The organism is Paenibacillus sp. OK060 (assembly GCF_900101205.1).
GTDB lineage: Bacteria > Bacillota > Bacilli > Paenibacillales > Paenibacillaceae > Paenibacillus > Paenibacillus marchantiae.
This window is the reverse complement of the sequence record NZ_FNFR01000003.1, coordinates 634385-797497: the sequence shown is the minus strand read 5'-3', so window position 1 is coordinate 797497 and position 163113 is coordinate 634385. Positions and strand designations below refer to the sequence as shown.

The following is a 163113-nucleotide window of genomic DNA, read 5'->3' as shown; positions in this document are numbered from 1 at the left end:
AACAACTATTCGGTATTAGCTACCGTTTCCGGTAGTTGTCCCAAACTTGAGGGCAGGTTGCCTACGTGTTACTCACCCGTCCGCCGCTAACCATCAGAGAAGCAAGCTTCTCTTTAAGTCCGCTCGACTTGCATGTATTAGGCATGCCGCCAGCGTTCGTCCTGAGCCAGGATCAAACTCTCCAATAAAGTATTGAAAAGAGCGATAAGCTCATTTTGAAACTGACGAGATTAAAAATCTCATTTATTTTGCTTTGAAATCATACAGTCCGAAGACGTGTACCGATTTCTCAGCGTCGATCTTGCAAGCAAGATCGTTACTCACTCGTTGTTCAGTTTTCAAAGATCAAACTTGTTTCATTGCCGCGTGTTGTTCACCTCAGCAACTTTTATATCTTATCACATCCGAACCAACTTTGCAAGCTCTTTTTTTTAAGTTTCTTTCGAAGCTTATTTCATTTGCTTGCCGCACCGTGTTTCTTGTGTTTTCTTGGCCGGAATTAGAATATACCATGTACAGATTCGGAACGCAAGCTTTATTTTCAATAAAGTTATCTTTTACTTTAAGTTCTATAAAAAAGAGCCTCTCCATATTGGAAAGGCCCTGTTCTTCTATATGAATTGAAGATTGAACTAGCCAATGACTTCCTGAATATGTAGCTGCCTTTGCTGCATCAGATTGATGATTGTTCCTTCTACCGATACCATCGGCCGTGTAGGATGATCCCGATCAGAGAATATGATCTCACCAATTTGATTATTGCTAAGCTTCACTCGGATACCGTTATGGATCTGTGTGGAACGCTGAACGAATACATTTACGATGGCAGGATCCAATTTGCCAAAAGCCTCGCTCTGAATTTGTTCAAGTACCAGGTACGGTGACTGTGCCTTACGATAGATCTTCTCCAGAGTCATGGCGTGGAAGATATCAGCGATAGCTACAATCTTGGCATAGATATGAATCTGCGTGCCGCTGAGCTGCAGCGGGTAACCCGACCCATCCACTTTTTCATGATGCTGCAATGCTGCAAGTCTAGCTCCCTCATTGATGGCCTTCGCCTGTTTCAGTACCTGATAGCCATATTTCGTATGCTGTCGGATCTCTGCCTGCTCTGACGCAGTTAACGTAGAGGGTTTATGGAGGATCTGTGGGTCCACTTTGTTATTACCAATATCATGGAACAATCCTGCAAAAGCTACCTGCATCCAGTCTTTGGATGGAAGATCCATCCACTGGGCCAACTGATAAGATGTAATGGCACTCAAGACGGCATGATGATACACATAATCATGTTCTTGCATCACTCGTGGACTGAAGGTAAGCACATTATACTGTTTAAGATGAACAAACAATGCTTCCAGCTGTGTACGCAACTCATATACAGGTAATTCAGCCGCCAGGGAGGATAGAAAAGCATTTTTGGTCAGTCCTACCATCTTTTCATACTCTTCATGCAGAGACGGTAAGACAGGTGCTGAGACTGCGCTGCTGCCTTTCCCTGCCCGCTCTCCGTTCTTTTCATTAGCTACATGGACTGAAGAGGCCGACGAAGCCTTAGAACCTGAAGTGCTTGTCCCTGTTCTTTCTTGCTCGATGTCCACTTGATGAATCATAAAGGCTCTGAGTACTTCCACATCTTTGGGCAGAATGACTTTGCCCTTCTGAAACAGAACATTGCCACGAAGCGTTTGCACGTCATTTCCCAGTTTAAGTCCTGGTTTGACTTCAGACAGGGTGATTAATCCCATGTTCATTCCCCTCACTCATCGTTCTTCTATAATGATATCAAGACCATAGTCCCGGTTTTTCACGTTAATTCCCATTATATTACTCAAAAATCAGGCTGTACATCCCAGATTTCGAGAAGAATGGTCCTGGAGCTGTGAAAATAACAAAGGGCCCCCATATGGGAGCCCTCCAATTTCATTGCAATCATGAAATGATTTTCGTTATAGAAAATTGATTCTATGCTTCAGAACCTGAATCATCGCCCTCAACTTCAGCATCGGAAACCGCGTCCTCATCAAGAGTTGACTCTAAACCTTCAGAATCAGCAGCTTCTGCACCTTCAATCAATTCTTCGTCATCTGGTTCTTCCTCATTCTTGTCAATTCGGCTGACTGTAGCTACGGCATCTTCATCGCGAATATGAATCAGCTTCACGCCTTGCGTGTATCGACCCATAGTGGATATGCCTTCCATACTCATCCGAATTAACGTACCGCTGGAAGTGATGATCATCAGATCTTCTTCTGTCTTAACCATTTTCAGGCTGACTACCGCACCGTTCTTATCTGTGACGTTAATGGTTTTAATCCCTTTACCGCCACGAGTCTGCATCCGATAATCGCTGACAGGCGTACGTTTACCGTAACCTTTGGCTGTAACAATCAGAACATCCAGTTCCTGGTCAACAACGTCCATACCGATTACGACATCCTGCTCATCCAGTGTAATCCCTTTAACCCCGGTTGCACTCCGTCCCATGGAACGAACATTTCCTTCCGAGAATCGGATGGACATCCCGTGAGCTGTACCCATAATGATCTCTTGAAGTCCGTCTGTCAGCTTAACATCAATAAGGGCATCATCATCACGCAGGGAGATCCCGATCAGACCGCCTTTACGAATATTGGTGTAATCCTCAAGTGGTGTCTTCTTCACAACCCCTTGACGGGTAGCAAAGAACAGATACTTGTCACTTTCGAATTCCTGAACTGGAATCACGGCATTAACCGATTCACCCTGCTCGATCTGAATCAGATTGATAATCGGCGTTCCCCGTGCTGTACGTCCAAGCTCTGGAATCTCATAAGCTTTGAGACGGTACACTTTACCTTTGTCGGTAAAGAACATGAGGTAATTGTGAGAGTTGGTCACAAACAGATGCTCAACAAAGTCGGTATCTTTGGTGTCCATTCCCACAACCCCACGTCCGCCACGCTTCTGACTGCGGTATGTGGATACCGGCAGACGTTTCACATAGCCTGTATGGGTAATAGTGATGATAACCTCTTCACGCGGAATCAGATCCTCGTCCAGAATGCTCTCTTCACCTACAGTGATTTCGGTACGACGATCATCGCTGAAGCGATCACGGATTTCTTGCAGCTCCGTGCTGATAATTTCGAGCACCAGGTGCTCGTTGGCCAAAATTTCACGATATTCCTTAATTTTGACCATCAGTTCGTTATACTCATTTTCGATGCGCTCACGTTCCAGACCTGTCAGGCGTTGCAGACGCATATCGAGGATAGCTTGAGCCTGATCATGACTGAGTGAGAAACGCTCGATCAGACCTTCTCTGGCTGCATCTGTATTGCTGGATGAACGGATCAACGCAATAATTTCGTCGATATGATCCAGCGCGATACGCAAGCCTTCCAGAATGTGCGCGCGTGCTTCCGCTTTTTTCAGTTCGAATTGTGTACGTCTACGTATAACCTCAATCTGATGCTGCAAGTAGTGATACAAAACTTCACGCAGATTCAGAATCTTAGGTTCTTTATTTACAATCGCGAGCATGTTAATCCCAAAGGTGGACTGCATCGCTGTATGCTTGTACAGGTTGTTCAGCACTACACCCGGGTTCACGTCTCTGCGAAGCTCAATCACAATCCGCATACCGTTACGGTCAGACTCATCACGGAGATCCGTAATACCATCAATCTTTTTATCACGTACCAACTCAGCAATTTTCTCAACGAGTCTTGCCTTGTTCACCTGATAAGGAAGTTCCGTAACAATAATCCGTGCTTTGTTGTTGTTTTCTTCGATGTTGGTTTTGGCCCGCATCGTTACTGAACCACGTCCGGTTTGATACGCCTGGCGAATTCCGGAACGTCCCAAAATATAACCGGAAGTTGGGAAGTCTGGCCCTTGAATATAATCCATCAATTCCATGGAAGTGATATCCGGATTTTTGATCATGGCCTGTACGCCGTCGATTACCTCTCCCAGGTTATGAGGAGGAATGTTGGTCGCCATACCTACCGCAATCCCGCCGACACCATTGACAAGCAAGTTAGGGAAACGAGCTGGCAGAACGACAGGTTCACTTTCTTCACCGTCATAGTTCGGCTGGAAGTCAATCGTATCCTTGTTGATGTCTCTGAGCATTTCCATAGCAATCTTGGACAACCGGGCTTCCGTATAACGCATGGCTGCTGCCATATCGCCATCCACCGATCCAAAGTTACCATGTCCATCTACGTGCATGTAGCGCAGGGAGAAGTCCTGTGCCATCCGTACCATCGTTTCATATACGGCAGAGTCACCGTGTGGGTGATACTTACCGATAACTTCGCCGACGATTCTGGCTGATTTTTTATGTGGTTTATCGGGTGTCATGCCTAGCTCGGACATTGCGTACAGAATACGCCGGTGAACCGGCTTCAATCCGTCACGCACGTCAGGTAAGGCACGGCTCACAATAATGCTCATCGCATAATCCATAAACGATTCACGCATCTCGACGCCAATATCCCGATCTTTAACCTGCGAGTTCATTTCTTCCGCCATGCTGGACCTCCTTCTTGTCCTTCAACAAACATTCCATTCAATCATTCAAAAATTAATTATATGTGAAGAGCCTAACAAGGCTAAAACCGCACAAGGACGCTACTCTTTATTATATTACTTTCACAAAAGGTAAACAATTAAACGTCCGCTGGGCAATAGCCTTTCTTCCGGGAACTTTAGAGAGTCTGGGGGTTCGCCCTGCCTTCCTCCCCATTTGCACATACAATGCTAGAAAAAGCGGCAATTGTACTGTGTATATTCAGGCTTAGACCGTTCCCGTTCTACGATCAAACTACATCTGTGCAACAAAACCGCACAAAACGCCATATTTCTCTATTATACCACTGAAATCATCTCTTGTCCTTTGATTTCTCCGCGTCTGCCACTCTTATAAACCCCATTAAAACACGAAAGGACTGATGGCTCTTGGGCATCCAGCGTGTCTCCAGCAAATGGACCAAGACAGCTGTGTTACAACGCAGCCGTAATGTGAATGGATATATACCGGTAACACGACAATATAATCGCCAGACCCTGGAACGGATGACTGAATTATTCGAGTCAAACTATATCAAACCGGATCGGGGAACCTACGGCAATGGCGTCATGCGGGTAAAAACCATCCGTATGAATCCACACCCGATTACCGATGCAAACACATCAGAAATCTCTGCTGATCCACTCTTCCCTTCCACAGCTGAAGTCGGTGCCGAGATCTCTGCTGAAGTCCCCCTGACAACGTATGAACTTCGATATGGGACGGAGGAGAAACACTTCCATTCCCTCGATGAGCTGGATCTGGCGCTCACTGAACGTATCCAGAAGCGCGACTACATCATTCAGCAAGGCATTCCGCTGATGAAACATGATGGGTTGCCTTTTGACCTGCGGGTACTGACGCAGAAAAATCTACAACGCAATTGGGAAACGACAGGTATCCTGGGGAGAGTTGCTGCACCGGGCAAGATCATTACCAACATTCATGGCGGCGGACGATTGGCCACCTTTAATGAGTTGGTACGCCCTCATTTTGACCAGGAGCGGTTCCAGCAACTACGCAGTGAGCTATATCGTTTAGGCATTCATACAGCGGTACAGCTACAGAAGTCATTTCCAAGACTCAAAGAGATTGGTATCGATATCGCTCTGGACGAAGATGGACGGCCATGGATTATTGAAGTCAACACATTGCCGGGTATCTATGCTTTTGGCCTATTGCCTGATAAGGAAACGTACCGAAAGATCAAGCGTTATGCGAGAGCGTACGGCAGATTACCCTCCAAAAAAGGGAAAACATCTCGTACCTCTCCCAAAGCCCAGGCCTCCTCTACCAAAAGCCGCACACATCGGTAGCAGGCACTCCAGAGTCCAACCTAAAATCTCTATGCTATAATCCCACAATGTAAAAGAGGCGCCCTCGCAGGCGCCTCTTCGAATATGGTTAGATGTCGAGGTTTTTCACGTATTTTGCATTTTCCTGAATAAAGTCACGACGAGGTTCAACATTATCCCCCATCAGGGTGTCGAACATGGCATCGGCCAGCATTGCATCGCCGATCGATACTTGAAGCATGGTCCGGCTCTCAGGGTCCATAGTCGTTTCCCATAATTGTCCGGCATTCATCTCACCGAGACCCTTATAACGCTGGACATTGAATTTCGCATTTTCGCCGAGAGTTGCGATAATTTCATCGCGTTCCTTCTCGGAACCAGCATAACGAATCACTTTATTGCGCTCAATCTTGAACAATGGCGGTTGGGCAATGTATACATAACCAGCCTCAATGATTTTGCGCATATAGCGATAAAGGAATGTCAGAAGCAATGTCCGAATGTGAGCGCCATCGACGTCGGCATCCGTCATCAAAATGATTTTGTGATAACGTGCTTTGGCAATATCGAAGTCATCGCCAATTCCTGTACCCATTGCGGTAATGATCGCTCTGATCTCCGCATTACCCAAAATCCGGTCAAGACGTGCTTTTTCCACGTTCAGAATCTTACCACGCAGTGGCAAAATCGCTTGGAAATGACGATCTCGTCCTTGCTTCGCTGATCCACCGGCGGAGTCACCTTCGACGATGTACAATTCGCTGATTGAAGCATCCTTGGATGAACAGTCGGCCAATTTACCTGGCAAAGAGCTGACTTCGAGTGCACCTTTACGACGCGTCAGTTCACGTGCTTTACGAGCTGCTTCACGTGCACGGGCAGCTTGCAGTCCTTTTTCCAAAATGCGACGGGATACGGAAGGATTCTCTTCCAGGAACTCCTGCAGCTTCTCAGCAAACAGGGATTCGACAATTCCGCGCACTTCACTGTTACCCAGCTTCGTCTTAGTCTGTCCCTCAAATTGCGGTTCAGGGATCTTGACCGAGATGATCGCTGTCAGACCTTCACGTACATCATCCCCGGACAGATTACCTGTGCTGTCTTTGATTACACCCGCTTTACGCGCATAATCATTGATAATCCGGGTAAGGGCACTCTTGAATCCGGATTCGTGCGTTCCGCCCTCATGTGTGTTGATGTTGTTGGCAAACGAGTAAATATTCTCGGTGTAGCTGTCATTGTATTGCAATGCAACTTCAACCTGAATGTTGTCTCTTGATCCTTCTACATAAATCGGGTTTTCATGCAGTGCTTCACGCTTCTGGTTCAGGAAGGAGACATACTCGATAATACCGCCCTCATACAGGAAAGAGTTGGTTAAACCTGTACGTTCATCGGTTAAAGTCATACCAATTCCCTTGTTCAGGAACGCGAGCTCACGAATACGAGTCAGCAAAGTTTCATAGTCATAAACTCTTGTTTCCGTGAAAATCTCCGGATCCGGATGGAACGTAACCGTTGTTCCCGTTTCCTCCGTTGTACCGATCGTTTTCAGATCATACTGCGGAACACCCCGACGGTATTCCTGTTGATACACATGGCCGTCAACCTTAACTGTAACAACAACTTTCTCTGATAGAGCATTGACGACAGATACACCTACACCATGAAGACCACCGGATACTTTGTACCCGCCACCGCCAAATTTACCGCCTGCATGCAGAACAGTCATTACAACCTCAAGTGCAGGACGTTTCATTTTGGCATGTTCGCCGACAGGAATCCCCCGCCCGTTATCGACTACAGTGACGCTGTTATCTTCATGAATAGTAACTTCGATATGATCACAATAACCTGCGAGTGCTTCGTCAATACTATTGTCCACTACTTCCCAAACGAGATGATGCAGACCTTTGGCACTGGTGGAACCAATATACATCCCCGGTCGTTTACGTACGGCTTCCAGCCCTTCAAGTACCTGAATTTCATCTGCACCATATGACGGTTGATTCATAGACATGCCTTTCACCTACTTCTATAGATTCAATATCGTAAATATGCGTTAACTAAGAATGCATGCTGAAATGAACATATTCCCTTAATTCCAGTAAGCAATCTAAATAAAGACAAGCAGCAAAAGGTACAATAACTCGTACCGCCCATAGGCTAGAGATCAGGAAAAATGTGAGCTCGCTTCTTGAGCGTAGCTGAGGAAATAGGCGAGTAGTACACAATGTTTTTGGTCACGACAATGGACTTGGCTTCCTCTTCACCAATATGCTCCACTGTTTTTTCCTGCTCGGCATGCGTGACATACTGCTTGGAAATTTTTGAGGATTTTTCAATCGATATATCAAAAATAGCGACCAATTCGGAAGATCGGATAATCTTCTCACCGCCCAGATGAATGTACATAAGCCCTCACTCCTTAGCGTTCAACCTGTCCGGCATGAACGTGATAAATACTGGCATCTTTGAGCTTGTCAACGTTTAAGCTCTCGATTCCGGTAGCCGTAATAAAGGTTTGCACCTTGCTCTGGAACGTTTCGATCAGCTGCGTCTGACGAAAAGGATCCAGTTCAGACAGTACATCGTCCAGCAGCAGGACCGGATATTCTCCGATTTCTTCATGAATCAGTTCAATTTCCGCAAGTTTAAGGGACAACGCCGTTGTGCGCTGCTGCCCCTGCGAGCCATACGTTTGTACTTCCCGATCGTTAATGAAAAAGGACAGGTCATCCCGATGCGGCCCACTAAGCGTTGTGCCTCGGCGAATCTCCTGCTCTTTCATTTGTGATAATTTTATCATAAATTGGTCCATTAAGACAGCTTCATCTTCCTCAGCGGCTTCGCTGAAGGAAGGAAGATAGGCCAGACGCAGGACTTCTCCGCCTCCGGTGATGCCCTGATGAATTGTTTCAGCCCACTTTTGCAGTTTCTTTATGAATTGTTTCCTTTTTTTGACGATTTTAACACCATGCTCCACCAGTTGTTCATTCCACACCTCAAGCATGGTCTGGGCTGAAGCGCTCTGCCCCCATAATTGCTTGAGCAAATTGTTACGCTGGACGAGCACTTTTTGATATTGCTGCAGATGATACAGGTAGCCTGGAGCCACCTGTCCAATCTCCATGTCAAGAAACCGGCGGCGGACCCCCGGTGTGCCTTTGACAATCTCAAGATCTTCCGGTGCAAACATCACCACATTAAGCGCTCCGACAAAATCACTCAGCTTTCGCTGTTCCAGTCCGTTGATCTTTGCTTTTTTGCCTTGTTGCGACAAAGATAGCTCGAGCTTGACCGATCCGTACTTTTTGTCGACCTCTGCTGCAAGCCTGGCACGTTCTTCACCGAAACGAATCAGTTCCTTGTCGCGGGATGTACGGTGGCTCTTAGTGAGTGCAAGCACAAAAATGGCTTCTGCAAGATTGGTCTTGCCTTGGGCATTTTGCCCGATCAAAAGATTCACAGGACCAAAAGAATCTAGTCTCAGATGTTCATAATTGCGGAATTGCTGCAGATCTATGCTGTTTACAAACACGCGGTATCCTCCCTTTTATCCCGTCCGTCAGGAGGCAGCAGGATCTAACTGGTCTTCTTATTGTGCGACAACTTCGAACGAACCTTCTCCATCCACCTCAACGATATCCCCAGGGTATAACTTGCGTCCCCGGCGTTCCTCAGGCTCTTTATTCACACGTACAAGCCCATCCTGAAGCAATGCTTTGGCCATACCTCCGGTTGGGATGCAGTCGGCCAGTTTCAAAAATTGATCAAGCTTAATATATTCCGTACGAATCGCTACTTGGTTCACTATGATCTTCCTCTCGTTAGTTGGTCGTCCGGTAAGGCAATATGACGTACAAGCTGTGACTGTCGTCCAGCGGTTTCAGGATGATAGGGCTCATGACACCAGTGAAAGCGATCATCAGCTGCTCACTCTCCACCACTTTCAGCACATCCAGCATATATTTGGAGTTGAACGAGATTTTCAGTGGTTCGCCGTTAAAGTCGGCAGGTTCGATCTCTTCTCTTACTTTTCCCAGCTCGGAAGAGCTTGAAGAAATTTCGATTGATCCGGATTCCATCGTTTGCATCCGCACAATGTTTGTTTTTTCTTCACGCGACAACAAATAAGCCCGGTCGATAGATTCACTTAATTTTTTTGTATCCAAAACGAGTTCTGTTTTGTACGAAGTCGGAATAATTCTAGAAGTATCCGGATAAGTTCCGTCCAAAATGCGCGAATAGAACAGAACACGGTCGATTTTGAACAAAACCTGGTTGTCAGCGACAACGATATCCACAAGTGTATTTTGATCGGGCACGATTTTGCTGAGTTCGTTCAGCGTTTTACCCGAGATCACCACATTGTTGAATCTCACACCTTCTGCATTATCCAGCATTGCTGAACGAGTAGCAAGACGGTGACGGTCAGTTGCCACAAATTTCAGTTCATTGTCACCCAAACTCCAGAGTACACCTGTCAAAATCGGCGTAGTTTCATGTGTGGAAATGGAGAATACGGTTTGTTTAATCATATTTTTGAGCAAATCTCCTGGAATGGAGACGGTTTGGTTCTCTTCGATGCTTGGCAATACTGGGAATTCTTCTGGATCAAGACCAACCAGTTGAATTTCGGTAGCTCCTGCGGAGATAAAGGTGTTGAAGTTCTCTTTTACCTCCATGTGCACTTCTTGGGAAGGCAGCTTTTTGATGATCTCGACAAAAAACTTGGCTGGCAGTACAACACTACCAGGTTGTTCCACCTGAACAACACTTTTATCACCATCTTCAAGCGGGATGAAGGATTGAATTGAAATATCGGTGTCGCTTGCTGTCAACGTCACACCTTGATGATTAACGTCGAATTTGATACCGCTCAGAATTGGGATCGTCGTACGGCTTGAGATGGCTTTGGATACTTGCTGGATGGATTCGTTCAAGTAGCTTTTCATTATGCTGATTTTCATGGTTTCACTCCTAGCGGGTTTTTTGGGTGTAGAGGTGTTGAAATGTGTTTTTCAAAAGGCCGAAGGCTGAGCTTCGAAATCGCTTATTTGGAGATGATATCTTTTAGATCTTTATAGTAATAATAGTAATAGGGGCACTGAATATGTGGATAAGTGGGTATAAACCCATAAGCCCAAGCCTATCCACATGTGTATACGTTGTGCACAGGCTTGGGACTTATTCAGGTTGGATTCTTAATTTTTTCGGTTAAGTTGTTGATAACTTTATAGAGATCCTGATCGACTTTAATCGCCTGGGAGATCTTTTCGTGCGCATGGATGACGGTGGTATGATCTCGCCCTCCAAATGCTTCACCGATTTTGGGCAGAGAAAAGTCTGTAAGTTCACGAGAGAGATACATAGCAATCTGTCTTGGGAACGCAACGGCCTTGGTCCGTTTCCGTGCTTTGAAATCTTCAAGCTTAAGGCTGTAATACTCGCCGACCTTTTGTTGGATGTCGTGAATAGTGATCATTTTCGGACGACTGGAAGGAATAATATCCTTCAGTGCTTCAGCTGCTAGATGAGTGGTTACATCTTGATTAGTCAGCGAAGAATAGGCAACAACCCGAATCAGGGCCCCTTCCAGTTCACGAATATTGGTATCAATCTGGTTGGCGATGTACATCATCGCCTCATTCGGAATATCGAGGTTTTCCGCACGAGCTTTTTTACGCAAAATAGCAATCCGTGTCTCCAGATCAGGAGGCTGGATATCCGTAATTAACCCCCATTCAAAACGGGAACGAAGCCGTTCTTCTAGGGTCGGAATTTCCTTCGGCGGTCTGTCGCTGGAGATGATGATCTGTTTCCGTTCCTCATGCAGCGCATTAAACGTATGGAAAAATTCCTCTTGCGTCGATTCTTTTCCAGCCAAGAACTGAATATCATCAATGAGCAGAATATCGACACTACGGTATTTGTTACGGAAGCTCTCCCCGCGGTTGTCACGGATCGAGTTAATGAATTCGTTCGTGAATTTCTCAGATGACAAATAAACAACTTTGCTGCCCGGATCATGCTCCAGGACGTAATGTCCGATCGCATGCATCAAGTGAGTTTTGCCGAGACCTACCCCTCCATAAAGAAACAGAGGATTGTATGCTTTGGCGGGCGCTTCAGCGACCGCCAGCGATGCGGCGTGGGCAAAACGGTTGCCCGGCCCAATGACAAATGTATCGAATGTATATTTCGGATTGAGCATGCTGAGTACCGCTTCTTCCTGAACAACTGTAGGCGTTGGCGCTGGCAGTTGAGGGTCCGGTTCAGCAGGCTTGTTCTCCTCGATGACAAATTTCACATCGACCTGTTTGCCAAGCAGCTCATATACCGTCGATCCGACCAGTTTGGTGTAACGGCTCTCCAGCCATTCGACGGCAAACGTGGTTGGTGCGGATATGACGATCGAACGATCATTCAGCTTGGTAGCTTTGGTTGCTTTGAACCAAGTGTCAAAGCTGGGTTTGCTGAGCTTGTTTTGTATGATTGATAAAATTTGCTGCCATAAATCAGAAGTATGGCTGTCCACAGACTGTCACTCCTTTTACATGTTCCAAGTGTGGCTTAAGCCATGATGCAGTGTCGAAATACGAGATATATTGTTGAATTTATCCCCAAACCCCCGCAGGTCGAAAACAAAAAAAGAATGAACAACGGAAAATTGTTCACAACTTTATCCACAGGCTGTTGATAATATTATGGGTCAGATCACATATTCACATCCAAAAGTAATACAATCATAGCAAAAGAAGCCCGGCATTTCAATGTATCACGTGATTTTATCCACAAATTCAATAACTTGTGTATAATTTTTAATCACAACACAATATATTGTTTATAAATTGTTTAACTTTCGACAAGATGACCCAAAAACCCAAATTATTTTATACACAGGTTATTCGTCAAATGATGCTGAATTGTGTGTAAAAGTATTCTCTGTTTGTGAATAACCTCTCTGTGGATAACCGTAAAGTGAAAATGACCATTTTGGGGATTTTCAGGAGAGTGACTCTTCATGCCCGTTTTCCTTTTTCGAAGAGAGGAATTGAGGAAACGACAAAATCAAAGGCAGAGGAGATCAAGAAGAGGGCCTGCTGAACGGAAGGAGCGTTTACTGATTTGTATGAACTGAACGTAGAATTTATTCCTAAGGATGGATATGCGCGCAAACCTTGGAGATGGATGTGACTTCATTGCAGCAGATTTGTTTTATGCCAAAAAGAGGTTGTTCTTTAAGACCAGAATGGTGGTCAAAGAGAACAACCTCTTTTTGGTTGGTGGTTATAAAGGGATGATTTACTCGTTATGAGCAGAAAATTTACGTTGGAATTCCGCGATATCTGCATATTCTTCTTCCAATTTTCGCGAAATGCGAATAAAGATGGGGAGCAGCTCCTGGTAGATCGATGCATGTTCTTTGATAGGGGTATGTTTGTGCGTTGTACCTACCATAGATGAAACAGCATGAAGCGACTGAATTCGCCCTGTAGCATAAAGACCGAGCACGACGGCCCCCAGACAGGAACTTTCGAAGCTCTCGGGCACAATGACTTCCTGGTTGAATATATCGGACATCATCTGACGCCAGAGCGGCGAACGAGCGAAACCACCCGTTGCCTGAATGGATGTAGGTTGTCCGATCTGTTCTTCCATGGCCAGCAGTACTGTATATAGATTGAAAATAACCCCTTCCAAAACGGAACGGATCATATGCTCTTTCTGGTGGTGAAGGGTCAAACCAAAGAAGGAACCTCGGGCGTCCGGATTCCATAAAGGCGCACGTTCCCCTGAAAGGTACGGATGGAATAGAAGCCCTTCCGAACCGGGGCTGACGCGTTCAGCAATCTTGGTGAGTACATCATAGGAATTGATGCCGAGCCGTTTGGCTGTTTCCACTTCGGAGGCAGCGAATTCGTCCCGTACCCAGCGGAAAAGCATGCCACCGTTATTCACAGGTCCACCGATCACCCAAAGATTCTCGGTGAGCGCATAACAGAACGTTCTACCTTTTGGATCGGTAACAGGACGGTCAACGACGGTGCGAATCGCGCCGCTGGTGCCGATCGTTGCTGCAACAACGCCAGGCTCAATGGCGTTCACACCGAGATTGGACAATACCCCGTCACTTGCACCGATGACGAAGGGAGTAGAGGGGGAGAGAGCCATTTTTTCAGCCCATGTACGATCCATTCCCTCTATAGTATGTGTGGTCGGTACGAGCTGCGATAGATGGTCAGGTGTAATGCCTGCAACCTCAAGTGCTTCGGCATCCCAATCCAGTTGTTCCAGATTGAGCAGACCGGTACAGGATGCGATGGAGTGATCCACGATATATTGACCGAACAGACGGAAGAACAAATATTCTTTGATAGAGATAAATTTGGCGGTACGTTGAAAAAGTTCAGGTTCATCATGGCGCAGCCACATTAATTTGGTCAGTGGCGACATGGGGTGGATCGGTGTACCTGTTCGCAAATAGATACGATGCCCGATTCCGTTCTCTTGCAGTTTGGCGGCCCAGGCGGCGCTCCGGTTGTCAGCCCAAGTGATGCAGCGAGTGAGGGGCATACCATCTTGTCCCATCGCAATAACACTGTGCATGGCAGAGCTGCAGGACACGAACATAATTTGTTCCGCAGCTACGCCACTTTGCTCCATCACGCCGCGTACGGAGCGAAGGGCAGCTTGAACAATTTGTTCTGGATCCTGCTCAGCGACATCCGGAGCTGGGGTGTATAAGGGATATTCCTGAGTCGACGTGCTTACAACTTCACCCTGTTCCGTAAAGAGTACGGATTTGGTACTGGTTGTACCGATATCCATACCAATCATATAGTTGTTCACTTTACATAAACCTTCTTTCTTTTGAACCCATAAAATTAAAGCTCTAATGGTGTGGATTTATTTTCTTCTTCTATATAGGTAGTCAATTTATACGACTGTACTCAGCAGCAAAATAAAGATCAGTCCAACAACAGATAATAGTGTTTCCATAACGGTCCACGTCTTCAGCGTCTGAGAGACACTCATATTGAAGAATTCTTTGATCATCCAGAAGCCTGCGTCGTTCACATGAGAAAGTACAAGTGAACCTGCACCGGTAGCGAGTACGACCAGCTCTATATTGGCACCAGGCGTTAGTGCAAGGACCGGAGCTACAATACCAGCTGCTGTCGTCATTGCCACAGTTGCTGAACCGGTAGCAACCCGAATGAGTGCGGCTACAAGCCAGGCGAACAGGATCACATTAATATTGGCATGTGTGGCGACCTCAGCAATGGCATTACCTACGCCACTATTGATCAACACCTGTTTGAACGCACCGCCACCGCCAATGATGAGAATGATGGTCGCCGTAGGCGCCAGACATTCACTGGTGAAGCGGGAGATGTCATGTTTGTTGAACCCGCGTGAGAATCCGAGTGAAAAGAGGGCGAACACAACGGAGATCAGCAGGGCTATAATCTCATGGCCGATAAATTCACAGAATACGGTAAATCCGCTTGTGGCGTCAGGATCTACGATATTGGCGATAGAGCCAATGAGCATCAAAATGACCGGCAGCAAAATGGTAAACAAGGTTATGCCGAAACCGGGCAAGTTGTTACTTTTTTTCGTAGCGAATTGTTCAGCCAGCTCTGCAGGTGGTTCGGTATGTATTCTTTTACCGATAAATTTACCAAACAGAGGTCCAGCGATAATAGCAGTCGGAATACCTATAATAAGGGAGTACAAGATCGTCTTACCCAAATCGGCGCTGTACGCTTCGATGGCAATCATGGGAGCCGGGTGAGGTGGAACCAGACCATGTACAGTAGAGAGACCTGCCAAAATCGGAATACCGATCTGCAGCAGCGACATATTGGTTTTACGTGCAACGGTGAAAATGATCGGAATCAGTAGAATAACGCCGACTTCGAAGAAAACTGGAATACCGACAATAAATCCAACAATCATCATCGCCCAGTGCACACGTTTCACACCGAAACGATCTACCAGTGTGGTAGCAATACGCTCGGCTCCGCCCGATTCAGCCATCATCTTACCAAGCATGGTACCAAGGCCGATGACGATGGCAATCGTTCCGAGTGTGCCGCCAAGTCCTCCCGTAATGGAAGTAATTACGTCCGCGGGTTTCATGCCTGTAAGTAATCCAAGCATTAATGCAGATATTAAAAGGGTAATGAAAGGATTCCATTTATATTTGGAGATCAACACGATCAGGAATACAATCGCAATCAATGTCCAGACCAATAACGTTGCATTATGGGATAGCCCAAAAAGAGTGCTCATGAGGTATGCTCCTTTTTTTCTGATATATAACGCTTACAACTGATCCATGACCAGGTGGAGGGAAGACACTTTACAATTCATGTAGCGCGGGCGGCTTAATCCCTCTTAATATGCCCCAAAAAATTGAAACAAATCGCATTTTGTATACTTGTCGACAAGTTGGGGGGCAATCATTCACAACGGATATGATTGCGAACCCCTGCACAGATATTCCATGAAGTGATGAATAAAATTCCATTACATGTCATTAGGAATCAAAGCTTTCGTGCAGCGTCTTGCCTGAATCCTGAAAATACGTGCGAACTCCAGATTGAATGCGTGTTTTATCACCCGATTCAAGTGCCTCAATCAGCAAGCGGTGTTTACCTATTACAGCGCTTACTTTCTGCTCGCCCTGAATAAAAACCCTGCGGGTGGTGAGCAGCATAACCGTCATGACAACATAACGAATGCTTTTCCATAGATGTAAAATACGCGAATGCTGGGCGGCTTCGATAATAGTCTCGTGAAAGGTAAGATCCTGATAAGCAAATTCAACAGCATCTTGGTGACGTCCAGCCAAGTCCATTTTGTCTATCACATTACTTAACTGGGTAATCAATTGTTCTGGTACATCCCCTGCAAGTCGCTGCTGCACAAAACTTTCAATCAGGAAACGCACGTCATATAATTCCTCGACATCTTTAATTTTCAATCCAATGACAACCACGCCCATACGCTCCAACCGAATGAGCCCTTCATTCGACAGTGTTCTTAACGCTTCACGTACAGGTGATCGACTGCTGTCAAAATCAGCGGCAATCCGATTTTCTGACAAAATTTCGCCAGGACGAAGGGTTCCGCTAATGATCCGTAGTCTTAATTCGCAGGCAATGGCTTCCCCGCGGGAAGCTCCCTGAAGCCAGGATGAAGGAAACAGCATAATGGCTAACGCTCCTATTATAAGTAATCAGTTCAATACTGATCATAGCACAACTATTTTGCTGATTGAGCGTTTTACACCAATCCTTATAACGAGAATAAATGGCTGTATGCTCTGTGCGTATGCTGAATTTAGGAACGTCATATTGCTTCAAATGGATTTTTCAAAGAGCTAGAGGAATAATTATCTTCCTTATAAATGAGTTTGGATCGGTACTGTGCTTCCCATAAGTATACTTGTATACAAGATGTGTTTTTTTTATCCTACAACTTTCTCGAAAACTTGTAAACCATAGAATAAAGCGGATACATTAAATTTAAAGTATGTCATTTTAAAAGCCAAAAAATATTGGTTATCTAATGGATTGCTGCTCCACTGAAGTTCTTCAGAAACGTAGGAATATTAACCAAAAGCAGAGCCAATGAAACAGTCTGTCATCGATAAATATTCCTTATCCACATGTGAATAACTTGAAATGGTAATTAAAAAAGAATTAAGGGGTTTGAGGGGTGTGGATAACCGTAAAAACTGATTTTTGATGAATGAATCGGAACTGGGGATAACTTTTTGAGCTTCTAAGTGATGCTTTAAAAAGGTAGTAAACAGGAGTACGAATCCATGGCCGTTTAGGTAGGGGGGAATAGGCATTAAAAAGGAGAAAGGAGGCAAGAGGCTCGCAGTTGACTTTTCCAGGTGTTCATGGTTAAATATATAAAGGTGTTTTCTGTGAAGATGAAAGTGATTCATCACATAAGTATTTCCTTGTGAGGAGGTGCAATACATTGAGACCTACATTCAAACCGAACGTTAGCAAACGTAAAAAAGTTCATGGTTTCCGGAAAAGAATGAGCACGAGCAACGGACGTAAAGTTCTGGCTGCACGTCGCCTTAAAGGCCGTAAAGTCCTGAGTGCTTAAATGCATGTGAAGACCACCGAGGTGGTCTTTTTTTTCTTAAATAGGTCATTTCAGACTGGATGCTGGTAAAGGTCAGGTCTGAATTGGCTGCGCAAAAGCATAAGTACACATTTATGTTCAATGAATGAGATGTCCGTTTTTTCGAAAACGTTCCTTATATAAGGATGAATGTTTGCTCAGTTGAAATGACTGATCAACAATCATCCCAAATGAAGTTGCCGCCAAGACGGTTTATCGTTATTCAAGAAAGCCTATACTAAATCAGTAATGAGGCCTTCGTCAATAATGTTGGTGGAAAACAGCAAGGAGAAGCGCCGTGTATAAAAGACTGCGTTTACGAAACCGGGCGGACTTTAGCCGCGTATACCGGTATGGGAAATCGTTTGCCAATCATCAGTTTGTGGTGTATGGCTGTCGTCGTAAAGATACAGAACAATTCCGAGTAGGTGTATCCTGCAGCAAGAAAATCGGAAACGCTGTCGTACGCAACCGGATGAGACGCATGATTAAGGAAATTGTACGTCATCATGAGAAAGAGATTGTCACGCAGATGGATCTGATCTTTATCGTCAGAAAAGGTGCATTGGACATGTCCTATAAGGATATGGAAAAAAGCCTGCTGCATGCGATGCGCAAGGGCTCTCTTTTGAAGTCGGGCAAGCGGTAAGCTTCGGTTTATTTGTCCTCCTAATTATGGTATGATTTACGGTGGAATGGAATGGTTAAGAGAGGGGTTATGAAGTGTCGCGATTGAAGACATCAAAGGGGAAGTGGATTCTCCTCATTGCAGTCATTGCAATGGTCACTGTACTCGCCGGATGTACTCCACAAGGAGCCGGGGTTACTACGGAAGATCTAAAAAACGGATCATTCTGGCAAAGCAATGTTATTTATTGGTTCTCACTGGCGCTCGACACATTTGCCAACTGGTTTAACGGTGAATATGGACTGGCCGTCCTTGTGATGGTGTTAATTGTACGGACGTTAATCTTGCCGCTGACAATGAAGCAGGTTCGCAGCTCCAAGGCGATGCAAGCTATTCAGCCGCAGTTGAAAGAAATTCAAGCCAAGTATAAAGATACACCTGAGAAAGTTCAGCAAGAAACAATGAAGTTGTTTCAGGAGAACAAAGTTAATCCGATGGCGGGTTGCCTACCACTTCTGATTCAGATGCCGATTTACATCGCACTTTATAACTCAATTTACGGAAACTCGAGTCTGAGAACACATGATTTCTTGTGGCTTCAACTCGGAGCGCCGGATCACCTGTTTATTTTGCCAGTGCTGGCTGCCATCACTACATTCGTTCAAACGTGGATGATGATGCGCATGAACCCTGCACAACAGGTTGGACCGATGCAATTCATGCTGTGGGTGTACCCGATATTGATCTTCGTTATGTCGTATCAGTTCCCGGCTGCATTGCCACTGTACTGGTTCTACAGTAACATCTACACGATCGTGCAAAACTATTTCCTTTACCGGAATAATGATAAAGTCGTGGCTGAGGTCAACGTGAAGCAGAACAGCTCTTCCAAAAATGGAAATGGAGCTAAACGCAAAAACGGTGCCAAGGCAACTGTCTCTGGAAAAGGTTCGAAAGGGGCCAAAAAATCGAAATGACCAAAGTCATTGCGTCAGGAAAAACCGTTGAAGATGCTGTAAACCAAGGATTGGCTGAGCTTGGCGTGAGCCGGGACAAGGTCGAGATACAAGTGTTAGAGCAGCCGTCAAAAGGATTCCTGGGTTTGATCGGGGTTAAGGCCGCTAAAGTGGAAGTGAAACTTCTGCCTGTGCCTGAACCTGTTTTACAACCGATCAAGCCGGCCGCACATATACCTCAGGTTGAAGCAACACTTGAGGGTGTGGCTGCTAAAAATCCCTATGAGGAAGCGGCTGCTTTCTTAAAAGAAGTGGCAGCAGGTATGGGACTGGATGTTGAAGTGCATATCAAAAAACAGCGTGATGGACATATCTTCAATATTGCCGGTGAAGACCTGGGCATGATTATTGGCAGACGTGGACAGACGCTGGATGCCCTTCAATATTTGACGAACATTGTAGCAAATCGTTATTCGGAAAGCTTCGTTCGCATCGTACTCGATGCAGAGAATTTCCGTCAACGTCGACGCAAGACGCTGGAGGATCTGGCTGAACGTTTGGCTGGACAGGCCATTCGCACTGGCAAGGAAGTTGTGCTGGAGCCAATGCCGCCACTCGAACGCAAAGTCATTCATGCGAAATTGCAAAATCACTCGCAGATTAAGACATACAGCAAGGGCGAGGAGCCCAATCGGCGCGTAGTCATTACGACGAAATAACACGAAATTGAAGACGCAATGGCTTCCTGCCCGGTGCAGAAGCCATTGCTTTTTTCGTACAGAAGTACTTTTCCAAAACGGAAGAGCGATTTCATTAAGAGCCATATCAAGATATGAATGATGCGAAAAGAAGCGTTTTGCAACTGAACAACTGAATTATATATTGAAATTAATATAGCGTCCTGAGGGGCGCAATTTTAAAATAGCAAGGAGAGATAACGATGATTAGTGATACGATTACAGCGATATCAACAGCGGTCGGAGAAGCGGGTATCGCTGTAATCCGGGTGAGCGGCCCGGATGCGGTGTCGGAGACGGAGAAGATTTTTCGCAGCAAAACCCCACTAACACAGGCAGCATCCCACACGGTTCATTACGGTCATATTATAGATCCGGGGACTGGTGAGAAGATCGAGGAAGTATTGGTTACGGTGATGCGTGCGCCACGTTCTTTTACAACAGAGGATGTCGTGGAGATTAGCGCTCATGGCGGAGTGGTTTCGGTTAAGCGTGTAATGGATCTGTTGTTGCAGCTCGATATTCGTCTCGCTGAACCTGGCGAGTTCACAAAGCGTGCTTTTCTCAATGGACGGATTGATCTATCACAGGCGGAAGGGGTCATGGATCTCATTCGTTCCAAATCCGATCGGGCGTTCTCCGTTGCACTCAAGCAAGTAGAGGGCAAATTGTCGTCCAAGCTGCGCGAACTAAGATACACGCTGGTGGAGACACTTGCTCACATCGAAGTAAATATCGATTATCCTGAGCATGATGTAGAGTCACTAACCTCTGAATTTATTAAAGAAAAATCCAGTCAGGTGATGACTGAAATCGATAAATTGCTGGTAACAGCAGAGCAAGGAAAGATACTGCGTGAAGGAATCACAACAGCTATCGTAGGCCGGCCAAACGTAGGGAAATCTTCATTGCTCAATACGTTGGCCCAGGACAACCGGGCAATTGTAACGGACATACCAGGTACAACGCGTGACGTCATTGAGGAGTTTGTTACGATTAACAATATACCGCTCAAGCTGCTCGATACGGCAGGTATTCGGGAAACGATGGATGTCGTGGAAAGAATCGGGGTGGAGCGTTCTCGCTCTGCTGTGAATGAGGCGGATCTGTTATTGATGGTTATCAATGCTGCCGAGCCACTACATCAGGACGAGATTGAATTATTGGAACAAATCCGCGGTAGACAATCAATTATTATTATGAATAAAATGGACTTAGCGCCGCAGGCGGACCGCGAAGTACTGCTTCGTTATATCCCTGAGGAACGGCTTGTTCCGATGTCGGTGAAAGATGATCTGGGCGTGGACCGATTGGAAGATGCCATCTCGACGTTGTTCTTCAGTGGCAAGCTGGAGTCGGCCGACCTGACCTATGTCAGCAATGTGCGTCATATTGCTTTGCTCAAAAAAGCGAAGCAGTCGCTCATTGATGCCTATGAAGCAGCAGAGCAGCTGATTCCTATTGATATGATCCAGATTGATGTTCGTCTGGCATGGGAGCAACTGGGTGAGATCGTGGGCGATACAGCGCATGATGCGTTGATTGATCAAATTTTCTCTCAATTCTGCCTCGGAAAATAACACCTGACAAACATACCGGCTCTGAAAAGTAGTATGATAATAAAGTCCATCTGTGGGTGGTCAAAGAATCCGCGAATATGTCTGAAGTACCTATAGACTTGATGGCTTAATATAGATCGAAATGCATTCCGTAGAGTGCGGAGCGTATTTCATCATGATTTTTACAGAAAATAGATCGTTTGCATGAATTTAGGCGTGCAGCGGCAAAAAGGAGGTAAACTGGAATGGCTTTTGATGGCGGCAGTTATGATGTAATCGTCGTTGGGGCAGGACATGCTGGTGTGGAATCGGCACTGGCTGCAGCCCGTATGGGTTCGAAAACACTGATGATTACCATCAATCTGGATATGGTGGCCTTCATGCCTTGTAACCCATCTATTGGGGGACCGGCAAAAGGACATGTGGTACGTGAGATTGATGCACTTGGTGGTGAGATGGGACGGAACATCGATAAGACCTTTATTCAGATGCGAATGCTCAACACTGGTAAAGGACCTGCTGTGCATGCGCTTCGTGCTCAGGCCGATAAGTTCTCTTATCAGCATACGATGAAAGAAACGATGGAGAATGAACGCAACCTGACGATGCGTCAAGGTATGGTTGATCGCCTGATCGTTGAAGACGGACAGTGTGTAGGTGTGGTTACTCAGACTGGTACAGAGTACCGGGCCAAAGCTGTTGTTTTGACAACAGGTACGTATCTGCGCGGTAAAGTAATTATGGGTGAGTTGATGTACGAGAGTGGCCCGAATAATCAACAGCCTTCCCTTAAGTTATCCGAACATCTGCGTGAGCTTGGTTTTGACCTGGTTCGTTTTAAAACAGGTACACCACCGCGTGTGCATAAGGATACGATTGATTTTAGCAAAACGGAAATTCAGCCAGGTGATGATAAACCGAAGTTCTTTTCTTATGAAACGGAATCTTCCGATAATGAGCAGCTGCCTTGCTGGTTGACGTATACGTCTGTGGAAACACACCAGATTATTAACGATAATCTCCACCGTGCACCTATGTTCTCAGGCGTTATTGAAGGTACCGGACCGCGTTATTGCCCATCGATCGAGGATAAAATTGTGCGTTTCAGCGACAAGCCGAAGCATCAGATTTTCCTGGAGCCAGAAGGCAAAAACACATCGGAATACTATGTACAAGGTCTATCTACCAGTCTGCCAGAAGATGTTCAATTGGCGGTCCTTCGCTCAATTCCGGGCATGGAAAAAGTAGAAATGATGCGTAACGGCTACGCTATTGAATATGATGCGATGGTGCCTACACAGCTGTGGCCTTCACTTGAAACGAAACGTCTGCCAGGTCTGTTCACAGCAGGGCAGATTAATGGTACCTCCGGGTATGAAGAAGCGGCAGGACAAGGCGTAATGGCCGGTATCAACGCTGCACGTAAAGTACAGGATAAAGAGCCTGTCGTACTGGATCGCTCCCAAGGGTACATTGGTGTACTGATTGATGATCTCGTAACAAAAGGTACGAATGAACCTTATCGTCTGCTGACTTCCCGTGCAGAATACCGTTTGTTGCTTCGTCATGATAATGCCGATATGCGTTTGACGGAAATTGGCCACGATATTGGGTTGATTCCTGATGAGCGTTACGCTAAATTCCTGGACAAAAAGGCAAAAGTTGAGCAGGAAGTGGCTCGTCTGAAGGTAGCTAAAGTTCGTCCTGTCGAAGTAAATTCGAAGCTGGAAGAGATCGGTTCCACACCGATTCAGGATGGCAGCACACTTCTTACATTGATGCGCCGCCCAGAGATCGGGTATGACTGGATTGAGCAGATCTCACCTTCTGAGGTGGAACTGACTGCTGATATGAAAGAGCAAGTTGAAATTCAAATTAAATATGCGGGTTATATTGAGAAACAATTGATCCACGTGGAACGTTTGCAAAAAATGGAGAAGAAAAAAATTCCGGACACGATTATATATGACGAAATTCATGGCCTTGCTATGGAAGCAAAGCAGAAGCTCGCTAAGATTCGTCCAATCTCGATAGGACAGGCGTCCCGTATTGCCGGGGTTACTCCTGCGGATATCTCCATTCTGCTGGTTTACCTGGAGCATTATAACCGTGTAACCGCAGCAAGGGGACAATAATGGACGATATTCAACAGCAGCTACAACGGCGCCTGAAGAAACATGGACTGGAGCTAGATGAACGCCAGTTGGAGCAATTCGAGTTGTATTTTCAGGAGCTGGTAGCTTGGAATGAAAAGATGAATTTAACCGGGATCACCGAACGTGAACAAGTATATACAAAGCATTTCTATGATTCGGTATCGCTGGCGTTTTATACAGATATGTCTAAGGTAAACAAACTCGCAGATATTGGTTCAGGGGCAGGTTTCCCAGGACTACCTCTTAAAATTTGTTTCCCGCATATTAAGCTGACGATCATTGACTCGCTAAATAAACGTATTGGCTTTCTGCAGCATCTTGTAGATACGCTCGGCTTGACCGATGTAGAATTGATTCATGGTCGTGCGGAGGAACTTGGACGCAAAGAAGGATATCGTGATAGCTATGACCTTGTTACTGCGCGTGCAGTTGCTAAGCTAGCAGTGCTTAACGAATTCTGTCTGCCATTTGTTCGCAAAAGTGGATTATTCGCTGCAATGAAGGGTGGAGACCCGCGCGAAGAAATGAAGGAAGCTGAATTCAGCTTTAATCAGCTGAAAGGACGGGTAAAAGCAGTTCATCCGTTCCAGCTACCGGTTGAAGAGTCGGCACGTCATATCATTCTGATTCAGAAGTTTGATAAGACACCTTTTAAATATCCACGTAAACCAGGGACACCATTAAAAACACCTTTGGTATAGTTCTTGGCGCAACATCGTATGTATTAAAAAGGTAAGATGATCATTCTTCGTTTATTTAATGAAGAACTTTGAATAAGAGTAAAGAGGATGTTTCACGTGAAACATCCTCTTTTTGTTTTTTTGATTTTTATCTAGGTATAGATAGCATCCGCATTCCGATTACATAGAGCAGAGATAAATGAAATCGATAATATTTATTTAGGCATAGAAGTTTTCTTGATGAATAACTATTGTTCTTGTTCAAGCTAAGGGAGATACGTAAGAAAGAGGTTTTCCTGCCACCGAGTTATTCTTTTGAAAAACCATTTTCACATGGTATCAAATGAGTACATAATGTAGCTACTATGAGCAGGTCCTGTCTACATAGATTCTCTATATCTTATTGTGTACAAGCAGTCATATAGCTAATGTTCATGAAGAAAAAGCAGGAAAATTAGGAGAGTTTAAAGAATAGGTAAACATAGGATTATGGAAGAAAAGATGATAGAATAGAAGTATCCGGTCCTGGATTACAGAGATCATAGATTATATGTATAGATAGATTTTTTGAGCATTAATGTATAGGTTACAGAAAGCGTCATGGAAGGCAAAACTTATTCGAAGAACGACAGCATTTGAACAGGTCGCATATTGAATAAGAAGCACCTGCACCTTGCGGGAGCTATTACGAAACTAGGTGGTAATATACGGAATGAAAGAACAATTTTCGAAGTTGTTTGGTTTGGCGGAGCGCAATAACGGAGATGAGATTAAACAAATTCCGGTCAATGAAATTGTGAGTAGCCCATATCAACCCCGTACTATTTTTGATGATGATAAAATTGATGAGTTGTTGCAGACGATCAAGACACATGGAGTTATACAACCGATTGTCGTCCGCGTACGAAATGGATCATATGAGATTATCGCCGGGGAACGTCGCTGGCGTGCAGTTCGAAAACTTGGTTTGGATCATATCCCGGCCATTGTACGTGAATTCAACGACTCTCAGGCAGCGTCCATCGCATTGATCGAGAACTTGCAGCGTGAGGGACTCACTTCCATTGAAGAGGCTGTTGCTTATCAGAAATTGATTGACCTGCACCAACTTACACAGGAAAGTCTTGCGCAGCGATTAGGCAAAAGCCAGTCGACGATCGCCAACAAAATCCGGTTGCTACAGCTTCCAGATGGCATTAAGACAGCGCTGATGGAACGTAAGATTTCGGAGCGTCATGCCAGAGCTTTGCTTTCATTGGATACGGAAGAGTTGCAAATGAAATTGCTCGGCGAAATTATTGATAAAGAGTTGAATGTAAAACAAACGGAAGCGCGGGTTGCCTTTTACAAGGAATCCTCGAAGATCAAAAAATCCAAACGTGTCTCATTCACCAAGGACGTTAGACTTGCACTTAATACGATTCGTCAATCCATTGATATGGTATCGGGCTCCGGTCTAGACATCAAAACCAAGGAAGCGGACCATGAGGACCATTACGAGATCGTTATCCATATCCCGAAACGCAAATAATTGAAGCTTAAGGCGGCAATGGGCCGCTTTTTCTGTCTATAAAGTTGAGAGTGGCATGAACAGCGTAGAATAGCACCATGAAGAAACGGTAGTTGATGTTTGTGTGGATAATAGCCACCTGCTTTTTGTTAACTGTAGCTCACAACCTACAAGAAAAGACTCCTATTTTATTTGAGGTGAAGTAATTGTCTAAGATTATGGCCGTAGCAAATCAAAAGGGCGGTGTGGGGAAAACGACGACATCTGTTAACTTGGGTGCAGGACTGGCTTCGCTCGGGAAAAGGGTATTGCTTGTCGATATTGACCCCCAGGGGAATACAACCAGTGGAGTCGGAATCAACAAAGCAGATGTGGCCAATTGTATATATGATGTCATCATTAATGAAGTTCCCCCTCAGGAAGCGATTGTGGAAACTCAGATTGAAGGCCTTCATATCATACCTGCAACGATTCAGCTTGCCGGAGCCGAAATTGAACTGGTATCCACGATATCACGGGAAGTTCGCCTGAAAAAATCACTCGCCATGGTGAAAAAAAACTATGATTACATACTGATCGATTGTCCACCTTCTCTAGGCATGTTAACGATCAACTCGTTGACAGCTTCAGATTCGGTGATTATTCCGATTCAGTGTGAGTATTATGCGCTCGAAGGGTTGAGCCAATTGCTCAACACGGTACGTTTGGTGCAGAAACATCTGAATACATCCCTGCAGATTGAAGGGGTATTGCTGACGATGTTCGACGCTCGTACGAATCTGGGCATTCAAGTGATTGAAGAAGTGAAGAAGTATTTTCAACAAAAGGTGTATCAGACCATTATTCCACGCAATGTGCGGCTTAGTGAGGCACCTTCTCATGGTCAGTCTATCATTACGTATGATCCTCGATCCCGAGGGGCTGAAGTTTATTTAGAGCTCGCAAAGGAAGTGATTTCTTATGAGTAAGCGGCTTGGAAAAGGTCTTGATGCCCTCATTCCTTCGCTTTCAATTAATGACGATGATAAAGTCGTAGAAATCCCGATTAGTCAACTGCGGGCAAACCCTTACCAACCTCGTAAAGTATTTGATGAGGATGCGATACATGAACTCGCTGAATCAATCCGTCAACATGGTGTTATACAACCTATTATTGTAAGACCTGTTTTGAGAGGTTATGAGATCATTGCTGGTGAACGTCGTTTCAGAGCTTCCCAATATTGCGGTAATGCCACTGTGCCTGCCGTAGTTCGTAATTTCAGTGATCAGCAGGTTATGGAGATTGCTTTAATCGAGAACTTGCAGCGGGAAAATCTGAATGCGATGGAAGTTGCAGTTGCTTATCAGGGGTTGATGGACCAGTTTGGATTAACCCAAGAAGAGCTCTCCGTAAAAGTGGGTAAGTCACGTTCTCACATCGCTAACTTCCTACGTTTGTTATCATTGCCGGAAGAAGTGAAGGATCATGTTTCACGTGGAACATTGTCAATGGGGCATGCACGTGCTATCGTCGGTGTTAAGGATGAAAGCCTTGTGAAGCAGCTGGCAAAACAAACTATTGATCAGCAGTGGAGTGTACGTGAACTGGAAGAGGCTGTTCAACAATTGGATCGTTCCAAAACGGGTGAAGCGAAAGCCAAATCCAAGTTGAAGAAAAAAGATCCATTTATTGATACATTGGAAGAGTCTTTACGTGAACGGTTCAAAACAACGGTGAAAATTAAGCATAACAAAGATAAAGGCAAAATTGAGCTCAACTACTACAGCAAACAAGATTTGGAGCGACTGTTGGAACTGTTGCAATAATAGTCGTAATTCCATGATCGATGAACAACATGCGGGGCTTTTTCATGTGATGACATATCGCCTCTGTACCATGGAGAAACGATATGTCATTGTTTGTTTATAGGGAATTCATCCAAACAGAACGATCAATTAGGGACAGAGGTGGTCATGAGGTGGAGGGAGTTATCTATCTGGATCATGCAGCGACATCTTGGCCTAAGCCACCTGCTGTCGGGGAAGCCATGATGCAGGCTCTGGATGTGGCAGGGGCCAACCCAGGCAGAGGAAGTCATCGGATGGCTGTACAGGCGAGCCGAGTTGTATTTGGTGCCAGAAAAGCGTTATCCACTCTTTTGGGTGTTCGTAATGCCAATGATATTGCACTGGGTTCTAATACCACAGAAGCTTTGAATCTAGCTATTCAAGGGTGGTTAAGAGAAGGCGATCACGCCATTGCTACGATGGCTGAACATAATTCAGTAAGACGGCCCTTGGAGTACATGCGCAGATCTCGTAATGTAGAGGTTGATTATGTGCCTGTTAATGCAGCCGGGGAGATCGATCTGGTCGAATTCGCACGCTTGTTTCGTTCCAATACAAGATTGGTTGTCTGCACGCATAGTTCGAACCTGCTGGGGAGTATTCTGCCCATTGGTGAAATTGCACTGATGTGTCAAAAACACCAGGTGGCTTTGCTTGTTGACGCTGCTCAAAGTGCTGGAATTATCCCTGTGGATGTGAAGCAGCTTGGCATCGATATGCTTGCCTTTCCCGGGCATAAAGGACTGTTGGGACCGCAGGGAACGGGTGGGCTGTACATTGCTCCTGAGCTGGATGTGCAACCATTGCTTCACGGAGGGACAGGAAGCCAATCCGAGGCGATTGAGCAGCCACTTGTTCGTCCTGATCGCTATGAGGCAGGTACGCCGAATACCGTGGGTATAGCAGGTCTAGCAGCCGGAGTGCAGCATGTGCTTGAACTGACGCCTGAATTCATATACAAACAGGAGTGGGATTTGACTCAGCATATGATGGATGGGTTATCATCAGTACAGGGGATTCGAATGCTTGGTCCTGAAATTGGACAGCCGCGCACCGGATTGTTATCCTTTACTGTTGAAGGATATGATTCGGCCCAACTCGCTTTTCAATTAGACCGAAATTATGGCATCGCTGTGCGTTCAGGTTTTCATTGCACACCACTTGCCCATGATTCGGCTGGCACAACGGCAAGTGGGGCTGTCAGAGCGAGCGTGGGATATAGTACATCAAGAGAAGATGTCGATGCGTTGATCGAAGCAGTTATCGAATTAACAGCATCCAAATCTGTATGAAGCAACCCTAATGAAATGTGAATTTCAATCGCTTGAATAAGCAAAAAGCAAAAGAGGCAAGAAGCCAAAACGAGTGATTAACCGTAGGGGTTATCTGGTGAATAATAAGGGTAAGCTTGAGGGTTATATTAGTGCGTTGGATGGCTTTTCTTGGCTGAATGGATCGATGATGTGGAGTACGTTTGAAGCTACAAACGTTAACCTGAACAAACCAACAGAGGGGTAGTTGCACTACATGGCTGAATTAAATGAGCTGATTCTGGAACAGCTGATATGGATTATTGGCGGCATGGCATTACTTTTGGTGATTTTGCTTATCATAAGTATTGCTCAAGGCGCAAAGCTACGGAAGTTTAAACGGAAATATGAGGCCATGATGGCTGGCAGTGGAGTCGAAGATCTGGAGTCGCTGTTAATCAATCTGAAAATTCAGATGGACAGCATTGAGGATGAGCATACACTGCAAACGGATCAGTTAAAGACTGTCATGCAGAAGCTGACCCGCATCCAGGGTAAAGTGGGCGTGAAACGGTACAACGCTTATGGGGAGCTTGGCAGTGATCTGAGTTTCTCCATGGCGATGGTTAACGATAGCCAGGACGGTATGGTACTGACTGGTATCTATAATCGAGACGGTTCCTATGTATATGCTAAACCTCTTAAAGGGGGAGAGTCCACGTATACTCTTTCCCCTGAGGAAAAGGAAGCCATTACTCTGGCACAGCAAGCAGAGTAGAACGGGTATGCCATTCGCGAATGGCGGAGTAGAGACTGCTGGATATAATCTCGGACATGCGCATGACTAGACTGAGACGTGTGTTCTGCAAAACAAAGTATTCCATAAAGCCGCCGACGTTAACGATACCTGTAAGATGGATATCGCCGACCGGCGGTAATTCTTTATTTACACCCGCTCCTGGTTTGAGCGGTCCATTCACGACCTGGATACATCCAACACTCGAAGACTGTCCGAGACAGGCATCAATACCGATCACATAAGGGTTGTGATGTGTTGTGTGTATTTTGTGAAGGGTGTCCTGCAGGTTCATTGCATGTACGGGTTCATCCAATGTGCCATAGAGATGGAATAGAGGGCTGTCCCACTTGGCAAGTGACGAGCCGACGAGCGGGCCAAGGCAGTCCCCAGTAGAGCGATCTGTACCGATACAGACGACAACTACATTTTGCAAAGAATGGGCTTTATAGAGATGAAACATTAAACGATGAATGATGGCTGAGTGAATGCCTGGATCTGTATGTGGGATTTTCAAACTGGCCATGTCTTGAGCTGAGAAGGAATGCGAAATGGGATTCATAGGATCTATCCTTTCCCTTGGAATAGTAGTAACAGTATATGGAAGGATAGAACGTTTTATACTTCGTGGGGACAAGCTTTTTCAAAGGAATGAATGTATCACGAAAGGAGCCGGACATGGACGAGTGGATTGATGATTGGATGCTGATTGCTTTTGATTCCACCCAGCAGGCGCTGCGGGCAGAAATGCTGCTGGAGTTTGCCGAGATTGAGATCGACTTATTTCCTACACCAAAAGAGATCACAGCGGGCTGTGCTCTATGTATTCAGTTTCCAAAAGAAGATCTGGAGAGAGTGAGACAAATCATTCGTAACGAATTTGTGGAGATCCGTGGCCTCTATTTCAAAACCGCTGACAGCTATGATAACATACCCATGTAGAGGAGGTTTGATCTATGTTGCCTTTTAAGTTTGCTGAGACCTCGCCTGATCCAGGGAGGACTATAAAGGGAGCCATTCGCTGGACAGACCAATTATGGGATAAAGTCGCTGATGCAGATATGTGGTTTAATATTCTGTTCAGCTCAATCCGCATCGTTATTATTTTCATTATTACGCGTATTGTGATTAAGATTGTATCACGTATTATAGATCGCACGATGGCACGTAAGCAGGAAGGTAAGATTCGCGTCAATCCGCGGAGATTTATAACGGTGGGAGAGTTGATGAAAAATGCGACCTCCATAACATGTAATTTCATTATGATTCTGTTACTGTTATCTGAGATCAACGTGAAAGTTGGACCATTGTTAGCGAGTGCGGGAGTACTTGGACTGGCTATCGGTTTTGGTGCCCAAGGATTGGTGAAGGATGTTATTACGGGTTTCTTCATTATATTGGAGGATCAATTCGCGGTGGGCGATGTTATTCAAACAGGTACCTATAAAGGAACGGTTGAGGTCATTGGCCTGAGAACAACCAAGCTGGTTAGCTGGCAGGGTGAGGTGCACATCATTCCAAATGGTACGATTGCAAGTGTAACTAATTACTCGATGTCTAATTCCCTTGCAGTTGTGGACATTCCCATGAAGGGTGAACAGACCCTGGACGAGTCAGTGCACTTGGTGAAACGAGCTTTGACTGGGATTGAGGATCGAGATCTGAACATCGTTAAAGTACCTGACGTGCTTGGTATCCAGTCGATGTCTACCTCGGAATATGTGGTTCGCATTGTTGCTGAGTGCTTGCCGAACTCCAGGGCATCTGTAGAGCGTCAAATTCAGAGTGATGTGAAGAAAACACTGGAGTATCATGAGATGAGCAATCAGGCAGCATTAGAGCAAGCAGCAGCTCAGGAGAAGGATGAGGGGGATGGCATAGGTGGAGCGTAAAAGTTTCCAGCTTGGAGACATTGTGCAGATGAAGAAGCAGCATCCATGTGGCAGCAATGAGATGGAGATTATTCGGATGGGCATGGATATTCGCATCAAGTGTGTAGGATGTAAACACAGCGTATTAATTCCCAGAGCGAAATTCGAGAAAAACATGAAAAAGGTACTTCGTTCGACAGAGGATTCGTCTGAATCCTAATGAAAAATTGGTTAATGTTTACTCTTTTCGCACTCCATAATAACGTTTACATGTAGGCATAGCTTAAGTATTGCGTTCTGTAAATGATCATGCTATAATCATTATTGCTGCGGAAAGGTACCCAAGAGGCCCAAGGGGGCTGACTCGAAATCAGTTAGGCGTGTCACAGCGTGCGTGGGTTCGAATCCCACCCTTTCCGCCACTAATAGATATTGCTTTGTAATTGTAATTGAAAAACTTACTCAACGTGTGTTGAGTTCTATACATGCAAGAAGACCTTCCAGCTGGAAGGTCTTCTTATTTTTATTGTTGTCTAATAACTCTTCTTAATTGAAAAAACAAAGAGCCCCTAAGGGCTCTTCATTCGGCGATGCATTCGGTTTGTTAGGAAACAATCGGTCGTAACGATCAGAAACTTGGTGTACTGCAAGTAGCAATACTCGTGCTTCAGACAAAGGCCTTACACACAACCATCTTGCTTCTTAAATTACGTGATGAATCTCCAACAGTGAATGTTCGGCTTCGTTGTCCAACGGAACCACACCTCTCTCGTGCATCGCCTGATTGTATTATGTGCATTAGTACGTTTTATATACAGCAGTCTGAAAAAATCTTTACGCTTAGTGGACGCGGGCTTTGGTAAGCTTTTTCCACTTGCGATTCTGATTGCTTGTTTCAGGGAAAGCTTCACCCTTTTGGAGGGTTATCCGTTTCGGATTGTTAATCTCCGTATGAAAGCTCTTCTCACCAACCTCGGTGTACTCACCATCGTTTGGAGCTTTGTCTCCTGGTTCAAACTCGGTTCTTTCACCCATGATAAAACCTCCTCGGCGTAATGGATTCCAATGTTGCTTCTGTAGTGTGCTCCATTGGAGTTATGATCATGTGTTTTAAGAAGAGGGAACGTTTGCTTGCATTGAGACATCATATTTGTTATATTAATATAGTTCGAGTTTGTGCTCGTTCCTTGCTCTCAACATAGATTGAGGGCCAGAGTCCATAAGGAGGTGAAAATTATGCGCAAATATGAAGTGATGTACATTATTCGTCCTGATGTTGAGCAAGAAGTTGTTCAAGCTACAGTCGATAAATTCCAAGGCATCATCTCCAACGGCGGTGGTGAAGTTACAGCTCACGACGTTATGGGTAAACGCCGTCTTGCGTATGAGATCAAGAAATTCCGTGATGGTGTTTATGTTTTGGTACACTTCACTGCTGAACCAGCAGTAGTTACTGAACTTGAGCGTCTCATGAAGATTTCTGACGAAGTAATTCGTTATCTCATTACAAACGACGTTAAGTCTGCTTAAGACAACTCGTGATCAATGCACCAATACGCTCTGAAGGAGGGGATTACATTGTTGAACCGTGTCATTCTGATCGGCCGGTTAACCCGGGATCCTGAGTTGCGTTATACTCCAGCTGGAGTAGCAGTTACGCAATTTACTTTGGCAGTGGACAGACCGTTTACAAGCCAAGGTGGAGAAAAGGAAGCGGATTTCATTCCGGTCGTAACCTGGAGACAGCTTGCTGAGACTTGTGCAAACTATTTGCGCAAAGGACGCCTAGCTGCAGTCGAAGGACGCATTCAAGTACGGAATTACGAGAATAACGAAGGAAAACGTGTATACGTGACCGAAGTCATTGCCGATAACGTCCGTTTCTTGGAGTCAGCTAACCGTGATAATAACGGTGGCGGCGGTGGTGGTCAACCGATGCGTGAAGAGCCTTCTTACGGAGGCGGCGGGCGCGCGAACAATAACAATAATTCGCGTAGCAACAATCAGGATCCTTTTTCCGATGACGGAAAACCGATTGATATATCGGATGATGATTTGCCATTTTAACGTGAGCCGATACTCTAATGAGATATGGGTTACATGATAGGAAAGGACTGAAAAGCATGGGCTTCAAGCAAAGAGAAGGCGGAGACAACGATAAAAGACCGGCACGTCGTGGCGGCCGTAATAAACGTCGTAAAGTGTGCTTCTTCACAGCTAACAAAATTACTCACATCGATTATAAAGATACGGACTTGCTTCGTAAATTTATCAGCGAGCGCGGAAAAATTTTGCCACGCCGTGTAACAGGTACTAGCGCTAAATATCAACGCATGCTGACGATTGCCATCAAACGCTCCCGTCAAATCGCATTGCTACCATACACAACTGAGTAGTCTTACTCAGCATGGATACAAAGCAGTCGGCTTATAGCCGACTGCTTTTTTGCATCTAAAAATAATTAAGGTTGGTTCTCTCCTGGTAATTGGATTTCGCAAAGAGCTGCGGCGATAGAAGCAATTAAGGCGTAAATGATTTATAATAGAGTCTATTATATTGCTGATATCAGATAGCGTGAGTATAAACGAATAAAGATTTCACCATCAGGAGAGAGCATGAATACATCCAAACGTAAAGTAAAACAGAGACGCAAGAGTAGTCTGCGATTTTGGATCGTAGCTACGTTTTTGCTTTCCATTATATATGTATGGTTACAGCAAAAAGGAGGTACCTATGATATTTGGCCACGGACCAATGTACAAGAAGCAGTGCCGATCACTGGACTTCACCCGGTAGTCGCGGAAAGTGAGAAGTTGTTGGTTCGAAAGGCAGCTAGACGAGGAATTGAAATCGTGATTACACATGATTTTCGCAGCATAAACGAACAAGATGCCCTCTATAATCAAGGACGCTCTCTTTCCGGAAATATCGTTACCAACGCCAAAGGGGGAGAGTCCTATCACAACTATGGTTTAGCCATTGATTTTGCGTTGCGGACTCCTGAAGGAGATGTAGTGTGGGATATGGAACGTGATGATAACGGCAATGGAAAGCCAGATTGGCTGGAAGTTGTGGAACTTGCCAAAGAACTAGGGTTTACGTGGGGAGGAGATTGGGATAACTTTCCGGATTATCCTCACTTGCAGATGGACTTTGGATTAAGCATCAACGATTTGAAGCGTGGGAAAAGACCTCCGGTTACGCAGTAATTACAATATTATATATACATCTATATGTATAAATATTAGAAAAGCCTTGCATTTTGCAGGGCTTTTTGCTTGCTTTTGTAAAATAAATGATAAAAGATGACAATTTGTTCTTTACATAAGCGATTAAATGAAACTATACTATAATAACTAGAAATTTAACTTCAATCCTTTAGTAATATCTAAATCACACCTCTAAAAGCACAAAATTTGGATAGAAACCAATTTCACTTCCAAACAAAATATTTCCTCTACAATTCCCTCATACCTAACATAATAGTTTGTTATATCTATATTTATAACATTTAACTACACATACTGTGTAATGCTAATGTCATGTATTTAGATAATCGGTATATTTAAGCTTCAAACTCTACCATTGAAAGTATCTGACTGGCTCTGAAATTCCTTGATCTATTCCCTTTAAAGTATAACTAATACCCAGAACTGTGCTATAAAAAACATTTATACCATAAATCTCAAAATAAGCATTGACGTCACCTAAATTTACACGTATGATTACATTAATTATTTTGCTTTATTATCCCGCTAGGAATTGTCAGTATTAATTGACCAACGGTCTAAATAGCAGTGTGAAAAATGGATTCTCCTAATGATTTGGTATTTTGTATACACTTTCGTTCGTTATCTTCAAGAACATGGAAATATACAGTGGATGCATTCTTCTACACATGAATACAGTCCGCAGAAATTATGGGGTTAGGGTGATTGATTTGAATACAGAGCTATTGGAAGTCAGAAATCTAACTACATCATTCAGAATTGAAGATGACTATTATGCAGCAGTTGATCACGTTAATCTTACGGTTAAAAAGAATGAAGTATTGGCTATTGTGGGAGAATCAGGATCAGGCAAAAGTGCCTTTGCTTTTTCAATTATGGGCCTGCATAACAAAGCCAAAATTGATGGTGAAATTCTGTACAAAGGGCAGGATATAGCGAATATATCTCCAAACAAGTTAAACAAACTCCGCGGTAAAGAGATGGGGATGATCTTTCAGGACCCACTTTCCGCATTAAATCCTCTGATGCTGATCGGTGAACAGATCGAAGAGATTCTGACACTGCATCAACCCAAGCTATCTTCGAAAGAAAAGAAAGACAAAGTAATTGATTTACTCAATCAAGTAGGGATTCCGCGTCCCGAACAATTATACAAGCAGTATCCTCACGAACTATCGGGTGGTATGAGACAGAGAGTTGTTATCGCGATTGCGATTGCCAATAAACCTGAATTGCTGATTGCCGATGAACCAACGACAGCGCTTGACGTTACAATCCAACTACAAATTCTGGAGCTTATCCGCGAATTGAAGAACGAGATTAACGCAGGAATCATTCTGATCACGCATGATCTGGGAGTCGTTGCCGAGATGGCTGATCGCGTGGCAGTTATGTATGCAGGTGAAATTGTTGAGATTGCCGATATCTATACTCTAATGACGGATGCCAAACATCCATATACACGGTCTCTACTAAACTCTATTCCTACCATTTCTGAAGAAAAATCGAAGCTTCATGTCATTCAAGGCATTGTTCCTTCACTGAAAAACCTTCCTCGCCAAGGGTGCCGATTCAAGGCCCGAATTCCATGGATAAGTGATTCGGCTCATGAAGAAAACCCACAGATGCATGAAATTGCGCCAGGTCACTTTGTACGGTGTACCTGTTATCAGCACTTTCATTTCCCTGATCAAGCTGAGGAGGAATAACATAATGGCATTACTCGAAGTAGAAGGACTAAAAATTCACTTTCCGATTCGCGGAGGGTTGATCAAGCGTGAAATTGGTAACATCAAAGCGGTTGATGATGTGAGTTTCTCCATTGAGCAGGGTCAAACGTACGGCCTTGTAGGTGAGTCAGGCTCAGGCAAAACGACTACGGGTAGAGCCGTTATTGGCTTAAACCATGTGACGGCCGGGAAAATTCTTTTCGATGGAAGAGATCTGGCTACAGAGCGGCGGAAAGATAGACAACTACAGCGTGATGTGCAGATGATCTTTCAAGATCCGTACTCTTCGTTAAATCCCAAGAAGCGTGTTATCGACATCATTGCTGAGCCACTCCGTAATTATGAACGGCTGACAGTTACGGAAGAGAAACGCCAGGTCCGAGACCTTCTGGAGAAGGTTGGATTGAGTCCCGAATCGATCTATAAGTATCCTCATGAGTTTTCCGGAGGGCAGCGGCAGCGGATTGGCATCGCTCGTGCGATTGCATTGAAGCCCAAACTGATCATCGCAGATGAGCCAGTATCCGCACTGGATGTATCCGTGCAAGCTCAGGTGCTCAACTTCATGCAGGATATTCAAAAAGAGTTAAATCTGACTTATCTGTTCATCAGTCACGATCTCGGCATTATCCGCCATATGTGTGATCAGATCGGAATTATGTATAAAGGCCGATATGTGGAGCAGGGCACGACGGATGATATTTTTGAGAATCCACAACATATTTATACCAAGCGTTTACTTGCAGCCATTCCGGATATGGACCCAACCAAACGTGAAGAAATGGTAGCCTTCCGTCAGCAGGTCAAATCCGACTATGAAAATTCATACCGAAATTTCTTTGATGAGGAAGGGCTGGCATACTCGCTCCAATCCATTTCCGATACTCACCGAGTAGCTCTACCTCAGAAAGGTTGAAGACCATATGTGGAAAACGATAGTACGCAGAATTATCATTATGATTCCTCAGATCTTTTTGCTTAGCCTGCTGGTCTTTCTACTGGCAAAGGCGATGCCTGGAGACGCACTTACCGGATTACTCGATCCGAGTATAGATCCAAAAGCGCTGGAGGAACAGCGGGAACGACTGGGATTAAACAATCCATGGTATGTGCAATATTGGGATTGGATCAAAAATGCTGCACAAGGCGATTTCGGACAATCTTTTCGATTCAAAATGCCAGTATCTGATTTGATTGGTCAGCGTGTTGCCAATACGTTCTGGCTTGCACTGGCGACACTCGTGTTTACTTATCTGATTGCCATTCCACTTGGCATTATCAGTGGTCGTTACAACGATACTTGGTCTGATCGGTTGATCACTGGTTACACCTACTTGGGCTTTGCAGCCCCGTTGTTTATCTTTGCACTGGTGATGTTATGGATATTTGGATTCCATTTTGGCTGGTTCCCAACCGGAGGAAGCGTGGAACCTGGACTTACGCCAGGGACATTCAGCTATATAACAAGCAAATTCTATCATTTGTTATTACCAGCATTATCAATGGCATTAATTGCAACAGTATCTACCGTCCAATACTTACGTAGTGAAATTATTGATATCAAGTACAAGGAATTCGTTCTTACTGCGAGAGCCAAGGGCGCCTCGGAATCTCGAATCTACAACAGGCATATATTAAGAAACTCCCTGTTGCCGATCGCCGCATTTTTCGGTTATGAGATCACGGGACTTATCGGAGGTACCATTTTCATTGAGAGCATATTCAGTTATCCAGGTATGGGACAGTTGTTCCTGAATTCCATTTCTCTTCGGGATTTCAGTGTAGTAACTGCGCTCGTCTTGTTATATGGCATAGCTACAATCCTGGGATCGTTGCTATCTGACATTATTCTGGGTATTGTTGATCCGCGTATACGGATTAAGTAAGAACTTGAAGATTTCGGGGTGAAAATAAGATGAGCAAGGCCAATGATGTCGTTATAACTTCACAGAAGATTGATAAGAGCCCCTCCAGCTTGAGTATCTTGTGGCGGGAGCTTGTCAGAGATAAGGTGGCACTAATCTCGCTCATATTTTTGGGACTGGTCATACTGCTGGTCTATGGTACTTCTTTGATCCTGGATCAAGCAGAAATTGTTAAGGTAGATTTGTTCGCATTGTATGAACCTCCTTCCGCGCAATATTGGCTGGGGACTGATTACGGCGGTCGCGATGTGTTTGGACAACTGATCATCGGTACGCGTAACTCTCTAACCATTGGTATTATCGTCACGCTAATGACTGGTTGTATAGGTATCCTGGTTGGCCTGCTATCCGGTTACTTCGGTGGAATGATTGATAACTTGTTTATGCGGGTTGTTGACTTCTTCATGATTCTTCCAACGCTGATGATCGTTATCGCGTTTGTTACTGCAGTACCCAAATATAATATTGTATCTTTCTCATTAATTATGACAGCCTTTCTCTGGATGGGGATTGCCAGGTTGATCCGCTCCAAAGCATTACAGGAACGGGAACTGGACTATGTAAAAGCTTCAAAAACATTAGGTTCTTCCCATCTGAAAATTATGCTCTCACAGGTTCTTCCTAATCTTAGCTCCATTATCATCGTAACGATGACGTTGAATCTCGCTGCCAACATTGGCCTCGAATCGGGACTTTCCTTCTTGGGATTTGGATTCCCAGAAAGTACACCCAGTCTTGGAACACTCGTAAGCTATGCTCGTAATCCGCAAACACTGGAATTCAGATGGTGGATATGGCTACCTGCGTCAATACTAATTCTGTTATTGATGTTGAGTATAAATAATGTCGGACAAGCCCTGAAGCGTGCGACTGATGCAAGACAAAGAAGAGGTTAAAAAAAGGGAGGAAAGGTTCATGAAAAAGGGATTATTTTCACGGGGACTATTTTTCACGATGATGTTGGTCTTCGTACTTGCGCTTGCGGCGTGCTCGGAGAAAGAGGCGGCAACACCAACGCCTTCTACGAACACAGGGGAAAAGAAAACAGAGGAGAAGCCTACTAAAGAAGAGGGCGTTTACTCTATCGAAGATTTCAACAATGTCAAAACGAATGAAGGCACTGCAATCGAGGGTGGGTCCATCACATATGGACTGGTATCCGATACTGCGTTTGAAGGAACATTGAATTTTAACTTCTACTCCGGTAATCCGGATGCAATGGTTCTGCAATGGTTTGACGAAGGTTTGCTGACTTGGGACAAAGACTATGTATATACCAACGATGGTGCAGCAACGTATGAAACATCGGAAGATGGCAAAACGTTCACACTGACCATTCGTGATAATGTAAACTGGCATGACGGCAAGCCTGTAACGGCTGAAGATTTGCAGTTTGCTTATGAAGTTATCGGTAACAAGGCTTATGATGGTCCACGTTATGATTCCAACTTTACAAGTGTAGTAGGTATGGATGATTATCACGCTGGAAAAGCAAAAACGATCTCTGGGATCAAGGTTCTTAGCGAAAAACAAATCAGCATTACGTACAAGGAATCTACACCTTCCTTGCTGACAGGTGGCGTGTGGACATATCCACTGGCTAAACATATCTTCGGTGATATGGATGTAGCGAAAATGTCTTCTTCCAAAGAAGTACGTGAAAAACCAATCGGTTTTGGTGCATTTAAAGTGGAAACAATCACTCCAGGTGAGTCTGTAACTTTCGTTAAAAACGATGACTACTGGCGTGGAGCTCCAAAACTGGACAAAGTGACTTTGAAAGTAATCAACCCAACAACGGTTGTTCAAGAATTGAAATCTGGGGGGGTAGACCTCGTGGATTCATTCCCGACAGATCAATATAAAGACAATGCCAATATGTCCAACGTTGAATTCCTGGGTGCAATCGATCGTGCTTACACCTATATCGGTTTCAAACTGGGCACATGGGATGCTGACAACGGCAAAGTTGTAACAAATGCTGAAGCAAAAATGGGAGATAAGAATCTGCGTAAAGCCATGTGGATGGCTGTAGATAACGATCAAGTGGGCAAACGTTTCTATAACGGTCTGCGTTGGAATGCAACAACATTGATTCCTCCGTCTCACCCAGAATTCCATGATTCTAACAATCCGGGTGTTGCATATGACCCAGAAGCAGCGAAAAAATTGCTGGATGAAGCAGGTTACAAACTGGATGGTGAATTCCGTACGAAACCGGACGGTTCCCCACTTGAAATTAACTTTGTATCGATGACAGGTGGCGACACAGCTGAACCACTGGCACGTTACTACGTTCAATCGTGGGCAGCAATCGGTCTGAAAGTAAACCTGGAAATGGTTGAGTTCAACAATTTCTATGACCGTGTAGGTAACACAGGTAAAGATGATCCAAATATTGATGTATATCAAGCTGCTTGGGGCGTAGGTATTGACGTAGATCCAGCAGGTCTGTATGGCCGTGATGCACTGTATAACTTCTCGAGATTCTCTAGCGAAGAAAATGACAAATTGCTCGCACAAGGTGTATCTGCTGAAGCGTTTGATGTAGACAAGCGTAAAGAGATCTACAACCAATGGCAGCAGTACATGGTTGATGAAGTTCCTGTATTCCCGACATTGTACCGTGCTGTTGTAGCACCGGTTAACAAACGTGTAATGAACTATGCGATTGGTGACGGAACAGGTTTATATCTGAATGACATTCAAGTTAATGCAGATAAAGCGGTTGTAGCAGAGTAATAAAAAAGCATTAGCAACAATAAGGATTGGGGTCCTTTTAAGAATTCGGTTGCTAGATCTAATTGAAAAGATTCTTCTAGGTGTGAATAGAAAAAGTCTTGTAAAGCATGGATTCCGTACACTCTGGCATGGGGGTATGGGGTCCATGTTTTTTTTGGTAACAAAAAAATAAAAAAAATTTAACTTTTTTTATAAAAATTGCAGACAAAATGCCTCTTCACTTCGTCTATATCTGTAAGAGGTGATTTTCCGATGAAAAAATGGTGGATACGGGCAGGAATGATGCTGCTGGCTCTACTGGTTATTATATATTTGGGTGTAAAACCGGACATGCTGGTGGGCAAACCGGGGATTAAAGCTGAATCGGCTGTATTAATGGATATGAACTCTGAGCAGATTCTAATCAACTTTAACGGTTCCGAAGAAATTGCAACGGCAGGAATCAGTAAATTGATGACAGAACTACTTGTAATGGAGGCCGTGATTAACGGAGAGTTGCGTTGGGACGACCCTGTTAATATCAGCTTGTATGCAAGCTCAGTAGGTGGCAGCCACCTGGGTTTGAAACAAGGGGAGCAATTCACTGTGCAGGAGCTATTCCAGATTGTAGCCGTCTATTCCGCGAATGATGCCGCTATTGCTCTGGCTGAACATATCAGTAAGACAGAGCAGACTTTTGCACAAAAGATGAATGAGAAGGCAACCGAGATCGGACTGTCTGACAAGACGGTGTTTACGAATGCAACAGGTTTAAGTGAAAAACTACTTGGTCCGAGTCATCCGAAGGAAATACAAGGGCAGACCGTAATGACTGCCGTAGATGCATGCAAGCTTGCACGTTATCTACTGAATAACTACCCCGAAATATTGAGAGTTTCCAGCCAAATGCAGGTGTCGATGCACCAAAAAGGAATGTACATGAGCAACACCAACTGGATGCTGTCCTCTATTGGCGGACCCTATGCTTACGATGGAAACGATGGATTGAAGACCGGATATGATGAGGATTCCGGCTATCACTTCGTTGGAACGGCTGAGCGAAATGGCAAGCGACTGATCTCCGTTGTACTGGGTTCGGATAGTCGTGAGGGACGTTTTATCGAGACACGAAAGCTATTCAATTATGGTTTTTCCAGTTCAAAGTAAGGGTTATTTGAAATTTACATGACATGTTACACAATCAATGCTCTGAGAGGGAAATTCGTGGGGTGTTCTACGCTGTTAACCTATGGTGGATCATGGTAAAATGATTTACGTATAATTCCAAATTATCGTGTAATTCACTTTAAAGGGGGAAATAACTTGAACGTAGTGAGTAAAAAAGTATATGCTCTCACGCTTACCATGGCGATGTCAATCGCTCTGATTCAACCAGCGGTCCAGGCAGCAGAATCGGTGAAGCCTACGGCGACAGTCGCTGAATCCATTGCTTCGAAAGCAACACAGACACTACAGCAAATGGGATACATAGATGGCACAACAGATGGAATGAGAGAATCACAAACGCCGATTACTCGTGCTCAGGCCGCAATCATCCTGCAGCGTGTACTTAAACTGGATGCTCCAGCGTCTCTTACAGGTTTTGCAGATGTATTGGCTAAGGATGAAGCTGCGCCTGCCATTTACGCACTGAAGCAAAGTGGTCTTATTCAAGGGCAAGCCAAAGGATATGCACCAGATGCACCTCTCACAAGAGCACAGATGGCATCGTTGTTTACTCGGGCATTTGAACTAAAGGATAATGGCATTCAGGTTGTATACAGTGATATGGCGCAAATTCCGAAGGTACATACGGAGGATGCGATTCGTCTGAAGCAGCATTTTATTATTGAAGGCAGTGCGTTTAACGCCAAAAATTCAGTGACCCATGGTGAGTTTGCTGATGCGCTGTACCTCGCTCTTGGACTTGATGTGCAGTCAGAAGATCTAACACCTCTGGAAGACTTCTTCAAACAGCCGGCTCAAGCAGGATTCCAGATGTCTCCGGATGGTAAACATCTGGCTTACATGGAGCCTTGGAACAACCGAATGAATATCGTGGTGAAACAGAATGGTCAGGACAAGTCGGTACGTATCACGAGTGAGACTGAACGCAGTATAGCGGGATTTGTATGGGCGACAAAGGATAAGCTGTTGTATGTAAAGGATGAAGCAGGGGATGAGAACTATCATATTTATGTAACGGATATCGATGGGAAGAACAGCAAGAATCTGACACCATATCCGAATACAAGAGCGATCCTGGTAGACTCTCTGGAGAATATTCCGGATGAAATTCTAGTAGGTATGAACAAACGTGATCCGCGAATCTTTGACGTGTACCGGATTAACATCAAGACTGGTGAGGCTGTGCTTGCTGCAGAGAACCCGGGCAATATTACGGGCTGGCTTACGGACCATGAGGGTAAGATCCGTGTGGCCATATCGAATGATGGTAATGTCTCTTCGTTAATGTATCGTGAATCGGAAGATAAACCATTTGAGAATTTGATGACCACCAAGCTCGGAGAAACATTTGCTCCAGTGATGTTCACGTATGATAACAAAAACATCTATGCTGTATCCAATTTAGAGCGGGATAAAACAGCGATTGTCGAATATAGCCCAAGCAGCAAAAAAGTAACGAAAACCATCTATGAAAACAAGGATGTGGATGTGTCCAGTTTCGTTCCTTCTAAAGAAAAAGGCACAATCCTTGCAGCTGTCTATGAGACGGACAAGGTTAACTATGAATACTTCGACAATGATTTCAAAAAATTGATGCAGGATATCCAGGCGAAAGTTCCGGGTAAAGAAGTAAGCATTTCAAACATAAGTGAAGAAGGTCAGGTTCTGTTCGTTGCGTATAGCGATAAATCCATGGGTACGTATTACTTCTACGATTCCAAGACAGGTAAGCTGGATAAATTAGCTGACGCCGCACCTTGGATTGATGAGAGTGAAATGTCGGATGTAAAACCCATTACGTACAAGTCACGTGATGGTTTAACCCTTCATGGTTATCTGACGCTCCCGCAAGGAGCCGAGGCTTCCCAATTGCCACTGGTTGTTGTTCCGCATGGTGGACCATGGGCCCGAGACTCATGGGGCTTCAATCCCGAAATTCAATTTCTCGCAAGCCGTGGTTATGCCGTACTACAGGTGAATTTCCGTGGCTCTACTGGATACGGTAAGGAATTCCTGGATGCGGGCAACAAAGAGTGGGGTAAAGCGATGCAGGACGATCTCACAGACGGCGTAAATTGGCTGGTTGAAGAGGGAACGGTTGATGCGAAGCGTGTAGCTATCTACGGTGGATCTTATGGTGGATATGCAGCTCTGGCAGGACTGGCATTCACACCAGAAGTCTATGCAGCAGGAATTAGCTATGTTGGACCATCCAATCTGTTCACGCTGCTGGATTCACTGCCACCTTACTGGGAGTCGGAGCGCAACATGTTCTATGAACGTATGGGTGATCCGGAGAAAGACAAGGAGCTGCTGACAGCTGTCTCACCACTGTTCCATATCGACCAGATGAAAGCCCCATTGTTCGTGGTCCAGGGCGCAAATGATCCACGTGTGAAACAGGCTGAGTCTGATCAGATCGTGGAGGCTCTGCGCAAACGTGGAGTAGATGTGCCATATATGTTAAAAGCCAATGAGGGACATGGCTTCGGCAATGTTGAAAATCAATTGGATTTGTATCGAGCAATTGAGAAATTCCTGAATCGCCACTTGATGCAGCAATAGTAGTTAAGTTCAACAATAAAACCGTCCCACGGGTTCCATCGAACCTGAGGGACGGTTTTATTTGGTGGAGCAGGGAATTGAATGAGGTATCCAAGCATATAAACAAATTGACATATGTAATCATTTTGTTTTAAAATGACCAGTGAGTCATTATTGTTCGGTTCGGTTTAATATATATGTATCATTACAGCCTTACGCTACTGGATTGCAATCTGATCGGGGAGGAAACGTGTAATGCAAAAACAAATGAAATGGCCGCTTATCCTATTTGCTATCGGGGTGTTTATGGCTGCGCTGGATAACGGGATTATTACGTCGTCCCTGACGACTTTAAATGCGTCATTTGGCGTGTCGCCGACGTGGGGAGCATGGACAATCACGCTTTATACGCTCGGACTTGCGGTGAGTGTGCCGATTGCGGGTAAGCTCTCCGACCGTTATGGACGCAAGAAGCTGTTTCTGATTGAAGTGGCTTTGTTCGGAATTGGGTCTTTACTCGTTGCACTAAGCACATCGTTTACGTTTTTCCTGATTGCTCGTGTCGTCCAGGCGTTGGGTGGTGGCGGGATCTTTATCATTGCGAGCTCTTATGTATTAAGCAAGTTCCCAGCGGAGCGTCAGGGCACAGCCTTGGGTCTTCTGGGAGGTATGAACGGGGTTGCGGCGATTCTAGGGCCGAATATCGGTGCTTTTATCCTCGACATTACGGGGAATTGGCATTGGTTGTTCTTAATCAATGTACCGATCGCCATTTTGCTGTTTATTGCAGGCATCCGTTATATTCATGAAGAACAGGAGCTGAGCCGTAAGGCGGTGGACTGGAGTGGTATCGCGGTCATGACGCTGGGTGTGCTCAGTCTGATGTACAGCTTTAGCAATCTGGATGGCGTAAATATGTTGCAAAGTCTTGGCTCACCGATGTTCTATGGCTTCTTCCTGGCAGGTGTAGTCATTCTGGTCCTCTTCTACTTTCTTGAAAAAAGGCTGGAAGGGTCACAACGTGAACCTGTTGTATCTACACAGCTTCTGGGTATTGCGTCCTTTCGTTGGACGCTGCTGATTGCCTTTTTCTCAGGAGCCATTCTGGCATCAGTGATCTTCATTCCAGGCTTTGTTGAGCAATACCTCGGGGTATCCAACACAGCCTCCGGCTACTGGTTTACACCGCTTGCCCTGGCTTCAGGCATTGGTGCGGGTGGTGGCGGTTATCTGGTTGACCGCAAAGGGCCAATCTGGACGTTATCTGTAGCCGGATTGCTGTCGGCTATCGGTTTCCTGCTCTTCCCGCTGTGGGTAGAGCATATCTGGCAATTCGTGATAGCGAGTGTACTTGTGGGGATTGGCTTCGGTATGATGCTGGGAGCTCCAGTGAACGTGCTCGTTACTGAGCAAGCGGGTGAGAACAACAAGGGCATTGCGGTAGCGACCAGTTCCTTGTTCCGTCAGATGGCTATGGCGATCGCGCCAACCATTTTTGCCGGTTTCCTGGCTCGTGCCTTCTCCAACCTGGGCTCCAATATTCAGCAGGGTCTCACAGATCAGGGCATTCAGGTGCCGTCCGAAGCGCTTCAACAATATGCGTCTGGCGGCGGTGCAGCTTCAGGAAGCGATATTTCCAGCTTAACCGAAGGACTATCCCAAATTCCTGATCCGGGCATTCGAGATGTGTTGCTACAGGCTCTTCATCAGACAATCGGCGAGGGTTATAGTGGACTGTTCTGGTCTGCGGTTATTTTCAGTGTACTCACGCTGGTCGCTGCGTTTATTACAGGGCGACAGCGTCATAAAGAGAAGAGGAATCGGGTGGAGACAGCATCAACAAACTGAATGGATGGACATTCCACATGAAGAGAACAGTGCACCTTTTGCCAGTAAAAAAGGAGCACTGTTCTTTTCAATTTAACCGTATTGTAACTTTTCATCATCCAGCAATGATTACAATAGAACGAGCGTGAGCGGCGTTTTCTTTTGAGATAGAGAAAACTTCAGAGAACACCGTGTCACAAGCCATTGCGCACGTTTAATGGTAATTATATAAGTTGAACGGATCATTAACACTGTACCGTTGCGGGGTCAGGACAAGTTAAATTCAACTTATATAGTAGTAGTATCGAATTTCATTTTGACAGTGAAGAAGGAATCGATGGATGACAAGCAGAACTAAAGATAAGAAGAAGAAAAGAAGAAAAGGTCTATATATAACGCTCGTATCGCTCGTTGTTTTGTTAATCGGGGGCTATTTGTTTCGTCAGCAGCTTGCTGTAGCGGCCTTCGATCTGTTTCTCGCTGGTTCAGTTGAAGACCAATTGTCTCGTTCCTATGTCCCTCAGGAGGGCAACAATACGCCTGACCCAACAGTATATCGCAAAGAACCGTTCTCGGTATTGCTGCTAGGCTCAGACAAACGTGCCTATGAGAAAACACGTGGGCGCTCAGACACGGTTATCTATGCCGTTGTTCGTCCGAAAGAATCCCGCGTACTCCTGGTATCCATTCCTCGTGACACCTATGTGCAGATTGTTGGACGTGATGCCAACAAGGATGGTGAGGATGATTATGACAAGCTCGCGCATGCCTACGCCTTCGGTGGGGAGAATATGTCTATCAATACGGTGGAGAAATTTCTCGATGCGGATGTAGGTTATTATGCAACGATTAACTTTGACGGGATCAAAAAAGTCGTTGATGCGCTTGGTGGCGTGAAGCTTCCGATTGATGAGGACATAGTGAACAAGAACCCTGAACATGTGCAGTTCACAATAGAAGGCGGTAAGCCGATCTATGACGGGCAGGAAGCACTTTACTATGTAAGATACCGTGAGGATAGCGATTTTAATCGCACCAAGCGGCAGCAGATTTTCCTGAATGCCATGGCGAATGAGATGCTTAATCTGAACGCCATCAGCAAAATTCCAGAATTGATTCAGATTATGGGAGACAGCTTCCAGACGGATATGCAGCCTTCATTCATTATTGATCTGGCTAAACAGGTACTGACTCAGGAAAAACCGCAAATCTCAAGCTTCACTATTTTGGGCGAAGGAATGCGGAAAAACGGAATTTATTATGGCAAGGCAGATGAGAAAGACGTCCAATATGCCAAAGAGCTGATTAACAACTGGATGGATGAGTCGACCCCAGCCGGTGAAGTGATGATTCCTGACCGGCAGAAGATCGAATAACCAATTCCATACAGACGTTATGTTTTAGACAAGGATCAGCAGTGCGTTTATTGGCGGGCTGCTGTTTTTTTTTACTTTGTAGAAGGAATCATGTCCTTTTGGAACATCTTGCGTTCTAATGCGTACTATGTAAGTTGAATGTAATAAGCTGACTGATGAAATTTCACAAGGAGGATACGTAAGGGTATGAACATCGCATTTTTTTTGCTGCCCAAACAAGAAGTTACGTGCGTAACGTCGGATTCTACTCTGCGGCAAACGTTGGAACGGATGGAATATCATCGGTTCACGGCGGTGCCCATTTTGAATAAGGAAGGCAAGTATATCGGCACGGTTACCGAAGGTGATCTGCTGTGGTATATGAAGAACGCCGAGGGAAAGATTACATTTGAAAACGCTTCAAAATTCCTGCTTAAGGACGTTCCACTTCGGCTGGATATCAAACCGGTATCCATTGAAGCCAACATGGAGGATTTGATTAATCTGGCCAAAGTGCAGAACTTTGTGCCGGTTGTCGATGATATGGAACGCTTCATTGGGATCGTAAGACGGAGTCAGATTATTGAGTATTGCGAGGGTATTGTAGCCAAGGAATCCATGAAAGTGAAGTAAGTCGAAACAAATTTCGATATTGATGCAACTGCGTGGATAATCACAGCCGTCCGGTATCATGTTAAACTTAAGAAGAGCTGAACAAGAGCCAATTTAAATGAATTTTTGACAAGATAAAATACGAATTCATTGTACGGGGTCCCCGCAAAGTACCTGAGATAAGTTTCGGAGGACTTCTCCGCTTTTTGGGGTAATTTTGCGGCCCCCCTTTTTATGCTATAATGGAGAATAAAGCTTTTTCGGGGGAGAGTGACTTTCGCCAATATGCCTAAAGAACTGGATGTAGCCAAACGCGCTAAAGTGATTGAATGGCTTAAAACCGAAGTGCTTGATCAGGTATCCCGATTATTCAAAGCGTTATGGGAAGGCAGTACAACCCGAATCGGGGACAGTCTCGCCAGTTTGATGATGAGTAGTTACATATTGGGCCGCAGGCTCGGTATTCCTTTCAAGGATCTGGATGCACTGCTTGTTGAGAAATTGAAAAAGCATAATCAGGAAGGTCACCAGTTGGAAGATTGGTACCAGGATATTTCCGCGCTAGAAGATCACATGCGTAAGAGGTGAATTTGTTGAAATTTAGCTTTAAATCAGCTGTCTGGAGCGTAGTTTATCTGCTCTTGCTACTTTCGCTGTTAACTCCTTTATCGGTTTTGGCCATATTTTTCATGATGATACCTGGAGTTATTTTGTTTGCTTCATTACCGGTAAAATCATTTATATGGCATCTCGTCCCAGTGGCGATCATTTTGGTCATATTTAGTCCGATTTATTTGTTATTACTGCTTTTGTTCACCCTGCCCGCCATTGTTATGGGCAATGCTTACAAGAAAAAGAAATCGGCCCTGTTCGCCCTAATGGCAGGAAGTGGAGCCATGCTGGCCGAGTATCTGTTGCTCCTGTTGATTGGAAGTGTAATCTTCCAATTTGATTTGTCGAGTTATATTGATGATGTGGTCAGATTGACGATTGAACCCCTGACGAATACATCCAGTCAGATGGTAAATGGGTTTGTATGGACACCTGAAATGACTCAGGATGTCGCAAGACAGACGCAGCTTATGATTCCATTCGCCTTGGTGGTCACGTCTCTGGTCATGGCTCTAATCACTCATCTCATTGCACGTCCGATTCTAAACGTAATGGGCGTGGCTGTATCGAAATTTCCACCTGCGCGTGAATGGCGTATGCCGCGTGCCCTGATCTGGTATTACTTCCTGGCATTGTTGTTCGAAGTGATATCCAGGCAGAGTGACGGAACGTACTGGACCATGATCGCCATGAACTTGTCGCCTCTAATCAATTTGGGCTTCATGATTCAAGCCATCGGATTCTTCTTCTTTCTCTCACATGCAAAGAAATGGAATCCGGTTGTACCGTATTTGCTGGCGGCAGCAGTCTTCTTCATTGGACCGCTGCGGATTATCGGGATTATCGATCTGGCGTTCCCGCTTCGCGAGGCAATATCGAAACCAAAACGATAGGGTGATGAGTCATGCCTAAATTTCTGAAGAAACGCTGGCACGGCTACTATACCGTATGGGCGTTCATACTGCTGCTTCTGCTTGTTATGTTCGTGACCATCTACAACTGGACGCTTGGTTTGATTAGTCTGATACTGGCTTCGGCGCTGGGAATCGTCATGATTAAGGCGGAGCTCGCGTTCCGTCGTGAGCTTAACGACTACATTAATGGCCTTTCCATTCGGATCAAACGAATGGAGGGGGAAGCGGTCAGCATGCTCCCATTCGGTATTGTGCTGTACAGCGAAGATCGTACCGTAGAGTGGCATAATCGCTTCTTCGCGGACATGTTCCAAGAGAAGACGATGGTAGGTAATCCGCTGCAAAATTTGTTTCCCAAACTTCCTCAACCGAAGGAAAAAAAGGATGGGACCAAGGAGCCGTCTAAGGAGCTTCACGATGAATTCCAATTGGATGATCGATATTATGGAGTTATTCATAATCCGCAAGAGCGGTATGTATATGTTTACGAGATTACGGAGCTAGCCATTCTTCGTGATAAATATGAGAATGAACGCATGGCACTGGGCATTCTGGTTCTCGATAACCTGGACGAAGCAGCCCAGGGCATGGACGACCAGCAGCGGACTGCGCTGATTGCCCGTGTAACAAGCGAGATTACGTCTTGGGCGAAACGGTATGAGGTATACCTGCGCCGCCTCTCTTCTGATCGTTATCTCATGATGTTGAATTATAAGTCTTTGCAGGAACTGGAGCAGAGCCGATTTGTCATCCTGGATGAAGTCCGGGAGATGACGGCTGATCTTAAGGTGCCGATGACACTAAGTGTTGGACTGGCATTTGGCTCGGATACCATCAGTGAGATGGGAGAATTGGCTCAGTCCAGTTTGGATATGGCACTTGGCCGTGGTGGTGATCAGGCTGCCGTAAAATCTGGACAGCGGTTGTCCTTTTACGGTGGAAAGTCCAACGCGGTGGAGAAACGTACTCGGGTAAGAGCTCGGGTTATCGCACATGCATTGCGTGATCTGATGCAGGAGAGTGACCGAGTGATTATCATGGGTCACAAAATGCCTGATATGGATGCGATTGGCGCGTCTATTGGGGTATGGAAAGCGGCGAGTCTGTACAATGTGGAGGCACGAATTGTACTGGATGGACCCAACCCTTCCATTGAACGCATGATGGAACAGGTGAATAAGGATGAGAAGCTGTCCAAAGCCTTTGTGTCGCCGGAACAGGCAACCCAGATGATGACGGAGCATACGCTGCTCGTTGTTGTCGATACACATAAGGCATCCATGACAATGGAGCCGAAGCTGGTTCAATCCGCTACGCGTGTCGTGGTTGTGGATCACCACCGTCGGGGTGAAGAATTCATTAACGATGCAGTTCTGATTTATCTGGAACCATATGCTTCTTCGGCAGCAGAATTGGTGACTGAGCTTCTCCAATATATTCATGACAAGGTACAATTCACTCCACTGGAAGCGACGGCGTTATTAGCCGGGATTACGGTGGATACGAAGCATTTTGCACTCCATACGGGATCGAGAACGTTTGAAGCGGCAGGCTTCCTGCGTCGCAGTGGTGCAGACACCATTATGATCCAGCGTCTTATGAAAGAAGATCTGTCAGAATATATTGCTAAGGCAGAAATCATAAAGCATGCTAAAATGGTATACGGGAACATTGCGCTGGCGGTCACGGACCCTGGCAACAAGATTCCACAGATGATGATCGCCCAAGTGGCGGACACATTGCTTAATATGACCGACGTGGTCGCTTCATTTGTCATTAGTGAACGCCCGGATGGACTGATTGGCATCAGCGCGAGATCGCTAGGGCGCATGAATGTTCAGGTGGTCATGGAACGACTGGGCGGTGGTGGACATTTAACGAATGCTGCCGTGCAGCTTGAAGGAACGCTTGGAGAGGCGGAAAAACGGCTGACGAACGTACTGGCTGAAATCGAAAAGGAAGAGGGTTTGTTCGAATGAAAGTCATTTTTATAAAAGATATGAAGGGTCAAGGCAAAAAAGGACAAGTGAAGGAAGTGTCCGAGGGATACGCACAGAACTTTCTTCTGCCACGGGGAATCGCACGTCCAGCAACAGACGGAAACATGAAAACACTGGACAACCAGAAGGCAGCGGAAGACAGACGTAAGCAGGAAGAGAAAGCAGAAGCGGAAGCTCTGGCTAAAAAGCTTGAAGCTGAAGTGACTGAACTGAAAGCAAAATCCGGCGAAGGCGGCCGTCTGTTCGGTGCAATCACGAGCAAACAAATCGCAGAAGCTCTGGCAGCGAAAGGTCTGAAAGTCGACAAACGCAAAATTGAACTGGACGAGCCTATTCGCACACTCGGCGTAACGCAAGTCACCGTCAAGGTTCACCCTGAAGTGAAGGCTACCTTGAAGGTACAGGTAACGGAGGAGTAAGATGGGCGGCGAAATGTTATTCGACCGGATTCCCCCACAGAACCTGGAAGCCGAACAGGCCGTGCTGGGTGCAATCCTGTTGCAGGGCGAAGCCCTGATTACAGCGATGGAACGGGTGCAAACCGAGGATTTCTATGATAAACCCCATCAATTAATTTTTGAAGCGATGATCCAGCTTGGCGAGGGAAATCAACCGATTGACCTCGTGACACTGACTTCGCTACTGAAGGATAAAGGCGAGCTTGAGGACATCGGCGGCGTCAGTTATCTGGCGAAGCTGGCTCATGGTGTTCCGACTGCCGCGAACGTGGATTATTACGCTCAAATTATCGAAGAGAAATCCATGCTGCGTCGCCTGATTCGTACAGCTACGCAAATTGTGAGTGAAGGATACACGGGCGGTGAGGATGTCGCGGCTATGCTTGGAGAAGCAGAGCGGCGCATTCTGGAGATTTCCAACCGACGTTCCAGTAGCGGTTTTATAGCCATTCAGGATGTTCTGATGGAAGTGTTCGACCGTGTGGAGACGTTGCATCAGAACAAGGGCACCACAACGGGCATTCCGTCCGGGTTCATCGATCTGGACAAGATGACCGCCGGATTCCAGCGGAGTGACTTGATTATTGTAGCGGCACGTCCATCTGTAGGTAAGACCGCCTTCGCCCTGAATATCGCTCAGAATGTAGCCATTCGGGCGCAGGAGACAGTTGCGATATTCAGTCTGGAGATGTCAGCCGCACAGCTCGTACAGCGTATGATCTGTGCAGAGGCCAATCTGGATGCGGGTGTCATGCGTATGGGTGACTTTAAAGGTGATGAAGATTGGCAAAAGCTGACGATGGGCATTGCAGCCTTGAACGAAGCTAATATCTACATTGACGATACACCAGGGATCACCGTAGCTGACATTCGTGCTAAATGCCGTCGTCTCAAGAAAGAGAAAGGCCTTGGCATGATTCTGATCGACTACCTTCAACTGATTAGTGGACGTGGTAAAGCCGGCGAGAACCGTCAACAAGAGGTATCCGAGATCTCACGTACCCTGAAACAGATTGGCCGGGAACTGGAAGTTCCGGTTATTGCCCTGTCTCAGCTGAGCCGGGGTGTAGAGCAACGTCAGGATAAACGTCCGATGATGAGTGACTTGCGGGAATCGGGTTCGATCGAGCAAGATGCCGACATCGTTGCGTTCCTGTACCGGGATGACTACTATAACCAGGAAACCGAGAAGAAAAACATTATCGAGATTATTATCGCCAAACAGCGTAATGGTCCGGTGGGTACGGTGGAACTGGTCTTCCTGAAAAACTTTAATAAATTCGTTAACTACGAGCGGGCACATAATGATGCCTTTGCCATGTAGGGGACAGGCACAGACTGCTTCGATAGGGAAGTGAAATCGTCTGTCCCCGACATCAACCATTAGATCATATGAACTCATAAATACGTTGCGAATACGACATATAGCGTTGGATTTAAACGCGTAGCGAGTAACCGGGGTTAGCCGTCAAGCAAGATTTGACTGGCTTCGCCGGTTTTTTGCGTCGCAATATGGAGTCAATTCCGAACATTATAGTTTGACTATATCTAATTGTTCGCCATTTGATTTGACTTTGAAAAAAGGGACTGGTACACTAGTACTGCTGCGTTAAAGCAGCGAAAACCTTCCCTTGGATGTAAACCGAGGGGGATTTTCACTGTCCGTTAGCACGCTTCTCCGCTGGTAATTTCACTTCAAATTCCTGCCGAGATAGAGGACGGACAGACCAATACAAAGGTGCGCAAGGCACCCACGGAGGTATGTACTATGTCAACGGTAGTTGTAGTGGGAACGCAATGGGGAGACGAAGGTAAAGGCAAGATTACGGATTATTTGGCGGAATCCGCAGACGTGGTTGCTCGTTACCAAGGTGGTAACAATGCAGGACACACGATTCTGATCGATAACAAAAAATATAAATTGACGATGATTCCATCGGGTATCTTCTACACAGACAAAGCATGTGTAATTGGTAACGGTATGGTTATCAACCCGAAGGCACTCATCGAAGAAATTAACTATATTCATGACAATGACTTTACGACCAAAAACCTGTCCATCAGCGAACGCGCACACATCATCCTGCCATATCACATGGTATTGGATGCATTGGAAGAAGAGAGCAAAGGCCCGAACAAAATCGGTACAACAGGCAAGGGAATTGGCCCATGTTACATGGACAAATCAGCTCGTATCGGTATTCGTATGGTTGATCTGCTTGATGCGGAAGAGTTCGAACTGAAACTGCGTCATTTGGTAAAAGAAAAAAACCGTGTAATCGAGCAGGTCTATGGCGGCGAGCCTGTAGATGTAGAAGAAATTCTGAAAGATTACCTGGGATACGCAGAAATTCTGCGTCCTTATGTGCGTGATACATCAGTTGTGCTCAATGAATACATCGACGAGGACAAAAAAGTATTGTTCGAAGGCGCACAAGGCGTTATGTTGGATCTTGACCAAGGTACTTATCCATTCGTTACTTCATCCAATCCGTCTGCAGGCGGCGTATGTATCGGTTCTGGCGTTGGCCCAGCCCGTATTCAGCAGGTTATCGGTGTGGCTAAAGCCTATACAACACGTGTAGGAGATGGTCCTTTCCCGACAGAATTGCATGATGCAATTGGTGACCAAATTCGTGAGACCGGACATGAGTACGGCACTGTAACTGGACGTCCGCGTCGCGTCGGCTGGTTCGACAGTGTTGTTGTTCGCCACGCTCGTCGTGTTAGCGGAATTACGGGTCTGTCCCTGAACTCCCTGGATGTAATGACAGGTCTGGAAACGGTGAAAATCTGCACAGGATACAAATTCCGCGGTGAGGTTATCACTCACTATCCGGCAAGCCTGAAAATGCTGGCAGAATGTGAAGCGGTATACGAAGAGCTTCCGGGCTGGAGCGAAGATATCACAGCAGCGAAGAAGCTGGAAGACCTGCCTGTGAACACACAGAACTATGTGAAACGTGTTTCCGAACTGACAGGCATTCCAATTGCCATCTTCTCTGTAGGCCGTAACCGTGAGCAAACGAATCAAGTTCTTCCTATCTACGAATAAGCAGCTAGGTTAACTCGGCAATACGAAGTAAACGTTTATCCAAATGATATGCCTATATAGGCATCATAGAGCCCCAGTTATCGCTTAAATAGCGATGGCTGGGGTTTTTCGCACGCCTTCCTGATATAATCCCCGGATTTCCGTCAATACTGGTTAACAGTAGACTCATAGATCCTGAAACATCGAATGTGATATGGGGTCGGAAAACGGAGGGAGAGAACGGGAATGAAGTTGCTTCAATGGTTCATTAAAATATTGCTTACCGTGATGCTGGTCAGTTCACTGACCCTGCTGACAACCGGATTAATCGTTCAGTCATATGTAAAATCGCTGCTGGCGAGTTTCAATATTCAGTGGGAAGGCCAGCCCATGGGGTTAACGGCCATGTTTCAGGGTGCATTAGGTGGTAAGTCCGGTGAAGAGAAGAAGCCGGGAACGGGCACGACAGATCAGCCGGCAGGAGCCGAGGAGGAACACGTTCCAGAAGATGCGATATCTGTCATGGGCAATGGAACAGAAAGTGGAGAAACAGGCGCGAATACAGGCAACAGCTCTGAACAGGGTACGGGAACAGACGATGGTCAAGGAGCAGGCTCAGGAACGGACTCTTCTGCTACGGGATCTAGCCCAGGGGGCAGCTCAGGCACGGGAACAGACGCAGATGCTGGCACAAATGCGGGTAGCGATTCTGGGACAACGCCTGGCAACAGTACAGCATCGGGCAACGGATCAGGTACGAATTCCAATGGCACGCCTTCTTCAGGGAATGATGAGATTGTAGTATCTCCGGATGACATCACAGGCAAGAAGGACAAGCTGCCGTTGGAGGAAAAAGAAAAGATTTTTAGTCTGCTGATGAACAAGCTGCCCCAGAAAGAGATGCAGCAAATCTCAGGCGCCATGGAAGGCGGCCTGACTGAGCAGGAGCTGCGCGATATTGAGCAGGTTATCTCCAAGTATCTGACGAGCGAAGAATACGATAATCTAATGGAAGTCCTTCAGGCGGAATAAACTAAGTTCATATAGGGAAATCCGTAAATCTGCGACCCTTTGCTGAATATTCATAAAGGAATCGAAAGATCGAATCCTGAGCGGTAAATCAGAGAAATTTAATTTATGAGGCCATTCGGGCAATGAAATAAAAGCAGAAATTGGTTAGCATACAATCCAGCCAATATGAGGCACTCTATAGCAAGAGTTTAACGAAATCCCTCACCAGAGATGATCTGACGAGGGATTTCAGTTTGTATTTTTATGAAAAAGAAAACACATATCGGTGGGTCTTAGAACCTAGTCTTAAAAAATGATCAAAAGTACATAGTATACCTGAAGTAGAGGCGATATGGGGAAGAATATTGATCTGCCATCTTATGGATAATACAGGGAAACCAAGCGTGGCGCGGCTTTGCGCTGTGACGTGTACAGTTGAAATGAGTGTAAAACCTGTGTTAAAGTATACGGGTGTGATAAAAGGTTAAAATTTTGACACTTTTACGAGCGCAGCTAAAGTCCTGATTTGCGGACACCCGAATACAAATATCGACAAGCATGGGACAGACACAGTGGGTGATGTCTTGACAGAAATGCGAACTGAGAAGTGCTGAAAAGGAGAGAATCATGAAAGGTTTCAGAGGCATACGCCAACCGGGCAAGAACCGGGAACACGAACAATCCGGGGAACACCGGACGGCCGAAGACAAAAACAACATGAGCATGTCCAACTTCAGTAGTAATAAAAAGCGCGTTCTGGCCTCGCGCAAATGGATCATTACAGCAGCATGTGGTTTATTTATCGCTGCATCGATCGGATTCGCAGGCAAACAATACGTTGCTGCAAACACCGTCCCATATTATAAAGTGATGGTTAAAGGAAATGAGATTGGCACCATCACGGATGAGACGCAATTACAGAAATTATTTGCAGACAAAACCGAGGAATTCCAAAATAAATATCCAGAAGCGGAAATGGTGCTGAACACAGATGGCATCACGACCGAAACCATTAAAGCATACAAACCCGTAGTGAACAGCGATGAGACGCTGGACAAGCTCGGCGACATGCTTACCGCCTATGCCAAGGGTGTAGAGCTCAAGGTAGACGGTGAAGTAATCGGCATTGTGAAGGATCAGGCAACAGCAGACGCGATTCTGGAACAAGTGCAGAACAAGTACATATCGGCATCGGCTGTGCGCAGTTCGCTCAAGACGAAGTCGGTATCGGCAAACTCATCGAAGAAAGCCGAGGGGCCGAGTACTACGCTGAAGTCGGTGGGCATCAAGGAAGATGTAGCGACAGATGTGGTGAAGGCTGACCCAAACAAAATATGGGATGTATCCGAGGCGGTTGAAGCTTTAACCGTTGGTAAAGACGCGCCTGTAACTTATGTCGTGCGTGAAGGAGATACGATCTCTTCCATTGCTGCCAAATACGAAATTACGCAAAGTGAGATTCGCAAACATAATCCGGGCATCAAAGAAACGTCACTGCAAATTGGGGACGAGCTTACACTGACGGTGCCAAAACCAGCTGTTACCGTTAAATCAGTTGAGCAGGTGGTTGAACAGATTGAGATTAAACCGCAGGTGGAAGTACGCAAAAGTGCTGAGCTCAAAGCAGGCACAACCAAAGTGGTGCGTCCAGGTCAAAGCGGTCTGAAAAGCATGCAATATCGGATAACGAAGGAAAATGGTGAGGTCGTTCAGGAGGAATGGCTTGGCCAGGAAGTCATCAAGTCAGCAGTTACTGAAGTGGTTCTGAGTGGAACCAAAGTGGTCGGTGAAGGTACAGGTGAATTTGCTTGGCCGGTATCAAACGCTACGATGAGCAGCAGCTTTGGACAACGCTGGGGTCGCCAGCACAAAGGTGTCGATCTTGTCGGTAACCGTGACGTGAAAGCGTCTGATGAGGGCGTGATTACTTTTGCAGGACAGAAGAGTGGTTATGGCAATGTTATTATTATTAACCATCGTAATGGATACGAAACACTTTATGGGCACTTGAACAGCATTGGTGTTAAGGTTGGACAAGTCGTTGAAAAAGGTGAGAGCATCGGCGTAATGGGCAACACGGGCCGTTCGACCGGAACGCATCTGCATTTCGAGATTATCAAGAACGGAACGGTGGAAAATCCGTTGACATACTTGAACTAGTTATATCGCAATCCAGGGCAAGGTTGGCAGTTGATGCTGGCCTTGTTTTTTGCTGCTGTAAAAATTTTTCAGTTTGGGCTGCACATTGGCCCTGATCGGGATGTGACGGTGCTTCAGGTATGTTAAACTATAGACTATAGGCAACAAGCCATATGATATGAACTATATTCAATGAAAACGTAGGAAACACAATTTATATAAGTTGATTAAGAGAGATAGACCGCTAAGGCGGATTAAGCAGGATATAGGGGTGAAGACAGCCGATGCAGGGGAAGATTTTGGTGGTGGACGATGAACAGCCCATTGCGGACATTCTGAAGTTTAATTTGGAAAAAGAGGGGTACGAGGTCATCTGCGCATTTGATGGCATTCGTGCGGTTGAATTGGCGTTATCCGAGAAGCCGGATCTGATGCTGCTGGACCTGATGCTGCCAGGTAAGGATGGTATGGATGTGTGCCGCGAGGTGCGTGCCCATTTGGAGATGCCGATCATTATGCTGACCGCAAAGGATGGCGAGATCGACAAGGTGCTCGGTCTGGAGCTAGGTGCGGATGATTATGTTACGAAGCCTTTCAGTACGCGCGAGCTGCTCGCCCGGGTGAAAGCACAGATGCGCAGACGGCAGAAGCCTGCCATTACGGCTGAAGCGCCGGAAGACGAAGAGAAACAGGTCATGCGTTTATTTGATCTGGCGTTTGATATGGACATGTATACAGCTTACAAAGGCGGCGAACCGCTGGATCTGACCCACCGTGAGTACGAACTTCTCTATTATATGGCGAAGCATTCCGGCAAAGTAATGACACGTGAACATCTGCTGCAAGCTGTATGGGGATATGAATATTTCGGGGATGTGCGTACCGTTGATGTTACGATTCGTCGTCTGCGTGAGAAGATTGAGGAGAACCCGAGCAAACCGGAAACGATTCTGACTCGCCGCGGGCTGGGTTATCTCGTGCGCAGTCCCAAAAGCGTGGGGATATAATGGGGCGTTTCTCGCGATTTTCGTTCTTTCGAACGATTCAGGCGAAACTGATTATTATCTATGTACTGCTGATTCTGATTGCGATGCAATTGATCGGCGTTTATTTTGTGAGTGCGATGAAGAACTCGCTGACCAGCAACTTCACTGAGGATTTGCAGGCACGGGCTGAGATGCTGTCTGTGCTTGTGGGAGAGACGATGGCTGGTGGAGAAGCCGAGGCTGGCGAGGACAAAACGGAAAACCTGCGTGTGTTGGTAAACAACCTGTTCAACATCAACGGAGCGGAGATTCAGGTGCTGGATGCCAGCGGCAAAGTGCTGACCACCTCGCTAAGTTCCCATTCAGACTATGTTGGACGCAAAAACACCCAGACCGTTGTCAGCCGTGCGCTTCAAGGCATTCGGGACAATGAGGAATATATCGTGGACGAGGATAATGTTCGCAAAAAGGTCGTTGCCAAGCCGGTGCTGTCCGGCGGCAAGATTATCGGCGCGGTCTACATCGCCGCCTCGATGAATGAGTTATATGCCACAATGGAGGGCATTAACAAGATTTTTATCTCAGGCATTTTGATTGCCTTGGTATTAACCGCAGTGCTTGGTGTCATTCTGTCACATACGATAACGCAGCCTATCAAGGAAGTTACCCGAAGAGCGACGGCGGTCGCGGAAGGCAACTTCGATCAGCAGACGCCTGTATTCGGAACGGATGAGATTGGACAGCTCAGTCGGGCGTTCAACTATATGACTAGCAGATTGCGAGATGCACTCTCCCAGAACGAAGAGGAGAAGGAGAAGCTCACGTCCATTCTGACCAATATGAGTGATGGCGTGGTCGCAACGGACGAATATGGCAAAGTCATTCTGGTAAATCGGCGTGCTAGCAGCATTCTGGGCATGCGTCCGGCGGACATTGAAGGAAGGCACTTTGCCGTATTGCTGGGCATTGATCCGGAAGATGCGGAAGCGTTAGCCAGTGGTTTTACAGGTTCGACACTGCTCCAGATTGCACCTGCGGGACAGGAAGATCCTGTTGTCATCCGCATGACGTTTACACCGGTTCATCGTCGTGAGTTGGGCATTACAGGTACAATCGCTGTGCTTCAAGACGTTACGGAGCAGGAAGAACTGGAGGCTTCACGGCGTGAATTCGTGGCGAATGTCTCTCATGAGCTGCGTACACCGCTGACTACCATTAAGAGCTACGCAGAAGCGCTGGATGATGGAGCTCTCGAAGATCCGCAGCTCGCTGGACGATTCGTTGGGGTAATCCAGAATGAGACGGAGCGTATGATTCGCTTGGTTACGGATTTGCTGCATCTGTCCAGGCTCGATTCCAAGGAAGCCATGCTGCGCAAACAGCCAACCGACATCATGGAGATGTTGGAAGAAGTGTCGGATCGTTTTTCGTTCCAGATGCATCAGAAGGATATTCAATCTGTGCTTTCTGTAGAGAACGGGATTCCAGCGGTTCCATTGGATCGCGACCAAATTGATCAGGTGCTTGATAATGTTGTGTCCAATGCGCTGAAATACACGCTTGAAGGCGGCACGATTACAATCGCAGCCAGACGCAATGATGATCATACTCTCGCCATATCAGTGACCGATACGGGGATGGGGATTCCACAGCGGGATCTGGATCGTATTTTTGAACGGTTTTATCGGGTAGACAAGGCTCGCTCCCGCAGTATGGGCGGTACAGGGCTCGGATTGTCCATTGCCCGGGAAATTGTGAAGGCCCATGATGGCAATATCTCACTGGAGTCCGAGGTGGACGTGGGGACGACGGTAACGTTCACACTGCCCATGCGTGAGGAAGGGGGTGAGCACCTTGAAAGAGCGGATTAAATCTCTGGTGCTTGCTTCCCTCGTCGTTGCCAGTTTGGTACAAAGTTACTTCTTGATCTATCGTTTGCCCGGTGGGGGCGATTCGATTGTGACGTCAGAGACGAACTATGTGAAAACCGAGAATATGGGCCAGGAGCGCAATATTGAAGATTTAATTTTCCCTGATCAGATGGTTATTCATCTGGGAGAGGACAAACATACGGTGTTTTATCCAGGCAATACATTCTATCAGTTGATCTATTCACGGTTGCAGGGGCGTACGTTTGATGATTTCCAGCGTCGGAGTGTGCAATCGGTCCATTGGGATCAGATTCGTAAGGAGAATCCTGGCTTTGAACTGTCGTTCAAGGAAGGCATCCCTGTAGCGTTGTTACAGCGTGTGATGCGGCTCGGGACAGACTCCCTCTTCCAAGGGGAAACGATTAACCGAATCTCGATTTATACGGCCAAAAATGAAACAAAGGCTCACGCACTGTTCTTCAGTGCCAAAGGCGATGTGGTCTACGAGGCGACGCAGGCGGATCTGACAGTACAGGACGTGCAGCAGCATGTCGACTTCGGCAGCAGCTGGACACCTTATACGCTGATGGACGGCGGATATTATATCCCGGCTGAAGCACTGGAGACGATTGAGGCTGACGTGCCTACAGGCCAGTTCACTGTCGAACAAATGCAGCGCAGCCTATTCTTTGATCCAAGCATGACCCGAAACATTCGGGAAAAAGATGGTTCGGAGATCTATACAGACAGTAAGCGCAGTCTGCAAGTGAAGCAAGAACAGCGCTGGATTAGCTACACCGATCCAGCGGCGCCGCCTGCGGGACAGATTGACGCAGCGAAGGATGCGCTGTCCGCGGTTGATTTTGTGAATCAGCATGGCGGCTGGAAAGGTCGTTCGCGCATGATGCTGGATACAACCGATACAAAGACGAAACTTCAGTTCCAGCAATATTACAGCAGCTTCCCGATTATGGACTCGATGCAGTTCCGGTTCGGCACGATCAGCATGGAGATGCAGCAGGAGACGGTATCCAGCTATGAACGTTCGCTCGAATATCTGAACGAAGGCGCGGAGACGAAGAAGTCGGTCACCTTGCCCGGTGGGGACAAGCTGAAGGCGCTCATCCAGAAGGTGGCGGGTACTAATCGTAAGGTCGTAGACGTGTATCCGGCTTACCGTCCATCCAGCATTGAGGATGGACTGAAGCTGATACCGGTGTGGGTAATTCGATTTGGAAACGGGGAGGAGACCACCGTTTCTTGATGGGTTATAGTCATTAAACATAAGGTGGGCTGCACTATCCACTCCGCGGTCAGAACAACCTTCCGATCGCTGTTATTCCCAGATTTCATTGATTCCCTTTAGTTAAAGGGAGAAATCCGAGAATAAAGGCGAGCACTACGTTTCTCCAGGTTTTTTCTGCCCCCCTCGTTATCGTGGAGCTTTATGTTCAAAGTCTATAAAAGACTAAAGTAGCGGTGGCAGGTTGGGCAACTTTAGAAAGTATTTCAAGAAGTCTAATGATGGAGGTGGATGTTTTGGATTGGGGACGGGCGAAAAATGTGTTGATCTATGCCTTCCTGCTGCTCAATCTGGTGCTGGGATACCAGATCTGGATGGATGCGCGGGAGACGGCCGGAGCCAATCTGGACTTCACCTCACTGGCGGATAATACACAACAGGCGATGGAGGAGAAGGGCATTCAGGTGCTGGCTCCTATTCCGAATGAGACGCCGAAGCTGCCGAAGCTGTCGTATGAGTTCATTGAAGATAACAAGACAGGCATTGATGTTGAACTGGAAAACACCGTTGACAGCAAGCTAATCTTCTCGCAAAGCGAGCTGGAGGATGCACTACAGAACGAGATTCCCCAGATCGGTACGTATCGATGGGATCAGCTGATGGCGGAGGATGGGGCATTTGTGCTTCATCCGTTGGTGGATGGCAAATGGCCGCTCTTCAATGTTAGTCTGGAGCTATTCTACAGCGATCAGAAAATTACGGGTTATCGTCAGACTCCGGTGCGGATTACGACAGCGGAGGAAAGCGATCAGCAGGTGCTTCCGGCGTCGAAGGCGCTGGGTACGCTGATCGAGAACTTTTTGCCAAATGATGCGATTGTCAAAGATATTCAGTTGGGCTATTACGGCCAGTTGTTCAATTCAGATATGCAGGTGGCGATGCCGGCATGGCGGTTCGTGCTGGAAAGTGGCGAAGTGTTGTACGTGCAGGGCATCAGTGGGGATGTATTCAGTCCCAAGACAGACAAACCAGGGGAGTAATGCGTTATGGGGATTTATTTTACCGTGTTATCCAGCGGTTCGACAGGGAATGCCACGGTTATACAGCATGGGGGCACATCCCTCATGATTGATGCAGGTCTCAGTGCGAAGCGGCTGGAGGCATTGTTTCTGGAACGGGAGATTTCGGGAACGGAGCTGGACGGGATTCTGGTTACACATGAACATTCCGATCACATTAAAGGACTAGGCGCGATGTCTCGGAAATATAATTTACCAATCTATGCAAATACGAATACGTGGGCAGCACTGGAGAAGTCCGTTGGGGCGATTCCAGAGGAAAACCGGAGGGTGTTTGAGACGGGTGAAAAGCATGATTTTGGCTCCCTGCGCGTGGAATCCTTCGGCATCTCCCATGATGCAGCGGAACCGGTAGGGTACACATTCGATGATGGCAGTGAGAAGCTGTCCGTTGCGACGGATCTCGGATATATGAGCGACAAGGTTCGCGATGCGATCTCGGATTCGGATGTACTTGTGCTGGAGGCGAATCATGATGTCGAATTGCTGCGTATGGGGCGGTATCCATGGAACACCAAGCGCCGCATTCTGAGCGACATTGGGCATTTGTCGAACGAAGCGGCGGGAGCTGCGCTTAGTGAACTGATGAACGGACGCATCAAGCGCACGTATCTGGCACATTTGAGCCGGGATCATAATATGATGGACTTGGCGAAAATGACCGTGCGTGATGCGATGGAGAGCCGTGGTTGCTTTTATCGGGATCATGAGTTCAAGCTCTGTGATACGTATTATGATCGGCCTACGCCATGGGATAGGGTGGGTGAGCCATAAAGCTGTCGAGTTCGGTAGCTTTGCGCTCTACTTCCTCGCGGGTCAGAATGCCTTTGTCGACGAGCAGTTCAATAATCGTGCTTAGGGCAAGGGTGTTGCGGTAATGCTCTTCCTTGAGATCGGCCAGCTTGGCCGCCATATGAACTTCATCCATGGCTGTGAGTGTACGCGTGCGATCCATAATGTGAATCCTCCTTCTATGAAGCTTCGAATTGTCTTTTACTATTATTGTAGTCAGGCTTGATGGAAAACATTCCTCTTTTTGCCGCTATAATTACACGTAAGGGACGTGTATGCTGAACCAGGGGCTGCATTTTGCTTAAGAAGATGAAAAAGTTCACGGGAATAGGCAAAATTGCGCTTAGCCAACTGGATTTTGTGGTGATAGATACTAGGGACCTTTATTGTTAAGCGCGTTATAGCGGAAATTTCCGTTAATCTTCGTAAATATGCAACTTTTTAAGATTTGGCGTGTTTAGTATATAAGGAGCTTTTATAGTAGAGGCTGTTTTGCGCGCAAAAAGGCATGTCGTAGAATGCGAGAGCATTTCTGATAGAGTCACAGACAGAATGGGATATTCGTTCTGTTGTACATAGACGCTTCATTCCGAGTTAATGGGAAAGGTAGCGATATGCAAAACGAGTTTTTATAAAATGCAAAAAAGCATGGAAAACCGTTGGGGTCTTCACGTAACGGAGACGGCAGAAGGAACCTGAAGAAACGGAGTGCTCGCCTTTATGAACAAATTTTTACCTTATTAGAGGGTAATCAATAAAATTTGTGAGTAACAGCGATCGGAAGGTTCGTCTGCCGGCGGAGTGGGCTATGTGAGAACACCATCGTTGGCCATGCCAAAACGATCGGGCGGCAGTCAGGGTCTTGATGCGTGACAACGAAGGGGAGAGGATCACGATGGGATTGTTTGGAGACGATTTTTATTCAACCAAAGTATCAAGACGCGCCGAACCTGAACAGAAAGGTAAACTTCAGATCATTCGCCCTGGAGGCAGGGGCAGGGGACGGGACCGTTGGCAGAATCCACGCAAGTCACGCTCGGGTTTTAGCTCCACGGTCAAGGTAGCCGTGATCAGTTCGGTAATCAGCTCCATCGTGACCGTTACGCTGTTCAGCTTTATTATGCAGCCTGCATCATTACCTCTAGCGAACGCTGCAGGGAACGGCGGAGGCGGTACACAGACAGCGCAGGCGGCTGATCCGTACGACCGGATTATCCAGGCAGCTGCGAAGGTTCGCCCTTCCGTGGTGAGCATCGTGAACCATAAAACGGGCAGCAGCCTGTCGATGGAAGATTCTGCGCTGGGATCAGGGGTCATTTTCAAAAAGGAAGATGGCAAAGCCTACATCATGACCAACCATCACGTCGTGGAGGGTGCGAGTGATCTGGAGATTGTTACGGTGGACGGGGAAACGCATAAAGCGAAGCTGGTGGGCAAAGACCGGGTTAGTGACATTGCGGTATTGTCTGTGCAAGATGATAAGGGCATCGGTCCAGCCGCAGAGCTTGGTGATTCCAGCAAACTTCAGCGCGGTCAAACGGTGCTGGCGATCGGGAATCCGCTCGGTCTGGGCGGTACGCTGACATCCGGTATTGTCAGTTACACAGATCGGATTCTGCCGGTATCCATTAATCAGGACGGTGTGTATGACTGGGAACAAAACGTGATCCAGACGGATGCGGCGATTAACGAAGGCAACAGTGGCGGGGCACTGGCCGATCTGAACGGCAAACTGGTCGGCATCAACACGATGAAGATCTCGGATACAGGCGTTGAAGGCCTCGGCTTTGCGATTCCGATGAACGAAGTGATGAAAACGGTCGATTCCCTGCTGCTGAATGGCAAAGTATCTCGTCCATATCTGGGCGTATATACCGTCGATCTGAGTAATCCATACGCCCCACTGGATGACGAGCAGCGTAAAGACCTGAAGCTCCCATCCCACGTGGACAGTGGTGTGGTTGTGCTGGAAGCGTCCGGTCCGGCATCCGATGCGGGTATGAAGCTGAATGACGTCATTACGGAATTTGATGGGCAAAAAATTACCTCTACGCTTGATCTGCGGAAATATCTGTACGATAAGAAGAAGATCGGCGATACGATTGAAATCACCTTTTACCGGGACGGCAACGCCGAGAAGGTGTCGGTGAAGCTCACGGATAAACCGGAGTAAGAGAATTGCTCTCATGGGCATGGCACAAAGAGATAGGGTAATAAAGGAGAGTCGATCAACTTGTTGATTTGCTCTTTTTTATTGCACTAATCTTGATTTACATATAAACCACATTCATGAGGTTACAGTGGAGATTTTGTCGTTTCCCAATGATAGGTTAGGACCAGAGCCAAAGTCTCTGTTATAAAGGGTTCCAGTTATGGTAAACTGTTGGGAATGTGTTGGTGATGGGCGGCTGTGCGAGTAACATCTGTTTGTCGATCTGTATTCTCAATCTGGAGTGGAAGGGGTTAATTCAATGAAACGGTTGACGAAAACCATGGTGGGGGGAACAAGTCTGGTATCTGCACTGTTTGTTTTGTCCGCATGTACTTCTGAGGTGTCCCCGTCAGGGACTGCTGATGTTAGTGGTTTACAGGAGCAGATTAAAGGTCTGGAGAAGAAGCTTGCGGACCAGAGCGAGAAGAATAGTCAACAGAACAAGAAGATCGCGGATCTGGAGAAAAAGCTGGAGGAGCTGAGCACCACCGTGATTGCGGTGAATGAGCCTGGAGGTAAAGCACCTGTTGGCTCGGGAAACAACGGATCGGCTGGAAAGGGAGATGGGGTGCTGATTACGTTTGCCCAGTATGAAAAGCTGGAGGTTGGCATGGCGGTAGAGGAAGTTATCGATATCCTTGGTGGTGAAGGCGAGGCATTGAGCGAAGCAGAAAATATGGTGGTCTACAATTATAAGGGTACCGGCGGTTCTGGTGCCAATGCGGTTATTGCGTTTCAGGGCGGCAAGTTGCTGACGAAGGCGCAGTCGGGGCTGGAGTAAGATCGATATCCATTGAGGGTAGATTGAATACAATAGGACGATGGCTTTCATATGTGCGGTAATCTGAATAGTAACGAATGAGTGGGATAGATTCGGAATTTGGAGAAGTGTTACTTGGGGATGCCAACGGGGTGTCGAGAAGTGACGCTTTTTTGTTTTTTTTGTGCTGAAATGAGAGGACTGGTGGAAGTTGGACACGATAAATGGGGGCTAGGGGTTTCTTTTCCGCGGCAGGTGTGATAGAACAGAGAAGTGGCTATCCTGTATGGATAAGCGGTTGTGAATCGGGAGCATAGCTGGATACAGAAAGGATGCTTGAACGGATGTACGTTGTATGCAAAGAACACGTGGACATCGCCATCGACATGTTTGTTGATGAGTATGAGGACGCTCCAGATATCGTTGATCTGAAGGAGACGGAATTTGCCGATTGGGACCCGCCTGCGAAGTGCGCCGAGTGCGAACAAAAGGCCGAGTATCTAGTCGTCTAGCGTACTGTGTAGGCATCCGCAGTTGGTGCGTCTGTCATGGATGCACTCGCTCGCCTGCCATCCGGTATGAACATCACAGGTAAGGAGCAAAGAGAGCGTGTCGGAGCGCTCTTTTTGTGTTTTTGGCGTGTTTTGCCTGAAATAGCGTGTCTCATTTATTTAGATAATACGGTAGCCATAATGGGGCTGGATAAGGTGTGTAGAGTTCGTTAGCTTTAAATATTGGAACAAACGATGTGTTGAAGCATCTTACTTATAGATTATCTCGCAGGACGATTAGGAGGAATGAATCTTCATGTTGATTCAGATTATTGGCGTAGGCAAACTGAAGGAAAAATATTTGACGCTGGGCATTCAGGAATATGCCAAGCGGCTCGCCCCGTACATCAAGTTTCAGATGATCGAGGTCGCAGACGAAAAGGCGCCCGACACCCTGAGCGAAGCTGAGGTGCGGGCGGTGAAGGAGCGCGAGGGTGAACGCATCCTCGCGCATGTGAAGAGCGAGGCGCATGTGGTTGCGCTCGCATTGGACGGCCAGCTCTGGAGTTCCGAGGAGCTGGCAACAGAGATCGACAAGCTCGGCACGTATGGGACGAGCCATGTCGTGTTTGTCATCGGAGGAAGCCATGGGCTCTCCGATGAGGTGCTGCGCCGCGCGAAGCAGCGCTTGAGCTTCGGGCGCATGACCCTGCCGCATCAGCTCATGCGGCTGGTGCTGGTGGAGCAGATTTATCGCGCAGTGAAGATTAACCGGAATGAACCGTACCACAAGTAGGACGAAAAATTCTAAGCAGCCACTCGTTCCCAATACTCATTTTTCAGCTTATTATTTTTCACTGTGCCAGTCATAAAGGAACATATTATTTGATGACCCCGAGAAAAGAAATAAATCGAAGAAAAACCATGTTTGGCTTGTTAGCCAAAACACGGTTTTTTTCATTGTTCCACGGAACGCTAATCGGCCGTCACAGTAAAATTCGTCTGAGTTTGGAGATTTGGAAGCCAGACTTATTCACAAACCTACTATATTTTTGCACATATGTCCGGCTATCGTAAGTTTTTTATTAATCATAATTATTATAAAAATGTTTTATTTTGTTATTATATGTAGTATAATTCTTTTTTGCCACTATTCTATTTTCCGAAAATAATTCGGTATAGTTTAGAAAAAAAACTAAGAGGTACAATTTATGAAACATAAAAAGGAATTATCTGTATTACTTTTAGGAGCAGCATTAATTATAGGTGCAAGTAGTGTTTTTGCGAGCGATCCTTCCACTCCTGTTACTGTTTCTAGTGAAACAATTACTTCTAATGGTAGTTATATTGATGAATTTCAAAAAATTCAACCAAGAAAAAACAATTTAGTTATTAGTGATTCTGGAGTTTCAATGAGCAATGGTACATATCTAAATCTCTGGAACCAACCAGCAGCATGGAGTTATTATAGATTCTCTGTTAAAAATACTACAGCGACATCAGTAACTGTTACTATTCAAGAGCATGGTAACAGTAAAAGTCATACTTTAGCTGCTAATTCAAGTAACTCATGGAATGTAGCAGGTGTTCCTGCTGGTGATCATACAATATCTGTAACAACATCTGATGGAAGAAAATTTACAGGGGATGTTGCTGTAACAATATCCAATTCTTTTCCTTTTTAAAGTAAAATAAAAATCAGTATATAAGACAGACCTCTAAAACAGTGTTTTAGAGGTATTTTTTTACTGTGGAATTACTTCAAAAGCATTAAAGATGACACAAATGCTGAAATGTTACTGCATTCATACTTCAAAATGCTAAAGAGTGAGATGAAATCTGGTGACAATCAAAATAATAAGAAATAAAGAAGCCACTCCATTTTTCTGGAGTGGCTTTGTACTCAGCTATTATACGGTGAACGGTATAATAGCGATCGTGATAAAGCAAAGGGTCGAGTTAAAGTTACAGTATTAAATCAGCCCGATGGAGACTGTGAAAGTCTACATTGTAGCCTGCACGGCGGCTATCTTCTACCTAGTGTCTCCCAAATTCCATGGAGCCAGGAATCGAACTCAGCATCTTTGTCGCCCTCGTAAGTATCATAAATATCCACACGTGTCTTTTGCAGTTTTTCCTTAAATTCCTCAAATGTGTGACCTTCAGGAAGGCTTTTTTTAATCCGTAGCAAAATTTTGTTAAGACCTTTAAACAGATCGCCTTTGTTTTTAGCAGGCATTTGTACATCTTCATCCAACTGCTTGAGCTTGAGATATGCGGCTTCGCGCACTTGAAACACTTGATCATTTTTCAAAACATAATGTAGCAACTGTATGGTAGGGACTGTATCCCAGTTTCCCAATTCGTTCACCGCATTCAGTCTGTCTCTCCAGCTTGCCGACCGATTAGCCGCTCGTTTGAGCTCTTCAAAGTTTTCCGGTAGTTCGTTAACTGATCCAATATCATGGTTGTTCGTCAAAGTTCAATCTCCTTAATCATCGCCTTCTCGGCAGAATGATGAATGTTAATCAGGTAAACACCATTATAGCACGAACCTGGCTAAACTACTTCATTAAAGCCGAGGTCGGGTAGACGGGGGAAGCCCCCAGTCTCTCACCGAACAAAAACTGAAAGGCTCCCTTGCAGCAAAGTTTATGATATTCATCCGGATATGCCGATTATTGCCTTCGAGTTTGTTCATCATGATACCGCGCCCTCCACGACAGTCTTTTTCTCTGCTATAGATGCACCCTAGTGCGCTCCATCCATGCTGTTGCCCAATCGATCAACGGTCGTTGTTCCAAGAACCGGACATCAGCGTCTCCAACTTTATGAATCTTCACGTTTTTTTCGGTATCGTAGTGCTGCCCTAATTCAATAAAATCTTCGTCGTTTACGGCTTGGGTCTTGTAAGTGACCCATTCGCGCTTGCCGTTAATCATCATGGCGCTACTTTCCTCGGAGTACTTCTTGCCAGGGAAATTTGCCCTTGTTTCCGCCAAATGCAGCGACGTGTTTTTTTCGTAGCCGACGCCAACCAAAAGCACATGGCCGTTTAACTGGTACAGCTTATCCAACGGGGAGCCATCTCCAAAAATGTTGCTTAAATCATGATTTTCCGTTATATATGACGCATGATTGCCCACCGCTGCTATGGAACGCGCAGGATGGTGTGACCTATGAGCTCCCGGCCACTTGCGAAACATCTCGGCTACGACACCCATACCGATTGCGGGGGTAACCTCCTTATCATAAGCGGGCCAGTGTTCTCTAATGGTAGGCCACCACTCTACGGGCTCCTCCCAATGCACACCTGTAGAAGGGTCGAGATTTTTCCACGTTTGGGATGGCATGATCAGAGTTCCTTTTGCTCCAATGATTTCAAGAAGGGATCGAATGAACGTCTCTGCTCCGCCTACAACAAAACCGAGCTTGCTTAACGAAGTATGAACCATGATGGTTTGTCCCTCCATGAGTCCGCAGCTTTTGAACTTGTGAATGAGGTCTTCTTTGGTTAGGATCGCTCTTGTTTCCTTCATGATCATCATTGGAATCTCCACCTTGTCATTTTAATAAAAAAACAAAAAACAACCCGGCTACAAGTAGCGGGGTTGTCTCTAGCAATGCTAGTGAAGCAGTGCCCTAATATTTCATTATATTGTACCAATCCTGTATCTATGCGGCAATAAATTTTACTTTGTTTCAGGAAGGCTTAGAGTGCTTATGATGGTTTTGAGCATTTTAATCTATGGATACCTTTAATTACTTCGACTCAGTGAGTCGGCCCACAAGCAATCCGTACATCACTAGTGCGAACAAGGTAATAATTGAAAGGATCCATAACACCGTTCCAAAAGATACTACATCCATAAGAGATGCGGTATAGGTGATGCCTATGGAAGCGGATACATTTAATACCAAGTTGTAGAATCCAATGGCTGTTCCTGACTTTTCTGCAGGGATAGAGCGTACACAGGACTCAAGCAAAGGCGCGTACATGAATGCGAATGACCCCGAGAACAGCAGCATGGAGAGAACATATACAGGAATCGAGCCTCCAATAAGGCCGGGTAAAGCCAAGCTGAATACGATTATGCCCATAGCAATGGAAACGGCTTGCTTATTGGTCAATACTTTTGCTATTTTCCCAGACAGCGAACCGACTATTATCGCCGTTACATAGCCTGGTATCAGCAGCAGTGAGATCGTATCGAGCTGAAGATCATACAACTTTTGAAGCAGGAATGGGAAAATAAAGATGTAGCCCAGTTGAACGGAATAAATCACAAAGGCTATGGCAAGTACGGATGCAAACCGTTTATTTTGAAAAAAGGAAATCCCAATGAACGCCTTCTTACTTTTACTGATATAGCCAAGAAAAAGTGCTGCAGTGGCTACGAAACTCATAATAAAGATCCAGTTGAAATCCGTTAAATACATCAACACAGAAGTAGTAATGGCCGATATGAGAATCAGACCGATGAGATCAACATGGCTCTTCCGAGATCGTTCCTTCGGCAAATATTTAAGAATGAAGGGAATTAGGAGTAAGGACAGCAGCGGAATTAAGAATAATGTTGACCAACTTAAATAGGTGGACACGTACCCCCCGGTAATGGAACCGATAACAAGAGAAAGTGAATAGCTGCTTGTGCTGAGACCCAGGAACTTCTTCTGTTCATCTTTGGGCAGGTGTTTCATTACATAGATAACATATAAAGTTTCAGCTGCGGCCAGACCTGCAGTCTGGATCATACGAGCAATAACAATGATTAGATAAGAGTCTTGAAAAATATACCCAATAATCGAACCTATGCAGATTAATATAATCCCTGCAACCAACAGCTTTCTGATACTGATGGAGTCGGCCAAAGAGGCATAGATGACGGCGCCAATCCCAATCACAAGTCCCGCTAATGAAGCTTGTAAGCTAACCATAGTTGCCGAGATTCCCAGATCATCGCCTATTGCTACTGAAACCAACTTGAATGAGTTATCGATGATTAAGGCAAAGACGAAAAAAAGCAGAATGACAGGGACTGCCCTTTTCGCTTGAAAGGGCGGGGTATTTTGCGGTGTATGTTCAGTTATTGTAGCCATTCGCCACATTCCTTTCCGGAATCAGATGATCAAGCAAGTTCCAGTGCAATTTCCATCATTTTAGTAAAAGCGGTCTGTCTCTCTTCCGAGGTCGTGGATTCATGTCTGAAAATATGATCGCTGATCGTCAAAATACACAGGGCGTTAACGCCCGCATGTGCTGCGTTCATATACAGGCCAGCAGATTCCATCTCGGCGCATAGAATTCCCATCTCGCTCCATCTCTTCAGCGCCGTTGGGTCCGCATTATAGAAGATGTCACTGGAGAGCACATTGCCTACATGAACCTTCTGCCCCTGCGCATCGGCTATTTTCTTGGCTTTTTCCAAAAGTTCGAATGATGCCGTAATCGAATAGTGACCCGGAAGGTTGTACTGGTGTCCATAATTGGAATCGGTTGCAGAACCCATCGCGAAAACAATGTCATACAGGTTCAAATGATCTTGAATCGCCCCTGCGGAACCAATACGAATGAGATTCTTCACACCGAATACATGAATCAGCTCCCATGAGTACAGACTCATGCTTGGTGTTCCCATTCCAGTACCCATCACTGATATTTTTCTATCCTTGAAAGTTCCCGTATAGCCCAGCATACCGCGAACATTATTGAACTGGACGACATTTTCCAAATAGTTCTCTGCAATAAACTTTGCTCTTAAGGGATCGCCTGGCAATAGAATCGTCTCTGCGATTTCTACTCCTCCAGGTTGAATATGCGGCGTTTCTTTAGGGGATGTGCTCATTTCAAATCTCCTCTTCTTTATAAATTGGTATAGTTGTATAAAAAGTTGTCTAATTGGTATGAGAATAAAGTACCACACATCGCATTCTCTATCAACTAATTTTTTATGGAATAAATTCCTGCATTCTTTCCTGGTACTCGATCTTGTATGCAAAAGGGCAGTGACCTCTCCTATATGGAGAAGTCACTGCCCTGCAATGATAATAAGTCCTATGGTTTCGAAGCATTAATTACAATCTGGCTAAATTCTTTAGGAATATAATATTTATTGTATACAATAGGGTACTGTTCATTTACATATAGACTTTCCAGCAGCAAATCGCACCCCTCGCCGGCATCCAGTTTATATTTTTGAGATGAGGCATTCATCACGGTGGAATGTCTGACCTCTACCGTTGCAGAGTTAGCCAGCTCATATACCTTGTTCTCAAGCATGTCCAGCAATTGTTCTTCATTCTGGAGATCCAGGTTCAATTCTGTTACGGCCTCAATGGCCATAAAGGTAAATCCGTAAGCCACCGCTTGTCCTTTACTCATATACCAACGTTCAATGGCTACTACAGCTGTGGCTTTTCTTTTCAGAACCTCTTTCGTGTAGTCACTCTCAAGGTCCAGTCTGAACTGGATGTCGACATGATCAATGTCCTCTGTATGGCACTTATAAATAGGATTTCCGATTTTCTCCAGCCCAACATTCCTCTGCACCATTCGAGTTCGGGTAACAAAGTTCCCTTTACCATGAATACTCGTCACCAGACCGTCATCTTGCAATAGAGCTAATGCTTGTCTCAACGTCATTCTGCTTACGTCGAACATTTTGGCAAGTTCAGGTTCAGCAGGCAATTGACTATTGGAGGGGAACACACCACTCATGATCTTTTTGAATAGTTCATCGTATACGGTAAGGTATAGCGGTTTTTTTTCTTTGGGTAGATGTCCCGGCTTTATTTCCATCGGTTCACACACCTATTCTCTTAATTCATCAGTTAGAGCATATTATAGCACACCTGTAATCGTTGAGTTTGGGCGAATCTTATGTCCGAAATTTTGTTTAATCCGGTTCTTACGAAGTAGTGACATATAAAAGTAGGTTCCTTCTCTATCAATCTTTAAAATTTTTTACATCCATTTGATATATTCTACGACTTTTATGAATTGAACTATGGTAAAATATTTCAGGATCTATAATTGGAGAGGGGTTTTGTTAATTCATGTATTGGAAAAAAGTTCTGGGCCAAAGCACAATTCGTGTGGCAACTGCTGCACTACTACTCACCCAACTATTGGGCGCAGCAGGTTCTGTCTCTGCCGCAGGCAAAGATGTAGAAGTACACTTGATTGGTATCAATGACTTCCACGGTCAGTTAGATACCACATCGATCGTTAGTGATAAAAAGGCAGGAACGGCTCCAATTCTAGCAACCTACTTAAAAGAAGCTCAAGCAAAATATGAGCATTCCCTACTCTTCCATAATGGAGACTCTGTGGGTGCATCTGCTCCAGTCTCATCTCTCGATCGTGACGAGCCTACCATGGAATGGATGAATATGATGGGCTTTGATGTAGCTTCTCTAGGCAATCATGAATTCGACCAAGGTGTCGCTGCTTTGAAGGCACAAATCTTTGGTGGCCTTGATCTAAAAGAAGGAAAAGTAACTCATGCTGGTGCAAAATTTGATTACGTCAATGCGAACGTCATTGAAACTGCCACTGGCAAAACATTGATTAAGCCGTATGTTATTAAAGAAGTAGGCGGAGTCAAAATCGGATTCATCGGATTAGTGACGAAATCCACACCTGCCAAAGTATCCCCATCTGGGACAGCTGGTGTGCGTTTCTTAAGCGCAGAAGAAGAAGTTGAAGCCGTTAATAAATATGCAAAAGAATTGCAAGATCAAGGTGTAGAAACGATCATCGTTTTGGCGCATGATCCAGCATCAACCAAAGAAGGTGTAACCACTGGAGAAGCGGCTGATTTAGCAAAAGCTTTGCCAGCAGATTCCCCTGTTGACGTTATCGTTGCAGGTGACAATCATGCCTTGGCTAATGGAGAAGTGAATGGGAAATTGATCGTTCAAGCGTATTCTTATGGTACGGCATTTGAAGATATTAAATTGATGATTGACCCTGCAACTGGGGATGTAACTGAGAAATCAGCTACAGTTACATCGACTTTCCAAGAGGGTGTAAAAGAAGACCCTGAATCTTTAGCTATTATTAAAAAATCATTAGACAAGCATCCTGAGCTGACCAAGCCAGTAGGTACAACGGATGGTTCTGTTACCCGTACAGATGCTTATAGTAACGAAGCCGCTCTGGGCAACCTCATTGCAGATTCAATGCGTGAAGCAGACTTTGGGGATAAGGCAAGTGCTGCTGACTTTGCATTTATGAATCCAGGTGGTATTCGTGCGGATCTGCCAAAAGGCGATGTGACCTTTGCTGATCTTGCTAAAATCCAACCGTTTGGTAATACTCTAGTGAAACTGGAGTTGACTGGCGAACAAATTAAAACGTTGTTGCAGCAACAATGGGGTACCAACGCTGACGGTACACCAAACACCAAAACTCTACAGATCTCTGGCTTGAAATATACTGCAGATTTCAATAAACCAGTGGCGGAACGTGTTACTGGTCTCACTCTTGAAGATGGCTCACCTATTGATCCTGCAAAAACATATACGGCTGTAGTTAACAACTTTATGGCTGCAGGTGGAGATAACTATAAAGTGCTAGTAGATGCTAAATCATCCTTGGCTGGTCCTATCGATCTGGATGTATTCTACCAGTACATTGTAGATACGTATAAAGGCGCTGACATTGTGGCTAAAACGGAAGGACGTATCACGAATCTAGCTGCATCTAAAGAAGAAACAGAAACACCTGCAACAACAGAATTTATTTCCCGTGCTGAATTTGTTAGTGCTCTAGTAGACCTGATGAAACTGAACGAAGTAGCTGCAGCACCTGCATTCAAGGATGTAGCTGCTAACGCTTCATATGCAGATGCAATCGCTGAAGCGACTCACGCTGGATTCATTCAAGGCTACGGTGGTAACTTCAATCCTGATCGTGATATCACTCGTGAAGAAGCAGCTACCATTCTTGCTAAATTGGTGAAAGATCAAGCTTCTGACAAAAATGGGGCTACGATTATTGCAGGTTTTGAAGATGGCAAAACCGTTTCTACCTATGCGGTGAAACCTATGGCAAAACTGATTGACAAAGGTATTCTTAGTGCAGCAGAGAAAAATCTGCTTCAACCTAAACAAGGTCTTTCTACTAACGATGCAAAAGCTTTAATTCAAAAAGCTGTTGCAGCAAAAGCTTCATAATTTAAAAAGAATCTATCATTCTCGAACCACCTGTGTAACAACACAGGTGGTTCTTTTTGTTTTGATGACAACCTTATAAGGCCCCTCAGGCCACCGGACAAACGCACTTTTTGTTCCTTGTCCACATTTATACCTTACCAAAACATTTGAAATGCATTTAATAAAACTATCAATAATAAGGAGGTTTTGATAATGGGAAATAGAAGACCTGGAGGACCAAGAGGTGGTTATGACCCTGTTCAGATCTATAACTCTACTTCGTTTAATGCGTCTGGAAAAGTTGAATATGCATCCATCTTTTGTAGTGACGACAATTATAGTGTTTTGCGTGACGAGACTTGGAGAGCTTCCAGCCGTGGAGTCTGCTTGGTAACTAGAATCACCGCAACGGTTAGAACGCCAAGTGGAAATATTGAAGCCGAGCCGTATACTTCTTCCGGTACCTCTTACAGCCAGTTTGCCATTATACAGGTAGGAGTAAATAAATTCCAAGTGACACGTGTTACAAGTGCCACGAGACGCCTCAAGTAATAACTGAAGCGATCATGATCATCATAAGCATCAAAATTTAACCTAAAGAGACGACTGGCCGTAGAAAAAGGCTGGTCGTCTCTTTTTTGCTTTAATGTTTCTTGTACCATAATATTTTGCGATGCATTGAGGAATCTTTCAAAAGCCGGAAAGGCCGTAGGTCGGGTTTATAATTACCTTCGATGATCCAAATTCGATGTTTCCTGTCGATACCTATATCGAACCCGACTTGTCTAAGCGTAGGGTAATGCTCTCCCAGTCGTTTGGCAGAAGATAGTGCAATGTGTTCCGCTTTGACAAGCAAGCTCGGATCTTCGATTCGAGCTAATTTGAGAGCCTCCAGCACTGGAATGGTGCGGCTAGTCACATTCGTGACTAGATATCCCTGCGCCGCAACTTTAGCGTAGTAGCCGGTAACGTTCCAATTGGCTGAAGAGCCTTTTTTGCGCTGAACAATGATTCGAATGTCGAACGGCTTGTGCCCAATTTGGGCAAGATACAGACGTTTTTGGACAATGTATCCATCACTTTTGTTTCTTTTGTGGAGCCATTGGAATACCTTATCGGTGTCTCTCATGATGACCACATTATTTTCATTTTGAATACGATAGGATTTCCCACCGTTACGTTTGATAAAAATGATATCCCTTCCATAACTTCCGTTGCGAGGTTTCAGTACGACGCTTTGATATTGAAGCAGCATTTTCGTTAAAGTGTCCTTTTTAAGTAACTGTGTTTCTGGTAACCGTCCGGCGAGAGAGGACGCATTGTGGAGAATGCGATACTGCAGCCATTTATCTCTTTTGATTAACATTGGAATCACAGCCTTTTTCCAGACTTCTACGGTAATTCTAATTCAAATTAGGGATCAGCATAAGCGGACATTCGTCTATATTTATGAGAAAAGCTAGAACGTTAAAAGGCTACTGACATCACGTTGTCAGTAGCCTTTTTGTATATTAAGAGCATGCGAATAGCGCAGTGCTTTGGAGATAGGGCGACCTTTCTCATCATATGATTATAGAGGTGGAATTTATTTATGAGCAATGTCAAATGGGAAGTGGATCCGGATCACAGCTCTGTTGAGTTTTCGGTGACGCATTTAATGATTAATAAAATCAAAGGTGTATTCGAGCAGTTCGAAGCGGTTTTAAGTTTTGACCCCAACGATGTAACAACCTTGGGTATTCAGGCTTCCATCGACGCAAATAGTATTACTACTCGCCAGCGGCAACGAGATGAACACCTGAGGAGCGATGAATTCTTTCATACTGCCCAGTATCCAGCGATTACGTTTCAAAGTACCAACTGCGTTCTTACTGGCGAACGGCAATATGAACTTGCAGGCAATTTAACGCTGCATGGCGTAACAAAACCTATTACTTTTCATACCGTTTTTGAAGGGTTTAATAAAGACCCTCGAGGCCGGGAACGTGTGGGATTTCATTCGACTGCCAGTATCGATCGTAATGAATTTGGTTTGAGCTTTAACTCGCCTCTGGAAACGGGTGGAATTGTCGTCGGAAATGAAGTAAGCATCGAGCTTTATATCGAAGCAATTCGAATAGAATAGCATTGTTACATGATATCTGAAGATGCACTCGCCATAATTATGGCGAGTTTTTCGTTGTGTATACCACAGTCCTATTTCTAGTATTTTTTGCCTATACATTAATGCGAATGTGTATACAACTTTTTTACCAAAATATATACAAGTTGTTCGTTTACTGTATACTCTTTCGATGTTATACTCTCAGTATTCAAAAAGAATTTGTGAAAATATGTCGAATTGAGGCTTAACTAGGATGATTATAGATAAAAGTGAAGACGGCAAAACGATCATCCTTATTCCATCGCTTGAGCCAGATGAGAGACTTCTAGCCTATGTACGGCAATTGCGAGAATATGGCTTGACCCATATTGTCATTGTAGACGACGGATCTGGTGAGGCGTATCAATCGATTTTCGAAGAGCTGAGTGAGAACGGGTGTGTCTTGCTTCGGCATGCGGAAAATCTGGGAAAGGGTGCTGCGCTTAAAACCGGATTTAAGTATATCGGACAGCAGTTCGATGCATCTTCGTTCGTCGTCACTGCGGATTCAGATGGGCAGCACGCAGCAGAGGATGTATACAGACTTACGAAAGAAGCCAGGCAGCATCCTGATGCATTGGTTCTCGGGGTAAGGAACTTCAGCGAGGGAGGCATACCGCCGAAATCTTTGCTGGGTAATCGGATGACGTCCTTTATTTTTGCTATGCTTTACGGTAAAAAGCTATCAGATACCCAGACCGGACTTCGAGCCTTTGGCCCCGGACTACTTGCTTTCATGCAAGATGTTCGCGGCACTCGTTTCGAATATGAGCTGCAGATGCTCATCTCGTGTATTCAGTCCGGTATCCCGATTCATACCATGCCGATTCAAGTCATCTATGAGAATGGAAATGTAGGGACACATTTTAAAGCGATTCAGGACAGCGCTCGGGTGATGGGTGTGCTGTTCTCCAACTTTCTGCGGTTTATTTCCTCTTCCGTTGCGAGTTCTGTCGTTGATTTGGGAATTGCATGGTTTTTGATCGACTTTTTGCGGCCTATATTGGGTCAGCAGGATTATCTAAGAATTCTGCTCGCCACCGTGATTGCGAGAATTATTTCTATTGTCGTCAACTATGTACTGAATAGGCACTTTGTATTCCGTAAAGAGGATAGTCAGGGCAGTCTATGGCGCTATTTGACGTTGTGCGGATTCGTGATTGTGCTTTCCAGTACGGGGGTATATTTGTTCCATACGGTTTTCTTCGTGGATGAGAAAATCGCGAAATTTGTCTGTGATGCCTTGCTGTTCCTGCTCAGTTTTCAATTGCAGCGAAGATGGGTATTTGCAGCAAGGAGGAAGCAGCTGTAGTGCAAAACGAAAAAAGGCAACATATTTTCTTTGTCATCACCATGATCCTGATGTCGATTTATTTGCTATGGCGGATGTTCTTTACACTGCCATGGGGCGAAGGCGTTCTGAACGTCATCTTCGGCATGCTCTTAATTGTGGCTGAGACGGTAACCGTACTGACCACCTTTGAATTGTTTTTTCAAAAGATGCAAAAGGAACGTACGCAGCTCGACTTTCCCATCGTCCCTCCCGATTTTTATCCTCATGTGGATGTGTTCATTGCCACCCATAACGAGCCGGTTGATCTTTTGTATAAAACCGTCAATGCTTGTACGTTCATGGATTACCCTGACAAGCAGAAGGTTCACATCTATCTGTGTGATGATGGAGCACGACCTGAGGTGGAGGAGCTTGCGAAGCAGTTTGGCGTAGGATATCTGGGTTTTCCCGGCAACAAGCATGCCAAATCAGGTAACCTGAATAATGCCCTTAGCAAAACTACTTCTCCACTCATTGCAACCTTTGATGCAGATATGATCCCGCAACACACCTTTTTGATGAAAACAGTCCCGTATTTCCTGCTCTCCACGTTTATAGAAGAGAACGGGAGATGGCGGCTTCGCCGTGAGGATGAAATAGATAAAAAGTTCAAGCTGGGGTTGGTACAGACCCCTCAAAGCTTCTATAATCCCGATCTGTTCCAGTTTAACTTGTATGCAGAGCAAGGAATTCCGAATGAACAGGATTTCTTCTCCAGAGAAGTGAACATCCTGCGTAATGCCTCTAATGCAGTAGCCTATACCGGAAGTAATACGATCATTTCCCGGCAAGGCATGGAAGACATCGGAGGTTTTCCGCTGAATACAATCACCGAGGACTTTGAGACAAGCATCCGCCTACAGCAAGAAGGCTATATTACCTATGCGACTCAAGAGGTTCAAGCTGCCGGGCAGACGACAACAACTGTTCCGAGCATGATCAAGCAGCGAATTCGTTGGGCAAGGGGGATTATTCAGAGCCTGCAGAATACGCGTGCTCCTATATCCGAGAAGCTTCCTTTCTGGACGAGGGTAACCTATTTAAGCAGTTTCTTATACTGGTGGTCCTTCTTTAACCGGTTGATTTTCATTTTGGCACCCATTTTGTTTGCACTATTCGATTTTAAGATTGTAAACACAACCTTCTGGCAAATCTTAATATTCTGGCTTCCGTCCTATTTCTTCTACAGTGTATCGATGCGTTATCTGTCGAGCAATATTCGGAATCAGCGCTGGAGTCAGGTTATTGATACGATATTTATGCCTTATCTGATATGGCCGGTTCTCCTTGAAACGCTGGGCATCCGCGAGAAAAAATTCAAGGTTACGAATAAAAGCAGAGCGAACGGTCGGAAATGGATGTCTGCTCTGTTATATGCACTTCCGCATATCTTCCTGCTTTTGCTTTCGATTGCGGCTGTGATTCGGTATGTTAACGGTAAATATGGTATCGCACTGTTCTTCAGCAGTATCATTATTTTCTGGCTCATTCATAATATGATTGCGCTGTGTTATGCCCTGTTCTTCATGATCGGCCGTCGTGCATATCGGGAGACAGAGCGGATTCGGGCGCAGGAGGATGTCATGATCCACGATCAGGACACGAATGTGCGCTATGAGGCCAAGACAGTAGATGTATCTGAACAAGGTATTGCCTTTTATGTCCCCTATCCCATTTATCTACCTGAACAGAAGACGATCTCTCTGGTCGTAAAATCCGAGCGGTATGAGGCCAATCTTCAAGCGGTCATCGTTTATGTGAAACAGGACGGAGAAGGCTGGCGTTATTCCGCGACGGTTCAGCCGATTGATGAGACGGATAACCGTCAATACATGCAAATCATCTACGATCGTAAACACTCATTGCCAGAGAAGATGAATCTGTGGGATACGGCTTACGACGATATGCTTCGCAATGTAAAAAAACGTATTGTTCAACCTAGATCGGATCAACGAAAAATGCCGAGGCTTTCCCTTCAGCTTCCAGTTCATTTCACCAATCATGCTGGATGTACGCTGCGCAGCTTCAATTATCGTTTCTTTTCCGCCACGGGTCTCCATGGTGATATTGCGGCAGGAGAGGTCGTTACTTTTTATACGAAGAGTAATATTGAAGTCATCTTGCTGCACACAGGGAAAACAACAGCCAATCGTCGCGAAGTACTTCTCTCGGTGGAGAATATTGATGATATCGTGGAGCGCGGTTTGATTGATCAATTGCTGAGTGATTTGACCCATCCACATGCCGATCGTTTCACCAGAGAGGGTTAGGAGAGATAGATATGCTGTATTTGCTTCAATTTGTGATGGGAGTTTTATTGATATTCTCCTTTATGGGTTACATGCAGTTTGTTCGAAAGGCACTATCTATACGTTGGGAGTTCATCCCTGTATTTGTGTTTTCCTCCATAGCATGTATTGTCTTTCTTAGCGGTTTGGCAGGGCAGCTCTACATTGGCAGCCTTGTCCTTCTTCTCGTCGGATTACTATTGTATGGAGGAATGGTGTTTCTCGGAATGCGCCGAGGAGCATTCTTTCGCATTTCTTTTTCCTTATTCCAGTTTTCATTCCTGGCAGGGACGTTCATTTTCTTGCTGGTACTCTTCCAAAATCAATTGACGCACTACGATAACTTTTCCCACTGGGCGATCGTCTTGAAGCAGATGCTTAGCACAAATGCTTTTCCGACACCGGATTCGAACCTAATTGATTTTAAAAATTATCCGCTAGGGACCTCGTCGTTTATTTATTACGTCTGTCGATTTATGGGGCATGACCAGTCCGTGATGCTCTTGGCACAAGGTTTGCTGATCTTTTCCTGTTTTTACGCTATGTTTGGCATCGTTTCCGAGAAGAAACGTTTTCTGCTGTATGCGTTTCTCGGACTCGGGTTATCTACACTGTCTTTCTTCAACCTTACGATTCGGATTACCAACCTGCTCGTGGATTTCTTGCTTCCGATCTATGCGCTCTCCATCCTGGCGGTTATATACCAATATCGTCATGATATCAAACGAGCATGCATAATCATGCTCCCGCTTGCAGGTGTGCTGACAGTCATCAAAAGCACAGGCATTATTTTCGTAGCCATCGGCCTGATCTTCCTGGTGTATACATGGCTAAAACACAAACAAAAGTTCAGTTGGAAAACTGCGCTGGCTGTTATTGGCACCATCTTCGGTTCACTGATTCCATACTTCGGCTGGAGCTGGCGAATGGCAACGGTGTTTCAGGGCGTCGATAACAAATTCGATGTGGCCACTTCCGGGATTCAATCCGGCAAAACGGCGGAGCAGATGCATGAGATTCTGTGGCTTTTCTTAAAATCGAGTACGGATATTACGACACGGCCGGTCATCGGTATTGTCATTTTCCAACTTGTAGCGATTGCCGCTTCGGTATTTGCCTATGTAGTACTCAAGAAGAAGTGGAACTTGTGGAAAGCACTGATCGCACTGGATGTTGTATTGCTGCTGTATTATGCAGGCATTCTGGCATTGTATCTCTTCTCCATGCCGATGGATGAGGCGATCGTGCTGGCAGGTTTCGAGCGTTATGCCTCGAGTATTGTGGTGCTGTTCGCTGGTGGGCTGGTGCTGTGCGCTGCAATCGACCTGGAGCGTTCATTCCACTATCGGATTGGTGAAGTGCCTGATTATCAAGCCTTCAAGACGGTCGAGACGAAGGGGCATTATCAAAAAGGAATCATCGGCTGTATGGCGATTGCGGCGACGATCCTTTTATCGGAATACAACGGGATCGTCTCGATTGCCAAAACCTACGATACAACGCTCCCTTACAAAATCCATGCGGTTACCGGTGATCGCTGGTATAAAGGTGGTCAGGAGGACAACAACAGATATCTGTTCTACGCCTCGGATAGGGATCAGCAGGTCACGAATTATTACATGCAGTATGTCGGGAAGTATTTCTTGTATGCTCCCCATGTGGACGGGATTGTGTTGTTCTATGAGGATAATATGGACAACCTCCTGAGTGGATACGATTATCTGGTCGTCGTGGAGACGGATCGTAACGCAAAGTGGTTGCTGAAAAAGCACTATGGCATTGACATGAAGGAAGGTATCTACAAGATTACCCGTTCCGGAGAACAGATCATTCTTACGCTGACTTGAGATCATTAGAATGGAGTCTGATTTGGTCAAAATTCCTGGTATAATGTAAATAGCCTGGAAATGAAGGGACTGAACTATGCGCAGATATCAATATCTTAAACCTAACTATTAAATCCTAATGGAGGTAAAAGTATTGATTACAGAGTTACACACAGAACGTTTACAATTGAGAAAAATGAAGGTGTCGGATTCTTCGAGCTTGTTCACCGTTTGGTCTGATCCCGAGGTTACTAAATTTATGAATGTTAGTTGTTTTACTGACGTAGAGCAAGCGAAAGAAATGATCAAACTTCTGGATGATCACTCTCAAGATCGTAAGGCTATTCGTTTCTCCATAATTAAAAAAGAGTCCAACGAGATTATAGGTTCATGCGGTTATAATTCTTTGGATTTTGACAACTTAAAAGCAGAAATTGGATATGATATTGCTAAATCTTCGTGGGGAAGAGGATATGCTTTTGAGGCGGTCTCTACTTTGGTAGATCATGCATTCTCATCTTTAAAACTGAACCGAATCGAAGCCAAGGTTGATCCCGAAAATGTGAATTCGATAAAGCTCTTACAAAAGCTCCGTTTCACATTAGAAGGAACATTTAACGATCTCCATATGTATTCAAGATTAGTAGATACATGAGTTTTATATAAAATTTAAAGAGGCCGTTCCGTAGCTGGAATGGTCTCTTTGTTAATATACAGAGAAACGGATGAGTCACACGATGTCTCGTAGGTGAGTTATTCAATAAGGTTTTTCGTTGCGTGATACATGCTTTCTGCATATTTGTCGACTTCATCTCGGGACATGCGTAGGCGGGCAACAGAGGTACCGTATCCAATTTCTTTATGACCTTCTTGTAATCCTTCGAAAATTCCATCTGCAAAGGCATCCAATGGCTCTCCATGCGTATGCAGGCCTGCTCCACCCAGATCTGTACTTACTGCCGGAGGAGCAACTTCAATGACCTCTACAGACGTATCCGAAAGCTGGTGTCTCAGGCTGATTGTAAAGGAGTGAAGTGCCGCTTTGGTTGCTGAATATATCGGAGCAATCGCAAAGGGTGTAAAGGCTAATCCGGAAGTGACGTTAATCATCGTCGCCTCTTCTTTGGTTGCTAGATAAGGAGCGAACAGCATGGATAGATGAAAGGGAGCTTCAATATTCGTTGTAATTTCTTTACTGAAATAACTCCAATCACTCTTCGCATCCGCTGTCAGCATATTAAAGCGTTGTTGGATACCAGCATTGTTAACTAACACATTCACTTCCGGATAGTTTGTGGTTACCCAATCAAACAACGCTACACGCTCGGATTCAATATTCAGATCATTCACATACGTAATAAGGTCAGGGTGTGTTTCTTTTGCATGTTGAAGTACTGCTTCACGTCGTCCAGTAACAATGACAGTATTTCCAGCTCTTAAGAAACGTTCTGCAAATGCTAATCCGATCCCAGAGCCTCCACCGGTGATGAGTACTGTATTTCCTGAAAGTTTCATTATAGTATCTCTCCTCTTAGGTATCTTTTTGTTCGTTTCTTTCCTGTATTTGACGGGTGTAACGTGTAATTTTAAAATCAATGCCCTTCAGGGATTCCTGCATCAACGAAATTTCATCCAGCACTGCCTGCTTGTGATTTTGCATCATTTCAAGCCTTGCTTCAAGCGTACAGTTCCCTTGGATGATCCAGTCCATATATTGCTTAATCTGACTAATGGGCATATGCGTGTTTTTTAAACAAACAAGGGTTTCCAGTAAAGCCATCTGAACTTCTGAAAATAATCTCCTGCCAGCATCATCACGCTCCATCATGGGTAGAAGTCCTTTTTTCTCATAAAAACGTAACGTTGAATCTGGAATATTAAATTGGGCTGAAGCTTCGCTAATGGAAAAATACTTCATGTTGGAGACCTCCAAATAGGTGTTAACTCTGTCAACAGGAATAGCATACGACTTAAACTATGGTTTAAGTCAATAAGGTAAATAAATTTTCTTTTGGATGGGAGATACCTCACGGGTAAAGGAAAGTTGGACTCAGCTATAGCTTATAACTATAACCTGCTATAGCTCTTTCATAGAACAGTAAATCCGATCGGACATGTTATATTTAATCTTATAATTAATTTACGGGGAGATTAAACGATGAGCATTCAAACAGAACCTAAACAGCGGACCGTCACTCCATTTCGATATGATATTGTGGGCAGTTTCTTGCGCCCAAGCGCGTTGAAAGAGGCCAGAGCGAAATACCAAAACGGTGAAATTACTTCTGGGCAACTAGAGGAAGTAGAAAACGCTGAAATTGTGAAGCTCGTGCAAAAACAAAAAGAAGTTGGCCTTCAAGCTGTAACGGACGGGGAATTCCGTCGCTCTTGGTGGCATCTGGACTTCTTCTGGGGACTTGACGGTGTTGACCGGACCATCATTGATCAAGGCTATGAGTTTAACGGTGCCAAATCCAGACCCGAAACAGCACGTCTGACGGGCAAAGTAAGTTTCAGCACTCATCCGTTCGTTTCACATTATGCATTCTTAAAAGGTGTTGCTGGCGATGACGTCGTTGCGCGTCAATCCATTCCTGCTGCTGCACAGTTCCTGTTTGAATTGGACCGGGCAGAAAATAAAGAAAGTACGCAAGCCATTTACCCGAACCGGGGAGAGCTTCTTTCGGATATTGCCAAAGCGTACAAAGAGGCGATCTTGGCCTTGTATGAAGCGGGCTGCCGAAGCGTTCAAATTGACGATTGCACGTGGGGCGCATTGTGCGATCAGCAGTTCATGGCATTCATGGAGCAGATTGGCGTAAATGTAGCCGATTATGCGAACGAACTTGCGAAGTTGAACGAGGAAGTTATATCCGGTTTGCCGGAGGACCTCGTGGTAACGACACATGTATGCCGTGGGAATTACGTATCAACATATGCTGGTGTCGGTGGAGGTTATGAGCCGATTGCGCAAACTCTCCTGAACATTGATAACTACTCCGGCTACTATCTGGAGTTTGATACCGAGCGGGCAGGCGATTTCAAGCCACTTCGTTTCCTGAAAGATAACCAACAGGTCGTGCTTGGTTTGTTCTCTTCCAAATTTGGTGAGCTTGAAAGCAAGGAAGATATTCTGAAGCGTATCGAAGAAGCGAAGCAATATGTGGATCTGGACCGGATTTGCCTGAGCCCGCAATGCGGATTCGCTTCCACGGAAGAAGGCAATCATCTGACAGAAGAGCAGCAATGGCAGAAGCTTGCTTTTATCAAAGAAATTGCTGAAGAGCTCTGGAAATAGTTCATAAGCTAAAAGCATATTTTTAGCCAAGATTAGCCGTACGGACAGTGATCCGTACGGCTAATTGGCATTCTAGGCCTTGCATTAGTTTGACTAATGTTGGGTTTATGTTGTTGGGAATCATTTATTTCAAATTTTCATATTGTATAGCTAGTTAAATGAGATACAATGCTATTATAGATAAGGGCATCCAGTGGGATGCCTTTAAATATAGGAATGAAAAGAGCTACATACATACCGAGGTGTCGACATTAATTTAAAGTGGTGAGTGGATGAAAGAATTGTACAGTCAGGTGAACCGAAAAACATATTATATTTCCATGTTAACTCTCATTGCTCTTATGTTATCTGGATTAGTCCTATCGACAACAGAATTAAGCGGAATTACAGTGGGGTATGTCATCCATTTTTTGTGTGTGGCCATTCTAGCGGTTTGTTTGTTGATCTACCCGAAGCATGAAACCTATGTTTTCAGAAAGATCATCATCCTGTTTGGTTTTGCTTATTTCTATACCCTGTTCTTCTTATATCCAGAGACCTGGACTACGTACATTCTCATTTGTCTGATTCCCTCACTTGCCATTCTGTTTTTTGATTTAAAACTGTTTTATTTCTCCATCATTCTGAATGGATTTTTAATTTTGATCACATTTGGCTATATCATCCTGATTGATCAAGGTAATATATATTCGTATTTACATCATGACATCCTAGGGAACCTCATTAATATTATAGCGAGTCAGATTTTATTATTTCTCATTTTCCATTTGTCCTTTAGTCGTATGAAAAAGCAACAGCTCTATCATGAACAATTACAACAATCGGAGCGTTTAAAGATGATAGCCCATTTGACGGCTGCTGTGGCGCATGAGATTAGAAATCCAGTCACTGTTGTTCGAGGTTTTTTGCAGTTATACAGAGAAGATCCTGCATTTGATGATCCGGTCAAAAACAAGTTTAAATTGATGATTGATGAGTTGAATACCGTTGAACAGATTACCTCTCAGTTTCTAACCCTTTCCAAGCCGAATAAAGATCAGAAGCCAGAAAAAGTGAATGTGAACGATGCTCTTCAGAGTGTAACAGGTCTGGTTCGTTCCTATGCGATGTTATCTGATAACCAGATGCATATCGAGGCAGAAGAAGGTTGCTTCATTTTTATTAATCCCATTGAGTTTAAGCAGTTGATGATGAATTTAATTAAAAACGCATTGGAAGCATCGAATATGGGGAAACCCGTCACTGTGATTGCCAAGAGGAATCAACATTATATTGAGATCAAAATCATGGATGAAGGAAGCGGAATGTCAGAGGATGAGGTGAAGTCGCTCGGGACGCCGTTTTATTCATTAAAAAGTAATGGCACCGGACTAGGATTAATGATCTGTTTTAATATTGTAGAAAAATATGACGGGGAAATTAATTATGAAAGTATAAAAGGTGTTGGAACGACCGTTACGGTACGCTTCTTGGCTACGGATGGGGCTTTTGTGTCTTCTACATGAATAGAGGAGGAATGGGTATGTTGCAGAAGTTTGGTGTAAACGATCAAGTGCTGCATCAGAATATGTTTATGGCCGATGAAGTCCAGTACAATCTTATTCATCGTATATGCGAGTCAGAGCGTTCAACCTGTCTAAAAGCATCTAATGAAACAATGATCTTTGCCCAGACCGAAGGGCACAACGCTTGGTTGTGGATTTCCAAAGAACTTGCAGCTGAACCAAAGAACAAGCTCTTGCAAGAACTTTTAGAATTTCTCAAGGGAAATGAGCTTCCGGGGATATCAGGAGCTCAGGCGACTGTTGGACACTTTTCTGAGGTATTCTCAGAGGCTAACGAGGTTCAATGTGTTCCTTATATGATGATGGAATCCTACGTTTGTTCAGAGGTAAGGAAACCAGTTCATGTAGAAGGGACACTGCACCTAGCTACAAGACAGCATTTGGAGACCGTGGCCGATTTTTTAGCTGGTTTCTCAGAAGGGGCTTATGGAGTTAAAGTTGAACCATCTAGTCAACTCTCAGCAGCAGAGTCGGCTATAGAAACAGGTAATCTGTATCTATGGCTGGTAGATGGTTACCCTGTGTCCATGGCTAATATTGCACATCGCTCTCCAAGACATGCGAGAATTAATGCAGTATATACACCATCTGCCTTTCGTAAGAAAGGATATGCAAGTGCAGTTGTAGCAGAATTATGTTCTATTCTCATATCAGAGGGTTTAGATCCGATGCTATATGCTGATTTGAAGAACCCTGATGCGAATAAGGTTTATCAAAATATAGGTTTTGTTAAAAGTGGTCAAGTGGCTGACATTAAATTCAATTAGGAGAAAAGTGGTCTAGAGCATGGCATCACTGAGAATCAATTGTAGGTATGTATAACATTCTTATCTTGATTCTCAGTGGCATGCTTATCACTCATGTTGGAGAATCTTCTCCATTATCCACTGGATTTCGGGATTGCCAAGGTTCGCATAAATGCTTCTATATTGTCTGTCAGAAAATCGCTATTTACTAATCCAGCATGAGCGATCATGTTCTTGATATCTTGGGCAAACTCAGACAAGCTGGAAGTAGAGGCTTTTTCGAATCTGTTCTCCCCAGCGATATTCCCCGTAGATTTGGCTACGTCCTCTTTGTATTCCTTCAACCAGTCCTGATTAGTCGATACATTTTTGGCGAAGCTTTGAAGAATCCTGTTCCAGTCTTTTCCGTTCACAATTGCATCCTGGAGCTTATCCAGCGTTTTGGGTTCAAATTTCTTCATCATGGACAAAGGTATAGAAAGGAAGTACCATCGTAAAAGATGTACTTTTCTGGAAATTTCATATATACATATGACACATAATTTAAGATGCTTAAAGGAGACTCGAAATGCCCATTCAATTCGTAAAAAATATGATTGTATTTTGTTTGGTTCTCATATTATTACCGGCAACAACCATGTCGGCTGCACCTGTTATTAAAGATGTGGCCCTGGCAAAAGTTATTCGGGAAACATTGAAGATATCATCTAAAAAAGAAGTGAAGACGAGCGATCTGAAGAAATTAAAATCGTTATATGCCGAGGATACCAAAAATAAGATTTCCAATTTGCAAGGACTTGAACATGCCGTTAACCTGGTGGATCTAATTATGCCCGGTCATAAAATAAGAAATATTACATCGCTCAGCAAGTTGAAAAAACTAGAGTTCTTAGTTCTTGAAGGGAATCAGATCTCAGATCTATCCCCACTCTCCGGGTTAAGTAATCTAGAAAGTCTACTGGTTAGTGGTAATCAAATTAAAAATCTAACGCCATTGAAAAATTTACATAAGTTGACCAGTTTGCTTGCCAGCGGCAATCAGGTAGCAGACCTAAGTCCTCTTCAGAAAATAAATCTAGAGTGGATTATTATGGGTGGAAATAAAATTCAAGATTTAAGTCCGTTAAAGAACCATCCGACGTTGGAGTATCTTTATGTGGAGGATAACCTCATTCAAGATATTGCAGTGCTCGACACCATACCCCATTTAATAGAGGTATCGTTGGCCGGCAATCCGTTGAATGAACAGGCGGAGCAGGTTATAAAAAAACTGGAGAAGAAAGGTGTCATTGTAAGTTTGGAATATGACGATGAAGCTGAAACGAAGTAGATTCGGTTTCTACTCGGTGGGAGTAAGTTAATTACTTATATATAAAAAAGGGCCGTTGAATAATTCAACGGCCCTTTTTTCATGCTTAGTCCCAATACTATTCCAACTCAATCTCTTTTACTGTCTCGCCCTCAACCAGCACTGGCTGGTAATAGGTGTTGGTGGGCAGATCCTTTTTGCCTTGCAGTTTCTTGATGACCCAATCCGCAGCGTCACGGCCCATTTGCTCTTGGGGATGAGTTAATGTCGTGAGTTTGATGTTGGCGTTCTTGGCGATATAAGAATTGTCCTGGCCGATAATGGATAACTCGTCAGGAATGGAAATCCCCAGCTTTCTACATGCATGTACGACTTCTAGCCCCACCTCATCGTTGTAACAGACAAGGGATGTTTGCGCATCTCTGTTTTCCTCCAGAAACACCTCCAGATTGGTGGAGAGGTCCGGCTTCGATGCCGTATCGAACGAAAGCACTTGCTCGGGATGAAACCGTAACTTGGCTTCGCCCAGCGCTTTGATATATCCCTTCATCCGATACTTCCCTTGTAAATCATCCATTTTCGCGATAATGCCGATCTGGCTATGTCCTTTGGCGATCAGTTCCCGGGTAGCTAGATAGCTGGACTGCACGTCATCCAGACAGAAGAAAGGCACCTCCAGCTCTTCATAAAAGGCATTGATCATTGTAAACGGTACATCCTGTTCCTTAAAGGAAAGATAGTACGCTATGTTGGGGTTGTACAAGTTGCTCTTGGTCGGTTCGACGATCAGGCCATCCACACCGTAGGACAGCATCATCTCGAGCGCCTTTTTCTCTTGTTCAACATCGTTATTGGTGCTGGCTAACAGCAACGAATAATTGTCCTCATTCAATCGGCCTTCAATACCGCGGATAATGGAGGGGAAGATGTAATCGGAGATATACGTCGTGATGACGCCGATTGTTTTTTTCATCGTTTTCCCGCCGGTTCTGGATCGATACAGATTGCTTACATAGGTGCCGGAACCTTTCTCGCTTCTCAAAAAGCCCTCGTTCGATAGCTCCAAAATGGCCTTTCGTACCGTCTGGCGGCTCACGTTGTAGCTGTCCTGCAGTGCGGATTCGGTAGGGATTTGTTCGCCTACGCTATAGGTTCCCGATAGGATATTGCTTTTGATATCGTCAATGATGACCTGATACTTTGGCTTCACGCAGTCCACTTCTTTCATCGTTACTTATCTATAAAAAAACATCGTCATATTCATAGTTGTACGTACATATTTTATCATGATTCGAATGGAATGGCTATGTAACAGCCAGTTTTACAAAATAAACCGTACAATTCCCATCCTTAAACAGAAATGTGTACCCTACAAAATAAGCTTTTAAGCAAAGAAATGAGATCGTTTAGACGTTATATCATAACTAATGTAAGTATAACTGTTATATATTATTGACAAATGTACGTACAAAAAATATACTAAGGCTGTCAGAAAAGGAAAGCGCATTCTTTTCAATGAACCGAAATATGAATCCAATTTAATCATCTTTAAGGCAATTATATTGTTACTTTACCTACTGTGGTCAGAGAGGGGACTACGTGATCATGAGTCATGTGGATATGAAAGAAGCGATTACCAAGGGAGCCACTTCACTAGGCATCGAATTTGGATCGACGCGGATCAAGGCGGTGTTGATTGACGAACGTTTTGAGACCATCGCGTCAGGCAGTTATGAATGGGAGAACCTCCTGAAAGACGGATATTGGACTTATAACCAAGAGGATATTATCACAGGTCTTCAGACTGCGTATCGTGAGATGAAGCAAGACGTAGAGCGGAAATACGGAATCAAGCTGCAAACGGTAGGCTCCATCGGATTCTCGGCTATGATGCATGGATATATCGCATTGGATAGCACGGGAGAGCTGCTGGTACCGTTTCGGACGTGGCGTAATGCGACCACAGGGAAGGCTGCAAGGGAGCTGACGGATCTTCTACAGTTCAATATCCCGGAACGCTGGAGCATCGCTCATTTGTACCAAGCGATCTTGAACGAAGAGACCCATGTGCCTCGCATCGATCACCTGACAACTTTGGCTGGTTACATACACTTGCTGCTGACGGGCAATAAAGCCATCGGTATCGGCGATGCCTCGGGCATTTTCCCAATCGACGAGTCTACGCATAATTATCACCCGTCCATGATCAAGCAGTTCGATGAACTGATCACAAGTAAAGGTTATCCGTGGAAGGTCGAGGACCTTCTTCCCAAGGTGTATCGCGCAGGTGAGAATGCTGGTGAGTTAACCGAAGCGGGAGCCAAGCTACTCGACCCTTCGAATGATTTGCAGTCAGGCATTCCATTCTGTCCGCCAGAAGGCGATGCCGGAACGGGCATGGTAGCAACGAATAGCGTGAGGAAGCGTACGGGCAACATCTCCGTCGGCACCTCCGTGTTCGCAATGATCGTCTTGGAGAAGGAATTGTCCAAAGTGTATCCCGAGATCGATATGGTTACGACACCAGACGGCAGTCCGGTAGGCATGGTGCATGCCAACAACTGCTCCAGTGACATCAACGCCTGGCTTGGATTATTCCGTGAATTTTCCGAGGCGATGGGATACGAAGTCGACACCGGTAAATTGTTCAGCGTGATGTTCAATAAGGCGTTGGAAGCCGACCCGGATGGTGGCGGTTTGCTGAGCTACGGTTATTACTCGGGTGAAAACATTACCGGTATCGATAAAGGCCGTCCATTGTTCGTCCGCTCCCCGGAAAGCAACTTCAATCTGGCGAACTTCATGCGTACACATCTGTTCACCGCTTTTGGTGCCCTCAAGCTCGGCATGGACATTTTGACGAAGAACGAGCATGTGGCGATTGACAGCATTTTGGCTCATGGTGGTCTGTTCAAGACTCCTGTCGTCGGACAGCGGATTGTAGCCGCAGCGATGAACGTGCCGGTGTCAGTCATGTCTACAGCGGGTGAAGGCGGCGCATGGGGTATGGCGCTTCTGGCCTCGTACATGATCAACAAGGATCAGCAGGAGAGTCTGGATGTGTTCCTAGAGCAGAAGGTTTTTATCGATGTCCAGGGTGAGGAAGTTGAGCCGGATGCATCGGATGTCAAAGGGTTTGAAGCATTTATCGAACGTTATCGGAAGGGCCTCGCAATTGAGCAGGCGGCGGTAGATCATCTGGTAGAGGTTGTTCAAAAAGACCGCTTTTGATTACGAAGGATGCCTAGTGGCATCATCAACATCGAATATGGAATTTAGCCGAAATGTCCGTTGCTCACGTAGCTCTATCTACGCTCCGCTACTCCATTTCTAGCTTCATCCCATCTTCTTGGTACTGAAAACCGACTTTTTGAACACGGACTAGTTAGAGAGCGGGAGGGAATAACATGTTAGAACAACTGAAAGAAGAGGTCTATGAGGCGAATCTGGAGCTGCCGAAGCACGGACTCGTGAAGTTCACATGGGGTAATGTCAGCGCAATGGATCGGGATAGTGGCCTGTTTGTCATCAAACCGAGCGGTGTCAGCTATGACAAGATGAAGCCAAGCGACATGGTTGTGGTGGATCTGGACGGCAATGTGGTGGAGGGCGAAATGAGACCTTCTTCTGATACCGCGACTCACGCGGTGCTGTACAAACATTACCCGGAAATCGGTGGTATTGTGCATACTCATTCCACCTGGGCGACCATCTGGGCGCAAGCTGGTCTGGACGTACCCGTGATGGGGACGACGCATGCTGACACCTTCTATGGTGCCGTACCTTGTGCCCGTTTCTTGAACCAGGATGAAGTTGATCGCGGATACGAAGCGGAGACAGGCCGTCTCATTATTGAAACATTTGAACAGCGCGGGCTGGATGTGATGGCGATCCCGGCAGTTCTGCTTCATGGTCATGCACCGTTCACATGGGGCAAAGATGCCAAGTCGGCGGTAGTGAACAGCGTCGTGCTGGAGGAAGTGTGCAAAATGAACCTGTATGCGCGGCAATTGAATAACTTTGCAAAAGAACTGCCGCAAGGTATTTTGGATAAACACTATTTGCGGAAACACGGAAAAGACGCGTACTACGGACAAAAGTAATTTGGTTATAACAGTGACTGGAAGCATGTTCTGGCTTCCAAGTGGTTTAGTGTGGGAATGACTTGTTCAACTATACTTTTTACACGATAACGGAGAGTGCAGTACCAATCTGTAGAAGCGAAGCGCTCGCCTTTATAACCGGATATCATCCTTATTAAAATTGATCAAAGAAATCCGGGGATAACCAGCGATCGGAAGATGGTACTGCAATCGGAGTGGCAAGTGTAACCCATTTGTTCAACTATAAAAATGAAAAGAGGATGATTACATGTCAGCAACAGCAGCTAAACAGTTTTGGTTCGTCGTAGGTTCACAGCATCTCTACGGGGAAGAAGCACTGGGTGAGGTTAAAGCCAACGCACAGAAAATCACGGATGCCCTCAATGCAAGTGGCGTTCTTCCATACCCGCTCGTATTGCAGGATTTGGCGGTAAGCGCAGATAAAATCACGAGCATCATGAAAGAAGTGAACTATCGCGACGAGGTAGCGGGTGTAATCACTTGGATGCATACGTTCTCGCCTGCAAAAATGTGGATTCGGGGTACGAAATTGCTGCAAAAACCGTTACTTCATCTCGCGACACAATTCAATGAAAGCATTCCATGGGCGACCATCGACATGGACTTCATGAACCTGAACCAAGCGGCTCACGGTGACCGCGAATATGGCTTCATCAATGCACGCCTGAGAAAACAAAACAAAATCGTCGTTGGTTACTGGGAGCGTCCCGAAGTGCAGCAGCAGGTTGCGGATTGGATGGATGTAGCTGTAGCCTACAACGAAAGCTTCAACATCAAGGTTGCTCGTTTTGGCGACAATATGCGTAACGTAGGCGTGACCGAAGGCGATAAAGTAGAAGCACAGATCCAATTCGGATGGACAGTCGATTATTTCGGCATTGGCGACCTCGTGCAATACGTGAACGCTGTAACAGAGCAGGAAATCGACGATCTGATCGCTCAGTACGCAGACCTGTATGAATTCGATTATGGCACGAACAGCAAAGAAGCTTGGGAAGCTAGCGTACGTGTACAAGCAAGTTATGAAATTGCGATCAAACGTTTTCTGGACGAGGGTGGATACAGTGCCTTCACCACGAACTTCGAAGATCTGCATGGCATGAAGCAACTTCCGGGTCTGGCTGTTCAACGTCTGATGGCTCAAGGGTACGGCTTTGCTGGAGAGGGTGACTGGAAAACGGCTGCACTCGACCGCTTGCTCAAAGTTATGGCCCATAACGAAAACACGGGCTTCATGGAGGATTACACGTACGAGATGGCAGCTGGTCAGGAAGCTATCCTTCAATCCCATATGCTTGAAGTAGACCCGACACTTGCCAGCAACAAACCTAAAATCATCGTGTCCCCACTGGGTATTGGCGATCGTGAAGATCCTGCGCGTCTCGTATTCGATGGCAAAGCAGGAGAAGGCGTCGTGGTATCCATGGCAGACTTCGGAACGCATTACAAATTGTTGATCAACGAAGTGTCTGCATTTGAACCAACGTTTCCAGCGCCTAATCTGCCGGTAGCCCGTGTACTGTGGAATGTGAAGCCCAACTTCCAGGACGGGGTTAGAGCATGGATCGAGAATGGAGGCGGTCACCATACCGTAGTATCTTTGAACCTGACTACGGATCAAATCGTGACCTATGCGAAATTGGTGAACCTGGAATACGTTGTGATTAAATAGTTTTGTTATTCATGAACTTATACAAATTCTTTCCTTATGGCCGGGGGGTTCCCCGGCCCTTTGTCTTGCCGTGAGGCGCATGGTGTATGGCCTGAAACAGGTCTCGTGCTCTCTCCAATACAAAGGATAACGTTAGTACCGTCGTCTACGCTCTATTTTGCTATAATAGCCCAAAGGAGGTTATCTATTAATGATACATACGCAAGAAAGTTTGCTCCACCAACTGCGTCAGCTCGGCATTGACGACCAAGGGACGCTGCTCGTTCACTCTTCCATGAAAAGCATGGGCGAAGTCGAAGGTGGTGCGGATACGGTACTGGATGCATTGACCGAGTATATGAAGGACGGACTGCTGGTATTGCCAACGCATACATGGTCTACGATCAATGCGGACAATCCGATGTTCCACGTGGAATCTTCGCCATGCTGCGTCGGTATTCTGCCTGAGCTATTTCGCAAACGACCTGAAGTAGTACGTTCTTGGCACCCTACACATTCGGTAGCTGCTCTGGGACGCGACGCCGAAGCATTTACGAAGGACGATCATCTTTTCGATACACCTTGTGCGAGAGGCTCAGCCTGGGGCAAACTGCTTGATCGGAAGGCCACGATCCTTTTGGTCGGCGTTGATCTGAAACGGAATACGTTTATCCATGGTATCGAAGAATGGGTCGATATCCCGGGCAGATTAACGGATGAGCCTGAGATGTTACGCACGGTTTTACCCGATGGAACCGAAATTTCGGTGCCTTCTCGGAGACATTGCGGATTGTCGTGGTCGGAGCATTTTTGGAAAGTGGATGACGTTCTTGAACGTAAAGGTGCGATGCGTAAGGGGCAGCTTGGCGATGCGGCTGTCAGAGTGTGTGATGCGGCCTTGTTGACGGAAGTAATCACGAGCATGCTCCAAGATAATCCGGATTTGTTCTCGGACAATTTGCCTTTGACTACTGTACACGAATGAGGAGAGGGCCGTCCGGTGACGGAGGGCTCTACATACGTACCTGCTTGCTTCTTACGACAGCTAACAAGGTCTTCTTTCCTCCCGGTTTACATCTAAACGTTCAATTTCATTCACAAAAACGCAAAAATTGCGCAAAATTCAAACAGAGGTTGGTTGGTTTGCCATTGTATGGGCTACTCACCCCATTAGCGGTGTGATAAGATGTGGTTAAATTAACCAATAGCAATAATATAGGAATATCTTTTATAGGTTTATCGAAGATTCACATAGCGTTAAGGAATAACCCAGTTCAATACTATCCTCGTTGTCGCATGCAAAAAGGAGAAGATTCGTGAGCCCATTAGTATGGTATGATCTCTTTCTATTCGTCCTATTGTTTGGTGTATACGTATATGTTTTTGCTACGGTTAGAATTACGAACTTACATAAGGTTTACTTTTTGTTTCATGGGTTGATGATGCTCTGGCCATTCTGTCAATTTGCGAGTACGTTGACGAAAGATCCAGGCTTGCAGTTGTTCTATGTTACGTTATCTTTTGTTGCCGTTTCCTTACTCGGGAGTGGTTGGCTGCTGCTTACAATCTTCATTACGGGTGAGGCGGAGCGATTAGGCCCAAAAAGATCCTTACTATTGTTCATCCCTGCGGTTATTGGAGCGGTTGGCGTGATCCTGAACCCATGGGGGTGGTTTGTAACTCCACTTGAAGGCGGTTATGTCGAGCGGGAATATGGACACTGGTTCTGGGTTGTCATGGCTATACTCGTGAGTTACTTTGTAACGTCCCTCTTTATTTTATTCCGGGCACTTTATTCTTCTCGAACGTCTTCCATGATTAAAAATCAGGTGAAAGTTACGCTAAGGGGCATATTCGTTCTGGCTGCTTTTGCAACAATCGATGCTCTGCTTAATGTGGTTCTAAGAGCGTATTTACCGTTCATCATTCCCGGACTGACTTCACTGGGGATTTTCGTGTCCGACCTTTTCTTCGTCTATGTCATAAAAAGGTACAATGTGTTTGATCTGGTTTCCATCGCCCATGAGGATGTAATCAATACCATTCCTTACGGCATCCTTGTACTGGATGAGAATGAGATGATTATTGAATTGAACAAAGCCTCCCGATCCTTCATGGATCTGCATGTGGGGGATTCTTTTGATATGGAGGCATTTCTGGGTTTTGTTCGTGTAGAGGGTAGCCGCCAGAAGTTCCTGGAGGAGTATAAGCAAAAAGACAATACCTTGTCTCAAATTGAAGTACTCGTGGGGCGGGATGACATCCGTCATTATATCCTCCAAGCGTCTCCCATTGTGGATGCTGCGCGCGCACCCAGGGGTCATATCCTTACGTTCCAGGATGTCTCTCAAGAGCGCTTCTATGTCAAAGAAATGAATAGGCAGAATGAGACGCTTCAGGAGCGTAATCATGCCCTGGATCGCATTCGTCTGGAGTTGTCCGAGGCCAATCGCAAGCTGGAAGAACTCGCCCTGACGGACAGTCTGACGAACTGCTACAACCGTCGTTATCTGACCCAACATCTGAATCACGAGGTTATCACCAACATTCAATATAAAACGCCGTTTTCACTCATACTGCTGGATATTGATTACTTCAAAGCGATCAATGATCGCTACGGACATGTCATCGGGGATGAAGTGCTGCATCGCACGGCTCAGGCTGTCAAAGAATCCATTCGGAGCACCGATATTCTAACCCGATATGGCGGGGAGGAATTTATGATCTACCTTCCGCATACGGAGCATGACGTGGCTAATCAAATTGCAGAACGCGTGAGATTGTCGGTGGAGTCAAACCTCATTGTAGTGGATCACGAGATCGAACAGGTGTCCATTACGATCAGTATAGGAATTTTGTCCATTGAGGATTTTGAATTGGAGCATGTACCGGATAACCCGGAGGGGTATCTGATTCAACTGTTCGCTGCGGTGGATAAGGCGTTATATCAGGCGAAGCAGAATGGGCGTAATCGGATTGAGTTTGCGGAGTTTGAGGGTGTTGTTTTGTAGATTCATGAAATTAAAAAAGAGTGTGAGGGTTACTCCACTCTTTTTGATTTCGATGCTGATGTGTTTTATTCAGAACTTTTTTGTAGCTTTTCTATAGTATTCAGAATCTCTTTATTAATTTTCGTTAATGATGCGATTTCATCTGCGTTTTTACCACTTATTAATGTTATATGTTCATCCAAAGCTCTTTTGTATTCGGATTCTTCGTTGAATTTGAAGATTTCTTCAGCAGGAACCTGAAATCCATTTATTATTTTTTCTAGAGTCTCCAGAGAAATATTTCGATCTCCCCGTTCAACCCCACCAATATAGCTGTAATGAAGACCTGCTGCTTCTGCTAGTTGTTCTTGAGTCCAACCCTTGGCCTTTCTTAACTCGCGTATTCGATTCCCTACACTTTCTGGTAAATTCATATGATCACCTCCACTTAAGGTTAGAAGAGGTTATAGAATCGTTACAGACTAACAGATACAAATTGATTGTGAATATAATAGTACTTATAAGTACAATTTATATTGATCTTCTTTTGATTTAACTATACAATGATTTGATAATAGATAATAAAGGAGGCTTCCTTTTGCGTAAATCTATCCTAAAATCATTCAAACCGGACATCATTGTTGAAATGTTGGACATGGCTGTTGCTTTTGAAAATTGGAACAAGGTAATGGAGAGGGCGGACATGTTGTATCAATGTGTGCAGTGCATTCATGAAGAGCGACAGGAGCACCGTACCAAGGGATTACCTTTACCATACATCCATACTGAGCATCCGTTGATCTATTACCACGGGTTCAGCCTCCAGATGCGAGGGTTGGCTCACCAGAAGATGGGACAGGTGGATCAGGCGCGGGCGTGTCTCGACCAGTATGCAGAGCCGGGGTGGATGGAAGAGCTGGATGAGGCGGGAACGCAGGTAGTGCAGGAGTTGAGGCATCGAGCACAGGTGAATCGGTATGCGCTGGAGATTGAAGCGGGGCATGCAGAGCTGTTGGAGGAGTATGTGAATTTTCTGCTAGAGCATCCAGTGGAATGTATAGCAGGTCTAAGAACGATTGTGGAGGCTGCGGTCCAATATCGTTGGCAGATTGATCAAGTTTTACATATGTTTGCGAGTCAGGTTCAGGATGTCGGCAGAGGAATAGATTCTTCAAACAACGGTGATATGTACCATTACTGTTATCACCGGGCTTTATACGAACAATGGATGGGAAGGCAAAAGAAAGCGGTGGAGTTCATTTTGCAGGCACTCAGGTTAGCGGATGAGCTTGAGATGAATCGGTATTTCAAAAAATGCGCGGCACTATTGGAATCGTTGCGGGAATGTGCGACGGAGGAGCAGGTTGGGCGGTATCGGGCGTTTTTGGAGGAGATAGGGTAAGGGGATTATTTGCTGGTGATAAGTACTCTGAAATGGGTAAATGCATATAGGACTATAGCACCGATGATGGGTACAGCTTATGTTTTAAAAAAATGGTCAAATCAGGATGTTAGCCGGATGGTCTATGTTACAAACTTCTGCTAACATTGGTTAATCCTATTTTAAATGAGCGGAGAAACGTATGAGTACAATTAAAGTTACCCCTGAACAACTACATCACGTATCGAATCAGATGGATCAGGCCAGACAACAGTTGGAGCATATACGGGGTGATCTGATGAGACAGATCATGTTCATTCAGACGATGTGGATGGGGGCTACGCAGGAGCGGTTTTACTATGAGTTTGAGCAATCACGCCCTATACTGGATAAAGCGTTGGAGAGTATGGTGAGTACATCCAAGGAATTGAAGGACATCGCTACGCGCTTCCAGGATGCAGATGCTCAGTTGGTAAGTCTGGGTGGTGCAACTGGAGCAGTCGGTGCCGCAGCAATCATGACCAATTCAGCAGGTGATTCAAGCTCGGGTGATAAGGGATATCGGATGGCACAAATCAATATGTTTGGAAAGTGGGTGTGGATGCCTGTCAACGAGGATGGTGATGCGGATCAGGCTGCCCTTCAGGCGTATGAGAAGGATCATGGACATCTGGATGTTAATCGCATGGAAGGTGTGAAGGTTGAACCACCTGGGGATGATATATTCACACTACAGATCAAGGCATTCCAGAACGGAATACATCCCTATACAGGAGAGACTGTCTCTGATTCTTATGCTCGAACCATGGTTACCTCTCTAAAGTTTGCCCAAGTGTTTATGGCGATTCAGATGGTTCGTGGGAGCTTTCCAGGACGTTCAGGACCGTTTCGAACATCGTCATCCGGTTTGGCAGCAAAAATTAAGAATAATATGGAGGCCGCTAGAGCCAAGAATAGTAATGCACAGGGGAATACTCAAAAGAGTGTGGTTGAAACATCTCCAAAAGCCGTTGAGCAGAAAGTTAATTTGAGTCAAAATCTAATTGATCATGTTATTAATAGACATTCTGTAAATAGTACGAAGCAACAACTTCCATATCTCCAAAAGAAAATGTCTGAAGAGCAGATTAATGAAATGTTAAGTAGGAAATCTTTTTTTAATAAAGAGTGGTCGGATAAAAAAATAACTGATGCGTCAACGGTGGCCGTCAGTCAGCTGAAACAACAAGGAGTAAACGAAGGGTTGCATACCGTTACTGTTTTTAATGAGCCGATTAAGGTGTTCATTAGAAATGGTAATGTTGATTCTATATATGGAACTCATATATATAAAATTAGTGATTTATTAGATTAGGAGTGCATGAATATGTTCGCTATTTCTTTCAAAGCAATTGATAACTTTGATGAAATTAAACAAATGTCCGCGGAACAATTTGATCAGACGAAACAAGATATAGAGGGAATTATTGAATTGGACTTTAACGGTAATAAGTACGGCATGTTCTTCGAAGATTGTCCATTTGGTAATGAAAGACTCATTAGATGGTTTGTTGACTTAATAACCATTGCCAAAATGGTTAAAGTTCATAATTATGTTGCATATCGAATCCCGGATAGCGCTAATTTATGGCTTGAGTTTAAATCGCAGGAAAAGGAATTAGAAGTCAGTTTAGTTGAAGATACTGATCGACAAGTCATTCTGGATCTGTTTATTACTGAGCCGTTTAAGGAGTTTAGATATTCAACTTGGAAAGGCGCTAATGTTAGCATGGCTTCTTTTACTAAGGAAATCGTGAGTAATGCCCGAGAATTCATAAATTTTGTTGCTGTACTGAACTCTAAAATAATGGAGAGTAAAAACATTCAAATACTAGAGAACAGCTTGCTGGAACTGGAGTCTCAATAAAAACACTATTATGGTGTGCAAACAGATAAACACTAACCCAAACATCAATTCCTCTCACTTTTCAGAGACAATTCAGGCCACGCAACCAGAATTGTCTCTTTTTATTGAACAAATTAATCTTTCAGCCCTATAACCGGGTTATCTATCTGACATAAACTAGCGTATACTGATGGAATAGCAAATATCTTCAAATTGCATATTTAAATTGACCCATATTATTGATACACTAGATCAAGGTTATATTCATTCAGAGAAGGGGCGGGCCTGTTCAAGAATGGGGCTTGCTGCAATGCCAAATCGATAACGCTTACATCCTTTTGGCAAATATAGGATATAAGGACGGTAGACATGAGCCAGGGACAAACGAGTACAGATGTTATCTTGATTGGTGCCGGAATTATGAGTGCAACTTTGGGAACTTTGCTTAAACAATTGGCACCAGACTGGAATATTAAGGTTTTTGAGAAGCTCGCCAGTGCGGGGGAGGAAAGCTCCAACGAATGGAATAATGCCGGAACCGGGCATTCAGCATTGTGCGAACTTAACTATACCGTTGAACGACCAGACGGATCCGTAGATATTAGCAAAGCCATTAAGGTGAATGAGCATTTTCAAATCTCAAGGCAATTTTGGTCCTATCTCGTCAAAAGCAATCTGATTCGTAATCCGCGGGACTTCATTATGCCGCTCCCTCATTTGAGTTATGTACATGGAGAGCAGAATGTCCTGTTTCTAAAAAGACGCTTTGAAGCGTTAGCGAAACATCCGTTATTCGTTGGCATGGAATTCTCGGATAATAAGAAAAAGCTGGCGGAATGGATTCCGCTGATGATGAAAAACCGCACGGGCAATGAACCGATTGCAGCCACCAAAATTGACTCCGGTACGGACGTTAACTTTGGTGCTTTAACGCGTATGCTAATGGAACACTTAAAGAGCCAAAACGTGGATATCCACTACCAACATAGCGTGAAGAATATGAAACGCACAAGCAATGGATCTTGGGAATTAACAGTGAAAGATCTGGGCAGTGGTGCAGTCAAGCGCCATACGGCGAAATTTGTGTTTATCGGGGCAGGGGGCGGTAGCTTGCATTTGTTGCAAAAATCCGGCATTCCTGAAGGTAAACATATCGGCGGTTTCCCGGTTAGCGGCATCTTCATGGTGTGCAAAAATCCGAAAGTCGTGGAACAGCATCATGCCAAAGTATATGGAAAAGCTTCGGTGGGTGCTCCGCCAATGTCTGTTCCGCATTTGGATACCCGATTTATTGAGAATCAGAAGTCGCTGCTATTTGGACCGTTTGCCGGGTTCTCGCCAAAATTCTTAAAAACAGGCTCCAATGCCGATCTGATTACGTCCGTGAAGCTGCACAATTTGCTCACGATGCTCGCGGCAGGCGTCAAAGAAATTTCACTAACCAAATACCTGATCCAACAACTCATGTTATCCAAGGAACAACGCATGGCCGAATTGCGTGACTTTGTTCCAGATGCCAAGAGCGAGGATTGGGATATGGTACTGGCGGGCCAGCGTGTGCAGGTGATTAAGGACACGGCTCAAGGCGGCAAAGGAACTCTTCAATTCGGCACGGAGGTAGTCACTGCGGCGGATGGCTCGATTGCAGCATTACTCGGAGCTTCACCGGGTGCTTCAACTGCTGTTCACGTGATGCTGGAGATTCTCCAGAAGTGCTTCCCGCAGCATATGGATGCCTGGGAACCAAAGATCAAGGAAATGGTTCCTTCCTATGGCGAATCACTGGTTGACAATCTTAGTCTTCTAAACCAAGTACATGCTTCAACCGCTCGGGTGCTTGGACTGACGGCTGAGAAATCAGTCGTTCGGATGTAACGAGCTGTATGTAACCTGTTTACCATGCGTGTGATAAAGAGCTAAGCCGGCTAAAAACCGTGCTTAGCTCTTTTTTTATGTACCATCAGTTGTATGCCCTTCTTCAGTACTGCTCGACACAAGTCAGAGAATTCCTCCTTAGTTTCGCATGTCGTAATACTTTCGCCCTGTTGGGAGATCGTGGAATCTGAGATGATGGGTTCATCAAAGGTTCGGGTCACAAGCTTCGGACCTTTGGCCTTCAGGCTATGGCGATCCTTCCTTCTAACTTCATTGGCGAACTTAGGGTTGCCGCTTTCCTGAAGATCTCAATTCAGAGAGGAGGCGTCCAGGCTATCATATTCCTTCCTTCTACAGCAGACCACTAATTGTAGGGATATGGCTTTCCTGGACTCTTTTATCATGAACAATACCATCTATTTGCGCAGAGCGATGAAACTCATGATCGAGCAAGAACAAGGGGAGAAACAGCTGCCGAAGGTTTATTTGGCGACTGCTCTTAAAAATATAGAAACGCTTGGATACACATTCTCGGATGAGTTGATGCAGGCCGTGCGAACATTATCCAAGGAACAATTTGAAGCATTGATGGCCCAGGTTGTGGCTGATCTGAGAATCATGGTCGGTGCACATGTGGACTACAAACCGATGTACCCTGGATTCCCGGCGCAGGTGATGGAGGAAGATGAGGTGGAACTCTACCTGAATGCTATCCTTCATTATCTGACCTTGGTATATCCGATTTGTGAACCGCTGGAAAGGGTACCTTTGCTGGATAAAGTAAACCTGAAAGTCATTGGCCTCGGCAACAAGGCTGACTTCCAGACGCTCATCCGCCAACTGATCGAAGCCAACGGCTCCATCTCGGAGACGGACAAAGCAGATATCGATACGGTGCTGGAGCATGCAGAACCGGATGAAGTAGATGCGCTGTTGCCAGCCGAGATTCCTTTTAAGGAAAATGTGGGGTTCGTAGTAGCTTCCTTATTAACGTATGAAAAGGCCAATATCGACCGAATCGGCCCGTATTTCAGAACGGCAACCGATGTGCTTCGTCTCGCTGTGGCTTGGTCGGGTGGGGATGTCAGCCTGGCTCTAGCTTCGCCTTTCCGTAAATTCAAACGGCGTGAGAGACGCCTGTTGCTCGGTTTGCTGGAGCAATGCGGTTCAATTACGGAAGACATGCTTCGATATAAGGATCGCTGGATTCGTCTGGGGGAAATTCTGCATCCATCTGAATATAAGCTGCGGTACCCGCGATGCGAGGAAGCTTTTGATATTTTGCGTAATAACAAGTCGTTTACGACCTTTAACGGAAGTGTGGAGCTGGCCTTCCAATATCAGAATGTGTGGAGTTTGATTGAGCTGCTGAAGCAGCGCCCTGGTGAATTTGCGAGAAGATTGGATCACTTGTTGCGCTCTACCACGGATAAGGAATATGTATTGCTGGCATTCGGAGAAATTCTGGAGCACGTATCGACCCCGGTTTTGTTGCAGGTGAGGGAGCATTTTGCCCGGCGTAATGAACCGCAGGATCTGCGTGTATTTTTCCCGAAAGGCAATGTAGCGAAGGCTTTCGCCATTCCGAATCAGCTTCCAGAGATGGATGATGACACATGTCACGAAGTTGCGCAAATGTGTGAACAGGCGCTGGTGCAGCGTTTCGCCGCCCTTCCTTCACTTGGGAAGACATTTGTCGATCCACAGCTCCATGATTATCTGGTTCCCTTTTCGCAAAGATCGGCGAGCAAAGCCCTTCATACGATTGTTCGGGGAAGCCGGGTGCCGATGGCCGAGGGAGATACGATTCGTTTCTTCAACTGGTGGAAGGAAGGGAACGTGAATGGTCAAGCAACGGGGCGCGTGGATATCGATCTGTCTGCGGTGATGTACGATGAGAACTGGAACTATGTAGAGCACATCTCCTATACGAATCTGCGTTCATCCAACTACAAGGCTGTTCACAGCGGTGATATCGTGACAGCGCCTCATGGTGCGAGCGAGTTCATTGACCTGCATATTCCGTCAATTGTTGATTATGGTGGACGTTATGTGGTGGCGAGTCTGCTTTCCTTTACGAGTCATCCATATTGCGATTTGCCGGAATGCTTTGTGGGCTGGATGATGCGGAAGAAGCCGGGTTCTGGTGAGATCTTCGAGCCGTCTACGGTGGCAAACAAGATTGATATCACAGCAGATACGCAGATCGCGATTCCCGTCATTATGGATTTGGTGGAGCGTACGGTAATCTGGACGGATCTGGCGCTGACTAGGCACCCGGAATATTACAATAATGTGGAGGGTAATCAAAAAGGGATGGTCCTGATGGGCAAAGCCCTGACCACGCTCCGTAAACCGGATCTCTACGACTTGTTCACGCTTCATGCCAAGGCCAGAGGTGAACTGGTGGATACGTTGGATCAGGCCGATACGATCTATTCGGTGGAACAAGGAATTACCCCGTTTGATATCGAGCAGATTATGGCGGAATATTTGACTTAAGCCCATCACATGTGAATATGGGCGGAAATAGGAAAGAGCAGCGGTGAGCTGCTCTTTTTTTGTTCAGTCACTCATTCACATCAGTCACTCATTCACATCAATCACTCATTCACATCAATCACTCATTCGCTTCGCTTAGTACTTCCGCGCCGCCTGCGGCCATGAATTCCTCCACGAAATTATCAAATTCGCTCAGCGGTCTCTCGCCTGTAATGAAGGAGATGTAGGCCTTGTTCTTCAGCTTGATCAGAACTGCTCCGTTTTTGGCAAGGGAGGGGGTTGCTACCTCAAGTGAGTTGTAGATACCATCCTGATTCAGGCCGAGGGTCGAAGCCCATTGCTCTCGTCTCCCGGTCTGCTTCAGGGGCACGGTCATGCCCAGATTGGCGCCAATTCCGTTCTGATAACTGAACATCTTATCGTACGGAGGAAGAATGACCGTGTTCTGCGGAAACGTATCAGTCCAAGTCCAGTGCTTGCCTTTCACGCCGAAGGCCAGGGTAGCTGCCTCATTCGGATCAGGGTTTGCGCTGACATCATCCAGAATTCGAAGGATCGTCGCAAGCTTGCCCGGTTCCTTAACAGCGTCGGCGCCGATGGTTGTGAAGCTCATTAACATATCGTATCCCTTGGAGCCGCGCTGCCCGTATGGTCCAGTAAAAGGTCTGCCGAACACCACCCGGGCCTCCGGGTTCTTGGCGGTCAGCTCCTTCACGTTAAAGGTCGATTGCACCGGAGTCTCTACGGCATGTCCATTCGAGCCATAACTCCAGTCCAGGTAATCACCATCCTGAATCCAGTGATAATAATTGCCCATCGAGGTCATTCCGATCCTGCCGTTAATAAAGGCGTGGGATAGGTGTTTGTAGCTGCCCTTATTCTCCCCGGTAATAAACTCGGGATCGATCACGCCGTCCCGGTACCATTTGCGTAAATATTGCAGTGCTTCTTTCATTTCGGGCTGAAGGGCACCGATGACCTGCTCTCCATCCTTCATGCTGAAGTAGAGTTGATCCGCGAAAACAATTTGCCCAAAGGCGCCAAATACAACGTTCATGCCTTCGCTGGACAGGCCATAGGTATCCTTGATCCCATTGCCGTCAGGATCATCGTTGGTGAATGCATAGATTACCTTCTCAAAATCAGCCAGCGTTTGCGGCACCGACAGGCCGAGCTTGTCCAGCCAGTCCTGCCGGAAAACGACCGGGGTGCGATAAATGTTGGTCGGATTAATGACGGGAATACCATAATAGGCCCCATCAATCATTCCGGCATTTTCGTAAGCAGGCGCATTTTCCCGGATGATCCGCATCAGGTTCGGGGCGTATGTGTTGAGCATATCCACAGGAATCTCGGCCAGTACGCCTTGCTGCTGGTACTTCAGCAGATCCTGCGGCTGGCGGATACGGAACAGATCGGGAATTGCACCCTGGGCCAGCTTCATGTCGAGAAGGGATTCATATTTGTTATTTTCAAGATTCCACACATCGAGATCGACGTCGAATTTGTCCTCCACGTACTTGAGCATTTCCGCATCCTCCGGCACCGGATAATTCTGATGCATCGTCCATGAAATGTGGTAGCGCGGATTGGGGAAAGCCGAATCGGCTTCTTGCTTATCCGTTGTGGTCTTCTGCCCGAGTGGCAGATCGCAGCCGCTGAGGATACTGATCACGCCTACCGGAATCAGCATTGCGAGAAGCGCTGTAACGCGCAGCCATCCCTTTTTTTTCATCCGTAACCCTTCCTCACCTTAAGATCCAGCATCCGCGATTCCTGCCGAAGCAGTCTTGCGTAAATAATGGCCCGGCGTACAGCCGTACATTTCCTTGAACCGTTTAATGAAATAGGCAGTAGTTCCATAACCGACAGAGCTTGCGATCCGTTCAATAGTCATGTTGTTGTTCTCAATCAGTACTTTGGCCCGTTCCATCCGCCGGGAGGTGACATAGTCAGTATAGGTAACGCCAAGCTCCTCTTTAAAAAGCTTGCTCAAATATTTGGAACTGATGAACACCTGCGTCCCTACGGCCTCCAGTGACAGATCTTCGGACAGATGCTCCTCAATATATTGTTTGGCGAGCCCGATGGTGGAGACGGCCCGGTCGCTGTTCCGTTTCTCCGTTTCGGAGATAAATACCGTGATCGACTCCACCAGCCAGTCGCGATATGCCACGATATTGGCGATACTGATGTACTCATGATACAGATCGGGATGACCGAGCTGAATGGGATGCTTGTAACGGGCATTTTTCACGACATCCGAGTAGACGAATACCGCATTCGCCAGCATAAAATGGCAATAGTCTGCGGGATATAATCCTTCCCTCATCGTGGCAATGAACTGGTTAACGGCGGCAACGGCCTCATCCGGCTGCCTGGCATGAAGCTTGTCCCTGAACTTGGCAAGCATGGCCTGTGGAATTTCGTCCATATTGTGCTCCCGCTGGAGAATGCTGCGGTCCTTCAGGATATGGAGCTCGGGCAGGAAATACGCGTATTTCATCAACGCCTGGGCCTCGCTGAAGCTTCTATGCACATCGGCCAGCTCTTGCACCCAGGAGCCTGACGACAGCTGGATATCAAGCTGGAACTGCTGTCGTGCCTCTGACAATAGAAGCTGGGACAGCTTGTCCAGCAGCGGTTCAGACGCTATATCCGTACACAGAATAACCGCTAGCTTCTTGTCCGGCAGCTCCTCGGCAATCAGGCGACTATCTGGCAAGGGTAGCGACTCCAGCCCATGGATAAATCTCGATATGACGGATGGTAGATTCTCCGAGCTAAGTCCCATATGGGCTACCCCGGTATTCAGAAGCAAGCAGCTGTATGCGTGATATGGATGTGAGATGCCTAGTGCAGTCTGTTCTTCTGCCCACTGTTCTCGGCTATAGCCGCCATGCAGCAGATTCAGTACAGCGTTATGCTTGATTGCCGGACTGTTCGCCAGCAGTGTTTCCTCAAGGCTGCTCACCTTATCGTTTAATTGCATGAAGGCACTGTCGATCAGCCGGTATTCATTCGTAATATGCGTTGTTGCCGGTCCGGATAGGTCCTTAATCCGGCTGACGAGGCGTTTGATCGGGCTGTAATTCGCTCTGAGCAAAACTGCTGACAGCGCCAGACCGATTACGATGGCGATCATGCAGATGCCGAGGATGAGCTTCTGTACTATGATCGACTGTTCATAATAGAAGCTGGCCGGCATTGCGCTATAGATAGTCCATCCTGTCGAAGGCAGGGTCTGGTAGGACACAACAACCGATGTATTGTCGATCTTGTCGTCAAAGCTGCCCTTCGCGTTTCCGGATTGTAGTGCTTTCTTGATGCTCGCACCGTATTCGCCTGGCTGCCCCAGAGTGTCGGTATTGGCATTACTAATGGTGTTACCCATATGGTTAACGATAAATGTGCTTTTGTATTGTGAGGGCATCATATTCTCTATAATGCTGCTAATCGCGCTTTCTTTTACATCTATTGCAATATAGACATCACCGGTTTCGCCTGTGGACTGAAAAGGATAGCTGTGCGTGTACGTCAACAGGGCGTTGCTACTGTCAGCTGTGCCACCTGGCACGCTGGAGAAAATGTCCTGCGGTACCTGACGTGAAGCCGTCCACAGGCTATTTTGCTTGCTGGCCCGCATATCCTGAAGCCAATCTGAATAATAAGCCGAGCCTTCCCCTTGATCGGCGTTATAGCGCAGGCCGTATAGCGACGATAGCATGATGTTTTGTCCAGGATAATAAAGATGTATGGCCTGAATCATGTCCGCGTTGCCGGCAACCTTGGACTTAAGTAACTCCTGGAGGTCAATGACGCTGTCTAGCCCGCTTCGAGTAGATGGTTCCGCGAACAGTCGAATATCCGCAGACTTGTCGAGTGACAAGTCCAGGTAGATCTGCTGCACCCTTTGCAGGATCGTTCCTTCAATGGTTCGTGTTGTATTTTCAAGAATCAGCTGATTCTTGTTCTGCAATTCCTCATTGTAACTGCGCGAGAAATAGATATAGAAGAAAGAGCATATAAGCAGCACAATGACGACCACGATGGAACCGTACGAAATCGCCAAACCCGCCCATGCGGAGCTCCATTTTTTCATGAGGCATTCCTCCCGGCGACGATTATACACTACCTGATTCCACCAAAGTTCACGATTTATATGAAGGGAATGTTAAATGTCGAAAACAGGCGATATTGCTCCGAAATTGATACAATGGCGAAATTGTTTTATTGCTGGTTAAACGTGCCGGGTGCTACATTGAGACCGATTCGAGACCAACTACCAAACGATGGGAGTCGAAAAGATTTGAAAACGAAAGCCAACAAAAACAAAAAGAAAATGTTGACCGCTGCTATGGGTGTCGTGCTCATATCCAATTCAATTGCATCAACTGCTGTGCTTGCGGCACCAAGTGATTCGCAAGTTCCATTACCGCAGGAGCCGGCTTGGGGTTATTTTGTAGATACGTATAAGAATAATAACTCATCGAACACTACACTTGAGACCAACCCGGCCCTTGGCACATTGTCCAAGTTCCTGGATCTCTGGACACCAGGTTCTTCCTGGAACAATGGCACTAAGGTTCAACCCGACATACTGGACTATAACATTCAATATGTAGCGGATATCGCAGCAAACCGCACTCAAGCGGAGGAGGACGCCGCGTACTATACCGATCGTACAAATCAAACTTACGGTGCAACCGAGGGTCTGGGTTCACTGGCTGATGTATATCGTGAAAAATCAGGAACATATACGACCATTACGAGCATCCCGGACGATGCCACAACGAAGAAGTATGACGACGGTAATACAACGAACAAAGCCGGAAATTCCGATTCCGATCTAGGTAAAATGGTTGATCTGGTCGGAGCCCTGCGCGGTAATGCGGCGTCAACCAACCCTTCCAAAAATTTCTTCAGTTATATGCGTCCGTTCCGCTGGTTGAATACTCATGAGGTTGTTGTGCCAACGCTGAGACCAGCAATTAAAGATGAGGCTGAGGCGGCCTCGGACGGCGGCTTCCCGAGCGGGCATACCAATGCGTCCTACCTTGCCGCAATTGCATTCGCTTATGCCGTGCCTGAACGTTTTCAGGAGTTGGTAACCCGTGCTTCGGAAATGGGCAACAACCGAGTTGTTGCCGGAATGCACTCCCCATTGGATGTCATGGGCGGTCGTGTACTTGCAACTGCCCTCGCAGCAGGTGCTCTGAATGATCCGGAGAATACTGAACTGAAGCAGGCAGCTTACGATCAAGCGCATAATGTACTGCTGAAGGAGACCGGAACAGCAGAAGACCGATTTACCGACTACGAGAAAAACAAGGCCGAGTATACCCAACGTCTGACTTATGGCTTCCCGCAGATCGGTTCCACAACGGAGCCTATGCCAGTCCCTAAAGGAGCAGAGGTGCTGCTTGAGACCAGACAGCCTTATCTTAGTGCGGATCAGCGTCGTGCTGTACTGGCGACAACCGGAATTACATCCGGCTACCCTGTATTGGATGATCCCGAAGGCTGGGGACGCCTCAATCTGTTCGCTGCGGCAGACGGATATGGCGCATTCAACAGTGATGTAACGGTAGTGATGGATGCCAGCAAGGGTGGTTTTAACACGGTGGATGTTTGGCGGAACAACATCTCCGGTACCGGCAAGCTGACGAAGGAAGGCAGCGGTATATTGAAACTGCGGGGGGCTAATACGTACTCCGGAGGTACTCAGGTTAGCGCGGGCACATTGGAAGGTGATACAGCTACTGCGTTCGGTAGTGGCGATGTGGTCAACAACGGGGGGACGGTTACGGAGAGCGTAACTGGCAAATGGAACATTGAAGGCAACTTCGTGCAGGCTGCTGACGGTACGCTGGAGCTCAACGTGGCTTCCGCAAATGACGTGCTCGACGTTAAAGGTACGGTGAACTCCGCCGGAGCACTGCATGTGAATTTTGCCAGCAGCTATGTACCTGGTGCGGGTGAGATTACGCTTGTAAGCTATGGCGCCAATCAGCAAAGCGGAAAGTTCGCCTCTGTTCAGGTGGATGGCCTGCCAAGCAAATATAATGCCCAGGTGAAATATGAGAGCAACCGCATTGCACTGGCGATTACGGATACAACAAATCCGGGGACTACGCCAACAACGCCGACTACACCTGGTACAGGTGGTGGCTCCGTCACTACACCAACACCATCCACACCATCAACAGGTTCTGGAACAGATTCGGGTACGGTTACCACACCTCCTACAACAGAACCAACGGTACCGCCAGCAACACAGGTTAATCCGTTCAAATCAGGTGTTGTGAGCCAGGAAACGGTACTGAAGACAGTTAATGAAGCCATAGCGGCAACGAGAAATGAACAAAAGACATTCAGCGATATTTCTGGTCACTGGGCCAACCGAAGTATTGGTGCTGCCGTGAAATTACGCATGGTGGATGGTTACGAGAATGGTTCGTTCCGGCCTAATGCGTCCGTCACCCGAGCTGAATTTACCGCAATGATTGCCCGGGCATTTGGCCTTGGTGAGAATTCGGCTTCGGCTAGCTTCAAAGATACGAAGTCTAGCTGGGCAGCTGGATATATCAGCGCTCTGGCTGACAAGGGAGTCATTACAGGCTATGCGGACGGTAGCTTCAAACCTAATGCGACGATCTCCCGCGCTGAGATGGTGACGATTATTGCTCGTGTGCTTGATCTGAACGCACTTGCGACTAGCACTCCGGCCAGCTTCAGTGACGTGGACAGCAGTAACTGGGCAGCGGCGGCAATTGCGCAGGCTTCATCGGCCAATCTGGTGCAAGGGCTATCCTCATCCGTGTTCTCGCCGAGTGGCAAAGCTACACGGGCTGAAGCCGTGACGATTATCATCCGTGCACTGGAGAGTGACAGCTCAATCAAGGCACTGATCGAAGGATTGTAAACATAATGGTCGAAAGAATGTATGCTCTGAGCGAGAGTGGAAGGCTCGGCTGAAGAGAATAGCTTTTCTTAATAAATTCGAAAGGGCGAAAATGGTTCGTGTAATGCGAACCGTTTTTGCCCTTTTACTTTTATTTATGGAGAATGTCCTGTGTTCCGATACAAACACTCACACTAGGGTAAGGGAGGAATAGAGCTTCCTTAGCAGGATAATATGTTGAAATTGTGGAAGTAGGTATCAAACTGCATCCTAGATTTGACGTTGCAAACGAGATCGGTTTTTATAAGTCTATATTTGGCGGTGAGCTAATTGGATCGATTAAAACACAGTGGATTTTATAAACTGAAATTTTTCATAACACCGGATGAATTCAAAAGCTTGTTGGCACTTTTTGAGCAGAAACGAGCAAAGTTTATCCGTCCTAGTTATGATCAGACTCAATATGATACGAATCAGGTGCTTGAAGGATATGAGCAATTTTATCATTTTTTTACCGCGGCAGAGAAAAGGGAGGGGTATCACCCATATCTCGCCTATTCAGTATTGATTACGCTGGATCAGCACAATTCCGGATTTTTCGTCAAAAACGAAGGAATTAACTTCCCCTATGATGGACAATGGGCTGAGGATGAATTACCGTGCATTACCCTGTCGCTCCCCAAAGGTTTTCAGATCAATTTGGAGGATGAGAAGGGGAGGTACTATATATACGAAGATATTCGAGAGCATTTGCCGTTAACCTATGCGTTTTATGAAGAGGTGGCGAGCGGAGTTAAAAAAATCACCAAACTGCTGCGTTTCTCCGCACCTGGAGTAGATGCCATGCAAGAGCAGAAGCCATCCGTTCGTGTCAGCCAACGTGCTGTAAACGAGTTGAAGGACTCCTGGATTTTCAATAAGTATTCTCTTGTTATGAATACCAAATAAGAATAGGCAGCTAGGCCCGCTTTAATTCCCGACTAACTGCAGCGCCACTGCCGTCAAGAAGAACACAAAAGCCAAAATTGCCGCCGAAGAACGAACCACATCTAATCGCTCCCATCTTCTCACTAACAGCTTCCAATTGCGTGGTGGTGCATCGGGATTCCAGGCGAGCGCACCTTTGTTAATAGGCACGGTACCGATAAGTGTAGTCAAAATAAATATAAGTAAAGCAAGCACGCCTGCCAAGCGGAAGCCGAATCCGGGTTCGGAACCACTCATTATGAGTACTGCAACGCCTGAAATGGCCGTGGGTAGAAAAATGGCAGGTACAAGTAAACGCAATTTTAGTATTAGTGCACGGTAATACACAAATGTGAATTCAACATGAACGAGGGGAGATAATGGATAACGAATACCATGGATTTAGGGAGGGGATCATCATGGCCGAAAAAACACCTATTATTGAGGTCGTTCCATACGATCCGCAATGGAAAGTCGCTTTTGAACAGATAAAAGGAATGATAATTAGATATATTGGTGACTTAATTCTAAGAGTAGAGCATGTGGGCAGTACATCGGTTGAGGGTTTATCAGCTAAACCCGTTATCGATCTGGATGTTGTCATTGATAGCTATGATGTACTCCCAGAGATTATTAAGCGGTTGGCACTAGAAGGGTACGAATACCAAGGGAATCTCGGCATTGAGGGAAGAGAAGCCTTTCAAAGGACATATCAAGATGAACATATGAAGTATCATTTATATGTTTGTCCTAAGGATGGAAAAGGGTATCTGGAACATATCGCGTTAAGAGACTATTTAAGAGATAATGAGATGGCGCGCAATGAATACCAACAATTAAAAATCAGGTTAGCAGCGCAGTATCGATCTGATATCGATCGTTATTGTGACAATAAAACCGCGTTCGTCACAAAGATATTAAATGAGACACTCTATCGTCCCGAAAGTTGAACATTTCATCTGGAGCTAAGTTGGTGGAAATCGCCTTTTTTGGAGTGGGCAGCGCCTAAATGATATAATTTCTACAATGAATAAGACAGGGAGGCAAGATCAATGAATGATGAACTCTTGGAACGGCTAGAGGATTGGCATGAACAGGATGATTATGAAGAGATTATAGATGCGATTACAGAGGTTCCGGAAGAGGAGCGGAATTATATTCTGGTCAACCATCTGGGTAGAGCGTTGAATAATATGGAGCGTTACCAGGAGGCAGTGGAGCAATTCCTGTCGGTTGAAGCAGAGGGACAAAATGACCCGCTTTGGCATTACCGCATTGGTCTGGCGTATTATTATTTGGAGCAATATGAGAACGCGCGTGAAGCTTTCGAAGCAGCGGACCGATTGGAGCCGGGAGATGAGGATACACAGGAGTTCCTGGAATGGATTCGGAATAAAACAGCAGACGAGCTTACAGAAGAAGTGGTAGAGGAGCCCGTGGATACAGTCCACTCGGTGACTGAAATCACCATCGAAGCTGCGCTTGGTATCCATGCCGAATCGACGAGCTTCTGGAATGACAGTCCAGCAAACGTCGATCAATATGTGTTGTCCCCACCTACTGAAGAGCAAATTGAAGCAGTGGAGGATCAATTGGTGTTCAAGCTGCCGACATTCTATGTGAACATGATGAAACTACATAATGGTGGTGTTCCCCACTATCGTTATTTTCCGGTTAGTCAGGCGGAGAATGATGGGAAGATTCAAGTTGAAATATCGAATATCCTGGGTATTGGACGGGAAAAGGCACATTCACTGTGTGGAGAAGCGGGCAGTCGAGCGATCATAGAAAAAGGGGGTTACCCCGAAATCGGTGTCATTCTGTGTGAGTGCCCTTCCGATTCAGAGGTCGTGATGCTGGATTATCGTGAATCCGGCAATGCCGGTGAGCCCGAGGTTGTCCATGTAAATAAAGCAGAAGGCGACAAGATCACTTGGCTTGCGCCCAATGTTGAGACCTTTATTCAAGGTCTGGTGAATGAGGGAAATCAACCTGCAAACCTTGAGGGTTCACTGTAAAGAAGGTTGTAGCTTCCTGTTATACAAAATATTGAAGAGCTGCATCCGTCACAAAGGATGCAGCTTTTTCAGTTGAAATCCTCTCATTCCATGCGGTAGAAGAAGGACGTAATGTTGATGGTGAGATCACCGGTGTATTGTTTAGCTGCGTTCAGGCAGCTCAGCCATCTTCCACATTGCCCGTAAGGAGTATAAGATACAAAAAAACAGAGAGAGATTACGGCAGGTTGATAGCTATTTTCATTGCCACGGTATGTAATATAATGGTATTATTTTAATGATATTACCAGTAAGTTGGATGCAGATATTCCGATACAGGAGGTGTTGTCATAAGAGGACGATAGGGAAGAAAGTTGACCCATATGGATATACCGCATGCATCACGAATACCGAGATGAGACATAGGCTCGTTTGTCATACATTATAATGTAAGCGCTTTATTTTTTAGTTAAGCTATCTTATATACGATATTTAAATCTGATTTTGGCCCATTACGAAAACGTTAAAAAAACTATTCCAGGGAGGGATTAGCTCGTGAGCAGACGTTTAATGAAGAAGGCATTCAGTTCGTTTCTATTACTGGTGATGATGGCAGCAGCGGTATTATATCCAACATCCACCGGACACGCAGCCACCATCAATGTTACGGATAACGGGTCGAGGATTGAAGTAAACACAGGAGCAGGTCTGGTATACACGGTGAATAAAACCAATGGCGATATCATATCTGCCAAAATGAACGGAACAGAGCTGAACGGCTCCAGCAAGGGGTCACATATCAGCTCTGGTTTGGGCTCTGCCAATGTAACCTGGAACACATCTCCTTCGGGATCAACCCTATTGATCACCGTCTCAACCAGCACGCTTACCCACTACTATGCATCACGTGGCGGTGAGAACATTATCTATATGGCAACGTATGTCACAGCAGAACCGTCTGTGGGGGAATTGCGCTATATTTTCCGGGGTAACGGCAGCGTGTTAACAGGGGTTCCGGCCAACTCGAATAATCGGAATAACACCGGCGCGATTGAGAGCGAGGATGTTTTTGGTTACGCCAACGGACAGAGTACCTCGAAGTATTACGGCAACGACCAGGCCAAGGATCTGACCATTCGAGGCGTTACGGGGAATGGTGTGGGCGTGTTTATGGCCTATGGCGACCGAGAGAAGAGCTCGGGAGGTCCGTTCTTCCGTGATATTCAGTTCCAGAGTGGTGGAGATACGGAGGTCTACAATTACATGAATTCAGGACATGCCCAGACAGAAAATTGGCGTATGGGCCTGCATGGGCCGTATGCCTTGATCTTCACCACCGGTGCAACGCCAAGCGTACCTGATTTTAACTGGATGTCGAGTCTGAACCTGACAGGTTGGGTGTCCAGCCGAGGTAATGTCGTGCTTAACGGGCTCTCTGGCATGGATACGGGTTATGCATATACGGTTGGTTTTGCCAACAGCAACGCCCAATATTGGGTGAATGCCTCTTCGAGCGGGGCAGCTGCCAAATACAGCATGATTCCAGGTACATACACCATGACGGTGTATAAGGGGGAACTGGCCGTCTATACGGAAAGTGTGAACGTCACTGGAGGATCAACGACAACGCTGAATACGCGTATGATTAACAATGACCCAAGTAAAGCATCCAGCATCTGGCGCATTGGGAATTGGGATGGTACACCGTCGGAGTTCCTGAACGGCCAGACGATTCCGATCCGTCATCCTTCCGATAGCCGTAATCCAAGCTGGGGACCCGTCAGTTATGCCACTGGCAGTGCAACCAACAAGTTCCCAGCGATTCAGTTCCGGGGACAAAACTCGCCCACAACCGTTACCTTTAGCCTGAACTCTTCCCAAGCGGCATCTTCGCATGTACTTAACATCGGTATTACGGCAGCATACAACAATGGAAGACCCAGCGTAACGATTAACGGTCAGACGTTAACCAATCCGGCAGCCTCCTCCCAACCGAACTCTCGTAGCTTTACGATTGGGACCTACCGAGGCAACAATACAACCTTTTCCTGGAATATACCGGCATCCTATTTTGTTAATGGGTCCAACACGGTAACCATTACGCCAATTAGCGGCTCCAGCGACTTGGGCAATTGGTTAAGTGCCGGGTGGGTGTATGACTGTGTTGAATTGTTGAATTAAAAATGGGTCAACTACATGATCAAATTAAGCCAACCGGATAAGGTTAGTCTTATCCGGTTTTTCCATTCCCATTTTAAACACTTACCTTGCTTCGCTAAAGGCATCCAAAATAAGGATACAGGGCCGTATGCATTGCAGAACGACCATTCCTCTGCTATTATTTAGACATCTAATATTTAGTAATCTAAATAATAGAGCTGTTATTTATTTTCGGTTTCTTTATGAAAGGAGCTTGAGAACCATGTTGAGAATGAAAGACAAAGTAGCCCTTGTAACTGGAGGCGCTTCTGGAATAGGATTGTCCGCAGCCCAATTGATGGCGAGAGAAGGAGCAAAAGTCGTTATTGCTGATTTCAATGTCAATGGGGCAAAAGAAGCGGCAGCGGATATTCAGGCTCAAGGCGGAGAGGCAGTGGCCGTTTTTGTTGATGCCGGAGATGAATTTTCGATTAAGGAAGCTGTGGATTTTACGGTGCAGCAATATGGTAAGCTCACGAGTCTGTTCAACAACGTTGGCCTGACTAACCTGAAGAAGGATTTGGACGTGGTTAACGTAGATCTGGACGAGTGGGATCGGCTGATGAACGTGAACCTGAAAAGCGTGTTGCTCGGCTGTAGATTCGCCATCCCTCATATGATTGAAGCGGGTGAGGGTTCCATCATTAATACGGCCTCCATGGCTGGCTTTACAGGCGATGCGGTGCGGGTTGCTTACGGTGCCTCAAAAGCAGGAGTAGTGAATCTAACAAGGTATATTGCCACCCAATATGGCAAACATAACATTCGTTGCAATGCTGTCGCACCTGGATTGATCTTGACCCCGGCAGCCCAGAATAATATGCCTCCGGATGTATTGGATATGTTCGCGAAATATAACGCACTGCCTTATCACGGGGAACCCGATGATATTGGATACACCGTCGTATTCCTGGCCTCAGATGAGTCCAAATTCATTACCGGTCAGACCATCCAGGTTGAGGGCGGCCATTATATTGCCAACCCAACCGTTCCCGATTTTGAAGAGTTTATGAATTCACACAATACGACTAACAACTAAAACAGCGTCGTACAAATAAAATACGTTAGGAGCGTTTCATATGGGAAGATTAGATAATAAAGTAGCTATTATTACTGGTGGAGCATCAGGAATTGGTGAAGGCATGGTGGATCTCTTTGCAAAGGAAGGCGCTATCGTTATTGCTGCAGACATTAATGAGGAAGCGCTGGAGAAAGCAAGCCAAAAAGAGAATGTGTACGGAATGAAGTTGAATGTTTCCTCGGATGAAGATTGGGAGATATTAACGAAAGTAGTTAACGAACGTTTTGGTAAAATTGATATTCTGGTCAACAATGCAGGTATTTCTTCAGAGAAGCCATTTGAGGAGATTGATGCACAGGATTGGCAGAAAATGCTCTCCATTAATGGCTTTGGCCCATTTGCTGGTATGAAGCATGTAGCTCCTTATATGGCAGCACAAAAGAAAGGTTCCATCGTCAATATTTCTTCATACACCGCATTGATTGGACAAGGCTTTAACCACTATTCGGCATCCAAAGGCGCGGTACGCGCATTATCCAAAGCGGCAGCGACAACCTTTGGTCGTCAAGGTGTTCGGGTGAATGCTCTCTTCCCGGGGATCATCGAAACACCAATGACGCAAGCCTTGAACACATCGAAGGAACTGCTTGACCGACTCATTCAGGCAACGCCTCTGCAACGTCTGGGGCAGGCTATCGATATTGCCAACGCTGCACTGTTCCTGGCTTCGGATGATTCTTCGTACATTACAGGATCTGAGCTGGTTATCGATGGTGGATACTCAGCCCAATAGCGTGTAAAATGATGACAGCCCTTAAGTTGAATAAGGGCTGTTGTTTTATTTTTGCGAGGAGGAACACATGGAAGAACAGAACATTTTTGAGCTCATACACAACATGGACAATTTCACCAATAAATTGATTATACAGTGGAACAAATCGTTTAATGAGGACCTCGGCGTCTCTCATGTGCTTGTACTCAGTCATCTCAATCAAAATGGAAAAAGCCGACCTTCGGATATTGCCAAGCTATTGGGCCTGACCCCACCTACGCTCAGCTATTTAGCTGATAAGCTGGTTGCCAAGAAATTAGCCGTCAGGATCGTAGATGAGGCTGACCGACGCATAATATATTTGAGCATTACCGACAAAGGGGCCGAAGTCCTTGAAAGAGCAATCTTGGAGGGGCAGAAGCTGCGCAAGAATTTATTCCAGAAACTGAACGAAGAAGATCGTGCCCAATTAGTAAACATTTTTGAGAAGATGAATCGGGAGATTGAAAAATAGCCTGGAAGGGAGACAGAGGGTGATATGGAGGAACCGCTCAAAGTATATAACACCGCAGTTGAAGCTTTTCTTGAAGTGATCGGGGGAAAGTGGAAGCCCGTTATTCTATTCCATCTTACCTTTGGCAAGAAACGTAATGGTGAGCTGATGAAGCTGATCCCTGCAATCACCCAGAAAGTGTTGACTCAGCAACTTGGTGAACTAACGGAGGCGGGGGTCATTGTCCGTATTTCCCATCACCAGGTCCCGCCTAAAGTGGAGTATGAATTAACAGAGTATGGGTGGAGTCTTAAAGAGATTCTTCATCTGATGTGTAGGTGGGGCGATATACACGTGGAGAATGTTTATGGTGATCGAGGAAAAATTCTGTTTAAGCCGCCAACTACTACGGACCGTTGAGGAACTTATATAAGCCGATTCTGGAATTCACGAATCGGCTTATTATGCATTTTATTTACTTTACGGAAGGATCTTGCGCTCACGTAGATTTCTGAAAATATCCATAAACATAGCTTCAGTGTCAATAAAATCATGAAATCCGAAGCGGCGAGCTTTGGAACCATCTGCGAAGAAGTCATAATCCCACGAGAAGACAAAGTCACCAAATACCCAGGAAGAGACATCATCATAAGGGGTGTTTACCAAACCATACTTTTCAATCATGGAATTCCAAAGATCTTCTTTATCTGCCATCACTGTTGCAAGTGAGAGGGGGAGTGGAGGTGCGGTTTCCAATTCGAAAAATGCAGCGATTCTGGGCCATAGCTCATTCCAGCGAAACAGATCGCCATTGGTGATATTAAATGCCTGATTGGCACAGCGAGGTTCGGTTGCTGCCCATACAGTTGCATGAGCCAGCAATGTGGCATCAGTCATTTCAAGAAGCGAATGATACGCTCCTGGTTTCCCAGGGAATCGAAGTGGCAAGCCAAGCTCCTTGGAGATAGACGCATAAACGCCAATAACCATGGCAAGGTTCATTGGATTACCCAGGGCAAATCCACATACAACTGACGGGCGCAGGGCTGACCAGGTCCAGCTACTTCCGGGTTGCCGATTCTCGAGAAACATTTGCTGATCGACATTGAATTCAGGGGGCATATGATGTGCATCTGTTTCTTTGGCAGGTGTTTTGAATGGACCCAGATGTGCACCGTACACTTTATAACCTTGCATTAGGCTAATATGTTGGAGATTTGGAGCGATCGGTTCTATGGTATTCACCACATTGACGAGCATGGCCAAGTTGGGCTGTACCAATTCGGCCCAGGTTGGGCGATCCTGATACGCGGCGTAGAAAATATGCGTAACGGTCGTTAAATGACTCAGTTTGTCTTGTGTGTCTGCTTCGTTCAGTAAATCAGCTGATATATAACGTAACTTGGGGGCATCTTCTCCTCCGCGGCGAGATACACCAATGATATCCCATTGCGGAAGTGTCATCAGATAATCGATGAGGTTTCTTCCAATGACACCTCCAGCACCGATGACAAGCGCGGTGTAACGGGTAACCAATTGTTCGGTTTTCAATGGACATGCTCCTCTCTTCTTCTGTTCATATTGTGGGTCAGAAAAAGAAGGATGAGAAGTACGCACCTCAAAGTCATATACGTACTTTGAAGTAATATATGAGCCTGGAGCAGGATATGAGCGTTATAATCTGCAATTCAATGGATGTCACTTGCCTATAACCACAAGAAGCTGTAAAAGGAACAATCGTCCTTTCACAGCTTAGATGTATGTGTCTGTAAATTCGTCCAATTGATCGGATGTAAATAGGGTTACGCTGGGAAACCGCCTCCTGGTGGTGGCCATGCCCCGTAGAAGCGACGCAGCAGCACAATCTCGCCCAGATGGTACGAGTTATGAGATGCGATGTTACGCAAAAGTCCGGCTTTGGTTTCGCCTGGGAAATACGGCAGTGAATCATCCAACTGCACCGTTTCGGCAATCGTTACTGCTCGATCTACCCCGTCCAGGAAGGCCTGAATATCTGCCTCCCACGCTGCTTCATCCTGAGGACCCGTATCTTCTGGCCAACTCTCCATCACATTCGCTGGAAGCTGCGGCTTTCTTCCTTCCAAATGCTCCAACATAAATTGTTGCCAGTAATGCATATGTTTCACCAATTGATAGATACTGTATGGCATATGTTCATGTTTGCGACTAGCTAGTTCTACGCTAATGTCCGGTAGAGCGCGTGCAATACGAATATGTCCGCGTTCTCCGACTAGTGATTTGACTAGGGCTTGTCCGAACAGTTGATTGGTTTCCGACATGTGAAATCATCCTCTCTTTGTTCATCTGGTTGAGCTTAATGGATGTGTAATTAATAGTATACAATTAAATTTTGCCAAATCAAAATGTGTAACTATTTTAAGCTACAGGATTTCTAAAGGATTCTTCATATGTTAGTATTTTTACTTAATCGGATGTATGGTGGGTGGAATATGATGCGCAATTGGGTTCGAAATGAAAATGTGCAAATGACTGCAGTTGCTTTTGCCACAGCTGTGGGAGCGCTTTTTAAAATAAATCCTTTTCGGGAAGATTACTTCCGGATTGGTCTGGGTGTAAGTATACTTTTATTTTTGCTGATGCTTATGCCGCATCTGTCTTATGTAAAGACAGGGATTTTGGCGGGGATTGCGAACTTCATTTTTCAATCGGCTGACTTACTGAATCATGTGAATTCGATCTCGATCATCGAAAGCATGCAGGATAATCTGGGCGCGGGAATGTATTATGTCGTGTTCACCTATGGCCTCAGCAAACTCAAGAACAGATTCCATGAGATACCGCCTCTTGTACTAGGTGGATTGATTACGTGTATTGATTTTTCCTCGAATCTCGTGGAGCTATTCATTCGCGGTGTGTTGAGTGGGACCAATATCTTTTATATGAAAGAATGGCTTTATCTGCTGGTGCTCGGTGGTTTGCGAAGTTACTTTATCATCGGGCTGTATAACAGTTTTGCGGTGAGGCAGATGCGACTGCTGCATGCTGAGCAGGAGAAGCGGATGGAGCAGATGCTGAGCGTTAACTCAGGTCTGTACGGTGAAGTCTTTTATCTGAAAAAAGCCATGAATACGATTGAAGGCATTGCCGTGGACAGCTACGACCTTTATCGCGATCTCAGAGAGAAGGACTTGAACCAATACAGCCAGCGGACGCTCGGCATTGCTCAACAGATTCATGAGGTCAAAAAAGACTCCCAACGTATCCTAGCAGGTCTGTTGAAATTGTACGATAGCGAAAAATCAGTGAATATGAGCCTTTCCGAGGTACTAAACTTTGCGACCAAGGGAAATCGGAAATATAGTGAAATGCTGAATAAGAAGATTGAGATCCACATTGAGCAGAAATATGATTGCGACTCCCCTTACTATATTCCTCTCTTAACTGTGATGAACAATCTGATCGCCAATGCCGTGGAAGCCATTAAGAACGACGGAACGATTCGGATTCGAGTATTGGAAGGGGGAGCGGATGTGCAATTTGTAGTCATCGATTCTGGGAAAGGTGTACCCGAGGCAAAGCGAGACGTGATCTTCGAACCGGGTTATACAACCAAATTCAATGAAGTGGGCATTGCAGCAACCGGAATTGGCTTGTCCCATGTACGTGATATCGTTCAGTCTCTGGAAGGCCGAATTAGCGTGAAATCAGCGCCGCAAGGCGAAAAGGGCTCCACATTTGTTGTATCCATTCCAAAAGCCAATCTCATTAATGAGGACGGTGCAGACGACGCTTTCTATCCAGATCGTGGGTGATGAATATAGGGCGTTATTTTGTGCCAGTCTTTTTATATTTCAAAAGTAAATGTATTCTCCATCCTCAGGAATCACGACTGAATCTAATAACTGCTGCTGTTCTATATACTGTAATAGATCCTTTCTTGATGAAGTGCAATGTCGGATGGCATCCATATGTACAGCGACAACTTTGGTGGAAGGTGAAATCTTCAGGATTGTACCGATATCCTCGGGTATCATTGTAATAATGGAACCAAATAACAGTTGAGCGTTGGGTGCATTGACTATGCATATCCGGGGTTTGTGCTGCTCGAACACGTGCTTAATCTGATCTGTAAGGACACAATCACCCACAATATACAACGATCCGTCGTCAGGTGTATTCAGGATAAACCCGGATACGGGGCCAAGCAGTTTGGAGATGTTTCCTTTTGCGTGCAGACCACGAATTCTTGTAAAATCAATACCCTCCCAGTGTCTGAACTGCTCGATAGGGAATACATTCTCGAACCCCCACGATATAATGCGTTGTTGATCCTCCGGCTGGCAAAGTACAGGTATCTTTTTGTTGAGTATCTTCTTTGCCGCTTTGTCAAAGTGGTCAACATGCAAATGTGTAACGAGGATCGCATCAATGTGTTCGAAAGTTTCTAGTGGCACAGATATGGGAACAGTTGGGTTTCTATGAATATGACGTGTGAAGGGGATAGGCGGAAGTTCTCCCGCATCACTTAACATTGGATCGAGCAGAATCGTTTTCCCTTGTATGGTGATCAGGGAGGTAGCATGGCGGATATGTTGAATGGTTAGCGTCATGGCGGAAATTCTCCTTAGATATAACATGTATTTGCTAAAATAATACCGACCGGTCTGTTTTAAAATAACATAAACCGTGCTTCTCATGCAACATCCTTGATTTTTTGTTTTCATGTACAGCATACGTATGAATGCGTGCTTGTATTAAGCCATAGGCGTATGATATTTTAAGACCAATCGGTATGAATGGAAACGGAGGGAGCATTGTGCGCAAAGGCCAAATCACCAAAGAACATATTATTCGTGAATCGGCAGCACTTTTTAACACGAAGGGATATACCGGTGCCTCCCTGTCTGAAATTATAGAACGTTGCGGCGTTCGCAAGGGCGGGATTTATAATCATTTTGAAAGTAAAGATGAGATAGCACTGGCTGCTTTTGATTACTCGGTATCACAGATGCTGCAATTCCACTCACAGGCTCTTAAAGGCGTCACAAGTTCCAAAGACAAACTACTAGCCATATGCGGCGTTTATATTGATATGATGGAAAACAATACGCTGGAAGGGGGATGCCCCCTACTAAATACTGCGGTTGAAAGTGATGATGCACACCCTTTGCTGAAAGAAAGGGCACAGCATGCCATGACCAATCTGCTGAATGAGCTGACACAGGTCCTTATTCAGGGTACGGAGCAAAAGGAATTCAGGGCAGATATTGCACTGGAGGAAGTGAGCAGCAACATCATCGCCATTATTGAGGGAGGCGTTATGTTAAGCAAGCTTTATGAAGATAGCAAGTATATCCGGCATGCCGTACTTCATATCACTCAATTTATGGATGACCGAATATTAATCCAATAATGTAATAAGGGGAAGGTGGGTTAAAATGAATATAATCATTGATCAACAGGGCAGCTCCAAGGTTGCCATCATCGAAAGTAATGACGTCGTTATTAACAATGTTCAAGACGCTCTTGATCTGATGGCCTCCGTGAACTACACAGATGACGCTCATAAAATCTTGATTGATAAATCCAACCTCACCGAAGATTTCTTCGAATTGAAGACCAAACTTGCAGGTGATATTTTGCAGAAATATGTGAATTACCAGGTTAAACTTGCCATAGTCGGAGATTTTGACGGATACAACAGCAAAAGCCTCAGAGACTTCATCTATGAGTGTAACCATGGCAAGCATGTTTTATTTTTGAAAAACAAAGAGGAAGCACTTCAGGCTTTGCATAATATCGATTAATTTCATATTTAGAGTGGTAAGTCATGATCTATCCTTATGGAGGAGGTACATTATGATTGCAGATTTGAAGCGAGTACCGAATGGCACCCTGGCTTGTTTTGAACGTCATTGGAAGCACGCTGTGGAGGATGTATGGTCCTTTTTGACGGAAAACGAAAAGCTTGCAAAATGGTTCTCCGAACTCGAAGTAACGGATCTTCGGGAAGGTGGAAGCATCAAGTTTAATATGCCGGATGGTACCTTTAAGGAACTCAACATTATCGAGCTTATCCCTGGCTCTGTTCTCGAATATACCTGGGCAGAAGACCGGGTTCGGTTTGAGCTATATCCAGAGCCGAATGGATGTCGTCTGCTGCTGCTCGAAACCATCCATCACATCACAAGCCATACACCTAAAGATTTAGCGGGGTGGCATGTCTGCCTGAACGTCATTGAGGCATTACTGGATGGTCGTACCTTGGAATCTCGTGAAGCAGAATGGAAAATCTGGTACAAGCAATACCAGAAGCATGTAGACGATTTTCTCAAAATCTAGTCATATGAGAGTGCCCTGTTGGGGCAATAATTATGCGGGAGGAAATACATCGTGAAGGCTAATGAGAAATTACAAACGTACGCGTTGTCTGATGTCAGCAATCTCAAAGTACATGGCAGAACGACAGGACAACGGTCGCCCTTAACCTTATTTTGGACCGGAAGCGCGGTTGAACTTCATGTAAAAGGCTCTGAGTTGTGGGTAGAAATCGAGTCTGATTATGACCTGTATGAACCTTGGATCAGCATTCTGATTAACGGTGTCCCGGTGAGCAGACAGATGTTAATAGCGGGAAAGTATTGGATCTGTGTATTCCGAGGCATGAACGAGAATGTGGTGAAAAATGTACGCATCGTCAAAGATGTACAGGCCATGAATGGAGATCCGGGCTGTTCCTTGCAGATTCATGCGGTGAAATCAGATGGTGTCTTCGTGCCTGTAGAGGAAAAACCGTACAAGATTGAATTTATTGGCGACAGTATTACATCTGGAGAAGGTGCGATCGGGGCCAAAGCGGAAGAGGATTGGATTCCGATGTGGTTCAGTGCCATACATAATTATACGGCCATGACAGCAGAAGCGCTGAATGCAGAATACCGCGTCATCTCCCAGAGCGGCTGGGGTGTGCTGACGAGTTGGGATAACAATCCGAATGCCAATATACCTGATTATTACGAGCAAGTCTGTGGATTGGTGACCGGAGATAAGAACGCAGCACTTGGCGCAGGGGACAAGCATGATTTTAATTCCTGGCAGCCGGATGTAGTGGTGATTAATCTGGGAAGCAATGATGGAGGAGCCTTTCAGACACCAGAATGGAAGGACCCCGTTACTGGAAAGGTCTACAAGCAACGCCTGAACGAAGATGGGACTTACCATGAAGAGGATCTGGCTGCTTTTGAGAATGCCGTGACCAGATTCCTAGATCGACTTCGAAAAAATAATCCAGAAGCGCATCTCGTATGGGCATACGGCATGCTTGGATTCCCCATGATGCCAGCGATTTATCGTGCTGTTGACGCTTATACGAAACAGGCTGGAGATACGAAAGTCTCGGTGATACAGCTTCCCAATACGACCGAGGAGACGGTAGGCGCCAGGAGTCATCCGGGTGAGATATCTCATCGAAGGACTGCTGATGCGTTAGCGGAATATCTAAAGGGAATTTTAAAATAATTTTAATTTACATTTGAAATCGGAAGAGCCAGACCTCTCTTGAATTAGAGGGGCATGGCTCTTCTTTTGGTACACCTTATACATCGGGTGGAGATGTTTATACTACAATTAATTCCCTTGTACCTGATAGCGGATCGAAATGATCTGCCCCAGCGTTTGTGTATGAATCATTTTGAAATGGGTTGGTACCGTCCCTGTTGGAAATAGGGGGATTCCTTGGCCAAGGATTTTTGGAATAATGGCAATCTCAACCTCATCGAGCAGTTGTTGTTCCAGAACGGATTGCACCAGCTGGCCTCCGCCAACAATCCAAATGTCACCGCTGGAGTCTTGCTTCAATCGGGTAATCAGGTTCTCCACAGCCTCGTCCGTAAATTGTACATGTGGTGCAGGGGCTTGTTTGGAACGGGAAATTACATACGTCGGGCGATCCGCATAGGGGAAATCCTCTGACAGCTTGAGCACCTCTTCATACGTAAGACGTCCCATAACCACCGATCCAATCGTTGAATAGAACTCGCCATACCCGTTATCGGCGCCATCGCCTTCCACATCGAACAGCCAATCCACCGAACCATCCGGTCTTGCAATGTATCCATCCAGACTCATCGCAATATATAACACAACTTTATGGTTAGACATATCAATCGCTCCCTTCTGAAATGTATGATACACTCCAACTATGACAAATGTTGACGTAGTTAGGCGGGGTGAACATGAATAATCGAAAACTCGCATTGATGCGACTCATGGATTCGAGAAAGAAATTTACGGCTCGTGAATTGGCGGAGCGTTTTCAGGTGTCGATTCGTACGATCCAGCGAGATCTGAATGATCTGCAGGAGTTGGGCTTTCCTTTGTATACGGAGGTCGGAGTGAACGGGGGATACCGAGTGCTTCCTAATCGGATTTTGCCACCTCTTCAACTTACACAGCATGAGGCGTTGGGTTTGTTTATGATGATTGAATATTTGGAGAACGTCCCGGATTTTCCGTATGGATCGATACGTGAGCATCTCGCCGTGGAGTATTATTCAACTTTACCTCAGGATGTACAGGATCTGATTACACGGATGAGGCAGCACGTTACGTTCCTTCAACATCATGCTGTACAGGTCGAGGCAGTAACAACAGAGATATTAGGCGCGGCAGTAGATCAAAGAGAGATTGAATTTATATATCATTCCCGGCAGGGACATAAAAAAGTACAGGTCTTCCCCATCGGCATCTATTACGATCACGGGTATTGGTATATGCCGGCCAGGAGGAAGGATCGGGTGCTGTTGTATCGGGTGGATCGCATGCAGGAGCTGGTTATGCTGGATTCTATCGACGAGTTGGTTCCTAGTTTGAAAGAGTGGCTGAATTATAAGGAAAATAGAAAAAGCGTAGAAGTGGTGCTGCAATTCACGGATTTTGGGGCGAGACTGGCAGGATCAGATGTACTGTTCAAGTCGGTTGAAGGGAATGAATGGCGAGGACTAGTTCCGTATGAGGAGTTTCCTTTTACAGCGAGGAAGCTGCTCTCCTATGGGCCTGAAGTGAAGGTGATTGAGCCTCTGGAGCTGCAACAACAAGTGAGAGAGATGCTGGAACGGAGTTTGAATCAGTATTGAATGTTGTAAAAGGATATCGTGTTCTCATATGGAACATATAAGAGTACCATGAAAGTAACTTAGAATGGGGGGCTACCATGATTCAATTTATAAGAAGTTTCACGATCCGCTCTATGCAGAGTCCATGCGATGAACAACGGCGGTTGTTTGTATAGAGCTTGAAATCTATTTCCGCCACACCACTATAATGCGTATAACAAGTGTTCATCGGTTGACTCTGCTGCCTTAAAGATCTTAACTTTTAAGGAGCGGAGCAAATATGAAATATATTAACGCAGACACGATCTTTCCGGAATCATTGCTAAAGGAGATCCAGCGTCATATCCCTGGTGGAATGGTGTACATCCCCAAACCCAAGGAAACCCATCAAAAGTGGGGCGAGAATTCGGGCAGCCGGATGATTTTGAAGCAAAGGAACGATGAGATCCGCCAGCTCTTTGCTGCGGGCATGTCCATCGACCAACTCACAGAACAATTTTGTTTGTCCATCGATAGTATCAAGAAAATTGTATATTCCAAAAAGTGATTAAAGGATTAGAGCTGCATTCGAGAAATCGAATGTGGCTTTTTGTGCAGGGATTAGTTTAAATGGTTTGCTGCCTATATTGTGCGAAAGAAGACCCATACAATGAGAATATAGAACGGTTACTAACAAAACATTACGTCAGCTGGGGGGGGAGCCAAAATGAAAATTGACTTACAGTTAGCGCATAACAATGAGGCATATATCATCAAAAACATGTATCCTCTCTACCTTCATGATTTATCCGGACATTATGGGCTGAAAACAGAACACACTCCGAATCAACATGGGATATTTGAAATGGGTGATGATTATAAAACGTTGCAAGATCAATATGATGTCCAGAACATATGGTGGGAAAAACCGAATGTCCTCTATGCATTTTTGATTAGAGTAGATGGCGTACCAGCAGGTTTTATATTTGTTGCTACTGCGCCGCATTGTTCGGCAGAGACGGATTTCTTTGTACATGAATTCTTTCTAATGCAGCCATTCAGAGGTGTGGGGATTGCAGAGCACGCTGCAAAAGAGGTTTTCCAGAGGTATCGGGGCCGGTGGGAGTTGTTCACGAATCCTTCGGAGAAAAATAAAGTAGGTCAACACTTTTGGCGAAAAACTGTATCGAACTATACCCAGGGAAACTATGTGGAGCTTCAGGAACAAACGCATGATGGAGAAAAGTTGATCTTCAGATTTTCAAACCGTTAATCGTTATTTTAGATAATATATTTGATTATATCTAAGGGCCTAAAAAGTAATCTGGTAGGCTCTTTTTTTGTTTGTGGATATTTCTACGCTTTTAACCGGCAGCATTCGCAAGGTTTGTCCTTCCGGAATATGATATAGCATGCCAAGGTCGCAAATCTTCATTATTCTTCTTAGTTTCATCGACTGCTTCTTCAGATATGAATTCTATACGGATCTCAGAAATCAACTTAGGGGGTCGGACAGCATGGAATGGTTATCCTTTTTGAAGCAATACATCCAGGGTCCCCGATGGATTGGAGCAATTGCCCCCAGCTCAAAATATCTAGCAGCAAAAATGGTGAAAGACATCGAATTTGACCGTGCATCATGCATTGTGGAGTATGGGCCGGGCACGGGGGTGTTTACGGAAATGCTGCTTGCGAACATGCAGCCAGGGACGGTTCTGATCCTGATTGAAAACAACGCCCGCTTCTGCCGGCTACTTCGCAAAAAGTACGGTCATCTTCCGAATGTACACATCATTCACGATTCTGCCGTGCATGTCGATCAGCACTTACGACAATATGGACTCGACAAGGTTGATTACATTGTATCCGGACTGCCTTTTGCGAGTCTGCCTGCGGAGGTATCACTGGACATTTTAGCTAAATCAAGGCAATATTTGAAGAAAGATGGCAAGTTCATTACTTTTCAGTACACGTTACTCAAACGGGGATTGCTCAAGCAATTTTTCGAAAACGTAAGCATGACAAGGGTGTACCGTAACCTGCCGCCCGCTTATGTATTTAGCTGTAGTCGATAACAAGAACGCACAGGATGGAGGATGATTTTGCGTAAATTAAATTATATCATCGGAACAGTTACTCTGATGTCTATCATAATGATGGGGTGTAACGAGGCCAAAAAAACCGAAAATATTCAAGAGTCAGCTCCATCTTCAACTAGTCAGTTGAGTATATTGACGAACCAAAAGGCATCGGCCCAGGAAGAGCAGCAGGCTCTTGAAATGACCTTGGATTATAAAAAGGCGGAGTTTGCAGTGGATAACACGAAGGGTGAAGAATTATTAACCGTAGAAAATGTGCTAGCCAAGAAAGAGATTTTGAAGCCCTTCCTGACTGAACGGAATCTTGAAAGAAATAGCATGGGCTTACCATTCCAGGTGGCAGACAAAGAAGATGCGTCACTGCATGCTGAAGATATAAAGGCGAAGATGAAAGAAAGTAAAAATGATTGGATGCTTGTGGAGTACACACTGAATTTAGTATTTACGAATTATGATGGAGAAGAAACGAAGACCATTCCGTTAGAAGGGGAGATTACCTTTTTACAGGAACAAGGAGAATGGCGTATTCAGGACGACACATACAATATGAAAGAAATCTTGGATATCGTCAATAAGCTATAATAATTCATTTAGAGTCTGTGAGTCCTGTGCGTTGAGTACTCCCCATTGCATATTTCCTCGAGAATCGGCATCAGGCTCTGCCCCCTGAGTGTTAAGGAATACTTTACCTAGATACGCCCCTTCAAGTAGGTACACACCAATCATAAATTTTATACAGCAAAAGAGGCCACGTCTTCAGTATGAGATCTGAAGAAGCGGCCTTTTTTCGAGATGTGGATGCTCATTCTCATCTCCGATCGCTAAACTAAAAATCGGTTCGCCCAAACGTGGCGTCACCCTTCACCGTTGTGCTGCTGGAAGCATTGATGGCATCCAGCTGCAATACGTAGTCGTAATGTCGGATGTAATATCCGGGCTGGCTGTACGACTGGAGGGATACTTTGGAGCTGTCAGCCCAGCCGGGGCTGCTCAGGAATGTGGCATCTCCTTTATAGGTGGCGGTATCCGTGTATGCCTCAAGTACGATTTTGTTGCTGGCGTTGCGCTTCAGGAAGTAGCCAGGAAAGTTGATAGACTCCAGTGAGATGTCTGTAGAGCTGGCCAAGCCGGGTACGACGCGGAACTGGGAATCCAGTACAGGTGAGACGTTGGTGTCGATCCGTGCAGTGAAGTTGGAATGACGGATGTACCGATCCGGATAATTGAAGGAGCTGAAACGGCTGTAATTCGTCGCATCAGGTGTTGCTGGGCCTAACATTTTGACCTCATGCAGGGTTGGGGTGTACCAGTTACCCGGATTGTTCCACAGGACAGCGTTGACCATATTGATACGTACATACCGGGCGGTAAAATGAACAGCGTCGGTCGTAAATCCATAGGTGGTGTTGCTGGTTCGATCCAGCGTGGAGTAGTTGACGCCATCGTTGCTGATCTCAATTTTGTACTTATAATAGCCTTCCGATCCTTTATACATAAACCAGGAGATATCGATCTCCGTGATGGTCTTCGGTGCGCCGAAATCGACCTGCCACCAGGCTGGCCAAGTATTGGACGATGCTGCCCAAGAAGTCTGATAGTTGCCGTCATTAACATTGGATGCAGTTGAGCCAGAGGCTGTGGAGATGGCGGTAGCTGTTTTGCCTTGGGCGTGATTAACAAGAGAAGGTGGCGATACCGTGCCTGTTACAGCATCGATATTCCACTCTTTGTACCATTCCAGTGAGGCGGTTCCATTTGAATCGTTCAAGGTTAAAGGAAGCCAGATATGCTTATGTTCACCGAGATTAAGTGGATTCCAGCGGTCGCCCATATAAATATAGGATGTGGTGTTGCTGCCTGTAATCGTGGCAATATCATGGATCTGGGAGCCAAAGGCCGATGGATTGCCATAAGGTGTAAGAGCGGACCACGTGCCTGTCATGGACGATGCGGTTGCATACGCGCCCTGATTCGGATACCAGCCAGCAGCCTGGGAGGTGAAGAGGTAGTAACGATTTCCTTTTTTTACAACGGCAGGAGCTTCGCGATAGGCATTCTCGAATTGCCAACCCACAAAGGATTCCACACCGGTATAGCTGGCGTTCATTTTGAAAATAGCCATGGTATCATTGGCCCCGCCATTCTTGCGGGAAGCTGTGATCAGATAACCTGTACCGTCTGTATTTACGAAAACAGTCATGTCGCGTGACTCGTAATCCAAAGGTCGAAAACTTCCCTCATACGTGAATTTTCCGTTCGGTGTACTGCTGGTCGCTACCGCAACCCGCCCTAGATTGTAATCAGTACCGTTCTCGTAATGCGCCCATAGCACATACTGTTTCGTGGAGGCATTGTAGATGACTTTGGGACGTTCAATTTTGCTGGAGGCTAGCTCGGTGGCCGAATCCTTGGTCAGTATGGCATTGCTGAACGTCCAGTTCTTCAGATCGGTTGAAGTATAGACATTAACGCTGTCAAACTTACCGCTGACCGCATGCTCTCCGTACCAATAATACGTGCTGCCGACTTTCAGAATGTTTCCGCTATTGGCCTGAATGGGGTTGCCTGCGGTATCCAGCCAATCGGAACCGTTGGTGATGGTCACACTTGCCGCGCTGGTCCGTTCTGGAAGAACACCAAACATGGTTAGCGTGAGCGCGAAGACCAGAAACCAGACTGCTTTCCTGTTGCCCATTACGTACACCTCCTAATATCGGTCCTTTGTGAAGCGTTTACATATTTAGTGTAATAAAAATGGAATCTTGTACAAGTGAACAATGTGTACCCTGATGAACAAATGGAACTTTATCCTGAATATAGCGGCGATAGCGAGTAATTTACCTCATTCAATATATAAAAAAGGGATCGTAGACTTATAAAATAAGCTACGATCCCTTTTTGAATAACACTCTATTTAAACAGATTCAAAATCTATTTATGACCTTTGCGAACCTTGAGCTGCATCTTCTTAATCGTTGTATTCTGCATGAGCTCCAGTACGAGTGGGCCTTTGCCGTTCAGGATCTCTACATCCGTCACATTATCCAGAATCGTAATGATCCCGATGTCGTCTGCAGTGACGCCTTCAAGCTTGGCGATGGTGCCTACAAAGTCTACCGCACGGAGTTTCTTTTTCTTACCTCCGTTGAAGTTCAACTTCATGATCTGTTGGTTCAACTGTTCACGCTTGTCCTTTTTGCGTTCAGGCACGATCTTCAAACGCTTCTCGAACTCTTCCCGACGACGGTCAACAGCTTCCTCGGAAGGAGCTTTCACGACAGGAATGGCAAATCCGATATACGATTCGATCTCGGCCAGACGTCTGCCATCCTTCGGGGTAACCAAGGTAAAGGCTTTACCTGTTTTACCAGCGCGACCCGTACGACCTGTACGGTGCACATAGCCTTCTTTTTCCAAAGGAATATCGTAGTTGATGACATGGGTAATATTCGTGATATCAATCCCGCGTGCGGCAACATCCGTTGCAATCAGATAACGGAATTGTCCTCTTCTGAATGCATTCATTACTTCGATGCGCTCATCTTGTTCCATGCCTCCGTGGATACGATCGGCTGGATAATCGAGGTCAGCCATGACACGGAACAGTTTATCCACGTTCTCCTGCGTACGACAGAACACGATACAGCTATCTGGATTTTCAACAATAAACAGGTCCTGAAGCAGCGCCGTTTTGTTCACCTCTGGCACGTGAATGACTGCATGTTCAATCGTGGCTGTGGTAAGACCACTTGCCTTGATCTCAATCTCGACCGGATTGTTCATGTATTTGCGCGACAGCTTGGCTACATCTTCAGGGAACGTAGCGGAAAATAACATCGTTACTCGCTCGCTAGGCAGAGCTTGAATAATGGATTGAACCGTCTCGATGAAGCCCATATTCAGCATCTCATCGGCTTCGTCAATGACAAGGTATGAGATCCGATCCAGTGGCAGGGTGCCACGTTCGATATGGTCCAATACCCGTCCGGGTGTGCCTACAGCGACATGCGTTCTTTGTTTTAACTCAGCTTTCTGAACATGAAAAGGGGACTGACCGTATAATGCGGTTGCTTTAATACGCTTAAAGCGTCCGATATTGGTAATGTCTTCGTTCACTTGCAAAGCCAGCTCGCGGGTTGGCGTGAGAATCAAAGCCTGCGGTTTATTTTCGTTCCAATCTACCAGCTCACAGACTGGAATGCCGTAGGCGGCTGTTTTCCCGCTGCCTGTTTGGGATTTGACCACAAGATCTTTATTTTCAAGGGCTACTGGAATAACTTTAGTTTGAACCTCAGTTGGGGTTTCATAGCCCAGGCTATCCAGCGCTTTTACAATTTCTTCGCCAAGTCCATAATCTTTAAATTGTTGCTTACTCATCGTTAACCTCTTTTACGTTAGTTTTGAATACAAGAGCATATTGCATAATTCCTTAAAGCGACTTATACACGGGAGCGTTTGGAATCGAATTATGCAATATGCTTATATACAAGCATTGCACCGTACATTTATCGTATACCTCTTCATTATACTCTATATGCAGGTAGGTTAACGGAGTAATTCACAATGATGTTTAAATCGTATGATGCAAACCAACTCTTTCTGAACTCCAGTCCCATAATTCTACGGCACGTTCGGGGCTGTAGGATTCCTCGGAAGAAGGCTCCATCCAAAGGGACAGTTACGGTTTCTGAGTCAACAAAGTTCCTACACATCGCTGAAAAAATAACAAAAAACCACCATTTAAGCTGGAATCAAAAAATGGAATATGTTAACATATGGGTGACTTACGGAACGGAGGGATACGTGTGGCAAATTTTATCCGATGGAGATAGTATGGCGAAACGTTTGTTTGCGCTTGCTGTGTTTCTGCCTGTGTGCAGCTCATCGGGATCGGTTTGCCTATTTACACGTATGCCGCTAGTCATTAAAGAAACACTCGTTTAGAGTGGTTCTTTAGTGTACTACTATTTTTCTGCGAGCACTCAGGTACACCCAATATCCGAAATGAACTGCACAGGCATGGATGTCTGTGTTTTTTTATTTTATTGAGGTAAAGGGGAAATCCTGAAATGACAAAATCGAACGTGAATGAGCAGTTTGAATTTCAAAAGGAACTAAAATCTTTAGCTGCACAGAACGGGCTTCATATTGCTGAGGAATCCATGAAAATTAACGAGTCAGGTATGGACTTTCGGGTAGCGTTTGCCACCGATGGACAGGGACAACAGTGGATACTGCGCCAGCCACGGCGTGAGGATGTATGGGAGCGGGCTGAAAATGAGCGCAAGGTGCTGGAGGTTGTAAAAAGCCATCTTCCGGTAGAGGTACCGGAGTGGCGGATTTGTACGCCGGAACTGATCGCTTATCCTTTACTTGATGGAGAACCGATTGCGGTCGTCGATCCGGCAGGGGGAGGGTACGCATGGCGATTTCCACAGGAAAGCTTATCCGATAATTTCTTCGATTCGCTCGCTGCTACCCTTGCCGCATTGCACAACATTGATCCTGATGAGGCGGTAAAGGGCGGAGTGCGCAGCAAGACGCCTACAGAAGCTCGTAAAGCTTTTGCAGCCAATATTGAGGGGATTAAACAAAGCTTTGAGGTGCCAGATCAACTGGCCAAGCGTTGGGAAGCTTGGCTGACAACGGACAGCTATTGGCCTGAGCACTTCACGTTCAACCACGGTGATCTGCACCCACAGCACATTATCGTCGACGATGCCCAGCGGGTTACCGGACTGATTGATTGGACTGAGGCGGAGATTGCCGATCCGGGCAAGGATTTTGTTATCTATTATGCGCTCTTCGAAGAGGAAGGCTTGCGGGATTTGCTCAATCGCTATGAGAAGGCAGGGGGAAGGGTGTGGCCTCGGATGTTGGAGCATATTCGAGAACAGTGGGCGGCATACCCGGCAATTGTGGCACAGTTTGCGTTAATCACTGGGGAAGAATCCAATATGGAAATGGCGAGAGGCATGCTTGCAAGCTGGGATGTCAAGAGGGATTAATATAAGGTGAGAAAACGCTAGGGAGGAGAAGGATGCGTGACACATCTTCGTGTAGTGTGTTGGTTGTTTGCAATCACGTTAACAGTCGGTCTATTGGGTTGCTCGGCCCCTTTTTCTAACTCGGATGATGAATCAGTTTTTTTAGATGTTCTCTCCCCAGAACGGTTACAGGAACTGAGGGAGGACTACACATTATCGCCACAGTCTCTCGTGACTCCATGGATGAAAAAAGTGACCTTTAGAGAAATCATGGACTTCTCAGATGCAGTTGTTGTGGCAGAGGTTGTGAACGTCCTGCCGAATCTCAGTATGGTGTTGACCACTGAATCAGATACACCTGAACGCAAAATGGCAGAAAAGCAGGAGAATACGGGAATGACTCCCTACGAAGCTGAGTTCGTCTCTTACAAAGTAAAGGTTCACGAAGTGATTGTAGGAGGAGATGTAGCCAAGGAGACGTTTCTGTTCTATAACGCAGCGTTTGCGGCGCTCGAGCCTAAACTTATGCCTGGTCAGAGAATAGTTACAGCGATCAATAAGGGAGTAGGGTCCGAGCAACATGGAGGTTATTTCTTCTCTCGTTATGGTATGTACTATATCGTCGATGGGGATTATGTCCTTTCTGCCTATGAGGGGTTCTCGAACGAGGCGCTTGAATTCACCAAACAAATGAATGGAATCAGGCTGGAGCAGTTTGTGAAAAGGGTGCGAAGCTTAGAGCAGGAGTAAGTGAACACGTAACATACGGCTCTAAAATCCAAAAAAAAGTAAAAGACCTCTTCCACATGCATTGTGGAGGAGGTCTTTCTTATGAATAGATTAATTACCTAAAGTCGTCAATTGGAAGTCTATTTCAGCATAGTTACGTATTTTCCGTAGACATAAGCTACGCGTCCATCCAGTTTCACTTTGACCCAGCCATACTTATCTGTACTGATTACTTCAAGGACGGTGCCTTTCGGTACGGCAGTAACTACTTTGGCTTTGGATGAAGCGCTGGAGCGCATGTTCAGGTAGGCCGCAGTAACCTTGGCTTGTTTACCTTTAACGACTGTACCTGGTTTACTTGTACCTGGTGATGTCGATGGTTTTCCAGGTTTCGATGTGTCTGGTTTCGGTACTGTTGGTGTCGTCGGCTTCTCAGGTGTAGTAGTCTCTTCCTCACCACTGCCAGTGGACGCCTTACGAGCTTTATTCAGCTCTTGATAGAACTCACCTTTGGTTTTCACGCCAGAGAATTTCGCGATACTTACGTTCGCTTTGGAGGCAAGTGTGGTCATTTCTTCTTGAGTCACCGTATCCAAAATGTTAATGGACGCAATATTGGTATACTTGCCATCTTCCGTTGTAGGAACAGACATGATGCCAGCATTAATTAGCTCTACGATATCTGCACGTGCAGGTGCTGTCAGATCAACACCGGTGATTTTCCAGTTGTGCTGGATTTTCGGTTCGTAAACGCCCTTCATCACGTCTTTGAGATAAGCAATGGACAGATTACGGATCGTACCTTGAATCTCGCCAAATGCTGAAGCATCCTTGGAGGACCATAATTGCTTGAACTTACGTCCTTCCAGTGCCCCACCTTTGGCAATCAGGGCTTCCATCCGGTAGGCATTCATGCCGAGCTTGAGCGTATCGTCTTCTTTAACCACTTTGCCATTACTGTATTTTAGGTTCGTAATCCGACTGCCGTAAGGCTTGGTCAGGTCAATCTCATACGTCACTCCGCCGAAGAAATCGTCGGTGCTGTATTTGGAAGCACGTCGTTTCGGATCAAAACTGATCGTCACATCACCAGGACGTGTGGAGTTAAAATAACCCGCAGACCATTCCATGTAATCCTTCAGATCACGTCCGGTCACTTCATATACCGTTACTTCACCAAAGGTATATTGGTAGTTGAACGCGATATCCTTTTTCTTGATCGGTCCGACATCCAACTTGGCCTTATCGTTATCGATCTGATGTGCAACAACATCGGCATCGCTGTAATGCATCATGACCTCAGTGAAGAAGTCTGAGAGTGGTGTCTCCTGAATTTGCACAGCAGGAATACCTTTGATTTCATCTGCTGGCACCAGGTTGGTTCCTTTTAGTTCAGCTACTTCAATGTTGGCATCGGCACGAGCGAACTCATGGAACGGATGCAGTGTATCTTCCAGTCCGGGATCGGACACTTCATAAGAGCCATCAGCTGCTTTTACAGCGAGTGCTTGAGCTTCCTTGCTTTTCAGTACAACCTTGTCGCCTTCTTTGGCAAACGTGAGGTCAATCCGTGAAATATGTGAACCATATTTGTTCGGCTCGGAGATTAATACGCCGTTAACCGTTTGGGATTCAATCAGGGTATGCATGTGTCCGGCAAAAATGGCAGCCAGCTCCGGGTTGGCATTGGCGATATCCGTGACCCCGGTGCCCGGGTTCCCGTTCTCGTTATCCAGTCCCATATGCATGAGTCCAACCATGACATCCACTTTGCCTTTCAGCTCAGCGATGGCCTTCTTGGTCTCTTCTACAGGATCTTTGACAATGAGGCCATTCAGGTGATCCGTACCTTTCTCGAACTCCGTAATCATAGGTGTGTTCATTCCGATGACACCAACCTTGATACCGTCTTTCTCAATAATCGTATAAGCAGGCATGTAGCGGTCGCCGTTTTCTTTGAAAATGTTACCTACCAAGGGTTGTCCCTTGAACTGTGAGGAAATCTTCTCTAATACGTCCAATCCAAAGTTAAATTCATGATTTCCCATAACCCATGCGTCATATTTCATTTCGTTCATTGCGACCATCATGGGAGATTGAGGTTGATCGTTGAACAGTTCAGCCGAGTTGTCCTGAATCATGTCGCCTGCATCCAGCAGAATCGTATTCGGATTCTCAGCACGTACTTTTTTTACAATCGTGTACAACTGCGTCATGCTGCCTGTCGGATTCGGACCGTCCAGGGCATAGTCCCACGGCATAAATCGGCCATGAATGTCTGATGTTCCCAGCAACGTAATCTTGGTTTCCTTGTCTGCTTCAGCAGCCTGAGCCGGAGTGGAGGCAAAAGGTGCGAAGAGGATGGAGGCACATAAGAGGAATGATAAGGGCCATCCGGCGTAACGTTTCGGCGAAAATTTGCGCATGTTGTAATCTCCCTTGTTATCTAGTGTTATGTAAAGATATGTGTTATTGGAGTTAATACTAGATAAACATTTGGTAAATGTAAACCACAAAATGACAAATAAAAGAGACCACTCTGGATCATTCCATGGAAATTCCATAGGGAGTGATCAGAGTGGTCTCTACGCGTATCTCTATATGTTTAAACTTCTTCCTCAACCATACCCAAAGCCCGGTTTTTCTCTTTGAACAGCTCATTGTGTGAAGATACATATGCCATTAGTGAAGCATCTGGTTGTATATATCGCTTAGCACTGTTTAGTGCGAGAATACCGCTGGTAAAAGTGCCTGCCAGTAATTCAACTTTACTATCATAGGCTACAAAATCGCCTGCAGCGAATACACCGGGAACGTTGGTCGTCATCTCGGCTCCCACCTCCAGGTTCCACTCACCGAGATCCAGACCCCAATTCCGGATGGAACCATAATTGCACTTCATGCCGTGATTGACGATGACCGCATCAACCTCCAACTGCTCTCGCTCTGACGTCTCAGTATGGAGGAGGGATACACGATCAATTTGTGTCCCGTCGCTGCTGTGGAGCGCTTCAATGGTATAGGGTGTCCGAACCTGGACGGAGGAGTTCTTCATCATCGTAACACTTCGCTCCAGACCGCCAAAATGATCCCGGCGATGAACGATCGTTACGCTGCTGGCAATGGACTGCAACTCATTGGCCCAGTCCACAGCGGAATCTCCTCCGCCCGAAATTAGTACCCGCTGATCCCGGAATCGTTCTAACTCCTGAACCGTGTAGTGCAGGTTGGTCACCTCGAAGCGATCTGCTCCTTCAATCTCAAGCTTGACGTTCTGGCGCTCGCCATAGCCAATGGCCAGAATAACGGTCCTGGTCAGATGTTGCTGACCGTGATCAGCGGTGAGCAGGATGGTTCCATCTTCCTGACGCTCCATGCCGACAATCCGCTGGCCGAGCACAATCGTCGGATCAAATGTGTGGGCTTGTCCAATCAACTGGGCAATGAGTTGTTCCCCACGAATTGGGGGCATGGCCCCAACATCCCATATCATTTTCTCAGGATAGGTCAGGACTCTTCCGCCCAATTCATCCTGTGCTTCTATGACCTTGGTCTTCAGTTCTCTCATTCCGCTATAAAAAGCCGTGTATAACCCGGCGGGTCCTCCGCCGATGATGGTCACATCATATCGTTCAAGTGAATCTTTCATCGCTAACCTCCATGATTCGTTGGGCAGAAACCCTTTATTTTTTGAGCATCACAGGGAGCTGTTTGATCAGTTCTTCCCTCGCCAGCGGATCTGTTGATATACCTAGCCCACCATTCACGAAATATACTTTACCGGCTTTGATAGCGGGTAGTTGGCTCCATACGGGACCCTTGGTCATGTTCTCAACTTCCTTCAATTCCTCGTCACTGTAATACACAATGAAAATTCGGTCTCCGGCAATTTCGGGCAGCTGTTCGCTGGAAATATCGGCATAGCCATAGTCATCCGGGTTATCAATCATTTTCTGAATCGCTGTGGTTGGCTTGAATCCATCCTTGTTATAGACAAAACCGGTCAGGTAACTGGTCGTGTACACACTCAATCTTTTCTGGCCAATCATGTATTGAAATACGGATGCCGTCTCGTCCTTCTGAATGGTGCCATCCTGCTGCAGTGCGGTCCACATCTTCACAATCTCAGCTTCATGACGTGCGAGAAATTCTTCAGGTAGTTGCTTGTTGCCGAGCCACTCGCCCAGTCGCTTGATCCGATCAGGCATAGGGTCCCATTCATTGGTCAGGATAACCGGAGCGATCTTGGAGAGCGTCTCATTCTGCTTTTGGTCGGGAGTTGATGTAATAATCAGATCGGGCTGAAGTTCCACAATCTTCTCCGGACTTGGCGGCCAGCCGATATCTGCAACATCTTTCAGTTCGTCTTTATACGTCGCGTATTGCAGACCTTGCTGTACCACACCTACAGGCTTGATACCAAAAATTAATAGATCCCCAACGGTGTTGTCTGTGTATACGATACGTTTGGGCGCTATGGGAATCTCCACCTGGTTACCATAGGCATCGGTCGCCATTTGGGTTCCTTTTTCCTCAGTTTGGCTGGTGGTCTGTGCTGTATTACTTGTTGTATCGGCTGTTTTACCGCAAGCTGTTGCAACCAATACAATCAAACATAAGGTGAGCAACGTGGTGAATCTCGACATTTTGTGTATCATGAATATCCCCCTGTATGGTTAAACATTTACTGATAATCATTATCAATAAACCAAGTGTAATGCGGTTCAAGGGTGCATTCAATGGAATAATAGGACGTTTTTTTTGCATTAATAGGCTGGTTGTGGGCAAGTTTCGGTCATTGATAACCAAGGAAGAGTTGGGTTATGATGATTCTAATTGATAATGGTTATCAGAAAAAAGGAGAGCTAGCTGTGGATCTGACTCATCTCAAAACCCGGTACGTTGTTCCCGACATTTATTACGAACTTCACGGGTTGGCTCTACAACATCTATCGCATAAAGATGGCATTCCACGACAAACGCTAACCACCGACCTCATGATTGTGGTCGAGGAGGGGGAAGGTCTGCTCATTTGCGATGGTAAGATAAATGAACTGCAATATGGGGTGCCCCTGGTCATCAATGCGGGACACACTGTAGAGATTCGGATGAATGAAGAGGCGTTGTTATCCGTGTGGTTAATCGCATTTACATTGCATGATCCTGAGCGCCAAATGTCCCCTTCCCTTATAGAGACCCGCGAAACGGATACGGCCGGATTTCGATCCATAGTGCAGCGAATCCGGGCCATTGAAAACCGCCGTATGGCGCAGGATCGCAAACAACGAGTCGGCATTCACACCCAGTTTCAGAGATTGATGAGCATGGTACTGAAAGATACCCCTGAGCACGAAGGAGAAGTCTCCAGTGAGCATACAAGAGCGAACATATCCGAGATCATTACGCAGCTAAAAGGCCGTTACAACGAGGAAATTACCGTGGATGAGTTGGCAGATCAGGCCAGGATTAGCAAGCGGAGGTTTACCCATTGGTTCAGGCAGCTGACAGGAACGAATCTGTCGGATTATATGACAACTCTGCGGATGGAACATGCCAAACAACTGCTATTACGCGGGGAGCGTATGAAGGAGGTGGCCGCTATGGTGGGATATCGGGATGAATACTATTTCAATCGTCGATTTAAACAGATGGAAGGAATCTCACCGGGCCAGTTCATTCTTAACCATCGGAAAAGTTCATCTAACATCTGTGTGATGAGTTGCCTCGGTCATCTGCTTGCCCTTGGGATCCGCCCAGCAGCGGTTGCCAAAAATCTAGCCAATGAGCATTACCTAAGCAAGTTGAGTACGAGTTTCCATAAGGTCAACAGCGTACCGCTGGACCCGCAGGAAATTTCCTATTTGCAGCCAGAGATGATTCTGGTTGGAAATCAGGAGGAGTACGATACGTTGTCGCCAATAGCGCCAACATATATTTTTTCACAGAACGACGACAAGCCATTCGTATTGTTACAGAAACTTGGTGAGGTCTTTGGTAAGGGGTTTGAAGCGGAGAAGGTAATGAAGCAATATGAGCGCAAGGCACAGCGCCTGAGATCGCGGTTGAAAGGTATGATTCAGAGTACGGATACATTCTCTGTGATGGAAATACGCGATGACTCAATCTATGTGTTCGGGAATTACTGGTGCAGAGGAGCCTACAATCTGTATGATGGCCTTGGACTCCAGGCACCTGAACGTATACAGAAGGAATTAATAGACCGTCAGGCTTATCTCATGATCTCAGAGGAGCAAGTTGCATCCTATGTAGGAGACCACTTGTTCCTGACGGTACTGGATTCGGAGCGGTATCAACATATGTCCAGCAGCATCTGGTGGCAGGAAATGCCTGCAGTGAGGCAAAACCAGGTGTATATGACGGAGTATACGGAATTCGCAGTTACTGATCCCATATCTATGCCTTACCAACTGGATGCCCAGATGAAGTTAATACTTGAACGTAAAATGCTCCATTCCTGATCGGATCACTTAACTCTTATACCGTCTCAATTGAATTACCGCTACGAGAGGTGAAAAATTTTATTTTGACAACGATGGATACCAAAGCAAGCAAACCAAAGATGATTCCGCTCCAGATGACCTGATGGATGCCGAGTTGGGCAATGAACCAGCCGCCAATGGAGGTACCGAGAGTAATCCCCAGATTAGAGAAAGAGACAAAGAGGCTGTTTCCGAATTCCGGCGCTTCCTGAGATTCCGTCGTAAGCCAAGTTTGGCTGACAATCAGACCGCCAGAGTGAATCGCACCCCAGACGAACACCATGATAATCATCGGAATGAAGTAGGTACCTGCATAGAAAACGAGTAAATAAGCCGCCATGTATAGCACCGGGAAGAGGAGAACGGTCCTCGGAATATTCCGATGCAGAAGCTGTCCGAATACCAAATTGCCGGCGATCATAATAACACCAAAGGCCAAGAGCATCACACTAATACATGAACCGCCCATACGGGTGACTTGCCCAAGGTATTCGGCGAAATAACTGTATACGGAGAACATCGCTGCAAAAATAAAATTGACAGTAGCAATATTTAGCCACAGCGCAGGTTTCCGCAAAATGCCGATCTGTTTGCCATAAGACATCTTCTCTTGCACAGGCATCGAGGGCAACCATATCCATATACCGATGAAAGCAATGATACTGACAACCGCTCCGAACCAAAACGCAGCCTCCAACGAGAATCGTTCCGCAAGATAGGAAGTTAGGGGCACGCCAAATGCAAAGCCGGCAGTGATTCCGGTAAAGACTTTGGCAACGGCCTGACTGCTTTTTTCCGGTGGGACCAGCTTGGCACCCGTGACGAGAGCAACGGAGAAGAAGACTGGATGGAAAATGGCCGGGATAATCCGAAAGATTAGCATCATGTCGAATCGGGTTGTGTAGGCATATACTACGTTGGAAATGGCGAACAATAGCACGGCAGTTAACAAAATGGTTTTACGATTGATACCAGATACGAGCAAAGTCAGGAAAGGGCCAGACACAGCAACGACGAGAGCGAAAATACTTACCAGCCATCCGGCCTGTGCAGCGGTGATGTTGAATTTCTGCGTGATCAGGGGCAGTACTCCGATAATGCCGACTTCTGTAGTAATGATGGCGAATACACCGAGCGCCAGAATGAGGATGAGTAACGGATTAACCTGTTGTGATTTCGATTTCATGTTAAAGTCTAGACCTCCAAATATATTTATATATATATAGAAAAATAGATATATTAAACTAAAAAAATGCCTCCTCACCTATATAAAAATATATGGCCGATATAATAAGTTCTCAGAATTACATTATATCTATATTTATAGATTTGTAAATATAATAAAGTGTAAGTCATTTAGTTAAGTCATCATGTTAGTGCCCAACATCTATACTTTTTGAGGGACAAGCTATACTTTCTACATGGATAATTACAAATATATCCAGTAAAATGAAATTTGTAAGCGCTTACCAATGAGTCAAATACTAAAATTCAAAGGAGGAAGATCATGTTCAAGTCCAGATGGTTTAAGACTGTAGGTTCACTGGCATTGGTTGGTGTGCTCGCTACCTCAGTCGCGGTTGGCAGTGTGAGTGCAGGTTTGGCCAAAGGTAGCAAGTTTTTGGGCAATATCATTGCAAGCAGTGTTCCCTCCAATTTCAGTCCCTATTGGAATCAGGTAACGCCGGAGAATTCAACAAAATGGGGAGCAGTCGAAGCCACGCGTAACAATATGAACTGGTCTCAGGCAGATATTGCCTACAATTATGCCAACAACAATGGATTTCCGTTCAAGTTTCACACGCTTGTCTGGGGAAGTCAGGAGCCAGGTTGGATTAGTGGACTTTCCGCTGCAGATCAGAAAGCTGAAGTAATCCAGTGGATCAAGGCAGCAGGTCAGAGATATTCCAAATCCGCGTTTGTCGATGTAGTTAACGAACCATTACATGCCAAACCTTCCTATCGTAACGCCATAGGCGGGGATGGAGCGACAGGGTGGGACTGGGTTATTTGGTCTTTTGAGCAAGCAAGACAAGCTTTCCCGAACGCCAAACTCCTGCTGAACGAATATGGGATTATTGGCGATCCGAATGCAGCTGATCAATACGTTCAGATCATCAATATCTTGAAGAGCAGAGGCCTGATTGATGGCATCGGCATCCAGTGTCATTACTTTAATATGGATAACGTTTCTGTCAGCACAATGAATACCGTATTGAACAAACTGGCCGCAACCGGATTGCCGATCTATGTATCCGAACTGGATATAACCGGCGATGATAACACACAGCTGCAGCGCTACCAGCAGAAATTCCCTGTCCTCTGGCAGCATTCGGCCGTTAAAGGTGTGACGTTGTGGGGCTTTAATCAAGGTCAGACTTGGGTGAGCGGTTCTCATTTAGTGAATACCAATGGTACAGAGCGTCCAGCACTGCAATGGCTGAGAAATTATCTTGCGAACAATCCTTAAGCGAGGTAGGCAAAATCATTTACAGAATCATTTCTTTCCATAACTTTGCACAAGAATATAACGTCATATCCCCCACATCAAGTAGGGGGACATGACGCTATTTCGTGGTTTGAATGGGTATTAGGATTGGGAAATAATAATACTGTTGAAGGAATCAGCCTCCAGCTCGAACCGGAGTGTCTGCCCTTCATATGCCAGTTGCAGGTCACGGCTGTCCTTGAACGGATTGTTGATGACAATGACGAGACTATTGTCCGGGTTGCGGAAGGCCACGGCTTTGCCACTCCAGGCTCCAGACAGTCCTACTCTTCGTGCACCAGGCACGACATCATGAGCAAAATGCTTCATCACATAATACTCGGGATTCCGAATGATTCCTTTGGAATCCGGGTCTACCGTAATCATGGAGTTTTGCTCCCACCCCCATGTGCTGCGGCCTTTTGGCTCCAGAACCATGTTCCAGTAAATATACGCATTCACTCCATTACTGAAATAGTGCTGGTACAGATTAAATACATACTTGGCGTAGTTCCACGAGTTGTTGCCGTCACCGCACTCATTCTCGGTCTGCATGTAACGAAGCTCCGGGTAGCTCGCGGCTGTACGTTGGATGGCATTTTTGCCTGCCCACTGATAACCAACTCCCTTTATATAGGCGTAGGCTTTGGGATCACTAAGCACCAGCCCGGCATATTCATCAAAATCATTGGTTTTCTTCTTGATCAATTCTTCCCATGGATCAGGTGCGTTGATCGTTCCCAGCCAGATTTCCGTATCCAGACCGTGCTGATCAAAGGCAGGACCCAGGTAATCGGCGATAAACTCACGCAGCTGCTCTCCTGTCCACATGCAGGAAGGGAATTTCTGATCCGCGATGACTTCGTTTTGTACATGGACCTGATGGATGGTAATGCCAGCGTCCTTGTACGCCTGTACGAATTTGACGAAATACAGCGCATAAGCTTCCAGGATATCCTTCTCCCAGCGCAGCGTTCCATAGTTATAGGCTTTCGGTGATTTCATCCAGGTGGGCGGGCTCCACGGCGAGGCGAAGAATTGCAGATTCGGATTATAGCTCAGGGCCTCTTTGATGTATGGAATCAGATATTTGAAATCACGTTCGATCGAAAAATGTTCCATGGTCACATCGCCGTCCACCTCATTGTGACTGTACCATTGCTCTGCATAATCACTCGCGCCAATGGGCAGGCGACAGATGTTGAATTTATGTTCACCTTCCGGGTGGAAGAGGGAATGAAATACGTCATGACGCTGCTCCTCATTCAAGTGGGACAGGGCAATATAACCAAGCTCATTAAAACAACCGCCAAATCCTTCTACAAGCTGATGCTGTTCACCTGTGAGCTTTAAGTTAGCGTTCTCATTTGTGGATGTATAAGAGATCTCTTTCCATGCATGATCTGGTGTAGTGGAATAACCATGTAATGTCAGGGACATTGGAATTTCCTCCTCGCTTGAATCTTAGGTATGATGTACAGTCAGTATATCAAGTCCCATTGCAAAAGAAGATACGCTGAACCGCGTAAAATTTGCCCTAATCCAAGGTGGTGAAATGCATGATCATTCCTGAACCATACCGTTCTTATCTATCTCCGGAGAGCCGATGGCTGCCTGCAACAGACTGGAACGTCAAGCTGTTTGGTGCTCACATGCAAAAGGTGAAACAGGGCTGGCAAGTGCCGCTAGAATCGCATTTGGCCTTTGAATTGATATTGATTCTGGAAGGGTCGCAGACGACGATACTGGAGAATATTCGTTATGATCTCCACGCAGGAGATATATTGCTTATCCCGCCTGGATGCAAACATACCAATGAATGTAATCAGGAGCAGGGGCTTACCTACTTTATTGCCCATTTCAATGTAGATGAGGTTCTGTTTCGCCAGGAGATGAGTAGACATGTGCAGATGTTGTTCCCATGTGGCGGCGAGGATAATCAGCGATTAACGGAAGTCATGATGAAATGGGTGGATCTGCTTCAGCACAAAGAAGAATATACAACATCAGATCTGTTCCGCATGCAGGCTGGTTTGCTGGAGATTTTGGCGATATTGGCAGAGCAAAGCTCCTCCCGTTCCCAAGAAGCCGTATCGCCTACTGTGGCGCACTATGCAACACTGATTGCTGAGGCAATCAAAAGCCGCTTCAATGCCGGGAATATCCAGCGGGAAGGTCTGGGGGATAAGGAGATTCGGATTGAAGAGATTGCGGCCTCGCTTCAAATCAGCCCTGGATATGCTCTGGAGACATTTCAGAAAGTATACGGCATCTCCCCGCGCAGATATTTGTCCGAACTGAAGCTCCACGAGGCCAAGCAGCTGATACACCAGCCTGATCTTAACCTCACTCGGGTTGCTATCATGCTCGGATATTCCAGTCTTGCGCACTTCAGTCGTCAGTTCAGAAGATGGACTGGCATGAGTCCCAGTGAATACAGACAGACAGACCATGGGCAGCATCCGTTTTTTCGATTAAATAATCGCATTCCGCGTGATCATATCTAGTTTAATGCTCATCAAAAATCCCCGCTGATGTTCAGACGGGGACTTCGCTGTGCATGTAACAATCTACATGGAGGGCATATGAATTGAATTGTGCATTAAGATAAGTTGAGATAAGTGCGCGGTGCTTGATCATGCTTTGCTTAATTAAGGTTGTACGCTCTCGTCCTGCGCTTTGTTTTCGAAGATCAGAATCGTTTTGCTGCTTCCGATATACGCAACCGTCGTATTGAATTGCTCCGAAATAAAACGTACCGGGACAAACGCCTTTCCATCCTTCATCAACAGGGGTGCATCATTTATAGCAAGCGTATCGTCCACAACCACCTGCTTGTTGCCCACCGTCCAATGAATCGTTGTATCATTCTGCGCAATCTGAACCTCCTGTGTATCCGGATTCCAGTTCACGCTGGCATTCAACTGCTCGGAGACAAAACGGAGCGGTACATAGGTCCGTCCCTCATCGATAAAAGGTGCAGCCTCCAGTGCGTAAGCACGATCCCCGACATAGGCTGTGGTAGAGCCTTCAATAAGCCGCTGGAAATTACCCTGTGGAGTACGCTTCTGCTCCCGCACATTCATCTGGTTTAGAAGCCGCATCGTGTCACTACCGTTCGCAACATCCAGATAATTATTTTGCACCGTAAGTCCGGCAGGTTCCGGTTCAGAGACCGAGGTCTGCGTACCGGAGGATAAGGAAGTGGAAGCCGAGATATCCGTTATCGTATTTGTATTTGCAGAGCTGTTTCTTGTAAAAGTAAAACCGGCAATCGGTGACAGATTCCACACCCGGTTATTGGACAGTTTCAGTACTTCCAGCTTGGACAGCTGGCGTAACGGCTCCAGATCATAGATCTGATTGGACTCTGCATTCAGTTCTTTCAACCCTACCAGGCCTTCCAAGGGTGCCAGATGCTGAACCTGATTCCCGGAGAAGTCTAGCGCCTGCAGGCGTGTCATATGCTTCAAGGGCATCAGATCGGAGATCTCGTTGCCTGCCACATTCAGCTTCTGAAGTGTATTCGGCAGATCAGCTAGTACATCCAGTGTATGAATGTGGTTGTTGGCCACATTGAGCTGTTTCAGTTTTCTTTTATCTGCCAGTGGTGTCAGGTCCGTTATCGCATTATTCGAGATTTCAAGCCATTGAAGATCATCTGCATCCGCCAGTGCGGAGAGACTAGTAATCTGGTTACCGCTGGCGTGAAACGTATGTAATCGGGTGAATCCACGTACAACTTCTATGGAAGAAATGGAATTGTTGCTGATATACAGCCGTCCCAGGTCTTTCAAATCAGCCAGTGCATCAATCGATGTAATGTAATTATTGCGAACGTCAACCTCGCGAAGCTGAGTCAGATGCGCCAGCGGTGTTAGGTCTTCAATCTCATTGCCATATAACCGGAGGTGAGTCAGATTCGTGGCGTATTCCAGACCGGACAGGCTTTGAATGCCTGCATTGCTTAGATCCACCACGTTCAGCTGCTCCAGATCGGAGGAGGTTAGAGGGGCATCTACCGGTTTGTTCAGGATCAGCTTCAGTCCGTTCTCCAGTGCAGGATCTTTGATAATTCCTTCGTCCAAGTCTGCCGTAGTATAGGCCATCGCTTGCCCAGCCGCCCCAAGACTCAGGATGAAGATTAGAAATAGTAGAGTCATTCTTCTCATTGCATGAATTCCCTCCGATTCCGATTTTAAAATACTCCGAACAGATTGATTTTTTTTGATGATATATAAGGTAAGTACAATATTTACACGATAACGGAGAGGGCAGAAAAAACCTGAAGAAGCGAAGCGGTCACCTTTATCACGGGATTTCTCCCTTTAGAAAAAGGGAATCAAAGAAATCCGGGGATAACAGTGATCGGAAGGTTGTTCTGCCATCGGAGTGGTAAGTGTAAATAGATCAGTTTAACTTATGCAGGCACGAATAAAAACACATCTATAGTTATTAACCCATCATAGGGCAAAAGGAACAAGAAATTCATGACAGGTAGAACATCTACTTCTATTCTATATGATACAAACCCCATACTGCACTCCTCCAGCCATCTTTTTCAAAAAAAATTGTACAACTCCCCCAGATGCTATTCAACTCCATAACAGAAAGGGTATAGATGAAGTAAGAAAGCCATTTGGAGGAGAAGATGCAGGTATGCGCCAAGCCATGATCATTAGTAATCCATCGTCGGGTAAAGAAGAGGCTCAGCAATATGTGTCCCAGGTACAAGAAATTCTTGAATCACAGCAGTATGAAGTGGTAGTCAATGAGACGGCTGGTGAGGGAGATGCGACCAACTACTGTCTGAGTGCCTGCAAAGATGGCTGTGATCTCGTCATTTCCATCGGAGGAGATGGGACGCTGCATGAGACGATTAACGGCATGATGGATCAGGAGCATCGTCCCAGACTGGGTGTGGTGCCGCTGGGTACGGTGAATGATTTTGCGCGTGCGCTGAATATCTCGCTTGATCCGGAGGAAGCCATTCGGCAGTTACGTTCGGAGCAGATCCATAGGGTGGATCTTGGTAAAATCAATGATCGTCTGTTTGCCAACGTGGTGGCAGCTGGTTCATTGGCAGAGGCGTTGTTCTCTGTATCTTCGGAAGAGAAGTCGAAGCTGGGTTCATTCGCTTATTTGAAAGAAGGATTGAAAGATCTGATGAATACACCGGCCAAGCCACTAACTATTGAGTATGACGGGCAGTTTTGGGAAGGGGAGTCTCCACTTTTCCTCGCGGCACTGACCAATTCGGTTGGAGGTTTTGAGAAATTGTCCCCAGAAGCAGCGGTGGATGATGGGCTAATTCATTGTTTTGTGATCCGTAGCATGAATGTCTTTAATACGGTAACACTCGGAACGTCCCTGTTGTTTGGCAACCTGAAGAACCATAAGGATGTTGATTATTTTACGGCAAAAGAAGTTCACGTCCATTCTACAGAAGCCATTCGTACAAATGTGGATGGGGAAGAAGGGCCTTCTCTGCCCATTCAAATCAGTGTACTGCCCCGGCATATTGAAGTGATAGTCCCGGAAGAAGTATAGGTGAGTGATCGATGCAGAAAAAAACCTCCATTATTCCATATAAGAATTCTAAAATTCCATTGAAACCGATTGCAGTTCTGTGTCACAATCATAGACGGAAGACAAGTATATACTAGTTGGCAAAGATCATGAGAATGAATGTACGATACTATTCGAATATGGAGGGAAATCATCTTGAGAACAATTAAACTTGGCAGCAGCGCACTCGAAATACCGGTTGTAGCCGTTGGCTGCATGCGAATTAATTCATTAAGCAGCAAAGAAGCTGAACATTTTGTTCATTCCGCCATGGAAGCAGGCGCGAACTTCTTCGATCATGCTGATATTTATGGAAACGGGGCGTGTGAGGAGATCTTTGCAGAGGCTGTGCAGATGAATCCCCAGGTTCGTGAAAATATGATCCTTCAATCCAAATGCGGTATCCGCAAAGGCATGTTTGATTTCTCCAAAGAGCACATCTTGAATTCGGTGGATGGCATTCTGCAGCGCTTGAAAACCGATTACCTGGATGTTTTGTTGCTGCATCGCCCGGACACCTTGGTTGAACCGGAAGAAGTGGCTGAAGCCTTTGACCAGCTGGAACGCGAAGGTAAAGTGCGTCACTTCGGGGTATCCAACCAGAATCCGAACCAGATCGAACTGTTGAAAAAATACGTTAAACAGCCACTGGTAGCCAACCAGCTGCAGTTGAGTATTACGAATACCACGATGATTGACAGTGGAATCAACGTAAATATGGAGAACGATGCGGCGGTTAACCGTGATGGCAGTATTCTTGATTATTGCCGCCTGCATGATATCACGATTCAACCATGGTCCCCGTTCCAATACGGATTCTTCGAAGGCGTATTCCTGGGCAGCGATAAGTTCCCGGAACTGAATGCGAAGATCGATGAGATTGCTGCAAAATATGAAGTGAGCAACACGACCATCGCAATTGCTTGGTTGCTGCGTCACCCGGCGCAAATGCAGCCCGTGACAGGTACAATGAACATCCAGCGTTTGCAGGATTGCATCAAAGCTGGCGATGTTCACCTTACACGCCAAGAGTGGTACGAAATCTATCGTGCAGCTGGCAACGTGCTGCCTTAAACCCCAATCAATACATAGCAGAATGATCTGCTGTATTGCATGTAAAACACGAGCGTATATAGCGCTCGTGTTTTTATTTTATCCTTTATTTGATGCTTATTCGTTCCCGGTATAAAATAAGGGTAGGGCCTCTATTTTAACAAAAGGATTATTTTGTAATTAATACAAATTAGTTGAATTTATCTTATTGACCCTTGCTTAATTATTACATATAATTACTTTTGCATACCGTTAATCCTGTTTATGGTTTTTTATTTTGGAGGGTGGTGTTAGTTTGGAGCCGACAACCACGATACGCGATCATTTAGAGAGTTATCTGAAGCGTGAGCAGATGTCCATTAGTCTTTTTTCGGAAACGTCAGGAATTAACTCGGGTACGCTGAGCAACATTTTGAATAAGAATCGTCCGATTGCGATGCAGCAGCTGGATCGAATCACCTCAGCTATGAGACTTGAAGAAGGTTACTTCTATGAATTGTATATAGATGAGTGTTTTGTCCATGCTGCCCCTGACTGGCGAAGACTGGGACCATTCCTTCATCGATGTGCAGAATTGGATAAATTGAATTGTATTGAAGATGTTATCCGGTTGATGATGGATAATCTATCTTATATCCCTTTGTTATTTGATCTGGCTGAAGAATTCTACCATGCTGGTAAATTCAAACCGGCCGTTCTACTATATGAAACGATAGCCGAGAGTGAGAAAATGCAACACTCCGAACGGCTTGCACTATGTCAGTATCGACTATTCAGATTGGGGCTGAGCAATGATCAGCAACGAAATCTAATCATTGCGGCCCAATTCGAATACTATGTGGATCGACTGGATGAACGCTATCAGCTGGATGCGCTCAACGAACTGATTAATGCCTTTGGTGCTTTGCACAGATGGAATAAAGTTCAGGAGCTGTCCGAGAAGCTTAGGGTGAAAGCAACCATCCATTATGAGCTTAATGGGAGAAGGAAACAGGAAGAAACCAAAAGACCGATTGTATTTTACATTCTGTATTCTTATTTGGCTTCAGGTAGTGCGTGCTATCAACTTAAAGACTATCAAGGCGCGCTTAAATATGTTTCTTTATACACGGATAACAGTTGGGTGAAGAACCCTAATCAAGACGAGATGGTAGTTATGAATCAGTTTCAGGAATGGGCTGAGGGAAACCGTTATATATATCAATTAATGAGCGGACAGTTTGATGTATTGCCTGAATATTTGAATTACATCTCAACAAAAGAAAATGAAATTTTCCCGGCGCTTTGTGATATTGTGACTGCTGCCAATCGCTATGATAAAAATATTGATGATGTGCTCGAACAGTATGAATCATACTTTACGTACCAGGAACAGAGCAACCGAATTGGAAAGGTTAGCAGACAGGTTACAGATGATCGATATCTACGTCTTTTAGCAGATCTCGCTGCGTATTATTTAAAGAAAGACGAGTATTTCACAGGAATACAATTTGTTCTGGATAGTTTGCGATTCTCTATTGAAATTAGCAGTGGACGAGGTATGCTTAGAGGTGTCGGACTGTTTGAGCAATATAGGGAGTTTGCAACTGAGACGGCGAAACAGCAATACAAATTGATCATTAGTGAGGTGCAGAAACTCAATGAAGAGAAAGTTGGCTTTGCTGATAGCTACATGTAGTATTATTATTTACATTGTAGCTCCTGCTACGGAACCTGTCTCAGTCAAGGAAGTTCCAGACCCCGGCATTATGAGAACTGCTGACCACGGATTCGGAACTTAAAAAATTGGTAAGGGACGCTTCTGAATATTCATTCAGAGGCGTCTTTTTTTGCGTCTGGTGGAAGAATAAGTATGTCGTACCCCTTGCGGCCTATCGATTGGCATAATAAACTAAAATATGACAAAAAGGAGGGGTACTATGGATTGCTTGGAGTTAATGTCACAGATCGAAGAAGCCAGACAACAGCTTCACCGCTTACAGTCGGAATACGGTAGTCTGCTTCATCCTGAAGTCATCCAGCAATCTGTAGTTCTGGACGGTCTTATTAATCAATACAATCGAGCCAAAATGAAAAATTTGATTAATTAGTGGTTCGCCTATTTACATATTGGTTTCCGTATACTATAGTTAGTCACATGAGCAACTAACCGACTAACTAATTAACGATGAATGAAAGTTGGAATCGCATGAAATCGAATTTGGATGAATCTCAGCCCATTTTTCATCAGATATCCATGATGATTATGGATGACATTGTAGACGGCAGATTGAAGGTAGAGGAACAGGTTCCGTCTACCAATGAGCTCTCTCGCTTTTACAATATTAATCCAGCCACGGCACGCAAAGGGCTTCAAACGCTCGTGGACAAAGGTATCATTTACAAACAGCGGGGTGTTGGAATGTTTGTTGCGAAGGGAGCCAGGGAAGCGTTGCTTGTTGAGCGAAAACAGCATTTCTACGAGGAATATATTAAACCTTTACTTGAAGAAGCCAGACGGATTCACATGAATGAGGATATGATTATTGATTTGATTCGCGGCAAGAAGGATAAGGAGAGTGAGTTATGATTCATATCGAGCAGATGAACTACAGCTATCAGAAAACAAAAACGCCGGTTCTGAACAACGTTACTTTGCATGAAAATGAGCCGATCATCAGTGCAATGTGGGGAAGAAACGGTGCCGGCAAAACAACCCTGATGAGTCTACTCGCAGGCCATAACCGACCTGATGCTGGAACCATTCAAGTGATGGGCCAGGATCCATACAATAACTTGGCTGCGCAGGAGAACCTGTGTTATATCCAGGAGAACCATCCCCTGGGTAGAAATTGGACGATCAAGGACATGGTTCGATTCGGTCAATACTTCCATCCTCAGTGGAATCAGGCTCTTGCCGAGCAACTAATCGACATCTTCGAATTACCAGAGAAGAAGAAGATCGTCAAATTCTCAAAAGGCATGAAGACCGCCGCTCAGATGATATTGGGTCTTGCCAGTAACGCAAGGGTAACGATTCTTGATGAGCCCACCAATGGACTTGATGCTGAGAAACGTAAATATTTCTACAATGCTTTACTGGAGACTTATGAAGATAACCCGCGTCTAATTCTAATATCAAGCCATCATATTGAGGAAATTCAGCCTTTATGTGAGTCCCTTATCGTTCTGCAAGCAGGGGAAGTGTTGTTTAATCAGTCGATGGAAGAGATGCGCGAAAAAGGAGTTCTTCTAACAGGGAGAATAGAAGATATCAATCGAGTCACCGCAGACGTGAAGGTCATAGAATCTTCCCAGATGGGATCGACCTTGAAAGTGATGATTGATGAGCCATACTCGAAAACGTGGAAAGACATCGCTCATACGCAGGGGCTTTCCATTGAGAAGGCGACATTACAGGATTATTTGGTTAACAGGACGCGTAATCAGGAGGGGATTAAGCGATGAACTCGGTGAAAGGTACGAATCGGCTGATTCTGGATGATATGCGCTGGTATTTGATGATCTTCTCCTTCATCACCCTTATGCTTACTGTAGTCTATCTGGCCATTGGATTCATCTTCGATATTGCTTATACTACACAACTTTGTGGTCCAATGTATGGAGGGATCTGTGCTTTTGCGATTGCGGGAATCGTTACCTTGTTTCCGGTTGCGATAGGTATAGGGAGTACACGCATTCAGTTCATGAAATCCTTCTATATCATTTCGGTTTGGATGGTCATAGGCACAATTACCATCCTGAATATAATCTATTTTATTACGCATCTTCTCCTTGAATATGGGACACTTCGCGTAACCTTTTATCAACCAGGCATGCTGTACTCAAGCGAATATCATTTTTTCTCCTATTTGTGGATCGATCTGATGATTGGTTTTCTCGTGCTGGGACTGTCCATCTTTTCAACCGTCTGTTGGATCAGATTGGGGATGCGCAATTTTTTCAGTCTGTTCTTTGGATTTAGCTTAATCGTCACGCTGGTATTTACTTTGACCGATCTTAGTGAGTTTATGTTGTGGATTGCGGGAGTCAATCGCATGACATTGTTCACCGCTCTGGGGGTCATTGGAGGTGCTTTGCTTCTGAGCACGTACCCCATGATGAAGAATGCGCCGCTTACAATGAAAGGCAGAAAAGACTGATAAGATCAGAAAAACACGAGTGCGTACATACACGCCTCGTGTTTTTTTGTATGAGTTAAGCTTGAGCTTGTGGTTTGAATCCTTCTTCTTTGAGATACTCGCCTGCTTCGCTACGCGTTTCGAAAGCCATATCCAGATTAACACCGGAATACACATACCACATGTCATCTTCATATTTTAAAGTAAGTGTATGTCCATCTTCATCGATCCATGTTCCGCCAGCAGTAGAGGTTGTAGCCAATGTAGGAGCAGCTTTTGCTTGTTCTGGCTCTGGCTCTTCTAATTCTACTGCGTTGGGATTGGTTGACATTGCTTTAATCGTTTCATCTAACAATGTGCGTAGATCTGCTTCGGAGTAATCTCGAATATTGACGAATCCTTTATTATCGGTCTCATAGTTGGGCAGCAGCCCTGCATAGATATAACCGTTACCATTAGGATGAATATGGAGAGCAACAATCTTTTTCTCGTACGCACTTTCTTCGTAGTGGAAATTAACACGGCCGAGAGAAACATCTTTGCGTTGCAGTTGGGGATACGATTGTAGCACTTCAAGCTTTTGTTCAACGTTAAGCATATTTTCCTCCTGTTAGTGTTGGGTAGTGGTGATTATAACATACATAGGTGAAAAGATAAGCATCAAAAAACAGGCGCAGTATAGCACCTGTTTGAGGATTCACATCATAGATGATGGCTTGTAATAGTAGCATTAAATGAATATCGTGGAAAAGTGCGCTTCCTTCTGGTGGAAAATGAGAAGCGCGCCTTTCTGTTAATTTCCAGATAGAATACTTTGCCCCAGTTCTTTCAGGTGTTCCATCGCTTGTAGATAAGGATAAGGCCCATAACTTACGCGTGCCACACCCAGCCCGGCAAGTTGTTTCGGTGAGGGTTCATGGGATGTAACCATCACGTTGACCGGAAGCGACGAACGTTCACACAATTCCTGAATCAGTTGTTGATTCTGTAAGCCCGGAACGAACAGACCACTGGCGCCTGCTTCTGCATATGCCTTGGAGCGAATAAGTGCTTCTTCCAGGAGAGCGTGATTGTGTCGTTCAGGTGCATTTTGCAAAAAGATATCTGTGCGGGCGTTAATGAACAGCGGAATGCCTGCCTGCTCCGCAGCTTCCTGGGCAGCCGACAGTCTCAGACATTGCTCCTCCACAGCGTACAGTCCCGCGCCAGAGGGGAGCTGATCCTCAATATTAATTCCTACCGCACCGTGATGGATCACTTGGCTCACATTTCCCTTCACTTCTGACGCCAAACTGCCATACCCTCCCTCAATATCGATCGTAACAGGCAAATCCACGCTCGCTGTAATCCGGGCCAGATTGTCCAGTACCAGCTGGAATGGCATCGCTTCTCCATCTTGTTCACCGTGGGCAGCAGCTACAGACCAGCTTCCAGTAGCGATTGCTGCTGCTCCAGCAGATTGGATGGCGAGTGCACTCCCGGCATCCCAGACATTGACCAGAACCAATGGATTACCTTTGGTATGGGATTGGTGGAACATCAACGCTTTTTTTTGTAGGGTACTCATAAGACTTATCTCCTCCGTTACATAGCTGTATCCTTCATATCACTTGCCGTTCTTTTCTTATCTATTGAGTACTCAGCTACCCTGCTTCTCGTGAGTTAAAAGCCAGTTTTTGCGAGTCAGGCCTCCTCCGTATCCACCCAGTTCACCACTAGCATTGATCACACGGTGACAAGGAATAACAATGGCCAGTTGATTGGCTCCGTTGGCCTGTGCTACCGCTCGACATGCTGTGGGTTTACCCAGTGCATTCGCGATATCTTGATATGATCTCGTCTCCCCCGGCGGGATCGCAATCAATTGCTCCCATACACTCTTCTGGAATGGTGTTCCTAACCAGAACAACGGGGTATGGAATACAGTTAGCGTGCCCTCAAAATACTGCGCAAGTTCCCGTTCAATGGAACGAATCGGATCTGTTACTCCAGGTACAATGGCTGACTTCGTTCGTTTGCGCAATCGTTCCACCTCGCGCTCCAGACCTCTTCGATCCACGAATTCGAGCAGATATAATGCTTTCTCATCGGCTACAGCCATCATGGGTCCAAGACGTGTGTCGATCCAGGACGCCTTCAATACATGTTCTTCATCTACTTGTGTAGGCGCTGCGCCCATGATTCGCGAGAAGGCATCCCGGAACCCGCTGCCAGACTCGTAGCCGGTGGACAGCTGGGCATCAATGACCGTACGACCGGAGCGAATATTTTTCAGGGCCAGTCCCATGCGGCGGGCACGGGCATACTCCACAAAGGTCATGCCAAATCGCTTCTTGAACTGACGT

General features: G+C 45.7%; 146 protein-coding genes, 1 tRNA gene and 1 rRNA gene (1 of these 148 running past the window's edge). 103 read left to right on the top strand and 45 right to left on the bottom strand.

Annotation, left to right across the window (positions count from 1 at the left end; all coding sequences use genetic code 11):
- The 3 genes from BLS14_RS15205 to gyrA form a co-directional block, all read right to left on the bottom strand.
- A 16S ribosomal RNA gene (locus BLS14_RS15205) occupies positions 1–188 on the bottom strand; the annotation flags it as partial.
- A 444-nt stretch (positions 189–632) separates the two neighbouring features.
- Positions 633–1751, bottom strand: a complete 1119-nt coding sequence (locus tag BLS14_RS15200; protein WP_063567398.1) for an HD-GYP domain-containing protein — start codon at positions 1749–1751, stop codon at positions 633–635.
- 217 nt (positions 1752–1968) lie between these two features.
- Entirely contained in the window at positions 1969–4524 is a 2556-nt protein-coding gene (gene gyrA, locus BLS14_RS15195; protein ID WP_072733934.1) for a DNA gyrase subunit A, read from the bottom strand.
- Between the two features lie 426 nt (positions 4525–4950).
- On the opposite strand from gyrA, the gene BLS14_RS15190 reads away from it, so the two are divergent.
- On the top strand, positions 4951–5877 hold the full coding sequence (locus BLS14_RS15190; protein WP_063567396.1) for a YheC/YheD family protein: 927 nt from the start codon (positions 4951–4953) through the stop codon (positions 5875–5877).
- Between the two features lie 88 nt (positions 5878–5965).
- Here the strand turns inward: BLS14_RS15190 and gyrB are convergent, their stop codons facing one another.
- The 9 genes from gyrB to BLS14_RS15145 all read right to left on the bottom strand — a co-directional run bounded on the left by gyrB (position 5966) and on the right by BLS14_RS15145 (position 17083).
- On the bottom strand, positions 5966–7876 hold the full coding sequence (gyrB, locus tag BLS14_RS15185; RefSeq protein WP_090952636.1) for a DNA topoisomerase (ATP-hydrolyzing) subunit B: 1911 nt from the start codon (positions 7874–7876) through the stop codon (positions 5966–5968).
- Positions 7877–8022: 146 nt separating this feature from the next.
- Positions 8023–8271: an extracellular matrix regulator RemB gene (gene remB / locus BLS14_RS15180; protein ID WP_017691405.1), complete on the bottom strand. Its 249-nt coding sequence runs from the start codon at positions 8269–8271 to the stop codon at positions 8023–8025.
- Positions 8272–8284: 13 nt separating this feature from the next.
- Complete coding sequence (gene recF / locus BLS14_RS15175; RefSeq protein WP_063567394.1) at positions 8285–9397, bottom strand: DNA replication/repair protein RecF; 1113 nt, start codon at positions 9395–9397, stop codon at positions 8285–8287.
- A 57-nt stretch (positions 9398–9454) separates the two neighbouring features.
- Entirely contained in the window at positions 9455–9670 is a 216-nt protein-coding gene (gene yaaA, locus BLS14_RS15170) for a S4 domain-containing protein YaaA (protein WP_024629511.1), read from the bottom strand.
- A gap of 16 nt (positions 9671–9686) precedes the next feature.
- Positions 9687–10829, bottom strand: a complete 1143-nt coding sequence (gene dnaN / locus BLS14_RS15165; protein WP_063567393.1) for a DNA polymerase III subunit beta — start codon at positions 10827–10829, stop codon at positions 9687–9689.
- Between the two features lie 221 nt (positions 10830–11050).
- On the bottom strand, positions 11051–12397 hold the full coding sequence (dnaA, locus tag BLS14_RS15160) for a chromosomal replication initiator protein DnaA (RefSeq protein ID WP_024629513.1): 1347 nt from the start codon (positions 12395–12397) through the stop codon (positions 11051–11053).
- Positions 12398–13164: 767 nt separating this feature from the next.
- Positions 13165–14700: a gluconokinase gene (gntK, locus tag BLS14_RS15155; protein ID WP_090952689.1), complete on the bottom strand. Its 1536-nt coding sequence runs from the start codon at positions 14698–14700 to the stop codon at positions 13165–13167.
- Positions 14701–14799: 99 nt separating this feature from the next.
- Positions 14800–16161 (bottom strand): GntP family permease, encoded by a 1362-nt coding sequence (locus tag BLS14_RS15150; RefSeq protein WP_090952635.1) that lies wholly within the window; start codon positions 16159–16161, stop codon positions 14800–14802.
- Positions 16162–16408: 247 nt separating this feature from the next.
- Positions 16409–17083, bottom strand: a complete 675-nt coding sequence (locus tag BLS14_RS15145) for a GntR family transcriptional regulator (RefSeq protein WP_063567390.1) — start codon at positions 17081–17083, stop codon at positions 16409–16411.
- Positions 17084–17865: 782 nt separating this feature from the next.
- On the opposite strand from BLS14_RS15145, the gene rpmH reads away from it, so the two are divergent.
- The 13 genes from rpmH to BLS14_RS15085 all read left to right on the top strand — a co-directional run bounded on the left by rpmH (position 17866) and on the right by BLS14_RS15085 (position 30099).
- A complete protein-coding gene (rpmH, locus tag BLS14_RS15140) occupies positions 17866–18000 on the top strand; it encodes a 50S ribosomal protein L34 (RefSeq protein ID WP_024629517.1) in 135 nt (44 codons plus the stop codon).
- A 316-nt stretch (positions 18001–18316) separates the two neighbouring features.
- Positions 18317–18667, top strand: a complete 351-nt coding sequence (gene rnpA / locus BLS14_RS15135; protein ID WP_024629518.1) for a ribonuclease P protein component — start codon at positions 18317–18319, stop codon at positions 18665–18667.
- Positions 18668–18741: 74 nt separating this feature from the next.
- Entirely contained in the window at positions 18742–19623 is an 882-nt protein-coding gene (locus tag BLS14_RS15130) for a YidC/Oxa1 family membrane protein insertase (protein ID WP_090952633.1), read from the top strand.
- The gene (gene jag, locus BLS14_RS15125; protein ID WP_063567388.1) at positions 19620–20321 is read left to right on the top strand and encodes an RNA-binding cell elongation regulator Jag/EloR; all 702 of its coding nucleotides are present in this window, start codon (positions 19620–19622) and stop codon (positions 20319–20321) included. Before BLS14_RS15130 ends, jag begins: the two co-directional genes overlap by 4 nt.
- Before the next feature lie 221 nt (positions 20322–20542).
- Complete coding sequence (gene mnmE, locus BLS14_RS15120) at positions 20543–21919, top strand: tRNA uridine-5-carboxymethylaminomethyl(34) synthesis GTPase MnmE (RefSeq protein WP_063567387.1); 1377 nt, start codon at positions 20543–20545, stop codon at positions 21917–21919.
- 224 nt (positions 21920–22143) lie between these two features.
- Positions 22144–24033 (top strand): tRNA uridine-5-carboxymethylaminomethyl(34) synthesis enzyme MnmG, encoded by a 1890-nt coding sequence (mnmG, locus tag BLS14_RS15115; protein WP_090952631.1) that lies wholly within the window; start codon positions 22144–22146, stop codon positions 24031–24033.
- The gene (gene rsmG, locus BLS14_RS15110; RefSeq protein WP_063567385.1) at positions 24033–24755 is read left to right on the top strand and encodes a 16S rRNA (guanine(527)-N(7))-methyltransferase RsmG; all 723 of its coding nucleotides are present in this window, start codon (positions 24033–24035) and stop codon (positions 24753–24755) included. Before mnmG ends, rsmG begins: the two co-directional genes overlap by 1 nt.
- 691 nt (positions 24756–25446) lie before the next feature.
- On the top strand, positions 25447–26265 hold the full coding sequence (gene noc, locus BLS14_RS15105) for a nucleoid occlusion protein (RefSeq protein ID WP_064641439.1): 819 nt from the start codon (positions 25447–25449) through the stop codon (positions 26263–26265).
- A gap of 185 nt (positions 26266–26450) precedes the next feature.
- Positions 26451–27212: a ParA family protein gene (locus BLS14_RS15100; protein ID WP_024629525.1), complete on the top strand. Its 762-nt coding sequence runs from the start codon at positions 26451–26453 to the stop codon at positions 27210–27212.
- Positions 27205–28050, top strand: coding sequence for a ParB/RepB/Spo0J family partition protein (locus BLS14_RS15095; protein ID WP_024629526.1), 846 nt, complete (start codon positions 27205–27207; stop codon positions 28048–28050). Before BLS14_RS15100 ends, BLS14_RS15095 begins: the two co-directional genes overlap by 8 nt.
- Positions 28051–28202: 152 nt before the next feature.
- A complete protein-coding gene (locus BLS14_RS15090) occupies positions 28203–29363 on the top strand; it encodes an aminotransferase class V-fold PLP-dependent enzyme (protein WP_072733931.1) in 1161 nt (386 codons plus the stop codon).
- Between the two features lie 73 nt (positions 29364–29436).
- Positions 29437–29589: a hypothetical protein gene (locus BLS14_RS32610; RefSeq protein WP_170867840.1), complete on the top strand. Its 153-nt coding sequence runs from the start codon at positions 29437–29439 to the stop codon at positions 29587–29589.
- A gap of 9 nt (positions 29590–29598) precedes the next feature.
- Complete coding sequence (locus BLS14_RS15085) at positions 29599–30099, top strand: DUF4446 family protein (protein WP_063567383.1); 501 nt, start codon at positions 29599–29601, stop codon at positions 30097–30099.
- On the opposite strand, the gene yyaC is transcribed toward BLS14_RS15085, so the two are convergent.
- The gene (gene yyaC, locus BLS14_RS15080) at positions 30074–30679 is read right to left on the bottom strand and encodes a spore protease YyaC (RefSeq protein WP_072733930.1); all 606 of its coding nucleotides are present in this window, start codon (positions 30677–30679) and stop codon (positions 30074–30076) included. The two genes, BLS14_RS15085 and yyaC, sit on opposite strands and share 26 nt — an antisense overlap.
- Positions 30680–30819: 140 nt before the next feature.
- On the opposite strand from yyaC, the gene BLS14_RS15075 reads away from it, so the two are divergent.
- From BLS14_RS15075 to BLS14_RS15060, 4 genes are all read left to right on the top strand, one after another.
- Positions 30820–31059 (top strand): putative Se/S carrier protein, encoded by a 240-nt coding sequence (locus tag BLS14_RS15075; RefSeq protein ID WP_371121640.1) that lies wholly within the window; start codon positions 30820–30822, stop codon positions 31057–31059.
- Positions 31060–31073: 14 nt separating this feature from the next.
- The gene (locus BLS14_RS15070) at positions 31074–32009 is read left to right on the top strand and encodes a mechanosensitive ion channel family protein (RefSeq protein ID WP_072733929.1); all 936 of its coding nucleotides are present in this window, start codon (positions 31074–31076) and stop codon (positions 32007–32009) included.
- Positions 31999–32208 (top strand): DUF951 domain-containing protein, encoded by a 210-nt coding sequence (locus BLS14_RS15065; protein ID WP_063567381.1) that lies wholly within the window; start codon positions 31999–32001, stop codon positions 32206–32208. The genes BLS14_RS15070 and BLS14_RS15065 overlap by 11 nt, the downstream gene beginning before the upstream one ends.
- Positions 32209–32319: 111 nt before the next feature.
- A tRNA-Ser gene (locus tag BLS14_RS15060) sits at positions 32320–32410 on the top strand.
- A gap of 418 nt (positions 32411–32828) precedes the next feature.
- Here BLS14_RS15060 and BLS14_RS15055 read toward each other — a convergent pair.
- Positions 32829–33023, bottom strand: coding sequence for a YjzC family protein (locus BLS14_RS15055; RefSeq protein ID WP_063567380.1), 195 nt, complete (start codon positions 33021–33023; stop codon positions 32829–32831).
- Between the two features lie 201 nt (positions 33024–33224).
- Here BLS14_RS15055 and rpsF point away from each other — a divergent pair, with 201 nt between their 5' ends.
- The 27 genes from rpsF to BLS14_RS14920 all read left to right on the top strand — a co-directional run bounded on the left by rpsF (position 33225) and on the right by BLS14_RS14920 (position 65241).
- Positions 33225–33518 carry a 30S ribosomal protein S6 gene (rpsF, locus tag BLS14_RS15050; protein WP_024629534.1) on the top strand — a complete coding sequence of 98 codons (294 nt, stop codon included), beginning with the start codon at positions 33225–33227 and terminating at the stop codon, positions 33516–33518.
- A gap of 48 nt (positions 33519–33566) precedes the next feature.
- On the top strand, positions 33567–34055 hold the full coding sequence (gene ssb, locus BLS14_RS15045) for a single-stranded DNA-binding protein (RefSeq protein WP_063567379.1): 489 nt from the start codon (positions 33567–33569) through the stop codon (positions 34053–34055).
- A gap of 56 nt (positions 34056–34111) precedes the next feature.
- The gene (gene rpsR, locus BLS14_RS15040) at positions 34112–34384 is read left to right on the top strand and encodes a 30S ribosomal protein S18 (protein ID WP_017691433.1); all 273 of its coding nucleotides are present in this window, start codon (positions 34112–34114) and stop codon (positions 34382–34384) included.
- A gap of 219 nt (positions 34385–34603) precedes the next feature.
- Positions 34604–35197 carry a M15 family metallopeptidase gene (locus BLS14_RS15035; protein ID WP_072733928.1) on the top strand — a complete coding sequence of 198 codons (594 nt, stop codon included), beginning with the start codon at positions 34604–34606 and terminating at the stop codon, positions 35195–35197.
- Positions 35198–35928: 731 nt separating this feature from the next.
- Positions 35929–36927, top strand: coding sequence for an ABC transporter ATP-binding protein (locus BLS14_RS15030; protein WP_064641983.1), 999 nt, complete (start codon positions 35929–35931; stop codon positions 36925–36927).
- A gap of 4 nt (positions 36928–36931) precedes the next feature.
- Positions 36932–37864 carry an ABC transporter ATP-binding protein gene (locus BLS14_RS15025; RefSeq protein ID WP_090952629.1) on the top strand — a complete coding sequence of 311 codons (933 nt, stop codon included), beginning with the start codon at positions 36932–36934 and terminating at the stop codon, positions 37862–37864.
- A 7-nt stretch (positions 37865–37871) separates the two neighbouring features.
- Positions 37872–38834, top strand: coding sequence for an oligopeptide ABC transporter permease (gene opp4B / locus BLS14_RS15020; protein WP_090952627.1), 963 nt, complete (start codon positions 37872–37874; stop codon positions 38832–38834).
- Between the two features lie 29 nt (positions 38835–38863).
- Positions 38864–39769: an ABC transporter permease gene (locus BLS14_RS15015; protein ID WP_090952625.1), complete on the top strand. Its 906-nt coding sequence runs from the start codon at positions 38864–38866 to the stop codon at positions 39767–39769.
- A gap of 19 nt (positions 39770–39788) precedes the next feature.
- The gene (locus BLS14_RS15010; protein ID WP_063567374.1) at positions 39789–41615 is read left to right on the top strand and encodes an oligopeptide ABC transporter substrate-binding protein; all 1827 of its coding nucleotides are present in this window, start codon (positions 39789–39791) and stop codon (positions 41613–41615) included.
- Between the two features lie 252 nt (positions 41616–41867).
- Positions 41868–42761: a D-alanyl-D-alanine carboxypeptidase family protein gene (locus BLS14_RS15005; RefSeq protein ID WP_090952623.1), complete on the top strand. Its 894-nt coding sequence runs from the start codon at positions 41868–41870 to the stop codon at positions 42759–42761.
- Between the two features lie 165 nt (positions 42762–42926).
- Positions 42927–45347: a S9 family peptidase gene (locus BLS14_RS15000; protein WP_256336491.1), complete on the top strand. Its 2421-nt coding sequence runs from the start codon at positions 42927–42929 to the stop codon at positions 45345–45347.
- Positions 45348–45581: 234 nt separating this feature from the next.
- Positions 45582–47174, top strand: a complete 1593-nt coding sequence (locus BLS14_RS14995) for an MFS transporter (RefSeq protein ID WP_090952619.1) — start codon at positions 45582–45584, stop codon at positions 47172–47174.
- A 320-nt stretch (positions 47175–47494) separates the two neighbouring features.
- Positions 47495–48529 carry an LCP family protein gene (locus tag BLS14_RS14990; RefSeq protein WP_063567370.1) on the top strand — a complete coding sequence of 345 codons (1035 nt, stop codon included), beginning with the start codon at positions 47495–47497 and terminating at the stop codon, positions 48527–48529.
- Positions 48530–48715: 186 nt separating this feature from the next.
- On the top strand, positions 48716–49141 hold the full coding sequence (locus BLS14_RS14985; RefSeq protein ID WP_063567369.1) for a CBS domain-containing protein: 426 nt from the start codon (positions 48716–48718) through the stop codon (positions 49139–49141).
- Between the two features lie 264 nt (positions 49142–49405).
- Positions 49406–49708 carry a MazG-like family protein gene (locus tag BLS14_RS14980; protein ID WP_090952617.1) on the top strand — a complete coding sequence of 101 codons (303 nt, stop codon included), beginning with the start codon at positions 49406–49408 and terminating at the stop codon, positions 49706–49708.
- Positions 49709–49713: 5 nt separating this feature from the next.
- Positions 49714–50625, top strand: a complete 912-nt coding sequence (locus tag BLS14_RS14975) for a DUF2232 domain-containing protein (protein WP_072733971.1) — start codon at positions 49714–49716, stop codon at positions 50623–50625.
- A gap of 11 nt (positions 50626–50636) precedes the next feature.
- Positions 50637–52625 (top strand): DHH family phosphoesterase, encoded by a 1989-nt coding sequence (locus tag BLS14_RS14970; protein WP_090952615.1) that lies wholly within the window; start codon positions 50637–50639, stop codon positions 52623–52625.
- Entirely contained in the window at positions 52622–53065 is a 444-nt protein-coding gene (gene rplI, locus BLS14_RS14965; RefSeq protein ID WP_024629550.1) for a 50S ribosomal protein L9, read from the top strand. The genes BLS14_RS14970 and rplI overlap by 4 nt, the downstream gene beginning before the upstream one ends.
- A 1-nt stretch (position 53066) precedes the next feature.
- A complete protein-coding gene (gene dnaB / locus BLS14_RS14960) occupies positions 53067–54428 on the top strand; it encodes a replicative DNA helicase (protein ID WP_024629551.1) in 1362 nt (453 codons plus the stop codon).
- Between the two features lie 444 nt (positions 54429–54872).
- Positions 54873–56159 (top strand): adenylosuccinate synthase, encoded by a 1287-nt coding sequence (locus BLS14_RS14955; protein ID WP_063567367.1) that lies wholly within the window; start codon positions 54873–54875, stop codon positions 56157–56159.
- 225 nt (positions 56160–56384) lie between these two features.
- Positions 56385–57170 carry a dermokine domain-containing protein gene (locus tag BLS14_RS14950; protein WP_072733924.1) on the top strand — a complete coding sequence of 262 codons (786 nt, stop codon included), beginning with the start codon at positions 56385–56387 and terminating at the stop codon, positions 57168–57170.
- A 606-nt stretch (positions 57171–57776) separates the two neighbouring features.
- A complete protein-coding gene (locus BLS14_RS14945) occupies positions 57777–59309 on the top strand; it encodes a peptidoglycan DD-metalloendopeptidase family protein (RefSeq protein ID WP_063567365.1) in 1533 nt (510 codons plus the stop codon).
- 263 nt (positions 59310–59572) lie between these two features.
- Positions 59573–60295, top strand: a complete 723-nt coding sequence (gene yycF, locus BLS14_RS14940) for a response regulator YycF (protein ID WP_062327757.1) — start codon at positions 59573–59575, stop codon at positions 60293–60295.
- Positions 60295–62145, top strand: coding sequence for a cell wall metabolism sensor histidine kinase WalK (gene walK, locus BLS14_RS14935; RefSeq protein WP_063567364.1), 1851 nt, complete (start codon positions 60295–60297; stop codon positions 62143–62145). Before yycF ends, walK begins: the two co-directional genes overlap by 1 nt.
- Positions 62129–63409 (top strand): YycH family regulatory protein, encoded by a 1281-nt coding sequence (locus tag BLS14_RS14930; protein ID WP_090809392.1) that lies wholly within the window; start codon positions 62129–62131, stop codon positions 63407–63409. Before walK ends, BLS14_RS14930 begins: the two co-directional genes overlap by 17 nt.
- Positions 63410–63684: 275 nt before the next feature.
- Entirely contained in the window at positions 63685–64428 is a 744-nt protein-coding gene (gene yycI / locus BLS14_RS14925; RefSeq protein ID WP_090809390.1) for a two-component system regulatory protein YycI, read from the top strand.
- 6 nt (positions 64429–64434) lie between these two features.
- A complete protein-coding gene (locus tag BLS14_RS14920; RefSeq protein ID WP_062327768.1) occupies positions 64435–65241 on the top strand; it encodes an MBL fold metallo-hydrolase in 807 nt (268 codons plus the stop codon).
- Here BLS14_RS14920 and BLS14_RS14915 read toward each other — a convergent pair.
- Complete coding sequence (locus BLS14_RS14915; RefSeq protein WP_053781978.1) at positions 65210–65422, bottom strand: hypothetical protein; 213 nt, start codon at positions 65420–65422, stop codon at positions 65210–65212. The two genes, BLS14_RS14920 and BLS14_RS14915, sit on opposite strands and share 32 nt — an antisense overlap.
- Before the next feature lie 732 nt (positions 65423–66154).
- On the opposite strand from BLS14_RS14915, the gene BLS14_RS14910 reads away from it, so the two are divergent.
- The 5 genes from BLS14_RS14910 (at position 66155) to BLS14_RS14890 (ending at position 70407) form a co-directional block, all read left to right on the top strand.
- Positions 66155–67432 (top strand): S1C family serine protease, encoded by a 1278-nt coding sequence (locus tag BLS14_RS14910; protein ID WP_072733921.1) that lies wholly within the window; start codon positions 66155–66157, stop codon positions 67430–67432.
- A 298-nt stretch (positions 67433–67730) separates the two neighbouring features.
- The gene (locus BLS14_RS33180; RefSeq protein WP_256336478.1) at positions 67731–68252 is read left to right on the top strand and encodes a hypothetical protein; all 522 of its coding nucleotides are present in this window, start codon (positions 67731–67733) and stop codon (positions 68250–68252) included.
- Between the two features lie 323 nt (positions 68253–68575).
- Positions 68576–68743, top strand: a complete 168-nt coding sequence (locus tag BLS14_RS14900; protein ID WP_063870633.1) for a CxxH/CxxC protein — start codon at positions 68576–68578, stop codon at positions 68741–68743.
- 295 nt (positions 68744–69038) lie between these two features.
- The gene (gene rlmH / locus BLS14_RS14895; protein WP_072733920.1) at positions 69039–69518 is read left to right on the top strand and encodes a 23S rRNA (pseudouridine(1915)-N(3))-methyltransferase RlmH; all 480 of its coding nucleotides are present in this window, start codon (positions 69039–69041) and stop codon (positions 69516–69518) included.
- Between the two features lie 415 nt (positions 69519–69933).
- Positions 69934–70407 (top strand): Ig-like domain-containing protein, encoded by a 474-nt coding sequence (locus BLS14_RS14890; RefSeq protein WP_090952613.1) that lies wholly within the window; start codon positions 69934–69936, stop codon positions 70405–70407.
- Between the two features lie 341 nt (positions 70408–70748).
- Here BLS14_RS14890 and BLS14_RS14885 read toward each other — a convergent pair whose 3' ends face one another.
- From BLS14_RS14885 to BLS14_RS14865, 5 genes are all read right to left on the bottom strand, one after another.
- Positions 70749–71201: an esterase gene (locus BLS14_RS14885; RefSeq protein WP_079697008.1), complete on the bottom strand. Its 453-nt coding sequence runs from the start codon at positions 71199–71201 to the stop codon at positions 70749–70751.
- A 259-nt stretch (positions 71202–71460) separates the two neighbouring features.
- Positions 71461–72270, bottom strand: a complete 810-nt coding sequence (locus BLS14_RS14880) for an AAC(3) family N-acetyltransferase (protein ID WP_090952611.1) — start codon at positions 72268–72270, stop codon at positions 71461–71463.
- Between the two features lie 214 nt (positions 72271–72484).
- Positions 72485–73822, bottom strand: a complete 1338-nt coding sequence (locus BLS14_RS14875) for an MFS transporter (RefSeq protein WP_063565774.1) — start codon at positions 73820–73822, stop codon at positions 72485–72487.
- A 29-nt stretch (positions 73823–73851) separates the two neighbouring features.
- The gene (gene deoD / locus BLS14_RS14870; protein ID WP_063565775.1) at positions 73852–74568 is read right to left on the bottom strand and encodes a purine-nucleoside phosphorylase; all 717 of its coding nucleotides are present in this window, start codon (positions 74566–74568) and stop codon (positions 73852–73854) included.
- A gap of 209 nt (positions 74569–74777) precedes the next feature.
- On the bottom strand, positions 74778–75521 hold the full coding sequence (locus BLS14_RS14865; RefSeq protein ID WP_063565776.1) for a GntR family transcriptional regulator: 744 nt from the start codon (positions 75519–75521) through the stop codon (positions 74778–74780).
- Positions 75522–75778: 257 nt separating this feature from the next.
- On the opposite strand from BLS14_RS14865, the gene BLS14_RS14860 reads away from it, so the two are divergent.
- Together BLS14_RS14860 and BLS14_RS14855 are read left to right on the top strand one after the other, a co-directional pair.
- Positions 75779–77902, top strand: a complete 2124-nt coding sequence (locus BLS14_RS14860; protein ID WP_090952609.1) for a 5'-nucleotidase C-terminal domain-containing protein — start codon at positions 75779–75781, stop codon at positions 77900–77902.
- 192 nt (positions 77903–78094) lie between these two features.
- Positions 78095–78433 carry a hypothetical protein gene (locus BLS14_RS14855; protein ID WP_063565778.1) on the top strand — a complete coding sequence of 113 codons (339 nt, stop codon included), beginning with the start codon at positions 78095–78097 and terminating at the stop codon, positions 78431–78433.
- Positions 78434–78524: 91 nt separating this feature from the next.
- Here BLS14_RS14855 and BLS14_RS14850 read toward each other — a convergent pair whose 3' ends face one another.
- A complete protein-coding gene (locus BLS14_RS14850) occupies positions 78525–79247 on the bottom strand; it encodes a YheC/YheD family protein (protein ID WP_090952607.1) in 723 nt (240 codons plus the stop codon).
- 225 nt (positions 79248–79472) lie between these two features.
- On the opposite strand from BLS14_RS14850, the gene BLS14_RS14845 reads away from it, so the two are divergent.
- The 5 genes from BLS14_RS14845 (at position 79473) to BLS14_RS14825 (ending at position 86126) form a co-directional block, all read left to right on the top strand.
- Complete coding sequence (locus BLS14_RS14845; protein WP_090952605.1) at positions 79473–80006, top strand: YceI family protein; 534 nt, start codon at positions 79473–79475, stop codon at positions 80004–80006.
- Between the two features lie 232 nt (positions 80007–80238).
- The gene (locus BLS14_RS14840; RefSeq protein WP_090952603.1) at positions 80239–81336 is read left to right on the top strand and encodes a bifunctional glycosyltransferase family 2/GtrA family protein; all 1098 of its coding nucleotides are present in this window, start codon (positions 80239–80241) and stop codon (positions 81334–81336) included.
- Positions 81336–83627 carry a glycosyltransferase family 2 protein gene (locus BLS14_RS14835; RefSeq protein ID WP_176854532.1) on the top strand — a complete coding sequence of 764 codons (2292 nt, stop codon included), beginning with the start codon at positions 81336–81338 and terminating at the stop codon, positions 83625–83627. The genes BLS14_RS14840 and BLS14_RS14835 overlap by 1 nt, the downstream gene beginning before the upstream one ends.
- An 11-nt stretch (positions 83628–83638) precedes the next feature.
- The gene (locus BLS14_RS14830; RefSeq protein ID WP_090952599.1) at positions 83639–85492 is read left to right on the top strand and encodes a hypothetical protein; all 1854 of its coding nucleotides are present in this window, start codon (positions 83639–83641) and stop codon (positions 85490–85492) included.
- 133 nt (positions 85493–85625) lie between these two features.
- Positions 85626–86126 (top strand): GNAT family N-acetyltransferase, encoded by a 501-nt coding sequence (locus tag BLS14_RS14825; RefSeq protein ID WP_090952598.1) that lies wholly within the window; start codon positions 85626–85628, stop codon positions 86124–86126.
- A 98-nt stretch (positions 86127–86224) separates the two neighbouring features.
- Here the strand turns inward: BLS14_RS14825 and BLS14_RS14820 are convergent, their stop codons facing one another.
- Together BLS14_RS14820 and BLS14_RS14815 are read right to left on the bottom strand one after the other, a co-directional pair.
- The gene (locus BLS14_RS14820) at positions 86225–86986 is read right to left on the bottom strand and encodes an SDR family oxidoreductase (protein WP_090952596.1); all 762 of its coding nucleotides are present in this window, start codon (positions 86984–86986) and stop codon (positions 86225–86227) included.
- 16 nt (positions 86987–87002) lie between these two features.
- Positions 87003–87389, bottom strand: coding sequence for a MerR family transcriptional regulator (locus BLS14_RS14815; RefSeq protein WP_090952594.1), 387 nt, complete (start codon positions 87387–87389; stop codon positions 87003–87005).
- Positions 87390–87629: 240 nt separating this feature from the next.
- Between BLS14_RS14815 and BLS14_RS14810 the strand changes: the two genes are divergently transcribed.
- From BLS14_RS14810 to BLS14_RS14800, 3 genes are all read left to right on the top strand, one after another.
- A complete protein-coding gene (locus BLS14_RS14810) occupies positions 87630–88769 on the top strand; it encodes a 5-methyltetrahydropteroyltriglutamate--homocysteine S-methyltransferase (protein ID WP_090809370.1) in 1140 nt (379 codons plus the stop codon).
- A gap of 272 nt (positions 88770–89041) precedes the next feature.
- Entirely contained in the window at positions 89042–90274 is a 1233-nt protein-coding gene (locus BLS14_RS14805) for a sensor histidine kinase (RefSeq protein WP_090952592.1), read from the top strand.
- A 17-nt stretch (positions 90275–90291) separates the two neighbouring features.
- Complete coding sequence (locus BLS14_RS14800; protein WP_090952590.1) at positions 90292–91101, top strand: GNAT family N-acetyltransferase; 810 nt, start codon at positions 90292–90294, stop codon at positions 91099–91101.
- A gap of 113 nt (positions 91102–91214) precedes the next feature.
- Here the strand turns inward: BLS14_RS14800 and BLS14_RS14795 are convergent, their stop codons facing one another.
- Positions 91215–91544 (bottom strand): hypothetical protein, encoded by a 330-nt coding sequence (locus BLS14_RS14795; RefSeq protein ID WP_090952588.1) that lies wholly within the window; start codon positions 91542–91544, stop codon positions 91215–91217.
- Between the two features lie 104 nt (positions 91545–91648).
- Here BLS14_RS14795 and BLS14_RS14790 point away from each other — a divergent pair, with 104 nt between their 5' ends.
- The gene (locus BLS14_RS14790) at positions 91649–92410 is read left to right on the top strand and encodes a leucine-rich repeat domain-containing protein (protein WP_090952586.1); all 762 of its coding nucleotides are present in this window, start codon (positions 91649–91651) and stop codon (positions 92408–92410) included.
- A 97-nt stretch (positions 92411–92507) separates the two neighbouring features.
- Here the strand turns inward: BLS14_RS14790 and BLS14_RS14785 are convergent, their stop codons facing one another.
- Positions 92508–93599, bottom strand: a complete 1092-nt coding sequence (locus tag BLS14_RS14785; protein ID WP_090952584.1) for a GntR family transcriptional regulator — start codon at positions 93597–93599, stop codon at positions 92508–92510.
- Positions 93600–93994: 395 nt separating this feature from the next.
- Here BLS14_RS14785 and BLS14_RS14780 point away from each other — a divergent pair, with 395 nt between their 5' ends.
- The 5 genes from BLS14_RS14780 (at position 93995) to BLS14_RS14760 (ending at position 101175) form a co-directional block, all read left to right on the top strand.
- Positions 93995–95620: a xylulokinase gene (locus BLS14_RS14780; protein ID WP_090952582.1), complete on the top strand. Its 1626-nt coding sequence runs from the start codon at positions 93995–93997 to the stop codon at positions 95618–95620.
- Between the two features lie 176 nt (positions 95621–95796).
- The gene (locus BLS14_RS14775) at positions 95797–96492 is read left to right on the top strand and encodes an L-ribulose-5-phosphate 4-epimerase (RefSeq protein WP_076287227.1); all 696 of its coding nucleotides are present in this window, start codon (positions 95797–95799) and stop codon (positions 96490–96492) included.
- Between the two features lie 268 nt (positions 96493–96760).
- Complete coding sequence (araA, locus tag BLS14_RS14770; RefSeq protein ID WP_090952580.1) at positions 96761–98185, top strand: L-arabinose isomerase; 1425 nt, start codon at positions 96761–96763, stop codon at positions 98183–98185.
- Positions 98186–98375: 190 nt separating this feature from the next.
- Positions 98376–99149, top strand: coding sequence for an AAC(3) family N-acetyltransferase (locus BLS14_RS14765; RefSeq protein ID WP_256336476.1), 774 nt, complete (start codon positions 98376–98378; stop codon positions 99147–99149).
- Between the two features lie 331 nt (positions 99150–99480).
- The gene (locus tag BLS14_RS14760; protein ID WP_090952578.1) at positions 99481–101175 is read left to right on the top strand and encodes a histidine kinase N-terminal 7TM domain-containing diguanylate cyclase; all 1695 of its coding nucleotides are present in this window, start codon (positions 99481–99483) and stop codon (positions 101173–101175) included.
- A 65-nt stretch (positions 101176–101240) separates the two neighbouring features.
- Here the strand turns inward: BLS14_RS14760 and BLS14_RS14755 are convergent, their stop codons facing one another.
- Complete coding sequence (locus BLS14_RS14755) at positions 101241–101588, bottom strand: helix-turn-helix domain-containing protein (RefSeq protein WP_090952576.1); 348 nt, start codon at positions 101586–101588, stop codon at positions 101241–101243.
- Between the two features lie 164 nt (positions 101589–101752).
- Between BLS14_RS14755 and BLS14_RS14750 the strand changes: the two genes are divergently transcribed.
- From BLS14_RS14750 to BLS14_RS14730, 5 genes are all read left to right on the top strand, one after another.
- Positions 101753–102556, top strand: coding sequence for a DNA-binding protein (locus BLS14_RS14750; RefSeq protein ID WP_090952574.1), 804 nt, complete (start codon positions 101753–101755; stop codon positions 102554–102556).
- A 181-nt stretch (positions 102557–102737) separates the two neighbouring features.
- Positions 102738–103889, top strand: a complete 1152-nt coding sequence (locus BLS14_RS14745) for a WXG100 family type VII secretion target (protein WP_090952572.1) — start codon at positions 102738–102740, stop codon at positions 103887–103889.
- A 12-nt stretch (positions 103890–103901) separates the two neighbouring features.
- On the top strand, positions 103902–104441 hold the full coding sequence (locus BLS14_RS14740) for a hypothetical protein (RefSeq protein ID WP_072733898.1): 540 nt from the start codon (positions 103902–103904) through the stop codon (positions 104439–104441).
- A 348-nt stretch (positions 104442–104789) separates the two neighbouring features.
- Positions 104790–106295 (top strand): malate:quinone oxidoreductase, encoded by a 1506-nt coding sequence (locus BLS14_RS14735; protein WP_090952570.1) that lies wholly within the window; start codon positions 104790–104792, stop codon positions 106293–106295.
- 402 nt (positions 106296–106697) lie between these two features.
- A complete protein-coding gene (locus BLS14_RS14730; protein ID WP_090952685.1) occupies positions 106698–108797 on the top strand; it encodes a TerD family protein in 2100 nt (699 codons plus the stop codon).
- A gap of 118 nt (positions 108798–108915) precedes the next feature.
- Here the strand turns inward: BLS14_RS14730 and BLS14_RS14725 are convergent, their stop codons facing one another.
- Together BLS14_RS14725 and BLS14_RS14720 are read right to left on the bottom strand one after the other, a co-directional pair.
- Positions 108916–110532 (bottom strand): extracellular solute-binding protein, encoded by a 1617-nt coding sequence (locus tag BLS14_RS14725; RefSeq protein WP_090952569.1) that lies wholly within the window; start codon positions 110530–110532, stop codon positions 108916–108918.
- 18 nt (positions 110533–110550) lie between these two features.
- Positions 110551–112899 carry an AraC family transcriptional regulator gene (locus tag BLS14_RS14720; protein WP_090952567.1) on the bottom strand — a complete coding sequence of 783 codons (2349 nt, stop codon included), beginning with the start codon at positions 112897–112899 and terminating at the stop codon, positions 110551–110553.
- A 255-nt stretch (positions 112900–113154) separates the two neighbouring features.
- On the opposite strand from BLS14_RS14720, the gene BLS14_RS14715 reads away from it, so the two are divergent.
- Both BLS14_RS14715 and BLS14_RS14710 read left to right on the top strand, forming a co-directional pair.
- Positions 113155–115722, top strand: a complete 2568-nt coding sequence (locus BLS14_RS14715; protein WP_371121639.1) for an S-layer homology domain-containing protein — start codon at positions 113155–113157, stop codon at positions 115720–115722.
- A gap of 309 nt (positions 115723–116031) precedes the next feature.
- Positions 116032–116649: a hypothetical protein gene (locus BLS14_RS14710; RefSeq protein ID WP_090952565.1), complete on the top strand. Its 618-nt coding sequence runs from the start codon at positions 116032–116034 to the stop codon at positions 116647–116649.
- 21 nt (positions 116650–116670) lie between these two features.
- On the opposite strand, the gene BLS14_RS14705 is transcribed toward BLS14_RS14710, so the two are convergent.
- Complete coding sequence (locus tag BLS14_RS14705; protein ID WP_176854529.1) at positions 116671–117015, bottom strand: anthrone oxygenase family protein; 345 nt, start codon at positions 117013–117015, stop codon at positions 116671–116673.
- A gap of 71 nt (positions 117016–117086) precedes the next feature.
- On the opposite strand from BLS14_RS14705, the gene BLS14_RS14700 reads away from it, so the two are divergent.
- From BLS14_RS14700 to BLS14_RS14670, 7 genes are all read left to right on the top strand, one after another.
- Complete coding sequence (locus tag BLS14_RS14700) at positions 117087–117617, top strand: GrpB family protein (RefSeq protein ID WP_090952562.1); 531 nt, start codon at positions 117087–117089, stop codon at positions 117615–117617.
- A 102-nt stretch (positions 117618–117719) separates the two neighbouring features.
- Positions 117720–118685: an SMI1/KNR4 family protein gene (locus tag BLS14_RS14695; protein ID WP_090952560.1), complete on the top strand. Its 966-nt coding sequence runs from the start codon at positions 117720–117722 to the stop codon at positions 118683–118685.
- 534 nt (positions 118686–119219) lie between these two features.
- Positions 119220–120845: a rhamnogalacturonan lyase B N-terminal domain-containing protein gene (locus BLS14_RS14690; RefSeq protein ID WP_090952557.1), complete on the top strand. Its 1626-nt coding sequence runs from the start codon at positions 119220–119222 to the stop codon at positions 120843–120845.
- Between the two features lie 241 nt (positions 120846–121086).
- Positions 121087–121902: an SDR family NAD(P)-dependent oxidoreductase gene (locus tag BLS14_RS14685; RefSeq protein WP_090952554.1), complete on the top strand. Its 816-nt coding sequence runs from the start codon at positions 121087–121089 to the stop codon at positions 121900–121902.
- A 40-nt stretch (positions 121903–121942) separates the two neighbouring features.
- Positions 121943–122677, top strand: coding sequence for an SDR family NAD(P)-dependent oxidoreductase (locus BLS14_RS14680; protein ID WP_090952551.1), 735 nt, complete (start codon positions 121943–121945; stop codon positions 122675–122677).
- Positions 122678–122744: 67 nt separating this feature from the next.
- A complete protein-coding gene (locus BLS14_RS14675; protein WP_090952549.1) occupies positions 122745–123170 on the top strand; it encodes a MarR family winged helix-turn-helix transcriptional regulator in 426 nt (141 codons plus the stop codon).
- A 24-nt stretch (positions 123171–123194) separates the two neighbouring features.
- Positions 123195–123569, top strand: coding sequence for a winged helix-turn-helix transcriptional regulator (locus BLS14_RS14670; RefSeq protein WP_063565814.1), 375 nt, complete (start codon positions 123195–123197; stop codon positions 123567–123569).
- A 60-nt stretch (positions 123570–123629) separates the two neighbouring features.
- Here the strand turns inward: BLS14_RS14670 and BLS14_RS14665 are convergent, their stop codons facing one another.
- Positions 123630–124700 carry an SDR family oxidoreductase gene (locus BLS14_RS14665; protein ID WP_090952546.1) on the bottom strand — a complete coding sequence of 357 codons (1071 nt, stop codon included), beginning with the start codon at positions 124698–124700 and terminating at the stop codon, positions 123630–123632.
- A 251-nt stretch (positions 124701–124951) separates the two neighbouring features.
- Positions 124952–125449, bottom strand: coding sequence for a DinB family protein (locus BLS14_RS14660; protein ID WP_079697042.1), 498 nt, complete (start codon positions 125447–125449; stop codon positions 124952–124954).
- Between the two features lie 171 nt (positions 125450–125620).
- On the opposite strand from BLS14_RS14660, the gene BLS14_RS14655 reads away from it, so the two are divergent.
- Positions 125621–126943, top strand: coding sequence for an ATP-binding protein (locus BLS14_RS14655; protein WP_256336475.1), 1323 nt, complete (start codon positions 125621–125623; stop codon positions 126941–126943).
- Positions 126944–126982: 39 nt separating this feature from the next.
- Here BLS14_RS14655 and BLS14_RS14650 read toward each other — a convergent pair whose 3' ends face one another.
- Complete coding sequence (locus tag BLS14_RS14650; protein WP_090952543.1) at positions 126983–127741, bottom strand: MBL fold metallo-hydrolase; 759 nt, start codon at positions 127739–127741, stop codon at positions 126983–126985.
- Positions 127742–127947: 206 nt separating this feature from the next.
- On the opposite strand from BLS14_RS14650, the gene BLS14_RS14645 reads away from it, so the two are divergent.
- Genes BLS14_RS14645 through BLS14_RS14630 form a run of 4 tightly spaced genes read left to right on the top strand, consistent with a single transcriptional unit; the run spans position 127948 to position 130649 of the window.
- The gene (locus BLS14_RS14645) at positions 127948–128544 is read left to right on the top strand and encodes a TetR/AcrR family transcriptional regulator (RefSeq protein ID WP_090809328.1); all 597 of its coding nucleotides are present in this window, start codon (positions 127948–127950) and stop codon (positions 128542–128544) included.
- Between the two features lie 25 nt (positions 128545–128569).
- The gene (locus tag BLS14_RS14640; RefSeq protein ID WP_090952541.1) at positions 128570–128938 is read left to right on the top strand and encodes a DUF4180 domain-containing protein; all 369 of its coding nucleotides are present in this window, start codon (positions 128570–128572) and stop codon (positions 128936–128938) included.
- A 52-nt stretch (positions 128939–128990) separates the two neighbouring features.
- The gene (locus tag BLS14_RS14635) at positions 128991–129473 is read left to right on the top strand and encodes an SRPBCC family protein (protein ID WP_090952538.1); all 483 of its coding nucleotides are present in this window, start codon (positions 128991–128993) and stop codon (positions 129471–129473) included.
- Between the two features lie 51 nt (positions 129474–129524).
- The gene (locus BLS14_RS14630; RefSeq protein WP_090952536.1) at positions 129525–130649 is read left to right on the top strand and encodes an SGNH/GDSL hydrolase family protein; all 1125 of its coding nucleotides are present in this window, start codon (positions 129525–129527) and stop codon (positions 130647–130649) included.
- A 108-nt stretch (positions 130650–130757) separates the two neighbouring features.
- On the opposite strand, the gene BLS14_RS14625 is transcribed toward BLS14_RS14630, so the two are convergent.
- Positions 130758–131291, bottom strand: coding sequence for a dihydrofolate reductase family protein (locus BLS14_RS14625; RefSeq protein ID WP_371121634.1), 534 nt, complete (start codon positions 131289–131291; stop codon positions 130758–130760).
- Between the two features lie 74 nt (positions 131292–131365).
- Between BLS14_RS14625 and BLS14_RS14620 the strand changes: the two genes are divergently transcribed.
- The 5 genes from BLS14_RS14620 to BLS14_RS14600 all read left to right on the top strand — a co-directional run bounded on the left by BLS14_RS14620 (position 131366) and on the right by BLS14_RS14600 (position 134904).
- Positions 131366–132265 (top strand): helix-turn-helix transcriptional regulator, encoded by a 900-nt coding sequence (locus BLS14_RS14620; RefSeq protein ID WP_090952533.1) that lies wholly within the window; start codon positions 131366–131368, stop codon positions 132263–132265.
- 259 nt (positions 132266–132524) lie between these two features.
- Complete coding sequence (locus tag BLS14_RS14615) at positions 132525–132791, top strand: CD3324 family protein (protein ID WP_063565824.1); 267 nt, start codon at positions 132525–132527, stop codon at positions 132789–132791.
- 159 nt (positions 132792–132950) lie between these two features.
- Complete coding sequence (locus BLS14_RS14610; protein WP_090952530.1) at positions 132951–133496, top strand: GNAT family N-acetyltransferase; 546 nt, start codon at positions 132951–132953, stop codon at positions 133494–133496.
- 244 nt (positions 133497–133740) lie between these two features.
- Positions 133741–134298, top strand: a complete 558-nt coding sequence (locus tag BLS14_RS14605; RefSeq protein WP_090952527.1) for a class I SAM-dependent methyltransferase — start codon at positions 133741–133743, stop codon at positions 134296–134298.
- A 27-nt stretch (positions 134299–134325) separates the two neighbouring features.
- Entirely contained in the window at positions 134326–134904 is a 579-nt protein-coding gene (locus tag BLS14_RS14600; RefSeq protein ID WP_090952524.1) for a hypothetical protein, read from the top strand.
- Between the two features lie 244 nt (positions 134905–135148).
- On the opposite strand, the gene BLS14_RS14595 is transcribed toward BLS14_RS14600, so the two are convergent.
- Positions 135149–136966 carry an AbfB domain-containing protein gene (locus tag BLS14_RS14595; protein ID WP_256336490.1) on the bottom strand — a complete coding sequence of 606 codons (1818 nt, stop codon included), beginning with the start codon at positions 136964–136966 and terminating at the stop codon, positions 135149–135151.
- Between the two features lie 287 nt (positions 136967–137253).
- The gene (locus tag BLS14_RS14590) at positions 137254–138699 is read right to left on the bottom strand and encodes a DEAD/DEAH box helicase (RefSeq protein WP_063565829.1); all 1446 of its coding nucleotides are present in this window, start codon (positions 138697–138699) and stop codon (positions 137254–137256) included.
- Positions 138700–139125: 426 nt separating this feature from the next.
- Here BLS14_RS14590 and BLS14_RS32605 point away from each other — a divergent pair, with 426 nt between their 5' ends.
- The 3 genes from BLS14_RS32605 (at position 139126) to BLS14_RS14575 (ending at position 141059) form a co-directional block, all read left to right on the top strand.
- Complete coding sequence (locus BLS14_RS32605) at positions 139126–139266, top strand: hypothetical protein (protein ID WP_157258564.1); 141 nt, start codon at positions 139126–139128, stop codon at positions 139264–139266.
- A 125-nt stretch (positions 139267–139391) separates the two neighbouring features.
- The gene (locus tag BLS14_RS14580) at positions 139392–140330 is read left to right on the top strand and encodes a macrolide 2'-phosphotransferase (protein WP_090952519.1); all 939 of its coding nucleotides are present in this window, start codon (positions 139392–139394) and stop codon (positions 140328–140330) included.
- Positions 140331–140366: 36 nt separating this feature from the next.
- The gene (locus BLS14_RS14575; RefSeq protein ID WP_090952517.1) at positions 140367–141059 is read left to right on the top strand and encodes a hypothetical protein; all 693 of its coding nucleotides are present in this window, start codon (positions 140367–140369) and stop codon (positions 141057–141059) included.
- A 119-nt stretch (positions 141060–141178) separates the two neighbouring features.
- Here the strand turns inward: BLS14_RS14575 and BLS14_RS14570 are convergent, their stop codons facing one another.
- The 3 genes from BLS14_RS14570 to BLS14_RS14560 all read right to left on the bottom strand — a co-directional run bounded on the left by BLS14_RS14570 (position 141179) and on the right by BLS14_RS14560 (position 145696).
- Complete coding sequence (locus BLS14_RS14570; RefSeq protein WP_090952514.1) at positions 141179–143464, bottom strand: 5'-nucleotidase C-terminal domain-containing protein; 2286 nt, start codon at positions 143462–143464, stop codon at positions 141179–141181.
- Between the two features lie 179 nt (positions 143465–143643).
- On the bottom strand, positions 143644–144687 hold the full coding sequence (locus tag BLS14_RS14565; protein ID WP_064641577.1) for an NAD(P)/FAD-dependent oxidoreductase: 1044 nt from the start codon (positions 144685–144687) through the stop codon (positions 143644–143646).
- A gap of 34 nt (positions 144688–144721) precedes the next feature.
- Positions 144722–145696: an ABC transporter substrate-binding protein gene (locus BLS14_RS14560; protein ID WP_090952511.1), complete on the bottom strand. Its 975-nt coding sequence runs from the start codon at positions 145694–145696 to the stop codon at positions 144722–144724.
- Between the two features lie 165 nt (positions 145697–145861).
- On the opposite strand from BLS14_RS14560, the gene BLS14_RS14555 reads away from it, so the two are divergent.
- Positions 145862–147517, top strand: coding sequence for a helix-turn-helix domain-containing protein (locus BLS14_RS14555; RefSeq protein WP_072733868.1), 1656 nt, complete (start codon positions 145862–145864; stop codon positions 147515–147517).
- Positions 147518–147533: 16 nt separating this feature from the next.
- On the opposite strand, the gene BLS14_RS14550 is transcribed toward BLS14_RS14555, so the two are convergent.
- On the bottom strand, positions 147534–148724 hold the full coding sequence (locus tag BLS14_RS14550) for an MFS transporter (protein ID WP_090952509.1): 1191 nt from the start codon (positions 148722–148724) through the stop codon (positions 147534–147536).
- A gap of 321 nt (positions 148725–149045) precedes the next feature.
- Here BLS14_RS14550 and BLS14_RS14545 point away from each other — a divergent pair, with 321 nt between their 5' ends.
- Positions 149046–150008: an endo-1,4-beta-xylanase gene (locus BLS14_RS14545; RefSeq protein ID WP_072733866.1), complete on the top strand. Its 963-nt coding sequence runs from the start codon at positions 149046–149048 to the stop codon at positions 150006–150008.
- A 120-nt stretch (positions 150009–150128) separates the two neighbouring features.
- Here the strand turns inward: BLS14_RS14545 and BLS14_RS14540 are convergent, their stop codons facing one another.
- Entirely contained in the window at positions 150129–151466 is a 1338-nt protein-coding gene (locus BLS14_RS14540; protein ID WP_090952507.1) for a glycoside hydrolase family 30 protein, read from the bottom strand.
- A 119-nt stretch (positions 151467–151585) separates the two neighbouring features.
- Between BLS14_RS14540 and BLS14_RS14535 the strand changes: the two genes are divergently transcribed.
- Positions 151586–152533, top strand: a complete 948-nt coding sequence (locus BLS14_RS14535) for an AraC family transcriptional regulator (protein WP_090952503.1) — start codon at positions 151586–151588, stop codon at positions 152531–152533.
- A 144-nt stretch (positions 152534–152677) separates the two neighbouring features.
- Here the strand turns inward: BLS14_RS14535 and BLS14_RS14530 are convergent, their stop codons facing one another.
- Positions 152678–154198: a leucine-rich repeat domain-containing protein gene (locus BLS14_RS14530; RefSeq protein ID WP_090952500.1), complete on the bottom strand. Its 1521-nt coding sequence runs from the start codon at positions 154196–154198 to the stop codon at positions 152678–152680.
- Between the two features lie 487 nt (positions 154199–154685).
- Here BLS14_RS14530 and BLS14_RS14525 point away from each other — a divergent pair, with 487 nt between their 5' ends.
- The 7 genes from BLS14_RS14525 to BLS14_RS14495 all read left to right on the top strand — a co-directional run bounded on the left by BLS14_RS14525 (position 154686) and on the right by BLS14_RS14495 (position 160789).
- Positions 154686–155576, top strand: a complete 891-nt coding sequence (locus BLS14_RS14525) for a diacylglycerol/lipid kinase family protein (RefSeq protein WP_090952498.1) — start codon at positions 154686–154688, stop codon at positions 155574–155576.
- Between the two features lie 174 nt (positions 155577–155750).
- Positions 155751–156668, top strand: a complete 918-nt coding sequence (locus tag BLS14_RS14520; RefSeq protein WP_063565845.1) for an aldo/keto reductase — start codon at positions 155751–155753, stop codon at positions 156666–156668.
- A gap of 274 nt (positions 156669–156942) precedes the next feature.
- Complete coding sequence (locus tag BLS14_RS14515; protein WP_072733861.1) at positions 156943–158325, top strand: transcriptional regulator; 1383 nt, start codon at positions 156943–156945, stop codon at positions 158323–158325.
- A gap of 241 nt (positions 158326–158566) precedes the next feature.
- Complete coding sequence (locus BLS14_RS14510; RefSeq protein ID WP_072733860.1) at positions 158567–158737, top strand: aspartyl-phosphate phosphatase Spo0E family protein; 171 nt, start codon at positions 158567–158569, stop codon at positions 158735–158737.
- Between the two features lie 98 nt (positions 158738–158835).
- A complete protein-coding gene (locus BLS14_RS14505; protein ID WP_064642001.1) occupies positions 158836–159216 on the top strand; it encodes a GntR family transcriptional regulator in 381 nt (126 codons plus the stop codon).
- Positions 159213–160094: an ATP-binding cassette domain-containing protein gene (locus BLS14_RS14500; protein WP_064641593.1), complete on the top strand. Its 882-nt coding sequence runs from the start codon at positions 159213–159215 to the stop codon at positions 160092–160094. The genes BLS14_RS14505 and BLS14_RS14500 overlap by 4 nt, the downstream gene beginning before the upstream one ends.
- A complete protein-coding gene (locus BLS14_RS14495; RefSeq protein ID WP_064641594.1) occupies positions 160091–160789 on the top strand; it encodes a hypothetical protein in 699 nt (232 codons plus the stop codon). Before BLS14_RS14500 ends, BLS14_RS14495 begins: the two co-directional genes overlap by 4 nt.
- Before the next feature lie 55 nt (positions 160790–160844).
- Here the strand turns inward: BLS14_RS14495 and BLS14_RS14490 are convergent, their stop codons facing one another.
- The 4 genes from BLS14_RS14490 to BLS14_RS14480 form a co-directional block, all read right to left on the bottom strand.
- A complete protein-coding gene (locus BLS14_RS14490; RefSeq protein WP_063565849.1) occupies positions 160845–161366 on the bottom strand; it encodes a hypothetical protein in 522 nt (173 codons plus the stop codon).
- Positions 161359–161499 carry a hypothetical protein gene (locus tag BLS14_RS32600; protein WP_161490608.1) on the bottom strand — a complete coding sequence of 47 codons (141 nt, stop codon included), beginning with the start codon at positions 161497–161499 and terminating at the stop codon, positions 161359–161361. The genes BLS14_RS14490 and BLS14_RS32600 overlap by 8 nt, the downstream gene beginning before the upstream one ends.
- A gap of 62 nt (positions 161500–161561) precedes the next feature.
- Positions 161562–162335, bottom strand: a complete 774-nt coding sequence (locus tag BLS14_RS14485; protein ID WP_090952495.1) for an isocitrate lyase/PEP mutase family protein — start codon at positions 162333–162335, stop codon at positions 161562–161564.
- A 72-nt stretch (positions 162336–162407) separates the two neighbouring features.
- Positions 162408–163113, bottom strand: partial view of a bifunctional transcriptional activator/DNA repair enzyme AdaA gene (locus tag BLS14_RS14480; RefSeq protein ID WP_090952492.1) — the 3' portion only. 341 nt of this gene lie beyond the right edge of the window; the window shows 706 of its 1047 coding nt (coding positions 342–1047); the start codon falls outside the window, past its right edge; the stop codon is at positions 162408–162410.

Excerpts from the sequence above, each read along its gene's own strand:
- BLS14_RS15200 (WP_063567398.1), bottom strand. The coding sequence starts at position 1,751 with ATGGGATTAATCACCCTGTCTGAAGTCAAACCAGGACTTAAACTGGGA.
- gyrA (WP_072733934.1), bottom strand. The coding sequence starts at position 4,524 with ATGGCGGAAGAAATGAACTCGCAGGTTAAAGATCGGGATATTGGCGTC.
- gyrB (WP_090952636.1), bottom strand. The coding sequence starts at position 7,876 with ATGTCTATGAATCAACCGTCATATGGTGCAGATGAAATTCAGGTACTT.
- remB (WP_017691405.1), bottom strand. The coding sequence starts at position 8,271 with ATGTACATTCATCTGGGCGGTGAGAAGATTATCCGATCTTCCGAATTG.
- dnaN (WP_063567393.1), bottom strand. The coding sequence starts at position 10,829 with ATGAAAATCAGCATAATGAAAAGCTACTTGAACGAATCCATCCAGCAA.
- gntK (WP_090952689.1), bottom strand. The coding sequence starts at position 14,700 with ATGATTGGTATGGATATCGGTACAACCAGTACCAAATCCGTACTCTTT.
- BLS14_RS15150 (WP_090952635.1), bottom strand. The coding sequence starts at position 16,161 with ATGAGCACTCTTTTTGGGCTATCCCATAATGCAACGTTATTGGTCTGG.
- BLS14_RS15145 (WP_063567390.1), bottom strand. The coding sequence starts at position 17,083 with ATGCTGTTTCCTTCATCCTGGCTTCAGGGAGCTTCCCGCGGGGAAGCC.
- jag (WP_063567388.1), top strand. The coding sequence starts at position 19,620 with ATGACCAAAGTCATTGCGTCAGGAAAAACCGTTGAAGATGCTGTAAAC.
- mnmE (WP_063567387.1), top strand. The coding sequence starts at position 20,543 with ATGATTAGTGATACGATTACAGCGATATCAACAGCGGTCGGAGAAGCG.
- mnmG (WP_090952631.1), top strand. The coding sequence starts at position 22,144 with ATGGCTTTTGATGGCGGCAGTTATGATGTAATCGTCGTTGGGGCAGGA.
- rsmG (WP_063567385.1), top strand. The coding sequence starts at position 24,033 with ATGGACGATATTCAACAGCAGCTACAACGGCGCCTGAAGAAACATGGA.
- noc (WP_064641439.1), top strand. The coding sequence starts at position 25,447 with ATGAAAGAACAATTTTCGAAGTTGTTTGGTTTGGCGGAGCGCAATAAC.
- BLS14_RS15095 (WP_024629526.1), top strand. The coding sequence starts at position 27,205 with ATGAGTAAGCGGCTTGGAAAAGGTCTTGATGCCCTCATTCCTTCGCTT.
- BLS14_RS15085 (WP_063567383.1), top strand. The coding sequence starts at position 29,599 with ATGGCTGAATTAAATGAGCTGATTCTGGAACAGCTGATATGGATTATT.
- yyaC (WP_072733930.1), bottom strand. The coding sequence starts at position 30,679 with ATGAATCCCATTTCGCATTCCTTCTCAGCTCAAGACATGGCCAGTTTG.
- BLS14_RS15075 (WP_371121640.1), top strand. The coding sequence starts at position 30,820 with ATGCTGATTGCTTTTGATTCCACCCAGCAGGCGCTGCGGGCAGAAATG.
- BLS14_RS15070 (WP_072733929.1), top strand. The coding sequence starts at position 31,074 with ATGTTGCCTTTTAAGTTTGCTGAGACCTCGCCTGATCCAGGGAGGACT.
- BLS14_RS15055 (WP_063567380.1), bottom strand. The coding sequence starts at position 33,023 with ATGGGTGAAAGAACCGAGTTTGAACCAGGAGACAAAGCTCCAAACGAT.
- rpsF (WP_024629534.1), top strand. The coding sequence starts at position 33,225 with ATGCGCAAATATGAAGTGATGTACATTATTCGTCCTGATGTTGAGCAA.
- rpsR (WP_017691433.1), top strand. The coding sequence starts at position 34,112 with ATGGGCTTCAAGCAAAGAGAAGGCGGAGACAACGATAAAAGACCGGCA.
- BLS14_RS15035 (WP_072733928.1), top strand. The coding sequence starts at position 34,604 with ATGAATACATCCAAACGTAAAGTAAAACAGAGACGCAAGAGTAGTCTG.
- BLS14_RS15025 (WP_090952629.1), top strand. The coding sequence starts at position 36,932 with ATGGCATTACTCGAAGTAGAAGGACTAAAAATTCACTTTCCGATTCGC.
- opp4B (WP_090952627.1), top strand. The coding sequence starts at position 37,872 with ATGTGGAAAACGATAGTACGCAGAATTATCATTATGATTCCTCAGATC.
- BLS14_RS15015 (WP_090952625.1), top strand. The coding sequence starts at position 38,864 with ATGAGCAAGGCCAATGATGTCGTTATAACTTCACAGAAGATTGATAAG.
- BLS14_RS15010 (WP_063567374.1), top strand. The coding sequence starts at position 39,789 with ATGAAAAAGGGATTATTTTCACGGGGACTATTTTTCACGATGATGTTG.
- BLS14_RS15005 (WP_090952623.1), top strand. The coding sequence starts at position 41,868 with ATGAAAAAATGGTGGATACGGGCAGGAATGATGCTGCTGGCTCTACTG.
- BLS14_RS14995 (WP_090952619.1), top strand. The coding sequence starts at position 45,582 with ATGCAAAAACAAATGAAATGGCCGCTTATCCTATTTGCTATCGGGGTG.
- BLS14_RS14990 (WP_063567370.1), top strand. The coding sequence starts at position 47,495 with ATGACAAGCAGAACTAAAGATAAGAAGAAGAAAAGAAGAAAAGGTCTA.
- BLS14_RS14985 (WP_063567369.1), top strand. The coding sequence starts at position 48,716 with ATGAACATCGCATTTTTTTTGCTGCCCAAACAAGAAGTTACGTGCGTA.
- BLS14_RS14980 (WP_090952617.1), top strand. The coding sequence starts at position 49,406 with ATGCCTAAAGAACTGGATGTAGCCAAACGCGCTAAAGTGATTGAATGG.
- BLS14_RS14970 (WP_090952615.1), top strand. The coding sequence starts at position 50,637 with ATGCCTAAATTTCTGAAGAAACGCTGGCACGGCTACTATACCGTATGG.
- rplI (WP_024629550.1), top strand. The coding sequence starts at position 52,622 with ATGAAAGTCATTTTTATAAAAGATATGAAGGGTCAAGGCAAAAAAGGA.
- dnaB (WP_024629551.1), top strand. The coding sequence starts at position 53,067 with ATGGGCGGCGAAATGTTATTCGACCGGATTCCCCCACAGAACCTGGAA.
- BLS14_RS14955 (WP_063567367.1), top strand. The coding sequence starts at position 54,873 with ATGTCAACGGTAGTTGTAGTGGGAACGCAATGGGGAGACGAAGGTAAA.
- BLS14_RS14950 (WP_072733924.1), top strand. The coding sequence starts at position 56,385 with ATGAAGTTGCTTCAATGGTTCATTAAAATATTGCTTACCGTGATGCTG.
- BLS14_RS14945 (WP_063567365.1), top strand. The coding sequence starts at position 57,777 with ATGAAAGGTTTCAGAGGCATACGCCAACCGGGCAAGAACCGGGAACAC.
- yycF (WP_062327757.1), top strand. The coding sequence starts at position 59,573 with ATGCAGGGGAAGATTTTGGTGGTGGACGATGAACAGCCCATTGCGGAC.
- walK (WP_063567364.1), top strand. The coding sequence starts at position 60,295 with ATGGGGCGTTTCTCGCGATTTTCGTTCTTTCGAACGATTCAGGCGAAA.
- BLS14_RS14920 (WP_062327768.1), top strand. The coding sequence starts at position 64,435 with ATGGGGATTTATTTTACCGTGTTATCCAGCGGTTCGACAGGGAATGCC.
- BLS14_RS14915 (WP_053781978.1), bottom strand. The coding sequence starts at position 65,422 with ATGGATCGCACGCGTACACTCACAGCCATGGATGAAGTTCATATGGCG.
- BLS14_RS14910 (WP_072733921.1), top strand. The coding sequence starts at position 66,155 with ATGGGATTGTTTGGAGACGATTTTTATTCAACCAAAGTATCAAGACGC.
- BLS14_RS33180 (WP_256336478.1), top strand. The coding sequence starts at position 67,731 with ATGAAACGGTTGACGAAAACCATGGTGGGGGGAACAAGTCTGGTATCT.
- BLS14_RS14900 (WP_063870633.1), top strand. The coding sequence starts at position 68,576 with ATGTACGTTGTATGCAAAGAACACGTGGACATCGCCATCGACATGTTT.
- rlmH (WP_072733920.1), top strand. The coding sequence starts at position 69,039 with ATGTTGATTCAGATTATTGGCGTAGGCAAACTGAAGGAAAAATATTTG.
- BLS14_RS14890 (WP_090952613.1), top strand. The coding sequence starts at position 69,934 with ATGAAACATAAAAAGGAATTATCTGTATTACTTTTAGGAGCAGCATTA.
- BLS14_RS14880 (WP_090952611.1), bottom strand. The coding sequence starts at position 72,270 with ATGATGATCATGAAGGAAACAAGAGCGATCCTAACCAAAGAAGACCTC.
- BLS14_RS14875 (WP_063565774.1), bottom strand. The coding sequence starts at position 73,822 with ATGGCTACAATAACTGAACATACACCGCAAAATACCCCGCCCTTTCAA.
- deoD (WP_063565775.1), bottom strand. The coding sequence starts at position 74,568 with ATGAGCACATCCCCTAAAGAAACGCCGCATATTCAACCTGGAGGAGTA.
- BLS14_RS14865 (WP_063565776.1), bottom strand. The coding sequence starts at position 75,521 with ATGGAAATAAAGCCGGGACATCTACCCAAAGAAAAAAAACCGCTATAC.
- BLS14_RS14860 (WP_090952609.1), top strand. The coding sequence starts at position 75,779 with ATGTATTGGAAAAAAGTTCTGGGCCAAAGCACAATTCGTGTGGCAACT.
- BLS14_RS14855 (WP_063565778.1), top strand. The coding sequence starts at position 78,095 with ATGGGAAATAGAAGACCTGGAGGACCAAGAGGTGGTTATGACCCTGTT.
- BLS14_RS14850 (WP_090952607.1), bottom strand. The coding sequence starts at position 79,247 with ATGTTAATCAAAAGAGATAAATGGCTGCAGTATCGCATTCTCCACAAT.
- BLS14_RS14845 (WP_090952605.1), top strand. The coding sequence starts at position 79,473 with ATGAGCAATGTCAAATGGGAAGTGGATCCGGATCACAGCTCTGTTGAG.
- BLS14_RS14840 (WP_090952603.1), top strand. The coding sequence starts at position 80,239 with ATGATTATAGATAAAAGTGAAGACGGCAAAACGATCATCCTTATTCCA.
- BLS14_RS14830 (WP_090952599.1), top strand. The coding sequence starts at position 83,639 with ATGCTGTATTTGCTTCAATTTGTGATGGGAGTTTTATTGATATTCTCC.
- BLS14_RS14820 (WP_090952596.1), bottom strand. The coding sequence starts at position 86,986 with ATGAAACTTTCAGGAAATACAGTACTCATCACCGGTGGAGGCTCTGGG.
- BLS14_RS14815 (WP_090952594.1), bottom strand. The coding sequence starts at position 87,389 with ATGAAGTATTTTTCCATTAGCGAAGCTTCAGCCCAATTTAATATTCCA.
- BLS14_RS14810 (WP_090809370.1), top strand. The coding sequence starts at position 87,630 with ATGAGCATTCAAACAGAACCTAAACAGCGGACCGTCACTCCATTTCGA.
- BLS14_RS14805 (WP_090952592.1), top strand. The coding sequence starts at position 89,042 with ATGAAAGAATTGTACAGTCAGGTGAACCGAAAAACATATTATATTTCC.
- BLS14_RS14800 (WP_090952590.1), top strand. The coding sequence starts at position 90,292 with ATGTTGCAGAAGTTTGGTGTAAACGATCAAGTGCTGCATCAGAATATG.
- BLS14_RS14795 (WP_090952588.1), bottom strand. The coding sequence starts at position 91,544 with ATGATGAAGAAATTTGAACCCAAAACGCTGGATAAGCTCCAGGATGCA.
- BLS14_RS14790 (WP_090952586.1), top strand. The coding sequence starts at position 91,649 with ATGCCCATTCAATTCGTAAAAAATATGATTGTATTTTGTTTGGTTCTC.
- BLS14_RS14780 (WP_090952582.1), top strand. The coding sequence starts at position 93,995 with ATGAGTCATGTGGATATGAAAGAAGCGATTACCAAGGGAGCCACTTCA.
- BLS14_RS14775 (WP_076287227.1), top strand. The coding sequence starts at position 95,797 with ATGTTAGAACAACTGAAAGAAGAGGTCTATGAGGCGAATCTGGAGCTG.
- araA (WP_090952580.1), top strand. The coding sequence starts at position 96,761 with ATGTCAGCAACAGCAGCTAAACAGTTTTGGTTCGTCGTAGGTTCACAG.
- BLS14_RS14765 (WP_256336476.1), top strand. The coding sequence starts at position 98,376 with ATGATACATACGCAAGAAAGTTTGCTCCACCAACTGCGTCAGCTCGGC.
- BLS14_RS14755 (WP_090952576.1), bottom strand. The coding sequence starts at position 101,588 with ATGAATTTACCAGAAAGTGTAGGGAATCGAATACGCGAGTTAAGAAAG.
- BLS14_RS14745 (WP_090952572.1), top strand. The coding sequence starts at position 102,738 with ATGAGTACAATTAAAGTTACCCCTGAACAACTACATCACGTATCGAAT.
- BLS14_RS14740 (WP_072733898.1), top strand. The coding sequence starts at position 103,902 with ATGTTCGCTATTTCTTTCAAAGCAATTGATAACTTTGATGAAATTAAA.
- BLS14_RS14735 (WP_090952570.1), top strand. The coding sequence starts at position 104,790 with ATGAGCCAGGGACAAACGAGTACAGATGTTATCTTGATTGGTGCCGGA.
- BLS14_RS14730 (WP_090952685.1), top strand. The coding sequence starts at position 106,698 with ATGAACAATACCATCTATTTGCGCAGAGCGATGAAACTCATGATCGAG.
- BLS14_RS14725 (WP_090952569.1), bottom strand. The coding sequence starts at position 110,532 with ATGAAAAAAAAGGGATGGCTGCGCGTTACAGCGCTTCTCGCAATGCTG.
- BLS14_RS14720 (WP_090952567.1), bottom strand. The coding sequence starts at position 112,899 with ATGAAAAAATGGAGCTCCGCATGGGCGGGTTTGGCGATTTCGTACGGT.
- BLS14_RS14715 (WP_371121639.1), top strand. The coding sequence starts at position 113,155 with ATGGGTGTCGTGCTCATATCCAATTCAATTGCATCAACTGCTGTGCTT.
- BLS14_RS14700 (WP_090952562.1), top strand. The coding sequence starts at position 117,087 with ATGGCCGAAAAAACACCTATTATTGAGGTCGTTCCATACGATCCGCAA.
- BLS14_RS14695 (WP_090952560.1), top strand. The coding sequence starts at position 117,720 with ATGAATGATGAACTCTTGGAACGGCTAGAGGATTGGCATGAACAGGAT.
- BLS14_RS14685 (WP_090952554.1), top strand. The coding sequence starts at position 121,087 with ATGTTGAGAATGAAAGACAAAGTAGCCCTTGTAACTGGAGGCGCTTCT.
- BLS14_RS14680 (WP_090952551.1), top strand. The coding sequence starts at position 121,943 with ATGGGAAGATTAGATAATAAAGTAGCTATTATTACTGGTGGAGCATCA.
- BLS14_RS14675 (WP_090952549.1), top strand. The coding sequence starts at position 122,745 with ATGGAAGAACAGAACATTTTTGAGCTCATACACAACATGGACAATTTC.
- BLS14_RS14670 (WP_063565814.1), top strand. The coding sequence starts at position 123,195 with ATGGAGGAACCGCTCAAAGTATATAACACCGCAGTTGAAGCTTTTCTT.
- BLS14_RS14660 (WP_079697042.1), bottom strand. The coding sequence starts at position 125,449 with ATGTCGGAAACCAATCAACTGTTCGGACAAGCCCTAGTCAAATCACTA.
- BLS14_RS14655 (WP_256336475.1), top strand. The coding sequence starts at position 125,621 with ATGATGCGCAATTGGGTTCGAAATGAAAATGTGCAAATGACTGCAGTT.
- BLS14_RS14650 (WP_090952543.1), bottom strand. The coding sequence starts at position 127,741 with ATGACGCTAACCATTCAACATATCCGCCATGCTACCTCCCTGATCACC.
- BLS14_RS14640 (WP_090952541.1), top strand. The coding sequence starts at position 128,570 with ATGAATATAATCATTGATCAACAGGGCAGCTCCAAGGTTGCCATCATC.
- BLS14_RS14635 (WP_090952538.1), top strand. The coding sequence starts at position 128,991 with ATGATTGCAGATTTGAAGCGAGTACCGAATGGCACCCTGGCTTGTTTT.
- BLS14_RS14625 (WP_371121634.1), bottom strand. The coding sequence starts at position 131,291 with ATGTCTAACCATAAAGTTGTGTTATATATTGCGATGAGTCTGGATGGA.
- BLS14_RS14620 (WP_090952533.1), top strand. The coding sequence starts at position 131,366 with ATGAATAATCGAAAACTCGCATTGATGCGACTCATGGATTCGAGAAAG.
- BLS14_RS14615 (WP_063565824.1), top strand. The coding sequence starts at position 132,525 with ATGAAATATATTAACGCAGACACGATCTTTCCGGAATCATTGCTAAAG.
- BLS14_RS14610 (WP_090952530.1), top strand. The coding sequence starts at position 132,951 with ATGAAAATTGACTTACAGTTAGCGCATAACAATGAGGCATATATCATC.
- BLS14_RS14605 (WP_090952527.1), top strand. The coding sequence starts at position 133,741 with ATGGAATGGTTATCCTTTTTGAAGCAATACATCCAGGGTCCCCGATGG.
- BLS14_RS14595 (WP_256336490.1), bottom strand. The coding sequence starts at position 136,966 with ATGTTTGGTGTTCTTCCAGAACGGACCAGCGCGGCAAGTGTGACCATC.
- BLS14_RS14590 (WP_063565829.1), bottom strand. The coding sequence starts at position 138,699 with ATGAGTAAGCAACAATTTAAAGATTATGGACTTGGCGAAGAAATTGTA.
- BLS14_RS14580 (WP_090952519.1), top strand. The coding sequence starts at position 139,392 with ATGACAAAATCGAACGTGAATGAGCAGTTTGAATTTCAAAAGGAACTA.
- BLS14_RS14570 (WP_090952514.1), bottom strand. The coding sequence starts at position 143,464 with ATGCGCAAATTTTCGCCGAAACGTTACGCCGGATGGCCCTTATCATTC.
- BLS14_RS14565 (WP_064641577.1), bottom strand. The coding sequence starts at position 144,687 with ATGAAAGATTCACTTGAACGATATGATGTGACCATCATCGGCGGAGGA.
- BLS14_RS14560 (WP_090952511.1), bottom strand. The coding sequence starts at position 145,696 with ATGATACACAAAATGTCGAGATTCACCACGTTGCTCACCTTATGTTTG.
- BLS14_RS14555 (WP_072733868.1), top strand. The coding sequence starts at position 145,862 with ATGATGATTCTAATTGATAATGGTTATCAGAAAAAAGGAGAGCTAGCT.
- BLS14_RS14550 (WP_090952509.1), bottom strand. The coding sequence starts at position 148,724 with ATGAAATCGAAATCACAACAGGTTAATCCGTTACTCATCCTCATTCTG.
- BLS14_RS14545 (WP_072733866.1), top strand. The coding sequence starts at position 149,046 with ATGTTCAAGTCCAGATGGTTTAAGACTGTAGGTTCACTGGCATTGGTT.
- BLS14_RS14540 (WP_090952507.1), bottom strand. The coding sequence starts at position 151,466 with ATGTCCCTGACATTACATGGTTATTCCACTACACCAGATCATGCATGG.
- BLS14_RS14535 (WP_090952503.1), top strand. The coding sequence starts at position 151,586 with ATGATCATTCCTGAACCATACCGTTCTTATCTATCTCCGGAGAGCCGA.
- BLS14_RS14530 (WP_090952500.1), bottom strand. The coding sequence starts at position 154,198 with ATGAGAAGAATGACTCTACTATTTCTAATCTTCATCCTGAGTCTTGGG.
- BLS14_RS14525 (WP_090952498.1), top strand. The coding sequence starts at position 154,686 with ATGCGCCAAGCCATGATCATTAGTAATCCATCGTCGGGTAAAGAAGAG.
- BLS14_RS14510 (WP_072733860.1), top strand. The coding sequence starts at position 158,567 with ATGGATTGCTTGGAGTTAATGTCACAGATCGAAGAAGCCAGACAACAG.
- BLS14_RS14505 (WP_064642001.1), top strand. The coding sequence starts at position 158,836 with ATGAAATCGAATTTGGATGAATCTCAGCCCATTTTTCATCAGATATCC.
- BLS14_RS14500 (WP_064641593.1), top strand. The coding sequence starts at position 159,213 with ATGATTCATATCGAGCAGATGAACTACAGCTATCAGAAAACAAAAACG.
- BLS14_RS14495 (WP_064641594.1), top strand. The coding sequence starts at position 160,091 with ATGAACTCGGTGAAAGGTACGAATCGGCTGATTCTGGATGATATGCGC.
- BLS14_RS14490 (WP_063565849.1), bottom strand. The coding sequence starts at position 161,366 with ATGCTTAACGTTGAACAAAAGCTTGAAGTGCTACAATCGTATCCCCAA.
- BLS14_RS32600 (WP_161490608.1), bottom strand. The coding sequence starts at position 161,499 with ATGCTACTATTACAAGCCATCATCTATGATGTGAATCCTCAAACAGGT.
- BLS14_RS14485 (WP_090952495.1), bottom strand. The coding sequence starts at position 162,335 with ATGAGTACCCTACAAAAAAAAGCGTTGATGTTCCACCAATCCCATACC.